Source organism: Bradyrhizobium sp. USDA 4461 (genome assembly GCF_054055655.1).
Genome location: NZ_JBSRXM010000001.1, coordinates 5466432 through 5686932, shown reverse-complemented (window position 1 = coordinate 5686932; position 220501 = coordinate 5466432). Strand labels below are relative to the sequence as shown.

The following is a 220501-nucleotide window of genomic DNA, read 5'->3' as shown; positions in this document are numbered from 1 at the left end:
AGGCCGATGCCGACGCCGCCGCCGACAGCATCGCCGCGCTGGTCGAAAGCCACGAGAACGATTTCGACGGCCCGATCCATACGCCCGACGAGGGCGTGCGGCTGGCGATGAAGCTAGCGGCATCGGCGTCGAAGCCGATCGTGATCGCCGATACCCAGGACAATCCCGGCGCCGGCGGCAATTCCGACACCACGGGCATGCTGCGTGCGCTGGTGCGCAACGGAGCAAGTGCCGCCACCGGCGTGATCTGCGACCCGCAATCGGCGCGCGCGGCGCACGCGGCCGGCGTCGGTGCGACGGTCACGCTCGATCTCGGCGGCAAGTCCGGTATTCCGGGCGATGCGCCTTACCGCGAGACCTTCCTCGTCGAGAAGCTTTCCGACGGCCGGTTCGTCGCGCCGGGGCCATTCTACGGCGGCCGCGACATGGATATGGGACCTTCGGCCTGCCTGCGGATCGGCGACGTGCGCGTGGTGGTCGGCTCCTACAAGGCGCAGCTTGCGGACCAGGCGATGTACCGCTATGTCGGCATCGAGCCGACCACGCAGAAGATCCTGGTCAACAAGAGCTCGGTGCATTTCCGCGCCGATTTCGAGCCGATCGCCGAAAAGCTGCTGATCTGCGCCGCGCCCGGGCCGATGCCCGCCGATCCCGCCACGCTGCCGTGGAAACATTTGCGGCCGGGCATTCGTATCAAGCCTAACGGCCCGACTTTCACACCCGCCTCCCCATCACGCACAAACGGATAGAGACCATGCCGACCATTGAGCGCATCGACAGTTTTGCCGACGAACTCACCGCCATCAGACGGGATCTGCATGCGCATCCCGAGATCGGCTTCGAGGAGGTGCGGACGTCGGGCATCGTCGCCGAGAAGCTGACGAGCTGGGGCATCGAAGTGCATCGCGGCCTCGGCGGGACCGGCGTGGTCGGCGTGCTCAAGGGCAAGGGCAACAGCACCAAGAAGATCGGCCTGCGCGCCGACATGGACGCGCTGCCGATGGAAGAGAACACCAACCTGAAGTGGCGCTCGACCATTCCCGGCCGCTTCCATGGCTGCGGCCATGACGGCCACACCACGATGCTGCTCGGCTCGGCGCGTTATCTCGCCGAGACCCGCAATTTCGACGGCACCGTGCACTTCATCTTCCAGCCGGCCGAGGAAGGCCTCGGCGGCGCGCGCGCCATGATCAAGGACGGCCTGTTCAAGCAGTTCCCCTGCGACGAGGTCTACGGCCTGCACAACGCGCCCGACCTCAACCATGGCGAGATCGCGATCCTGCCGGGCCCGGCGATGGCCGCAGCCGACTTCTTCGACATTAGGATCCAGGGCTATGGCGCCCATGGCGCGATGCCGGAGCGCTCCAAGGACGCGGTGGTGATCGCCATGACGCTCGGACAGGCGTTGCAGTCGATCGTCAGCCGCAACGTCGATCCGCTGCAGGCTGCGGTGCTGTCGATCACCCAGATCCATTCCGGTTCGGCCTACAACGTCATTCCCGGCGACGCCTGGATGTGCGGCACGGTGCGCTGCTTCTCCGAGGAGATCCGCGCGCTGATCCGCAAGCGCATGCGCGAGATCGCTGCCGGCTTTGCCGCCGCGTATGGCGCCGAGATCTCGGTCGAGATCCGCGACGGCTTCAGCGTGCTGGTCAATCAGGAAGAGCAGTCCCGCGTGGTCGAGGACGTCGCGCGAACTGTGGTTGATCCGGCCAAGGTGATCACCCGCTCGACGCCCAAGATGGGCAGCGAGGATTTCGCAGACATGATGCAGGCTGTTCCCGGTGCGTATTTCTGGGTCGGCCACGATGGTTCAGTGCCCGTGCACAATCCCGGTTACGTTCTCGACGACAAGATCCTGCCGATCGGCGCCAGCATGTTCGCGCGCATCATCGAGAAACGCATGCCGGTAGGTGCGCATGCATAAGCCGAAAGCGGACGCCATCACATCGCTGCACGATCTCTCCGCCGTCGACCTGCTCGCCGGCTATCGTGCCAAGCAGTTCTCGCCCTCCGAGGTGCTGGAGGAAATCATCTCCCAGGTCGCGACCTGGGAGCCGCACATCAAGGCGCTCTACCTGTACGACCCGGATGGAGCGCGCAAAGTCGCCAAGGCGTCGACCGAGCGCTGGCAGCAGGCCGAGCCGGCCGGCACGCTCGACGGCGTGCCCGTCACCATCAAGGACAACGTCGCGACCAAGGGCCAGCCGGTGCCGCTGGGTGCTGCGAGCGTCAAGCTCACGCCTGCGGAAAAGGATGCGCCACCCGCCGCGCGGTTGCGCGAAGCCGGCTGCGTGATCTTCTCCAAGACCACGATGCCAGATTACGGCATGCTGTCGTCCGGGCTGTCGTCGTTCCATCCCCTGACCCGCAATCCCTGGGATGTCAGCAAGAACCCCGGCGGTTCGAGCGCCGGCGCTGGCGCGGCCGGCGCCGCCGGCTACGGGCCGCTGCATCTCGGCACCGACATCGGCGGCTCGGTGCGGCTGCCGGCCTCCTGGTGCGGCCTCGTCGCGCTGAAGCCGAGCCTCGGCCGCGTGCCGATCGACCCGCCCTATGTCGGCCGCGTCGCCGGGCCGATGACCCGCACCGTCGACGACGCCGCGCTGATGATGAGCGTGCTGTCGCGCCCCGACCGCCGCGACGGCATGAGCCTGCCGGCGCTGGAAGTGAACTGGAAGGCGCTGGAGAAGTCGCCGCGCAAGCTGCGTATCGGGCTGATGCTCGATGCCGGATCCGGCCAGAAGGTCGAGAAGGAAGTCCGCGAGGTCGTGGTCAAGGCGGCCAAGGCGTTCGAGTCCGCCGGCGCCGTGATCACTGAGATCGACGGCATCCTGACGCCCGAGATGCTCGAAGGCCTCGATAATTTCTGGCGGGCGCGGACCTGGGACGAGCTGTCGAAATTGTCCGAGGCCGAGCGCGGCAAGACCCTGCCCTACATCCTCAACTGGGCCGAGGCCGGCGCCAAACTCTCCGGCGTCGATGTGGTGCGCGGCTTCAACCAGACGATGGCGATCCGCGCGGCCGCCGCAAAACTGTTCTGTGAGGTCGACTATGTGATCTCGCCGGTGTCGCCGGTGGTGAACTTCCCGGCGGAGTTTGCAGCACCACTCAACGACCCCGCGAAGCCGTTCGAGCACATCTGCTTTACCGTGCCGTGGAATATGTCGGAAAATCCGGCGCTGTCGATCAACGCCGGCTACGACAAGAAGGGCTTTCCGATCGGCGTCCAGATCATCGGCCGCCGGTTCGACGACATCGGCGTGCTCGGCATGGGCAAGGCATTCGAAGGCCTGCGCGGCCCGCAGAAGCCGTGGCCCGCGCCACCGAAGAAGTAGCGCCTCAACGCAAGTGCGGATGCGCGGAGCCAACCTCGCGCATCCGACTTCTTCACAAGGGATGATTGCCGGGTTAACTGAATGGAGACGCGCGCCAGCGCCGTTCATTCAAGAAAACCGAGAGGAAATCATCCCCATGGCGTATGAGACGATCAAGTACGAGGTCGCCGAGCAGATCCTGACCATCACGCTGAACCGGCCCGACAAGCTCAACGCCTTCAACGCCACGATGCAGCAGGAGCTGATCGACGCGTTCGACAAGGCCGACAAGGACGACGACGTCAGGGCGATCATCGTGACCGGCGAAGGCCGCGGCTTCTGCGCCGGCGCCGATCTCTCCTCCGGCGCCAATACGTTCGACCGCGACGCGCGGCGCGGCCCGGTCAAGCGCAACGCCGACGGCAGCGTCGACTACAGCGATCCGCAGGTCCGCGACGGCGGCGGCCAGGTGACGCTGCGGATATTCAAGTGCCTGAAGCCCGTGATCGCCGCGGTGAACGGCCCGGCGGTCGGCATCGGCGTCACCATGCAGCTCGCGATGGATATCCGCATTGCCTCCGAAGCCGCGCGCTTCGGCTTCGTGTTCTCCCAGCGCGGCATCGTGCCGGAGGCCGCTTCGAGCTGGTTCCTGCCGCGCATCGTCGGCATCTCGCAGGCGCTGGAGTGGTGCTACTCGGGCCGCGTGTTCCCGGCGCAGGAAGCGCTCGCCGGCCGGCTGGTCAGCAAGGTGGTGCCGCCGGACGAGCTGCTGCCGACCGCGCGCGCGCTCGCCAAGGAGTTCGCGGCCAAGACCGCGCCGGTTTCGGTGGCGCTGATCCGCCAGATGATGTGGCGCATGATGGGCGCCGACGATCCGATGGAAGCGCACAAGGTCGACAGCCGCGGCATCTATGCCCGCGGCCGCTCCGAGGACGTCAAGGAAGGCGTGGTGTCGTTCCTGGAAAAGCGCCCGGCGCAGTTCAAGAACAAGGTCTCGTCCGACATGCCGGACTATTTCCCATGGTGGCAGGAGCGCGACTATAAGTGAGCGAACGGCGTCACGCGGCGTCACCATCTGACGGCGTCGTCCTGCTGCACGGCATCAGCAGGACGGCGCGTTCGTTTCGCAGGATGGAGCTGGCACTCAACGACGCCGGCTTCGCCACCCTCAATCTCGACTATGACAGCCGGCGCAAGCCGCTCGATGCGCTGGCCGAGGACATCCACCCGCCGCTCGATCGCTTCGCGCGGAACCTCGATGGCGCCGTGCATGTCGTCTGCCATTCGATGGGTGGCCTTCTGGCCCGCGTCTATCTGGCACGGCATCGCCCCACGCGGCTCGGCCGCGTCGTGATGCTGGGCACACCGAACGGCGGCAGCGAGATCGCAGACCGCCTGAAGAACCTCGCCCCCTATCGCGCCTTCTTCGGCCCGGCCGGCCAGCAGCTCGTCACCCGCCGCGATGCCGCGACCAGCGCACTGCTGCCGCCGATCGATTATGAGGCCGGCATCATCGCCGGCAACCGCTCGGTCTATCCGATCACGTCGATCGGCCTGCCGCGGCCGCATGACGGAAGGGTGTCGGTCGCCAACACCAGGCTCGACGGCATGGCCGATCACATCGTGATCCGCACCTCGCACCCCTGGCTGGTGCGCAACCACGAGGCGATCGCGCAGACGATTGCCTTCTTGCGAGACGGGACGTTCGCAAGGATGCGCTGATCAGGCGGCCCTGATGCTGCCGATGAAGCTCTCGACGTGGCCCCGCATCCGCGCCGACTGGCGCGACAGGTCCTGGGAAGCCTCAAGCACCTGGCCCGCAGCCGCTCCCGATTCTTCCGCCGCGCCTGTGACTGCGCCGATATTGGCCGAGATGTCGCCGGTGCCCTTGGCCGCATGCTGAACATTGCGCGCGATCTCCTGGGTCGCCGCGCCCTGCTCTTCAACCGCGCTTGCGATCGATGAGGCGATCTCGTTGATCTCGTCGATCGTGACCGTCATGCTCCGGATCGCGGTCACGACGTCGCCTGACGTCGCCTGGATCGCGCCGATCTGCGCCCGGATATCGTCGGTCGCTTTCGCGGTCTGTTCTGCTAGCGTCTTGACCTCGGCGGCGACAACGGCAAAGCCGCGGCCGGCGTCACCGGCGCGGGCCGCCTCGATGGTGGCGTTGAGCGCCAGCAGATTGGTCTGGCTCGCGATCTCGCTGATCAGCTTGACGACGTCGCCGATTTTCTCCGCCGCGGCGGACAGCCCCTGCACCGTCTCATTGGTGCGCCGCCCGTCGGCTGCGGCACGCTGCGCGATCTGCGCCGACTGCGTCACCTGCCGCCCGATCTCGCCGACCGAGCCCGACAACTGCTCGGTTGCAGCAGCGACCGTCTGCATGTTGCTGGACGCTGCCTGCGTCGCGCCGGCAACATTGGCGGCCTGCTCGCTGGTCTCGCCGGCGCTGCGGCTCATCAGCGCAGCCGTCGCCTCGAGCTGGGCCGACGCCGATATCACCGCGTCGATGACCGTACCGATGTCATCGTGGAACCGGTTGGTGAGGTCGTCGACGCGCGCAACGCGGGCCGCGCGCTGGTTGGCGGCCTCACTATCCTTCGCGGCGAGCTCGGCGGAGCGGATCATGCTTTCCTTGAAGAACCGCACCGCGCGCGCCATCACGCCGATCTCGTCGCCGCGATCGGTGGCGTCGACCTCGAGATCGAGATGTCCTTCCGCCAGCCCGGTCATGTTGCCGGCCAGCGTGTTGATCGGCACAGTGATGCTGCGTGCCATCGCCAGCACGGCGAGCGATCCCGCAAGCAGCGCCAGCAGCATCATTCCGGCGACAACGCCGAGGCTCATGGTCGCCTCTGTCTTCTTGTCGGCCATCAGGCGCGACAATTCGACGGCAAGGCCGTCCTCGACCGTCTTGAGCATATCGATCCGGACGGTGGCGGCGTCGAACCAGGATTTGCTGTCGAGCGACTTTAAGTCGCCCGCGAGCCCGCCCTGCTCCACCGTCTTGCGCATGGCATTGAATGTATCGATGGCGCCGCCCGACAGCGTTCGGGTGAACAGCTCTCGCGCCTCCCGCGACGCGACGGCGCGGAACGCACTGAAGAAACTCTCCTGGGCCGCCGCAAGTCCAACCGCGCGGACGTAGAGCTGCGGCTCGAAGTGGCCCGCAGCGATGCCGCCGGCGACGGCAGCACGCTCCTGCCCGGCGCGCTCCTTGCCTTCGATCAGATTGGCATAGGCGGCGATAGATTTCGAAATCTCGTCGTCGCCGCTGAGCTTCGCAATGCCGGTGATCACCGTGATCAGTCGGCCGATCGTATCGGTCAAGTAACCGACCGCCGCCGGTGGCGTGATCGCGAGCCCATCGATGTCGGTGCGGCGTTGGCCGAGCTGACCGATGGCATCTTGCGCCGCCTGCGCGGCCGCGGCCAGATCCCCGGTTCCCGACTGTTTGAGATCCACGAGCGCTGACTCGGCGGTCGTCCGCTCCGCATCGGTGCGCTTGCGCTGCTCACCAAGCTCGCCGCGCATCTGCGCGCCTTTGCTGCCGAGATAGGCCGACGACAGGCCGCGCTCGCGCTGCAGCTCGTGCACCAACCGGCTGAGCCTGCCGACGCCCTCGGCGACCGGCTGCATCCGGGCGATGTCTGAACGAACCGACCATTTCGCCGAGATGTCGTAGATTGCCAGCGCCGCAAACGCGATCAGCGGCAGCAAGGCGGAGAACGCAATGCGATAGAGTATCCTGGTGTTCTTCAACATGATTCAACCCCCGGTTGGATCATGCCTACATCCGATTGGTAAAAAAGCCCTGCGGCGGCGCCGCCGAAGTTTTTGGCAGGCGCTGCGCAGAACGCGTGCAAAGGACGTAGTTCTACCGAGTGATTAGCGCCACCCGCCCGATCGCCTTGCGTTCAATCAACAGCCGCATCGCTTTCGCGTAGTCCTCCAGCGGCAGCCGGTGTGAGATATTTGGCCGCACCCGGCCGGCCTCGGCCCATTCGCTCAGCGCCTTGAACCTGACCTCGCCGAGCGCCGGATCCTTGCGCACCGCCTCGCCGGCGCGAACGCCGAGCACGCTCGCGCTCTTGATCATCAACAGATTGGTGCGGGCGAGACCGATGCCGCCGGTGAAGCCGACGACGAGAATCCGCGCGCCCCAGTTGATGCAGCGCATCGAGTTCTCGAACACCTCGCCGCCGACCGGATCGAACACGACATCGGCGCCGCGGCCGTCGGTGAGGCGCTTGACCGCATCACGGAACGGCTCGCGCGCATAGAGCACGAGATGATCCGCGCCACGTTGTTTCGCGATCGCAAGCTTCTCCTCGCTGGAGGCCGCCGCGATCACGGTGGCGCCGAGCAGCTTGCCGATCTCGACCGCGGCAAGTCCGACGCCGCCGCCGGCGCCATGCACCAGCAGCACCTCGCCCGGCTTGATCTGCCCGCGGTCGATCAGCGCATGATATGCGGTGCCGTGCGCGGCAAGAAAGGTCGCGCCTTCCGCATAGTCGAAGGTCGACGGCACCGGCACGAGTTGCGACGGCACCGCGACAGTCTCGTCGCAATAGGCGCCGAACCGCATCTTGACGATCACCCTGTCGCCGACGGAGACACCGGATGCCCCATTGACCTCGACGACATCGCCGGCGGCTTCCGAGCCCGGCGTGAAGGGCAGCGGCGGCTTGAGCTGGTACTCGCCGGCGGCCATCAGGATGTCGGGGAAATTGATCCCCGCGGCGCGGATCGCAACGCGCACCTGCCCCGGCTGCAACGGCACCGAGGCGAAGGTCTCCAGTTGAAGGCGCTCGGGCGGCCCGAGCTCGCGGCAAACGACGGCTTTCGGCATCAGGCGGCTCGCGCCTTGAGGCGGGCCAGCGCCTCGCGGATCAGCGGCAGGCGGTCGTTGCCGAAATACATGTCGGTCTTGTCGAGATAGATCGTGGGCGAGCCGAAACCGCCGCGCGCCATCACCTCCTCGGTGTTGGCCTTGAGCTGATCCTTGATCGCCTGGTCGCCGATGCCGGCGAAGAACTGCGCCGGGTCGATCCCGAGCCTGGTGCAGATCTCGCTCAGCACCGCATCCTGCGAGATGTCCTTGTCATCGCCCCAATAGGCCTCGAACACCGCGCGCGCGAACGGCACCATTTTCTCGTTGCCGAGAAGGATGCAGCCGCGCATGGCCTTGACGCTGTTCACCGGAAACACCGTCGGCGGCATCTTGATCGCAAGCCCCGCCGAGCGCGCCCAGTCGGCGAGATCCTTCTTCATGTAGCGCGCCTTCAGCGGCACCGGCTTCTCACGCTGGGCGTAGACCGACGGATTGACGGTGTTGAAGATGCCGCCGACCAGGATCGGTCGCCAGGCGATATCAACGTCGAACTCCTTCGCGAGCGGCTGGATGTTGTGCCAGGCGAGGTAAGTCCACGGGCTGGAACAGTCGAAGAAGAATTCGATCATGGCGTTTCCTTGTGTTGTGGTCTCAGTTTCGTCATTCCGGGGCGCGCCGCTCGGCGCGAGCCCGGAATCCATACTCACGATGGTGGTTATGGATTCCGGGCTCGTCGCTCCGCGCCGCCCCGGAATGACAGCGAATCATTTCTTCTCGACAAGCTCCTTCGCGCGCTGGCCGAACATGTTCTTGCGGGATTCCTCGTCGAACGGCTCCTTGACGAATTTTCCGATCGCAAGCCCTGCCTGCACCTGTGGCCGCGCCCGCACGGTCGCGTACCACCGCTTGATGTTCGGGTAATCGTCGAGGGTGAGACCCTGCGCCTTGTGGGTCATGGTCCAGGGGAAGCAGGCGATATCGGCGATCGAATAATCGGGGCCTGCGATATAGGCGCCGGTCTTGCCGAGCTGACGGTCGAGCACGCCATAGAGCCGCGCAGTCTCGTCGCGGTAGCGCTCGATCGCATAGGGAATCTTCTCGGCGGCATAGAGTGCGAAATGGCCGTGCTGGCCGAGCATCGGCCCGAGGCCGCCCATCTGCCACATCACCCATTGGATGACGTTCGACCGCGCACGCAGCTCCCTGGACAGGAAGCGGCCGGTCTTGTCGGCGAGATAGATCAGGATCGCGCCGGTCTCGAACACCGAGAACGGCCCGCCGCCGTCGGCCGGCTGATGGTCGACGATCGCGGGGATGCGGTTGTTCGGACTGATCGCCAGGAATTCGGGCCGAAACTGCTCCCCGGCGCGGATGTTCACCGGGATCACCTGATAGGGCAGCCCCAGTTCCTCCAGCATGATCGAGATCTTCCAGCCATTCGGCGTCGGCGCGTAGTGCAGGTCGATCATCGGCGTCCCTATTCCCATCACAAAGACTTTTGTTGTTCTGTACCTCCACTCTAGGACATGGCACACAGGCGCTCAATCAGAACCCGTCGGGAGGCACCCATGCTGTTTCCAACCACGATCGCAGGCTCGCTGCCGAAGCCGGAATGGCTCGCCGAGCCGAACATGCTGTGGGCACCGTGGAAGTCGGAGGGCGCCGAGCTCGCCCGCGCCAAGCGCGACGCCACGGTGCTTGCGGTCAAGCTGCAGGAGGATGCCGGCGTCGACATCGTCACCGAGGGCGAGCAGGCGCGCCAGCACTTCGTGCACGGCTTTCTAGAGCGGATCGAGGGTATCGATTTTGCCCACAAGGTCGAGATGGGCATCCGCAAGGACCGCTATAAGGCAATGGTCCCGCAGGTGGTCGCGCCGTTGCAGCTCAAGGGCCGCGTCCATGAGGGCGAGGCGCGTGCCGCGCGCGCCCATACCAGGAATCGGCTGAAGTTCACCCTGCCAGGTCCCATGACAATCATCGATACCATCGCCGACCAATATTACGGCGACCGCGTCAAGATGGCGTTCGCCTTTGCCGAGTTGTTGAATCAAGAGGCAAAAGCGTTGGAGGCCGACGGCGTCGACATGATCCAGTTCGACGAGCCTGCGTTCAACGTCTACATGGACGAGGTGCGCGACTGGGGCATCAAGGCGCTGGAGCGCGCCGCCGAGGGGCTCACTTGCGCGACCGCCGTGCACATCTGCTACGGCTACGGCATCAAGGCCAACACCGACTGGAAGCAGACGCTCGGCGGCGAGTGGCGGCAGTACGAGGAGACCTTTCCGGTCATCGACAAGAGCACGATCCAGCAGGTCGCGATCGAATGCCGCAATTCGAAGGTGCCGATCGAGCTGCTCGCCGCCCTCCCCGGCAAGATCGTGCAGGCCGGCGTGATCGACGTCGCCAGCGACGAAATCGAGACCGCGGAAGATGTCGTCAAGGTGATCGAGGCGGTCGCCAAGCACGTGCCGAAGGCCAACATCATCGCGACCACCAATTGCGGCATGGCGCCGATGCGGCGGGATATTGCCGAAGCCAAGCTGATCGCGCTCGGTGCGGGCGCGAAGCTGGCGCGGCAGCGGCTGGCGTAAGCACAGCGACGGCGGCTCAGCCAAGCGCAGCCGCCGCGCTCGGATGCAGCACCGGCCGATAGCCGGACTGAAATGCACGGACGGTCGACGGCGGCGTCAGCAGCATCGCGGCCTCCGCTACGTCGGCCCGGCTGTAACCGGCAAAGGACCAGCGCAACGTGGTGCCGGCCGTAACGAGAAAGCTCTCGCCGTTCGCCAGCACCATCGTGCCATCGGGAAGTTCGGCGAGCGGCAACGGCAACGGATGCAGCCGCTTCCTGCCGCGGTCGAGCCGCTCGGCGTGCAGCACCGCATCCATCGCCTTGGCGCTGAGATCGCTCGTGGAGTTGCCTTGCTCCCATGCGGCGCGAAACCGGTTGGCGTCGTCGCGGCGGCAGTAGAAGCAGGGCCGGTGTCCGGCCGCGAACGCGGTCGCTTCATCGAGAAAGAACAGCTCGGTCCAGCTCTGCCGGCGCATCACCTCACGCCGCCGTCCCCTGAACTCGCAGACGCAAGTGAGCCACGCCGGCGACGACCAGCGCTTGTTCAACAGCGTCCGTGTCGCGGGATCGTGGATGATGCCGCGGTTGCCGGTGAAGGTGCCGCGATGGTGTGTGGCGACGATGTCGCCTGACGGAGCGACGCGGTTCTGCAGGGGCATGGCGCGAGTCCGATGTCCATCACGTCATTCCGGGATGGTCCGAAGGGCCAGACCCGGACTCTCGAGATTCCGGGTTCGCGTCTTCGCGCCCCGGAATGACGGCAAGCTCACGCCGCCCCATCCCTGATCGGCGGCTGGAACGACAGCGCGGTATCCCAGGGGAAGAAGATCCAGGTGTCCTGCGACACCTCGGTGATGTAGGTGTCGACCAGCGGCCGGCCCTTGGGCTTGGCGTAGACGGTTGCGAAATGGGCGTCGGGCAGCATCTCGCGCACCAGCTTGCCGGTCTTGCCGGTATCGACGAGGTCATCGACGATCAACAGCCCCTTGCCGGTGCCGCCGCCGAGCTTGGCGGTCTGCTCCGAAATGCCCTTGAGCACTTTCAGGTCGCCCTGCTTGTCATGATCGTAGCTGGCAACGCAGACCGTATCGATCACCCGCAAGCCGAGCTCGCGCGCCACGATCGCTGCCGGCACCAGCCCGCCGCGGGTGATCGCGACCACCGCATGGAACGGGCCCACTTCATTCAGCCGCCAGGTCAGCGCCCGGCAGTCCCGATGGAATTGATCCCACGAGACCGGGAACGGCCTGCCGGCCCGTTCCTGCGCACTCGGTTCAGAATTTCGCTCGACCATATCGCTTCAACCCGCCGGCTTCTTCTGCGCGGCTTGCACCTGCTTCAGCATCTCCTTCACCGCGGCCATCGCCGCGGCAAGCTTCTCCGGATCGCGCGAGCGGACCACCAGATTGGTGTTCGGCTTCTGATTCTCGTCCTGGAACGGATAGCTGCCGATGATGGTGTCGGGATTCGCCTCCGCGATCGCCCGCAGCGGGCCGCCGATATCGCCCTCGCGCGCGTCGGCGCGGACCGAGTCCGACAGCATCCGCACCCCGGATTTCAGGGTCGGCGCCACGATGTCCATCATCGCCTGCATGATGGTCGGGATGCCGGCCATCACGATGACATTACCGAGCTTGAAGCCCGGCGCCAGGATGGTCGCGCTCTGGATCAGCTCGGCACCGTCGGGCACCCGGGCCATCCGCAGCCGCGCCTCGTTGAGGTCCTGCTCGCTCCAGCGCTCCCTGAACCGCGCCACCACCTCGGGGTGATGGTGGATATCGACGCCGAACGCCTTCGCCACGCTGTCGGCGGTGATGTCGTCATGGGTCGGCCCGATGCCGCCCGTCGTGAATACGTAGGTGTACCTATGCCGCAGCGCGTCAAGGGCGGCGACGATGTCGGCCTCCTCGTCGGCGACGACGCGGACCTCCTTGAGGTCGATGCCGATATTGGTCAGGTATTCGGCGATGAAGCCGATATTCTTGTCCTTGGTCCGGCCGGACAGGATCTCGTCTCCGATCACCAATATCCCCGCCGTGACGATCTCGCTCATGGTCTCATTCCCTAACTTGATCCCCTGACATTGCCGATCCAATGCCTTGATGTCACGGGGTTTTGCCGCCGAATTAAGCAGACCTCAGCCGGTTTTTCGGGCAGGCCTTCCGCCTCACCCTTAGCAAATGCCACAGGCCAATGCATATCGCGCTGGCCCGCCCCTTGCTACCATCCCATCAAGTCATGCACTGTGTCACATGGCTTGGGAGGGCAGTCGGGATATATGGCAGTCGCGTTCGATGAGATGAACGGCCTCGGCGAGGACCTTCGCCCGGCCTACCAGGAGCTCTCCCGCTGGCTCAAAGAGACGCCGCCGGATGCGCTCGAATATCGACGCCAGGAAGCGGAGCTGTTGTTCCGCCGGATCGGCATCACCTTCGCGGTCTATGGCGATTCCGAAGCCCAGGAGCGGCTGATCCCGTTCGACGTCATTCCGCGCATCATGTCCGCAACCGAGTGGACGTTGCTGGAAAAGGGCCTGAAGCAGCGCGTGCTCGCGCTCAACATGTTCCTCAAGGACGTCTATCACGGCCGCGACATCCTGCGCGCCAACGTCATCCCCGAAGACCTGATCTTCCAGAATCCGGTATTCCGTCCGGAGATGAACGGCCAGGACGTGCCGCACGACATCTATGTCCACATCGCCGGCATCGACATCATCCGCACCGATCCGGACAATTTCATCGTGCTGGAGGACAATGCGCGGACGCCGTCCGGCGTGTCCTACATGCTGGAAAACCGCGAGATCATGATGCGGCTGTTTCCCGACCTGTTCGCGCGGCACCGCGTGGCACCGGTCGAGCGCTATCCGGACGAGTTGCTGTCGGCGCTGCGGTCGGTGGCGCCGCACAGCGCCTCCGCCGAACCGACGGTCGCGCTGATGACACCCGGCGTCTACAACTCCGCCTATTACGAGCACTCGTTCCTGGCCGACAAGCTCGGCATCGAGCTGGTCGAAGGGCGCGATCTCATCGTCAAGAACGACGAGGTGTTCATGCGCACCACGGAGGGGCTGAAGCGGGTCGACGTGATCTACCGCCGCGTCGACGACGATTTCCTCGATCCCCTCACCTTCCGTCCGGATTCCGCACTCGGCGTGCCCGGGCTGATGTCGGCCTACGCCGCCGGCAACATCACGCTCGCCAATGCGGTCGGCACCGGCATCGCCGACGACAAGGCGATCTATTCCTACATGCCCGACATCGTGAAGTTCTATCTCAGCGAGGAGCCGATCCTGAAGAACGTGCAGACCTGGCGCTGCCGCGAAGCCCAGGATCTGTCTTACGTGCTCGACAACCTCGCCGACCTCGTGGTCAAGGAGGTGCACGGCTCGGGCGGCTACGGCATGCTGATCGGGCCGGCCGCCACCAAGGCGACCATCGAGGCGTTCCGCGACAAGCTGAAGCGCGAGCCGGAGGGCTTCATCGCCCAGCCGACGCTGGCGCTGTCGACCTGCCCGACCTGCACCGACAAGGGTCTCGCGCCGCGCCATGTCGACCTCCGTCCGTTCGTGCTGACCGGCTCCAGCCACACCACCATCGTGCCCGGCGGGTTGACGCGGGTGGCGCTGAAGGAAGGCTCGCTGGTGGTCAATTCGAGCCAGGGCGGCGGCACCAAGGACACCTGGATACTGAGTGAGTAGTTGAAAGCATGCTGTCGCGCACCGCTGAAAACCTGTTCTGGCTGGCCCGTTACGTCGAACGCGCCGAATATCTCGCGCGCACGATCGACGCCACGCTGCGCGTCACCGCGCTGCCGGCGGCCTATGTCGGCAAAACCAATGAGTGGGATTCCGCGCTGCTCACCGCCGGAGTCGGCGCAGCGTTCTACGATCACTACCAGGAAGCCAACCAGCAGAACGTCGTCGAATATCTCTCCTTCTCCTCGGAGAACCCCTCCTCGATCAAGAACTGCATCGAGGCGGCACGGCTCAACTCGCGCTCGGTCCGCACAGCGCTGACGTCGGAGATGTGGGACACCATCAACTCGGCGTGGATCGAGTTGCAGGCCGTCTGGAGCAAGGGCGGCACCGGCAGCCGCGAGGAGCTGGCGAAATTCTTGCGCTTCGTGCAGGAGACCTCGCTGCGCTTCGACGGCTCGGCCTATCGCACCATGCTGCGCAACGACGCCTACTGGTTCTCGCGGCTCGGCGTGCATCTCGAGCGCGCCGACAACACTGCCCGCATTCTCGACGTGAAGTATCATGTGCTGTTGCCGGAGGAGGAGCATGTCGGTGGCCCGCTGGATTACTACCAGTGGACCTCGATCCTGCGCTCGGTGTCGGCCACCACGGCCTATCACTGGGTCTACCGGGAAACCCTGAAACCCTGGTTGATCGCCGACCTGTTGATCCTCAACGACACGCTGCCGCGCTCGCTTGCGAGCTGCTACAGCAACCTGGTGCGCAATCTGGACCAGATCGGCGTCGCCTATGGCCGCCAGGGCGCTTCCCAGCGTCACGCCCGCGGCATCAGGAACCGGCTCGAGCACAGCCACATGGACGACATCTTCCAGCACGGCGTGCACGAGTTCATCCAGGAATTCATCGCGGATAACTCCAGGCTGGGTGAGATCATCACCAAGCAGTATCTGATCTAGAGTAAAAGTCGTGAAATCGGCACCGTCCGCGGGCACTGTCTTCACCTCTCCCGAAGGGCGAGGTCGGATCGCGTTTTGCGATCCGGGTGAGGGAGTTCGGTCTATCGAGGGAGCTTAGCCCCTCACCCGAATTGCTTCGCAATTCGACCTCTCCCGATGGGAGAGGTAAAATACCGTTGCTGCCAGCTCCGATCTGACCTACTGGAAACGCGACATGCGCCTGCGGATTGCCCATACCACCACCTATCGCTACGAGCCGGCGGCCTCGGGCGTGATCCAGATTCTGCGGATGACGCCGGGTAGCCATGACGGCCAGTATGTCGCCGACTGGCAGATCGACGTCTCGACCGATTCCCGGCTCGACACCCATGAGGACGCCTTCGGCAACGTCACCCATGTGCTGACGCACGGTTCGATCACCGACCTCACGATCCATTGCGAAGGCCTGGTCGAGACCCAAGACACCGGCGGCGTGCTGAAGGGTAGCGACGAGCGGTTTCCGCCGAGCCTGTTCCTGCGCCCCACGCCGCTGACCGACCTCAACCCGGCGATGACGGCGTTCGTGCGCGAGCTGCGCACGGAGGCCGACAGCGACGTGCTCGGCTTCCTGCATGCGTTGATGGTGCAGATCTACGAGCATATGACCTTCGACGAGGACCCGACCAACAGCGCCACCTCGGCCTCCGAGGCGTTCGCGCTGAAGCGCGGTGTCTGCCAGGACTACGCCCACATCCTGATCGCCTGCGCGCGTGCCGGCGGCGTTCCGGCGCGCTTCGTCTCCGGTCACTTCCTGCGCTCCGACGGCATGGTGAACCAGCAGGCCGGTCACGCCTGGGCGGAGGCCTTCGTGCCAGACTTGGGCTGGGTCGGCTTCGATGCCGCCAACGGCATCTGCACCACGGACGCCCATGCCCGCGTCGCGATCGGCCTCGACTATCTCGGCGCCGCCCCTGTCCGCGGCACCCGCTATGGCGGCGGCAACGAGACGCTGACGGTCGCGGTCAAGGTCGACCAGGCCGGACGTCCCGGACAGTGGCAGAGCCAATCGCAATCCTAAGTTGCCCGGCGACCATCCCTCGGTTAAAGACAGAGGTGGATTTCCTGGAAAGCCGACGCCAATTCGATCGTCGGCACAAGGAGACGTGGCATGTTGCGAGACGCCAACTTCTCACACATGGTCGGCACCGGACATCGCGTCTTCCTGATCATGCCGTTTGCCCTCACGCCGACCTACAAGATTCTGGCGGACACCATTGGTGACGTTCTCGATCGCTATGGCATCGCAACGGTCCGCGCCGACGATCGACAGAGCGCGGCGACCCTGTGGGAAAGCCTGCAGAAAGACATGGATTCCTGTTCCCACGCCATCGCGATTGTCGATGACCGGACCAAGTCCGGCATCAACAAGAATGTGCTCATCGAGACAGGTTACATGCTCGCACGCAAGGCCGGTGTCCTGCTGCTGAAAGATCGCACTCTTGCAAGCCTGCCTACCGATCTGCTTGGCCACCTGTATCGAACGTTCGATCCGAAGAACGTAAAGAAGACCACCACAAAGGCCGTTGTCGAATGGCTGCGCGACCAGGGGCTCGCGAAACGCCCTTCCGAGAAGCTCGTTGTCTTCGTCAGCCACGGCGGCACGTGCCGGTGCGCCATGAGCAAGGCCATCCTGCTCAACGCCTTCAAGGGGCGTACGCTGCCGTTCGACCTCAGCGTCATGTCCCTGGCCGCGATCTTTGGCGAAAGACAAGGCGCATCAAAGAGTGCGCGTTCGATCGTAAGCAAGGCGTTCGGGGAAGACATTCTCGAGAACCATCGCGTGAGAAAACGCTACCCCGCCCTGGCGGACGAAGCCGATCTCATCCTGTGCGCCAGCGCAGACTACAAACAGTATTTTCCAGAATCCAAGACGCACACGATCGGAGAGTATTTCGGCAAGCCCGGAAACATCCAGAATCCATGGCCAGACCAGGACGATGAAATCTCGTCACGTAAATACAAGGACTGCTTCGAGCAGCTTAGGGCGCTCATAGAGCCAAACAGCGAACGAATCTTGCGCGACCTGCAAGGGATGGCGCTCTCCAGCCATGTGCCGCTGAAGCGAGCCAAGAAGCGCGCGCTCGCGTGATCCCTCCTTGTTCCGCCTGCACCTTGCAATCGCGGGCTGGCCCTGCGGTGCACCCGATATGACCATGATGCGAGCATGCTATGATCGCGGCTCCGCACCCGACCAGCGAGATAAGCGATGGCAACCGTGAAACTCCTTTCAGACAATGAACTCTCGGCGGACGCCCGCGCCGTGTTTGACGACATCCGCACGACGCGGAAGTCGGACTTCATCAACAATTTCTGGCGTGCGCTCGCGCATGACCCGAAGACCTTGCGGCGGACCTGGGAGAGCATCAAACAAGTCATGGCACCGGGCGCGCTCGATCCGAAGGTCAAGGAGATGCTCTATGTCGCCGTCTCGATCGCCCATGGCTGCAGCTACTGCATTCACTCGCACACCGCGGCCGCCCGCGCCAAAGGCATGACCGAGGCCGAGTATCACGAAATGCTCGCGATCGTCGGCATGGCTGCCGAGACCAACCGGCTGGTCACCGGGCTCGGCGTCCCAGTGGACGAGGCGTTCCTGGTCGATGCACGGGGACCAACGCTGGACTCCTGACCGCCTTGCTCCGGAACGCGCAGCGTTCCCGGGGAATTGGGGTTGGATGCATCCGCGAAATTGGCTACACGTTTCCCCGCCGAGACATGCGGATCGTTGGGGACCGGAAATGACCTATTGCTGCGGAATTCTGGTGCGCGACGGCCTCGTCATGATCGCCGATACCCGCACCAATGCCGGCCTCGACAACGTCTCGACTTTCCGCAAGCTGCACATCTTCGAAAAGCCCGGCGAGCGCATCATGGCGATCGCCAGCGCCGGCAATCTCGCGATCAGCCAGTCTGTCCTGTCGACCCTGACCGAGGGCATGGAAAATCCGGACACCGGCGAGCTCGAGACGCTGATGAATGCGCCGACCATGTTCCAGGCGGCGCAGCGGATCGGCCGCGCGATCCGCTCGGTGCATGCCACCGAGGGCGACGCGCTGCGCTCCGAGGACATCTCCTTCGACGTCTCGTTCCTGTTCGGCGGCCAGATCCAGGGCTCGCGGATGCGCCTGTTCATGGTCTACACCGCCGGCAACTTCATCGAATGCACCACCGACACGCCCTACTTGCAGATCGGCGAGCACAAATACGGCAAGCCGGTGCTCGACCGCGCCATGCATTACGACGTCGAACTCTACGAGGCGCTCAAGACCGGACTGATCTCGATGGATTCGACGATGCGATCCAATCTCGGCGTCGGCCTGCCGATCGACGTGCTGGTGGTGCGCGCCGACGCCTGCGTGGCCGATCTCAACCACCGCATCGAGGCCGGCGAGCCCTATTTCCACGATCTGCGCTCGCGCTGGTCGGCGGCGCTGCGCGCCGCGCACCAGAACATTCCACGCCCGCCCTACAAGAACGAAACCGAAGCAAAAACCAAGTAAGAGGAAACTCGGAGATGACTGAGGCAACCAGCAAGATCGCACTCGTGACCGGTGCCGGCACCGGCGTTGGACGCGCCGCGTCGCTCGCTCTGATGGACAAGGGCTACACCGTGGTGCTGGTCGGGCGCCGCCTGGAGATGCTGGAGGAGACCGCCAAGCTCGGCCCCGCCGGCAAGAGCCTGTGCGTCACCGCCGACATGGCCGACCCGGCCGCGATCGCCGCCCTGTTCGACAAGGTGAAGGCGACCTACGGCCGGCTCGACGTGCTGTTCAACAATGCCGGCATGGGCGCGCCGCCGGTGCATTTCGAGGACCTGCCGCTCGAGCAGTGGCAGGCCGTGGTCAACACCAACCTCACCGCGCCGTTCCTGTGCACCCAGCACGCCTTCCGCATCATGAAGGACCAGACCCCGCGCGGCGGCCGCATCATCAACAACGGCTCGATCTCGGCGCATGCACCGCGGCCGTTCTCGGCGGCCTACACCTCGACCAAGCACGCCATCACCGGCCTGACCAAGGCCTCAAACCTCGACGGCCGGATGTATGACATCGCGGTCGGCCAAGTCGATATCGGCAACGCCGCGACCCCGATGACCGACCGCATGGTCAACGGCCCCGGCGTGCTGCAGCCGGACGGCACCACCAAGCACGAGCCGCGCATGGACGCCAAGGCGGTCGGCGACGCCGTCGCGTACATGGCCGGCCTGCCGCTCGACGCCAACGTGCTGTTCATGACCGTCATGGCCACCAAGATGCCGTTCGTCGGCCGGGGCTGATCTTCCCCTGCTCCCCGCTTGCGCCAGGGCTACGCGACGGCATGGCTGGGCTCGTCCCGGCGATGCCGTCGCAGGGGCGCGGCCAAAACATGGAAAACAACCCCATGCAAAGGAGCCGGCGGCTGCCAGCGCCCGATAGGGCACCTTGACACGTCGGGCAACTCAGCTGTATTTTCCATTATTCCGAAATTTTGTGCGCGCCGGGGGAAGGTCGGCGAGGGCAAGTCTCCATGAGGACGGTGAGAGACGAACTCGCGGAGGGTCCCCTCACCCGCCGCTTCGCGTCGACCTCTCCCCGCAAGCGGGGCGAGGTGCAATCCAGAACTCTAGCCACAATCACCGTCATTGCGAGCGAAGCGAAGCAATCCATGCATCCCCGCGGGGAAAAATGGATTGCTTCGTCGCTTCGCTCCTCGCAATGACGGGTGGCAAGAGCGGCGCCCCTACTCCAGCTTCTCGACATGCCGCAGCGTCGGGAACAGCTTCATCCAGAGCAGCGCGACCGCGACCGTGGCGACGCCGCCGAGTACGGCTGACGGCACGGCGCCGAGCAACGCCGCGGTGACGCCGCTCTCGAACTGGCCGAGCTGGTTCGAGGCATTGATGAACAGGAAATTGACCGCGCCGACACGGCCGCGCATCTCGTCGGGCGTGGCGAGCTGCACCAGCGAGAAGCGGATCACGACGCTGATCGTGTCGGCGGCACCGAGCACCGCGAGCGCCAGTGCCGACAGCCACATCCAGTGCGACAGCGCGAACACCACGGTGGCGACGCCGAACACGATCACCGCCTGGAACATGCGCAATCCCACGCGGCTGTTGATGGTGTGCCGCGCCAACACCATCGTCATGAGCAGTGCGCCGACCGCGGGCGCGGCGCGCAGGATGCCGAGGCCGAGCGGGCCGGTCTGCAGGATGTCGCGCGCATAGATCGGCAGCAGCGCGGTGACGCCGCCGAACAGCACCGCGAACAGATCGAGCGAGATGGTACCGAGGATCGCGGGATTGCGGCGCACGAAGGTGACGCCGGCAAACAGATCGTCCGACGAGCCGCCGTTCTTCACCGGCGCCTGCTGCAAGCGGCCGATGCCGCCGGTGAGCAGCGCGCCGAACAGCCAGAACACCATCATGATCCCGTAAGGCGCGCTCGGCATCAGCGCATAGGCAAAGCCGCCGAGCGCGGGACCGGTGATGGTCGCGACCTGGGCCGCGCCGCTCGAGATCGCGGTCGCCCGCTGCAACGATCCCTGCGGCGCGATCAACGGCAGCAGCGCGGCGGTCGCCGGGCTCTCGAACGCGCCGGCGATGCCGAGCACGAAGGTCGCGACGAAGATCTGGATCTCGGAGATGGTGCCGGCAAACGTGCTTCCGGCGAGAAACAATGCGGTCAGCGCTTCCGCGACCTGGCAGGCCTGCACCACGCGCTTGCGCTCGAAGCGATCGGCGGCGTGACCGGCGACGAACACCAGCAGCGCGGTCGGCAGGAACTGCACCAGGCCGACCATGCCGAGGTCGAACGCGCTGCCGGTCAGATCATAGATCTGCCAGCCGATCGCCACCGCGCCGATCTGGCTGGAGAAGCGCGACAGGCTGCGCGACGACAGGAAGAACAGGAAGGGTCTGTGGCCGAGCAGATCGCGGGCGCGGGCCGGCGTGGCGGAGGACATGGATGATGGCGTGGCCGAGCGCCTGCAACTTGTCAATGGTGGGACGGAGAACGCGCAACAGCATTGCGCTGCGCGAAGCCCCTGCCCATAATTGCGCGCGGGTTCTTGGGGGCGTGATGCTGCAGTTGCAATCGGCGTTCGGCGTGGTGGCGTTGCTCGTGATCGCCTGGGCGCTGAGCGAGAATCGGAGCCTCGTATCGCTGCGGCAGGCGGCGATCGGCCTCGTCGTCACCATCGTCACCGCACTGGTGCTGATCAAGGTGCCGCTGGTGACGCAGGCGTTCGGCGCGATCAACGATGCGGTCGGGACCATTGCCGCCGCGACGCGCGCCGGCACGGCCTTCGTGTTCGGCTATGTCGGCGGCGGCCCGGCGCCGTTCGATCCCAAGGCACCGGGATCGGACTTCATCCTCGCCTTCCAGGCGTTGCCGATCGTGCTGGTCATGAGCGTGCTGACGACGCTGCTGTTCTATTGGCGGGTGCTGCCGCCTGTGGTGCGCGGCATGGCCTGGATCCTGGAGCGCACGCTCGGCGTCGGCGGCGCGGTCGGGCTCTCGACCGCGGCCAACATCTTCCTCGGCATGGTGGAAGCCCCGCTGTTCATCCGGCCCTATCTGGCGCAGCTCACCCGCAGCGAATTGTTTCTGGTGATGACCGGCGGCATGGCCGGGATCGCCGGCACCGTGCTGGTGCTCTACGCGACGCTGCTGGCGCCGCTGATCCCCGATGCCGCCGCGCATTTCGTCATCGCCTCGGTGCTGGGCGCGCCGGCCGCGATTTTAGTGAGCCTGATCATGGTGCCGGAGACGACGGACAAGCGCACCGGCGGATCGCTCGACAATCCCGATATCCAGGTGTCGTCGACGATGGACGCCATCGTGAAGGGCACGGCCGCCGGGCTAGAGCTCCTGATGAACATCATCGCGATGCTGCTGGTGCTGGTCGCGCTGGTCTATCTCGCCAACAAGATCATCGGCCTGCTGCCGGAGATCGGCGGCGCGAAAATCTCGCTGCAACGGCTGCTCGGCTACGTGATGGCGCCGGTGTGCTGGCTGATGGGCCTGCCGTGGCCGCAGGCGATCACCGCGGGAAGCCTGATGGGCACCAAGACCGTGTTGAACGAGCTGATCGCCTATGTCGATCTGTCGAAGCTCGGTCCCGACGCGCTCGATCCGCGCTCGCGGCTGATCATGCTCTATGCGATGTGCGGCTTCGCCAACTTCGCGAGCCTCGGCATCATGATCGGCGGCCTCGGCATCATGGCGCCCGGGCGGCGCGACGAGATCAATGCGCTCGGGCTGAAGTCGATCGTGTCGGGCACGCTGACGACCTGCCTGATGGGCGCGATCGTGGGGGCGATGACGTCACCGACTTAGCGGCTGGCGTGATCCGCCCCACCCGCCTCCTTGATGAAGGCGAGCAGCAGTGCGCCGAGCCGATCCGGCTGCTCCTGCTGGATCCAGTGACCGGCGCCGTCGATCAGTTCGATGTCACGCATCCGCGTCGTCGCCTTCGTCCTCATCAGATCGAGCGTGCCCGGCGCCGCGTAGGTGCCCCAATCGCTCGTCCCGCCGATGAACAGCGACGGGACATCGATCGTCCTGCCCGAGAACAGGCGCAACTCAGCGTTCAGGTCAGGATCGGAGAAGACACGATAAGCCATGAGGGCACCTTGAAACCCGGTGCGGCCATACTCCTCGGTGTAGACGCCAAGCTCCGGCTCGGTGAGCCATTTGCAGGCCGAGGCTTCGGCGGCAGAAGGCTGGAATGGAGCGACGGTCTGGGACATCGTCTTGCCGAGATCCATCACGTAATAGGTCGGCATCTGTGCAAGTTCAGGGGCGGTTGGCGCCTGCAACGGATGCGGCTTGTTTCCGGGCCAGTCAGCGCTCTTGACGTGGAAGAATGCGCGAAGAAACGCGTGTAGACCTTGAGGGGGATGCCACAGGTCATCGTTCGCCGCCCGTGAGCTCAGGTATTGCTGATAATGCTGTCTCGGCGGATCGAGCGCCGCCAGCGCGTCCGCGAGCTTTTGATTTTCAGTGTTCGGCTGAGCCGGCGATGGCGCGCTGTCCGCAATGTTGAACGGAAACGAAGGCGGTCCGGGGAACGGGGCGCTCATCAGCACCACCGAGGGAAAGACGTCAGGTCGGGCGAGCGCGCAATAGGCAGCCACGGGCGAGCCGAAGTCGTGTCCGACCAGCATTGCCGTGCGCCGATACCCCAGCGCCGAAACCAAGCCGAGGGCGTCGCGCGTCATGTTCAAGAGGCTGAACGGCTGCAGCGGGGCGTCATAGTCGTTCACCCAACCGGTGGTACGGCCAAAACCGCGCTGATCGGGCGCCACGACATGGTAGCCGGCGTCAGCCAGGATTGGGATCAGGTGCCGCCAGCCGAAAGCCAAGTCCGGAAAGCCGTGCAGCAGCAGAGCCAGCGGCCGGCCGGGGCTTTCGCAACCGGCTTCGAGAAGATGGACATCGAGGCCGTTGACCCCGTGGATCATGCGCGAGCGGACACCCTTGGGAAGCGTTCCCTCGCCGTAGGTTGGTTGGGTCAAGTCAGCTCCTCCTGTGGGGTTTGCGCGGGCCGCTCGAAGCGAGGCCGCGACCAGGCCGGCCGCCCCCATCGCCAGGACGGCTCGTCGGGACGCTCTCTGGCTTCGGATTCGGTCGAGGGGCATCACTGGACCTCTTCTATGGTGATCGCCATAGTATGGCGATCACCATAGCGACGTCAAGCGAAACGGTTTATCTTGACGGCATGCCACGTAAGACTGACGCCCGCGCGCGCGCGATTGCCACGGCCGAACGGCTGTTTCGCATCCAGGGCTACACCGCGACTGGATTGACCCAGATCATTGCAGAGAGCGGTGCGCCCAAGGGATCGTTCTACTTTCACTTTCCGCGCGGCAAGGCGCAGCTCGCGGAAGAAGCGATCGATCATTACGTCGCAAGCAGAATGGCTGTGTTGCGGGACATCTCGGCGAACACGGCGGGCGATGCCCTGAAGTTTGTTCTTGAGATTTTCCGCACATTCGCCGCCGAAATGGTCGCCTCTGATTTCCAGTATGGATGTCTGATGCAAAATCTGGCGAATGAGCTGCCCGCGCTCGATGCCGAGCTGACAAAACGGGTGGCGCGCGGATTTGTCGATTCGACCGAGATCATCGCGGAGCATTTCAGGGGGTGCGGTTTCACTCCCGCGCGCGCATCCTCAACCGCAGCCGCCTTGGTCGCCGCCCTCGAAGGCGCGCGAACCATCGCGCGCCTGGAACGCACGCCGGCGATCTTCGAGGCGCTGGCGGAGGTGAGCGTCCAGAGGCTGTGAGTTCCCCGTCATTCCCCGGTGCGCAATTGCGCACCTGAGGGCTCGCGAAGCGAGAACCCGGAATCCATCGGGCCGCAAACCAAGTGGAAGAATGGATTCTGGGCTCGCGCTGCGCGCGCCCTCAGGTGCGCAATTGCGCACCGGGGAATGACGATCAGGCCTTCAACTCCACCGTCTTGAACTCGGCCGGCAGGATCACCTCCAGCAGTTCGACGTCATCGGAATAATCCAGGATCATGTGCTTGATACGCGGCGGCTGGGTCCAGGCGCTGCCTTCTTTCATCAGCGTCTCGCCCTCGCCGTCCATGTAGGTCTTCACCCAGCCCTTGAGCACATAGACCATCTGGAAGTCGACATCGTGGAAGTGCAGCTTCGACACTTCATCCGGATTGCACGGTCCCTGCAACCGGATCACATGCGCCTGCGCGAGGCCATGCGAGGCTGCCGATATGCCGAGGTCGCGATACTTGGCGTAGGCGCGCAGTCCGTCGGCCTTGAAATCCTCTTCGCGGTGATGGCTGATCGAGACGCGCTGCTTCGGCCGCGCCTTGCTCGGTGATTTCGGCGCGCTCTTCTTCGCCGCCGAGACGCGGCCCTTGGACTTGATGGTCTTGCGCGCGGATGATTTTTTGGCGCCGGCGCCGAGCCCGGTCCATTTCTTCTTCACCGCGGTCTTGGCTGCGGATCTCGATGCCGTCTTCTTGGCCATTGTTCGCCTCCCGTCGTGCTTGATGGCAGGAAGCTAACACAAGTCTCGCAACGTAGGGCGGGCAAAGGCGCGTGAACGCCGTGCCCGCCATTCCAGGCGTGCTCGCGATGGTGGGCACGCTGTCGCTTTCCCCACCCTAATCCTCAGCTACTGATCTTCAATGCAGCCGAAAGACGCCGTCGACTGCGCGCAGCTCGGCCGGCTTGACCAGCTTGGAATGCGCCACCGTCACCGAGAACAGCGGGCCCTCGAGCTTCTGCTGCCAGAAGGCGAGGAAATCCTGCAGCGCCGGAAATTTCGGAAACAGGTCGTAGTTCTGCCAGACATAGGTCTGCAGCAATGAGGGGTGATCCGGCATCCGATAGAGGATTTGCGCCGTCGTCAGCCCGTACCCCAGCAACTGCTTCCGGAAATCGTCGGAAACACCCCCACCAACTCGCGAGACCATGCCAACCTCCTGTGACGGAGCGCATTCACATGGTGGCCGACCTCCCCGCCGGACCACCGGCCATGGATGCGCTCACATGAGAGAAATGTGACGCACGCGACTAACTCATCTCAAGCCCAAATGTTTAATAGGTTGTTGAAATTTCGTGCGTTGGCAGCAGCTTACCGCATCTGCTAATAGCCCCGCCGGTCTCTCGGCGCGGCATTAAGCATGCCGAAATGATCTCGGCATCCTGCTGGCAGCCGACACTTACGAGTGCCAATTTTTCTGCTAGAGGCTCTTGCCCGCCGTCAAGGCTTGGCCTATGTCCTGCGCAGCCAGTCTGGCACTCGCTGGGCTGGACTGCTAACACTCCAAAAATCTACAGCATCTGCAAATGTTTAGGAGGACTGCATGAAATTCCGTCCGCTTCACGACCGCGTCGTGGTCAAGCGTATCGACGCCGAAGAGAAGACCGCTGGCGGCATCATCATTCCGGACAGTGCCAAGGAAAAGCCCTCGCAGGGCGAAGTCGTCGCAGTTGGCCCCGGCGGCCGCGATGAGACTGGCAAGCTGACCCCCATCGACGTCAAGGTCGGCGATCGCGTCCTGTTCGGCAAGTGGTCGGGCACCGAGGTCAAGATCGACGGCGAAGACCTGCTGATCATGAAGGAAAGCGACATCATGGGCGTGCTCGACGTCCCCGCTTCCAAGAAGAAGGCGGCCTAAGCGCCCCCTCCCTCCCAGGTTAAATCTCGCAAGGAAAAACTCAGATGGCAGCTAAAGAAGTCAAATTCTCCGTCGAGGCGCGCGACAAGATGCTGCGCGGCGTCGACGTTCTCGCCAACGCGGTGAAGGTCACGCTCGGTCCGAAGGGCCGCAACGTGGTGCTCGAGAAGTCGTTCGGCGCTCCCCGCATCACCAAGGACGGCGTCACCGTCGCCAAGGAGATCGAGCTCGAGGACAAGTTCGAGAACATGGGCGCCCAGATGGTGCGCGAAGTCGCCTCCAAGTCCGCTGACGCGGCCGGCGACGGCACCACCACAGCGACCGTGCTCGCCCAGGCGATCGTTAAGGAAGGCGCCAAGTCGGTCGCCGCCGGCATGAACCCGATGGATCTGAAGCGCGGTATCGACCTCGCGGTCGAGGCCGTCGTGGCCGACCTCCAGAAGAACTCGAAGAAGGTCACCTCGAACGAGGAGATCGCCCAGGTCGGCACCATTTCGGCCAACGGCGATGCCGAGATCGGCAAGTTCCTCGCCGACGCCATGAAGAAGGTCGGCAACGAGGGCGTGATCACGGTCGAGGAAGCCAAGTCGCTCGAGACCGAGCTCGACGTCGTCGAGGGCATGCAGTTCGACCGCGGCTACATCTCGCCCTACTTCGTCACCAACGCCGACAAGATGCGCGTCGAGATGGACGACGCCTACATCCTCATCAACGAGAAGAAGCTCTCCTCACTGAACGAGCTGCTGCCGCTGCTCGAGGCCGTGGTGCAGACCGGCAAGCCGCTGGTCATCGTCGCTGAAGACGTCGAAGGCGAAGCCCTCGCCACCCTCGTCGTCAACCGCCTGCGTGGCGGCCTGAAGGTCGCGGCCGTCAAGGCTCCGGGCTTCGGCGATCGCCGCAAGGCCATGCTGCAGGACATCGCGATCCTGACCGGCGGCCAGGCCATCTCGGAAGACCTCGGCATCAAGCTCGAGAACGTCACGCTGCAGATGCTCGGCCGCGCCAAGAAAGTGATGATCGACAAGGAAAACACCACGATCGTCAACGGCGCCGGCAAGAAGGCCGACATCGACGCCCGCGTTGCCCAGATCAAGGCGCAGATCGAGGAGACCACCTCGGACTACGACCGCGAGAAGCTGCAGGAGCGTCTCGCCAAGCTCGCAGGCGGCGTCGCGGTGATCCGCGTCGGCGGCGCGACCGAAGTCGAGGTGAAGGAGCGCAAGGATCGCGTTGATGACGCGATGCATGCGACCCGTGCGGCTGTCGAGGAAGGCATCGTCCCGGGCGGCGGCGTCGCCCTGCTCCGTGCCTCCGAGCAGCTCAAGGGCCTGCGCACCAAGAACGACGACCAGAAGACCGGCGTCGAGATCGTGCGCAAGGCGCTGTCGGCTCCGGCTCGCCAGATCGCGATCAACGCCGGTGAGGACGGCTCCGTCATCGTCGGCAAGATCCTGGAGAACAAGACCTACAATCACGGCTTCGACTCCCAGACCGGCGACTACGCCGACCTGGTCAAGAAGGGCATCATCGACCCGACCAAGGTCGTCCGTACCGCGATCCAGAACGCGGCCTCGGTTGCTGCGCTCCTGATCACCACGGAAGCCATGGTTGCCGAGCTGCCGAAGAAGAACGCCGGCGGCCCCGCGATGCCTCCGGGCGGCGGCATGGGCGGCATGGACTTCTAAGGTCCGGCCACTCAAGGCAATCCACGAAATGCAAAACCCCGGCAGCGATGCCGGGGTTTTTGTTTTTGAGGGGAGTAACAGTCCCTGTTGCCTTACCCCCGGAGCCGGGCAAAACTCCCTCGTCATTCCAGGGCGGCGCGCAGCGCCGAGCCCGGAATCCATTCCCCCGCTTGCTCATGGCCTATTACGTCTATCTCCTCGCTAGCGATAAATACGGTACGCTCTATCTCGGCGTGACGAACGACGTCGTTCGTCGCATCCATGAGCATAAGAGCAAGGCAGTTGCCGGCTTCACGAAACGATACGCCGTCGACAAGCTCGTCTGGTTCGAGGTCTACGATGATGCACTGACGGCGATCGCGCGTGAAAAGGAATTGAAGAAGTGGCGACGAGATTGGAAGATCAGATTGATTGAAGAAAAAAATCCCCAGTGGATCGATTTGTACCCCGAAATCGCCGCCGGACACATTGGATGAATGGATTCCGGGCTCGCGACTTCGTCGCGCCCCGGAATGACGAAATCGAAGGGCCGCCCGTGGGCGGCCCCTTCTTGTTACGCGCTCTCGGGCGCCTTGAGGCGGACCAGCTTGGTCAGCAGCGCATCGAGGCCCTGGCCGTCGCCGGCATGCAGGTCGATGCGGCCGACCTTCTCGACCAGACGCTCGAGCGACTCCAGCTCCTTGAGCCGCAGCAGCAGAGGGTTCTCCTCCATCAGCTTGGCAGTGTTCAGGAGCGAACGCGTCGCCGCGGTCTCCTCCTGCCGGCGGATCAGGTTGGCCTTCGCGACCCGCTCCGCTTCCACCACCTTGTTGACCAGCTCGCGGATCTCGCCGGGCAGGATCACGTCCTTGACGCCGAGCTCGGTGACCTCGACGCCGGACTCCGCGACACGCCCGCGGACGTAGTCCCGAAGCTCCTCGTCGAGCGCGGTTTTCGCAGACAGCACCTCGTCGAGCGTACGGCCGGCCACCGCCTCGCGGATCGCGAACTGCACCAAACGATACAGCCACGCATCCACGTCGGGCACCGTTGCCACGACCCGCTCGGGATCGACGATCCGGCGGAACGCGGTCAGCGTCACGCGCAGCGCGATGCGATCCTTGGTCAGCATCTCCTGCGCCGTGATCTCGATCGCCTGGGGACGCAGGTCGAGGCGCTTGACCTCGATCTTGCGGCCCGCGATCCAGAACGCGTGCCGGCCGGGCGCGAGCCGCTCGACGAGCTTGCCCTCGACGGTAAGCAGACCGGCCTCGTGGTTCTCGACCAGCGCCTCGGTGATGACGCCGGCCCGGTTGGGCTGGATCATCGCAAGATGGCGCGCCGTGACCCTGATGTCATCCGTCACGTCGATGCGCTCGACCTCGACCGACGTCGCGACCTTCCAGTACACGCGCGTCTGCCAGGGCGTCATCAGCTGAACGGGTCGGCCGTCGAGGCTGACGATCGCGATCTCGTTCGCGCGGGTCTCGATCGCCTCGAACAGCTCGTCGGCCAGATCGGGCCGCGCGGCCTTGATCACCGCATAGCGATCCTCAGGGAATTCGCTCCGCACGACGCCGAACAGCTCGGCCTTGAGCCCATGCAAGGGATCGAACAGGCGGTGACGTCCGGGACCGAGCACCTGCGTCAGCCGGCCGTCACGCGTCAGCAACGCGCGCTCGCCATCCTTCACCGTCAACTTGGTCGTCAAGATATGCCAAGTCATTGGCACGCCTCCAGTGTTGCGCTCAGGCCCATGGGCCGGAGAGCGGGTTTCGGTTTTGCAAAGGACGTGAGGACGCGAACGCGGCTTCCTGTCAGCCAAGCGGGCCGTGGCTTGAGCTTGCGCAATGACGGGCGCACGCGCGCGTTCGCGCGACAAAGGTCGCGCGGCCGAGCGGAGCCACCCGGCATCGGCGCAAGCGGTATCCACCGCGGCGCAAAGCCGGTCTCACAGTGTCGATGTTCGGACGAAGAGCCTTGCGGCAAGACGGCCGGACTGCGACTGAAGCGCGCGTCCGGTCCCCTTCAGAGGTATCAGCTTTTCAGGCTGAACGGAGCGCTTGGAGCGGGAATTGAACCCGCGACATGATGATTCGTAGTCACCTGCTCTACCTAACTGAGCTATCCTTTGAGAGAAGATCGGATTCGAACCGGTACCTTCGGGGTTTCAGCCCCGACGCTCGCCTATGAGCTTCATTCTCGTGATCTTCATTTCGGCGGAACACGACACCGCAGAGCGGCACGCGCCAGTCGGGATCTCAGCGAGCCCGAACCCATGGCCGAAGCGAAGGAGCGGGCTAATAAACGAAGCACGTCCGGGTTGCAAGAGGGCCGCGTGTGATTTTTTCGTGGCGTTGTGCGAAGTGGCGCCCCCTGTGACCTCGTCATTCCGGGGCTCGCGAAGCGAGAGCCCGGAATCCATCAGGCCGCATCGCTTGCGGAGAAATGGATTCCGGGCTCGCGCTTCGCGCGCCCCGGAATGACGGGTGGAGAGACTGCCGCCACCTCACCCGCTGCGCGCGACGTCCTGGAAGCAACCGCGTAGCCAGTCGATGGTGACGCGGGTCGCCGCGTCGCGCTTGAGATGGTTTTGCACCAGCAGCCAGACGTCGCGCCGCTTCGGGAGCAGCGTCGCGCGCAGCCGGCGGTCGGTCAGCAGGTCGACACAACTATGCTCCGGCAGCACGCCGACCGCGTGATGCGACTGGATCAGTTTGTGGATGATGCGGACATTGTCGGTGACGCAGCGCGCCCGCAGCCGCTTGGCGCGCAGGAACTGCATCTCCGGTATAGCGCCGAGCTCGTCCGGATAGGCGCATGTCACCGCCTCGCCCGCCGGCGCCGCGACCGGCTGGAAGAAATACAGCCTGACCTCCGCAAGCTTCGAGATCGCAAAGTCGCCCTTGTCGGGCTTGCGCAGGCGGATCGCGAGATCGGCTTCCCAGCGCGAGAATTTGACATTGTCGCTCGAGGTCAGGAATTGCAGCGTGAGGCCGGGATTGGCGCGCAACAACGCGCTCGCGCGCGGCGCCAGCACCTCCTCCGCGATCGCGTTGGTAGAGGCGATGCGCAGGCGGCCGACCGGACCCGGCAGGCTTTCGCCGATCCGGCCGATCTCCTCGGCATGCGCGGCCATCGCTTGGATATGCGCGAGCACGACGTCGCATTGCCGGGTCGGCCTGCGGACGCCGTCGGCCGCCTCGAACAGCCGCAGCCCGAGCGCGCGTTCGATCCGCGCCAGCCGGCGGCCGACCGTGGTTTCGTCGATCCGCAGCCGCGCGCTGGCGCCGGCATAGGTACCCTCGTCCCTGACGGCCGCGATGATGCGAAGGTCGTCCCAGTTCATGGCGGCAGGCTACATCGCACCGGGCGTGCCTGCAATAACGCAGCCACCGGCTGCAATATCCCTGCATAACGGCAGGCGGGTCTACGCTATATTTTCGCAACACACATCCGCCGGAGATATCAGGACCATGACCGCCGCCAAAACGCTGATGCAGCTTGCCGGTATCGACCTCACCCCGCCCCGCCTCGGCGACAGCTGCCTGGTGCTCATCGACATCCAGAACGAATATCTCGCCGGTCCCCTGGCCTTGCCGGACGCCAATCCGGCGATCGCGCGCGCCGCCGCGTTGCTCAACCGCGCGCGGGAAAGCGGCGCCAAGATCATCCACATCGCCCACAAGGGAGCGCCGGGAGGCCTGTTCGACCGCAGCGCGGAGCGTGGCGCGATCGTCGCACCATTGGCGCCGCGGCCGGGCGAGATCGTGATCGAGAAGCAATTGCCGAACGCATTCGCCGGCACCGACCTCAACGCGCAGCTTGTTGCGACCGGCCGCAAGGAGCTCGTGCTCACCGGCTTCATGACCCATATGTGCGTCAGCTCGACCGCCCGCGCCGCGCTCGATCTCGGCTTCCGCACCACCATCGACGCCGACAGCTGCGCCACCCGCGACCTGCCCGACGGCAAAGGCGGCACGATCGCCGCAAAACTCGTCCACGACGTCGCGCTGGCCGAGCTGTCCGACCGCTTCGCGATCATCGCCCGCGGCAACGCCCTCGGCTGAGAGACATCGCCATGCTCGAGCTCTATTTCTCGCCGATGGCCTGCTCGCTGGCCAGCCGGATCGCGCTGATGGAAGCCGGAATCGAGGCGCGCTACCACATGGTCCAGCTCTGGACCAAAAAGGTGCTGGAGGACGACTGCGACTTCCGCGTGGTCGCACCGAAGGGCGCAGTCCCGGTGCTAGTGCTCGAGAACGGCGAACGCCTGACCGAGAGCGCGGCTGTCCTGCAATACATCGCGGACCTGAAGCCCGAACGCGGCCTGGCACCGCAACCGGGCGATCCGGATCGCTATCGGTTGCAGGAATGGCTGAGCTTCATCGGCACCGAGATCCACAAAGGCTTTCTGTTTCCGACCTTCTGGTACAAGGACGACGCATCGCTTGCCAAACCGCGCGCCAGGATCGGCCAGACCCTATCGGTACCGTCGGAGCATCTCGCCCACCGCGAATTTCTGGTCGGTGACCGCTTCACGGTCGCGGACGCGCACCTCGCCTGGGCCCTGCTGCTGCTCCGCGCCGCCGGTGTCGACGTCGCGCAATGGCCGTCACTGGCTGCCTATCTCTCGCGCATCCAGGCGCGGCCGCAGGTCAAGGCCGCGGTCGGCATCGAGACACAATTGTGGAAGAGCGTTGCGGCGTGACGCCGCGCGTCCGCGCTTTAGCTTATGTTTGAGCATGATCTTATCGGAAAACCGCTTCGCACTTTTCCGGATCATGCTCTACTGAAACGCAACCTCGGCGAAGCTGCGCAGCTTGCGCGAATGCAGCCGTTCGGACTCCTGCTGCTTGAGCCGCTCCAGCGCCTTCAGCCCGATCTGGAGATGCTGGCCGACGCGCTGGCGATAGAATTCGCTCGCCATCCCCGCCAGCTTGATCTCGCCGTGCAGCGGCTTGTCGGAGACACAGAGCAGCGTGCCGTAGGGCACGCGGAAGCGATAGCCATTGGCGGCGATCGTCGCCGATTCCATGTCGAGCGCGATCGAGCGCGACTGCGACATCCGCCGGATCACCTGCGGCCCGCTGATCTCCCAGTTGCGGTTGTCGACGCTGGCGACCGTGCCGGTGCGCATCAGCCGCTTGAGCTCGAAGCCGGTGAGCCCGGTCACCTCGCCGACCGCCTCCTCAAGCGCGACCTGCATCTCCGCGAGCGCGGGGATCGGCACCCACAGCGGCAGCTCGTGATCGAGCACGTGATCCTCGCGGACATAGCCGTGGGCCAGCACGTAGTCGCCGAGCCGCTGCGTGTTGCGTAAGCCCGCACAATGCCCGATCATCAGCCAGGCATGCGGCCGCAGCACCGCGACATGATCGGTGATGTTGCGCGCATTGGACGGACCGATCCCGATATTGATCAGGGTGATGCCGCGATAGCCGGGCTCGACGAGATGAAACGCCGGCATCTGCGGGACGCGCTCGGATGCCATCCCTGTCGTGCCGCCGCCGAGCCGCGCGCTGCGCGTGATCACATTACCCGGCGCGACGAACGCCTCGATGTCCTGCTCACCCAAGGCGAGACGTTGCAGGCTCGATTGCGCGAAGGCATCGACATAGAACTGGTAGTTGGTGAAGATCACGAAATTCTGGAAATGCTCGGGATCGGTGCCGGTGTAGTGATAGAGCCGGCGCAAGGAGTAATCGACCCGCGCCGCACGGAACAAGGCAAGCGGCTCCGGTGTTCCGGGCGTCAGCTCGAACGTCCCGTCGGCGATCGCATCATCCATCGCGGCGAGATCCGGCGTATCGAAGATGTCGCGCAGCGACCGGGTGAACGCTGAGCTGTCGGCGATGGTCAGCGCCGCCTCGATATTGATGTCGCGCCGGTAAGCAAAGTGGATCGGTATCGGCTCGCCGGACTCGCCGATCTCGACCGCCACGCCATGGTTCTTGATCAGCAGTCCGATCTGCTCGGTGAGGTAGGTCCGGAAAATATCCGGCCGGGTGATGCTGGTCTCATGGATGCCGGGCCCTGCGACGAAGCCGTAGGCAAGCCGGGAATCAAGCCGTGCATGCGACGAGGTTGTGATGCGGACGAACGGATAATGCGCGCGCACCCGTGTCGTGATCACGGCGCCATTGACATAGGCCTCGAAGCGGCTGCGCAGGAAACCGGTGTTGCGCTCGTAGATCTCTTCGAGACGGGCAACGGCGGCCGCAGCATCGGTGAACGCTTCGGTCGTGATCGACGGTGGAGTTTCGATGGCGGACGTCGGAGACATGTTCGCTTTGCACCAGATCCGTTGTCGAGTCGGGACTCCCCTGGATCAGTGCAGTATAGCGACAACGGCCTCCAGTTCCAGATCGGCGCCGGCCGCGGCGGCGTGAGGCCCGCGCATCGGCCGCCCTGCCTTACTGAATCCGCGCCAGCACCGCGAGACGGCGGATGCCCTTGTTACGATAGGCGTCGAGGAATGCGTAGTAATCCTTGAACGAGACGCAACCGTTGGAGTCGCCGTTCGGGCCGAGCATGAAGGTGTGCGCGAGCAGGCCGACACGGTTGAAGATCTTGCCCTCGCCGCCGATCGGATTGAGGCGCAGCGCCGGCACGCCGTGGAACAGCGCCTCGCGCGGCTTCAGCTCGTAAATGTGCGGCGGCGTCACGCCAACCATCTTCAGGTGCGAGGACCTGGGATCGTCGAGCCGGGCGCCGAGACCCGAATGCGCCTCGAGCCGCGTGCCGTCGGGCAGATACACGGTCCGGGCAGAGATGTCGTAAACCGCGGTCTGGCGGTCGTAAGGCGGCGAGCCGCCGAGCATCGGGTTCTGGTCCAGCGTCGAGGGGATGCTGCCGGTGACATTGGCATCGGCGGACGCGAAGGAGAGCAGTCCGCCGCTCGACTCGCGCTTGCCCCACAGCTTCTCGACCATGGTCTGCCGCTCGCTCGAGGCGATCGACATCACCGCGGCCTTGGCGCGCGCCGCCATGTCGCGAACGCCGCCGGATTTCGCGGCCTGCTTGGCCTCGGCCGGCTTCGCATCAGCGCTCTTTTCGGCCCCCTTGGGCTGAACGTTGGCGGTGGGATCGTTGAGTGCCACCTGCAAATTGGCGGCGGCTTGCTTCTTGGCGGACTCGACCGACTTCGGCGCCGGCAGCGGCTTCGATGTCTCGGCGAGTTCTGCCGTGGCCACCGCCCTCGCCGCTGCAACGACCTTGGGCGCGGCGGCCTGCTTGATCGGGTCGATCTGCGGTGCGGCATCGGCCACGACGCTGGACGCGACGCCCTCGGGCGAGGCGGCTGCAAACCGATCGTTAAACATAAGCGAAGGTGCCGCGGCGTCCGACGTCGCAACCTCCGTCCTTGCCGGAGCCGCCGGTGCCGGCGTCACCGACGCGAACACCTCGTTGAAGGCAGGTGCCGGGCGGGTTGCGACCGCGACGGGCCGCTTCACCACCGGCGCATCGAACGACGCATTGCCGACCGACGGATAGACGCTCGCCGCGAAGATGTTGGCGTAGACGGTCCAGGCGCAGCCAAGCACCAGCGCCGCGACGGCCGCGCTGCCAAAGAAGTGCTGCGGGAGGATTTTTCGGGAGGATTTCTTGCGGCTCGGCGCCCCAAGAACATACGCACTCGCACTCGCACTCGCACTCGTACCCATACGCCCGGCGCTCAAAACAGGTCCACCTTTGTCCCCACACTGGATCTGCCGAACGACGTTTCGGCACACCGTCGCGCAGGGGGCACAGACGGCCATTAAGGCGACTTTTAGTTAAATGCGACTTAACCGGATGCGATCCCCTGCAACGCGGGAAGTGCCTGTGGCGTAGGGCTTTTTTAAGATGACATTGGACCGCCAAAACGGCTTTTTTGTCCCACGATGGGACATTCCGGCACGCCGCTCCGCCGTCGCATGCCGAGATAAATCCGAGGGAGAATTTCCTTGCCGATCGCCCCGTAATCGCGCGGGGGTTTTGCAAGAAACGCCTCCTGATTGTCGCCACTCGAACGCTTCGATGCGCAACGCGCTGCGCGCGACTACTGCAGTTCCGGCGGCGGCGAACGGTCAAACACCTCGCCCTTGGCACCTTCAAGCAGATCAAGCACGTAGGTCTCGACAACCAACGGCCCGCGCATCCGCTTGGCCTCGCCCACCGTCGCGAAATGGGCGAAATTGTCGCGCACCGAGGCCGGCATCGCCTGATCGACCTCATGCACATACAATAGCTTGCCCGACAGCTGCGCCGGGCTCGGCTCCGGCATGTTGACCCAGCGAATGCGCTGACCCTGCTGGGCGACGCAGCTGCCCTTGGGGAGATAGAACGCCAGCCAGCCGGTGGTGCCGTAGTCCGGCGCCAGCACGCACGTGGCGCCGGTCCGTACGCGCGCCGCCTCGATCTCGCTCGCGAGTTGTTGCCAGCCGACACCGACGCTGCGCACGGTGGCATCGCGGCGGTAACCCGAGAGCAAACCGGTGTTGGCCTGCACGATCAGCAGCGCGAATAGCACGACGCCCGTCGGCGCGGCCCAGCGCCGGCAGAAATCGATCGTGCGTTGCTCGCGGGGCGCCCATTGCACCTGGATCGCGGCGACCGCGGCCGCCAACGCAAAGGCTGGATAGACCGGCGCAAACCAATTCGCCTCGACCCGCGCATGCAGGGCATGCCAGGTGAAGTAGACCACGATGGTCCAGAACATCGTGTTGACCAGCACGCGCGCAGGCATCGCGCCGGCGCGGCGCCGTGAGAGCGCATAAAGCCCCATCACGCCGAGGATGAAGACCAAAGGCGTCGCGAACGCAAACTGCGTCGGGATCAGCTCGGCGATGTAGGTCGGCCGGAAATCCTCGATCCGGGCGCGGCCCATCTGCTTGATGAACGACACCCACTGATGATCGGCATTCCAGAGGATGACCGGCGCGAACAGGCCGGCCGCGACCAGGCCGCCGAGATAGAGCCATGGCGAGAGAAACCAGCGCCGCAGCTTCGGCACCATGGCAAGCCAGATCAGGATCGCCGGGCCGAAGAACAATGCGGTGTATTTCGACAGCAGCGCCGCGCCGGCGCTGGCGCCGACCGCAAGCCACCAGGCGCCACGGCCGCTCTCCAGCACCCTGGCGAGCGCATACAGCAGGAAGCTCGCCGCAACCAGCAGCGGCGCATCCGGCGTCACGATCAGCGTGCCGACCGCGGCCATCAGCGTGGCATTGAGCAGGATCGTCGCACTCGCGGCGACGCGCTGGCCGCCGAACAGAAGCTCGGCAGCCCGGTAGATCGCCCAGCTCATCGGCAGCGCGAGCAGGATCGACACCAGCCTGACGCCGAACGGCGTGTCGCCCGCGATCATGGTGCCAAGCCGGATCACCACCGCGACCATCGGCGGATGGTCGTAATAGCCGCCGGCCAGCGACTTCGACCACATCCAGTAATAGGCTTCGTCGAAGGTCAGCGGCGTCCATGCGGCGGCGGCCAGCCGCAACACGACCAGCGCACACACCGCAAGCGCGGTGTTCCCCGCCAGCCGCGCCTCGCTCGCGTTCATGCCACCGTCATCGCTTGCGCCAGACGAACAGCCCGGACATCGCGTAGTTCCAGACCACGCCCATCAGCGCGCCGGCTGCGCCCGCAAGCCACCAGATCGGCTCTTGGTCGTAGACCGAGAACGCGACGCCGACATTGGCAAGCAGGCCGACGCTGCACACCAGATAGAACAGCAAGAGGCCGCGCAGGATGCCGAAACCCTTCAGCCGCTGGTCGCGGTAGGTCAGGAAATTGTTGAGGATGAAGTTGCTGGTCATCGCGACGATCGCGCCGGCGGCCTGGGCCTCCGGGAACGGCGCCTTGAACAATTCCAGCGCGATGAACAGCACCGTCAGATGCACCAGCAGGCCGAGCCCGCCGACTGCCGCGAACAGGATGAAGCGCAGCGAGATCAGGTCGTTGGTCAGCTTGGCCAGCACCAGGCCGAGGAAGTCGAGCGCGACCATCGAGTCGAGCTTGCTCTCGCCATGCTGGCGGGCGCCAAACGTGTAGGGAATTTCGACCGCGCGCAGCTTGCCCTGCGCGGTCGCCACCAGGTCGAGCAGGATCTTGAAGCCCTGGGTCGAGAGCTGCGGCGCGAGCTGCTCGAAGCGGTCGCGGCGGATCATGAAGAAGCCGCTCATCGGATCGGCGATCTCGACCTGCAGCGCGCGGCGCGCGATCTCGGTCGCGAACGCGCTGGCGCCGGCGCGCTGCTTGTTGAAGCCGTCGGCCTTGTAGCCCTCGATGTAGCGGCTGCCGACCACGAGCTCGGCCTCGCCGCGCTGCAGCAACGCCACCATCTTCGGCAGCTGGGTCTCGTCGTGTTGCAGGTCGGCATCCATGACCGCCGCATAGGGCGCGCTCGAGGCCAGGATGCCCTCGATGCAGGCGCCGGACAGGCCACGCCGGCCGACCCGGCGGATGCAGCGGACGCGGGAATCCTTGCGCGCCAGCGCCCGCACCACGTCCCAGGTTCCGTCTGGCGAATTGTCGTCGACGAAGATGACCTCCCAAGGCACGTCCTTCAGGATCGCGTCAAGCCGGCGGTACAGCACCGTGACATTGTCGCGTTCGTTGAAGGTCGGGACGACCACCGAAAGCTGCGGCAGACTTGCTGCCTGCGCGGAGGTTTCAGGGCCCGGCTTGATGGCTTGATTCATGAGCGCCAGCGTATAGCCGCAGCCTCTCCCGCTGCCAAGGCAGAGCGGCCCAAACGCGGTCCTGGAAGGCGGGAAAACGGGGCAAATACCCCCGAAAATGCCAACGACCACGAACAAGGGGCGCGCGTACATCCGGCGCAGCCGACATTGTCGTGGTCGTCCCAGCGCCGGAGCCCTCAAAGCTGCAACGTCGCCGTTATGAGCCAGATAGGAAGCCCCCATGCGGTTTGCAAGGGGGCGGGTGGCGTTAGTTGTTCGGGACTTCCCGGATCACCGGGCCGCGTGGCGCCGGGGCCGCCGGCGCGGCCTCGGCGGCGGGAGCCACCTGCGGCTGCGCCGCGGCGGGTGGGGTCGGGTTGCGGAGCTGGCTCGGCGACGGCCCATAGATGAACGCCGCCGCCAGCGCGATCGCCGCGACCACTGCACCCAGGAAGCCTGCCGTCGATTGTGAGCGCATGCCGATCATCCCCTCGCCTGCGCGGATTGATATCAAAAATCGGCCGGCCGCAACAGGATTCGGGAACCTATTTCGCCGCGGCCTTGCGCCGGGTGAAGGCGGTGACGATGTCCTTCTGCGCCAGCTCGATCGCGCGGTTGGCGGTGGTCAGGTTGGCGTCGGCATCCTGTTTCGGAAATTGCAGCGACAGGAAGTCGATCAGCGACACCCGAAAATTCTGCCGCTCCGAGGGACAGACATTGGCGATCAGCGAAGTGAACTCCTGATCGGACATCGCCTTGTTGCTGTCGCGGGGATATTCGCGCGCGAGGCAATTCCAGTAGGCGTCGCGGCCGGTGATCGCGAGCTTGTGCGCGTCGTCGACCTCATCGGCCATTGCAGCCGACAATATGGCAGCCGAGCACGTCATCAAGAGGGCGGCCGCAACCAGCATGCGCATTGTTGTTCTCCCGTTTTTCGGCATCCTAGCCAACACCGGCGATCACGATAAGCACCGCCGCGCACATCTGGCAAACTGGCCAATCACGATTATTTTGACTACTCTCTGTCTCTCCCCCCTCACGATGAGTGCAGTCGTGGCCAAAGCTCCCACCAATTCGACCAAGACAGACGCCAAGACTACAGAAACCAAGACTACAGACACCAAGACGACCAAGACGGATGCAGGCAACATCTATATCGGCATCGGCGGCTGGACCTTCGAGCCGTGGCGCGGGGTGTTCTATCCGGAGAAGCTCGCGCAGGCGAAAGAGCTGTCCTACGCCGCGTCGAAGCTGACCTCGATCGAGATCAACGGCACCTATTACGGCTCGCAGAAGCCGGAGAGCTTTCGCAAATGGGCCAGCGAAGTGCCCGACGGCTTCATCTTCTCGCTGAAGGGGCCACGCTTCGCCACCAACCGCCGCGTGCTCGCCGAGGCCGGCGATTCGGTGAAGCGGTTCTATGACTCGGGCGTGCTGGAATTGAGGGACCGGCTCGGCCCGGTGCTCTGGCAGTTCGCGCCGACCAAGAAGTTCGATGGCGCCGATTTCGGCAAGTTCCTCGAGCTCTTGCCGCGCAAGCTCGACGGCCGCGCGCTGCGCCATGTGGTCGAGGTGCGCCACGACAGCTTCAAGGTGCCCGAATTCATCGCCCTCATTCGCGAGCACGAGGTGCCGGTGGTGTTTGCCGAGCACGGCAAATATCCGGCGATTGCTGACGTCGCGAGTGACTTTGTTTATGCCCGGCTACAGAAGGGCAACGACGAATTGAAGACCTGCTATCCGCCGAAGCAGCTCGACGCCTGGGCCAAGCGGTTCCAGGACTGGGCCGGCGGCGGCGAGCCGGTCGATTTGCCGAAGGTCGACAAATCGACGCCGAAAAAGACGCCGCGCGACGTGTTCGCCTACGTGATCCACGAGGGTAAGGTGCGCGCGCCCGCCGGCGCGATGGAACTGATCGAACGGGTGAAGTGAAGGCTTGGCGATGGCGAAGGCGAAGAAGCTGTTCACCATCGGCTACGAGCAGACGCCGTCCAAGGCGGTGCTCGACGAACTCCAGCAGGCCGGCGTCAAGCTCTTGGTCGACGTACGCGCCGTCGCCTCCTCGCGCCGTCCAGGCTTCTCCAAGACCCAGCTCGCCGCAGGCCTCGACGAGCGCGGCATCGGCTACGTCCATCTGCGCGGCCTCGGCACGCCGAAGAGCGGCCGAGAGGCGGCGCGCAGCGGACACTATGCGCTGCTCCATAAGATCTATTCGGCGCACCTCAAGACAGTGCAGGCCAAGGAAGAGCTCGACGAGCTGTCGGCGCTGGTGAAGAAATCCGGCCCGGTCTGCATCCTCTGCTACGAGCGCGACCACGAACACTGCCACCGCCGCTGGATCGCCGAGATCATCGAGGAGCGCGACGGCGTCAAGATCGAGAATTTGGCTGCGCCGCAGATGGTCTAGCCTCTCTCGCCCGCGACGTTTATCGTCCCCTCCATCATCTTCACGCAGCCGCCGCCGACATGCACCGAGGCGATCGCGCCGCCTTGCTTCTGCACCCGCGTCAGCAGAAGGCTGGGCCGGCCCATGTCGACGCCCTGCCCGATCCGCAGCCGCAACTCGCCGTCGCGCGCGGAATCGATGTCGGCGAGCAGCGCCGCGCAAGCCGCGGTCGCGCTGCCGGTGGCGGGATCTTCGGATAGGCCGCTGGCGCCCGGATGGAACATGCGTGCCTGCAAGTCGAGCGGCTGCTCACTCGCCGGAATGTCACGGGTGTAGAAATAGACGACGTCGCGGCCGATCTCGGCCAGCACCCTGGCGAACGCCGCGGCATCGGGCCGCGCGCGCTTGACCGCCTCGCGCGAGGCGATCTCCACCACCAGGAACGGCAGGCCGACCGAGACCACCTGCGGCACATGCCGATCGGTTGTCACGTCATCCGCCGACAGCGACAGGCACGCGGCGGCTGCGGCGGCGCTCACTTCGGTGGTTCGCTGCAGCGGCTGCGGCGCCGTCAACTCGGCACCGACAACCCTGCCGCCATCCGACAGGATTTTGACCGGCACAAGGCCCGCCTTCTCCTCGAACCTCAGCTGCGCCGGCAGCTTCGCCGCCTGGCTCGCCAGCACGAAGGCGGTGCCGACGTTGGGATGGCCGGCAAACGGAATTTCCGAGCGTACCGTGAAGATGCGCACCTGAGCGTCGTTGGCCTGGTCCTGCGGCGGCAGCACGAAGGTCGTCTCGGAATAGTTGAATTCGGTCGCGATCGCCTGCATCTGCGCGGTCGAGAGGCCTTCGGCGTCGAGCACCACGGCGAGCGGATTGCCGCCGAAGGCGCGGTCGGTGAAAACGTCGACAGTGATATAGCGCCGCTGCATCTTGCGTGTCCTTGTGCTCCGGTCATCTGCGACCGATGGCGTCATCGTAGCACGGCTGCAACGACGCCCATCAGAGCACTCGGTACAATCGCTCGCGAGCTAGAAGCGAAACAGTGCCCGCGGCGACGCAAGCACGCCGGCGCGCTCATCCGCATCGGTGACGAGTTCGTCGAGGAATTTGCGGTTCTTCGCGTAGCTCTGCGTCGTCTCGAATTGGGTGTGCGGCCAATCGCTGCCCCACAATAGCCGATCGACACCATAGGCTTTGCGCAGCAGCGGATAGGCCTGCTTCGCGAACGCCTCGCCGGCCGCGCCGTTGCGGTACGGCGCCGAGATCTTGACCCAGATATTGCGCGTCGCGCCAAGCTTGAGCACCGACTGGAATCCGGGATCGTCGATGCCGAGCTTCGGATCGGGCAAGCCGAAGTGATCGAACACGACCTTGACACCCTGATCGAGCAGCTTTGGTGCAAGCGCCGCTAGATCGCTGGCGTTGCGCTGGATCTCGACCTGCCAGTCGAGCGTCCTGATCTCGCCCAGCAGCGCCGTCCATTCCGGCGATGTCAGATCGGGCAGCGTCTGGCCGACCAGATTGAGACGGATGCCGGCGACGCCGGCACGGTCGAGCTCACGAAGCTCTTCCGCCGGAACCGTAGGATCGACCACGGCAATGCCGCGCAGCCGGCCACTGGTCGCCTTGAGGCACTCGACCAGATAGGAATTGTCGGTGCCGAGAAAGCTCGGCTGCACCAGCACGCCATTGGTGATGCCGTTCCGGTCGAGCTGCTGCAGATAGAGCGCGAGCGGCGCGTCGTAGTCGGGCGCATAGCGGCGGCCCGGCGCGAGCTTCAGCCCGCGATGGAAAACGTGGGCGTGGGTATCGATCGCCAATTTCGGCATCTCAGCCTTCACCCTGCTCGCCAATCCGCCCGCCGACAGCGCGGCAACCACTCCCGCGGCAAACCGGCGCCGCGTCAACCCGTGTTGGTCCGATGTCATGATCATTCCTCATCATCACGCGCGTGTGGCAGCGGCCTGCTCGAAGACCTTGCCGCGGGTTTCCGGCAGCATCAGCACGGCGATCAGCACCAGCGAATAGGCGAACGCCGCGTCGATGCCGATCGCGGCACCAAGACCGATATGGTCGCTGAGATAGCCGACCAGGAAGGGAAACGCCGCGGAGACGATGCGGCCGAAATTGTAGCAGAAGCCGACACCGGTGCCGCGGACGCCGGCGGGATAGAGCTGGCTGAACAGCGCCGCCATGCTGGCGGGAATGCCGGCCGAGAAGAACCCGAGCGGGAAGCCGAGCACCAGCATCTGCGAGTTGGAGAGCGGCGCGAAGATGTAGACCAGCACCGTCACGACGCAGGCGGCTGCGAACAGCGTCACATTGGCGCGCCGTCCGATCCGGTCGCTGATGATCCCCGAGACCACGCAGCCGCAGAAGAACGCGACGATGATGACGGCAAGATAGGCGCTGGAGCCGAGCACCGAGAGATGCCGCACCTCGCGCAAATACGTCGGCAGGAATGTCGTCAGCGCCGCATAGCCGCCATGGGCGCCGATGCCGAACAGGCCGCCGATCAGCGTCGAGCGCAGCACGTCGCGGTGAAAGATTCCGGCGAGCGTCGCGAAGAATGGCGGCTCGGCCTCGCGCGGCACGGTGCGCGGCGGCTCCTTCAATCCGCGACGGATGTAGAGAATCAGCAGCGCCGGGATCAGGCCGACCGCGAACAGGACGCGCCAGGCGATATCGGCCGGCGCAGTGGTGAAGACCAGGGCCGAGAGCAGCACCGCCGCGCCCCAGCCGACCGCCCAGGCGCTCTGCACGGCGCCAAGCGCCTTGCCGCGATGCTCGGCGCGAATGATCTCCGCCATCAGCACCGCGCCGCAGGCCCATTCGGCGCCGAAGCCGACGCCTTGAATGGCCTTCAGCACCACGAGCTGGATGTAGTTCATCGCGAAGGCGGAGGCGAAGGTCGCGAGCGCGAAGGTCGCGACCGTGATCTGCAGCGCCTTCACCCGCCCGAAGCGATCACCGAGCGCGCCGCCGAGCCAGCCGCCGAACGCGCCGAAGAACAGCGTGACCGAGCCGAGCAGACCGGCGTCGGCCTTGCTGATGGCGAATGCGGTGATCAGCGCTGGAATCGCGAGGCTGAACATCTGGACGTCGAGCGCGTCGAGGCCCCAGCCGCCAAAGCTTGCCCAGAAGGTGCGCCGCTCGAGCGGCGAGCATTCGCTGTACCAGTTTGCCATCATTCCTCCCTGAAATGTCTTGTGTTGTTTTAATTGATCGCCGCCGTCATCTGATCTCGGCGTGGTAGCGGAAGCGATTCGCCGGCCCGCGTGAGCGGCGCCATTCGATCGGCCGCCGCTCCAGGTCGAACGCAAGACGCTCGATCACGATCAGCGGCGCATTGGCCTCGAGCCGCAGCAGGCGCGATTGCATCTCCGTCGCGATCTCGACCGTGAGGATTTCATCGGCCGAGACCACGACCTGGCCGCAGCGATCCTCGTAGAGCGGATAGAGCAAGTCGCCGAACTCGGCGGTCGCGAGCGCCAGGATCGCCTCGAAGCGCGATCGTTGCAGCCAGATTTCTTCCGCGAGCAGCGGCACGTCGTCGATCAGCCGCAGGCGCGACAGGCTGATGACGGGTTCGCCGACGGCAATGCGCAGCGCCGATGCGACAGCCGAGGTCGCCGGCACCGCCTTGCGGCGCAGGATGCGGCTCTGCGGCACGCGGCGCTCGCCGCTCTCGGACTGGAAGCGGAAGAAGCGGAACAGCGAGGAGTTGAAGCGCGCACGGCGCACGAAGGTGCCGCGGCCCTGTTGGCGCTCCAGCACACCGTCGCTGACGAGCTGATCGATCGCCTTGCGCACGGTGCCGATGGCGACGCCGTAATGCGCGCCGAGCTCGGCTTCGGAGGGGATCAGGTCTCCGGGCCGCCATTCATTGCGATTGATGCGTGCCGCGAGATCGTCGCGAAGACGCTGGTAGCGCGGCAGGCGGTCGTCGAGGGCTGAATTCATCTAGTCATCTATATGACTCTATGATGCCCCGTCAATCGCTACTTTATTACCTCAAGTGAAAGGACGTTTTACCCCAATTGCCAGACCGGCACCGGGTGCTCGTAACCCCGCACCGGGATCTCGCCGCGCGAGACGGCGTCGGTGCAGTCGTCGCCGAGTGCCTCGCGCACCGCGGACGAGATCAGGAATTGCGAGCCGAGCTCCTTGTTGAGCGCCTCGAGCCGCGCGGCGAAGTTCACGGTGTCGCCGATCACGGTGTATTCCTTGCGCCGCGGCGAGCCGATATTGCCGGCGACGACCTCGCCGATATGGATGCCGATGCCGATGCGCAGCGGCCAGCTCGACGCCGCGTTGGTGCGCTCATTGGCGGCCAGCATCTCGCGCGCGGCGGCGACCGCCTGATGCGCGGCGTCGCCGGTCTCGAACGGAGCGCCGAACAACGCGAGAAAGCCATCGCCGAGAAACTTGTTCACGATGCCGCCATGGCGATCGAGGATATCGACCAGCACGGCAAAGGCACCGTCGAGCCGATCCACCACCTCCTGCGGCGAGCGGGTGCGCGCGCCCGCGGTGAAGCTGCGGAAATCGACGAACATCACGGCAACGCGGCGGATGTCGCTCGCGGTCGAAGCGCCCTCCGTCATCAGCCGCTCGACCACCTGCGGCGAGACGTGCTGACCGAACAGGTTGGTGATGCGGTCGCGCGCCGTGCCGGCGGCAATACTGGCCTCGAACTGGCGGCGCAGCTGCATGCCGACCGCGCCGGCGAGGAGACCGCAGATCAGGATGATCGTGCTGCGCGCGGCGTGATAGTAGATGCTGGTTTCGGCCTCGCCGCCGCCGGCCGTGTGGAAGAACACCGCCATGTAGAACAGCTCGGTCGCCGCGACGAAGCCGGTGAAGGTCGAGAGCCAGAAGTCGAGCCGCAGCGTCGACAGGATGATGAAGACGAAATAGACCAGCGGCGCCACGAAGCCGAGCGCCTCCTGCGGGCCCATGCTGTTCATGTGCAGAGCCAGCACGACGGTCGGCAGCGACGTCTCCACCAGCACACCGATGTAGCGCCGGATCACCGGCAGATCGCGTCCCTTGCGCATATGCCATCGGATCGCGCCATGCACCCAGAGCTCGAATACAATCAGCGGCACGATGACGTAGAAGACGTAGACCGGGCTGAGGTTGCCGTGCCAGACGCGGCTGACCGCCTCGGGCGCGAAGAAATACACCAGCAGACTGATCGCCCCGAGCGCGGCAGCGGTGCCGATCAGCACCTTGATGCGGAGCAGCTCGGTGGTCATCACCTCGCGCATCAGGGCATGACGGAAATCGGCGGATACGGTCGTGTCGACCGCTGCGCTTTCTTTGTCTGGAAATTCCTTCAATATCCAACCCCTGTCATTCCGGGGCGATGCGAAGCATCGAACCCGGAATCTCGAGATTCCGGGTTCGCCTCTTCGAGGCGCCCCGGAATGACGATGAACAAACAGCAGCCATCATAGCCTCAATCGAGCGTGCGGCGGAAGCGCGTCACGGCAATCGTCATGGCGAACAACATCAGCGCGACCAGCGCGATGCTGTCGTATTGCAGGTTTTGCATCGCCGCGCCCTTCAGCATGATGGCGCGGACGATGCGCACGAAATGGGTCAGCGGCAGCCCCTCGCCGATATATTGCGCCCAGACCGGCATGCCGGCGAACGGAAACATGAATCCGGACAACAGGATGCTCGGCAGGAAGAACATCATCGAGAGCTGCATCGCCTGCAGCTGGTTCTGCACGATGGTCGAGAAGGTGTAGCCGATCGACAGATTGGTGGTGATGAACAGCGTGGTCAGCAGCGCCAGCAGCGTGAGGCTGCCGAGCACCGGCACGCCGAACAGCAGGATTCCGATCGCGATGATCAGCGTGGCCTGGATGAAGCCGACCAGCACATAGGGGATGATCTTGCCGAACATCACCTCGACCGGCTTGATCGGCATCGACAGCAGGCTCTCCATGGTGCCGCGCTCGATCTCGCGCGTCACCGACAGCGCGGTGAAGATCAGCATGGTCATGGTCAGGATGGTCCCGACCAGGCCGGGCACGATGTTGAGGCGCGAATCCGCCGCCGGGTTGTAACGGGCATGGGCACGGATCTCGAACGGCATGTCGGGGGGATCGCCGATGTGAAGGTCATGCGCCAGCGCGGTCTGCACCAGCGGCCCGAGCGTGCCGAGCGCCGTGCCCGACGCCACCGGATCGGTCGCATCGGCCGCGACCAGCAGCGCGGGCCGGTCGCCGCGCCGCACCGCGCGCTCGAAGCCGCGCGGGATCTCGACGCCGAACAGAACCTTGCCGGATTGCAGGAGCTCGTCGAACGCCTCGACGGTGTGGACCTCGCGGACGAAATGGAAATAGGCGGTATTCTCCATCGCCTTCAGGATCGAACGCCCGAGATCGGTGTCCTCCTGGGTCAGCACCGCGGTCGGCAGATTGCGCGGCGTGGTGTTGATGGCGTAACCGAACAGCGTGAGCTGCATCACCGGCAGCATGATGATCATGGCGAAAGAGACGCGGTCGCGGCGGAGCTGAATAAACTCCTTGACCAGCATCGCATAGCTGCGCCGCCAGAAGCCGAATGCCGGCTCCCTTTCCTCGCCATTGTGGATCGTGTCCGTTGTGCTCATCGGAAACTATCCCTGAAAGTTATCTTTGGAGCGCCCCATCAAGTCGATGAAGACATCTTCGAGCGACGGTTCGCTCGGCTGCCAGTGCCATTTCGAATTATCGCGATACGGCGCGATCGCAGCCTCCAGCGCCGCTCTGTCGCGCCCGGACACGTGCAGGCTGGTGCCGAACGGCGCCACCATGTCGACGCCGGGCTTGCCGGTAAGCTCGGCCATCAGGCCGTTGAAATCCTCGCCCGTCACCGTCCAGGTCGACAGCGCGGAGGCTGCGATCACCTCGTCCACCGTACCGTGGGCCAGCAGATGGCCATAGGCGATATAGGCGATCTCGTGACAGCGCTCGGCCTCGTCCATGTAATGGGTCGAGACCAGCACGGTGAGGCCTTCGGCGGCGAGCGCGTGGATCTCGTTCCAGAAGTCGCGCCGCGCCTTGGGATCGACGCCGGCGGTCGGCTCGTCCAGCAGCAGCAGTTGCGGATTGGGCAGCGTGCAGGCGCCGAGCGCGAGCCGCTGCTTCCAGCCGCCGGAGAGATTGGCGGCGAGTTGCTCCTCGCGGCCCTTCAGCCCGATCCGCGCGATCATGTCGGCCGCCGCGCCGCGCGCATCCGGCATGCCGTAGAGCCGCGCGACGAACTCCAGATTCTCGCGCACCGAGAGATCCTGGTAGAGGCTGAAGCGCTGCGTCATGTAGCCGACCTTGCGCTTGATCTTGTCGGCATCGCGCCGGATATCATAGCCGAGGCAGGTGCCCTCGCCGCTGTCCGGCGTCAGCAGTCCGCACAGGATGCGGATGGTCGTGGTCTTGCCGCTGCCGTTGGGGCCGAGGAAGCCATAGATCGAGCCGCGTTTGACCTGCATCGACAGGTCGTGAACCACCTCGCGTCCGCCGAACGATTTGGTCAGGCCCTTCACATCGATCGCGATGGACGGTGCATCGGGCTGCGTGCTGGTGGGGCCGCCGTTCATCTGCGCTCCGCCACCGGCGTCTTGGGATTGAGGTAGATGCTGATCGGCTGGCCGACCCGCAAGACATCGGGACGGCTCGGCCGCGCCTGGATCAGGTAGACCAGCTTGTTGCGCTCATCGAGACTGTAGATGACCGGCGGCGTGTACTCCGCGGTGGTGGCGATGAAATAGATCTTGGCGGTGAGATCGGCAGCGCAATTGTCGCAGGTCACCCGCACCTCATCGCCGAGCGCAAGCTTCGGCAGCTCGGCCTCCGGCACGAAGAAACGCAGCTTCATGTTGCCGGGCGGCATGATCGACAGCACCGGGCGCTGTGCCTGCACCAACTCACCCTCGCGGAAATAGATCTGCTGGATCGAGCCTGCGATCGGCGCAAAGCCCTTGCGGCGGTCGAGCCGCGTCTGCGAGGTGACGACGCGCGCCTCCGCGACGCGCAGCGCCGAGATCGCGGAATCGAGATTGGCCTGGGTGCCGGCACCGGTGCCGCGCAGCGAGGCCGCACGGTCGTAGCTCTGCTGGGCGTTGGCCAAGGTCGCGTTGTTCTGGTTGAGATCGGCGCGCTGCAGATCGTCATCGACCGAATAGAGCAGATCGCCGGGCTTGACCTCGTCGCCCTCGCGCACGTTGAGCTTGGTGACGCGGCCGGATTCGTCCGGGCTGACGAAGATCATGTCGGCCTCGACCCAACCCTGGAAGCCGGGATCGCGCTTCTCCTTGCAGCCGGCGAGCGCCGTCGCCAGCGCGACGACGGCCACGAGCTTCATCATGCGCGACGCGGTCATGTCTTCCTCCGTTCGCCGAAGATCAGATCGAGATGCACCTTGAACATCGCGAGTCCGTCGAGCGGCGCGTGCCGGGCAAACAGGCTCTGCCAGATCACCGCGACGATCGCGGGCGCGACGACCAGCTGCGGGAAATCGCCGAGCTCGCGGTGCTTGATCTCGCCGCGCGTGATCGCGAGCTGGACCAGCGCCTTCATGCCGGCCAGGCCTTTCGACACCACCTCGCGGAAATAGAAATCGGCGATCGCCGGAAAGCGCGGCCCTTCCGAGACGATGAGACGAATGATGTCGCCGCGCCGGGTCGCCACCACCTCGCGCATAAAGGTCTCGGCAAAGCCCTCGACCGCGTCGCGCACCGGACCGGTGATGGTCGGCGGCGCCGTCATGCGGCTGATCAGCGGCACCAGTGCGGTGCGGATCAGCTCCTCGAACATCGACTCCTTGTCCTTGAAATAGAGGTAGAGCGTGCCCTTCGCGACGCCGGCCCGCTTGGCGACGTCGTCGAGCCGGGTCGCGGCAAAGCCGCGCGCGATGAACTCATCCATCGCCGCCTCGATGATCGCAGCGCGCCGCTCCGCCGATTTCCCGGCGCGGTTCGCCGGCGGCTTCGGCTCGGCCAGCTCTGCCGAGGTCACCTTCGGAATCCTCGCCGCGGCGGCGCGGATCGTGGTCCGGCGCTTGGCGGGCTGGGTGCGGGTCGTTCTTGTACTGTGCTTTGTCATGGTCACAATATGACTGACTGGTCAGTCATTGTCAACTCAATGAAGGGAAACGCGTGGTGCCTGCGGACGTTCCTGTTGTGGGGGCGGTTCCGGGATGCGGGCATGCGACCGCGCTTTCGCAAGCTAAAGGCCAGGGTTTGCTGGTTATTTGGCCCGTCTGTCGGTCAGAGGGCGCAAAAGCCAGGCTGATCGCACCCTGGGTTCGACGGCCCCTCTTCGTCATTCCGGGGCGCGCGTAGCGCGAGCCCGGAATCCATCGCGCCGCATAATTCCTGGATCAATGGATTCGGGGCTCTCGCTTCGCGAGCCCCGGAATGACGGCGGGGAGAGTTGGCCCGCTACGTATGAAACTTCAGCCCATCGAGCACCTTGTCGACCACCTTGCGCTCGGCGCGAAAGGCGAGGCCGACCAGATTGAGCTCGGCGCGCGCAACCGCCCTCACCGCCTCGCGATTTGCGGCGTCGTGCGTGGTCTTGAACATGTCCTCGGTGTACAGCGCAGGCTTCACCTCACGCGCCAGCGCTCGCTCCAGTGCCCGCGACAGCTGCGCACGGTCAGCGCCGTAGATCAGGATCGGCTGGCCGATCAGGGAGAGATATCTCGTCCCCGAGCCGTCCTGGTAATTCTCGCCGATACATTCGGGAAAGGACGCCGCGATGCCACCGGCCAGAAACGACGCCACGTTGAGCTTCTGCCAGACTTCCAGGTCGGTGCGGATCACGACCGCGATCTTGGTGTCGAACTGCATGCGATAAATCTATTCGCAGGGTGGCGACACACCACCTCTGACGGTGCATCCCTCATCTGCCTGCAAGGCGCCGACGTTAGTTTCCTGCAGCCACCGAAAGCGATGGTCAGTTCCCGCATCGCGTAGTAGGCTACGGGCTTTCGATTATCACAGCATATTTGAGGCATTGCATCATGATCAGCAAAGCCGATGTTGTTGTTATTGGTTCGGGCGGATTGGGCGCGGCCACAGCCTATTACTTGAGCAAGCGTGGAGGTCTCGGCGTCGCCCTTGTCGACAAGCATGAGATCGGATCGCAGACCTCGCCCCGCGCCGCAGGCATGGTGAGCTGCGCGCGCAAGAGCGACCTGATGATTGGTCTCATCAAGGACGCTTGCCGCAAGATCGAAGCGTTCACGGAGGAGACCGGCCAGCCGCTCGACTGGGTGCATTCGGGCAGCCTGAAGATTGCCCGGCGGCCGCAGGACGCCGAAATAATCAAGGACGACTTCGAGCGCGGCCGTCGGGCGGGCCTCGATGTCGAGCTGATCTCTCCGGAGCAGGCGAACCGTCTCAATCCATTTTTGCAGCCGACCGGCGTCGTCGCGGCGATGCGGATCGGTGACGACCGGTATTTCGACCCGGCCCAGGTTGCGATCGGTTTCGCCAGGGCCGCGGCGATCCACGGTGCAACCTTGCTGCCGAACACCGACGTACGGGCCGTCAACATCGTCGGCGGCAACGCGATCGGCGTGACCACGGCGAACGGCGTCATTGAAAGCCCGATCGTTGTCGATGCGGCCGGTGCGTGGACGCGGCAGGTCGCGGAAGCAAGCGGAATTCGCGTGCCGCTGGTGCCGACCCGGCAGCAATTGATCGTGACCGAACCTCTCGATGGCGCGCGCGCCGACTTGCCGATGGTCCGCATCATGGATGCCGCAGTGTATGCGCGCCCGTGTCAGGGCGGCTTCCTTTGGGGAGTCTATGAGGAAACACCGCGCTTCTTCGATATGGAGAAGCTTGGGACCGGCTTCGATGTCAAGGACATGCCGCTCGACATCGGCGTGCTTCATGCGGCCGCCGACGATGTGAAGGATCAGTTGCCGTTCCTGCAAACTGCCAAGGTGCGGGAATTTCGCGGCGGCATTCCGACGATGACCGCCGACGGCCATCATATTCTTGGCCCAGCCGCCGGCGTGAAGGGCTTCTATTTTGCAAGCGGGTGCAACGTCGCCGGTCTGTCGATCTCGCCGGCCGTCGGTGAGGCGCTTGCGGCCTGGATCGTGGACGGCAAGCCGCCTGTCGATCTATCACCGATGTCGGTCACTCGGTTCAAAGACCAATCGTGGTCCGAAGACCAATTGCAGCGCGACGCCGCGTGGCAATATCGACACTTCTACGGTGCGGTCTGAGGGCGGCTCGGGGTCGTCCCGCTACCCCTTCGCGTCGCAGGCCCAGGCGCGGATCACGCATTCCTTGCCGCCATAGTCGTAGCACTTCTTGGTCGCGGCATTGAGCGAGCTCGAGATCCGTGGCGCCACCGCATAGCCATGGGCACCGCAGGGATTTTTCATGTCGATCGCGAGCGCGGCACAGGCGCGCTTCATGGTGACGGCGGTGCAATCGCCCTTGCACTGCTTCAGCGCAGCGGCACGCGCCGCGCCCTCGGCCTGATAATCATAGGCCTGGCCATAGGCCCCGCATTTGCCGACTGCGAACGCGCCGGCCGCGTGTGCCTTGGGGACGAAGGTTTCCACGGAGAAACGCGTGGCGCCGAGCAGCAACGTCAGAACAAGAATCGTCAGCGCGCGGCGCTGCGCGGCGGCGGTCGAAATGATCACTGGAAATCCCCCAAGTCCGCCGCGGACTGTACGCAGGGGTCGTTTCCAGATGGTGAATGACGGGTTGACGGCGGATAGAGCTACCCCCGCCGCGCGGCTTCCAGCGCCTGCGGCGTATCGATGTCGAGGAAGGCGCTGTCGCCTTCGACCGGGACCTCGGCGACCACCTCGGCATGCTTGGCGATCAGATGGCGGGCGCCGATGTCGCCGTCGAGCGTCATCAGCTCCTTGAAGAAGCGCCGCGACCACAGCACCGGATTGCCGCGGCGGCCCTCGCTGACCGGCACCGCGATCAGGTGGCCGCGGTCGGGCGCAAAGGTCTCGATCATGCGATCGATCAGCTTGGCATCGATCAGCGGCATGTCGCCGAGGCAGACGATCGCGCCGTCGGCGCTGTCGGAGACCGCCGCGATGCCAGCTTTCACCGAGCTGGCAATGCCGCCGGCGAAATCGGGATTGCGGACGAATTTAACCTTGAGGCCATCAAGCGCCTGCTCGACCAGATCGGCCTGATGCCCGGTGACGACGATCACCTCGGAGGCCTTCGAGGCCAGCGCCTGCTCGGCGACGACGCGCGCGAGCTTCTTGCCGTCGAGCTCGGCGAGCAGTTTGTTCGGACCGCCCATCCGGGTCGAGCGGCCGGCGGCGAGCACGATCGCGGCGACGTTGCGGTTGCCTTCGGTGTCCGGCACGGTGCGCGGCTGCGGCCGCGTCACGATTTCCATCAACAGGCCGCCGACGCCCATGGCGGTGAGATCCGACCGCGTCACCTTGATGCCGGCGAGCAGCCGCATCAGCACCCAGTCAAAGCCGTTCTCGACCGGCGAACGCGCGCAGCCCGGCGCGCCCAACACCGGCACGCCGCCGGCGCTGCCGATCAACAGCAGATTGCCGGGATCGACCGGCATGCCGAAATGCTCGACGGCGCCGCCGATCTCGGCGATCGCGGCGGGGATCACATCGCGGCGGTCGGCGATCGCAGATGCGCCGAACACGATGACGAGCTCGGCGCCGAGGCCGAGCAATTCCTTGATCGCGCCGGCCAGCACCGTTTCGTCATGCGGCACGCGGCGTTCGGCGATGATGGTGGCACCGGCCGGCGCCAGACGCTCGGCGGTGACGCGCAGCGTCTTGTCGATCACCTTGGGCGCAAGGCCCGGCAGCAAGGTCGAGACCACGCCGACCTTCTTGATCACATAAGGCGCGATCCGCAGCGCGTCCTTGCCCGCAACCGCGACGGCGGCGTCGCGCAACCGCCCCTCGACGCCGAACGGAATCAGCTTGACGGTCGCGATCATCTCGCCTTCGACCACCGGCTTGTAGGCCGCGAGGGTGGCGAAGGTGATGGCCTCGTCGACGCCGTTGATGCGATCGACCGCGGCGCGGTCGACCACCAGCACGCCGGGGCGTGCCGCGAACAGATTGGCGCGGCCGGTAAAGGCGCGCTCGACATTGACGCCCTCGCCCGCCACCGCCTGCGCGATGCTGGCGGCGGCTTCGTCCTCGGAGACGTCACCCTCCTCCAGGCGCACCACGACGACGTCCTTGACGCCGGCCCTGGTCAGCGCCTCGACTTCCTCAGGGCCGATCGTGGTGCCTTTCTTGAGCACCAGCGCGCCCTGGCGGAGCGTATGCACGGTGACGCCGCCAATCGCGTCGGCCGGACTGGCGGGACCGAACTTCATGCCGCTTCCTCTTTTTCTTTGGGAGGCAGACGCAGCTGTGCGGTGATCTCGGCCATGATCGCGACCGCGATCTCCGACGGCGACACCGCGCCGATGTCGAGCCCGATCGGCGCGTGGATGCGCGCGATGTCGCTGTCCTTGGCGCCCTGCGCACGCAGCCGCTCGGCGCGCTTGGCATGGGTCTTCCGCGATCCCAGCGCGCCGATATAGAAGCAGTCGCGGTCGAAGGCGTGCAGCAGCGCCGGATCGTCGATCTTGGGATCGTGCGTCACCGCGACGAAGGCGGTGTAGTGATCGACATTGAGCGGCGGCAGCGCGACGTCGGGCCATTCGGCGACCAGCGGCACGTCGGGGAAACGCTCGGGGCTCGCGAACGCCGTGCGCGGATCGACCACCGTGACGTCATAGTCGAGCGCACGCGCCAGCGGCGCCAGCGCCTGGCTGATATGGACCGCGCCGATGATCACGAGCTTTGCGGTCGGTGCGTAGACGTTGAGGAACAGCTTCTTGCCCGCAACCTCGACATTGCCGCTCTTGCCCATCCGAAGCTGCTTCGCAAGTTCAGCGCGCAGCGGATCGGCGGCGATGTCGGCGGCCTTGACCAGTCGCTGATCGCCATTGGCGGTGTCGGTGACGATGATGACCGGACGGCGCGCGGCGCGCTCGGCGTTCAGCTCTTTGAGGATCTCGAGTTTCACGGCTAGCCGACCTTCTCGACGAAGACGCGGATGGTGCCGCCGCAGGACAGGCCGACATTCCAGGCCGTCTCGTCGGCAACGCCGAATTCGAGCATCTTGGGCTGGCCGCTCGCGATCACGTCGAGTGCTTCGGTCACGACCGCGCCCTCGACGCAGCCGCCGGAGACCGAGCCCAGAAACGTGCCGTCGTCATTGATGACGAGGCTCGATCCGGCTGGGCGCGGCGCCGAGCCCCAGGTCTCGACCACGGTGGCGAGCGCCACGCCATGGCCCTGTTTCTGCCAGGTCTCGGCGGCCTGCAGGATGTCTTCGTCGCGGTTCAGCATGGAAACCTCCCTCAGGCCACGGATCGGATCAGGCTGCGGTGGTGCGCCGGCGGCGGGGATGACAGCGCGCCGATCAAGCCCTTGATGGACGTCAAGTTATGCACCGGGCGAAATTCGTCAACGTGGGGCAGCATCATTTTGATGCCCTGCGCCTTGGCCTCGAAGCCGGAGTAGCGCAGCAGCGGGTTAAGCCAGATCAGGCGGCGGCAGGAGCGGTGCAAACGGTCCATCTCGAAGGCCAGTTTGGCATCCGCCTCCCGTTCTAGTCCATCGGATATAAGGAGGACGATGGCGCCCTGCCCGAGCACCCGGCGGGCCCAGAGCTGGTTGAAGCTGTGCAGCGAGGTGGCGATCCGGGTACCGCCGGCCCAGTCCTCCACCGAGGACGAGCAGCTCGCCAGCGCCTCGTCCGGGTCACGCGCACGTAACGCCCGCGTCACATTGGTCAGGCGGGTGCCGAACAGGAACACCGAGACCCGCTTGCGGTAGTCGGTGATGGCATGCAGGAAGTGCAGGAACAGGCGGGTGTATTCGCTCATCGAGCCGGAGATATCGAGCAGCGCCACGATCGGCGCCGGCTTCTCGATCCGGCCGAGCTTCCTGATATCGATGATCTCGCCGCCGGTGCGCAGCGAGTTGCGCACGGTGCGGCGCATGTCGAGCCGCAGACCGCGCGCGTCCGGCTGATAGCGGCGGGTGACGAGCTCGGCCTGCGGCAGCCGCATCTGCGCGATCTCGCGCGTCACCTCGGCGATCTCCGCCGCGGTCATCTGCGCAAAATCCTTCTTCTGCAGGATCTCCTTGTCGGAGACCGAGAGCTTCAGCTCCTGCTCCTGGGCCTGCGGCCGCTCCTCGGTCTTGGCCGGCTGCGCCATCGCCTCCTGGACCCGGCGCGAGGCCGGCGGCGGCTTCTTCCTGGCGTGGTCAGGCAGCGGCACCGAATCCAGCATGCTCTTCCACTCCTCGGCGGCGCGGAAGAACAGCATGAAGGCCTGGCGGAAGATCAGCGCATGCTCGTGGCGCTTGACGAAGATCGCCTCCAGCGTGGCGTAGAAATCGGAGCGGTTGCCGACCTCGATCAGCTGCAGCGCGTCGAGCGCATCGATCACCGAGCCCGGCCCCACCGGCAGCCCGGCCGCCCGCAGCGCGCGGGCAAAGCCGATTACGTTATCGGCCATGTGGCCGGTCGGAGGCGCGAGGTGGTTGATCGCCATCGAACTATCCACTCCCGTCATTCCGGGACGCGCGCAGCGCGGGCCCGGAATCCATTCTTCTACGTCAACGCGGCCCGATGGATTCCGGGCTCGCGCCAAGTGGCGCGCCCCGGAATGACGAGCCTTTTTTCCGGCGCGATTTACGTCTCGCTCGTCGCGTCCTTCAATGTCTTCTGCAACGCATCGCCCTGCATGCGCGCGATGTCGTCCTGATATTTGAGCAGCGCACCCAGCGTGTCGCCGACCACCTGCGGCGTCAGCGAGCGGGCGTCGAGCTCGGACAGCGCCGTGGCCCAGTCGATGGTCTCGGCGACGCCAGGCGACTTGTAGAAATCCTGGTTGCGCAGCGCCTGCACGAAGCGGACCACCTGCTGCGACAGCTTTGCGGAAATGTTCGGCACCCGCGACTTGACGATCGCAAGCTCGCGCTCGGCCGAGGGATAGTCGACCCAATGATAGAGGCAGCGCCGCTTCAGCGCGTCGTGGATCTCGCGGGTGCGGTTCGAGGTGATGATCACGATCGGCGGCGCCGGCGCCTTCACCGTGCCGAGCTCGGGGATCGTGACCTGGAAGTCGCTGAGGATTTCCAACAGATACGCCTCGAACGCCTCGTCGGCGCGGTCGAGCTCGTCGATCAAAAGCACCGGCGGCCCCGCGACATCGGGCTCCAGCGCCTGCAGCAGCGGCCGCTTGATCAGGAAGCGCTCGGCAAAGATGTCGCTGGCGAGCTGGTCGCGATCGGTATCGCCGGAGGCTTCCGCCAGACGGATCGCGATCATCTGCGCCGCGCTGCTCCACTCATAGACCGCGGAGGCGACGTCGAGGCCTTCATAGCATTGCAGGCGGATCAGCTTGCGCCCGAGTGCGGCGGACAGCACCTTCGCGATCTCGGTCTTGCCGACGCCGGCCTCGCCTTCGAGGAACAGCGGCCGGCCCATCCGCAGCGCGAGATAGGTCACGGTCGCGAGCGACCGTTCGGCAAGGTAGCCGCGCGACGTCAACAGGCCCTCGAGCGCATCGACGGAAGTGGGTAACGCCGATGCACTCATGGAACAGCCAGTCTTCGAACAGGGGTTAGCAACATCGCGCCTTGGGCTAGGTCTTGGATCTAGTCCTAGAGGTCCAGATCGTATCTAGTCCCTTGGATCTAGTCGTTCGATTTAGTCCTTGGCGTTGGCGGCTTCCACCGCCCTGCGCGTCAAAACGCCGATCAGATGCGCGCGGTATTCCGCACTGCCGTGCAGGTCACTGTTCAGCCCTTCGGGGCCAACCGCGATGCCGTCGAGCACCTTGTGGGAGAAGCGCTTCTTCAAGGCCTCCTCGAACGCGGTGGCGCGGAACACGCCGTCGGAGCCCGCACCAGTGACCGCCACGCGGACATCGGACGGACGCCGGGCCACGAACACACCGACCAACGCGTAACGCGAGGCCTGGTTGCGGAACTTGACATAGGCCGCCTTCTTCGGCAGCGGGAACATCACCTTGGTGATGATCTCGTCGGCCTCCAGCGCGGTCGAGAACAGGCCCTGGAAAAACTCCTCAGCCTTGAGGCGGCGCTTGTTGGTGACGATGGTCGCGCCCAGCGCCAGCACCGCGGCCGGATAGTCGGCGGTCGGATCGTTGTTGGCGAGCGAGCCGCCGATGGTGCCGCGATGGCGCACGGCGGGATCGCCGATCAGGCCCGCGAGCTCGGCCAGCGCCGGGATCGCCTCGCCAACAACAGCGGAGTTCGCGACCTCGGCGTGCTTGGCGGTGGCGCCGATCACCAGCGAGCGGCCCTTCATCTCGATCGTATCGAGACCTTCGATGTGGGAGAGGTCGACCAGATGCGGCGGGCTCGCGAGCCGCTGCTTCATCACCGGCACCAGCGTGTGACCGCCGGCAATCAGCTTGGCGTCCTCGTTCTTCACCAGCAGATTGGCGGCCTGCCGCACGGTGCCGGGACGATGATATTTGAATTCGTACATTGGAATGTCCTGATCGCTTGCCGCGACGAATTGCTGATTAGGCGAGATCCGATTTCGCCATCGCCTTGGCGCCGGCGGCGATCGAAGCGACGATGTTCTGGTAGCCGGTGCAGCGGCACAGATTGCCTTCCAGCTCCTCGCGGATCACCTCGTCGGAGAGATCGTGGCCCTTGCGATGCACCAGGTCGACGGCGGTCATGATCATGCCCGGCGTGCAGAAGCCGCATTGCAGGCCATGATGCTCGCGGAAGGCCTCCTGCATCGGATGCAGCGGCGCGCCGTCCGCCGCCAGCCCCTCGATGGTCTTGACCTCATGACCGTCGGCCATCACTGCAAGCGTCGTGCAGGACTTCACCGCCTTGCCGTCCAGATGCACGACGCAGGCGCCGCACTGCGAGGTGTCGCAGCCGACATGGGTACCGGTCAGGCGCAGGTTTTCGCGCAGAAACTGGACCAGAAGGGTACGGGGGTCGACATTGGCGTTAACGGGATTGCCGTTCACGATCATTGAAATCTTGGCCATCAGCACTCTCTTATCTGCCCCACCGCATATCGGCGAAGCAGGCGGTTTAAAATCATTCCAGACGGCATAATATGGGCGCGCCCCACGATGGGCAACCTTTCGAGCCACCCATCCAGGACATAGCGGGAAGACTTGGCGCCGAAAGACTCGGCCAGACCTCGATCATCCAGCCTGAAGACAAGACTAACCCTGCACCGCCTTGGCGAAATTTGCAAAAAATTCGTCGGCCAGCTTCTTGGCGGCGCCATTGATCAGGCGCTGGCCGAGTTGCGCGAGCTTGCCGCCGATCTGCGCCTCCACGTTGTAGCTCAAAAGCGTGCCGCCATCCTTGTCGGCGAGGCCCACGGTGGCGCCGCCCTTGGCGAAGCCGGCGACCCCGCCCTCGCCTTCGCCCGAGATCTTGTAGCCGTTGGGCGGATCGAGATCGCTCAATGTGACCTTGCCCTTGAAGCGAGCGGAGACCGGCCCGACCTTCATCTTGGCGGTGGCACGGAAGCCGCCCTCGTCGGTCTTCTCCAGCTCTTCGCAGCCGGGAATGCAGGCCTTCAACACGTCGGGATCGTTGAGCTTGTCCCACACAGCCTGGCGCGGCGCTGCAAGCTGGACTTCGCCGGTCATTGTCATGGCCATGGGGGGACCTCCTCGATCGCTAGAACCTTTTCCCCAAGTAAAGCAGCCGGGCCGCAAAGGAAAGGGCACCTTCGGAGGATGAGCGATGCATATTCGCAACCGCAGCAAGCCAATCCCGCCGTTCACGAATTCGCGCGATCCGCGCTGTCGAAAATGCAGGCAGCGACGGGCATTGGCAGCGGCGCCCGGGAGTGGTTAGGTCGCGCGCCATGAGTACAGCCCTTTCTCCCCTGCTTGCGCCGATGCTGTCGAGCGCCGCGATGCGCGCGGTGTGCGACGATTTAGCCACCCTGCAGAACATGCTGGATTTCGAGGCCGCGCTGGCCCGCGCTGAGGCGGCCTGCGGCGTGATTCCCGCGGCCAGCGCGGGACCGATCGCCGCGGCCTGCAAGGCCGAATCATTCGACCTCGCCGCGCTGGCTGATGCCGCGACGCGATCCGGCAATCTGGCGATCCCGCTGGTGAAGGCGCTGACCGCCGATGTCGCCAGGGCGGATGCCGAGGCCGCGCGTTACGTGCATTGGGGTGCGACCAGCCAGGACGTCATTGATACCGCGACCATGCTGTCGCTGCGCGCCGGCATCGATGCGCTGCTCGCCGACCTTGACCGCGCCATTGCGGGTTTTGCCGACCTTGCCCGCGCCCATCGCAACACCGCGATGGTGGCGCGGACCTGGTTGCAGCATGCGCTGCCGATGCCGTTGGGGCTGAAGCTCGCCGAATATGCCGCAGCTTTGGACCGCTCCCGCAAGCGCTTGCTGCGCCTGCGCCGCGAGACGCTGGCCCTGCAATTCGGCGGCGCCGCCGGCACGCTCGCCGCGCTGGGCGACAAGGGTCTCGCGGTTGCGGCAGCATTGGCGAAAGAGCTCGACTTGCCCCTGCCCGACGCGCCCTGGCACACCCACCGCGACCGCATCGCCGAGGCCGCCTCCGTGTTCGCGATCCTCGTCGGCAGCTGCGGCAAGATCGCGCGCGACGTCTCGCTGCTGATGCAGACCGATGTCGGCGAGGCCTTCGAGCCGGCGGGCGCCGGCCGCGGCGGCTCCTCCACCATGCCGCACAAGCGCAACCCGGTCGCCGCCGCGAGCGCGCTGGGCGCTGCGACCATGGCGCCGAACCTCGCCGCGACGATCTTCGCCGCGCAGGTGCAGGACCATGAGCGCAGCGCCGGACCGTGGCACGCGGAATGGCCGACCTTGCCGGGCTTGATGCTGGTGACCTCCGGCGCGCTTGCCGCGATCGTCGACCTCGCCGAAGGGCTCGAGGTCGACGCGGCGCGAATGCGAGTCAATCTCGATGCGACCCATGGGCTGATCATGGCGGAAGCCGTCACCTTTGCGCTCGCCGACAAGATCGGCAAGAGCGACGCTCACCATCTGGTCGAGGCCGCGAGCAAGAAAGCGGTGGCCGACAAGAAGCATTTGCGCGAGGTGCTGGCTGCGGATGCGAAGGTCACCGCGCATCTCGACGCCAAGCGAATAGCGGAAGTGTTCGAACCGATGGCCTATCAGGGTGCCTCGCAGGCGCTGATCGATCGCCTGCTGGCTTCACTTGACGATAAATAGCGACGATGTCGCTGCCGGAGTTGCCCCGGCACGCGCATGACGAGAGGGACAACGCAATGCCGATGATCAACGCCGACGGATGCCTGCTCAACGTCCAGGTGGACGGCCGCGACGGCGGACCGACCTTGATGCTGTCGAACTCGCTCGGCTGCACCTTGCAGATGTGGGAGCCGCAGATGCCGGCGCTGACGCAGATGTTCCGCGTCATCCGCTACGATCGCCGCGGTCACGGGAAGTCCGGCGTGCCGGCCGGGCCCTACTCCATGGAGCGGTTCGGCCGCGACGTGCTCGCGATCCTCGACGACCTCAACATCGGGAAAGTGCATTGGTGCGGCCTGTCGATGGGCGGCATGGTCGGGCAATGGTTAGGGGCCAACGCGCCCGAACGATTTGGCAAGATCATCCTTTCCAACACCGCCTGCTATTACCCCGATCCGACCAACTGGCTGAACCGCATCAAGGCGGTGAAGCAAGGCGGCATCGCCGCGGTCGCCGACACCGTGATCGCGGGCTGGCTGACCGCCGACTTCCGCGAGCGCGAGCCCGAGACTACGGCCCGCATGAAGGCGATGCTGATCGCCTCCCCCGTCGAGGGCTATCTCGCCTGCTGCGAGGCGCTGTCGACGCTCGACCAGCGCGCGCTGCTGCCCAGGATCAAGAGCCCGACGCTGGTGATCGCAGGCAAGCAGGACATGGCAACCCCGGTGTCGGCGGGTGAAATGATCCGCAGCGGCATTCCCGGCGCCAGCATGACGCTGCTCGATGCGGCGCATATTTCCAATATCGAGCAGTCGCACGCCTTCACCGAAGCCGTGGTCGGCTTCCTGACGCAACGCTAATGGCAACACCTGCGTAGCCCGGATGCAGCGAAGCGAAATCCGGGACAGATCGTTTCCGGCGAACGCTGAAACCCCGGATTGCGCCGCTCCATCCGGGCTACGGTTTCGAGAGGAGACATCCATGGACGACAATCAGCGCCGCGACGACGGCATGGCACAGCGCCGCAAGGTGCTGGGCAATGAATGGGTCGACAAGTCAATCACAAACCGCAACGCGTTCAATACCGACTTCCAGGACCTGATCACCCGCTATGCGTGGGGCGACATCTGGACCCGGCCGCATTTCGATCACCGCACCCGCCGCGTGCTTGTGATCGGCACCATGGTCGCGCTCGGCCAGTGGGACGAGTTCCGCCTGCATGTGCGCGCCGCCCTCAGCGAAGGCGACTTCACGCCCGACGACATCAAGGAGATCCTGCTGCAGCAGGCGATCTATTGCGGCGTGCCCGCCGCCAATCACGCCGTCAAGGAAGCCGGCGCGATCATTGCCGAACTAGGGCTGCTGAAGGGATAACTCGCCTGCCGGCGCGATTGCCTCGGCGGCAGGAGCTTCCGCCGCGCGCTTCGGCGAGGTCTCGAACAGCATCACGATCGCGGTGCCGAGCAGCATCAAAAGCTCTGACGCATGCATGCGCATCGCTTCGACCTCGCCGACCTTGGAGGCCATCATCATGCTGGCGAAGCTCAGCACGCTGCCGAGGCAGAGCGCGACCGCAAGCGCCTCGTCGCTACCGCTGCTCTTCTGGCGCAGCGGCGAGAACGCCGCCATCGCGAGGAAAACCGCGAAGAACGCCACCACCGTGATCCGCGCCAGCGCCAACAGCCATGCGAGCCGCACCGTCGCCATCTTGCCGAGGTGCAGATAGTCGCTGGCATAGAGCGCGATCGACACGCTCGGCCGCTCATAGAGGCCGTGGATCGGCGACACCATGATGCTGAAGGCGATGATGGTCCAGACCGGAATGAAATAGGCCGCGAGCAGCGCGCCGTTGAAGGAGCTGATCCGCCAAGTGTTCGACATTGCCGCTTCCCGTTTCTCTCCGGCGCCTTTCAGGTCGGCGACGGTTCAGCCTGCGAGGTAACGCCGATCAATTGCCGGCGGCAATTTAAACCCTTTGTTTACCTTAATCGGCTGGGGATTGTCCGCGGATGGCCGGCGCCGTGCCAAAACCGCGCAAAAAGAAAGGTCCCGCCTTCCGGCGAGACCCTTCTGGAACTGCTCATGCTAACATTTCCCTTGCTAGCGTCTCTTGCTCGACGTCTCCGGGTTAGCGCTCCCGATCGGGGGTCTGGCCCTGCCGGCCCGGATCCTGCTGCTGCTGGCCGGGCTTCTGCCCGCCACCCTGCTGCTGCTGGCCTGGCTTCTGACCAGGCTGCTGGCCTTGCTGGCCCGGCTTCTGGTTCTGATTGCTCATGCGAATACTCCTTCGCTTTCATCAGGCTGGGGACAACACACCCTCCGGAGCGCGGTTGCTCGGGGAACACCGGTTCCGGCGTGATCATTGCAGGGCAACGCCGTGTCGGCCCTGTGACATCGGAACCGCACCCGCCAAACTAGTTATGTACAAGCCGTTTCTGCTGCTGCCACGCTGTTGCCGCCGCCGGGGTTCCGCTGTTAGAAAATGACACGACGCGACGGATCAGGCTGCCGGGGGCCCTCGCCGCGTCACTCGGACGTCGCGTTTTCGAGCGAAGTGGGGACTAACGGCAGCGCATGGATTATTTCGCCCAGCAACTGATCAACGGCCTCGTGCTCGGCTCGATCTATGGCCTGATCGCCATCGGCTACACAATGGTCTACGGCATCGTCGGCATGATCAATTTCGCCCATGGCGACATCTTCATGATCGGCGGCTTCATCGCGCTGATCTCGTTCCTGGTGCTGGTGTCGCTCGGCCTCACCGCGATCCCCGTGATCCTCTTGATCGTGCTGCTGGTCTCGATGGCGATCACGGCGCTCTATGGCTGGACCATCGAGCGCATCGCCTACCGGCCGTTTGCGCCATTCGTTCCGCCTGGCGCCGATGCTGTCGGCGATCGGCATGTCGTTCGTGCTCACCAACTTCTCGCAGGTGTCGCAGGGCGCGCGGGTCAAGCCGGTGCCGCCGATCATCACCGGCGGCTACACGCTGCATGAAGGCTCGCAAGGCTTTGCCGTGCAGCTCTCCAACATCCAGATCATGGTCGTGCTCGCCACCATCGTGGTGCTGGCGCTGTTCACCTGGCTGGTCTCGCGCACAAGGCTCGGCCGCGACATGCGCGCCTGCGAGCAGGATCAGACCATGGCGGCGCTGCTCGGGGTGGACGTCGACCGCACCATCTCGATGACCTTCGTGATCGGTGCCGCGCTCGCCGCCGTCGCCGGCATGATGTACCTGCTATATTACGGCCTGGTCGATTTCTTCATGGGCTTCGTCGCCGGCATCAAGGCGTTCACGGCCGCGGTGCTCGGCGGCATCGGCTCGCTGCCGGGCGCCATGCTCGGCGGGCTCGCGATCGGCCTGATCGAGACGTTCTGGTCGGCCTATTTCTCGGTCGAGTACAAGGACGTCGCCGCGTTCTCGATCCTGATCGTGGTGCTGATCTTCATGCCGACCGGCCTGCTTGGCCGTCCCGAAGTCGAAAAAGTCTGACAGGCACTTCGTGAGCGCGACCTCAGCCCGCCCCTCGCACGCCGCGCAGCCCTCGGGCAGCGCCTTCATTCTCAAGAAAGCCCTGATCAGCGCTCTCGTCGCGCTGGTGCTGTTCTCGCTGATGATCGGCATCCGGACCGAGGCCGGACCGCAAGGCGGCCTGATCTACTGGACCCGGTTCGGCGATCTCGCCGCCCTCGTCGGCACCGTGTTCGGCGGCAGCATCATCGTCGAGCTGCTGCGGCAGTGGTGGGGGCCGGTCGACAAGGACAGCATCGTGCCCAAGCCGGTGCAATCGGCGATGGCGTTCGCCGGTCGCTGGCTGGCGCCGGCGCTCCTGGTGTTCACCTTCCTCGTGCCGGTCATCTTCTACAACCAGCGCTACATTCTCGATTTGTCGATCCTGGTCCTGACCTATGTGATGCTGGGCTGGGGGTTGAACGTCGTGGTCGGCCTCGCCGGCCTGCTCGACCTCGGCTATGTCGCGTTCTACGCGGTCGGCGCCTATTCCTACGCGCTGCTGGCGACCAATTTCGGATTGTCGTTCTGGGTCTGCCTGCCGCTGGCCGGCATCCTGGCGGCGTTCTGGGGCGTGCTGCTCGGCTTCCCGGTGCTGCGGCTGCGCGGCGATTATCTGGCGATCGTGACGCTCGCCTTCGGCGAGATCATCCGCCTGGTCATCATCAACTGGCAGAGCCTGACCGGCGGCCCCAACGGCGTCTCGGGGATTCCGCGTCCAACCCTGTTCGGCATTCCCCTGACGCCGGGCGATGACGGGCTCGCCGCCCGGCTCGGCATCGAATTCTCACCGACCCATCGCCTGGTGTTCCTGTTCTATCTGATCCTGGCCATGGCGCTGCTCACCAACTGGGTGACGATCCGGCTGCGGCGGCTGCCGATCGGCCGCGCCTGGGAGGCCCTGCGCGAGGACGAGGTCGCCTGCCGCGCGCTCGGCATCAACACCACGACCACCAAGCTGACGGCGTTCGCGACCGGTGCGATGTTCGGCGGCTTCGCCGGCGCCTTCTTCGCCACACGGCAGGGCTTCATCAGCCCGGAATCCTTCACCTTCCAGGAATCGGCGCTGGTGCTCGCGATCGTCGTGCTCGGCGGCATGGGCTCGCAACTCGGCGTCGCGCTGGCCGCACTGACCATGATCGGCGGCTTCGAGCTGTTCCGCGGCCTCGATCAGTACCGCATGCTGGTGTTCGGCATCGCCATGGTGCTGCTGATGATCTGGCGGCCGCGCGGGCTGATCGGCCATCGCGCGCCCACCGTGTATCTGGAACGCAACCAGGCGATCTCGTCCGACCTCGTCAAGGAGGGCCATGGATGAGCGGCGACCCCATCCTCAGCGTCGACCGCCTGATGATGCGCTTCGGCGGCATCGTCGCGGTCAACGAGCTCTCCTTCACCGCCGAGCGGCGCAAGATCACCGCGCTGATCGGGCCGAACGGCGCCGGCAAGACCACCGTCTTCAACTGCATCACCGGCTTCTACCGGCCGAGCGGCGGCGCGATCCGCCTGGCCCACGATGACGGCCGCAGCATCCAGCTCGAGCGGCTGAACGATTTCCGCATCTCCAAGCAGGCCAAGGTGGCGCGCACCTTCCAGAACATCCGGCTGTTTCCCGGCATGACCGCGCTGGAGAACCTCATGGTCGCCCAGCACAACGCGCTGTTGCGCGCCTCGGGGCTCACCGTGCTGGGGCTGCTCGGCCTGCCGTCGTGGCGCGAGGCCGAAAGGCGCGCGATCGATCTGGCGCGGTCCTGGCTCGACCGCGTCGGCCTGCTCGACCGCGCCGACGATGCCGCGGGCAATCTGCCCTATGGCGACCAGCGCAGGCTCGAGATCGCACGCGCGATGTGCACCGAGCCCGCCCTGCTCTGTCTCGACGAGCCGGCGGCTGGGCTGAACGCGCGCGAGAGCGGCGGGCTCAACGAGCTCCTGCTGTCGATCCGCAACGAACAGGGCACCTCGATCCTCCTGATCGAGCACGACATGTCGGTCGTGATGGAAATCTCCGATCACGTCGTGGTCATGGACTACGGCGTCAAGATCGCCGAAGGCACGCCGCAGACGGTGCGCGACGATCCCAAGGTGATCGCCGCCTATCTCGGCGCCGACGAGGAAGAGGCCATCGCCGTGATGGAGAGCGGCACGTGAGCGCGGCACAGGCAACCACTCCCCTGCTCGCGGTGCGCGGCGTGCGTGCGGCGTATGGCAAGATCGAGGCACTGAAGGGCGTCGATATCGAGATCAATCGAGGGGAGATTGTCGCCCTGATCGGCGCCAACGGCGCCGGCAAGTCGACGCTGATGATGACGATCTTCGGCCGGCCGCGCGCCCGCGCCGGCAGCATCGAATATGATGGCCACGACATCACCGGCGTGCCGACCCACGAGATCGCGCGGCTGCGCATCGCGCAATCGCCCGAGGGAAGGCGGATCTTTCCGCGCATGAGCGTCGCGGAGAACCTGCAGATGGGCGCCGATGCGACCGAATGCACGGAAGGCGAGCGCGGAGCCGGGCTGGAGCGGGTGTTCGCGCTGTTTCCGCGGCTGAAGGAACGCATCGCGCAGCGCGGCGGTACGCTGTCCGGCGGCGAGCAGCAGATGCTCGCGATCGGCCGCGCGCTGATGAGCCGGCCGCGCCTCTTGATGCTGGACGAACCGTCGCTCGGCCTGGCGCCGCTGATCGCGCGGCAGATCTTCGACGCCATCCGCACGTTGAACCGGCAGGACGGCCTCACCGTCCTGATCGTCGAGCAGAACGCCAACCACGCGCTGAAGCTCGCGCACCGCGGCTATGTCATGGTCAACGGCCTGATCACGCTAACCGGAACCGGCAACGAATTGCTGCAGCGCCCGGAAATCCGCGCCGCCTATCTGGAAGGCGGCCGCCATGGGTAGCCGTCACGGCTGGCTGCACGTTCCGTGCCGCTGCCGTTAGCAGGATGTCGCGTCGATTTGCCTGAAAATTGCCGGTGACTTCGCTGCGAAATCAGCCGAGAATGCCGACGGTTTTGGAGCCCGGCGTGCCGGGTCCTTCCGCAAGAGGCAACGACCACGAGGGACGTCTCATGAAATCACTGAAGCTGATCGGCCTGGCATTGGGCGCTTCGTTCGCATTGTCGGCGAGCGCGTTCGCGCAAGATATCACAATCGCAGTCGCGGGTCCGATGACGGGCTCCGAATCCGCTTTTGGCCGGCAGATGAAGAACGGCGCCGAGCAGGCCGTCGCCGACATCAACGCCGCCGGCGGCGTGCTCGGCAAGAAGCTCGCGCTGGAAGCCGATGACGACGCCTGCGATCCGAAGCAGGCGCGCTCGATCGCGGAAAAAATCGGCTCGTCGAAGATCCCGTTCGTCGCCGGCCATTTCTGCTCGTCGTCGTCGATCCCCGCCTCCGAGGCCTATGCCGACGCCAACGTGCTGCAGATCACCCCGGCCTCGACCAACCCGCTGTTCACCGAGCGCAAGCTCTGGAACGTGGCGCGCGTCTGCGGCCGTGACGACCAGCAGGGCCTGGTCGCCGCCGACTACATCATGAAGAACTACAAGGGCAAGAACGTCGCGATCCTGAACGACAAGACCACCTACGGCAAAGGCCTCGCCGACGAGACCAAGAAGGCACTGAACAAGGCCGGCTTCCAGGAGAAGATGTTCGAGTCCTACAATAAGGGCGACAAGGACTTCAATTCGATCGTCTCGCGCCTGAAGCGCGACAACATCGATCTGGTCTATGTCGGCGGCTACCATCAGGAAGCCGGCCTGATCCTGCGTCAGATGCGCGACCAGGGCCTGCAGACCGTGCTGATGGCGGGCGACGCCATGAACGACAAGGAGTTCGCTTCGATCACCGGCCCGGCCGCCGAAGGCACGCTGTTCACCTTCGGCCCCGATCCGCGCAACAAGCCGACCGCGAAGGCGATCGTCGAGAAGTTCAAGAGCAAGAACATCGACCCCGAAGGCTACACGCTCTACACCTACGCTGCGATGCAGGTGTGGACCCAGGCCGTCGCCAAGGCCGGCACCACCGACGCCAAGAAGGTGATGGACACCATCAAGGCCGGCGAGTGGGACACCGTGCTCGGCAAGATGGCCTTCGACGCCAAGGGCGACATCAAGGCGATCGACTATGTCGTCTACAAGTGGGACGCCAAGGGCAACTACACCGAGATCAACCCGAAGGGCTCCTAATAAGCCCTCCCGTCATTGCGAGGAGCGACAGCGACGAAGCAATCCATCTTTCCGCACGGCCACTGTGGATTGCTTCGCGGAGCCTGTCATCCGGCGGCGCTTCGCGCCGACCGGGTGGCTCGCAATGACGCTACAGGATAAGGCGCCCCGGTCCGCCGGGGCGTTTTGCTCTGGTACCGCGGCTGCTATACCGGATCGGTCGGACAGCAGGCGCATGGACGGAATCGTGAAAGACCTTCTCACCGATATTGCCGGCGTCAGCGTCGGCCACGCCGACGACGCGGTGATCGCCTCCGGCGTCACCGCCATCCTGTTCGAGCGGCCGGCGGTGGCCTCGATCGATGTCCGCGGCGGAGGGCCTGGCACCCGCGAGGACGCGCTGCTGTCGCCGCACAATGTCGTCGAGGCGATCGACGCCATCACGCTGTCCGGCGGCTCCGCGCTCGGGCTCGACGCTGCCGGCGGCGTGCAGGCATGGCTCGCCGAGCGCGGCCGCGGCTTTCGCATTCGCGATGCGGTGATCCCGATCGTGCCCGGCGCGATCTGCTTCGACCTGCTCAACGGCGGCAACAAGGCGTGGGGCCGCTTCCCGCCCTATCGCGACCTCGGCTACGCGGCGGCAAATGCGGCGGCCAATGACTTCGCGCTCGGCAGCGTCGGCGCCGGCATGGGCGCCACCACGGCCAATCTGAAGGGCGGCCTCGGCTCGGCGTCTGATGTGACCGACGACGGCATCAAGGTCGCGGCGCTCGCGGTGGTCAACGCGGTCGGCAGCGTCACGGTCGGCGGCGGTCCGTGGTTCTGGGCCGCACCGTTCGAGGTCGGTAGCGAGTTCGGCGGGCGCGGCCTGCCGCCGGCGTTCACGCCGGACATGCTGAAGCCGCGGCTGAAAGGCGGCGCGGATGCCAGCGCTGCCGAGAACACCACGCTGGTCGTGGTCGTGACCGACGCGCAACTGACAAAGCCGCAGGCGCGGCGGCTTGCGATGATCGCGCAGACCGGCATGGCGCGCGCGATCTATCCGGTGCACGCCCCGCTCGATGGCGATGTGGTGTTTGCCGCCGCGACCGGCGTCAGGCCGATCGATCCGCTGTTCGGGCTCACCAAGCTCGGGGCGATCGCGGCCAACACGGTGGCGCGCGCGATCGCCCGCGGCGTCCATTCAGCCACCGCGCTGCCCTTCCCCGACGCGCTGCCGAGCTGGCGGGATCGGTTCGGTTAGGCGAAGAGCTTGTACGATCGTCATTGCGGGCGAAGCGAAGCAATCCATCGCGCCGCTTGCCGAGACATGGATTGCTTCGTCGCTACGCTCCTCGCAATGACGAGTAGTAGCCGATACGTCCTAAGCGCTTACGGAAACCGACGACGAAGCCTGCGCGGAGATCGCCTGCGCTTGGCGCTGGATCAACTGCTCGATGAAATTATAGGACGATGTCGCGTTGCTGCCGGCCGAGGACGAAGACGAAGACGTGCCACTGGTGCTGGACGCCGAGGCCGGCGTCGTCATCGACACCTTGGAGCCGTCGGCATAGGTCGTGGTGGTGGTGGTCGAACCGTCGCTGTTGGTCACCGAGGTCGAGGTGGCGCCGTCCAGCGCCTGCATCAGGGGATCGGAGCCCGATCCGCCCGCACCGCTGCTGGAGCCGGATCCGTCGGTCGAGCCGCTCGCCATGTGATGATGATGGCCGCCGCCGTGGCCTTTCAACGCCTGCGACATCTCGTCGAGGCTGACGGTGCCGTCGCCATTGGTATCGAGCTTGGCGAACACGTCGTCGGCCTGCGCGGTGTTGGTGCCGCCGGCGCCGAGCGCGTTCTCGAATTCGGTCTTGGTGATCTGGCCGTTGCCGTCGGCGTCGATCTGCGAGAACAGGTCCTGCAGCGCGGCCGACCGGCTGGTCGGAGCGGTGCTGGTTGAAGCCGTGCCGGTCGAAGCCGACTGGCTCTGCGCATCGAGCAGCGCGCTCATCGTCAGCGGCGAAATCTGCGGTGTGCTCGAGCTCGATCCGGCGCTGCTGCTGCCGGTCGAGGTCGATGTCGTGGTCGAAAGATCGAACAGGCCGCTCGACTGGCTAGTCTGGCTGGAGCTGCCGGTCTGGGCCGTCGACTTCGACGACATCAGCGAGCTCAGCAGATCAATGGCCGACGACGCAGCGCCAATTGCAAATAACATGGCAATACTCCAACAGGGCCGCGCCTGGCGGCTCAAACGCTTGTCGGTGGCGCAGCAAGCCGCGTGCCATGGCAAAAACCCAATAAAACCAGGGATTGGCGCATCGGGAGCGGTTCCGCGTACCCGGCAAGAGCTGCCGCCGGCGGCAGAATTTTCCGGCCCCGCCGTCCGATCCGCTCGCATTGCCCGCCACGGCGGCGCATGTTAGGCGGGATCACCCGTCGCCCCCTGCTCGTCTTCCGGAACTGCTGACATGACTCAGTCATTCACCCCGCGTCCCCTCGTTATCGCTCCGTCGATCCTGGCGTCGGATTTCTCAAAGCTCGGCGAGGAGGTCCGCGCCGTCGACCAGGCCGGCGCCGACTGGATCCATCTCGACGTGATGGACGGACATTTTGTCCCCAACATCTCTTATGGCCCCGACGTCATCAAGGCGATGCGGCCGCACACCAAGAAGATCTTCGATGCCCATCTGATGATCTCGCCCTGCGATCCCTATCTGGAGGCGTTCGCCAAGGCGGGCTGCGACCACATCACCGTGCATGCCGAAGCCGGCCCGCATTTGCATCGCTCGCTGCAGGCGATCCGCGCGCTCGGCAAGAAGGCCGGCGTCTCGCTCAATCCGGCAACGCCGGCGAGCGCGATCGAATATGTGCTCGACCTGATCGACCTCGTGCTGGTCATGTCGGTCAATCCCGGCTTCGGCGGCCAGGCCTTCATCCGCTCGGCGATCGGCAAGGTCTCCGACGTCAGGGCGATGGTCGCGGGCCGTCCGATCGATATCGAGGTCGATGGCGGAGTTGCGCCCGACGTTGCCGGCCAGCTCGCCGCCGCCGGCGCCAATGCCTTTGTCGCCGGATCTGCCGTGTTCAAGGGCGGCACGGTCGAGGCCTACAAGACCAACATCGCGGCGATCCGCCATGCCGCGGCCGAGGCACGCGGCGAAGCGATCTAATGATCCGGCGCAGCTAAAAAACTGCGGGCGGCGTGGCCGCGGCATTCGCTGCCGGGTCCGCCGCCTCATCACCTGCATCCGTCGCCGGCGTCAGCCGCGACGGCCGCACCACGGTCACCGTGCACGGCGCTTCGGCGGCGACCTTGGCGGACACGCTGCCGAGCAGCGCGCGCCGCAGCGAATCCTGCCGCGCGCCGATGATGATGTGATCGACCAGGTTGACCGCGGCGAATTCCAGGATGGCGGCCGCGGGATCGATCGCCTCCAGCACATGCACGGTCAACCGGCCCTCCTCGAGCCTGAACGGCCGCGCCCAGTGCTGGAGCGCCACCAGGCGGTCGACATGCTTGTTCTGGCCCTGCTCGTCATGGCTGCGGTCGATCGCCAGCCGATTGAGCTTCAGCACGTTGATGCAGGCGAGCCGCGCCGACGGCGAGGTCGACAGCACCTGCTCGGCGGTGGTGCGGATGGTCTCGTTCAGCGCCTCGGCGTCATCGCCGATATCCAGCGCGACCGCGACGATCGGGCTCGAGGCGAGCTGCACCGCGACGTTGGACTTCGGCTGCGGCGGCGCCGCGCCGAGATTGAAGCGGCGGCGCCAAACGGTCATGAGCGGATCGCGCTTGATCCGCTGCGCCCGCGCCGTCAGCTTGACCTGCTCGGGATGGCCGAGATCGAAGGCGAGCTGCGCCGCGGTCGGATAGCGCGCGGCCGGATCGATTTCGAGACACCGCAGCACGATCTCCTGCAGCCACGGCGGATAGTCCGGCCTGAGCCCGCGCGGCGGAGTGGGATCGCGCCACAGCCGCCGGCGCATGCCGCGCAGGGTCTCGCTCTCGCCGAACGGGCGGACGCCGGTGGTGAAGAAATACAGCAGCACGCCGAGCGAAAACAGATCGCTGCGGGGATCGTCGCGCACGCCGAGCAGACGTTCCGGCGCCATGTAGGGCGCGGTGCCGTAAGGCAGGCGAAACTCCTCCTGCAACAAATCGGGCAGATGCTGGTGGTGCGACAGACCGTAATCGATCAGCACCGCCTCGCCGCGCTCGCGGAACATGACGCTGCTCGGCTTGATGTCGTGATGGATAACGTTCTGCCGGTGCAGGCTGGCGAGCGCGGTCGCCACCTTGCCGCCGATCGCCCTGACCTCCTCATGCGGCAGCGGCAGGTCGTCGAGCCGCTTGTAGAGCGTTTGTCCGCGGATGCGCTCCATCACCACATAGGCCTGGCGCTCGAAGTCGCCGGTGCCGAAACAGGCCGGCACGTGCGGACCCGACAGCCGCGGCAGGATCATCTGCTCCATCTCGAAGCTGACGATGGCGGCCGGGTCCTCGCCCTCCGAGGTCAGCGGCACCTTCATCAAAAGCGGCACATTGATGCCGGGATGTGTGACGGTCCACAAAGTCGCCATGCCGCCGCGGTGCACGCGCTCGCCGATGGTGAAGCCATCGAGCACGGCGCCCGGTTGCATCGTCAGCGCCACCACCGGCGTCACCTGCCGAGCGGCAGGCGGTCGGCCAGCCAGGGCGGCAGGCCGCCGGCCTTGATCCGCGCCGCGGCGGTCGCGACGTCGTAGGGCACCCGATGATAGGTGATCTCGCGGTTCGCGGTGTCGAACATCGCAAACGACGCCGCCGGATCGCCGTCGCGCGGCTGGCCGACCGAGCCGAGCACCGCAAGCCAGCGCCGCCCCGGCAGCAATTGCACCGCTATGCCCGAGGTCGGAACGAAGCTCGTCATCTTCGCGGTCGAGGACATCGAATAGAGGCCGGGGCGATGGATGTGGCCGCAGAAGGTGATCTGCTGCTCGGTCGCCATCATGCTGCGCGCGGCGTCCGCAGTGTCGCGGACATAGCGCCATTTGGTCGGATCGGAGGCCTCCGAATGCACGTAGAGCCGGTTGTCCTCCTGCCGCGATATCGGAAGCTCGGCCAGGAACTGCTTCTGCTCGCCGCTGAGCCGGCCGCGGGTCCAGTCGATGGCGGCCTGGGCATCGGCGTTCATGCCGTCGCTGGGAACGCCGATCGCATTGTCATGATTGCCGCGCACCGCGATCGCGCCGTTGGCGACCAGGTCCATCACGGTTTCGACGGCCCATTCGGGATCGGCGCCGTAGCCGACGATGTCTCCGAGGCAGATCAGCCGCTCGGCGCCGCGCGCCCGCGCAGCGTCGAGGCAGGCCGCAAAGGCCTGCCGGTTGGCATGAATATCGGCGAAGAGTGCAAGCCGCATCGTGGTCCGCGTGACTGATCCCTGCCGATATCAAGCACACGCCGCCCCCGGCTCGCAATCGGGCCGAAGGCATCGGCGAAAAGCCAGTCGGCGCGAGCGCGCGGAATCTTTCCGTCGCGACTCGGGGCTCACCCGTCTCCCCAACCCTCCCTCGCAAGGGGGCCGCAAGGGAGAGGGGTGCCGTTTGCTCTGCTGTGAGAGAATGCTAGTGCTTGCACACCTGCACGCCCCGCAGCAGCAGGGCGATCAAGGCGTCGATCCGCGACGGGCATTCCGGCTTGGCCCATTCCTCGGCATGTGCCGGATGATGATAGCGAACGGTGGCGTCGAACACGGCGCGCGCCGTCGCCTTGACGTTGTCGATCTCGAACACGCCCTGCGCGACGCCGTCGGACAGGATTTTCGCGATCAGATCGACCTGCTTGTCCTTGTAGGCTTCCACCACTTCGCGCGCACCCTGTGCCAGCGCCAGGTAGGTCGCGAACATCTCGGGATCGTCGCAGACCTTCTTCTGCTTGATGGTGAAGGCGGTGCGCAGCCATTGCTCCAGCCGCTCCGGCGCCGGGCCGTCGCCGGCCGCGATCTTGCACAGCGGCTCATTGGCACGGTCGAGCCAGCGTTTGGCGACTGCGTCGCGCAGCGAGGCCTTGCTGGGGAAATGGCGGTAGACGCTGCCGTGGCTGACATCCAGCGCACGGGCCACGTCGACAACGGTGGCCTTGGTCAACCCGTAGCGTCTCAAGACATCCTCAGTTGCCTCGAGGATCCGCTCGGGTGTCAAAACCACCGCCTCGTTCATGCGCTTACCGTCTGGTTATCGCTGTCCTGCCCGCGGGTGAACTTGGCAGCCTGGGCAGCCAAATGGCGGGCGACGCGAAGGTTGAGCCACTGTTGAATCTGGGCGGTCAATTGAAAGATTTCTATCGTCATGGAGGTAGTCCTTCGAGGTAATCAAATTGAAGTCCGGTTGTCCCGGCCAAAACGCCGGAAACAGCCGCTGGGCGCCCTCCTCCCTTTGGGCTGGAGATTATATACACCATCTCGCTGACAGATTTCAATATCTGTCAGACAAACTTTGCGAGATGACAGCTATGCGGCCCGGCCCACCGGGCCCTACGGCCGCCCGGCCTATGGCGCGCTACACCGTTCTCTGAGCAGCCGGGCGATCCGCCGGACCGTGCCTATGTCTCCTTCGGCCACCCGGGAGAGGCGTGCATGGATCGGCCAGAGACCTTCAAGGAAATCGCCAAGATCACCGCCGGCGCGGTGCTGTCGCTGGTCATTGTCGGCTGGCTGATGGTCCTCGCGATCGCCTTCATGACGGTGCTCTGAGGCCGCGTGACGGTCCCGGAACAGGGCCGCCGGAATCGAAAGGGGCCGCCTCACGCAGCGGCCCCTTTGCCGGGAAAAATGGCTTCGGGATAAAATCTAGCCCCGGTTAGCCCCAAGATACACCGTTCAGGCGATTGAGGAATTCCGGGTGACTACTGTCCATCCCGCTGACTGATTATTGGCGATCCCTATTTTTGTGCCATCCTGCCAGCGGTGCGGCTCCTACCGCTGCTCGTCCTTGGGCGGCATCCGGGGCGGCGGCAGCGGCGTGAAGACCGATCCCTGTGCACCGGCCGGCGGGGCGACGAACGTCCCCGTGGTGGAATCGCCGCCGGTGGTCTCCACGATCGTCTTCGGGGTGATGTACTCCCGGACGAAGTCCGTGAGGGTCCCGTCGCCGCCGCCGAAATCCGCCGCCCGCCCGCCCTGCGGATGGCCGGCCTTGATCTCGTTGTCGGCGGTGTGGGTCTGCTCCGCCAGCGCGTCGCTGTAGGGAATGCGGAAGGCGCGCGGGACGGCGCTCGGCCGGTTGTCTTCGTCGAGCTCCTCAACCCAGAGATAGATCGAGCCCGGATCTCCCTCCAGCGTGTGCGGCTCCACGATCCGCGTCGACAGCAGCTTGAAGTTGGCCGGCAGCTTTTCCGCGGAGGCCCAGCCGAGCAGGCCGCGCATCCCGCCGAAGCTGACGAAATAGAACGCGCTGGTCACGACGATCACGACGGCCTTCAGCGACCAGTGCAGCCGCGCATAGACCAGCACGATCAGGAGCAACGCACCGATCACCGCGTAAGCCACCGCGATGGTGAGGATCACTGACTGCAAGCTAATCATTGCGGAGCACCCTGACGCCGGATTTCGGAACGCCGGTGTTCGGATCGAGGTCGGCGCCGTTGCGCCAGCTGCTGCGGAAGGTCTCGAGCAGCGATTTCGGCCTCCGGTCGACGTTGATCACCTTGCCCTCGGCGTCGAGACGAAACCTGACCGCAGTCTTCTCGTCGCCGGTGTGATCGACCGTCAGCTTGTCGTCGAAGATCACCTGCGCGGTCGGATTGAGCTTCTGCACCTTGATGTTGGCCTGCACCGGCTCGCCGGTGGTGGCCTGGAAATGCGAGACGTTGACGGTGTATTCGCCGGCGACGATGCCGCGCAAGGTGACGATCTCCTCGCGGATCGGGGAAGCGATCTTCTTGCCGTTGACCACGATGAAGTCGTTGGCGCCGCCGCGATCGTCGCGGTCGAGCGTCAGAAAGCCGGCTTCGCGATGCCGGTACCAGGCGATGTTGCCGGCCGGATCCTGCACGAACAGGTCGAGATCGTCGGGATGGTTGTCGGGCCAGTCCATCGTGATGATGAACTCCGCCTTGGATTCGATCTTGCCCTCCTTGGAGTCCGGCGACACCGCAAGCAGCGCCAGGAAGAACAGGAAGGCGATCACCTGCAGCGCCTTGAACAGCATGACACCAAGGGGGTCGAAAGATTCCTCACGCGGATAGAGCCCGAACTCGTCCATCATGGCGTGGTACCAAGGCGGCGTTCGAGAGCCGGCGTGACATGCGTCTCGGTCAGCACGACGGCATCGGAAAACACCCGCTGGGTCGCGGAATCCAGCATGTAGTACTGGATCCGGACCAGGATCGATCCGATCAGCCCGGCCAGCGTGGTGTACATCGCGACCGCCATGCCGTCGCTCATCAGGCCCATCGACGATTTCATCGCGACCTTGTCGGCGGCATCGAGCGAAGCGATCGGCGCCAGCATGATGATGAAGCCGATGATGGTGCCGAGCAGGCCGAGCTTCATCAGCGTGTCGGAGACGAAGGCGCCAAAACCGTTGGAGCCGCGCAGGCGGTCGGCCAGCGTGCGCAGCAGCAGGGTCTGGTCGATCCGGCCTTTGGCCTGCGCATCGGCCTTCTGCACCAGGCTCTTGATGTGATCGGTGACGAGCCCGCGCGGCAGGCCGCGCGCATCCGATGCCAACGCCTTGGCGCCGTCAGGCGCAGCGAGGATCGCGCGGCAGGACCGCGCCACCTCACCTTCCCGCGCGATCGCCCGCGTCCGCCAGAAGCAATGGATGCAGGTGACGATGTAGAGCACCGCGATGACGCTGGAAATGTAGGTGCGGTCGGAACTGACCATGAGACGGATCAGCCCGTAGCGCCATAGCAGGAAGGCGGCGAAGATCGAGAGACCGGTGAAGATCATCCAGAGCAGCAGGACGCTGCGCTCCGCCGTATCCGTGCCGGCCGATGCGGCCGCAGCTTCGACCTTGGCGTCCATGCTGCGTGAGCTCCCTGTGCCGACTGTTCCATGAGGCTCCGCGCGGGCCTCATCCGCCGTTAGAGCAGAGCCGGCCGGCGCCGTCCAAAGACATCTGCCCAGATTTGGTCGGGCAAATTTCCCGACCTGCATAGCTTGGCATGCTTGCGATTGGCGGGGAATACCGCTGCTGCTAGCATCTCGCTCTCGTTTGCTGGCCGTGGAGTGATCGCATGCGCCTCGTGCTTGAACTGGTCGCCCGCCTGCTCGTCATCGTCGCACTGTGCCTTGGCGCAGCGACCGTCTGGGCCACGATCGACGCCTATCGCAGCGTCGATCGCGCCACCGAGGCGTCCGCCGAGCGGGTCTCACAATCGCTCGAGGCGCTGTACTGGCGCGAATTGCTGCTGCGCAGCAACCGGATGCGCGAGCAATTGCTGCCGGCGCCGGACTGGCGCACCATCGAAACCATGGGCCTGATCGCGCCCGGGATCTGCGTGCAGTTCGAACCGGCCGGTGCATTCGAGAAGCCGCTGTGCGGCCAGAGCAAGGGGATCGGCAAGGCGCCGCCGCGCTGGTTCGCCGATCTTGTCCAGATGGTGCTCGGCGATCACGCCACCGTCGAGCGACCGATCAGCGCCCGCGCCGCGACCGCAGGAACCGTCCGCGCCATCGCCGATCCGGCCGCTGCGATCGCGCTCGCCTGGCAGCACATCCTGGACAACATCCATGTCGCGCTGCTGATGGCGCTCGCCATCGCGCTGCTCGCCTCGCTGGCGATCGCGCACACGCTGGCGCCTGCCCGCTCGATCGTGTCCGCGCTGCGGCGCATGGCCGACGGCGAGTACCGGACCCCGCTGCCGCGCGTCCGCTCGATGGAGCTCGCGATGATCGGACGCGCCGTCGGCGATCTCGGCGACCGCCTCGCGCAGGCCGAGAAGGAGCGCACGGTGCTGACCCGGCGGTTGCTCGAAATTCGCAGCGACGAACGCCGCACGCTGGCGCGCGAGCTGCACGACGAGTTCGGTCAGAACCTCACTGCGATCCTCGCCTTCGCCAACACGATCGAGGCGAGCTCCGGCGACAAATACGCCGCCGGCACCGAGATTGCGCAGGACGCGCGGATGATCTCGCAGGCAACGCGCCGCATCATGGCCTGCCTGCGCGACACGCTGGACCGCTTGCGTCACCCGCCGGCCGAGGAGCTCGGGCTGGAGGCCAGCCTGGTCGATCTGGTCGACAGCTGGCGGTCGCGCACGGCGCAGCCGATGATCCAGCTCGATCTGCAAGGCGATCTTGCCGACATCAGCGGCACGGTCGCCGCCACAGCCTATCGCGTCGCGCAGGAGTGCCTGACCAACGCGCTGCGCCACAGCTCAGCGCGCGAGATCGTGCTGCGGATCGAGCGGCGGACCGGAACCGAGAATGCACTGCTGGTGCGGGTCGAGGACGACGGCGGCGGCGATGCCGCCAAGGTGGCGCAATCGGCGGGCTTCGGCCTCACCGGCGTCAGCGAGCGCGTCGCCGCGCTCGGCGGCTCATTGTCGATCGCGCGCGCCAGCCGCGGCGTCAGCGTCGCCGCCACGATCCCGCTCGCGGCCTGAGACGACGACCGTGACGGCTCGAAGCATCTCGATCCTGCTGGTGGACGATCATCCCGTCGTCCGCCAGGGCTATCGCCGCGTGCTCGAACATCAGGACGATTTCCGCGTCGTCGCCGAGGCCGACAACGCCGCCAATGCCTATCGCGCCTTCAAATCGCACCAGCCTGACGTGGTCGTGATGGACATCTCGATGCCGGGCGCGAGCGGGCTGGAGGCGATCCGCAACATCCGCGCGCGCGACGCCGATGCCCGCATCCTCGTCTTCAGCATGCACAGCGAGGCGGCCCAGGTGAAGGCGGCGTTCGGCGCCGGAGCCAGCGGCTTCGTCACCAAGGGCAGCGAGCCGGCCGAATTGATCGCAGCGATCCGCTCGGTGGCGCGCGGCGAGCACGCGATGAGCGACGACGTCGCGCGGGTGCTCGCGCTCGAGAGCCTGGTGCCGACCGAATCGGCGCTCGACCAGCTCGGCGAGCGCGAGATCGAGATCCTCCGGCAGTTCGCGGCAGGCCACACCAAGGAGCAGATCGCCGCCAATCTCAACCTCAGCACCAAGACCGTGCAGAACTACCATTATCTGATCAAGGCCAAGACCGGCCTACGGACCGACGCCCAACTGGTCCGCCTCGCGGTCGAATGCGGGCTGGCGAATTTGTAGGCCGGTCCTGTAGCCCGGATGAAGCGCAGTGCAATCCGGGGACCGCGCATGAGGAACGATCCCGGATTGCGCTGCGCTCCATCCGGGCTACGGACCTCCGATAGCGACCCCGCCATTGCCCCGCGACAAGTTCGCGGGTTACGCTACGCTGACCCGCCCTGCGCAATCACAAGAAACGGACGCTCCCCATGCCCATCGTCAATCGCGTTGCCGCTCTCTCGGATGAAATGGCCGCCTGGCGCCATGACTTCCACGAGAATCCCGAACTGCTCTATGAGGTGCACCGCACCGCCGGCATCGTCGCCGACAGGCTGCGCGAGTTCGGCTGCGACGAGGTGGTGACCGGAATTGGGCGCACCGGCGTGGTCGGCGTGATCCGGGGGCGCAAGTCGACGTCAGGCAAGACCATCGGGCTGCGCGCCGACATGGACGCGCTGCCGATCGTGGAAGCCTCGGGTGTCGCCTACGCCTCGAAGGTCCCCGGCAAGATGCACGCCTGCGGCCATGATGGCCACACCGCGATGCTGCTGGGCGCTGCGAAATATCTCACCGAGACGCGCAATTTCGACGGCACCGCGGTCGTGATCTTCCAGCCCGCCGAGGAAGGCGGCGCCGGCGGCAAGGCGATGGTCGACGACGGGCTGATGACGCGCTGGGGCATCCAGGAGGTGTACGGCCTGCACAACATGCCCGGCCTGCCCGAGGGCTATTTCGCGACCACGCCGGGCCCGATGCTGGCCTCATCGGACACGCTGAAGATCACCGTGCACGGCAAGGGCGGCCACGCCGGCGCTGCGCCGCACGAGGCGATCGACAGCGTGCTGATCGGCGCCCAGATCATCAATGCGCTGCAATCGATCGTGTCGCGCAATCTCGATCCGCTGAAATCGGCGGTGATCTCGATCACCATGTTCGAGGCCGGCAGCGCGTTCAACGTGATCCCGGAGACCGTGACGCTGGGCGGCACCGTGCGCACGCTGGATCCCGGTGTGCGCGATATGGTCGAGCGCCGGATCGGCGAGGTCGCCTCCAGCATCGCCAAGGCCTATGGCGGATCGGCCGAGACAGACTACGGGCGGATGTATCCGGTGACGCTGAACCATGCCCGCGAGGCCGGCATCGCAGCCGAGATCGCCCGCGATGTGGTCGGCGCCGACCGCGTCAACGACAATCTGGTGCCTGTCATGGGTGCCGAGGATTTTGCGTTCATGCTGGAGGCGCGCCCCGGCGCGTTCGTGTTCCTCGGCATGGGCGACGGCCCGATGTGCCACCACCCCGCCTACAAGTTCAACGACAACATCCTCGGCCATGGCGCGTCCTACTGGGTGCGGCTGGTCGAGAAGCAGATGCCGGCGGGCTAAGCCGCGCGGTCGGCGGGGTTCGCCCCCACCATCCGCCCCGCGACGCGGTCGCGCCTCACGAAGTGATGGTAGGCGACCGCGGCGAGGTGCAGCACGATCAGCGCCAGCAAGACATAGGCGAAGAAGATGTGACGCCCCTCATAGGCATCCGCCGCCGCCTTGTCGGGCGAGGTGATCTGGGGCACGTGGAACAGGCCGAAGAAGCTCGAATAGTCCTGGGCGCGGGAGCCGGAATGGGCCCAGCCCAGCATCGCTACCAGGATGGTGACGGCATAAAGCGCGCCGTGGCTGACGCGGGCGGCGATCCGCTGCCAGGAGGGCATCTCGGCCGGCAGCGCCGGCGTCGGATTGACGCCGCGCCAGATGAGCCGCAGCACCGTCAGCAGCAGCACCAGATAGCCGATATCGGCGTGGATCGACCGGTAGAAGAACTTGTCCGCCCGCGCCGGGATGTGGTTCATCCACCAGCCATAGCCCAGCATGCCGATGATGGTGATGCCCAGCACCCAGTGGAAGGCGCGGGCGAGCGAGCCCCAACTCGCGGCGGTATTGCGGATCATGGTGGATTTGGCCCTGTTTGGATTTCGCATGTCGCAGCAATAGTTTGCCGTGATACTTGCAGGTATTGGCCAAGGCCATATGAAATTCCCGGCCTCACCGCCTTTTGTCGGCCGCAAAGCCCGGGCAGGCAAAAACAACTGAATGGTAACCCTGCTTCGGATAGACTTTCCGCGTGTCCACTCCCCCGACCATCCTCGTGTTCGATTCCGGCCTCGGCGGCCTCACCGTGCTGCGCGAGGTTGTCCGCGCCCGGCCTGACGCGCATTATGTCTATGTCGCCGACGATGCCTTCTTCCCCTATGGCCACCACGGCGAGGACGAGATCATCGCCCGCGTGGTGCCGCTGGTCGGCGAGCTGATCGCAGCCCACGCGCCCGACCTCGTCGTGATCGCCTGCAACACGGCATCCACCCTGGTGATGTCGCATTTGCGCGACGCTTACCGCCTGCCCTTCGTCGGCACCGTGCCGGCGATCAAGCCGGCCTGCGCCTCCTCGAAGACACGGCGCGTCTCGGTGCTCGGCACCAGGGGCACCGTGAAGCGGGAATATACCCGCAAGCTGATCTCGGATTTCGCTCAGGGCTGCGAGGTGACGCTGGTCGGCTCCGGCGAGCTCGCCTCGCTGGCGGAAGCAGCCCTCAGCGGCACGAGCGTGCGCGACGAGGATATCGCGGCCGAGCTCGCACCCTGCTTCGTCGGCGACGGCCCGAATGATCCCGCGCGCACCGACACCGTCGTGCTGGCCTGCACGCATTATCCGCTGCTGCTGGAACGGCTGTCGCGGCTCGCGCCGTGGCCGGTCGACTGGATCGATCCGGCGCCGGCGATCGCCCGTCGCGTCGCCGATCTGCTCGGGCCGGCCGGCACGGAGAGCGATGAAGCCGGCGCCGAGATGATCTTCACCTCGAAACGTCCGCACGCGCTGACTGCGGCGCTGACGCCGTTCTTCGGGGGCCGCGTCCCAGCCTGATGCTTTTCGCGGTCACAACGCGCTGCTAGCCTCTGCTCTCCTTCGAAGGAGACCGCACGTGACCACAGCCCCGCTGACGCCGCTCAATCGATTGCGAAAACAGTGGCGCGACAAGCGCCCGACCTTCGGCGCGATCGCGACCATTCCGAGCATCCAGACCGTGCAGATCATGGCGCAGTCGCTGGACTGGATTATCGTCGATCTCGAGCACGGCCCGATCGACCTCGGCACCGCGCATGCGATGATCGTCGCCACGTCGGGCACGCCCTGCGTGCCGATGGCGCGGATATCAGCCAATGAGCCGCACCTCGCGAAGGCGCCGATGGATCTCGGCGCGCTCGGCATCAACTTCCCGATGATCCTCGACCGCGGTGATGCCGAGAAGGCCGTGCGCAGCGTGCGCTACCCGCCGAACGGCGACCGGCTCTGGGGCCCGTTTCATGCGCCGTTCCGCTGGGGTGTCTCGATGAACGACTATATGGCGACCGCCGACGACGACATGATCTGCATGATCACGATCGAGCATGTCGATGCCGTGAACCGCATCGACGAGATCATGGCAACGCCCGGCATCGACCTCGCGGTGATCGGTCCCGGCGATCTCGCCACTTCGATCAACAAGCGCGGCCTGCCCGACGATCCCGAGGTGGTCGCCTTGATGCAGCGCGCCGAGCAAGGCATCATGAAGAGCGGCGTGCCGATCGGCGGCGTCGCGCGCACCGCAGACCAGGCCAATGCGATGATCGACCGCGGCTACCTCGCGCTTGCGCTCGGCTTCGACTGGTCGCTGTTCCAGCGCGGCATCACAGCCGCCTTCGCGGGGATCAGGCGGTAGGCGCCGATCGTCGCCGGCGCGCTCCGCCGTTCAATTGCGAACAGGTTCCGGTCAGGTTCGTGAACGTTCGGCATCGCGCCCGCGACAGACCAAACGGCCCGCGCTGCAATTGCCTAAACAGCTTGTAAGCTCCGTGTAAGCGCTGCCGCGCATAATTCCACAATGCCTGCGCGATTTGATGAACGGACTAATCCCAATGTCGGAAGCCCACATCACACATCATGTGCTTTTCGCCGCGATTCCGCGCTGCTAGACTTCCGCCGGTTGGGGAGGAAATGCATGTTCAGGAAATTGCTGCTTGGTCTCACCGTGATTGCCTTTGCCGGTGCCGGCGCTGCTGTGGCGCAACAAAGCGGCATCAAGCGAACCCCGCTGCAGAAGGTCGATTTTCCGGCGGGCTACAACACGGTCACGGCGATTGCCGAGGTTCCGACCGGGGGTGCGTCGGGGCGCCACAGCCATCCCGGCGTCGAAACCGGCTATGTGCTCGAAGGCGAGCTCGAGCTTCTGATCGACGGCAAGCCGCCTTTGAAGCTAAAGGCTGGCGATTCCTACCAAATCCCGGAAGGTGCGGTGCACGACGCCAAGACGTCCGGCGACAAGTCGCTCAAGGTGCTTGGGGTCTACGTGGTCAAGGCCGGAGAGCCCCTGGCAAAACCAGCGCCTTGAGCCGAACCAAATGGACCTCCGATCAGTTTGGTTCATGTTAGTTTCAGGTGCGGCGAGCAACAATTTCAGTTCGCCGGGCCTTTGATTTTCTGCCTGTTTGCAGGGATATGAACCGAACGGATGCGCGGTAAATTTCGTCAGATCTCATTGCCGCGCCGCCTCGTCGCCGACCTCATGCACGCGTCGGCCGGCGTGCCGTTCGTCTCCCTCACCCGCACACTGAACGTCCGTGCCGTCGTCGAGGCGCGCGCACGCATGGCGCAGGCACCCGGCTGGGCCGCCATCTTCGTCAAGGCCTTCGCGCTGGTTGCCAAGACCGAGCCGATGCTCCGCACGCTGCATGTCAAATGGCCGTGGCCTTGCCTGTACGAGCTGCCGTGCAGCGTCGGCATGGTGGCGATTGCGCGGGTTGAGAAGGGTGAGGAATGCGTGCTGTTCGAGCGCGTGCGCGGCGCCGACGCGATGGCGCTCACCGATGTCGACGCGCTGATCCGGCGCGCCAAGACCGCACCGCTGCACGAAATCCCCTCGTTCCGCAAGACGCTCTGTGTGACGCGCCTGCCGCTTCCGCTGCGCCGCCTGGCCTGGGCGATCGGAATGAATTTCGGCCGGCAGCGCGCCAATTTCTGCGGCAGCTTTGGCGTGACCTCGGTCGCAGCCTATGGTCCCGGCGAACTGCACGCGCTGAGCCCGGGCCCCTTCCTGCTGAGCTATGGCGTGATCAAGCCGGATCACACGGTCGACGTGGTGCTGCGCTGGGACCATCTGGTCTGTGATGCCGCCCTGATCGCCCAGACCATGACCCGGCTCGAGCAGGTGCTGGGCGGCGAAATCGCCGCGGAATTGGCCGCGATCGGGCCGCAGGCCGATGCCAGGCCGGTCCGGACGGCCGGAAACCGCCTGTAAGGCGGCAAAACAGGCCGATTTTGGCGCCGATTCGACCCGAAATGCCCCGCGTTTTGTTTGACAGGACCGGACTTTCTCCTTAAGACCACCCTTGCTCGCGGGCCGGTTTCGGCCCGCGAAGCGTTTCGCGACCCGTGGTTCTCCCCGAGCTTTCGAGGCGGACCTGTCGGTACGGGCCTTTGGGCCGGTACACAGGAGGGCGCGTCTCCTCAAACCCTGGACTGACAAAACGCCGGGCGCTGGATGGCGACGGCTATACCAAGAGGACGCGATGACAAAGCGCAGTGAGGCGAAGTACAAGATCGATCGCCGCATGGGCCAGAATATCTGGGGCCGCCCGAAGAGCCCCGTGAACCGCCGCGAATACGGCCCCGGCCAGCACGGCCAGCGCCGCAAGGGCAAGCTCTCCGACTTCGGCGTGCAGCTCCGCGCCAAGCAGAAGCTCAAGGGCTACTACGCCAACATTTCCGAGCGCCAGTTCCACGGCATCTATGTCGAGGCGAGCCGCCTGAAGGGCGACACCGGCGAAAATCTGATCGGCCTGTTGGAGCGTCGTCTCGACACCGTGGTCTATCGCGCCAAGTTCGTCTCCACGATGTTCGCCGCGCGCCAGTTCATCAACCACGGCCACATCAAGGTGAACGGCCGCAAGGTCAACATCGGCAGCTACAAGCTGAAGATCGGCGACACCATCGAGGTCAAGGAATCCTCCAAGCAGCTCACCCCGGTGCTGGAAGCCAGCCAGCTGCCCGAGCGTGACGTGCCCGACTTCATCGAGGTCGATCACTCCAAGATGACCGCGAAGTTCACGCGCACCCCCGGCCTCTCGGACGTGCCGTTCCCGGTGCAGATGGAGCCGCATCTGATCGTCGAATTCTATTCGCGCTGATCACATCACGCATGCGAGTTCAGAAAGGCCCCGGTTTTGCCGGGGCCTTTTTGTTTGGCTAAGGGATGATGATATACTCGGTGGGCGGCGCAGTGCCCGCCACGAGGGAATCCTGTCGATGACCCGGTTGCTCGAACAAGCCTTTGATACCGTTTCAAGCCTGCCGGATACGGAGCAGGACGACCTTGCGCAAATCATGCTGCAACTCGCCGGCGTCGACCAGCCGCCGCTCCAGCTGACGGCTGAAGAAGAGACCGATCTGGCCGAGGCCGATGCCGAAATTGCCCGGGGCGAACTGGCGACGGCCGAGGAAGTCCGTGCCATGTGGACCAAGCACGGGCTGTGAACGTTCGCTATACGAGACGCGCGCTGGCGCAGATCGACCGCGCTCTTTCATACGTTGGGGAACAATCGCCTCAGGGCGAAGTGAACGTCCGCGATCGCGTCCTCGCTCTCGTCGGCCTGCTGCAGGAGCGGCCTTATGCGGGACGCGCGACAAGTCGCTCCGGCGTCCGTCGACTTGCAGCGACACCGTACCCTTACCTATCGATTACCGCGTGACGCCAAACGAAATTATCATTTTGCGGTTTCGCCACGCCGCCCGAAAACCTATAGCCTAGCGTGAACCGCGCCGCACCCGCAGCGGCGGCGTCGCGGTGCGATGAGGTAAGCCATGCACTACACCCCCGCCCGGCCCGATCCGAAAGCGGCCACCGTCCGCATCAACCTGCTGTCGGACACCCAGACCAAACCGACGCCGGCAATGCGCGAGGCGATGGCCAAAGCGGAGGTCGGCGACGAGCAGGTCGGCGACGATCCGACCACCAACGAGCTCTGCGCCCGCGTCGCCGATCTGCTCGGCAAGGAAGCCGCCGTCTTCATGCCGTCGGGCACGATGTGCAACGTCGCCGCGACGCTGGCCACTTGCCGCCCCGGCGACGAGATCCTGGCGCACGCGACTGCGCATATCATCGCGCGCGAGGGCGGCGCGCATGCCGCGCTCGGCGGCTTCCAGATCACGCAGCTACACGGCGATGACGGCCAGTTCACGCCGGAGACGTTCCGCGCCGCGCTGCATCCGCGCACCCGCTATCAGCCGCCGCAGGTGCTCGTCAGCGTCGAGCAGACCGCCAATATCGGCGGCGGCACGATCTGGAAGAAGGCTGCGCTCGACGAGATCGCGGGCATCGCCAAGGCCCATGGGCTGGTGACCCACATGGACGGCGCGCGGCTGCTCAACGCCACGGTTGCCTCCGGCATCTCGCCGCGCGACATGACGGCGGGCTGGGATTCGGCCTGGATCGATTTCTCCAAGGGCCTCGGCGCGCCGATCGGCGGCGTCATCGCCGGCACCAAAGCGTTCATCGACGACGTCTGGCGCTGGAAACAGCGGCTCGGCGGCTCGATGCGGCAGTCCGGCGTCTGCGCCGCTGCCTGCATCTACGCGCTCGATCATCATGTCGAGCGCCTCGCCGACGATCACGCCAATGCCCGGGCGCTGGCCCGCGGACTGTCGCAGATCAACGGCATCGCGGTGCAGGCACCGGAGACCAACCTCGTGTTCTTCAAGCCGGACGGCGCCGGCGTGTCGGGCGACAAGATGGTCGCCGAGCTGCGCAAGCGCGGCGTGACGCTGGCGATGATGGACGGCCGGATCAGGGCCTGCACGCATCTCGACGTCACCGCGGCGATGATCGAGGAAGCGATCGGTCACGTCAGGGATATCGTGCGCGCGGCGTAGTATCAGCTCGTCATTGCGAGCGAAGCGAAGCAATCCACCTGTCCGTGCACGCGGAGCGATGGATTGCTTCGTCGCTATCGCTCCTCGCAATGACGAGAGGATGGTCCTATCCGAATTACCGCCCCATCGCCTGGTAGATCAGCGTCTTCAGCTCCTGCTGGATCCGGCCGCGCTGTGATGGCGTCTGCACCATGAAGATGCCGAACAGATCGTCGGCGGGGTCGATGAAGAAGAAGGTGCCGCCGACACCGTCCCAGCGGTACTCGCCCAAAGGCCAGTCCGTATTCGCCGGCACCGAGGTGCGGACCGCGAAGCCGAGGCCGAACCCGGAGTTCGGACCGGGATAGTAGTTCTTGTCGCGCACGATGCCGGTTTCCGGGCCGATATGGTCCCGCGCCATCAGCGCGATGGTCTCCGGCTTCAGGTAGCGCCGCCCGTCATAGAGGCCGCCGCTCAACAGCATCTGCGAGAAGCGCGCGTAGTCTCCGATGGTGCCGACCATGCCGCCGCCGCCGGATTCCCGCCGCAGCGGCCGGCGCGGGTCGCTGACGTCAGCGACCGGACTGATGATGCGATCCGCCGGCATCGGCTCGGCGATCAGCGGCCATTTCGTGGGGTCGGCGACATAGAACGCGGTCTCGGTCATGCCGAGCGGGCCGAGCAGCCGCTCCTTCTCGACCTGAAACAGGGACTTTCCCGTTATCACCTCGATGATGCGGCCGAGCACATCGGTGGAATGGCCGTAGTCCCATTGCGTGCCGGGTTGCTCGGCAAGCGGCAGCGCGGTGAGCCGCGCCACGAACTCGGCGTTGTCGGGATTGCTATTGAACAGGCCGGCATCGGCGTAGGTCTTGTTCACGACGCCGCCGCCATAATAGCCGTAGGGCAGGCCCGCGGTGTGACGCATCAGATCCTCGATGGTGACGGGCCGCTTGAGCGGCTCCAGCGCCATCATCGGCTTGCCCTCGTCGCCGCGCTTCTCCACGCCGACCTTCATGTCGGCGAAGGCCGGGATGTATTTCGACACGGGATCGCTGAGGGCGAGCTTGCCTTCCTCCACCAGCATCATCGCGATCACAGTCGTGATCGGCTTCGACATCGAGTAGAGGCGGAAGATGGTGTCCGCGCTCATCGACAATTCCGTTGCGACGTCGCGAACCCCGAAATTCTGGTAGTAGACCGGCTTGCCGTGCTGCTGCAGCAGCAGGATCGCGCCGGGAATCTTTCCGGTCGCGATCTCGTTCCTGACATAGTCGGAGACCTTGGCGAGGCCTTCCGCCGAGAAGCTGTGCGCGGCCGGACCCGCGGAGCCGGCCTCCGCAACCGTTGCGCACGCGAGCACGAGCGCCGCGACGATCGCGCAGCACCCGCGCATATCAGTTCTCCATGGCTTCATAAACGAGCTGCTTCAACGTTCGCTGGATGCGCTGGCGCTCGCTCGGCGTCTGCTCCAAGAGGACGAAGAAGAAGTCCTGCTTGCGGTCGATGACATAGTAGCAGCCGCTGGCGCCGTCCCATTTCAGCTCGCCGAGGTCGCCGGGCGGCGGCGGCTTCGCATTGCCCGGATCGGTGCGCACCGCAATCCCGAGCCCGAAGCCGAAGCCGTCGCCGGGGAAGTAGAAATAGTCGCGCTCGACGCCGGAGCCCGGGCCGACACGGTCGGTGGTCAGCTCCTTGAACGTCTCGGGCTTCATGATGGTCTTGCCGTCGAGCGTGCCGCCGTTGAGCAGCATCTGGGCGAAGCGCGAATAGTCCGCCATGGTCGAGACCATGCCGCCGCTGGCGGACTCCCATTTCTTGACCTTGGTCGGATCGTTGACCCGGCCGACCCGGAAATCGCTGTCGTTCGGCATCGGCTCGGCCATCAGCTTCTGCTTCTCGGGATCGGTGACGAAGAAGCCGGTGTCCTTCATGCCGAGCGGGCCGAGCAGCCTTTCCTGCTCGATCGTCGAGAGCTTCTCGCCGGTGGTAATCTCCATCACGCGCGCCAGGATGTCGGTGGAATGGCCGTATTGCCAGAGCGCACCGGGCTGGTTGTGCAGAGGCAGCTTGGCGATCCGCTCGGCGAATTCAGCGAGATCGAAATCGCCGCCATAGATATCGGCTGCCTTGTAGGCCTTGCGGACCAGGCTGTCGCCATAGAAGCCGTAGGTGATGCCGGACGTATGCGTCATCAGATCGAGGATCGTGATCGGCCGCTTCAACGGCACCAGCTCGAGCGTCTTGGTGCCGTCCTCGGCCTTCTTCTCGACCCCGACCTTCATGTCGGCAAAGGAGGGAATGTATTTCGAGACGGGATCGTCGAGCTTGTATTTGCCCTCCTCCAGCAGCTGCATCGAGGCCACGGCGGTGATCGACTTGGACATCGAAGCCAGGCGGAAGATGGTCTTGTCCGTGATCGGCACCTTGCTGACCACATCCTGCACGCCGAAGGCCTCGTGATAGACCGGCTTGCCGTGCTGCTGGATCAGGACGATGGCGCCGGGAATCTTTCCGGTCGCGACCTCGTTCTTGAAGAACTCGCTGATCTTGGCGAGCTTGTCGGGGTTGAAATGCGCGCCCGCCGGGATCTCATAGCTGCCTTCGGCGCGCGCCACCGGCGCCGCGAGCGCCGCCGCGGCGACGGCGGCCGCGCACATCAAACGAAATGAATGCATTCGAACTATCCCTCTCCGGAAATCACGGAGAAGTGTAGCGGCGGTATCATCAGGCACAAGGGCTGCCAAAGCCGTCCAGGACCTCCTGATGGAGCTCGCCGCTCGGGGCCGAGAAGCAGCAGAAGATCACCTGCGTAACGCCGGGTGCGGCCGCCAGGGCATCGACCACTGACTTGACCGCAATGCCGGCGGCGCGGTCCGGCGGGAAGTGATAGACGCCGGTCGAGATGGCGGGAAATGCAATGGAAGCGAGCTGGTTGGCGTGGCACAGCTCGATGCCGCGGCGATAGCACGATGCGAGCAGCGCATCCTCGTTCTGGGTGCCGCCGTGCCAGATGGGGCCGACCGCATGGATCACATGTCCGGCCGGGAGCCGGTAACCCCTGGTGATTTTGGCATCACCCGTCTTGCAGCCGTGCAGCGTGCGGCACTCGGCGAGCAACTCGGGGCCCGCGGCACGATGGATCGCGCCGTCGACGCCGCCGCCGCCGAGCAGCGATGAATTGGCCGCGTTGACGATGGCCTCAACGCGGAGCGTCGTGATGTCGGTAACGATGACGTCGAGCCGCGCCTTGCCGATCCGGCGCGCGGTCAAGGTCAGGCAGCTACGTCGACCGGGATGCCCTTGTCGGCAAACAGCTGCTGCAATTCACCGGCCTGGAACATCTCGCGGATGATATCGCAACCGCCGACGAACTCGCCCTTCACATAGAGCTGCGGAATCGTCGGCCAGTTCGAATAGACCTTGATGCCGTTGCGCAGCTCGGTGGATTCGAGAACGTTGAGGCCTTTGTAGCCGACACCGATGTGGTCGAGGATCTGCACGACCTGACCGGAAAACCCGCACTGCGGGAATTGCGGCGTGCCCTTCATGAACAGCACGACGTCGTTCGACTTCACTTCGTTGTCGATGAATTGCTCGATGCTCATTTTCGCTTCCTTGCGTGGGCGGCGCTCTCAGGCCTTGACGGGCCGGCCCGCCCTTCTAACCCGTGACTGGCTATATATGTAGCTCAAACCATTGTGCATCCAAAGCAAAATGGCGGAAATCTGGCATTCGGCGGGGGCTGGACGGGGCCCCAAAAGGCGCCGGGATTATCTGACGGGCCCAATATCATGACGGGGGAGGCTTTTTTCCCGTAACGGAGCCCCTATCTAGGACGAACTGTCCGCCAGGAACCAGATTGCCGAAGCAACGTTCTCCCCTCGAATCGGAGACCCTCGTGACGAAACCAGCCTCTGCCGCGACCGCCCTTTCTGCGGCCTCCCCGTCACTTTCCTCCGAATCCGGGCCGCTCGCGGAGCGGCTGGTCGACGCCTACCGCGCGGTCCGCGATGAGACCGAGCGCCGCGTCGCGCCGCTGTCCCCCGAAGACCAGCTGATCCAGTCGATGCCGGATGCGAGCCCCGCCAAGTGGCACCGCGCCCATACGACCTGGTTCTTCGAGCAGTTTCTGCTCGGCGAGCACGTCAAAGGCTACACGCCATTCCACCCGGACTACGCCTATCTGTTCAATTCCTATTACGTCAGCGCCGGCCCCCGACATGCCCGCCACCAGCGCGGCCATCTGACGCGCCCGACATCAGACGAAGTCACCGCCTACCGCCGCCATGTCGACGCGGAGGTGGTGAAATTCTTCCAGACCGCTACGTTGGAAAAGCTCGAAGCGCTGGTGCCGCTGGTCGAGGTCGGCCTCAATCACGAGCAGCAGCATCAGGAGTTGATCTACACCGACATCCTGCACGCGTTCGCGCAGAACCCGATCCCGCCGGCCTACGATCCGGCCTGGCGCTTCCCGGCGTCGCACCGCGGCACGGACGAATGGGTGACGCTCAATGAAGGCATCCACACCGTCGGCCATGCCGACGACAGCTTCCATTTCGACAATGAGAAGCCCGCGCATCGCGCGCTGGTCGGCCCGGTCAAGCTTGCGAAAAACCTCGTCAGCAATGCCGACTGGCTCGCCTTCATGAAGGACGGCGGCTACTCCACCGCCACGCTGTGGCTGATGGATGGCTTCGCTACCGTCAGCAACGAGGGCTGGCAGGCGCCCGGCCATTGGCGCGAGATCGACGGCGAATGGAAGATCATGACGCTGGGCGGCCTGCAAGCAATCGATCCGCAGGCCCCGGTCTGCCACGTCAGCTACTACGAGGCCGACGCCTTCGCCCGCTGGGCCGGCAAGCATCTGCCGACCGAGATGGAATGGGAGGTCGCAGCGCGCGCCGGACTGCTCAACGATGCCTACGGCATCGTCTGGCAGTGGACCCGCAGCTCTTACTCGCCCTACCCGGGCTACCGCGCGATCGAAGGCGCGCTCGGTGAATACAACGGCAAGTTCATGGTCAACCAGCTGGTGCTGCGCGGCTCGTCGCTGGCAACGCCGGCAGGTCACAGCCGCGTCACCTATCGCAACTTCTTCTACCCGCACCATCGCTGGCAATTCACGGGGTTACGCCTCGCCGACTACGCCTGATCTAGTCCTGTCGACATCAAGTGCGCGCCGGTCAGCGCGTTCAGGAGAGTATCATGAATGTGCATGCCGCCGCTTCGGCCAAAGCGTATCCGTTCGACGAAGCGACCTCGGCGTTTGCCGACGATGTGATCGGCGACCTCGCCCGTCACCCGAAACGGCTGTCGCCGAAATATTTCTATGACGCCACCGGCTCGGAGCTGTTCGAGCAGATCACCGTGCTGCCGGAATACTACCCGACCCGCACCGAGCTCGGCATCCTGCGCGACCGCGGCGACGAGATCGCCGCGATCATCCCGGACGGCGCGGCACTGGTCGAGTTCGGCGCCGGCGCCACCACCAAGGTGCGCCTGCTGCTCGAGCATTGCGAATTCGCAGCCTATGTGCCGGTCGACATATCCGGAGATTTCCTGAAGGCCCAGGCCGACGGCCTGCGCAGGGATTTCCCCGGTCTCGGCATCTATCCGGTCGCGGCCGATTTCACCGCGCCGTTCGCGCTGCCAGATGCCGTCGCCGCGATGCCGAAGGTCGGCTTCTTCCCAGGCTCGACACTCGGCAATTTCGAGCCGAGCGAGGCCCTGGCCTTCCTGCGCAGCGCGCGCCAGATCCTCGGCCACGGCGCGCAGATGATCATCGGCGTCGACCTCGAGAAGGACGAGCGCGTGCTGTACGACGCCTATAACGACGCGGCCGGCGTCACCGCGCGCTTCAATCTCAATGTGCTGGTGCGGATCAACCGCGAGCTCGGCGGCAATTTCGACCTCTCGGGCTTCACCCATCGTTCGATCTACAACCGCGACCGCCACCGCATCGAGATGCATTTGATCAGCCGCAAGGCACAGACCGTGCGGATCCTCGGCAACACCTTCGCGTTCCGTCCAGGCGAGAGCATCCACACCGAGAACAGCTACAAATATTCGCTCGAGCGCTTCACCGCGCTGGCCCGCAGCGCGGGCTGGACGGTGCGCAACAGCTGGACCGACGCCGACACGATGTTCTCGGTGCACGCGCTGGTCGCGGACTGACGCCTAACCCGGACGGGACACAATCATGGGCCGGCGCGCGCTGCAGATTGCGACGGCGGCGCTCGCCCTCGTCCCGATCCTGACCGGCATCATCACCATGCTCGGCGTCAGCGATCCGCTCTATGCCTCCTCGGGCGTGCCGGCGCTGCCGGTGCTCGACAGCAATCTGCGCTTCTTCGGCGGGGTCTGGCTCGGTCTCGGCCTCGCTTTGCTCTGGCTGGTGCCGCGCATCGAAAGCGAGAGCGTGCTGTTCCGCATGGTGTGGGGCGGCATCTTCCTCGGCGGCATCGGCCGGCTGCTGTCGATAGCGATGGTCGGCATCCCGCCGCTGCCATTCGTGGGCTTCACCGTGCTCGAAGTGATCGGGGCGCCGCTGTTTGTCTATTGGCAGCACCGCGTGGCCACGGCCGGACACGGGTAGCGGCCACCGCTATTCCTCTCCCCCGGTCGACCGCAGCGAGATCGATTCCCATGCCGCGACCACGATCATGATCGCGGTGGTGACGATCGAGAGCGTCAACGGCGACAGGTCATGCGCAAAGTAGGCTGTTATCGCCAGCGCGACGATGCCGACGCCATGCGAGAGCTGCAGGAAATTGCGGATGACATATTTGAACAGGATGGTCCCGACCAGGAACAGCGCGGGGCCGCCAACCGAGCTCACGATCGTCTTGAGGTCGGTATGGCCGCCAGGGTGCTTCAGCACCAGCTCGTCGGCGACCGCGGTCAGGATGATGCCGCCGACGATCGGCATGTGCAGATAGGTGTAGGCGATCCGCGCCACACGGCCGGATTCCTCGGACTTGGAGATCATCTCCGAGCCGGCCTCGGCACCCTTGTGGAAATAGATCCACCACATCGCGATACTGCCGACCAGCGCCGAGAGGAAGGCTGCGACATTCTCCGGCGTCCAGGTCAGCTCGGCGAAGGTCGCGCCGTCGACCACGATCGCCTCGCCGAGCGCGATGATGATGAAGCCGGCGCAGCGCTCGGCCATATGGCCGCCCTCGACCGACCACGCCTCCATCGAGGAGAAGCCGAGCCTGGGAGTCCAGAACCGCAGCGCGGGCGCGACATATTCGATGGCCAGCGCCGCGATCCACAGCCACATCCGCGTCTCGTGCTCGGCGAAGCCGCCGAGAACCCACAGCACCGCCGAGCCGGACAGCCAGGTCAGGATGCGGATCGCATTGTGGCGCACCGCCGTGCGGCGCCGCGGCGTCGCCAGCAGCCAGAACGCGGTGCGGCCGACCTGCATCGCGGCATAGGTCCCGGCAAACCACAGCCCGCGCCCCTCGAAGGCAGTCGGGATCGAGGTCGACAGCAATAGCCCGCCCAGCATCAGCACGAACAGCAGCAAGCGGACCGGCGTCAGCTCGGGATCGAGCCAGTTGGTGACCCAGGTGGTGTAAACCCACACCCACCACACCGCGAGGAACAGCAGCGTGACCTGCACCGCGCCCAGCGCGGTGAAGTGATGCAGCAGCGTGTGCGACAGCTGCGTGACGGCAAAGACGAAGACGAGGTCGAAGAACAGCTCGGCATTGGTGACGCGGCTGTGCTGGTTCGGCACGATGACGCGAAACATCGCGCCACGCGGATTGTCTGCCATCGCTCGAGGCCCCCGCCCGCCGGCCTTGAGGGCCTAGCCGCCCGGCACCCCGGTCTGCAGCGCCAGCGCATGCAGCACGCCGCCCATCTGGCCCTTCAGCGACTGGTAGACGATCTGATGCTGCTGGACGCGGGACTTGCCGCGGAATGACTCGGATATGACAGTGGCCGCGTAGTGGTCGCCGTCGCCGGCCAGATCACGGATCGTCACCTCGGCATCGGGAATCGCTGCCTTGATCATCGATTCGATATCACGGGCGTCCATCGGCATCCCAGTCCACCTCCATCAGGGTCGTTCGAATCATCGCTGGCCCGGCAGCCATGCAGGTAAAAACCTAGCGCCTGAGGTCTTCTAGGTCATCCTGTCGCACACTATATCCCCATTCCCAGCGATTTAAACCTGCATCAATCGGTCACAAGCCATCACGCCGAAATGACCAGAAGAGGCGCAGAATCATGAAGCTCCCCGGCCCCGACCATCCGATCACGATCACACCCAATGCCAGGCGCGTCCGCGTCACCGCCGACGGCGTCGTGATCGCCGAGACCAGCCATGCGCTGACCCTGAAGGAAGCGAGCTATCCGGCCGTGCAATATATCCCCCGGCAGGACGCCAATATGGCGCTTTTGACCCGCACCGAGCGGACCACGCATTGCCCCTACAAGGGGGATGCGAACTATTTCAGCATCAAGGCCAACGGCAAGACGCTGGACAATGCGATCTGGACCTATGAGGAGCCCTTTCCGGCGATGACCGAGATCGCCGGCCACCTCGCCTTCTATCCGGACAAGGTGAAGATCGAGGAAGTGGCGTAAATCAACATCGTCATTCCGGGACGATGCGCAAGCATCGGACCCGGAATCTCGAGATTCCACAATGCGCAATCGCGCATTGGGTTTCGCTTCGCGCCCCGGAATGACAGCACTCGTTGCAGCAGCATCGCCGCTACGCCCTGAAGATCGTGAGCCCGAGGATCAGCAGCACCAGGAAGATCACGACGAACACGTAGAACAGGAAGCGCGCGATGTCGGCTGAGGCGGCTGAGATGCCGGTGAAGCCGAGCAAGCCCGCGATGATCGAGACGACCAGGAAGATCAACGCCCATTTCAGCAGTGTCATTGCTTGCTCCAACAACCGCGCGCGCGGTTTGCGCGTCCGCCCGATAACGCCGGCTTGCGAGCCCGGTTCCAAAACGAAACAAACGCATTGAGATGACCGACCTCGACACCACGGAAACGGGCCGATTGGGCCTTGCTGAATCGAGTTCCCGATTGCAACATCAGGCTGCAGACCCGGCTGGGGGCACCATGAAATCGATTGCTCACGCGGCTCCGGCCGTCGACGTCCAGGCAGCACCGAAGCTCCACAAGCGCAATGTCGCCCTCGACCGTGCACGCACCTTCCTGACGCTGGTCGTGCTGCTGCACCACGCCGTGATTCCCTACACCTATTTCGGGCACACCGACCCGACGTCGTGGATCGGCTTCGACTGCGTGGTGCTCGCCACCGACAGCTTCTTCATGGCGATGTTCTTCTTCCTGTCGGGGCTGTTCGTCTGGCCCGGGCTCGGCCACAAGCCGTGGCTGATCTTCCTGCGCGACCGCCTGCTGCGGCTCGGCCTGCCCTTCGTGGTCTGCGCGGTCACCGTGATTCCGATCGCCTATTACGCGATCGCGCTGCGCGCGACACCGGATCTGACCTTCTCCGAGTTCTGGTGGAAGACCGTAACCGCCGGGCCCTGGCCGAGCGGCCCGATCTGGTTCGTCTATGTCCTGATGACCTTCGACCTGACCGCGAGCCTGCTGTACCGGGTGTCGTCGCGTCTGCTCGATCCGATCAACCGTCTGTCGATCAAGGGATTTGAACGTCCCTCGAAGTTCTGGCTGTTCCTGGTCGTGGTCAGCGCCGCCGCCTACCTGCCGATGCTGGTCAGCTATGGCCAGAACTACTGGTTCGAGTTCGGACCGTTTTCGGTGCAGGCGAGCCGCGTGCTGCTGTATGCCTGCTATTTCTTCGTCGGCGCGGGCGTCGGGGCGGCGAACTTCGAGAGCGGCGTGCTCAGCGCGCACGGACGGCTGACCGAGCGGCGCTGGTTCTGGACCGGCGTCACGCTGATCCCCTACGCGATGATGTGGGTGATGATCTACATCAAGCGGGGGATCATCGGTAATCCCGATCCGCTGCCCGCCTGGTATCTCGCGATCTACGGCAGCTTCTACGTGCTGTTCAGCGCCTCGATCCTGTTCGCGATCCTGGCCTACTTCTTGCAATCGAAAGCGCCGGGGCCGACGCTGCTCGACCGCATGCAGGGCGACGCCTACGGCATGTTCCTGGTGCACTATCCGATCGTGCTGTGGCTGCAATACTGGCTGTTCGACATGGAGCTGCCGGCGATCGCAAAGGCCGCGATCGCGTTCTTCGCCACCGTGGCCCTGAGCTGGGCCCTCACCACCGTGCTGCGCAAGCTGCCGGGCGCCAAATACGTGCTGTAGTTTCCCTTCGCGGCGACGCTCTCACGTGCTGCCGCGCCGGGCTGATCAACGACAGGCCCCAAGCGGCGAGACTGACGGCAGGATCGCGGCCGACAAGTTGCGCACAACCTGCCATTGGTCACATGCCGCCGGGTGATTCTCGGGTATGCTGGGCGGACTGCATGACCTCAAGGAGCGTCCTCAGATGAACGACCCTCAAGTTGGATGGATCGCCGCCATCATCGTCGGCGGCTTGGCCGGCTGGCTCGCCGAGATGTTCATGAAGTCCGGAACCGGCATCTTCATGAACATCATCCTCGGCATCGTCGGCGCGGCGCTGGCGAACTGGCTGTTGGGTCTGCTCGGCGTGTCGCTCGGCGGCGGCTGGCTCAGCTATCTCATCGCCGGCTTCATCGGCGCCTGCATCATCATCTTTGCCTGGCGCGCGGTTCGCAGCGCGACCTGACGCGATCCGCAGGCATCGCGGTTGAACAAAAGATAATAGCGCGATGATGGAATCATCGCGCTATTGAGGTCGTTGCGTTGTGACGCTGATCCTGCCGGATCAGGCAGCGGTGCCGCTCATGTAGTTCGGCAGCCAATGCTCGAAGGCGCGCGACAGGCTTTCGACCGCAACCGGCGCCTCGCCCGCGACCGCAATCGCATCGCCGCCGGTGGTGCCGATCCGCGCGCAGGGCACGCCGGCGCCCTTCATCTTCGCCAGCACGAGGCCTGCGTCGGCAGCCGGCACGGTGACGATGTAGCGCGCCTGATCCTCGCCATACCAATAGGCATGCGGCACGATCGAGGACGGCGCCGCCAGGAGCTGCGCGCCGATACCGCTTGCGATCGCCATCTCGGCCAGCGCGATCAGGAGCCCGCCGTCGGACACGTCATGCACCGCAGTCGCGGTGCCGGCGCGGATCATGCCGCGCACCACGTCGCCATTGCGCTTCTCGGTGGCGAGATCGACCGGCGGCGGAGAGCCCTCCTCGCGGCCGCAGACATCGCGCAGGTAAACCGACTGGCCGAGCCAGCCCTGGGTGTCTCCGACCAGGAGAATCGCCTCGCCCGCCGCCTTGAATGCCAGTGTCGCCGACTTGGTGAAGTCGTCGAGCACGCCGACGCCGCCGATCGAGGGTGTCGGCAGGATGCCACGGCCGTTGGTCTCGTTGTAGAGCGAGACGTTGCCGGATACGACCGGGAAGTCCAGCGCGATACAGGCTTCCGCAATTCCTTTCAGGCAGCCGACGAACTGGCCCATGATCTCGGGCCGCTCCGGATTGCCGAAATTGAGATTGTCGGTGATCGCGAGTGGCCGGCCGCCGACCGCGGTGATGTTGCGCCAGGCTTCGGCCACTGCCTGCTTGCCGCCCTCGAACGGATCGGCCTCGCAATAGCGCGGCGTGACGTCGACGGTGAGCGCAAGCCCCTTCGGCCCGTCCTCGACGCGCACCACCGCGGCATCGCCGCCGGGGCGCTGCATGGTGTTGCCGAGGATGACGTGGTCGTACTGCTCCCAGACCCAGCGCTTCGAGCACAGTTCGGGCGTGCCGATCAGCTTGGTCAACGCGTCGGCGATGCCGAGCGGCGGCTTGACGTCCTGGCCACGGATCACCGGCAGCGCGCCCGATGCGACATGCGGACGGTCATAGACCGGCGCCTCGTCCCCGAGCTCCTTGATCGGCAGATCGGCCATCACGTCGCCGCCATGCTTGACGACGAAGCGTTTGGTCGGCGTGGTGTAGCCGACGATCGCGAAATCGAGCCCCCATTTGCGGAAGATCGCCTCGGCCTCCTGCTCCTTTTCGGGCTTGAGCACCATGAGCATGCGCTCCTGGCTCTCTGAGAGCATCATCTCGTAGGCGCTCATGCCGGTCTCGCGGGTCGGCACCGCGTCGAGATGGAGGTCGACGCCGAGATCGCCCTTGGCGCCCATCTCGACCGCCGAGCAGGTCAGGCCGGCTGCGCCCATGTCCTGGATCGCGACGACGCAATCGGCTGCCATGATCTCGAGGCAGGCTTCGAGCAGCAGCTTCTCGGCGAAGGGGTCGCCGACCTGCACGGTCGGCCGCTTCTCCTCGGAGGCATCGTCGAACTCGGCCGAGGCCATCGAGGCGCCATGGATGCCGTCGCGGCCGGTCTTGGAGCCGAGATAGACGATCGGCATGTTCACGCCGGAGGCCGCCGCGTAGAAGATCTTGTCAGCTCTGGCGAGGCCCACCGCCATCGCGTTGACCAGGATGTTGCCGTCATAGCGGGTGTGGAAGCGGACCTGGCCGCCGACCGTCGGCACCCCGAACGAATTGCCGTAGCCGCCGACGCCGGCGACCACGCCGGACACCAGATGCCGGGTCTTCGGGTGCTCGGGCGCCCCGAAGCTCAGCGCGTTCAGGCAGGCGATCGGGCGCGCGCCCATGGTGAAGACGTCGCGCAGGATGCCGCCGACGCCGGTGGTCGCCCCCTGATAGGGCTCGATATAGCTCGGATGGTTGTGGCTCTCCATCTTGAAGACCACCGCCTGGCCGTCGCCGATATCGATCACGCCGGCATTCTCGCCGGGGCCCTGGATCACCCAGGGGGCCTTGGTCGGCAGGCCGCGCAGATGGATCCGGGACGACTTGTACGAGCAATGCTCGTTCCACATCGCCGAGAAGATGCCGAGCTCGGTGAAGGTCGGAACTCGCCCGATCAGCTTCAGGATGCGCTCGTACTCGTCCGGCTTCAGCCCGTGGGCGGCGACGAGTTCGGGGGTGATCTTCGGTTCGTTCTTAGGCTCGTTCTTGGGCGCGGTCATGGGACCCTTAATAGGTAGATCGAACGGGGGCGAAAAGGCCTTTTACGGGGCATTTCCGGGCTGTCCAGAGCTTTGCGGCGGCTGGACGCGGCCCGGAATTTGCTACCCGGATTTGCACAATGGGGATGGATCGGATTTAAGGACCCGAACCCGCTAATTGAAGGCCAGATTTCGTGAACGAGCTCGTCAAGACCGCGCCAGAGACCGCATTCAATCGCCGCCCCGACCTGCACGTCGAAACCGAGGGCGAATTCGCCGGCTGGCGAACCTGGACGAGGGACAATTTCGAGACCCATACTGGCCCGTTTTACCACCGCATGGACGAGGACGGCCGCATCAGGTGCGCCTTTCGGGTCGCCCGGAAGCACCTCAACGGCGCCGGCAATGTCCACGGCGGCTGCTTCATGACCTTCGCCGACTACTGCCTGTTCGCGCTTGCAGCCTCCGAGTTGCAGGGGCAAGGCGTCACGGTCGGTTTCTCATGCGAGTTCCTCGACGCAGCACGCGAGGGCGAGCTGATCGAATGCGACGGCGAGATCACGCGCGCGGGCGGATCGCTCATTTTCCTGCGCGGCACACTGCGCGCGGGTACGCGCGCAGTGTTCACCTTCTCCGGCACCATCAAGCGGGTGAAGCATAAAACGACGGCGCAGCCGAGCGCGTGACGCCGCATTACGTCGACGGCGAGGTGCTGAGCGAGTGCTGCGCCGGCGAAGTCCCGCGCAGGCAGCGCGCGCAAATTCCGCGTGATGGGCGCCGGGCCGGCATCCATCACGTTTTCCGTCTGAACCGCCCCTAGCCGTTGGCCCCACGGCCAAGCTACATTCGCTCCATCGCGCGCCGATGCGCGGAGGGAGCCAATCAAGGTGCCGCAGAGCACAATCAGAGCAAGATCCGGAAAAGTGCGAGGCGGTTTTCGCTCGCGACAGACGCGGAACGCGTTTGCGCGGAGATCATGCTGAACCGGACGGGCAAGACAGCCGGCGTGACGGCTCCCGCGATCACGCCTCCTCCGTCCACCTTAGCGCCGGGCGCGCGCGGCTGGCGCGACTATGCGCTGCTGCTGGCGCTGGCCTGCTGCTGGAGCTCGACTTATCCGCTGACCAAGATCGGGCTCGGCTCGATCCCGCCGGTCACCTTCATCTCGGCGCGTTCGCTGGTCGCGGCCGCCTTCCTGCTCATCGTGCTGCGGCTGCGCGGCATCCGCATCCCGACCGACATCAAGGCCTGGAAGCTGTTCGCCTTCCAACAGACCATCAACTCCACGATCCCGTTTCTGGTGATCACCTGGGCGCAGCTTTACGTACCGGCGTCCAACACCGTGGTGCTGGCCTCGACCACGCCGATCTTCGCCTTCCTCATCACCTGGACAATCACGCGGCACGAGCCGGCCTCGCTACTCAAGCTGGTCGGCGCGATCCTCGGCCTCGCCGGCACGGTCGCGATCATCGGCCTCGACGCGCTCTCGGGCTTCGGCAGGGAAATTGTCGCCGAGATCGCGATCCTGCTCGCCACCGTCTCGTTCGCCTGCGCCACGATCTTCGGGCTCCGGCTGTCGGACTACGACCCGATGGTGGTCGCAGCCGGTTCGCTGCTTTTCGGCGGCACCGTGCTGCTGCCGGTCGCGCTGATCGTCGACCATCCCTGGACGCTGCACCCGACCACCCAGGCGCTGGTCGCCACCGTCGTAATGGGCATCTTCTCCAGCGCATTCGGCCTGATGCTGTTCTACATGTGCCTGACGCGGCTCGGCACGCTCACGACCAATGCGCAGGGTTACTTGCGGATTCCGATCGGCGTCGCGCTGTCGGTGATCCTGCTCGGCGAATCCGTGCCGTCGAACCTGGTGCTCGGCCTCGTGCTGGTCATGGCCGGCGTCGCCGCGATGACGGTGCCAGGCGAAGTGGTGAAGCGGTGGTTGAGACGATTGCGCGGCCGTTGAAGCTGAATTCGCGCAGACTTGGAATTGCCGGGACGCAGTCATCGCCCGATTGACACAGATTGCGCGAATGTGAGGTAGTTGACCGCAAGTCTGTCGGGGCGCGTCCCGTTAGAGGTCGAACATGGAAAATCGTTCGCCGGACACCTTTGGCGACTCGAAGGCTGATCGCGCGTCCGATCTCTGGTGGTTTGCACTCGCGTTGATCCCGCTCTTTGCATCCCAACTCATGCGGCTGCATCAACACCATGCAGCGAGCTGGCTGGGTTGGGACTATGTCGGCCGGATAGCCGCTTTGGCCATCCTCGCGATGATTCCCGCGGCACGAAGTGTTGCCTTTGGGCGGCAGCAAAATCGAATCGCCCTCCTTGAACTCGGGCTCTGGATCGCGGGACTTTCGCTGCTGGAGCGTCTGGGTCAGTGGCCGCGGCGCCTGATCGATACAGAGTTTCCGGCGACTGTCGTCGGCGTGTATCCGCACCCGACCGGCTGGCTTTACGGTTTCGACCTTGTGTTCGGCCTCGCGTTGGTAGCGGCCAGCGAAGAGATCATTTTCAGGCGATGCCTTCGGAGCGTCGCGCAGCCCTATCTGGGCGACCGGACGCTTGCCGTCCTGGTCACATCGCTCATGTTCGGTGCCTATCACTGGTGGGCCGGGATCGGAAACGTCCTGCTCGCCGCGACAATCGGCATTCTTCTGATGGTGATGTATCGGCGGTCAGGTGCGATTTGGCCGGTCGTGCTGGCGCACTACCTCGTTGACCTGATCGCCTTTGCTTGAGTCTAACGCGGGTTTGGAGCACGGAAGTGACAAGCTAGGTCGACAATTGCTTCTCGGCGATCGAGAGCCACTCGGCCTGCGCGTCGCGCAGATATTTCGGCGCACGCCGCATCTGGATCAGCAGCTCGTTGAACACCATGCGCGCCTCGGCGGTGCGGCCGACCAGCTGTAGCAGAAGGCCGTAGCGGACCCGCGCCTCGGCGCCGGGGAAATACTGCGACACCGCCTGGTATTCCTCCAGCGCCTCGTCGAGCCGGCCGATCTCGGCGAGCGCACGGGCGTAGAGCAGATGCCCCTCGGCGGATTCGAAATCGGGCCAGCGCTCGCGCAAGGCATCGAGTGTCGCCAGCGCCTCGGCGGGCTGCTTGCGGGCGAACTGGGCCTGCGCCTTGGCCAGCGCGTAAGCCGGATCGTCGCCTTGCGGCAGCCCCAGCACGTGGTCGTAATGGCCCTCGGCCTCCTCGAAGCGCCCGATGGAGTGGCATTCGGCGGCGAGCGCCGCGCGGTTGGCGATCGTATCCGACGTCGCGAGCCGGTCGGACAATTCGCGATAGCGCTTCTCCGGATCGAGCCGGTTGGCGACGCGCTTGCGTGCCTGCGCGGCACCCGGCCCGCCCCACCATTCCGGAACGAGCTCGACGACGATGTAGGCGAGTGCGCCGATCAGCGGCACCATCAGGATGATGAAGGCCCAGGGCTGCAAGCGCCCGGTGCGCGAGGCGTGATAGATCAGCGAGATGTCGAGCAGCAATATGACCAATGCAACAGGCATCAAGGATCCCAGCGAGCCGGACAGACCATCCAAAGTCGCCACCGTCATAACGCGCCCGGCACGTCGCGACAATCCCCGGTTGTTACCCCGGCGGCGCTAGCGTGAAGAGATCGTGAAGCGGCAGCGACTACCCTGCATTGGTCGCGGACGAAACGGATCGGGTTCATGCTCCTTGCGCCATGGCGCGAGCATGCGGGCGACGATACCGGATTCCGGCTTATTGCATGCTGACCAGCGTGAGGTCGACGAACCACGACTGGGGCGACACAAAACCCTTCACCTTCGGACTCATCGCGCGAGGGTTCAGATCGTGGACAATATAGAGCCAGGGCGGGTCGTCGACGAGGCGCTCATGCGCCTTGCGATAGGCCGCCGAGATCACTTTCGGATCGGTCGCTTCCGAAATCGTCCTGAGTGCGGCTTCGAACTCGTCGTCCTTCCATTGCTCGAAATTGAATCCGTTCGGAGAAAAATTGGCAGCCAGGAAATAGCGCGCCATCACGCCGGCGTCCGACGAAGGCGAGCTGATATTGAGCGCCATCGCGCCCCGCAAATTTGGGCTGTCGGGCGTGGCCCGGGCCGCGGTCAAGAGCACCTGCCATTCGATCACGTCGAATTCCACATTGACCCCGCAGGCTTCCTTCAGGTTCTGCTGGAGGAATTCGTTCATCGGCAGCGGCAGCATCTGCCCCGAGCCTGAGTTCGAGATCAGCACCTTGAACCCCAAGGGCTTTGCCGGCGTGTAACCGGCCTCGGCAAGCAGCGCCTTGCCTTTGGTCGGATCGAATTTGTAGCGGTTGGCCGGCGCGCCGAAATCGGGATCGCTGACCTTGAGCCAGCCGACCGACGGCTCTGCGGTCCCGTTGAGCAGGGACACCAGCCCGTCCCGATCGATGCAGTAGTTCAGGGCTTGGCGAACCCTGACATCCTTGAACGGGCTGTTGGCGGCGCCGATGTTGTAGAACCACGGCCAGACATGCGGATAGGAACCGGTGGTAATAGTGAAGCCGGCGGATTTCAGCGAGTCGATGCCATCGGCCGGCGGCACTTCGATCCAGTCGACCTGGCCGGCGCGCAAGGCGGCCAACCGCGAATTGGCCTCGGGGATCGGCAGCAACACGACGTTGTCGACCTTCGCGATCTTGCTCGTGTCCCAATATTTGTCCCAGCGCGCCAGGTCTGCCTCTTGCCGCGGCACAATCCTGGTGATGCGGAACGGCCCGGTGCCGGCAGCCGGCAACGTCGCGACCTTGGCCCAGTCGCGGCCGGCCTTTTCGAATGACGCGGGCGAGGTGAACAGAAGATAGACCGCCATATAGGGAAAATAGGATGCCGGCTTCGTCGTCGTGATCGCCACCGTTGCGTCGTCGATCTTCCGGTAACTGCCCATCACCGGGACCCGCGCCCGCGACATCGCCGAGCTCGGCGGTTCAAATTGCGGGCTCTCGCTGTTGAAGTAGCGATCGAGATTCCAGATCACGGCATCGGCATTGAAGTCGGTACCATCGTGGAATTTGACGCCCTGGCGCAGATGGAAAATCCAGGTCTTGCTGTCGGCGGGGTCCTGTTCCCATTTCTCCGCGAGTCCGGGACGCAAAGTGGCCAAGCGGTCGGTCCCGGTCAGATTCCACAGCACCAGACCCTCAAAGATCGGATAGCCGAGAAAGCGCATGCCTTCGAAGCCGTTATTCGGCAGCCCGGTTGCCGTCGGGATATCGGACGCCGTCATGGCGATGCGCAGCGTGGTCTCGGCCGCAGCTGAACGCCACGTCAGCAGCGCGCACAGGAGCGCTATCGTGCAGTAAGCCTTGCGAATGAGCATGATGCAGCTCCCGTCCGACGATCAGGAGACCACCAGCAAGTTTCAGGCCAACCTGGCGACGCAAGCCTGCCGCCTCGGCGACCGCCTCGAGGCAGAGCCAACGCAGCGAGGACGACTTGCTACTTCTTGTCGTCTGCCAGCAGCGCGCGGTATTTCGCGACGTCGCGGGTCACCAGTTGCTGCAGCACCTCGGGTGCAAGCTCATCGGCATCGGGCGCAACCGTCGACAGGTCGACGAAGCGTTTCTTCACCGCTTCGCTCGCGACTGCGCTGCGCGCGGCAGCATTCAACTTGGCGATAATTTCCGGAGGCGTGCCCTTCGGTGCGAACAGGCCGTTCCAGCCCTGCGCCTCGAACTCCGGCAATCCGGCTTCGGCCGAGGTCGGCAGTTCCGGCAGCGAGGCGAGCCGCACGGTCGAGCCGACCACCACCGCCTTCACGAGCTTGTCGTCGATCGCCTGCGACACCGAGGCCGCGGCATCGCAGACGCCGTCGATCTGGCTGCCGATCGCATCCGTCAGCGCGAGCGCCGCGCCGCGATAGCCGATCAATTGCACGTCGATCCCGGCGGCATGCACGAAGCTCTTGCAGATCAGGTAGTTCGAGGAGCCGACGCCGGCATGGCCGAGATTGACCTTGCCCGGATTCTTCCTGGCGTAGTCGATGAAGTCCTTGAGGTCCTTGGCCGGGAAATCCTTGCGCAGCGCGACGATGCCGAAGGTTTTCGCCACCACGGCGATCGGCGCAAAGGAGTCAGGCGTGAACGACAGTTTCGGATAGATCGTGTAGGTCGCGGCGTTGGTGCCGGCATTGCCGATCGCAATCGTGTAACCGTCCGGCTCGGCGCGGGCCGCGCGGGTCAGCGCCGTCGAGCCGCCGGCGCCGCCGACATTCTCGATGATGATGGTCTGGCCGAGCGCAGCGCTCATCTGGTCGGCGACCGCGCGGGCGATCACGTCGGAGGTGCCGCCGGCCGTGAACGGCACGATCATCGTGATCGGGCGTTTCGGGAAGTCCGGCTTCGAGGAATCTTGAGCGTGAACTGCCGTCGCGAAAACGAGTACCGCGGCCGCGGCAAGGCACCACCGCCCCAGCATTTCCGTTACGCCGCCTTTTCGAACTGCTGGACCAGGCCTGCGAACAGGCCGCGGCCGTCGGTGCAGCCCATGATCTCTTCGACGTGGTTTTCCGGATGCGGCATCATGCCGAGCACATTGCCGCGCTCGTTGACGATCCCGGCGATCGAATGCGCGGCGCCGTTGAAGTTCGAGGCCTCGTCGACCACGCCGTCGGCAGAGCAGTAGCGGTACAGCACCCGGCCGTCGCCTTCGAGCCGCTTCAGCGTCTCCTCGTCGGCTTCGTAGTTGCCCTCGCCATGCGCCACCGGCACGCGGATCACCTGGCCCGCATTGTAGCCGCGGGTGAACGGCGTGTCGGAGCGCTCGACCTTCATATGCACGTCGCGGCAGACGAATTTCAGCCCGGCGTTGCGCATCAGCACGCCCGGCAGCAGGCCGGATTCGCAGAGGATCTGGAAGCCATTGCAGACGCCGAGCACGAGGCCACCCTTGGCTGCGAAGTCGCGCACCGCGTCCATCACGGGCGCGCGCGCCGCGATCGCGCCGCAGCGCAGGTAGTCGCCATAGGAGAAGCCGCCGGGCACCACCACGAGGTCGGTGCCTTTCGGCAGCGCGGTCTCGGCGTGCCAGACCATCGCAGTCTCGTTGCCGGATGCGAGTTTCAGCGCGCGCGCCATGTCGCGCTCGCGGTTGATGCCGGGAAAGACGAGGACGGCTGATTTCATTTCGTCACCTGGTTTTGGGTGCCAGCGCGAGCTTAACTGCGGCGGCAAATCTTGCGTAATTGTCGTTGCTGGCCTTCTCGTCGTGCGCCGAACTGATCAGGCTGGCGGAGCCCTGGCCGCCAAACAGCAGGCCGTTGACCTGATACTCGCTTGCGCCGCTGGGCGTCACGGTGAGGCGCCGTGCCTTGTACATGCGCGGCACCGCGGAGCCCTTGTCGCCGTCAACACCGAGCAGCGTGATCCGCTGTCCGGGCGTCCGCTGTTCCAGCGCCTTGATGATCTGGTTCTGCCCGTCACGGAATTGATCGAGCGTCATCTGATTTCCGCCGGTGTACACCCGGTAGCTGACCTTGGAACCCGCTCCGCATTGCGCTTGCTCGCAGCGGAACAGATGCGTGTCGGCGCGACGCTCGTAACGCCAGCCGCTGACTGCAAACGGCGGCCGCTGCGTGGTCGCCGACGGCGCCGGCGCCTGAGCCGAAGCACCGGCGATCCCGGCAGCCGTCAGCAAACCGCCCAACAACAATCGGGCTATCGTCCGGTCACTGCCAAGAGAGCTGCCAAGAGAGACGGGAGCGGCTGACATCATCTGGCTCGCCCCGTTAGCTCAGGACCTCGACCCGGTAATTCTCGATCACGGTATTCGCCAACAGCTTGTCGGCGGCGGCTTTCAGCGCTGCCTCCGCCTTGGCCTTGTCGGTCGCGGCGAGCTCGATGTCGAACACCTTGCCCTGGCGAACGCTGGCGACGCCGTCGACGCCGAGCGATTTCAGCGCGCCCTCGATCGCCTTGCCCTGCGGATCGAGGATGCCCGACTTCAATGTCACAGTCACACGTGCCTTCACGATTGCCTCTTAACTCTTCACCAGCACGGGACCGCTGCCGGCCGGCCGTTCATTTTCGATCAGGATGCCGAGCCGCTTGGCCACTTCGGTATAGGCCTCGAGCAGGCCGCCGAGATCCCGGCGGAAGCGGTCCTTGTCGAGCTTCTCGTTCGACTTGATGTCCCACAGCCGGCAGGAGTCCGGCGAGATCTCGTCGGCGACGATGATCCGCATCATCTCGTTCTCGAACAGCCGGCCGCACTCCATCTTGAAGTCGACGAGGCGGATGCCGATGCCGAGGAAGAGGCCGGTGAGGAAGTCGTTGACGCGGATGGCGAGCGCCATGATGTCGTCGATCTCCTGCGGCGTCGCCCAGCCGAAGGCGGTGATGTGCTCTTCCGACACCATGGGGTCGTTGAGCTGGTCGTTCTTGTAATAGAACTCGATGATCGAGCGCGGCAGCTGGGTGCCCTCCTCGATCCCGAGCCGCTGCGACAGCGAGCCGGCGGCGACGTTCCGCACCACCACCTCGAGCGGCACGATCTCGACCTCGCGAATCAGCTGCTCGCGCATGTTGAGACGGCGGATGAAGTGGGTCGGCACCCCGATGTCGTTGAGGTGCTGAAACAGGTACTCCGAAATCCGGTTGTTGAGGACGCCCTTGCCCTCGATCACCTGGTGTTTCTTGGCATTGAACGCGGTCGCGTCGTCCTTGAAGTGCTGGATCAGGGTTCCCGGCTCGGGGCCTTCGTAAAGCACCTTGGCCTTGCCTTCATAAATACGGCGTCGACGGCTCATTGGGATGTACCGTGTTTTGTTGAAATCCATGGATTTGGGTGCTCCGGATGACTTGGGTTACGACCCACGACGGAGCTGCCGCGGAGGCCTGGAACCCGAACAATCCACTGGAAACAGAACAAGAACCATGCCTGCGGGCAACCTATCCGATTGGGCCATCCAGCACAATCGATTGTGCCCGCCTCGGGGCACTTATACCGCCCTATCAAAAAGGGCCGATTCCGCCTGTTCTGCCTGCGGCTTAACGGCTCGTTGTCTTGCCGATTCGTCCCCCCTATCTAGGCAGGCATCGGGGCTGCCGCAACGCGCGGATCACCCGCCATTCAGCAGGGGATTGGAACTTCGGCCATGAACGAATTCAACAAGCGCGAGGAAGGTTTCGAGAAGAAGTTCGCCCTCGACGAGGAGCTGAAGTTCAAGGCTGAGGCGCGCCGGAACAAGCTGCTTGGCCTGTGGGCCGCCGAAAAGCTCGGAATCGCAGGCGATGCCGCCAACGCCTATGCCAAGGAGGTGGTCGCCGCCGACTTCGAGGAAGCCGGCGACAACGACGTGCTGCACAAGGTGCTGAAGGACCTCGCCGCCAAGGGCCAGGCCGCGACCGAGCGCGACATCCGCGCCAAGATGGACGAGCTGCTGGCCGTGGCGGTGGCCCAGGTCAAGGCGGGAAGCTGAACCCGGCGAATGGGGTGTGGCGAATGGCGAATTGGGCATCCGTTCGCTATTCGCGATTGGCCATTCGCCTTCTTGAAAACTCCTTACGAATGATGTCGAGCAGACGGCGTGACGCGGCGCTGAGGAAGCCGCCATGCCGCGTCACCGCGACCACCTCGTGACTGGCGGTGAGATTGCCGACGCGGATCGTCGCCAGCGTCGCCGCGCGCAATTCCTCCGCTGCATTGCTCTGCGACAATAGCGCGATCCCGAGCCCGGCCTCCACCAGCCGCTTCTGCGCCGTCAGGCTGTCGACCGGCGTCCAGGCGATCTCGCCGAGCCCGTGCGTCAGGAACAACGCGAACACGTGCGAGGCGGTGATCTCGCGGCGTCCCGGCACTTCGGGAAAAGCGATCCAGCGCTCATCCCTGAGATCGGCGAGCTTGCCGACCTTGCGTCCGGCCAGCGGATGGTCCGGCGCGCAGACCACGCCGAGCGGCTCGGCAAGCAGCGCCTCGCAATCGAGCTCGCCTGAACGGTCGCGGTCGTAGCGCAGCCCGATCGTGGCCTCGCCGCGCCGGATCAAATCGCTGACCTCGGCGCTGGTCGCGGTACGCAAGGTCAGCGCGACGTCCGGATGCTGGCGGGCAAAGCGCTTCAGCACCTTCGACAGCCGCCCGCCGGCGAGCGTACCGGTCACCGCCAGCGCCACCGGGCCGGAATTGTCGCGCAGGAGCGCCCGCACCGCATTCTCGGCGTCCTGCGCTGCCGCCACCGCGCGTTCGGCATAGGGCACCATCACCCGACCGGCATCGCTCAGCCGCGTCTTGCCCGCGATCCGCTCGAACAACGGCACGCCGAGCTCCTGCTCGAGCAGCGCGATGCGCCGGGAAATCGCCGGCTGCGAGCGATGCAGCGCTTTCGCGGCATTGGAGATCCCGCCGCGCCGGTGCACCACCAGGAACGTGTTGAGCGCGTCGCTGTCCATCTCCGGCCTCATGCAAAAAGCTGATGACAGTGAGAGAAATAACAAATTTGTCTGATGGCCGAAACCGCCCTATCGCTAGGTCTCAGTCGCTTTTTCAACCATCAGGAGTTCACATGCGCACCCAGGCAGACAAGGCAGCACGGTTTCGCGAGTTGCATCAGCGGCCCGGCGCCTTCATCATTCCGAATCCGTGGGATGCCGGAACGGCGAAGCTGCTGGCGGCGATGGGGTTCGAGGCGCTCGCGACCACCAGCCTCGGGCTCGCCAACACGCTCGGGCAATCCGGCGTCAGCCTCGATGCCATCATCGACAATTGCCGGGTGATCGCAGAGGCCACCGACCTGCCGGTCAACGCCGATCTGGAGAATTGCGGCGCCGACGATCCCAAGACCGCGGCAAAGGCGATCGCGCGCGCGGCCGAAGCCGGCGTGGTCGGCGGCTCGATCGAGGACTCGACCGGCAACCGCGAGCATCCGATTTACGAGTTCTCGCTCGCGGTCGAGCGGGTGCAGGCCGCCGTCGAGGCGGCGCGGGCCCTGCCCTTCCCGTTCACGCTGACGGCGCGGGCGGAGAACTTCCTCTGGGGACGCAAGGACCTTGACGACACTATCAAGCGGCTGCAGGCGTTCGAGGCGGCCGGCGCCGATGTGCTGTATTCGCCGGGCCTCTACGACCTCGGCACCATCAAGACCGTGGTGTCGTCGGTCAAGAAGCCGTTCAACCTCGTGATGGGCTTTGCCGATCCGACCTTGACGCTCGAGCAACTATCCGCCGCCGGCGTCAAGCGCGTCAGCGTCGGCGGCGCGATGGAGCGCCACGCGCTCGCCGCCTTCCTGCGCTGCGCCCGCGAGATGAAGGATCAGGGCGCGTTCAGCTTCGTCCGCGACATGGCGCCGGTGAAGGAGATGAGGGATATGTTTGCGGCCGGTCAGGCATGACCTGACCGCCACGACGGGGAGCGCCGACGACAAGCCCTGAGCATGCGGGCACCGCCTGGGATCGCCAGAGGCGGCGCTTTCGAGAATCTGGTATGGTGGGGCCAGCACCGCAAGTCCGGCCAAGGCGCTATCAGACCTGACGATTCATGACAGCTTGCGGCTTGCGGCCAGCCTCCGGCAATGCCAAGAGAGCGGGATCATGTCCCAAGATCACATTTCCAACGTCCTCGCCGAACGTTACGCCTCACCCGCCATGCGCGCCATCTGGAGTGGCGAAGGCAAGGTCCGGCTCGAACGCGACTACTGGATCGCCGTGCTGAAGGGCCAGCGCGATCTCGGCATTCCGGTTCCGGATGGCGTGATCGAAAGCTACGAGCGGGTGAAGGACCAGATCAACCTCAAGTCCATCATGCAGCGCGAGCGGATCACCCGCCACGACGTCAAGGCGCGCATCGAGGAGTTCTGCGATCTGGCCGGTCACGAGCACCTGCACAAGGGCATGACCAGCCGCGACCTCACCGAGAACGTCGAGCAGCTCCAGGTCTACCGCGCCCTGCAGCTGGTCGAGACCAAGAGCATTGCCGCGCTCATTCGCTTTGCCAGGCGTGCGAAGCAACTGCGCGACATTCCGTTCACCGCGCGCACCCACAACGTGGCCGCACAGGTCACAACGCTCGGCAAGCGCATCGCCATGTCCGGCGAGGAGATGCTGCTGGCGCATCAGAGCCTGGTCAACGTGCTGCAGACCTATCCGGCGCGCGGCCTGAAGGGCGCGGTCGGCACCCGTCTCGACCAGATCACCTTGTTCAATGGCGACGCCGGCAAGGCGCGGGCGCTGGAACAGCGCATCCTCGTTCACCTCGGTCTGCCCAAAGCGCTCGATGCCGTCGGCCAGGTCTATCCGCGCAGCCTCGATTTCCGCGCGGTCAGCGTGCTCACCGAGCTCGCCAGCGGCCCCGGCAACTTCGCCAAGACCATCCGCCTGATGGCCGGCCACGAACTTGCCAGCGAAGGCTTTGCCAAGGGCCAGGTCGGCTCCTCGGCCATGCCGCACAAGATGAACAGCCGCTCCTGCGAGCGCATTAACGGCCTGCATGTGATCCTGAAGGGCTATCTCGCGATGGCCGCAGGCCTCGCCGGCGATCAGTGGAACGAAGGCGACGTCTCCTGCTCGGTGGTCCGCCGCGTCATGCTGCCCGATGCCTTCCTTGCCATGGACGGGCTGCTCGAGACGTTGCTGACCGTGCTCGACCAGATGGAGGTATTCGAGGCTGTCGTCGAAACCGAGCTGAAGCGCTATCTGCCGTTCCTGCTGACCACCACTGTGATGATGGAAGCGGTGAAGAAGGGCGCCGGCCGCGAGGGTGCCCACGAGGCGATCAAGGAACATGCCGTCGCGGCCATCGGCGACCTGCGCACCGGTAAGATCGTGCAGAACGATCTGCTGCAGCGCCTCGCCGCCGATCCGCGTCTCGGCTTGAGCGAAGCCGAGCTCAAGGCCGTGCTCGACCAGGGCCGCGCCAACTCCGGCGACGCCGCCGCCCAGGTCGATCACTTCGCCGAGCAGGTCGAGGCGCTGGCCAAGGCCAAGCCGGACGCCGCGCGCTACACGCCGGGCACAATTTTGTAGAAGGACGAATAGTGGGTAGCGAATAGCGAGTGGAAGAAATTCCATTCGCTATTGGCTATTCGCCATTCGCCCGCTTACTCTTCCTTGAAGCCGTATTCCGGCACATTGCCGCTGGCGCCGTAATATTTGTACGGCAGGAACTTGCCGCTCATGGTGATCTTGACGCGGTCGCCCTTGGGGTTGGCGACGCGTTCCATCGCCATGTCGAAGTCGATCGCCGACATGATGCCGTCGCCGAACTCCTCCTCGATCAGCGCCTTCCAGGCCGGGCCGTTGACCATCACCATCTCGTAGAAGCGGTAGATCAGGGGATCGGTCGGCGGCATCGGCGTGCCGGTGCCGCGCATCGGCACCTCGTTGAGCATCGCGATCTCGGCCTTCGACAGCCCGAACAGCTCGCCGGCATTGGCCGCCTGCGGTTTTGTCAGCTTCATCTGGCCGAGGATCGCGCCGACGATCAGGACTTCGGAATAGCCGCCGATCTTTTCGCAGATGTGCTTCCAGCTCCAGCCCTTCTCGCGCTTGATGTCGAGCAGCTTCTCGGTGAGGTCTTCGCGTTTCATGGGGTTTCCTCCTTTGGGCTTCAGCGCGCAGCGCTCTGCGCGGGATTGGGTTCGACGACGCGCGGCGGCGAGACGATCACCGGCTCGCCGACGCCGGGCCGCACCACAGGCACGTGGCGCGGATCGTGTCCGGTCGCCTCGGTCGCAAAGCTCTTGCTGCGGCTGACCAGGAAATCGACGATATGGTTGCGCAGCGCATAATAGTAGGGATGGCGGTGCAGATCGATGCGGCCGCGATCCTTCGGCAGCGGATTCTCGACGATCTCGGCCAGCACGGCGCCGGGGCCGTTGGTCATCAGGAAGATCTTGTCGGCGAGGAAGATCGCCTCGTCGACGTCATGGGTGATCATGAACGTGGTCTGTCCGGTCTCGAGACAGATGCGCCGTACCTCGTCCTGGAGCGTGCCGCGGGTCAGCGCGTCGAGCGCCGAAAACGGCTCGTCCATCAGCATGATCTTCGGCGTGATCGACAGCGCCCGCGCGATGCCGACGCGCTGCTTCATGCCGCCAGACAATTCCGACGGATGCTTGTGCTCGGAGCCGGTCAGCCCGACCAGATCGATGAACCTCTCGGCGTGAGCCTTCACGCGTGCGCGGTCCCATTTGCGCCATTTCGAGCTGACGGCGTAGGCGACGTTGCCGAGCACGGTGCGCCACGGCAGCAGCGCGTGGCTCTGGAAGATCACGGCGCGGTCGAGGCTGGTGCCCTCGATGCCCTGCCCGTCGACGATCACGGTGCCCTCGCTCGGCTTGTCGAGGCCGGCGAGGATGTTCAGCACGGTGGTCTTGCCGCAGCCGGAATGGCCGATCACGCAGCCGAACTCGCCGCGCGCCATCGACAGCCAGAAATTCTCGAACACGGTGGTGATGCCGCCGCCGGCGCCGGGATAGCGCCGCGCAATGCCCTCGATGGAGATGAACTTGTCGGTCATCGCTACTCCGGAAACGTCACCATGCGCGTGAAGCGCGCCAGCACCTGGTCGAGCAGCATGCCGACAAGGCCGATCAGGAGGATCGCGATGATCACATTGGTGATCGACAGATTGTTCCACTCGTTCCAGACGAAATAGCCGATGCCGGTGCCGCCGACGAGCATCTCGGCGGCCACGATCACGAGCCAGGCGATCCCGATCGAGATCCGCATGCCGGTCAGGATCGTCGGCGCCGCCGCCGGCAGGATCACGGTAAAGGCGCGCCTGACGGTGCCGACCTCGAGCGTGCGCGCGACGTTGATCCATTCCTTGCGGACGCTTGCGACCCCGAACGCGGTGTTGAGCAGCATCGGCCACACCGAGCAGATGAAGATGACGAAGATCGCCGAGATCGAGGAATCCTTGATGGTGTAGAGCGCCAGCGGCATCCAGGCCAGTGGCGAGATCGGCTTCAGCACCTGGATGAAGGGATCGAGCGCCTTGCTGATCAAAGGCGACATCCCGATCGTGAAGCCGAGCGGGATCGCAACGATGACCGCGATCAGATAGCCGAGCCCGACCCGGCCGATCGAATAGGCGAGCTGGATGCCGAGCCCCTTGTCGTTTGGCCCGTTATCGTAGAACGGCCGCTTCAGGTGCTCCCACAGTTTCGCGCCGACATCTAATGGTCCCGGCATCGCCGACTTGCCCTGGGTCGCCGTCAGCCCCATCAGCTTGGCGTATTCAGGGCTCATGTTCGCAGCCGCACCCGTGCTGCGGGTCGCGAGGTGCCAGGCACCGAGGAAGGCGGCGAGCAGTGCAAGCGAGACGATGGCGGCGCGGAGACGGAGGGAAAGCGTCATTGCGCGAACTCCCTCCGCCCGTCGTCCCTGCGAAAGCAGGGACCCATACGCCGCGGCCCTTCGATGGAGCACGTCGGGAGACACCGTGCACAATTGCTAGCGGTCGTGGTTATGGGTCCCTGCTTTCGCAGGGTCGACGCTGTGGATAGACTTGCTCTCCTCACGACGACTTCCTGATCTTGAAGCTCGCCAGATAATCGTCGGGCTTGGCCGGATCGAAACTCTTGCCCATCACCGAGAACGATTTGTAGGCGGTCGGCGGCGGCGAAAGGCCCATCTCGGCCATCACCTTCTTGGTGTCGGTGGCGAGATACACCTGCTCGGCAACCGCTTTGTAGTCGACGTCGCCCTTGATCTGGCCCCAGCGCTTCATCTGGGTCAGCATCCACACCGCAAAGGATTGCCAGGGGAACGGATCGAAATCGACGCGCTTCGGATCGGTCTTCACGCCGCCGAGCCCGTCGGCATAGGTGCCGGTCAACACCTGCTCCAGCACCGTCACCGGCGCGTTGATATAGTTGGCCGGCGCGATCGCTTCCGCGATCTGCTTGCGATTCTCGGCCTTCGCCGCATAACCGGTGGCATCGACGATCGCGCGGGTCAGCGCGGCGAAGGAATTCGGCGCCGTGGTGATGAACTCGCGGCTCGCCGCAAAGCTGCAGCAGGGATGACCGTCCCAGATCTCCTTGGAGAGGATGTGCAGGAAGCCGACACCGTCATAGATCGCGCGCTGGCAGATATTGTCGGGCGCGAGGAAGCCGTCGATGTTGTCGGCGCGCAGATTGGCGACCATTTCCGGCGGCGGCACCGAGCGGAGCTGCACGTCGGTATCCGGATCGAGCCCGTGCTCGGCGAGATAATAGCGCAGCAAATAATTGTGCATGGAATAGTCGAACGGAATGGCGAACTTCATGCCCTTCCAGTCCTTCGGATCGCGCCGATCCCTGTGCTTCATCGCTAGCGTGATGCCCTGCCCGTTGATGTTCTCGATCGCGGGCACCGTGAACGGGATCGCATTGGCGCCGAGCCCCAGCGAGATCGCGATCGGCATCGGCGCCAGCATATGGGCGGCGTCGTATTCCTTGTTGATGGTCTTGTCGCGAATGACAGCCCAGCCGGCGGTCTTTACCACCTCAACGTTGAGGCCCTGCTTGGCATAGAAGCCGAGCGGCGCCGCCATGATGATCGGAGTCGCGCAGGTGATCGGGATGAAGCCGATCTTGAGGTCCTTTTTCTCCGGCGGACCGGCATCGGCGAACGCCTCCGTCGCGGTCTTGATCGGAAAGACCTGCGACAGCGCGGCGAGCGCGGTCGCCGCCCCGACCGATTTCAGGAACGCGCGGCGCGCGATGTCTTGCGGAAACACCGCCCGCATCACTGCCGAGGCGACGATGCCCTCGTAACGCTGCTGTTCGCTCAGAACAGGCTCGCAGCGCAGCGTGCCCGCGGCATGCTCGTGCTCGGCCGCCGAGCGGTGCCGGCCGCAGGCGCAGCCGGATCGTGAAAGATCACGATCGGCGTCGAAGGGATCGTCTGACGTGGACATGCTGCGCCCCATTGTCGCACCGAAACGCGGAGAGCTCCGCGATCCGGTTCATCGATCGGCGTCCGGTTGCGTTTTGCGCCGCCGGACGCCGCCAAACATGCAGGTTCTATGCCGCCTTGCCGGTCACGACGGCAGATGTCGGCAGGCCTTCATCGATCGGCAGCGACGGGTCGCGCGACCACTCGTTCCAGGAGCCGAAATACATCCGCACGTCCTTCACGCCGGCGTTCTTCAGCGCCAGGAAAGTGTTCGAGGCGCGCGCCCCCTTGAAGCAATAGAGATAGACCGGCGTGGTCTGCGAGATGCCGACGGTGGCGCATTCGGCAAGGATCTCGTCCTTCGACTTGAAGCGCGGGCCTTCGCCGGTCGGCTTCATCATGCGGTACCATTCGAGCCACACCGCGCCGGGAATGCGGCCCTTGCGCGGGCAGAAATCCTTGCCGTAGGGGGAGGAGCTTTCGCCGATCCACTCGTCGACGTCGCGCACGTCGAGGATCGCAACGCCGGGCTTGCCGACCGCGGCCAGCATCGTTTTGGCGTCGATCATGATCTCGCCGGCCTCCGGCACGATCGCAAAGCCGGCCTTCACCGGCACGGCAACGTCGGTGGTGACCGGCAGGTCCGCCGCCTTCCAGGCATCGAAGCCGCCATGCAGCACCTTGACCTTGGGATAGCCGAGCATGGTCAGCAGATAATAGCCGCGGCAGGACTGGCCGAAGCCGGAATTCATCGACTGCTCGTAGATCACGGCGGTCTCCTTGCCGGAGAGACCGGCCGCACCGAAGGCGTCGGCGAACTTGGTCTTCAACTCGTGGATGCCCTCCGGGGTCGAGGTCGCAAGGAACGTGAAGATATCGTGCACATTGACGGCGCCGGGCAGATGGCCCGCAGCATAGGCATCCGGATTCCGCGTGTCGATGATGACACACGGTTCTTTCTTGACGAGCTCGGCAAGTTCGCCGGCGGTGATCAGAACGTCCGTCATGGCTCTCTCCTGTTGCGTGGTTGCTAGTCTTGGTGGTCCCGAACTTGTTTGGGCATGATCTCCGCGCAAACGCGTTCCGCGTTTGTCGCGAGGGAAAACCGGTCTCCACTTTTCCGGATCATGCTTCACCCATCCGCGAGCATCTTGCGCAGCTGCTTGGTGGCGGGCGTGACGATGGCGACGAAATAGGCCTCGCGCAGCCGGCGCTGGGCGCGGTGGCTCATCAGATAGCCGCGCGCGCCGCAATGGAGCATCGCGGCATGCGCGACCGCGACGCTGGCGTCGCCAATGCGCAGCCGCAGCGCGACGACGCGGCGCCAGTAGCTGTCATCGGCATTGTAGGGATCGCGCGCCAGCGTCATCGCCTCCTTCTCGAACTCGGCATAGAGCTCGCGGAATTGCAGCGGCTGCTGCGGCAGATAGCGGTTGACGTGACCCAGCGGCGCGTGGACCTCGTCCATGATGTTGATGCAATCCTTCATCAGGCCGAGGCCCATGCCGACCTGCAGCAGGATGAAGCCGGCGCGGATCTTCCTGACGAACGGTGCGGCCGGCTCGGCCAGGATCAATTCGTCCGGCACGAAGGCATCGCGGAACTGGACGCTGTAGGTGCCGGTGCCGTCCATCGCCAGGAACGGCTTGCACGGCGTCAGCGTGATCGCGGGATCGGCGCAGTCGGCGAGGAACATGACCGTCCGCCCCTGCTCGCTCGTGCCGTCGTCATCCTCGCGCTCGAAGATCGTGCCGAAGTAATGGTCTGGCCCGAGATTCGACACCCAGGGCAACGCGCCGCGCACGATGTAGCCGCCGTCGACCTTGCGGCCTTTCAGCTTCAGCCGCTCGATGCCGAAGAAGCTCTTCATCGGGTTGGACAGCCCCGTGCCGCCGAGCCGGCGCCCGCTGGAAAAGCAATCGCCGAACCGGGCGGCGAGCTTCATGTTGGTGGAGTTCGCCGCGTACCAGACCAGCGTATTCTGGCACCACGCCATGAAGGCGGTGGCGCCGCAGACCTCGCCGATCGCGGCCATCGACTGGATGGCGCAGCGCAAATCGGCGGGGCCCTCCTGCGGCACGTGGCTGTTCCACGCGCCGACCTCGCCGAGCCGGCGCAGGAATTCGGCCGGATAGACCGTGCCGGCGTCGATCGCCGATGCGAGCGGCGCCAGCTCCTGGCGGGCGAGGCGCGCGACCTCGTCCGCTATCGTCGGTGCGGGATCTTGAGCTGCGACCCGCGATAAAGCCAGTGAACCCATGGATAGTCTCCGCACCTTGAATTGCCGGTCCGAGCTTTACGCGCTGACCTCGAGATTGACGGGGCGGGTGAAGGTGTTGGCGACCGGCGACCACTTCTTCACATGCGCCACCAGCGCATCGATCTCGCTCCTCGGGACGCCCTCGCATTCCATATCGACCTTGACGCGCACATCGGTGAAGCCGACCGGCTTCTCGCTGACGTCGCCGGTGCCCCACACCGCGGTGATGTTGAGGTCGCCCTCGAGCTCGAGCTCGAGCTTGTTGACGATCCAGCCGCGATGCACGGCGTTGGCGTGCAGGCCGACCGCAAGGCAGGAGCCGAGCGCCGCGAGCGAGGCTTCGGAGGGATTGGGCGCGGTGTCGTCGCCGAGCAGGCCCGGCGGCTCGTCGACGATGTAGGGCGCAAGGTTGCGGATGTAGTTGGCGTGACGGAACTTGCCCTCGGCCACCGTCTTGCACTTCAAGGTCTTGATCACCTTCGGATTGGCCTTGCCGTTGGCAATGAGCTGCTCGAGCCCGCCTTTGTCGATCGGCGCGAGGCAGCCGGTCAGAGCGGTTTTTTGAGCGACAGCGGTCATCAGTTTTCTCCCTGGGAGCGATGGAAATGGTCAGGATACCGAACGGTCTGTTTCCTGCATAAGCCGTGCCAGTCCCGCGCCAAATCAAAAGGTGAAATCGCAGAGGCGCTTAAGCGGGCCTGCCTGCGGATTGACCAGCGCCGCCCTGCTCAATCGCCAAGCAAATGCTGCGTGGGCTGCGATTACTTTGAGCGCAAGGCAGCGCACATGACCGCCCCGTGAAGATGCGGCTTGATGATTTAGCCGCGCTCCGATTTACTGCCGCGCATGGTCAAATCGCTCACCAAGAAAAAAACCGCAGCGTTCGCCGCCGGCGACGATGAATCCGCACGCGGGCGCCTGCTCAGTGCGGCGACGCATTTGTTCTGCAAGAACGGCATCAACGCCACGGGCATCGATGCGATCATCGATGAGGCTGGAACCGCGAAGACCACGCTCTACAAATTGTTCGGCTCGAAGACCAATCTGGTGCACGCCGTGCTGGAGAGCGAAGGCCGCCAGTGGCGCGAATGGTTCATCGGCGCGATCGAGGCCGGCGGCGGCGATCCGCAGACCAAGCTGGCGCGGATCTTCCCTGCCCTGAAGACATGGTTCGCCGAGGAACGTTTCTACGGCTGTCCCTTCATCAATGCGGTCGCCGAGCACGACAAAGACGCCAAGCAGTTCCGCAACATCGCGCTGAAGCACAAGAAGGTGGTGCTGGCGCATATCGAGAAGCTGGCCGGCGAGATGGGCGCGGCGGAGCCCGCCGTGCTGGCGCATCAACTCGCGCTTCTGATCGACGGCGCCATCGTCGCCGCCATGGTGTCGTGTGACCCCACCGTCGCCGACACCGCCGGCCTTGCCGCCGGCAATCTGTTCGCGCCGGCCAAGGTGAAGAAGGCCAAGCGCGCGACCGAGCTCGAGGCGGTCTAGTCCGACTTGCCGACGATTTGTCACATCATTGCGAGCGCAGCGAAGCAATGACGGCAGAAACGCCGCTCTACAGATCGAAATTCGTCGGCAGCATCACGACGTCACGGATGGTCATGCCGCGCGGCCGGGTCAGCATGAACATCACAACCTCGGCGACGTCGCTCGCCCCGAGCAAGCTGCCCGCCGCCTTGGCCTCCGCGAGCTTCTCCGCCGGCCAGTCGGCGAGCAGCGCGCTGATCACGGGCCCCGGCGAGATCGAGCCGACGCGGATGCCGTGCTTGAACACCTGGCGCCGCACCGTCTGGACGAAGCAGTTGATCGCCCATTTCGACGACGCATAGACCGGCTCCCACGGCGTCGGGAAATGCGCGGCGAGCGAGCTCGTCACGATGATGTCGCCCGTACCGCGTGCGATCATGTGCGGCAGCACGTCGTGCACGTTCTTCATCACGACATTGACGTTGAGGTTCAGCATCCGGTCGATCGCATTGGTATCGGCATCGACGAGGTCGCCGCCGACATAGATGCCGGCATTGGCGTGCAGGATGTCGAGCTGGCCGGCCTTTTCGAGCACCTGCGGCAGCAGGCTCGCGCAGGCCTTTGGATCCAGCAGGTCGAGCACCAGCGGGACCACCGCGTCGCCATGCTTGCCGGCGAGGGCTTGCAGCGCGGCCGCGTCGCGGTCGACCATCACCACGCGAGCGCCGGCCGCCAGCATCGCCTCGCTGCTCGCAAGTCCAATACCCGATGCCGCGCCGGTCACGGCCGCGACCTTGCCTTCCAATTGCTTCGCCATCGTCTCCACCCTGTCGGTTCGTGTGGCGCGTATGGCAACACATCACGGCCGCGATGTCAGCTCACCAAGCGCTGGAGCCTGTCATCGGGCGTGCCGAAGGCGAGACCCGTGGCGAATGATGACACCGAACAAGACGCTTCACCGCCCCTGCCGCAGCGCCGCCTCCAGCCGCGCCAGCTCGGCGTCGAGGTCGCGCTCGATGTCGGCCACCTGCATATCGACCACCCGGTAGTCGCGCGCCTCGAGCCAGGCTCTGCGCTTGGCGCGATCGGTGCCGATGGCCTCGCTTTCGTTCGGATTGACCAGTTCGATCGCGGTCCGGTGCACGAAGGAGACGAAGTCGGGGATGTGGCGGCCAACCGGGGTCTGGCGCTTGAACTGGCCGGCGAAGCGGCGGTCGCGGGTCAGCGCCTGCCACAGGATCCGCTCGGCATCGGTCGGGTTGCGGCGGAGCAGCCGGGCGAGGCCGCGCACCGTGCTGGAATTGTCGGCGGTCGCGCCGCCGCCGCCCTGTTCGGCGAGCAGCGCGCGGAGCCGTGTCGCCTGGGCGCCGTCGAGCACGCCGCCCTTGGCGGGGCCCTTGCGGCCCTCGGCGATCGCCATCACCACGCCGTGCAGCGTGTGCATGTCCTGCTTGGTCGGATCCATCCGGGTGAAGATGTTGCGCAAGTTGACCAGCATGGTGTCGCGCTTCTCGGCCGGACGCAGGAACTCGACCTTGTCGAGCTCGGCGACAAGGTTGTCGAAGAACGCCTGCATCTGGTGCTGGGAAGCCGGCTCAGACCGCTCCGGCATCGCAAACGGCAGCGCCCCGGCGGTCGAGAGCTTGAACCATTCATAGCCCATCAACAGCACCGCCTGCGCCAGGTTGAGCGAGGCGAAGCCCGGATTGACCGGATAGGTGATGATGCGGTTGGCGAGCGCGACCTCCTCATTGGTCAGGCCGGAGCGCTCCCGCCCGAACAGGATGCCGGCGCCGCCACCGGATGCGACATGGCGGGCGATCTCGGTCGCCGCGCTTTCCGGCCCGACCACGGGCTTGGCTTGGTCGTGGGCGCGCGCGGTGGTGGCGAACACCAGCGTGAGGTCGGCGATCGCCTGCTCGACGGTGTCGAACAATTCGACGGAGCCGATGATGTGGTCGGCACCGGCGGCCGCGCGCTGTGCGGCGATGTTCGGCCAGCCGTCGCGCGGGTTGACGATGCGCATCCGGCTCAGCGCGAAGTTGCCCATCGCGCGCGCGGCCATGCCGATGTTCTCGCCAAGCTGCGGCTCGACCAGGATGACGACGGGACCGGCAAGGTCGTGCCCTGCCTTGGTCTTGTCGGTGCCGGACATCTCACTTCACTTTCTGATTCAAGATCTGAAGATTTTGAATCAGCTTCCGAGGCGGCTGATTCAAAACCTTATCCAGGGGCCCGCAACCAGCTTTGCACCGGTTTTGCGCGGAACCAATTTCTCCAAGCAGATAACAGGGTTAGCGGCGATTGCGAATCCTCAATCGGAATCCCGATCGCAGAACATGAGGGCCGCGGCTTGCGCGCGCTTCGCCTTCGGATAGGCTATCAACCACAACCAAAGCGAAGCTGTAAAGGCACGCTTGAGACGCCGGTTGAACGGCGAGGCAGTTGGATTGAAGCACTTTGGGGGGACGACGATGCGGGGCAGATGGACGCTGGCGATTGTGGGCCTGATCTTGATCGTGGCGGGGGGCCTGCTCGCGCACTTTACTCAGACGGCAGGCGGCATCCGGATCGAGGATGTCAGGTTCAAGGGCGCCAAGGGCAACACCATGAGCGCCCTGCTCTACGTCCCGGCCAATGCGACGGCGCAGATCCCGGCGCCCGGCGTCCTCGCCGTCCACGGCTACATCAATTCGCGCGAGACCCAGGACGGCTTCGCCATCGAGTTCGCCCGCCGCGGCTACGTCGTGCTGGCGCTCGACCAGACCGGCCATGGCTACAGCGACCCGCCCTCCTTCGCCAACGGCTTTGGCGGACCTGACGGCCTCGCCTATCTCCGCAGCCTTCCATTCGTCGACAAGGAGAACATCGGTCTCGAAGGCCATTCGATGGGCGGCTGGACCGTGCTCGCCGCCGCCGCAGCGATGCCCAATGACTACAAGTCGATGGTGCTGGAAGGCTCCTCCACCGGCAAGCCGTTCGCCGCCGAGGGCACGACGTCGTGGCCGCGCAACACCGCACTGGTGTTCGCGCAGTATGAGGAATTCTCCACCCTGATGTGGGGCGTCGACCTCGCCCGCGACGTCACCACCAGCCCGAAGCTCTGGGCGCTGTTCGGCACCCAGGGCGCGGTCGAGCCGGGCAAGGTCTATGGCGATCCGGCCAATGGCACCGCACGGGCGCTGTACACGCCGGCGATGACCCATCCGGCCGAGCACATCTCGCATGAGGCGATCGGCTACAGCCTCGACTGGTTCGCCAAGACCCTGAAGGGCGGCACACCGCGTCCGGTCGACGACCAGATCTGGTTCCGCAAGGAGATCGGCACGCTGATCGCCCTTATCGGTTTCATCGCGCTCGTGATCGGAACGTTCGACGGGCTGCTTGAAGCACTGGCGTTCTCCCGCCTGCGTCTGCCCGCGGTCGCCGACGGCACCATGCCGCCGCATCAGGCGGCGAGCGGCCGGCGCTGGACCGCGGCGTTCATCCTGTCGGCCTTCATCCCGGCGCTGACCTACTACCCGGCCTTTGCACTGGGCGGCACCTTCGTCACCCCGAGCGCATTCCTGCCGCAGGGCATCACCAACCAGATCCTGGTCTGGGCTATTATCAACCTCCTGATCACACTGGCCCTGATGCGGTTCGCGCCGAAGCGCGCCAGCCGGGCGGGCCTCGTCGGTCAATCCATCGTGATCGCGCTGGCGTCGGTTGCGGTGGGTTACGCCGCGCTCTGGCTCGCCGACCTCGCCTTCAAGATCGACTTCCGGTTCTGGATCGTCGCACTCAAGTTGATGAGCGCGAAGCAATTCCTCATCTTCCTGATCTATCTGATTCCGTTCACGGCGTTTTTCGTCGTGGCGCTGCACGTGCTGCACCGGAATTTCTCGACCATGGATACGCCGCGCGGCGCGCTGTACCTGACCAACATCCTGGCCCTGACGCTCGGTTTCATCGTGTTGCTGGCGCTGCAATACGGCACGCTGTGGCTGAGCGGAAAGCTGTTCAACCCGATCCCGGACCCCGGTTTCGTGCCGCTCTCGACCATCGTCGCGATCCAGTTCGTGCCGCTGCTCGCGATCGTCGCCGTGATCGCGACCTTCACCTGGCGGCGGACCGGATCGAGCCTGCCGGGGGCCCTGATCGCGGGCCTGTTCGTGACCTGGTACATCGTCGCAGGGACGGCCACGCAGGCGGCATTTTAGGCTAAAAGATGGGCTTAAAGTGCATAACCGGTCCGCTTCCGCCCGCCCCCGGGCGGTGCTATAGCGCAGGCGTATTCCACCATCCCGCCGTCAAAAGCGCGCTGTTCCCAAGAGGGCCTCTCCGTCATGGCAAAAATCAAGGTATCCAATCCCGTCGTCGAGCTCGATGGCGACGAGATGACCCGGATCATCTGGCAGTACATCAAGGACAAGCTGATCAACCCGTTCCTGGATGTCGAACTGCTGTATTTCGATCTGGGCATGGAATACCGCGATGAGACCAACGACCAGGTGACCATCGACGCGGCGGAGGCCATCAAGAAGGTCGGCGTCGGCGTCAAATGCGCCACCATCACCCCCGACGAGGCCCGGGTGAAGGAGTTCGGCCTGAAGCAGATGTGGAAGTCGCCGAACGGCACCATCCGCAACATCCTCGGCGGCGTGATCTTCCGCGAGCCGATCATCTGCAAGAACGTGCCGCGCCTGGTGCCCGGCTGGACCAAGCCGATCATCATCGGCCGCCACGCCTATGGCGACCAGTACCGCGCCACCGACATCAAATTCCCGGGCAAGGGCACGCTGTCGCTGAAATTCGTCGGCGAGGACGGCACCGTGATCGAGCGCGAAGTGTTCAAGGCGCCCGGCGCCGGCGTCGCGATGGAGATGTACAATCTCGACGACTCGATCATCGATTTCGCCCGCGCCTCGCTGAACTACGGCCTGCTGCGCAACTACCCGGTCTACCTCTCGACCAAGAACACGATTCTGAAGGTCTATGACGGCCGCTTCAAGGACATCTTCCAGGACATCTACGACCGCGAGTTCAAGAAGGAATTCGAGGCCAAGGGCCTGACTTACGAGCACCGCCTGATCGACGACATGGTGGCCTCGGCGCTGAAATGGTCCGGCGGCTATGTCTGGGCCTGTAAGAACTATGACGGCGACGTGCAGTCCGACACCGTGGCCCAGGGCTACGGCTCGCTCGGCCTGATGACCTCGGTGCTGCTCACCCCGGACGGCAAGACGGTGGAAGCCGAAGCCGCCCACGGCACCGTGACCCGCCACTACCGCGAGCACCAGAAGGGCAAGGAGACCTCGACCAACTCGATCGCGTCGATCTTCGCCTGGACCCGTGGCCTTGCCCATCGCGCCAAGCTCGACAACAATCCGGAACTGGCGAAGTTCGCCACCACCCTGGAGAAGGTCTGCGTCGCGACCGTCGAGGAGGGCTACATGACCAAGGACCTCGCGCTCCTGGTCGGCGCCGATCAGCGCTGGCTCTCGACCACTGGATTCCTCGACAAGGTGTCCGACAACCTCGTGAAGGCCATGGCGGGCTAAGCCCGCCGTCCCCGGACGACAGCAGCGAGCGCAGATCATGGCCCTTGTCAGAGCCGCGGCGCTCGCATCTATCCTGCTATCAGGATCGGCGGCCCTCGCCGCCGATCCGCTGCCCGACGCCGTCGCGGCGCCCGGCGAATCTCCGGTCCTCACCGTCCATGCCGAGGGCGCGCAGCTCTATGAGTGCAAGCCGGTCACCGGCGGCAAGCTCGCCTGGTCGTTCCGCGAGCCGGTCGCGACCCTGATCGCCGATGGCCGCACGGTCGGCCGGCACTATGCGGGCCCGAATTGGGAGCATGTCGACGGCAGCGCAGTGACCGCCCGCACCGCCGGCAGCGCACCTGGCGCAACGGCTGCGGATATCCCCTGGCTGAAGCTCGAGGTGATCGCCCACCGCGGCAATGGCCTGTTCTCCAGCGTCGCCACCGTGCAGCGGATCAACACCTCGGGCGGCGAACTCAGCGGCGCCTGCGACAAGGCCGGCGCGCTGAAGAGCGCGGCGTATTCTGCCGACTACGTGTTCCTGCGCCGCGACTAATCCCGGATCCCGCCGTCGGTCTCGCGCGGCGCTTGCGCGATCTCCGCGGCCGCCAAGTCGCCACCAGCCGCGAGCGGATCGGCAAGCCGCGCTTCCGCGGTCTCGCGGACATGGGCGGAGAGTGCCGGCATGCGCTCGATCAGGGCGTGGAAGTCCTGCGCATCGAGCAACAGGAGCTTGGTCTTGCGCGTCGCCGTCACCGTGCCGGAGCGATTGGTCCTGCGCAGCAGCGCGATCTCGCCGAAGAACGTGCCGTCGGCAAGGCGCACCCGCTGACTCGGCAGGTCGATCTCGACCTCGCCCGCGGTGATGAAATACATCGATGAGGCTGCATCGCCGCGCCGCACCAGCACCTCTCCGGCCTCGATGGTCTGCGACCGCAACAGCCGCATGATGTCGGCGATATCGGCGGCATTGAGATGCGAGAACAGCGGCACCCGCGCCAGCATGCCCCAGGTCACGACGAAGTCGCGGCGCCGGACCTCGTCGGCGAACGCGGTCGAGATGATCGCGACCGGCAGCGCGATCATCGCAAAGCCGACCACGATCGCAACCACGGTGACGATCCGCCCGAGCGGCGTCACCGGAACGACGTCGCCATACCCGACGGTGCCGAGCGTCACGATTGCCCACCACATCGCCTGCGGCATGGTGCCGAACTTGTCCGGCTGCACCTTGTGCTCGATGGCATAGAGCAGCGAGGCGAACAGCAGCACCGCCCCGGTCAGGATCACGACGCAGCCGAACAGCGTGCGCCGCTCCGCATGCAGCGCCGCCAGCAGCGAGCGCATCGCGGTCGAATAGCGCACCAGCTTGAGAAACGGCAGCATGCCGAACAGCACCAGCGCGGTCCTGTCGCCGATCGCGAGCGCAATGGCCGACGGCAGGAAGGCGAGCAGGTCGATCATGCCGAGCGCCGAGAAGGCGTATTCGCGCCGTGCCTGCAACGCCGTCATGTCGCGCAGGGAGTGGCCGACCACGCTCCAGAGCCGGGCGGCATATTCCAGCGCGAAGGCCGCCACCGCCGCGATCTCGATCGAGGCGAGCGCCCAGCCGAACTGCGCGTCGATCTCGGGCACCGAGACCAGGATCGCCGCCAGCACGTCGACCGCGATGATGGCGACGATGATCCCGGCAAACCGCGAACCGCCGGAATGCGGCAGGTCATCGCGTTCAAGCAACTCGTAAAGACGGTCGCGCAGCCGGGGATCGCTGATCGTAGGCTTGAGCGGAGCCGTCGCCACGATCAGCCTCTCCGTCAGGCGCCGGCCGATGCCTGTTGAGTCATGGCCTGTTCGATCGCCGACAGCGCGGCATCGGCCTTGGCGCCGTCGGGACCGCCGGCCTGCGCCATGTCGGGCCGGCCGCCGCCGCCCTTGCCGCCGAGCACCTCGGAGCCCTTGCGGACCAGCTCGACCGCGTTGAAGCGCGAGGTCAAGTCGGCGGTGACGCCGACCACGATGCCGGCCTTGCCGTCCTCGGTGACGCCGACGATCGCGACGACGCCCGAGCCGATTTGCTTTTTGCCGTCGTCGACCAGGCTCTTCAGATCCTTGGTCTCGACGCCCTCGACCGCACGCGCCAGCAGCTTGACGTTGCCGACCTCGCGGACACCGGACGCCGCGCCGTTCGACGCACCGCTACCGCCGCCCATCGCGAGCTTCTTCCTGGCATCCGACAGGTCGCGCTCGAGCTTCTTGCGCTCTTCCATCAGGGCCGTGATGCGCGCCGGGACGTCCTCGATCGAGGTGCGCAGCTCGGCCGCCGCGCTCTTCGCCAGCGCCATGGTGTCGTTGGCGTGCTTGCGCGCGTGACGTCCGGTCAGCGCCTCGATGCGGCGCACGCCGGAGGCGACCGCGCTCTCGCTGGTCACCGAGATCAGGCCGATGTCGCCGGTGCGGCGGACATGGGTGCCGCCGCAGAGCTCGACCGACCAGCCGAGCGCGTTCTGACCGTGCTCGCGGGCGCTCTTGCCCATCGAGACGACGCGGACTTCATCGCCGTATTTCTCGCCAAACAGCGCGCGCGCACCGGCCTCGCGGGCGTCGTCGACGGCCATCACGCGGGTCGTCACCTCGTCATTCTCGAGCACGACCTCGTTGGCGATGTCCTCGACGCAGGCGAGCTCTTCCGGCGTGATCGGCTTCGGATGCACGAAATCGAAGCGCAGGCGATCGGGCGCGACCAGCGAGCCGCGCTGGGCGATGTGATCGCCGAGCACCTGGCGCAGCGCCTCATGCAACAGATGGGTCGCCGAATGGTTGGCGCGGATCGCCGAGCGGCGCGCGTGGTCGACCTCGAGCTGCAGCGCGGTGCCGGCCTTCAGCGTGCCCTGCTCCACCGTGCCGACATGCACGAACAGATCGCCGGCCTTCTTCTGCATGTCGGTGACGCGGAACTTGACGCCCTCGCCGGTGAGCACGCCGATGTCGCCGACCTGACCGCCGGACTCCGCATAGAACGGGGTCTGGTTCAGCACGATCGCGCCGCTCTCGCCGGCCTTGAGGCCATCGACCTCGGCACCGTCCTTGACCAGCGCCGTCACCACGCCTTCCGCGCTCTCGGTCTCATAGCCGAGGAATTCGGTAGCGCCGAGCTTCTCGCGCAGCGGGAACCAGATGGTCTCGGTCGCCGCCTCGCCGGAGCCGGCCCAGGAGGCGCGCGCCTTCTCGCGCTGGCGCTCCATCGCGTCGGTGAACGCCGCCTGGTCGACGCTGATGCCGCGCGACTTCAGCGCGTCCTGCGTCAGGTCGAGCGGGAAACCATAGGTATCGTACAGCGTGAACGCGGTGTCGCCGTCGAACATGTCGCCCTTCTTCAGGCCGGCGCTCTTCTCGTCGAGGATCGACAGTCCGCGCACCAGCGTCTTGCGAAATCGGGTCTCTTCGAGCTGCAGCGTCTCCTCGATCAGCTTTTCCGCGCGCACCAGGTCCGGATAGGCCTGGCCCATCTCGCGGACCAGCGCCCAGACCAGGCGATGCATCAGCGGCTCGCTCGCGCCCAGGAGCTGCGCGTGGCGCATCGCACGGCGCATGATCCGGCGCAGCACGTAGCCGCGGCCCTCATTCGACGGCAGCACGCCGTCGGCGATCAGGAACGCCGACGAGCGCAGATGGTCGGCGATGACGCGATACGACGCGACGTTCTGCGCGTTCGGCTCATGGCCGAGCGCCGACGAGGCTGCGTCGATCAGATGGCGGAACAGATCGGTCTCGAACACGCTCTCGACGCCCTGCAGGATGCAGGCCATGCGCTCGAGGCCCATGCCGGTGTCGATCGAGGGGCGCGGCAGCGCCACGCGCTCCTCCTTCGTCACCTGCTCGTATTGCATGAACACCAGATTCCAGAACTCGAGGAAGCGATCGCCGTCCTCCTCGGGGCTACCCGGAGGTCCGCCCCAGATGTGCTCGCCGCGATCGATGAAGATCTCGGAGCACGGACCGCAGGGACCGGTATCGCCCATCGCCCAGAAATTGTCCGAGGTCGGGATGCGGATGATGCGGTCGTCCGAGAAGCCCGCGATCTTCTTCCAGTAGCCGGCCGCCTCGTCGTCGGTGTGGTAGACCGTGACCAGCAGCTTGTCCTTCTTCAGCCCGAAATCCCTGGTGATCAGATTCCAGGCGAGCTCGATCGCGCGCTCCTTGAAGTAGTCGCCGAACGAGAAGTTGCCGAGCATCTCGAAGAAGGTGAGATGGCGCGCGGTGTAGCCGACATTGTCGAGGTCGTTATGCTTGCCGCCGGCGCGCACGCATTTCTGCGACGTCGTGGCGCGCTGATAGCCGCGCTTCTCGACGCCGGTGAAGACGTTCTTGAACTGCACCATGCCGGCATTGGTGAACATCAGGGTCGGGTCGTTGCGCGGCACCAGCGGCGACGAGGCCACGATCTCGTGGCCGTTCGCCTTGAAGAAGTTCAGAAATGTCGACCTGATGTCGTTGACGCTGCTCATGTTCATCCAATCGGAAAAAGGGGCCGGCCAGCCGCAAAAAGGCGTCATTTTCCGGCCGAACGCTTTTAGACATTGCCAGCTGCGGTGTCCAGAAACTGTGCAGCCGGATCATGGGCTTGCCGCAACAGCACAAAGCCCGTTGATAGTCGTCCGGGTGCGTTGACAGCCTTGGCGGGGCCGTGTTTTGGTCCTACCTGTAAGTAGTCACGTCGGGAGAGACTGGCCCTGTCCTGGGCCGGCGCCGAAGGAGCAACCGCCCCGGAAACTCTCAGGCAAAAGGACCGCGTGACGTCTGACATCTGGAAAGAGGCGCTGGGGTTCTCCCCGATTGCGTCCGCCGACGGGATAATACTCTCAGGCACAGCGACAGATGGGGCTTTCTGCAGGTTTCTCAAGGGGAAATAGGTCCCCGGCGGGAACCGCGAGGGCCCTGTGATGCTTGTGCGCGAAACTTCCCCGCTGAAACAGACCCCGCTGCACGCGCTGCATCTGGCGCGCGGCGCCAAGATGGTGCCGTTCGCCGGCTATGACATGCCGGTGCAATACACGGCCGGCGTGCTGAGGGAGCATTTGCACACCCGCAAGGACGCCGGTCTGTTCGACGTGTCCCACATGGGACAGCTCGTGCTGAAGGCCAAATCCGGCAAGATCGCAGACGCGGCGCTCGCGCTGGAAAAACTGGTGCCGCAGGACATCGTCGGCATCGCGCCGGGACGGCAGCGCTACGCGCAATTCACCAACAAGGACGGCGGCCTGCTCGACGATTTGATGGTGGCGAATTTCGGCGATCATCTATTCCTGGTGGTCAACGCCGCCTGCAAGGACGCGGACGAGGCGCATCTGCGAGCGAATCTTTCCGACAGCTGCGAGATCGTGTCGCTGGCCGACCGCGCGCTGATCGCGCTGCAGGGGCCGAAAGCGGAAGCGGCACTGGCAAAGCTTTGTCTAGATGTCAGTTCGATGAAATTCATGGACGCCGGCCCGCGCCGCGTCGCCGAGATCGACTGCTTCGTCTCGCGCTCCGGTTACACCGGCGAGGACGGCTTTGAGATTTCAGTACCCGCGGACAAGGCGGAAGCCCTGGTCACCGCGCTGCTCGACAATCCCGACGTGCTGCCGATCGGGCTCGGCGCGCGCGACAGCCTGCGGCTCGAAGCCGGGCTCTGCCTCTACGGTCACGATATCGACACCACCACCACGCCGGTCGAAGGCGCGCTGGAATGGTCGGTGCAGAAGGTCCGCCGCAGCGGCGGCGCCCGCGCCGGCGGCTTTCCCGGCGCCGACAAGATCCTCGCGCAATTCGCTGATGGCGCCACCCGCCGCCGCGTCGGCTTAAGGCCCGATGGCCGTGCGCCGGTGCGCGAAGGCGCCGCGCTGTTTGCCGACGCCAGCTCGACCGAGCAGATCGGCAAGGTGACCTCGGGCGGCTTCGGCCCGAGCCTCAATGCGCCGGTTGCGATGGGCTATCTGCCGACCGCCCTCTCCGCGCTCGGCACCACCGTTTTCGCCGAAGTGCGCGGCCAGCGGCTGCCGCTGAAAGTCGCCGCAACGCCCTTCATCCCCAATACCTACAAACGCTGAAGGATCGATCCCCATGACGACGCTGTACACGTCCGACCACGAATGGCTCCGCATCGAGGGCGATGTCGCCACGATCGGGATTACCGATTATGCGCAATCGCAGCTCGGCGACGTGGTGTTCGTCGAACTGCCCAAGATCGGCCGCAGCCTGAAAAAGGCCGAGGCCGCCGCCGTCGTCGAATCCGTCAAGGCCGCCTCCGACGTCTATGCGCCGATCACCGGCGAAGTGGTCGAGGTCAACGAGGCGCTCACGGCCGATCCCGCGCTGGTCAATTCGGATGCCGGCGGCAAGGCCTGGTTCTTCAAGCTGAAGATATCAGACAAGGGCGAGCTCGGCGGCCTGATGGATGAAGCCGCCTACGCCGCGCACACCGCCTGAGAGAATGAAGCAGATTGCGACCACACACTCCCTGTCATCGCCCGACTTGATCGGGCGACCCAGTACGCCGCGGCCCTTCAGCTTAACCACTGCTGTCCCGGCGTACTGGATACCCCGCTTTTGCGGGGTATGACGGCTGACAACGAGGACCCCGTCATGAACGCGCCCTTCAAGCCGATCAACGAAGCCGTCACCGATTTCGTCCGCCGCCACATCGGACCGTCACCGCGCGACGTCAACGCAATGCTGGAGACGGTGGGCGCCGCGAGCCTGCAAGCGCTGATGAACGAGACGCTGCCGGCGTCGATCCGCCAGAAGGCGCCGCTCGATCTCGGCCGCGCGCTGAGCGAGACCGAGGCGCTCGCGCATATGAGCGAGCTCGCCGCGCAGAACCAGGTGTTCACGTCGCTGATCGGCCAGGGCTATTCCGGCACCATCCTGCCGGCGGTGATCCAGCGCAACATCCTGGAGAACCCGGCCTGGTACACCGCCTATACGCCGTATCAGCCGGAGATCAGCCAGGGCCGGCTGGAAGCGCTGTTCAACTACCAGACCATGATCTGCGACCTCACCGGGCTCGACGTCGCCAACGCCTCGCTGCTCGACGAGGCGACCGCCGCCGCTGAAGCGATGGCGCTCGCCGAGCGCCATTCGCAGGTGAAAGCAAAGGTGTTCTTCGTCGACAAGGAGGTGCATCCGCAGACGCTCGCGGTGATGCGCACGCGCGCGGCCCCCTTGGGCTGGGCGCTGGTCGTCGGCGATCCCCTCACCGAGCTCGACAAGGCCGACGTGCTCGGCGCGCTGTTGCAATATCCGGGAACGTCGGGCGCGGTACGCGACCTCCGGCCTGCGATCGCATCGCTGCGCGCCAAGGGCGCGCTGGCGATCGTCGCCGCCGACCTGCTGTCGCTGACGCTGCTGACCTCGCCCGGCGAGCTCGGCGCCGACATCGCGATCGGCTCGGCGCAGCGGTTCGGCGTGCCGATGGGCTATGGCGGACCGCACGCCGCCTACATGGCGGTGCGCGACACGCTGAAGCGCTCGCTGCCCGGCCGCATCGTCGGGCTGTCAGTGGATTCGCGCGGGCTACCCGCCTATCGCCTGGCGCTGCAAACCCGCGAGCAGCATATCCGCCGCGAGAAGGCGACCTCCAACATCTGCACGGCGCAGGTGCTGCTCGCCGTGATCGCCTCGATGTATGCGGTCTATCACGGCCCCGAGGGCCTGACCCATATCGCTCGCGGCGTGCATCGGCGCGCCACCGTGCTGGCCGCAGGCCTGCGCAAGCTCGGCTTTACGCCGACCAGCGAGGCGTTCTTCGACACCGTAACGATCGAGGCCGGTGCCAGGCAGATCGAGATCGTCGCCCGCGCGCAGGCGGAGCGGATCAATCTGCGCATCGGTACGACCACGCTCGGCATCGCGCTCGACGAGACCACGACGCCGGAGACCGTCGAGGCGGTGTGGCGCGTGTTCGGCGGCAAGCTCAGCTTTGCCGAAATCGAAGCGGCGGCGCACGAGGCGCTGCCGAAGGAGCTGCGGCGCACCAGCGCCTTCCTCACCCACCCGGTGTTCAACACGCATCGCTCGGAGACCGAACTGCTGCGCTACATGCGCAAGCTCAGCGATCGCGACCTCGCGCTCGACCGCGCGATGATCCCGCTTGGCTCGTGCACGATGAAGCTCAACGCCACCACCGAGATGATCCCGCTGACCTGGCCGGCGTTCGGCAATCTGCATCCGTTCGCGCCCGCGGATCAGGCCAAGGGCTATCACGCGCTGTTCAAGCGGCTGGAGCAGTGGCTGTGCGACATCACCGGCTATGACGCGGTGTCGTTGCAGCCGAACTCCGGGGCGCAGGGCGAATATGCCGGGTTGCTGGCGATCCGGGGCTATCACCTCGCGCGCGGCGAGCCGCACCGCAAGGTGTGCTTGATCCCCTCCTCCGCGCACGGCACCAATCCGGCCTCGGCCGCGATGGTCGGCATGGATGTCGTGGTGGTGGCGTGCGACGCGCGCGGCGACGTCGACGTCAATGACCTCCGCGCCAAGGCGGAGAAGCATTCGGCCAATCTCGCCGCCGTGATGATCACCTATCCGTCGACCCACGGCGTGTTCGAGGAGCATATCCGCGAGATCTGCGACATCGTGCATGCGCATGGCGGTCAGGTTTATCTCGACGGCGCCAACATGAATGCGCAGGTCGGGCTGTCGCGGCCCGGCGATTACGGCGCCGATGTCAGTCATCTCAACCTGCACAAGACCTTCTGCATCCCGCATGGCGGCGGCGGCCCCGGCATGGGCCCGATCGGCGTCAAGGCGCATCTCGCGCCCTATCTACCGGGTCATCCCGCAACCGACGGCGCAAATGCGCACGCCATCGGCCCGGTGTCAGCCGCGCCGTTCGGCTCGGCGTCGATCCTGACCATCTCCTACATCTACATCCTGATGATGGGCGGCGAAGGTCTCACCCGCGCCACCGAGGTCGCGATCCTCAACGCCAATTACATCGCCGCACGGCTGCAGCCGCACTTTCCGGTGCTGTATCGCAACGAGCGCGGCCGTGTCGCCCATGAGTGCATCGTCGACCCGCGCGGGCTGAAGACGAGCAGCGGCGTCACGGTGGACGACATCGCCAAGCGGCTGATCGACTACGGCTTCCACGCGCCGACCATGAGCTTCCCGGTGGCGGGCACGCTGATGATCGAACCGACCGAATCGGAATCCAAGTTCGAGATCGACCGCTTCTGCGATGCCATGATCGCGATCCGCAACGAAATCGCGGAGGTCGAGAAGGGCCGCTGGACCATCGACGCCTCGCCGCTGCGCCACGCCCCGCACACCGTGCACGACATCGCCGACGATGTGTGGGAGCGGGCCTACACCCGCGCCGAGGGCTGCTTCCCCGCGGGCGTGTCGCGGTCCGACAAATACTGGAGCCCGGTCGGGCGCGTCGACAATGTCTACGGCGATCGCAACCTGGTGTGCTCGTGCCCGCCGGTCGAGGATTACGCGCAGGCGGCGGAGTAAGCGCGGGCAACGATCAAGGATGGGCAGAGCCAACGGGCGCGGCTCCGTTGGCTCTGCCCATCCTGCAGCCCGGTTTTCATAAGGCGCGCTTGTCCGTGGGCGAACGACGGCGAGCAACGCCGCGGCAGGAGGAAGCATGCGCGAGGACTTCTGGTTTCATTTCCCGTTTCGCGTCCGCTATTCCGAGGTCGACGCGCAGGCCGTGGTGTTCAACGCCCATTACCTCACCTATTTCGACACCGCGATCACCGAGTATTTCCGCGCGCTCGGCTACGACTATCTCGGCGAGGTGGCGCGGACCGGCGTCGACTTCCACACCGTGAAATCGGTGGTCGAGTACAAGGCCCCGATCCGCTTCGACGAGGACATCGAGGTCTGCGTCCGCGTCGCCAGGATCGGCCGCTCCTCGATCAACCTTGCGCTCGCGATCTTCGCCAAGGGCTCCGATGATTTGCGCGCCACCGGCGAGATCATCTGGGTCGCCACCGACCAGAAGACCCATCAGTCGGTCGCGGTGACGGAGGATTTGCGGGCGCTGATCGGCAGCCGGGAAAAGGCGCTGGCGTAGGGACGAGTGACGCCTGCCGGCGCCGCGCGGATCAAGCCTACGGCGTGACCAAGGCGCGGCTCTTCGCGTCCCAGCGCCACAGCCGGTCGTTGGTCAACTCCGTGCCACCCCACCAGCGATGGATCGAGTTGTACTGGCTGAAGTCCAGCTCGCCATCCAGCACTTCCTGGCCGAAATCGGTCACCGACAGCCGGCTGTGCAGCGATCTTTCTCGGTGGGCCTTCCAATCATCCGCTCCTTGGATCTCTGCCGGAATCCAGCGAGGACCGGCGATCGACAATAGGCGAGTCCATCCAGCATCAGGTCTGCTTCTTGAAAATCGAACACGCCGCGTTCCCTGTACAGCTCACTCGAAAGCACACCCGGCTTGGTCTCGCCGAGACCTGCGCGGTTCAGATCGAGCCCGGATGGAAGATCAGACGCTTCATCGATCCAACTCACTGAACACTGGCACCAAAACCAAACAGGCGCCGAAGACGTCGGCAACTCAACGTCCTCAGCGCCCGCTTGCAGCGAAATCTTGGAGCTTTAAAGCTTACTCCTCCGTCGGCTCCTCGCCGTCGGCGTCGCGCTCCGGTGTGCCGGCGAGGATCTGCTCGGAGATCAGGCCGGAATTCTGCCGGATCGCGGCTTCGATCTTGGTGGTGATATCGGGGTTGGCGCGCAGGAACGCCTTCGAATTCTCGCGTCCCTGGCCGAGCCGCTGGCTGTCATAGGAGAACCAGGCACCCGATTTCTCGACGAGGCCGGCCTTGACGCCGAGGTCGAGGATCTCGCCCATCTTGGAGACGCCCTCGCCGTACATGATGTCGAACTCGACCTGCTTGAAGGGCGGCGCCAGCTTGTTCTTCACCACCTTGACGCGGGTGGTGTTGCCGACCACCTCGTCACGCTCCTTGATCGCGCCGATGCGGCGGATGTCGAGGCGGACCGAGGCATAGAACTTCAGCGCGTTGCCGCCGGTGGTGGTTTCGGGCGAACCGTACATCACGCCGATCTTCATGCGGATCTGGTTGATGAAGATCACCATCGTGTTCGACTTGTTGATCGAGGCGGTGAGCTTGCGCAGCGCCTGGCTCATCAGGCGGGCCTGCAGGCCGGGCAGCGCGTCGCCCATCTCACCCTCGAGCTCGGCCTTCGGCACCAGCGCCGCGACTGAATCGACCACCAGCACGTCGACCGCACCGGAGCGCACCAGCGTGTCGCAGATTTCCAGCGCCTGCTCGCCGGTGTCCGGCTGCGAGATCAGGAGCTCGTCGATGTTGACGCCGAGCTTGCGCGCATAGACCGGATCGAGCGCATGTTCGGCGTCAATGAAGGCGCAGATGCCGCCCTTCTTCTGGCCTTCCGCCACCGTGTGCAGCGCCAGCGTGGTTTTCCCTGAGGATTCCGGCCCGTAGATCTCGACGATGCGCCCCTTCGGCAGGCCGCCGACGCCAAGCGCGATATCGAGCCCGAGCGACCCCGAGGACACCGTCTCGACATCCATCGAGCGGTCGTTCTTGCCGAGCTTCATCACCGAGCCCTTGCCGAACTGACGCTCGATCTGGGAGAGCGCGGCTGAGAGGGCCTTGGACTTGTCCATGGAGGATCCTTCGACGATACGCAGTGCGGTGGCGGACATTTGGGATGTGCTCCTTATGGCGGGGATTCGCTAGCGGGACAAACGGGCGATGAGGTCGAATGGAATGCGTTGTTGATAGGAAACCTCGTACCACGTTTGTTCTATGTTCGCAATATGTTCTTTCGGACGCGTAAACGCCGGATGCCGTCAAGGCACTGTCTCCGGGGTTGATTTCCGAAGTGTCCTGGCGCGGATTAAGCGAACGGAAACCGAGGCTTGGTTGATGTTCTCGGTAGGACTACTGAGGCGATAGAGTAAATGTTCTGGCCCCATCATTTTCCATGGGACGCCATCTGTTCTGGCCGTGAAAGCGATCGCGAGATCGCGCCTCCGCACGCGGCGGCTCCCTCTGACAGACATTGTCCGGCCTCTTTCGGCCCAGCGCCTTTCGTGGCCATCGCCCCCGTGTCACAACCTGCGCACCGGCCGTAGCTAGTCGTCGGACTCCTGCCCCGCCGCGATCCGTAGTTCTCCGGGCAAGAACAAAGTTCCGGATGGCATGCCACCCAAGCACGTCCGAAAAATAGTTGCACCATCAAGATGTTATACACGCGCCGACCATGGTCTGGCACAATCTGCATACTACCTTGGTACCCCTCCTGACGCCCAAAAAAACTACGTAGCCTTCGCGGAAGACTCAGCTTGCGCCAGTGTTCGTAACGTTGGCCTGCCCGGCAATGCAGCCGGGGCGCTGCGCAGCGGCGACACCGTCCAGCCGACGGATCGGTCCGCCCGCAGGGTCTGCGACGCCGCCCGGACGGGCATTTTATCTCATATTAACGTTTGACGATTGTTAGAGATTAATACAACCTATGGTTTTAAGTATCGATGATTGCCTTTGATTCGCGGGATTGTTCCAGATGATCCACAGGGGCATCGAATTCACCATCACCCAGCTGATAGCCGGGGTCTGGACATGGCGCTTCCAGATCGGGGACCGGGTCTTCACAGGCAAGACCGAGGCGAAACTCGACTTGCTGGCGGTCCGCCGCGTGCAGCTGCGGATCGATCGCGAGCTGAACAACCTCGGGCGCGAACAGACCCGCGGCCGCAGCGACGGGGAGTGAGGCGCAATCTGCCGGGCGAGCTGACGCCGTGCCGGTCCGCTCCGCCCAGGCACTGTCAGTCCGCGCTGGCCAGCCGCCGCATCGTGAACTCGATGTCGCCGCCGGGCAGCTCGCGCCAGCTCTCGACGGCGCTCATATAGGCCGCCTTCGGATAGCGCTTGAGGAAGGCACGCGCCCGCAGGCGGGCCTGATCGCGTGGCAGGCTGAAGGTCTCGCGCAGGAAGCCGTCATCCGGCTTGCGCCGGGCGGCCATCCGGCTGGCGAGATCGCGCGGACGAAACACCATTGCCGCAACTCCGGACCAACTGACGACGCTCCCAATATAGGCGCGGTGCCGGGAGAATCCGAGTCCGTGCCAGACCGTCGAGGCCGGCCCGAACGGCGCTTACTGGCTGCGCTGCGTGGTCGGGCCTGGCTGCGCCGAGCTTCCGGTCTTGGTCTTCGGCTTGGCGGGAGGATGGGCCGCCGCCTTCGGCGCGTCGCTGCGCACCACGCCCCACGGATCGGACGATCCCTTGGCGTCGGGAATCTTGCTGAGCGAGTCCTTGTAGGCCCTCTGATTGACCGCGTCCTGGTCCTTCTCTTCCTGGGTCTTGGTCTTGACCTCAGGCATCAGATTGATGTTCGGCATCTGCGCATAGGCCGGCGCCGACAGCAGCACCGCAACCGCGACTGCGCACAAAACTCTCATGAGAACGCTCCTTGCATTTTCGTCCGCGGTATATCACCGCCGGAAAGCCGTCGCCAAGCACATGTCTGGCCAAGCATGTCCGGCCAAGCTGGCTGTCGCTGCCCTAGAGGTTGTCCGACTTGCAGGATTTCGGCGACTGCATCCAGTCGTCCCAGACCGGACCGCAGCGCGTGCAGCCACTGAGCGCCAATCCGATCGCAATCACGCCGCCGAGCAACACCAACCTGCGGACCATGTACGCCCCCACACCACTGACGAAGGGCGATTGGGCGCCCAAACTGGGGCATTTTCATGCCGGGCACGGCGTTTGCAAGGCAGCGCACGCACGTCGGGACGCAGCGCAAGCCGCTTCGGAACGCAGCGCAAGCGCGTCGGAAGGCAGCGCGAGCGTGCCGGAGCGCCGCCGCCGCGCAACGGTTTGACCGGGCGGCCGCGCAAATTACACTCCGCAACAAAGCAGAAAAGGAATCGACGACATGACTTTGGCGATGAGCTGGGACGAATGGACGCGGCATGACGGAACGGCGCTCGCCGAGCGCGTCCGGCGTGGCGAGCTGACGCCGCGGGAGCTGGCGTCGCAAGCCGCCGCCGCGGTCGCCAAGGTCGATCCCGCGCTCTCCGGCGTGGTCGAGCTGTTCGACGACGTGATCGCCGATCCCGCGCGCGACGGCGCCGATCTCAACGGGCCGTTCGCCGGCCTGCCCTTCCTGATGAAGGATCTCGGCCCGACCATGCAGGGACGGCTGCAGGAGATGGGCTCGCTGATGATGCGCGGCAACCGCGCCGCGGCCGACACCTTCCTGACCACGAAGCTGCGCAAGGCCGGCCTCAATCTGATCGGGCGGACCACGACGCCGGAGTTCGGGGTTTGCAGCTCGGCCGAGAACCCCGCGATCTATGTCACGCGCAATCCCTGGAACACCGACTACACCACCTGCGGCTCGTCGGCCGGCAGCGCGGCGATGGTCGCCGCCGGCGCGCGGTCCCGATCGCACATGCGACCGACGGCGGCGGCTCGATCCGGATTCCGGCCGGCGTCAACGGCAATATCGGACTGAAAGTGTCGCGCGGCGTGTTCTCGCTCGCGCCGCATCTGTCCGATCTCACTGGCCTCGTCTCGATCCAGGGCTGCCAGTCGCGCTCGGTGCGCGACACCGCGGCCTTCGTCGACGCCTGCCGCGGCCCCGCGCCCGGCGAGTTCATGCCGTTCTGGGCACCGCCTGAGCCATATGCCGCGATGATCAAGCGCGACCCCGGCCGGCTCAGGATCGCGCTGTCGCACACATGGGGCGACTATCGCGCGACGCCGCATATCGCAGCCGAGCTCGCGCGGGTCGGACGCTTCCTCGAAGGCCTCGGCCACCAGGTCGATTACGCGCTGCCGGCGATCGACTACACGCAAGCCTTCGCGGCGCAGACCAGCTGCTACATCAGCAATTTCGCCGTCGTGATCGGCAACATGCTTGCCGCGCGCGGACTGGAGCGGCCGCCGGCGGAGCTGATCGAGCCGATCAACATCCGCATTTGGGAGCACGGCCGCGACTTCAGCTTCGCCGACCGCGCCCGCATGCAGGCGGTGTTCAACACCACCGCGCGCGGCTTCGGCGCCTTCTTCGAGGATTGGGACATCATCCTGACGCCGATCACGGCGCTGCCGACGCCGAAGGTCGGCACCACGGAATATCTCACCATCAGCGACAACCCGTCGGTGCTGGACTGGTTCGGCAATCTCTGGCGCAATTTCGCCTTCACGCCGCTGGCCAATCTCTGCGGCATCCCCGCGATCTCGCTGCCGCTCGCGACCAACGAGCACGGCCTGCCGCTCGGCATCCAGGCGATCGGCAAGCAGGCCGATGACGGGCTATTGTTGCAGCTCGCCGCCCAGATCGAACGCGCGATCGACGGCAAATGGAATGACGGCAAGCGGCCGGGCGTGCATGTCACGGCCAACTAGGTCACGGTATCTACCATCGTCATTGCGAGCGAAGCGAAGCAATCCATCTGCCCGCACATGCGTAGGCATGGATTGCTTCGTCGCTGTCGCTCCTCGCAATGACAACCGAGTGCGATTCACATCACAGCGATACTGAGTGCTGGAAAAAGACGAGCAACAAGAGAGGAAACGGGACATCATGCAGCAGGCCAATGAATTCGGGATCGACGACGCGAAGCGCGTGCTCGGCGACGTCTTTGCGCCATGGGTGCAGGACCTCAATCTGTCGGTCGAGCAATTCGACATCGCAGCCCCCGCCGGCGGCGATCCCGACTGGCAGCCCGGCGCCATCCTGCGCATGCCGTTTTCCGAGCGGCTGTGCCGCAATGGCGGCATCGTCTGCGGCCAGGCGCTGATGGCGTTCGCCGACACCGCGATGGTGCTGGCCAATCTCGCCGCCAACAAGGGCTATCGCCCGATGACGACGGTCGACCAGACCACGCATTTCATGCGCGCAGTGACCGCCTCCGACGTGCTGGCCGACGCCCGCGTGGTCCGGCTCGGCCGCACCATGAGCTTCGGCCGCGTCACGCTCTCCTCCGGCACCGACAACAAGCCGGTGGCGATGGTGTCGAGCGCGTTCGCGATGCTGCCGGGATAAGACGCCGAGGCGACGCCTTGGCGGAGACGAGACCGGGCGCCCCAGTACGCCGCGGCCTGTCGGCTCAAGCACGACAGTCTCTGGAATACTGGATCACCCGCATGCGCGGTTGATGACACCGAGCAAGCTGTTTGACAGTTGAAATCAGACAACCGCAACACCCATCACCGTCATCCTGAGGAGCCGTGCATAGTACGGCGTCTCGAAGGATGAATCGGCCCGGCTGGTGGCCGCCGATCCCAGCGCTTCCGCTTGCGAGCGTATGTGCCGGGTGTCCGCATGCCTCTCGGAAGCGACATCCCGGATTTGGAGTCCACACGGCGTTGTCGAGATCAATCGGAAACCTGCAATTCCGAGCCGTCCAGCGGCGTGCGGCCGCCGTCAGCGCGCCGAGCGGCCCGGTAACGGCCCGGCGACTCTCCATGATGCCGCTGAAACAGCTTCGAGAATGCCGCCGCGGTCTCGTAGCCGACCCGGCTCGCAATCCGCGCGATGGACTCATCGCTGGTTTCGAGCAGGAAGGCGGCTTCTGCCATCCGGCGTTCGATTACATAACGCTGCATGGATTGACCGACGAGCTTGCTAAAGCGCGCCGAAAACGCCGAGCGGCCGAGCCCGACGCGACGGCCAAGATCACTCAAGGTCCAGGGCCGCTCCGGGCTTTCGTGAATCAGCTTGAGCGCCGGTCCGATATGGGGGTCGGAAATGGCCCCGAGCCAGCCGCCTTGTCCGGGGCTGAGAGACGAGATCCAGCTTCGGAGTACCTCGACAAACAGCACTTCCGTCAGTCGTGAAAGCGCGACCCGCTGGCCGGGACGCTCAAGCGCAGACTCGCTGACCATGCGGCGCAGGATCGCTTCGCGCCAACCACCGTCCGTCGTCGGCTTCAGCAGCAGTACTGGCGGCAGCAGCTCCAGCACGCTGCCAAATAGTGGCCGCGACACCGTGAAATTGCCGCAGATCATGGTCGCGTGCGGCTTGACACGACCGCCGTGACGAATGACGCCAAATCGCGACGACGCCCGATCGATATCGATGATGCGCAAAGGCTTCGCCTTGCGGTCCGAATAAAACACATGGGGCGCGCCGCGTGTAATCACGACAAGATCGCCCTCGGTCATCTGGATTTCTTGACGCTGCTCGACCGCGAGGGTCGCCGATCCACGGCTGACATAGTGAAACAGCGCGTAGGGGCGCGCCGGCAGCTCAAGATGCCAGGGATGGCCGAGCTCGAAGTGAAACAGCAGCGTCCCTCCGAGACGAACGCGATCGAGCACTTGAGCGAGGATATCCATTCTGTCGAGATTAACGGGGTGGACGATCCGACACAACACTCGGACGATTGATCCCTATCGTCCGGAATGACTGCGGATTAGGTCATGTCGTGGCGGGCCGACGTCACGTGCGGCAACCATTTCGCCGACGGCAGATGGAAGAACCGCGACCTCAGTGGAAACGCCTGTTCATTCCTCCGGACTCTGTTGGTCCGACACGCCTACAGGAACAATCGATGCGAAATATCCTTCTTTCAGCCGCCACTGTGCTTCTGGCCGGATCGACATTGGTCGGCTCCGCCAATTCGGCCGAACTGCCGAGGGGAGCAGCCCACAACATCGTGCTGGTACACGGAGCTTTCGTGGACCAGACGAGCTGGCAGCCCGTCGCCGATATCCTCACCAAAAAGGGCTATCACGTCACGCTCGTGGAAAATCCGCTCACTTCGCTCGCGGCCGACGTCGATGTCACCAAACAGGCGCTCGCGAAGCAGGACGGCAGAACCGTGCTGGTCGGTCACTCCTGGGGCGGCGTGGTGATCACGCAAGCGGGCAACGATCCCAAGGTTTCGGCGCTGGTGTATGTGTCCGCCTTCGCGCCTGACGTGGGTGAATCCCTTGCGTCGCTCGCAAAGGCAGGGCCGCCGACCGAAGGCGGCAATGCGATCCATCCTGACGCGAAGGGCGATCTCTACATCGACCCCAAAGTGTTTCCATCGGCCGTCGCGGCGGACCTTCCTCCGGAAATCGCCGCGCACCTCGCCAACTCGCAGCTCCCGTTGAACCACGTTGCGTTTGAAGCCCCGGTCACCATTGCGGCCTGGCACGACAAGCCGACCTTCTATGTCATCAGCACGAAGGACAAAGTCCTCGCGCCCGAGGCCCAGAAGTCGTTCGCAGCCCGGATCAAGGCTCAGACGACGGAAGTCGCCGGCAGCCACGCCTCGCTCGTCGTCCATGCCAAGCAAGTCGCCGAGGCCATCGAAAAGGCCGCGCTCGCGAAGTGACGGCGCCGCTCCCGGCGCTTCCGCGTCGGGAGCGCACGCGCTCACTCGGGGGAAAGCTCAGACCGCCAGGTCTTGGCGCCATACCGACCTCATTCGATTCTCAATATCCAGAGGATGACATGACTCAACCTGGAATCGCGAACCAGGACGCCGCCACGCTCGAAACGGCGCCGACTCTTTACATCGAAGGCAACGGAATCCGCTTTGCGTATCGCCGTCTCGGCCCCGCGACCGGAACGCCGCTGGTTCTTCTGCAGCACTTCTCCGGCAACATCGATGCCTGGGATCCCGCCATCGTCAACGCTCTGGCCGCCGCGCGGCCCGTGATCGCCTTCGACAATGCCGGGGTCGGCCGCTCGACCGGCCAAACGCCCGACAATGTCGAGGCGATGGCACGGGACGCGGTCGATTTCATCAACTCGCTCGGCCTTGTCGAGGTGGATCTGCTGGGCTTTTCCCTCGGCGGGTGCGTCGCTCAGCAGATCGCCGCCGAGCACGGACAGCTTGTCCGCAAGCTCATACTCGTCGGTACTGCGCCGAAAGGCGGAGAGGAACATTTGTTGGCGGTTCTGCAGGAAGCGTTTTCCCAGACTGATGCGCCGGACCCCCGCCTGCCGCTGTTCTTCACGAATTCGTCCGCCAGCCGATCCTTCGGCTTGGCCTTCCTGCAAAGGACGAAAGTGCGCAAGGACGATCGGGACACCGACAACGGCCGCGCGGTCACCGATCCGCAGGCCAAGGCGTTGATTACCTGGTGTGCCACACCTGATCCCGGACACGCCATCCTGCGCGCCATCAGTCAGCCGGTTCTCGTGGTCAGCGGCAGCCACGACACCATGCTGCCCGCGAACAATGCCTACGCGATGTTCAAGGAGCTCAGCAACGCGCAGTTGATCCTTTATCCCGATTCAGGTCACGGCGCGCTGTTTCAGCACCACGAGCTGTTCGTCAGCCACGTCAGGACCTTTTTGGACGCGCAGCCCGCCACGGCATGATCCCGGCGCGTTACGACGCCGCCGAATGCACTTGCAACAGAGGACAAAATGACAATCGCCAAAATCGAGATCGAACGATTCAGCCTCACGAGCTCGAAACCATTCGACGCTGTCGTGGCCGCCTTCAAGTCCGCAGTCGGGCAGCCGGACATTGTCGAATTTTTCGAGGAGACGAGGGCGACAACGTCCTTCCAGGATTTGGAGCGCGTTGTGCGACGTGGCCTCGGCCGGACGGAGCTGATGCTATTCGCACAATTCGACCTTGGCGACATTCTACGCCGCGAATCCGGATCCAAGACAGCCAGGATCATGCGATTTGTGGTCGGCAATCCACTCATCATGAAAGAGATGGTCAAACACGTCCCCGATGCCGGATCCTACGCTCCAGTCACAGTGCTCGTTGATGAGCGTGCCGACGGCGTGCACGTCTCTTATGACAAGATGGAGAGCTATTTGGCGGGTTGCGGCAGTTCGGAAGCCCTTGCTGTCGCCCGGGCCCTCGACACGAAAATCACGGACTTGCTGCGCGAGTGCGCAAGCTGAACGTCCTGCTGACGGCTCCGGTCGATCGAAATGAACAACTCACATCAACCGCGGCGCGCGAAGTGCGTCAGCATGATGCGATACAGACATCCAAAACGGCATTCCTTCATGTACAAGACACTTGCCTCCACCCTCATTGCCTTCGCTCTTTCCATGGGAGCTGCTGCATCCGCTCCCGCCGCCAGGAACGATCCGCTGGATGCTGCAACCATCGATGCGATCAGGTCAAAGTTCGGCAAGTTGATGGAGCTGGCCAACAATCACGATTTCAAGGCTCTGCACGGGATGTTCTGGCAATCGCCCTCGGCCCTGTTGGTGGCCAAGAGTGCGATTCAATCCGAGGGAAACTGGGCCGGCTTTTGGGGCAACGAGGCGATTGATCAGAAGCTGCATGACATCGGCACCTCGGGTCCGGTGGTGCTGGAGCCGGATTATTCGAGGTTCCGGGTCGTCGGCCTGACGCGCGACGTTGCCGAGTCGTATGTGCCAATGAACATCACGGTCTCCTATGCGGGACAGGATGGAACAGCCAGGCCATTTCTCATGATCATCAATTGGCTTCGCATCGGGAAGGACTGGAAGATCGCTTCCGAAATCATTCTGCCCGTGCCGCCCGCACCCGCTGCGAAAGGCTAAGGGCGAAACTTCCGCTCTTCGGCACCGATCGAGGCGATGGCTGCATCATTTCGGAATATTAGAAAACTATCCTGAGTTGCCCGACGTGTCAAGTTGCTTTTCGGACGCCGGCAGCCGCCGGCTCCTTTGCATGGGGTTGTTTTCGCTGTTTTGGCGGCGCGCCCATCCAGCAGGGAGCACCTAGGCGGATCGCGAGCGGCGGCTCCGCCAGCGCCACAGCAACGCTACGAGGGCGACGAGTACGAGACCGGCGGCCACAGCCTTGGCAGCAAACCGCCCGCCGGGGCGATCGATCAGGCGCGTCCACAGCGAGGCGCCCTCGCCCGGCCGCGGCAGGCGAAACGCCACCACGCTGTCCCCGATCGACGTGCCGGCCTCGGAATGGCCGCCGGCGCCGATCACGACATACTGCTCGCCCTTCCAGAGATAGGTCATCGGATTGGCGACGCCCGGCACCGGAAGCCGGCCGAGCCACAATTGCCGGCCCGACTTGACATCGAACGCGCGCAGATAAGCGTCCATCGCGCCGGTGAACAGCACGCCGCCGGCAGTGATCGCGACGCCATTGACCAGCGGCGTGCCGGTATTGAGCGCGATGCCGAGCGGCGCGACATCCTCGCTGGTGCCGACCGAGGAATGCCAGAGGATCTTGCCGACCTTCAGATCGACCGCCACGGTCTCGCCCCATGGCGGCTTGTTGCAGGGCGTCCCGACCGGCGTCATCGCCAGCGCCCGCGACATCGCGAACGGCGCGCCCTCCTGCTGGCCGAATTCATGGCCGGGCGGCGGATTGAAGCCCTTGGCCTGGTCGCGCGGAATCAGCGTGACGACATGCGCGGCATGGCTGACATTGGCGAACAGGATCTGGTTGACCGGATCGAACGCCGCGCTGCCCCAGTTCACGCCGCCACCGGTCATCGGATAGACGATCGTGCCTTGCGTCGACGGCGGCGTGTAAAGTCCTTCGTTGCGGGATTGCGCGAGCAGCTTGTCGCACGCCGGGTTGCCGACGCCCGGCAGCAGGCCTGCGACGTCGTCGGCCGTCATCCGCTGCGTCAGCAACGGCGGCACATGGGTCGGGAACGGCTGCGTCGGCGACAGTTGCTCGCCCTCGGCACCGTTCTGCGGCACCGGGCGCTCCTCGACCGGCCACACCGGCTTGCCGCTGTCGCGGTCGAGCACGAACACAAAGCCCTGCTTGGTCGGCTGGATCACGACGTCGCGCGGGCCGTTGCCGGTGTCGATCCGCGCCAGCGTCGGCTGCGCCGGCAGGTCGTAATCCCAGACGTCATGATGCACGGTCTGGAATGCCCAGACCAGCTCACCGGTCTCGATCCGCAGCGCGACGACGGAATTGGCGTGCTCGTCATTGCCGGGACGCTTGCCGCCCCAGAAGTCCGGACTGGGCGATGTCGTCGGCAGGAACACCAGGCCGCGCTCCTCGTCCACCGACATCGGCGCCCAGACATTGCTGTGACCGGCCTCGATCCCGTTATGCACCAGTGGATCGAAGGTCCAGCGCGGCTGACCGGTCCGCGCATCGAACGCGCGCACCGCGCCGAGCGGCGCATCGACCCGCCGGTTGTCGCCGATCGCCGATCCGACCACGACCACCCCGTGCCCGGTCACCGGCGCCGAGGTGATCTGAAATTCGCCCGGCCATTCCAGCTTCATCCCGGCGTCGATCTTGATCTCGCCGCCATTGCCGAAATCGGCGCAAGGCTTGCCGGTTTTGGCATCGAGCGCGATCAGGCGCGTGTCATTGGTGCCGGTGAAGATGCGCGACTTGCAGGCCGCGCCTTCAGCCGCACGATCGTCGGTCCAGTGCGCGACGCCGCGGCAGACGAAGCGGTTGGCCGGTCGCTGACCCATGCTGATCTTCGGATCGAACCGCCATTTTGGCGCGCCGGTGCCGGGATCGAGCGCGATCACCTCGTTGAACGGCGTGCAGAAGATCAGGCTGTCCTCGACGAACAGCGGCGTCGCCTCGAACTTGGTGCGCTTCATCACCGCGGGCGGGCGCGCGTCGAGATCGCCGGTGCGGAAGTCCCAGCCGCGCACCAGCGTGCCGACATTGTCTGTCGTGATCTGCGTCAGCGGCGAGAAGCGCGTGCCGCCGCGATCGCCGCCCCAATACTCCCAGGCGAGCGCCGGCTGCATGCACAGCAGCGCGGCGAGCAGGCCAAACAGGGATCGCATTGCGTCCTCCCGCGAGATGCGAACGGCGCATCTCATGCGGGGAAAGCGTTTACGCGATCGGCGCGTCAGTATCCACCCCTGCGATAGCCGCCGCCATAATTGCCGCGATAGCCACCGCCGCCGATGCCGATCCCGATTCCGCTCGGCGGTCCGACGGGTTCATAGACCACCGCCGGCGGCGGACGGCGTACCACCACGACGTCGTCCTCGACCACGACGCGCGGCGGCCGCTTGCCGGCGCGCCGCGGCGGATCGGGCTCGGCACGCTTCTCGACACGCTGCTCGACACGATTCTTGGCCGGCGCGACGGCGGCCTTCTGCTGCGGCGGCGGCGCGGCATTGCAGGGACAGGTCGGCGCCGCCAGCGCGACATTGGTCGCGGGCACGCTGATCGCCGCAGCCGGCGTCAGGTCGGGACGGTAGCGCAGCCGCTCGATCATCTTGCGCGCGGTCGCCGTCAGGTCGCTGTCAGGATACTGCACGAGGAAGCTGCGATAGGCTGCCGCCGTATTGGCGATGATGGCGTTGTTCCACGCCACCATGCGGCGATGCCGGTCGAGCCAGTCGCGCGCCTGCAGGCCGCGCGGCGTGCCGGCGAAGATCGCGGCGAAGGCCTCATAGGATTCGTCGGTGCCGTCGATCACCATCAATTCGTTCGCAGTCTCGATCGGCTTGCCCTGCAACTCGCGCTTCCATTCGTCGACGGTGCGGTTGGCCACCGCCGGCGTCGGCGTCGGAGTGGCCGCGGGCGCTGGCGCATCCGCCGTCGCCGCGATGAAGCGGAAGTCGTCGGTGAGCGACGAGGAGTCCCACGGCGTCTGGCGGCCGTCGGTCGCCTTGTTCACCGCGAGCCGAACCCGCTTGAAGATGTCCTCGATCGCAATCCCCGGCTGCTTCGCGGTCGCCAGCAACGCGGTCGTATACGGACTGTTGGCGCCGCTGCCGTCCTCGGCTTCCGCCCCCGGCGAGGTCGAGAACGACACGAAGGTGCCGGGCGCGCCGATCCTGGCATCGACGATGGCAAGGCCATGCCCCGCGGTCTTGCTGAGCTCCGGGAACGGATTGTTGCGGCAGGCATCGAGCAGCACGATGCGCATCCGGCTCGGCACCGAGGTCAGCGTGTTGAGGATGTCGTTGAGGCGAACCGCCTGGATCGGGATGTCGGCCTCGCGCTTCGGATCGACGTCGACCGGCACCAGATAGTTCTCGCCATCGATTTGCAGGCCGTGCCCGGCGTAGAACACCAGCGCCACGGTATCGGCGCCCTTCGCCGCCACCTCGCCGGCAAAGTCGCTGATCCGGGTGCGCATCTCGTCCTGCGACAGATCCGATGCCGTCGTCACCGCAAACCCGGCATCGGTGAGCATCTGCGACATGGCCTTGGCGTCGTTGGCCGGATTGGGCAGCGCGGGCACCGACTTGTAGGCCGACTGCCCGATCACCAGCGCCAGCCGGCTTTCCGCCGATGCCGGCGCCGCGCTGAACAGGATCGCGGCGGGAACGAGCAGGCTGAGGAGCGAACGGCGCAACATGGCGGCCTCCGACATGACATCGGAGATGGGTCTGACGCCATCAGGTGAAGGTTCATGCCGCGCGGCAATCTGCGGCTACGGATGATGGACCTGTAAGAAACTGCGGCGTCCGGCTCTATTTCGGCTTCTTGGCCGGGTCGGTGGCCGGTTTGGTGACGCCCCAGGGATCGTATTTCTCCTTGGGTTCGGGGATACGATCGAGCGCGGCCTTGTAGGCCTTCTCGTCGACCTTGGGCTTCTGCTCCGTCTTCGCATCGCCCCCGCCGCCGCCTCGCCGGCCCTGGGCCAGGGTAGGCGTCGCGATCAGCGCCAGGATGACGGCAGCAACCGTGAAGCTTTTCATGTCCATCTCTCTCCCCCGCAGCCGCGGAAACATCCGGCAATACCTCTACCCCGACGATAACGTGTCGCTCGACATTTGTTGATCGACAAAGCGTCGCGTAACGCGAATACAGCGCCACCAGGGGGGCGCAATCTTGGCAGCGGTACATTAAATTCGCGGGATGGGACAGGGACCAGTAAAACTGGCGGCGCTGCTGGCCGGCGCCGCCATCATATTGAGCGGCTGCGGGCTGGCGGACAGCCACGCGGTGTGGCCGGAGGCGTTGCGGGTCAAGGCCACCGAACCGGCGCCGCTCGAGACGCCTCCGGATGTCAAACGGCTGGTTGCCGGCAAACTGGACTCGGTGTTCACCGCCGGCTCGCAGCCGACCCATGTGCGCGTCTCCACGCCGCTGCACGATCCGCGCGGCACCGGCTGGACCGCCTGCGTGCGTGCCGAGCTGACGTCGGTCATCGGCAAGCCGCTCGGGACGCAAACCTATCGCGTCTTCATCAATGAAGGCGCGATCTTCGATCGCCGCCAGGTCGAGGCCGACGACAATTGCGTGACCGAGACTTACGAGCCGGTCGAGAGCACCGTCGCGGCGGACACGCCACGCAGCACCAAGCCTTAGCCCGAGATGTCGGCATGCGCCGGCCAAGCCTGATGGCGCATGTCATGCAGGCCCGTCCGATCGTTGCGGGAAACCCGTTCAGACGTTGCTGACGCCGCCGTCGACGACCATGTCGGAGCCCGTCATGAACGAGCTTTCGTCCGACGCGAGGAAGACGGCCGCCGCCGCCAATTCCTCGGGACGCCCGATCCGCAGCATCGGCGTGTAGTTGGCGTACATCTTGCGGATCGCGGCGGCTTGCTCGGGCGTCGACGCCTGGGAATCCATGATCGGCGTGTCGACGGGCCCCGGGCTGAGCAGGTTGGCGCGGATGCCGCTGTCCTTGAACTCGGCCGCCCAGGTCCGGACATACGAACGCACCGCCGCCTTGGTGGCGGCATAGGTCGAGTGGTTCGCGAGGCCCATATAGTGCATGGCCGAGGACACCAGGATGATCGATCCGCCGCCAGCCATCATCGGCAGCATCTTCTGCACCAGGAACAGCGGCCCCTTGGCCATCAGGTTGAACGTGCGGTCGTAGTGCTCCTCCGTGATCTCACGCAGCGGCACCTGTTCGGTGAAGCCGGCGTTGGACACGACCACGTCGACCCTGCCCTTCGCCTGGCGAACCGTCCCGGCGACACGGTCGAGATCGTCGAGCCTGGACGCATCCGCCTGGATCGCGGTGACACCGCCGCCGATCAGCTTTGCCGCCTTGTCGAGTTCGTCCTTGCGCCTGCCGAAGACGAATATATCCGCGCCTTCCTTTGCGAAGCGCTGTGCGATGGCGAGCCCGATGCCGCTGTTGCCGCCGCTGATCACCGCGACCTTGCCGTCCAATCTCGACATGTCAGTTTCCTTTGCTTTGCGCACCCGGATCGTCCGGAGACCTTGCAGCTAGGCGCGCCCGCATCGGCCGCTCAGTGCGCATGTGCGCACACCGGTGGTGCAAGAATGATCCGGACGACAGGCGTTCCGGGCGGTGCGCTGTTCGTGCAGCCGATGGCTGGTCGGTCACCGCCAAAGCGCGGGCGTGCCGTCCGCCATATGCTGAACGCTGCGTTAACGTGACCGCTCAAATTGCCCGGTGACCTCAACGGCATTTTCCATCTCTTTGCCCTAGCGTTGCCCCCTGACGAACGCAGGCTGAGCTGCCGTGCGGACGCGCCGGGGAAACAGGGACGTGGCCGATATAGCTGACCGGGCAATGATCCGCCGTGCATCGCGCAAGGATGCCACGGGCGACCGCGCGTTGCCGCCGCTGTCAGGCGCGCCGGTCGGCGCATGGCGTGCGCTTGCCGAGCGCGCGATCGAGCCCAATGGCTATTACCAGGCGGATTGGGAATTGGCGGTCGATGCCTCGGCGCGCGGCCGCACCGGCGCATCGCTGCTCAGCGCCACCGGCGATGCCGGACAGTTGATCGGGCTGTTGCCGGTGATCCCGATGCGGCGGATCTACCACCTTCCGCTGCCCGCGGTGGTCGGCGCCGAACCCTACGGCACGCTGTGCACGCCGCTGCTCGACCGCGACGCCGCCGAGCAGGCGGCCGGCAAGATGTTGCAGCAGGCCCGCGATGCGGGCGCGCACGCGCTGATCCTGCGCACCATGTCGCTCGAAGGCCCGGCGATGGCGGCGATCCGCACGGTGCTCGCACAAGACGGGTTGGAGCCGCGCCTGCTGAGCGCCTGGCAGCGCGCACAGCTCGATGCGACGCGTGACGCCGACGAATTGCTGCGCGACGCGCTCGGGCCCAAGAAGCTGAAGGAGCTGCGCCGCCAGCGCCATCGCCTGGGCGACCACGGCGCGGTGCGCTTCGATGTCGCCCGCACGCCGCGGGCAATCGCCGCGGCGCTCGAGATCTTCCTTGCCCTCGAAGCCGGCGGCTGGAAGGGCCAGCGCGGCACGGCGCTCAGCCAGCATGCCGGCGATGCGACCTTCATCCGCCGCGCGACATTGGCGATGGCCGAGTGCGGACGCTGCGAGATCGTCACACTGCATGCCGGCGGCACGGCGGTCGCAGCCGGCATCGTGGTCCGCCACCAGGATCGCGCCTTCTTCTTCAAGATCGGCATCGACGAGCGCTTCGCGAAGCATTCGCCTGGCACGCAATTGACGTTGGAGCTCACGCGGCACCTTTGCGCCGACCCCACGATCAACTCAGCCGATTCCACCGCGGCGCCCGGCCACCCCATGATCGACCCGCTCTGGCGCGGCCGGTTTGCGATCGGCGACGTGCTGCTGCCGCTGCGGCGCCGCGATCCGCTGGTCACCGCCATCCATGCCGCGCTGGCCCTGAACAGGTTCGGCTATGAAGCCGCGCGCAGCGCCGTCCGCTTGATCCGCCGCCGGCGCGCTGCCTGATCAGCGCGGCCAGCGATTTACCTTTTCGTAGCCATACAGCTACATCAAAAAGCAACTGGATGTCGCCGTCAGGTTGGTGTCAGCCGGCCTCACTAGCGTTGCGGTGCGCTGTTTCTCAGGCAGTGCATGCCCTTGCCTGGAAAGCCTCATCCGATGGAAACATCGGGTGAGGCTTTCTGCCGGGGGTCTCGACGTCGCCGCAGCCTGCAACAGCGCGACCGTCGTCGCCTTACTGCAATGGCGAGTGCGGCGCCGGCAGCATGATGGTCGAGTGCATCTCTTCCAGCAGCTGCGTACCCTTGCTCAGGAATTCCAGCCAGGCCGGATCCTTCATCGCTCCACCGCGCGCCGCGGCGCGGGCGTTGAGATCGGGATAGGCCCAGATGTGACAGACCTCGTTGGGCTGTCCGGCATCGGTTTGCCAGAGGCCCACGATCTTGGAGTATTTCTCGCGCTCCGGCATCACGCCGGTGAACAGGTCGAGCCATTGCTTGACGCCGCCGAGCGGCTTGGCGCGATAGTTGCGGAATTCGTAGATGTTGCCCTTGGTGGCCGGCGCCACCGGCGGAATGATCGCATTCAGCAGCCGGACTTCCTGGCGCACCAGGAGCGGACGGATCGCCGGAATGTACTCGCCGGTCCAGCGCGGATTTTTGGAAAGCTCTGCGCGCAACCGGGACCGCTCGTTGAGGTCGGCGTAGCTCCACATGTGCATGACCTGATTGAGCGGCCCGATCTCGGTGATCCAGTAGCCTTCCAGCTTGCCGAAATTGTCGCCGCGGATATCGCGCGAGATCGTGCTCGCGGCCTTCACCATCTCGCCGACGGTGCCCGGACGTACCGTGTAGGTGCGCAGCTCATAGATCATGGTGGTCTTTCCTGATTTGTTTCCGATGGGTGAGAGGGCAAACGAAAAAGCCCGGCGCGAGCCGGGCTTTGAAAATGATCGCGGACTACTCCGCCGCCTGTGCGTTGATCTCGGCCGAGACCTGGCGGATGGCGCGGGCGAGCTGCTCGGCCGGCTGGGCGCCGGACACCGCGTATTTCTGCGCGAACACGAAGGTCGGCACGCCGGAGATGCCCTTCTCGGCGGCCTCCTGGGCCTGCGCCGAGACCAGGGCGACATCCTCGTCGGTGGCCAGGCGCTTGCGCACGCCGTCGGCGTCGAGCCCGACATCGGCGGCTGCCTGCACCAGCACATCGGTGTCGGTGAGATCGCCGCCGTCGCGGAAGTACAGCTCCATCAGCCGTTGCTTCATCTCGGCCGCCTTGCCCTTGGCCTCGGCCCAGTGGATCAGGCGATGGCAGTCGATCGTGTTGGGCTGGCGCTTGACGAGTTCGGGATGGTAGGTCAGCCCCTCCTCGCTGGCGGCGGCGACCACGCGGCCGGCGATGCCCTTATAGGCCTCGACCGAGCCGAATTTCGCGGTGAGGTATTCGTCGCGGCTGATGCCCTCGCGCGGCACCCAATTGTTGAGGAAGAACGGCCGCCAGTGCACCTCGACCGGCACATCGGGCACCAGCTTCAGCGCGTCCTCGATGCGGTGCTTGCCGATGTAGCACCAGGGGCAGACGACGTCGGAGACGATGTCGAGGCGAAGCGGCTTCAGATCGCTCATGGCAGGGTTCCCGGCAAAATTGGAACCCCAAAGGTAGGCCGAAAGCGCCCCGAGACAAGCCGCTATTTCATACTGGCTGCCATCTGCCGCATCCGCTCGGCGGTCGGCTCATCGGCCGGAAAGAAGGTCTCCAGTGCCAGTTCCTGCAGCGTGATGTCGACCGGCGTGCCGAACACCATGGTGGTCGAAATGAAGCTGAGGATCTCGCCATTGAGGCGGAGCTTGAACGGAAGCGCGACGTTGTTGTCGGTCGTGATCGGGGCCGAGCGCGCCGGGATCGGATAGGACTTCAGGTCCTGATAGAGCTTCAGCAGCTCCGGATCGGCGGTGGCCTCGCATTGCCGATGCAGCCGCTCCAGAAGGTGCGCGGCCCATTCCGCGAGATTCACGGTGCGCGGTGCGAGGCCCTCCGGGTGAAAGGCAAGCCTGAGGATATTGAAGGGCTGGCCGAGCAGCCGCTGCGGGACGCCCTCCAGCAATGGCGCCACCATGCGGTTGGCGGAGACCAGATTCCAGTGCCGGTCATAGGCCAGCGCCGGATTCGGCTCGTGCGCCTTCAGCACCAGGTTGATCGCCTCGCGCGCCGATTTCAGCGCGGGATCCTCCAGCGAGCGTTGCGGAAATGCGGGCGCGAAACCCGCGGCCACCAGCAGCACGTTGCGTTCGCGTAGGGGCACGTCGAGGCGCTCCGCCAGTTTGAGGACCATGTCGCGCGACGGCGCCGAGCGGCCGGTCTCGACGAAGCTCAAATGTCGCGCCGAGATCTCGGCATCGACGGCGAGGTCGAGCTGGCTGAGATGGCGGCGCTGCCGCCATTCGCGCAGGTGCTCGCCGATCAGGACGGGTTTTGCGGGCTCGGCCCGCGCCATGGATGCATGTGCGTTCATGGTGCAAAACCTACCATGCGGAATTCGCCCGTTCCATTACGCCTGAGGTAATCGAATTGGCGCGCAGGCCGGCTCATCTTCCACGGCACAGGAGATGACCATGCTGATGCTGTCCCTTATCCGCGCCTTCGCCGTCCTGATCCCGTGGCTGGTCCATTTGGCCACATGGCTCCTCGCGCGCTCGCTCAACATGCCCCAGCCGCTCGTGCACGCGACCGGCGTGTTCGTGTTCGCGCAGGTCTATGCGGCCGAGATGAGGGTCGGCAAGGCACTGTGCCCGCTCCGCCTGTGGCGTCAGCTGCAGGCCCTGTTCCGCTGACCAATCCATCCAACCCAAGGAGACCACTGCCATGATCCATTCGTCCCAGCTGCTGCGCCGCGCCTTGCTCGCCGATGCCGTGTTCAGCGGCGTGTCCGCCATCGCGATGCTGCTCGATGCCGGCGCGCTGGCCTCGCTGCTCGGCCTGCCTGAGGCGCTGCTGCGCGAGACCGGGCTGTTCCTGATCGCCTACACCGCGCTGGTCGGCTGGCTCGGATCGCGAACCGCGCTGCCGAAAGGACCCGTGATCCTCGTGGTCGCCGGCAACGCGGCCTGGACGCTGGCCAGCATCGCGCTGCTGCTGTCGGGCGCGGTGTCGCCGAATTTGCTCGGCACCATCGTGATCCTCGCCCAGGCGATCGCCACCGGCGTGTTCGCCGAACTGCAATATGTCGGGTTGCGGAGGAGCGAAGGCGTGCTGACGGCGTAACCGCAACGTCTTTGCGAGCGAAGCGAAGCAATCCATCGAGCCGCATGTGCGGAAGGATGGATTGCTTCGTCGCTTCGCGCCTCGCAATGACGGGTCGGAGTTCGACCTTACTGCACAGCTCCCGCTTCGCTTCGCCTGTAACGCTCCCCCCACCCCCAGCATCACGCCCTGTCCGCTGGCAACGCCCATCTCCAGGCTCGAGGCAATGCGCCGCGCGCGATCGATGAAATGAACCGCCGCGACCGGCGGGCACAGCTCATGCGCGGCCGCCTCGAACAGTTCCAGCCAGCGGTCGAAATGCGCGGCATCGATCGGCAGCGGCATGTGCTTGACCATCGGCGTACCGTGATAGCGCCCGGTCATCAGCGCGACCGAGGACCAGAACGCGCACATCTGGGCCAGATGCGGCTCCCAATCTGAGATCCTGGCCTCGAACACCGGCCCGATCATCGGGTCCTGGCGGACCTTGGCGTAGAAGCCGTGCACCAGTTGCTCGATCATGGCCTCGGTGATCCCGGTCCGCGCGACAATCTCGGCGGTGATCTGCTCGCGGCGCTCTGCTCCTGTCATCGCTCACATCCTAAATAGGTATTTCAAATGCCTATTTAGACTGCTATAGCTGATCCGCCAAGTGCTGATTGCGAAGGGCTTCCATGCGCCTGACTTCGTTCACGGATTTTGCGCTCCGCGCCCTGATGCGGCTGGCCGGCGAGCCGGATCGCTCATTTGCCACCAGCGAGATCGCGGCCGAGTTCGGCATTTCCCGCAATCACCTCGCCAAGGTGGTGCGCGACCTCGCCGACGGCGGTTTCATCGCGACCCAGCGCGGCGCCGGCGGCGGATTTTCGCTGGCACGGCCGGCGGAGACCATCACCCTCGGGCAAGTGGTGCGCGCGCTGGAAGGCGGCAGCCCGCTGGTCGAATGTTTCAGGGATGATGGCGGCGATTGCCTGCTGCTGCCGCGCTGCCGGCTGAAGGCGAGGCTCGCGGCCGCCCGTGAGGCCTTCATGCGCGAGTTGGATGGGACTACGCTCGCCGAGTGCGCCTATCTGCCACGTCCCACGCGCCATCCAGCGCGCGCATCATGACCGTCGTCGACCGGATCGGTCGTAACTCAGGCCTGCAGCACGCGCGCGGTAGCGCGCTTTGACGGCGCCACCCGCTTGCCGGCCGCGGCCGTCAGGCTGTGGCCGTTGAGGTGCTTGTCGTTCAACGCCTTGCCGTTCAGGGTCTTGCCGTTGCCGCCCCTGCCGTTGGCTTTCGCAGTCTTCGTCGCCTTGGCCTTCCGCTGCTTGGCGCGCTTCTCTGCGAGCTTCTCGGCCTCGCGCCTGGCTTTCCGTTCGGCCTTTTCCTTCAGCCGCGCGCGCTCCGCCCTCGCCTCGGCGCGCTGCTTCTTGCGCTTCTTCTCGCAGGAATCGCACTTGCAGCCGATCGGCTTCAGATAGGCTTTGAAATAGTCGGTTCCGTAATCGTAGTTGATCTCGTCGCCCGGCTCGATGTCCTTGATGGCGCGGATGAACACCTTGCGCTTTCGGGGTTTGACGTCGGATTCCGCGTTCGGCCGGCAGGCATGATTGATGTAGCGGGCGATGTTCTCGCGGATCGAGCCGTCGATGGTCCAGCGGTTGGTGAGCTCGAACAGATATTTGTTCTCGATCGCGTCCTCATCCTTCTTCTTCGAGTCGAGCAACGGCCCGAAATAGCGGATGATCTTGGTGCCTTTCTTGATCGGCTTGGTGGCGAAAAGGCCGAGGCCGGTACGGGAGCGGCCGACGCGATAGGGCTTGTGCGATAATGATGCGGGCATGACGATCGAGGCTACGGCACGCTAGAGTGCACGCGACAGAAGTTGCGAAGCCGCCCTTCTAGGACGATTCCGCGCGCCTGTCAGGTGTTTCCCGCGTGTCTGTTGAACCTTCCCCAGATTGCATATGTCAGACACAAAGTAACGCCCGGATCGCAGGTTTCCCCCGATGAAATACCTTGCTTTTGCAACAGTCGCGATGGCGCTTGCCGGTGCAAATCCTGGCCAGGCCGGCGCCGAGACGATCAGCAGCAGCTACACCTCTACCGCGCCGAAAGCCTGCCGCGTGATCGGCAGGCCCAATCAAGAGGACGGCGGCACCACGCGGATTTGCCCGGGAAAATCCGGCCTTGTGGTGCTGATCAGCGAGGGTGACCTGCGCGAAGTGGTCTCGGTCGGCCGAAATCGGGCGGCCGCGGCCAGGGAACCGGCGGCGCAGGCGTGGTTCGGCCCGTTCAGTTCGACCGGCGATACCGTCGAATGGCGTGCCGCCGACCGCAAGCCGTTTGCGATCATCCAGCGCTGGCAGATCGCCGACAACAGCGAGCAGGACAAGCGCGGCGGCCCGGTGCCGCGCGCGATGCTCGCGGTGACGCGGCTGCCGCCGGGCGAGGTCTGCCATGTCGCCTATGTCGATGTCGCTGCCAATTCCAACGCCAACGCGCTGGCGCGTCAGGCCGCCGACGATTTCGCCCGCGATTTCAAATGCGGTGCGGATCAGGTCAAGACGGTCGGCCAGAGCGGGCGCACCACGTCGCTGACGAAACGCTAAAGCGCGACGAGATTACGCTGAATCGTCATCGCGCCTTGGCTCTTTGTTTGAGCATGATCTTTTCGGAAAACCGCTTCGCACTTTTCCGGATCATGCTAGGGCCGCGCCGAGCGGCCCGCGGACAATCGCAGCATCGCGGTCAAGAGCGCTTCCACGGATGTGCCCTCGGGCGCCCGGTCCAGAATGGTCTTGAGGCGCCCATCGAGCAGCAGCATGGTGAAGCCATGCACCAGCGACCAGGCCGATGCGATCGCGGCCGCCTGATCCAGCGTAAGCTGCTCCTTGGAGATCTGCTCATGCCGGCTGGCGCCGACGCCGCGGGTCAGCCCTGCGAATGAGGCCTCCGACGCCTCGTGCAGCGATGGCCGCGAATGATCGAGCCGCTCGCTGCGGAACATCAGCCCATACATGCCGGGATGCGCCTGCGCATAGGCGACGTACGCCTTGGCGCTCGCCACGCCCTTTTCGGGCGGTGTCGCCGCCGAAGCGTCAGCCGCCGCCATCGCCTGGCCGAATTGCCGGAAACCGATCGCTGCGAGTTCGCTGAGCAAACCGGTGAGATCGCCGAAATGATGCGTGGGCGCGGCGTGCGACACGCCGGCTTCGCGTGCCACCGCACGCAGGGTCAGCCCCGCCAGTCCGTCACGCTCGAGCACGCGCTCGGCGGCTCTCAATAGCGCCTCGTGCAGGTCGCCATGATGATACGGCGCGTCGGTGGCCCCGCGCCGCGGCGCCGGACGATCGGAGGCTCCACGCGCAACCCGGCGGGCCGGAGCCCGCGCCGGCCGTGTCGCCTTGTTTTCCTTGGATAATCTTGCCATGCGGCCGTTATAGGTCGCAATTTTTACACTGTAAAGATTTTGCTTGACGACCGACGGTGCCGTCCCTACTGGTATCTTTACGATGTAAAGATCATAATGCAGGGAGATCGGAATGCTCGACCAGGTCACATCCACCGCGGCGCGGACCAATCTGGCGCCGATCCCGTTCGAAGCCGATGCGCCATTCCCAAAGATCTCGGGCGAATTGCCGCGCGAGCTGAACGGCACGCTCTATCGCAACGGCCCCAATCCGCAATTCGATGTGCCGGGCGCGCACTGGTTCGTCGGCGACGGCATGCTGCACGCCTTCCATCTCGAGAACGGCCGCGCCAGCTACCGCAACCGCTGGGTCCGCACCGCGAAATGGCAGGCCGAGCACGACGCCGGCCGCGCGCTGTTTGGCGGCTTCGGCCGCAAGCTGCCGGACGCTCCCGCCGACATCACGACCGATGGCTGCGTCGCCAACACCAACATCATCTACCACGGCGGCAAGCTGCTCGCGCTGGTCGAGAGCCATTTGCCGACCGAGATCGACCCCGGCACGCTCACTCGCCTCGGTTATTGCGACTACCAGGGCGCGATCTCCGGCCCCTTCACCGCGCATCCCAAGATCGACCCGGTCACCGGCGAGATGGTGTTCTTCGGCTACAACGCTGCGGGTCCGCTGACCCCGGCGCTGTCATTCGGTGCGGTGAACTCGTCCGGCGTGGTGAGCCGGTTCGAGCGCTTCGAGGCGCCCTATGCCAGCATGGTGCACGACTTCATCGTCACCGAGAACCACGTGCTGTTTCCGATCCTGCCGATATCAGGCAGCATGCAGCGCGCGATGAAGGGACAGGCGCCCTACGCCTGGGAGCCGGACAAAGGCGCCTATGTCGGCGTGATGAAGCGGAGCGGTTCGTCAAAGGACATCGTCTGGTTCCGCGCCGAGACCTGCTACGTCTTCCACGTCATGAACGCGTGGGACGACGGCAACCGCATCATCGCCGACGTGATGCAGTTCGAGGAAGCGCCGCTGTTCAACCATCCCGACGGCTCGCCAACCGACCCGAAGAATAACCGCGCGCGCTATTGCCGCTGGACTTTCGACCTCTCAGGGAATACCGACCGCTTCACGCAAACCTATCTCGACGACCTCACCGGCGAATTCCCCCGCATCGACGATCGTCGCGCCGGATTTGCCAGCCATCACGGCTGGTACGCCTGCGCCAACCCTGACCTACCGATGTTCGGTGCGCTGTCCGGCATCGTGCATGTCGACGGCCGTGGCAAGCGGGTCGGCCATTATCTCCTGCCCGCCGGCGATACCATCTCCGAGCCGGTGTTCGTCGAACGCAGCGCGGACGCGGCTGAAGGCGACGGCTGGCTGCTCGCGGTGGTCTGGCGCGCCCGCGAGAACCGCAGCGACCTCGCCGTGTTCAACGCGCAGGATGTCGAGGCAGGCCCGGCCGCTCTGGTCCATCTCGGCCACCGGGTGCCGGATGGATTCCACGGCAATTGGGTCGGAGCGCGGTAGCTGCCGATCGTCTCAGACGTAAGAGCATCAGTCTCTCCAATCTTCATGCCCGGCCCCGTGCCGGGCATCCACGTCTTTCTCGCCGCTTGCAGCAAGGCGTGGATGGCCGGGACAAGCCCGGCCATGACGACGCGGAGAAATCGATAGCCACTCATCGCACCCGCAGAGCATTGACGTTTCATGATTTTTGCAGACCGCATCACGATTTTGACACTGTAAAGATTTCGCTTGACGCTCCCGTTGCCCACCTCTAGGGTATCTTTACGATGTAAAGATCAGCCTTCGAGGCTCACCATGACGATCTTCCTGATCCTCGCTCCCTACGGCGCCTTTGCCACGCTGATGCTGGTGACCTCGGCCGTGGCGAGCCTGCTCTGCGCCGCCCTGATCTGCCTTGCCGTCATCGCGTTCGATATCGCGCGCGGCCGCAGCATCAAGATCCTCGGTGTCGGCTCGGTCATCGTGTTCACCGCAGTCGGCTGCTACCTCACCTTCGTCGACGCGACGCCGAGCAGCATCGCGGTGAAGATCGCGGTCGATGTCGGCATGCTCGTGGTGTCGCTCGGCTCGATCCTGATCGGCCATCCCTTCACGCGGCAATATGCGCTCGAGCAGGTCGATGCCGAGATCGCGAAGCAGCCTGGCTTCCTCAATGCCAATTATCTGATCACCGGCGCCTGGGCCGCCGCGACGCTGTTGATGTTGATCGGCAACATCGCGGTGCTCTACGTACCCGCCCTGCCGCTGTGGACCGGCCTGCTGATCGCCTTTGCGGCGCGCAACGCCGCGGTCGGCTTCACCCGCTGGTATCCGCAATATCGCATGGCCAAGGACGGCGCGCCGCCGGCCGGCGCGTTGCCGTCGCACTGACCGCTAAGGTCACAACACCAAAGCAATCACCGCCCCGAGGAAACGGAAACCACCACGATGAAGAGCGTATTTGCCAGGCTCGCGAGCGACTTCCTCTCCACCATCGTCTTCCTGGTGGTCTATCTCGCCACCGACAATGTGCTGATCGCCACCGGCGTTGCGATCGCGGGTGCAATCGCGCAAGTGCTGTATGCACGCGTCAGGGGACAGGCGCTCGGCTACATGACCTGGGCAAGCCTTGGCCTGGTGATCGTGCTGGGCGGCGCGACGCTCGTCACCAACGATCCGCGCTTCGTGCTGGCCAAGCCCGCGATCGGCCACATCGCGATCGGCGCGATCATGCTGAAGCGCGGCTGGATGCTGCGCTATCTGCCGCCGATCGTGACCGAGACCATTCCGGAATACGCCACCCTCGCCGGCTATGCCTGGGCCGGGTTGATGTTCATCCTCGCCGCCGGCACCATCGCGACCGCGGCGACCGGCGACATGAAGCTGTGGGCGTTCTACGTGTCGGTGGTGCTACTTGGTGCGAAGATCGCGGCCTTCGCGATCCAGTACGTCGCGTTCCGCGTCCTGGTCGGCAGCCGGCTGCGCGCCACCGCCCGCGCCTGATCGTCGCTAGCCGCGAACTAGGCGCGCGCGGCAAGATGGGCTATACCGCCGCGCACGCTTTTCACCTCGAGGGGAGACATCGATGGCGGTGGACGGAAACTGGAATCTGACGATGACGACGCCGATGGGCGAGCGCAAGGCGACGCTGTCGCTGGCAAGCTCCGGCGGCACGCTCACCGGCACGCAGGGCGCCGAGGGCAACTCCACCGAAATCTTCGACGGCACCGTGAACGGCGACGACGTCTCCTGGAAGGTCTCCATCACCAACCCGATGCCGCTGACGCTCGAATTCACCGGCAAGGTCGCCGGCGACGGCATCTCCGGCGAGATGGGCATCGGCCCGATGGGCAGCTTCCCCTTCACCGGCACGCGGGCGTAAGCAAACCGGTCTAGAACCAGATCTGCATCGGCAGATCATGCGCATCCAGCGGCTGCTGTCCCTCGGGAACGCAGCCGTTCGGTTGATGGGCCGCGAGCGCCACCGCGCAGGCATCCAGCACATCGTCGCGCTTCGCACCGCTGCCGATCCGCGCGACGGTGAGCCAGCGATCGATCTCGCGAAGGCCCGCTCGCTTCAGCAGCCTGCAACGCAGCGCATCGCCCTCCTCCGACTTCTTGCGCGGCAGCGGCACCCCCGCGTTCAGCAGCAGGAACACCAGCTCGGGATGCACCTCGCGGATGTCGCGCGAGGGGTCCGCGCGGACGAACCTATCGACCTCCATGATCTTCTTGCCGAGGTGCCAGAGCTGGCGCGAGACGCAGGTCTGGCCGCGGCGTTGCGCTTCACGATTCGCTGCGTCGGGATCGTCGAACTCCTGCCACAGCCAGCGCCGCGCACCGGTGAAGACGCGCGAGGTGTGCGGCCGCAGGCGCTCGCGCGCGAGACGGTCGCAGCCGCGTTCGCCGTCGTCGGTCATGCCGATCGGGATATCGATCCCGGCACGGTCGAACGGACGCGACAACGCGTCCGCAATGTCGCCATGAAAGGAAATCGTACGCTGGTCGCCGTCGATGCTGACGGCGACCCAGCCTCTGGAGAATCCGTCGAGGCCTAACACCCTCAACCCAGGTTCAATTCCTTGAAGAAGTCGTTGCCCTTGTCATCGATGATGATGAAGGCCGGGAAATCGACCACTTCGATGCGCCAGATCGCTTCCATACCGAGCTCCGGATACTCGACCACCTCGACCTTCTTGATGCAGTGCTCGGCGAGGTTCGCCGCCGCGCCGCCGATCGAGCCGAGATAGAAGCCGCCGTGGTTCTTGCAGGCCTCGCGCACCGCGACCGCGCGGTTGCCCTTGGCGACCATCACCATCGAGCCGCCGGCGGCCTGGAACTGGTCGACAAAGGAATCCATGCGGCCCGCGGTGGTCGGGCCGAACGCGCCGGAGGCATAGCCCTCGGGCGTCTTGGCGGGGCCGGCGTAGTAGACCGGATGGTTCTTGAAATAATCCGGCAGCGGCTCGCCCTTCTCCAGCCGCTCGCGCAGCTTGGCGTGGGCGGAGTCGCGCGCGACGATCATGGTGCCGGTCATCGAGACGCGGGTCTTGATCGGATATTGCGACAACGTCGCCAAGATCTCCTTCATCGGCTTGTTGAGGTCGATCTTGACCACCTCGCCGCCGAGCGACTGTTCGACCGCGGGCAGATACTGCGCCGGGTTGTGCTCGAGCTCCTCGAGATAGACACCGTCCTTGGTGATCTTGCCGAGCACCTGGCGGTCCGCCGAACAGGACACGCCGAGCCCGATCGGCAGCGAGGCGCCGTGGCGCGGCATCCGGATCACGCGCACGTCGTGGCAGAAATACTTGCCGCCGAACTGCGCGCCCACCCCCAGGCTTTGCGTCATCTTGAGGATTTCCTGCTCCATCTCGAGATCGCGGAACGCATTGCCGTCGGGCGAGCCGTGGGTCGGCAACGCATCGAGATAGCGCGCCGAGGCGAGCTTCACGGTCTTCATGCAGAGCTCGGCCGAGGTGCCGCCGATCACGATCGCAAGGTGATACGGCGGGCACGCCGCGGTGCCGAGCGTCAGCACCTTCTCCTTTAGGAACGCCAGCAGCCGGTCCTTGGTCAAGACCGAGGGCGTCGCCTGGAACAGGAAGCTCTTGTTGGCGCTGCCGCCGCCCTTGGCCATGAACATGAACTTGTAGGCGTCGTCACCCTCGGCGTAGATCTCGCACTGCGCCGGCATGTTGTTGGCGGTGTTCTTCTCCTCATACATCGACAAGGGAGCCACCTGCGAGTAGCGCAGATTGCGGCGCAGATAGGCGTCGCGTGCGCCTTCGGACAACGCGGCCTCGTCCTCGCCGTCGGTGATGACGTTGCAGCCCTTCTTGCCCATGATGATCGCGGTGCCGGTGTCCTGGCACATCGGCAGCACGCCGCCGGCCGCGATGTTGGCGTTCTTGAGGAAATCGAAGGCGACGAACTTGTCGTTGTCGCTGGCTTCCTTGTCCTCGAGGATCGAGCGCAGCTGCTTCAGGTGGCCCGGCCGCAGATAGTGGTTGATGTCGCCGAACGCCGCCTCGGAGAGCGCCCGCAGCGCCTCGCGCGACACCACCAGCATGTCCTTGCCCAAGACCTTCTCGACCCGGACGCCCTCGCTCGTCACCTTCTTGTAGGGCGTGGTGTCGGCACCCAGCGGGAACAAGGGCGTGTGCTTGTAGGGCGGAACGGGCTTCTGCTGGTCGGGGAAGGCGGAGGGGGCGTTCATGAGCTGCTCTTTGGGCTTGCAGGCCGGGTTCGAAAGGCCGGTCCGGCCGCGGGGCCGCCGGCAATGTAGAGCCGTTCTAAGCCTTTTTCGGGCAAAGGAAAGGGAAGCCGGCTGCCTTCCAGCCATGCGCGGGACCGGCAATCCATATGCTAGGTTTCATGCCACCGTGATCTCGGATTGCCACAACGCGCAGCACACCGCCAATCGGCCGGGGAAGCCACCAGGAGACCTTCATGAAGACAGCGCTTGTGATCCGGTTTGCGGCGCTGGCCCTGCTGGTCGCGCTCCCGGGCGGCGCCGATGCCGCGCGCCTCGGCAGGTCCTGCGGCGGCCTTGCCGGCCTGCAATGCAGCAGTCGCGGCCAGTTCTGCCAGTTCAAGCCGGGGCAATGCGGCCGTGCCGACCAGTCCGGCAGCTGCGCGTTCCGGCCGACGATCTGCAACAAGATCTTCAAGCCGGTGTGCGGCTGCGACGGCAAGAGCTATGGCAATGATTGCGAGCGCCGCGCCGCCGGCGCCTCCAAGGCGCAGGACGGCAAGTGCCCGTCCTGACTGGCGATGTTGACGCGCCGCGCGGGAGCCTGCATGTAGCTTCGCGTATATTCATACCGCGGGGGTATTTCGTGACAGCACCGTTGCGCCGACGCGCTTTCAGCATCCGCTCCACCCTGCCGGCCGCGCTGATCGCGCTAGCCACGGCTCTTGTCGCCGCGCCCGCGCATGCCGACCCCTGCGTGGATATCGCCAAGCAACTCGCCGGCCAGATCGACGGCCTGAAGGTCAATTTCAGCGCCGCCAACATCACCTACCTCACACACCCGGCGGCGAAGGAATTGTCGCTCGGCTGCCGTGGCAAGGACTATGCGATCGAGCTCTATGCCAAGACCGATCGCAAGATGAAGCCGGAGTTCTTCAATCTGGTCGGCTCGGCCACCGCACTGATCTTCACCGTGCCGAAGGACGACGCCACCACCGGCACCTCGCGCTGCCTGAAGCGGATGGGCATTCTGCGCGGCAACACCATCACCATGCGCTATCGCCGCCTCAATCTCGAATGCACGCGCAACAGGACCGATGCCTCGATCACGGTCCGTCGCGGCAACAACGAGTGATCAGCCCTCGCCGGTGACCCGGCCGATCGCGTCGACGATCTTGCCCCAGCCCGGGCTCATCATGTCGAAGGCGAAGCGGTTGCCGGGGAAGACGAAGCCGTCATGCACCATGCGGACCTGCGTGCCGCCGTCGACCGGCGTCAGCGTCCAGGTGACCACCGAGTCGAGCTTCGAGCCGTATTGCGGATTGGTATCGGCGCCGCCCTTCCAGGAATAGCGCAGCAGGCGCGGCGGATCGCAATCCAGCACCTCGCAATGCACGACGCCGTCCCAGTCGCCGATCGGCTTGGTGCGGAAGTTGAAGCGGTGTCCGACGCGCGGCTGAAAATCGTTCGGCATCAGCCATTTCATCAGCAGTTCGCTCGTGGTCAGCGTCCGCCAGATTCTGTCGGCGGCATAGGGCAGCACCTTCTCGACCGTGATCGCGTGCGTCTCGCTCATCACTCACTCTCCTTCAACAATTTCTCCAGATTGGCGAAGCGCTCGGCCCAGAACGTCTCGTAGTGGGCGAGCCAGTCGATCAGCGGACTGAGCCCCTTCGGCGCGACGCGGTAGTGGATGTGCCGGCCCTCGCGCCGCTCGGCGACCAGCCCGGCGTCACGCAACGCGCGCAGATGTTGCGACACCGCCGGCTGCGACACCTTGGAGCCCTGCACCAGCCCGGTCGCGGCGATCTCGCCTTCGCGGATGATCCGCTCGAACACCGCGCGCCGCGTCGGGTCCGCGAGGGTTTTGAGCACATTGGTCAGCTGCATGGCTGCGGTCATGCAGATATATAAGCAATTACTTATACGATTGTCAATTGAGGTGCGATGCGACCGCGCCCCAGGAACACCTCACCGGCTCCGAAAGTTGATGATCGGGGCCGCATGCCTGCCGGGAAAAGGGTGCGATAATCGCGGCCGGACTCACGGAGCCGCCCATGATCGCAAAGCTCCTCGTGCAAAACACCTTCTTCGTCATCGCCATGGCCGCGCTGCTGTTTGCCTCCGCCGGCACGCTGCACTGGCCCGGCGCGTGGGCCTATCTGATCGCCTCGGCGCTGATCGGCCCGGCCTGCGGGCTGTGGCTCGCCAAGGTCGATCCCGGCCTCCTGGCCGAGCGCATGCGGCTCACCGCACGTGAGGGCCAGCCGACCGAAGACAAGCGCTTCATGCTGGCCTTCCTGGTCATTGCGGTGCTGTGGTTCATCGCGATGGGGCTCGACCGCCGTTTTGGCGGCGCCAATGCCGGCGTGGCGCTGATCGTGCTTGGCCTCGCGCTGTACCTGCTCTCGACCGGGCTGATCCTGTGGGTGTTCCGCACCAACTCGTTCGCGGCACCGGTCGTGAAGGTGCAGAGCGAGCGCGACCATCACGTGATCTCGACCGGGCCCTACGCGCTGGTCCGCCACCCCATGTATACGAGCGTGATGCTGTTCTTCATCGGCGTGCCGCTGACGCTCGGCTCCTGGTGGGGTCTGGCCTTCGTGCCGGTGTTCTTCGCGATGTTCGCGTTCCGCACCCGGATCGAGGAGCGCACGCTGGTGGCGGGATTGTCAGGCTATGCCGATTATACGGCACGGGTGCGCTACCGCCTCGTGCCCGGGCTGTGGTGAGGAGCGATCATGGCAGAGAGCAAGATCTACACCGGCGGCTGCCATTGCGGCCAGGTCCGCTTCGAATGCACCACCGACATGGCCATGGTCACCGCCTGCAACTGCTCGATCTGCACCAAGAAGGGCCTGCATTTCGTATTCATGCCGCCAACGAGCTTCCAGCTCCGCGCCGGCGCCGAGAACCTGAAGGAATATCTCTTCAACCGCCACGCCATCCGCCACCAGCTCTGCGTCGATTGCGGCGTCGACGTGTTCGCGCGCGGCAACAAGCCCGACGGCAGCGACATCGTGGCGCTGAATGTCAGCTGCATCGACGGCATCGATCTGTCGAAGATCAAGATGACGCCGGTGGACGGCAAGAGCCGGTGACTGCGAAGCAGTCATTCCGGGGCACGCGGAGCGTGAACCCGCAATCCAGAGATTGTGGCGCGAGATTCCGGGTTCGCTTCGCGCCCCGGAATGACGGCGATCACAAATCCAGCGCCTTGTAGCGCCGGAAAATCCCCTCCTCGTTGAACGGGATCCGCCGCGCGCTCGCCAGATAGGCCTTGATGTTCGGCCGCTCGGCGACGCGATCGCGGAGCGCGATCAGGCGCGGAACCTTCTTCTCATATGCCGCCATGCGCTTTGGAAACGCGTAGCGCAGTCCTTCCACGATCTGGAACAGCGACAGGTCGACATAGGTCAGCCTGCGGCCGGTGACGAACGCGCCGCCATTCGCCGCGACCAGATCCTCGAAATAGCCGAGATATTTCGGCACCCGCGATTTCCAGAACTCTTCCGTGCGCTTCTTCGCCGGCGCCTTCTGGTCTTCATAATACAGCGACGGGCCGAGCGGATGATGGGTGTCGTGGATCTCCAGCACGAAATCCGCGATCGTCAGCTGCAGCTGATGCACCCAGAGCTTTCCGCCTTCAGCTTTCGGCGCCAGGCCATGGCGCACGCCGAGATAGAGCAGGATGTTGGCGGTTTGCCCGATCACGAGCTGGCCTGCCTTGAGGAACGGCGGCGCGAACGGCGGCGTGCCCTTGTGCGCGTCCATCATCTTCATCATGGCGCCGGTGCCGCCCTTGGCCCGCGCGACATCGGTATAATCCGCGCCCGCATCCTCGAGCGCGAGACGGACATATTCGCCGCGCCCCTGGATCATCGGCCAGTAGTAAAGCTGATAGTGCATGGACTTATCTCCAAAAACTTCACCGCATCGGTTCGCGCAAGGTCGATCGTAGCCGCGCCGTCGTCAGATCGTCCACCTCGCGCAGTCCGCCTGTGCGAACCGCGCGGCGACTGCTAAGGTTCCAACGTGGAATCTTCGACGAAGGATCATCTGATGGCGGACAACAAGAAGAAGCGGGGCGCACGCGATCGCGCTCTGATCGCGTTGAGCGAGTCCTACGAAGTTGCGTACTGGTCCAAGAAGTTCAAGGTCACGCCGGCCAAGCTCAAGGCCGCGGTCAAGAAGGTCGGCCATTCAGCCAGGAAGGTGGAAGCCCATTTCAGGGAGCAGCGCCACAAGGCCGCCGACCGCGCGCTGATCGCGCTCAGCCAGCCCTACGAGGTCCGCTACTGGTCGAAGAAGTTCAAGGTAACCCCTGCCCGGCTGAAGGCGGCGGTCGACGAGGTCGGACATTCCTCGAAGAAGGTCGGGGCCTACTTCGCGGCGAAGAAAGCAGCGAAGAAAAAGAAGGCGGCCAAGAAGGCCGTCAAGAAGACGACCAAGCGCAAGAAGGCCTGAGCGCCTTCCGTCATTGCGAGCCAACGGGCCGCGCGAACCCGCGCCCGATGACAGGCTCCGCGAAGCAATCCATCGTGCGGCATATGTGGACAGATGGATTGCTTCGTCGCTATCGCTCCTCGCAATGACGGGCATACACGCGCAGACGTTCTGACTGCCCCCGTACTGCCGCCTCAATTCGCCGCGAAGTCGGCCGGCAGGCCATCGCCGCCAGTGCCGCGACACGCGAATGAAGCGCGCAAAACAAAAGCGCCGCGGACCAAGCCGCGGCGCCTTGTCCGTCATCTCGGACCAGCGATCAGTTGGTCTGCTGGATCGCCGAGAGCTCCCAATTGCCGCCGCGCTGGCGCACGAAGGTCCAGACCTCGGTGACCTCCTCCGGCTGCCCGCCGCTGAGCTGGCGGCCGGTGCCGCGCTCGAGCATGGTGTCGACCAGCGAATAGCGCATCGCGACCGTCGCATATTCGCTGTCGCCTTCGCGCCAGGCTTCCGCCAGATCGCCCTGCAGGAGCTTCACGTTGGACGTCTTGTTGGTGACGTTGCGCGCCTTGTTGTCCTCGAGATCCCTGGAGAAGTACGACACCATCTCCGGCGTCGCGAGCGTGTGCAGCTTCGCAATGTCCTCGTTCGACCACGCAGCCTGGATCTCGCCGAGCAGCCGCTCGAAGGTCTCGTAGTCGGCGGGCGCGATCTCGACCGGCGCGTTCGATCCGCCGCCGAGGCCAAAGCCGAAGCCCGAGCGGGCGTTGGCCTGCGGGCCCGGGCCGACATCGGGTCCGCCCGCGTAAGCAGCGGCCGGCTGATTGCGGCGCTGCCACCACGACATCGCGAGCCGGACCACGAGCACGATCAGGCCGATCTGCAGCAACAGGCCGAGCATCGACGACAGGCCGCCGAGGCCCGAGAACAGGCCGCCGCCGAACAGCATGCCGAACAGGCCGGCGCCAAGGAAACCCGCGGCCAGGCCGCCGAGCAGACCACGGCCCATTCCGCCGCGGCCGAACAGGCCGCCGGAATTCGCCGCCGCCGGCGAGCTCATGCCCGGGCTACCGGGCTGGCTGAAGGTCCGGTTCAGCGGCGCAACCGAGCCCGGTGCGGTGTTGGTCGAGGGCGGCGCGGAGAACGTCCGCGAGCCGCGCGAGCCGCCACCGCCAACGCGGGCGTCGGCCGCCGAAACGGTCATCATCACGGGCAGCGCCAGCGCCATCGCGACGGCGATCGCCCGAACAATTCCACGCGTGCGTTGCGAGAAATTCATGTTGGTTTCCTCAAAGGATTCCCCGGCATGGGGAAACGCCCCTAAGATGGGCAGGGCCTGATAAAAGTGAAGCGGGAAACGGGAACTGCGGCTGCGGCCCTCGGTCGCGGCGATGTGACACTATGGTCCTTGTGGATGCGACGGCGCGTCCTAGCGCGGGACGAGGTTTCGGTTCAACCGTAGCCGCGCCGGAATTTCGCCTCGCACCTGCGAGAAGCCAAAGCGCATGCGCCTCGACGTATAGCTAGGGCGCGTCCTCATAAATTGGCCATGGCGGATTTACCTCGAAAACCTGACATCGCCGCATGACGATGGCTTGTCGGTTTTGGGCCAACTGCGGACAATGTTGCCAACCAAGCGCGTCTAAGTCGCTGTGGTTACTTTCCGACGCAGTCAAGAACCAAAAACACGGGAAGCTGAGAAGCCGCTGCTCCCATGAGGCACATCCGAATTAGAATGTACTCAACGGGTACCAAGGCTAGTTGGTCCTTTTCAGCCGCTCTGCGCAAGCACCAATCCCATCGAACCACAATGAAACAGTGGAACGCTAATATTGGAGCTGTCCACACCGCCAGCGCCTCCCATAAGGAGGTTGAAGAATGGCGCAAGTGCCAGCCGGGGCATGCCTTTGGAGGATTAATCAGCAGCAGTGCCGCGGCCGTCATAGCGGAGAGCAGCAGGGCGATCAAAGTGGAAGTGCGAGCTGTTTTCATCCTGACTAATGATAGGTTGCGCAGCATCGGTCGATCAACCGAAAAGATCGGCGTACCAAACGATGAATAAAGCGGTTGCGACTTCCGCAAAGGGTCAAAAGCCGCCGATCACGACCGAGCTGGGCAACTTCCGCTCTACGACTGGAAGCCGACGTTTATGAGCACACGCCCTAGTTCGCGGTCATGGTTTCCTTCACCGCGGCGACCAGCTGCGTCAGCGTGAACGGTTTCGGCAGGAACGCAAATTGCTGGTTTTCCGGCAGGCTCTTCTCGAAGGCGTCCTCGGCGTAGCCGGAGACGAAGATGATCTTCAGCTCCGGATTGCGACCGCGCATTTCCTTGAGCAGCGTCGGGCCGTCCATCTCCGGCATCACGACGTCGGAGACGACGAGATCGACCGCGCCGTTCTTCTCCTCGAACGCTTCCAGCGCCTCGACGCCGTTGGCCGCCTCGATCACGCTGTAGCCGCGCGAGCGCAGGCCGCGCGCATTGAGCGAGCGCAGGCCGTCCTCGTCCTCGACCAGCAGGATGGTGCCCTGCCCGGTGAGATCGGGCTTCGGCTTGGCCGCCTCGGCAGCGGAGACTTCCTTCGACGCACCGTTGCCGGCCTGCACCCCGGATGCGACCTCCTGCGCGATCTCCTGTTCCTGGCGATGCCGCGGCAGGTAGATGCGGAACGTGGTGCCGCCACCCGGCACGGAATCGACATAGACGAAACCGCCGGTCTGCTTGACGATGCCGTACACGGTGGACAGGCCGAGGCCTGTGCCCTTGCCGACCTCCTTGGTCGAGAAGAACGGCTCGAAGATCTTGTCGATGATCTCGTGCGGAATGCCGGTGCCGGTGTCAGCAATCTCGATCTTCACATAATCCGCGGCCGGCATGCCCTTGTTGGCAAGCTGAGCGGCTTCCTCGGTCGGCACGTTGGCGGTGCGGATGGTGAGCTTGCCGCCGTCGGGCATCGCGTCGCGCGCGTTGACCGCGAGATTGACCACGACCTGCTCGAACTGCGAGACGTCGACCTTCACCGGCCACAGGTCGCGGCCATGCACCAAGTCGAGCTTGACCTTCTCGCCGATCAGCCGGCGCAGCAGCATGGTGAGGTCGCTCAAGGCGTCGCCGAGATCCAGCACCTGCGGCCGCAGCGTCTGGCGGCGCGAGAACGCCAGCAGCTGCCGCACCAGCGTCGCGGCGCGGGTGGCGTTCTGCTTGATCTGCATGATGTCCTGGAACGACGGGTCGGTCGGCTTGTGCGCGTTCAGCAGGAAGTCGTTGGCCATCATGATGGCGGAGAGCACGTTGTTGAAGTCGTGCGCGATGCCGCCGGCGAGCTGGCCGACCATCTCCATCTTCTGCGACTGGTTGATCTGGTTTTCCAGCGCGCGCCGCTCGGTGATCTCGAGCATGTAGACGATCGCGGTCTCGGCGTCGCGCTCGTCCTTCTCGATGGTCGTGACGAAGAACTGGGCGAAGCGCTCCTTGGGGCCGTCGAGCATCACCTCGACCGGCGCGATATCGCCCTGCCCCTCGGCGGCCTGGTTGATGGCGGCGATCAGGAGGCCGCGGTCGCGCGGATTGACCGCGCGGAAGATCGACCTGGCGGCGCCGCCGTCGCCGTTCAGGCTCTGCGCCAGCTTGGCGTAGCGCGCATTGGCGCCGACCACGTTGCCGCCGCGATCGACGGTCGCGATCGCCATCGGCGTATGGTCGAAGAAGCGCATGAAGCGCACCTCGGCGGCGCGCTCCGGATCGGAACGCTCGTCGCGGGCGCGGCTGATCACCAGCGTGCGCGAGGCGCCCGCCGCGCCGTCGGCGCCGAAGGCGAGCTTGTGATAGAGCCGGACCGGCACGGTCTTGCCGCCGCGCATCCGCAGGTCGATGTCGAACACCTCGGTCTTGACCTCGCCCGGCACCGCCGCGATTGAGGTCAGCAAGGCCGCGCCATCGCCCGAGACGATGTCGGTCAGTTTCAGGCCGCCCGAACCGATTTCGGCCAGATCGTAATCCAGCCAGTTGGCGAGCGTGGCGTTGACATAGGCGATCTCGCCGGCCGGATTGACCGAGAAGAAGCCGCACGGCGCGTGGTCGAGATATTCGATCGCGTGCCGCAGCTCCTGGAACACGTCTTCCTGGCGCTCGCGGTCGCGCGTGATGTCGGCGATCGACCACACCGCGTATTTCGCGTCGCGCTTGCCCTCGCCGAGCGGCCGGACGCGCAACCGCAGCCAGCGGCCCTGTGCACCACCTTGCCCGGCCTCATGGCCGGCGATGCGGACCTCCTCCTGCTGCCGCTTGCCCTCGCGTGCGGCCTTCAGGAGGCGGAACACCGCCTCGGAGACGTCGGGGTTGCCGATGAAGACGCGCTCGACCGGACGGACGTCCTGCGGCCCGGCCGCACCGGTCAGCGTCAAATAGGCGGCGTTGGAATAGACCACGTGGCCGCGGGAGTCGGTGACGACGAGGCCTTCCTGGGCCTGGTCGGCGATCCGCGCCATCACCGGGTCGTCGGTCGCGCGGTCGGAGAAGCGGATGATGCCGGCGGCAAGGGCGAATAGGTTGAAAACCCCGACGGTGGCGAGCAGCGCCAGCACACCGAGGATGTAGGGTTGCGCCTGGCTGCGGCCGATGATCACGAGCCAGACCGCCACCGCGACGATGCCGGCCGCGACCAGCAGCACCAGCAGGATGCTGCCGCTGCGCCGCGCCGGCCCGTGGGCCACGAACGGCTCGGCCGCAGGAGGATCGTTGCTATCGGCGGTCATCTGGAGAGACATGGCTCGTCTGCATCACGAAGGCGACCGGCCGGCCACCTCGCACCTGAGTGCCTGAATCGGACCCGAAAACGCAAGTCCATCAGGCGGCAATTTCGCAAGTTACGCGCATTTCAAGCGGTTTTCCGCCCTTTTACTTACGCTGGCCGGACAGGCCGCGCCTCAGCCGCATCACGTAGCCGATGATTTCGGCAACCGCATGATAGTGCTCGACCGGGATTTCCTTGTCGATGTCGACGGTCGCATAGAGCGCCCGGGCCAGCGGCACGTTCTCCACGATCGGAATGTCGTGCGCCTTGGCGATCTCCCTGATCTTGAACGCGAGGACGTCGACGCCCTTGGCGACGCAGATCGGCGCCGACATGCTGCGGTCATAGGCCAGCGCCACCGAATAGTGGGTCGGGTTGGTGATGATCACCGAGGCCTTCGGAACCTGGGCCATCATGCGCTTCCTGGCGCGCTGGACCCGCAACTGCTTGATCCTGCCCTTGACGTGCGGGTCGCCTTCCGACTGCTTGAACTCCTCCTTCATCTCCTGCAGCGACATCTTGTGACGCTCGTACCAGGTCCGGTACTGGAAGAAGTAGTCGGCGATCGCAACCGCGGCGAGGATCGCGACCACCGCCGCCATCAGGTGCACGGTCATGCCGGTGATGGCGGGCAGCAGCTCGGCCGGGTCGACCCGCAGGAACGATTCCATCCGCATCCGATCGGGCCACAGCACCATGACCATCACGGCGCCGAGCGCGATCAGCTTGAACAGGCCCTTCAGGAAGTTCGCCACGGCCTGCTTGCCGAACAGCCGCTTGAAGCCGGCGGCCGGCGAGATCTTGGAGAATTTCGGCTTCAGTTGCTCGCCCGACCACACCAGCTGATGCTGGATCATGTTGCCGGCGACCGCGGCCAGCGCCAGCATCAGGAACGGCACGCCGATCGCAGCGACCACGGCGTAGCCAAGCGTCTGGGTCAGCTGCAGCAGGCCGGCACCGTCGGTGCGGATCATCCATGAATTGGCGATCAGGTTGCGCAGCGGCATCAAGATGCCGCCCCCGATCGAGCCAGCGAAGGTCGACAGCACCAGCGTGGCGCCGGCGATCATGAACCAGGTGTTGACCTCCTGGCTCTTGACGACGTCGCCTTTCTCGAGGGCTTCGTCGAGGCGTTTTTGCGTAGGGTCTTCTGTTTTGTCTTCGGTATCGTCGGCCATTTCTGCTCCTGATTAGTTCATCGGAGCGAGCTGGCGCATGACGCCGTTGAAGTAGTCGAAATAGGTGCTCATCATCGCCGCGAGCACGGCGGCGAAGATCAGGAAGCCGACCATGATCGAGAGCGGCACGCCGACGAAATAGACCTGCATCTGCGGCATCAGCCGCGCCAACACGCCGAGCCCGATGTTGAAGACGAGGCCGAACACCAGGAACGGCGCCGACAGCTGCAGGCCGATCTTGAAGGCGGCGGAGAAGGCCGAGGTCGCGAGCGCGGCGACGTCGCCGGTCGGCATGATCTCGCCGGGCGAGAAGATCCGGTAGCTCTCGCTCAGCGCCGCGATCACGAGATAGTGGCTGTCGGTGGCGAACAGCAGCGTCAGGCCGAGGATGGTGAGAAAGTTGCCGACGATCTGGCCCTGCTGGCCCTGGGTCGGATCGACGGCGGTGACGAAGCCGAGGCCGAGCTGCTGGGCGATCACCGAGCCCGCGACGTTGAGCGCCGACAGCGTCACCCGCGCGGTGGCGCCGAGCACGATGCCGATGATGAGCTCATGCACCATCAGGACGCCGAGCGCGGAGATCGACGTCAGGTCGACATGGTAGGCGTTGCGATGCAGCGGCAGGATGATCAGCGTCAGCAGCAGCGCGATCGACAGCTTGACCCGCGCCGGGATGTTGCTCTCGCCGAAACCGGGCAGCAGCATCACCATCGCGCCCACGCGCGCGAAGACCAGCACGAAGATTGCGGCCAGCGCCGGCAGCAGGGAGACATCGATGCGCATGACCGCGGCATTAGTGCATCAACCGCCGATGATTCGCGATGAAATCCGCATCATGTGGCTACTAAGCGAGTCCGCCATGAACGGCAGCGCCAGCAGCAATGTGACGAAGATCGCGAGGATCTTCGGCACGAAGACCAGCGTCTGCTCCTGGATCTGGGTCAGCGCCTGGAACAGCGACACCACGACGCCGACCACCAGGCCGACCACCATCAGGGGCGACGACACCACCACGATGGTCCAGATCGCATCGCGCGCCACGTCGAGAGTTTCAGGGCCGGTCATTTTGGATTCTCGCTTGCTGGTTGTTCAGTCATTCCGGGGCGCGAAGCGAACCCGGAATCTCGAGATTCCGGGTTCTGGTCCTTCGGACCATCCCGGAATGACACCGTCGTCAAATCGGCATCTTCATGATGTCTTCGTAAGCCTGGATTACGCGATCGCGGACCGAGACCAGCGTCGACACCGCAACGTCGGTGTCGGCGACCGCGGTCACCACGTCCATCACATTGGCCTTGCCCGAGGCCATCGCCATGGTCTGCGCGTCGGATTTCTTGCCCGCTTCCAGCACGCTGCCGACCGAGTCCTTCAGCAGCGCGCTGAACGACGGGCCGGCGACGGCCTGCCCGCCCAGCCCGGCCTTCTCGGCGCCGCCGCGCTCCATCATCCTGGCGAGGCTGGCATAGGCATTGGCGGCGACTGTCGGTGTAGCCATGAGTTACGTTCCCTGTTCTTGTTGCGTCAGGACTTGAGGATGTCGAGCGTGCGCTGGATCATCCGCCGCGTCGCGCTGATGATGTTGAGGTTCGCCTCGTAGGAGCGCTGGGCGTCGCGCATGTCGGTCATTTCGACCATCGCATTGACGTTCGGATATTTGACGTTGCCGGAGGCGTCCGCTGCCGGATTGCCCGGCTCGTGCTTGACGCGGAATGACGACTGGTCGGGGCGAATCCGGCCGAGCGTCACGACCTGGGCGTCGAGCGTGCGATCGAGCGCCGAGGAGAAGGTCGGCACCTTGCGGCGATAGGGATCGCCGCCCGCGGTCTGCGCGGTCGAATCGGCGTTGGCGATATTTTCCGAGATCACCCGCATCCGCCCCGCCTGCGCCCGCAGGCCAGAGGTCGCGATGCTCATCGAGCGGGCGAAATCGCTTGTTCCGTCTGCCATGGGATCCTCCCGCCGCCGTTAAATGGCCTAGCCCTTGCCGATCGCGGTCTTCAGCAGATGCAGGCTCTTGCTGTAGAGCGAGGTGGCGGCGGCGAAGTCCATCTGGTTGGCCGACACTTTCAGCATCTGCTCCTCGAGATTGACCGCGTTGCCGGCCGGGCGGGTCTGGAACCCGCTCCTGCCGCGATCATTGTCGAAAGTGTCCGGCGCGCCGGACGCCGCCATATGGGTGGCGCTGGTCTGCATCATCGGCAGCGTCCCCATGCCGGCGCCGACGGTTGCGCCGCCCTTGTCGAACGTCGGCTCGACCAGGTCGCGCGGCCGGAAGTTCGGCGTGTCGGAATTGGAAATGTTCTCGGCGAGCACCCGCTGGCGCTCCTGATGCCACTGCATCTTGGTGCGCAACGCCGACAGGATCGGGAGATCGTTCATGGCCATCGCGGCGGCTCCGTTAACCTCTTGGACGCCCATGGGCCTTCCGAGGTAGGCAGAATTTGCCCGGTGTATGGTTAACGGGTGGTTAAAATATCCGATGGAGCCGTGGAGAACGCCGCAACGGCGGCCGGCGAGCGCATTTTCGCCACGAATGCTGCGTTAACCAGCACAAACCAAGACAGCGTGGGGCGCTGAGAAGTCGTTTTGGGACAAGCGATTCTTGGTTTATTAATAGAACAATGGGCTGCAAGCCGCTGGGAATTAAGAAATAAGGCGAATCTCGGGCGCGATTCGCTGGCGCAAACCACATCTATCAATCCGCGCTCGTTGATGGCGGAAGCTGAGGAAGGCCACGATGGCCGGGGACTCCAATATGCAGGTCATTACATTCGTCTTGGCATTCGTTGTCGTGCTGGCGCTGATCGGCGTCACCGCATGGCTCGTTCGCCGCTTCGCCGGAAACCGCCTCGGCGCCAATGCCAACCGTGGCCGCATGCCGCGCCTGGCGGTGATCGACGCCGCCGCCGTCGACGGCCGCCGCCGCCTGGTGCTGGTCCGCCGCGACAATATCGAGCATCTGCTGATGATCGGCGGCCCGACCGACATCGTCGTCGAGCCGAACATTGTGCGGGCCATGCCCGGCCGCGATCAGATGTCGAGCCGCCCCGCAGTTGCGCCCGAGGCTGCGCTGCCGCGCGCAGCACCGCTGCCGGATGCGGCCTGGAACGAGAGCGAAGCCGCCCGCTCCGACGCGTTCGAGCTTCCCGAGCCTGAGCCGGCGCCGCGTCCGGCGCGCCCCTCCTTTGCCGACGAACTGCGCCGGCCCCCGCCGCCGCTGGCCGAGCGTCGCAGCGATCCGCTTGCCGGCTTCACGCCCGAGCGCGGCGAGCCGCGGCCCGATCCGATGCCGCCGCGCCTGCCGCCGCGCTCCGAGCCTGCCATCCCGCGCCCGCCGCGCGCGGCCGAGCCGCCGAAGGCACCGCCGCCGCTGCGCGCGCCCGAGCGCGCCGTGACGCCGCCGCCTCCCCCGGCTGCGCCGCCGGTTGCAACCCAGTCACCTCCGCCTCCGCCGCCGGCATCGAATGCCGATGCCAATCTCGCCGAGATGGCGCAGCGACTCGAGGCGGCGCTGCGCCGCCCGACCGGCGCCGGCGAAACCGTCGCGCCGCCGGTTGCGCCCGAGGCGCCGCCGGTGCGTGCCCCGCGCAGCGAGCCGCCCGCCCCGCCCGCAGGCGGACCGAAGAGCGGCTTCGAGAATCTCGAGGACGAGATGGCCTCGCTGCTCGGCCGACCGAAGAATCCTTCGTGAGATCGGGGACAGTCCCGCGTAGAGTTTTTTTCATCGCTGTCCTGATCGCCGCCGGATCCTTCGCTGGTCCGGCGATGGCGCAGGACATCAGCATCAACCTCGGCGGCGGCAATGGCGGCGTGACCGAGCGCGCGATCCAGCTGATCGCGCTGCTCACGGTGCTGTCGATCGCGCCGTCGATCCTGGTCATGATGACGTCGTTCACGCGCATCGTGGTGGTGCTGTCGCTGCTGCGCACCGCGCTCGGCACCGCCACCGCGCCGCCGAACTCGGTGATGATCGCGCTGGCGATGTTCCTCACCGCCTTCGTGATGGAGCCGGTGCTGCAGAAATCCTATGACGACGGCATCAAGCCGCTGGTCGCCAACCAGATCGGCGTCGAGGAGGCCTTGCAGCGCGCTTCGGTGCCGCTGCGCGGCTTCATGCAGAAGAACGTGCGCGAGAAGGACCTGAAGCTGTTCATGGATCTCTCCGGCGAGCCGCCGCCGGCGACGCCCGAGGAGATGTCGCTGCGCATCCTGGTGCCGGCCTTCATGATCTCCGAGCTGAAGCGCGCCTTCGAGATCGGCTTCCTGTTGTTCCTGCCGTTCCTGATCATCGACCTCGTGGTCGCCTCGGTCCTGATGTCGATGGGCATGATGATGCTGCCGCCGGTGGTGGTCTCGCTGCCGTTCAAGCTGATCTTCTTCGTGCTGGTCGACGGCTGGGCCTTGGTCGCCGGCAGCCTGGTGCAGAGTTACGGGGGGTAGCGCCCTGCGAAACATTCATGGCCCGTCGGCTGGATCGGCCGTGCCGTTGCACTATCATGCGCGGCATCGCATCCAGGGAGCCGTGCCGTGCAGCAGCCATTCGACCGCGCCGCAGAAGATCTCGGCAACGCCATCCATCTCGAGCATGTCAACGTGCAGGTGCCCGACCAGCGCCTCGCCACGCTGTTCTATGTGGCCGGCATCGGGCTGACCCGCGATCCCTATCTGATGGTCTCCGACAGCAACATGTGGGTGAATGCCGGCCGCAGCCAGTTTCATCTGCCGAGCGGCAAGCCGCAGGTGCTGCGCGGTCACACCGGCATCGTGATCGCCGGACGGCAGGCCTTGCTCCAGCGGCTTGCCGCAGTCGCGCCCAAGCTCGAAGGCACCGCGTTCAGTTATCGCGAGCACAACGATCACGTCGAGGCCATTTGCCCCTGGGGCAACCGCCTGCGCTGCTACGAACCCGACGCGAAGCGGTTCGGCCGCATCGCGCTCGGCATGCCCTATGTCGAATTCGCCGTGCCGCGCGGCACCGCCGAGGCGATCAGCCGGTTCTATCCGGAGATCATGGGCATCCCGGCCCGCGTTGTGAACGGCGACGGGGTCGTCGCGCGGGCAAAAGTCGGCAAGGACCAGTATCTGCAATTCCGCGAGAGCGACGAAGCGCAGGGCGAGTTCGACGGCCATCACGTCCAGATCTACATCGCGGATTTCTCGGGCCCCTACAAGCGGCTGCGCGAGCGCAATCTGGTCTCGCGCGAGGACAACCAGTATCAGTATCGCTTCTGCGACATCGTCGATCCCGCCAATGGCCGGCATCTGTTCACGATCGAGCACGAGGTGCGCAGCGCGACGCATCCGATGTATCTGCGGCCGCTGGTCAACCGCAATCCGGCGCAGACCAACCGCACCTTCGCCAACGGCTACGACCAGGCGCCATGGGCGATGGGGCCTGACCAGTATGATGGGTGAGCCGAGCGCTCCCCACCGCGACATCATCAGCAATCCCAGCCACGAGACCACATGCTTCCCTCCCAGCGCCATCTGTTCGAGATTCCTCGCGAGGTCTGCTACCTGAACTCGGCATCCTACAGCCCGCTGCCGCTGAAGACGCTCGACGCCGGCCGCGCCGCGGTCGGACGCAAGGGCCAGCCCTGGACGATCGATGCCGGCTTCGCCGGCCGCCAGCATGAACGCGCCCGCGCCGCGGCGGCACGCCTGATCAACGCCGATGCGAACGACATCGCACTGATCCCGGCGATCAGCTACGGCATAGCGACCGTGGCGAAAGCGCTGACGATTCCGCGCGGCACCCGCGTCGTGGTGCTGGAGAACGATCACTCCTCGCCGGTGCTGGAATGGCACGTCCGCGCCGAGGCGCAGGGTTTTGTCGTCGACACCGTGCGGCAGCCCGCCGACGGCGACTGGACGTCGGCGGTGCTGGCAACGATCGAGCGACCAGGCGCCCCGCCGGTCGGCCTTGCCTCGATCTCGTCGGTGCACTGGTCGGACGGCGGCTTGATCGACGTCGACAGGATCCAGGCGGCGCTGCAGCGGCACGGCGCAATGTTCGTCATCGATGCGACTCAGAGCGTCGGCGTCGTGGCGATGGATGTGAGACGACTTGATCCGGATGCGGTGATCTTCCCGACCTACAAATGGCTGATCGGCCCCTACGGCCGCGCCTTTCTCTATGTTGCCAAACGTCATCAGAACGGTGTGCCGCTGGAGCAGACCTCCGCCGGCCGCCGTGACGTCAATTCCGAGAACCCGGTCTATTTCGGCGATCTCGGCTATGTCGACAACGCCCGCCGCTACGACATGGGCGAGCGCGATCATTTCATCACCCTCGAAATGGCCTCGATCGGCATGGAGATGATGGCGGAATGGGGTGCCGCGGCCGTCAGCGCGCGGCTCGCGATGCTGAACCAGCGGATCGCCGATGGCGTCCGTGATCTCAACCTCAACATGCTGGCGCCGAGCCTGCGCGCGCCGCATATCCTGAGCCTCGGCATGGCCGGCGGCATTCCGAAGGAGTTGATCGCGCGGCTCGCCGCCGAGAACATCCACGTCGCGCTGCGGCTGGGGCGGATGCGGATCTCGCCGCACGTCTTCAACGACGAGGCCGATGTCGACCGCCTCGTCGCTGTGTTGACGAATTCGCTGCGCGGTTAGCGCGACTTACGGCCCAGGGCGACGGCGCTGACCAGTTCGAGCGCCAGTGCCGTGGCCACGCCCGCCGCGCCGATCACGAACAGCAGCGCGTAGTCGCCGCCGCTGCGCGCGAACAGCCAGGACAGGCCATAGGCGCCAGCCGCCTGGAACAGCGCGAAGGTGGTGGTGGCCTGCGCCCAGGCGGAGCGCTGGCTCACGGCCGAATGCGGGATCAGTTCGTGGATGCGGCCGATCACCAGCGGCACGATGCCGGGTGTGAAACCGCCGACGATCAGGCTCGACGCGATCAGCGCGGCAGGCGACGTGGTCACAGCAGGGATCGCGACCGCGACGGCCTCGATCAGGAACGCCACGCGCAACGCCGCAGCGAAGCCGGCGCGATCGGCGAGATGTCCGGTCAAGAGCGGCCCGACCACGGCGCCGATGCCGTACAGCACCCAGTAATACGATCCCGCAGGAATCCCCTGCCCGAGACCGCGGGCGACGAAATCGACCAGGAACACCATGTGCGGCACCAGCGCCAGCGCGTTGAGGCCGTACTCCACGCACAACGCGATCACCAGCGGCGAGCGCGTGCCATGCGACACCACGTGCGGCTCGGCTGCACCATGCGCGGCAGGCACGTCCGTCGGCCACGCCTTCCAGCTGATCGCGGTCAGCAGCGCCGACAATACGCCAAGACCATACCAGGCTTGCTTGACGCCCTGCTGCAGCAACAGCGGCACCAACGTGCCGGACGCCGCGACGCCGAGGCCGACGCCGGCGAAGATCACGCCGCCGATCAGGCCACGCTTGCTGGGGGCGGTATGCGGCAGGATCGCGGTCGCCGCCAGCACCATGATCACGCCGCCGCTGATGCCGGCGAGGAAACGGAGGCCGAAGAACCAGATGAAGGAGATCGGTACCGCGCAGGCGAAGCAGGTGATCGCGGCGAGCCCCATCATGCCGCGCAGCGCCCATACCGAGCCGATCCGCGCGCCGAGGTCGCGGGCGATCAGCGCACCGGCGAGATAGCCGGCCAGGTTGGCGGCGCCGAGATAGACCGCTTCCGCCGGCGTGAACCACTTTGCAGCGATCAGTGCCGGGATCAGCGGCGTATAGGCAAAACGCGCGAGCCCAAGCCCGACCAGTGAGGCGCACAGCCCCGCGACGGCGAACAGCCACAGCGGCCCGCCTGTATCGCGCTGCGGCCCGGCGTGATGGCGCCTGTCACGATCGACATTGGTTGACATGGACATCGCAGTAGGCCCTCCGGCCATTCGTGAAAAATGATTAGTTGCGATCGCAGCAATCGGTTGCAGCGATCACCGCATCTCTCCCGATCGGGGAGAGATGCTCGTTTCGCTTGGGCCAAGGCCATCGCGCTCGTCAGTGACCGGCGCTCTGGCCGCCGTCGACATGCAGGATTTCGCCGGTGACGAAGCCTGCGGCTTCCAGAAACAGCACCGCGTCGACGACGTCCTTCATCTCGCCCATGCGGCCGACCGGATGCAGCTTGGCCAGGAAATCGTGAGTCTCCGATGCGTGCATCGGCGTCTTGATCACGCCGGGCGCCACCGCATTCACGCGGATGCCCCTGGCGGCATATTCGATCGCGAGCGACTTTGTCGCGGCATTCAGGCCGCCCTTGGTCAGCGAGGCCAGCACCGAGGGAACATTGCTGTTGGCATGATCGACCAGGCTGGTCGTGATCTGCACGATGTGCCCGGAGCCCTGCTTCACCATCTCCTTCGCGACGCGGCGGGTGATGTAGAAGAAACCGTTAAGATTGGTGGCCAGGATCGAGGCGTAATCCTGATCGGCATAGTCGGTGAACGGCTTGGCGATAAAGATGCCGGCATTGTTGACCAGCGTGTCGATGCGGCCGAAGCGCCCAAGCGCCTGCTTGACGATACGGTCGGCCACTTCGGGATCGCCGATGTCGCCGGCGACGGCTAGCACGTCATTGTCAGTCGACGGCTTGATGCTGCGGGAGTTGGCGACGACGCGATAGTTGCGGTCGCGATAGCCCTTGACGATCGCCTCCCCGAGGCCCTGCGACGCCCCGGTGACGATTGCGACCTTTTGCTCTGCACCCATGGTCTCTCTCCATCTGCTGCTGAAGCGACCCAGCGCCGCCTCGATGGAGAGCAAACTAGATAGAACCGATTTTCGTGCGAATGCACGCTATTCGGCAGACACTCTTCCGCGGCGCGAACGACTGGCCCGGCTGGCCTCGCGGGACAGCCGCTCGAAATAGCGCTTCAGCCGCGGCGTTGCGAAATCGACAAAGGCGCGCACCTTCGGCACGTCGAAGCGACCCTGCGGCGCCAAGAGATGCACCGGCAGCGGCGGAGGCTCGTCGCCAGCAAGCAGGATCTGCAGCCGCCCGTCACGGATTTCCTCGGCGAGGTGGTACGAGAACAGCCGCGTGATGCCATGCCCTTCGCTGGCCGAAGCGACCGCGGCCCGCACCGTGTTGACAACTAGCCGCGGCGCGAACTGCACCGCGCGCGCGACCTTCGACTTCGCGGCCGGAGGAAAGCTCCAGGATTCGAGCCCGAAATGCGTCATCGCGATGATCTGGTGTTTCGCGAGATCACCAGGCTCGCCGATCACCGGGTGCTGCGCGAGATAGCCGGGCGAGGCCGCGACCACGCGGCGAACCTCCCCAACCTTGATCGCGATGAAACTGGAATCGGCGAGATGGGCGATGCGCAGCGCAACGTCGATGCCCTCGTCGATCAGGTTGACGGTGCGATCGAGCATCACAAGCCGCACCGCCACGGCGGGATAGTCCGTCATGAACGCATCGAGCACCGGCCGTAGCACGTCCTCGCCGACGACGACCGGCGCCGTGATGGTCAGCGTGCCGCGCGGCGCAGCCCGCTCGCCGCCGGCCGAGATGTCGGCCTCCTCGAGCTCGCTGAGAATACGGCGGCACGCCACGGCATAGCGCTGTCCGGCATCGCTCAGCTTCAGCGACCGCGTGGTGCGATGGAGCAGCTCGGCGCCGACATGATGCTCGAGGAAGGCGATCGCCCGGCTGACCGCCGCCGGCGAGCGCCGCAGCTTCCGTCCCGCACCGGCAAGGCTGCCCTCGTCGACCGCCGCGACGAAGACCCTCATGGCGTCGATGCGGTCCATCGCCCCTCCCCTGCTTCGCGGCAGCCGCTAACCTTTCACGTCATACTGCTTGCTGAGGTGGTCGCCGATCTGCACCAGCATCGCCACGCATTCGGGATAGCCGGGCCTTGCCACCGTGGCCTCGCTGGCGCTGGCGCGGAATTCCCAGCTGTCGCCGTCGCGCAGCACGGAGATGTCGATGCCATCGGGACAATCGGCGTGGACCTTCAGCTCATCCCGCGCCATCGCGATCAGTTCGGCTTCGGTCTTGATCGGCTTGCTCATGTGACGACGTCCTCCCGGCTGGCGACATCAGCCATGGTTGCCGATTTGGCGGCGGAATGTCGAGAGGACGAGCGCGATCACGGCCTCTTGCAATTGACAAATCGCACCGCTCCGGCGAACATTCCACCGGGTCGATACTACCCGCCGCTTGCACCCCGCCCGGGAACGGTGAATGTATCAAGCCAGTTTCAGGCTTCCTTTGCCCGCACGAACGGGTCAGCAACGCAAGCCCCTGACGCTTTTCCGTTCGTCGATGCAAAGGTTGACCCCATGCGCGACTTCCGTGATGCCAAGGCCATGGCGCAGACGCTGCGCGAAGCGCTGGCCGCCAAATCGATCCCCCTCACCCACAGTGACAGCCTGGAGCTGATCGCCAGATTGTTCGGTCAACGCGACTGGAACACGCTGGCAGCGCGGATCCAGGCCGCCGGGCCGCCAAGCATGTCGGCCCAGGCTGCAGACCCCGCTGGAGAATCGCCTCCGATCGCGGCCAGACAGGAGATCGCCGTCGATCCAGCAACATTCGACAGCTATTCCGGATTCTACCAGCTCAACGACCGCGCCGTATTCACGGTGACGCCCGATGGACATCATCTGGTGATGCAACTCACCGGACAGCGCTCGGTGCGGTTCTTTGCGGCGAGCGCAACCGAATTCTTCGCCAAGATTGTCGATGCGCAGGTCAGCTTCGTTGTCGGACCGGACGGACGCGCCAGTTCGCTGGTTCTGCATCAGAACGGCAACGACATTGCCATGGCGCGTATCGACGCCGCGACGGCAACGAAGATCGCCGATCAGACGGCGGAGCGCGTCAAGAACCAGTCGGCTAGTCCGGGAACCGAGGCTGCGCTTCATCGCCTGATCGATGGAATCGCATCGGGGAATCCCGATTACACCGAGATGAGCCCGGCGCTGGCGGCGGCCACCCGCAAGCAGATGCAGTGGCTTCAGCCCCTCGCGGACCTCGGCAATATCCGGTCGATCCGCTTTCTCGGTGTCGGCGAGCAAGGCGAAGATGTCTACAGCGTGAAGCACGCCAACGGCGCCGCACACTGGCGTATCGCGCTCGACGCGAAGGGGATCATCTCAACCGCGTGGGTGACGCCCGGACCGTAAGCTGCCACGCCGTCACTGCGCCGCGCTGGCGCGGCGCTCGCTTTTGATCGCCGGCCGCGCGCTCACCGGCGCGGCCTGCGGCTTGTCGGGCACCGATCCGGTCGTGACCGGATCGGGCAGCGGCGCGCGGGCGGTGGCGTCGGGGAAGCGGGTCTTCATCTCGCGGATGAAGCCGTCGAGCGTGTCGACGCTGGCGGCCATCCGCGCGATCTGGGCGAATTCGGCGCTCGAGGTCGCGACCGGCTTGCTGGCCGCATCGAACGCCAGCCTGTCGGCATCGCCGGACATCAGCGGCGCGTATTTCTCGCGGAACCGGGACAGCCCGATGGCATCCTCGGCGAGCGCGTAGCCCACCACGGCGCGGATGACGTCGGCCTTCTCGCTCGCATTGAGCGGGGTGAAGTCGCGCCAGCGGTCGCCGTAATAGAGCTCGATCTGCTCGGAGGCCTCGCGCCAATGCCGCGACGCCCAGTAGATGTCCGACCGCAGCCGGATCGCCTCGCGGCCGGTGATGTTGGAGATGATGTCGAGCGCGAGGTCATGGCGGCCGACGTCGCTCTGCGCGCGCGCCTCGAGCAGCAGCCGCTGCTGGCGCAACTCGCCGGAGAGGTCCGCGATCCGGGTCGATCGCAGCGCGCCGATGGCGCGGTCGGGCTTGCGGTTCATCAGATAGACCATCGCAAGCCGCGCGGCGACCTGGGCGCGCGCCGCACCTTCGAGCCGCTTGTCGACCTGGTATTGCAGCAGGTCGGCGGCCTGGTCGAGCAGATCGACGCCGACGAGACGGTCGGCGAGCCGGCGGATCATCTCGTCGCCGCGGCGGCCGATCGGCGTCAGCTCGCGATATTCGTAGAAGGTGCCGAGCGCATCGATCGGCGCCATCTCGTCGCCCTTCGGACCGAGATAGAGCTGCACGAACAGCGCCGAGGCGGCATCCTGCGCCTGGCGCGATTCCGGCGCGTTCGGTTGCAGCCGGGTCGCCGCACGCGTCACCGCGAAGGCGTCGGCATAGCGCGCGCTCTCCACATAGATCTTCGACAGCTCATAGAGCGTCTTCAGCTCGATATTGTCGCCGCGCCACATCATCGACAGCAGCTCGAGCTCTTTCAGCACATCGTCGCGGCCGATCTCGCCGCGCTTCTGCTTGAGCAGCGTCTCGAGCAGCTTGCCCTCGGCGGCGGCCTGGCGGTCGGCCGAATTGGCGGCGAAGCGGTAGGCGTCGAGCGCATCTTTCTCCTGGCCGAGCGCCTCGGCGAGCCGGCCGCGCAGCACGGCCGCCGCAGGCTTGAGCGCATCGGGGACGCCGACCACATCGAGATCGCTCTTGCGACGCGCGGCGCCGGCATAGTCCTTGACCTCGAGCGAGGCCTTCATCGAGTCCATGGTGACGATGCGCTGCAGGTCCGGCGGCAACGTCGCGACCGCGAATTCGGCATTCTTGAATTTCTCGCGCGCCTCGGGCCATTTGCCCTCGCGGGCGAAGGCGAGCCCTTTCCACAATTGGGAATCATAACCGTTGCCGATCACGGGATTGGCGAGATCCTTGATCCCGCGCTCCGGGTGCCCGATCAGGATGCTGGCGACCGCGTGCACCATCACCACGGACGCCGTCTCGCTGCCGCGCTTGCTCTCGGACAGGATCAGATTGGCGACGCCGTGGGCTTCCTGGTACATGCCCCGCGCCATGTAGAATTCGGCAAGATCGAGCCGCGCCTGCGGCAGCTGCTCGGCATTGGCGGTCGACATCGCGCCGATCAGGCCGTCGAGCTGCTTGAGGAAATTCTCCGACTGGTTCCTGCGCCACTCGTCCGGATCGAACAGCGGCTTCACCGCCGCGGTGGCGCGCTCGGCGGCGACGTCGGCCGACGACAGCGTCAGGCCGCCGGGCCGGCCCAGCATCACCTTGTCGGCGCCGACCTCGGCCTTGACGTCATCCGCATTCGGATGAACCACGACGCCGTGGATCGATTCCAAGAGCGACAGCTCGACGAAGTCCTGCCGCTTGATGATGCCGCGGGTCGGCGGCGGCGCGGTCACGACCCAGAGCGTATCGCCGGCATCGGGATCGACCAGTTTGTGCAGCAGGCCGGGATTGGCGAGCGGCACGCTGACATTGGCGAGCGAGGGCTCCGAGATGTTGCGCATCACCGTGAGCGGCAGCGGCGGCTTCTGCACCCGGTCGGCAAAGGTCAGCGTCCAGCTCACACCGCGCGAGCGGTCGTCGCTTTCCAGCGACGGCATCTGCGGCCGGTTGAGGCGGAAGCGCACCGCCTGCCCCTTGTCCAGCGCAATCCGGCTGACATCGGAGATCAGCGCGCCGCCCTTGGCGCGGATCGGATCGACATCGATCGCATCAGCCGTGTCGAACACCATCCACACCGTGTCGGCGCGGCGGAACAACGCCGCCGGCGTTGCACCCGGGAATGAGAAGGTCACCCGCAGCCCGTCGCTGTCGCGCTGGGCGTCGACCGCAGGAGCGGCGCTGGCGCGAGCTGCGGCAGGCGACGGCACAGCATCAGGCTTCGGCGCGTCCATCACCGGCGCGGCTGCGACAGTGGGCGCCGGCTTCGGCGCTTCGCTCGCGGTCGGCTTGGTCTGCTGCTCCGCAGCGCCGGCGCTGCCCTCGCGCGATGCGGCCGGCGCGGCCGCAGTCTCGACGTCGGCCGCCGGGGCCGCTGCGATCTTCGGCAGCTCGGCATTGGGCAGCTCGGATCGCGGCGCGTCGGTTTTGGCAGGCGCCGCGACGGGTTGCTCGGGTGTGGCCTGCTCTGATTTGACCGGCTCGGATTGCGCCGGCTCGGATTTCACCGGCTCCGCTTTGGCTTGCTCGGGCTTGATCTCGATCCTGGCTTGCTGCGCAATGCTTTCCGATGTGACCGGCGCGATCGCAGCAGTGCCCTTCTTGCCGCGCGGCGTGGGCAGCAGCGAGCTCAGCGGAGGCTTGGCCGCCTGCTGTTGCTCGTTCTGCTGGAAGGCGACATCGACGATGTAGTTCTTCTCGTCGCGGAACGAATGCACGTCGACATCGCCGATCAGCGTGACATCGACCGCCGAGGTGTCGGTATCGGCGCGCGCGCTGATCGAAGCGACGTTCGGCGGCGCGGCGACCTTGGCGTCGGCAAGATCGAAGGTCAGGACGGAGTTGAAGGACAGCGTCAGCTTCTGCTCGTTCAGCACCGAGGAGACGCTGACCCCGTCGGGAACCTCGAACACGAAACGCACGAAGGTCGGCTGCACCAGCGCGCGGACCCGGATCGGGGGTTTCTTCTTGGCGGCGTCGGCCGCGCGCTGGATGCGCAGCAACCGCTCCGCAGCACGGGCGCGCTCCGCAAGTTCCCGGATCACCTCCTGCGGCAGCGACGGCGGCGGGCCGGTCCAGCTGTCGGGCAGGAAGTCGACGAAGATGCGTTCGCCGGCGGTCATGGTGTTGACGGTGACGCGGCGCGCCAGCGACAGACGGATCGCCGAACCATCCGGATCGCGGCGGGCAGCGCCGACGTAATCGGGCACCGCATCGGACACTTGCTCGACGGGGATATCGACCGGCCGCTTGAAGCGGATCACGATGATCGAGCCGGCGGTCGTGACCTCCGATTCGACATCCTCCTTCAGCTTCAGCACCAGCCTTGCATAGCCGTTCGCGGCAGAGAATGTCGCCTCACCCGGCACCGGGTCTTCGGCCCGCGCCGCGGTCGAATATGTCAGGGTGGTGAGAGCAAGGCCGGTGGCGAGCAGGCATAGCCGTGCGGTCCGCGCCCAGGCGCGGCCTAGCGACCATGTTCCAGCGGCAGCCGTTCGCGCCATCTCGAAACGTCTTCTCGGACTCAAGCCATATCAGCGCAAAGCGCCCTCGCCCACGCGTCCCGATCTTGGATCGGGCGGCGTTAAGGAGCTGTTAACGACAACGGATTGCGAATACGGAGGGTACGTAATGTTTTGCAGGTCCGTCATTCCGGCGCGCGCCCCTTGGTGCGAGCTCGGAATCCATTGGCCCGCAGGCTTTCTGGATGAATGGATTCCGGGTTCTCGCTCTGCGAGCCCCGGAATGACGATCGTGAAGGGCCAACGCCCCCTCAATTGGTCTTCGGCGCGAGCATCTTGCCTTCGATCTTGGGGAGATCGTCTGTCGAGGCCGACTTGTCGCCGCCGGCGCGGCGGGCGAGTTCGACGGTGAGGCGTTCGGCCGCCTCGGGCTGCATCAGGCCGAGGATGTCGGACATCTTGCGCGGCTGGATCTGCGAGGCGATCTGGTAGAGCACGCCCATCTCGAGCCGGTCGAACACCTTGGCGGCGTCCTTCGGCTTCATGTTCTCGTACATGGTGACGATGCCCTTGAAGCGCGCCGCCTCGGCTTCCGCCTTGGCCGCCGCATCGGCATTGGCCTTGGCATCGTTGGCCTTGGCTTCCTCGACCTTGGCCTCGATGCGCTTCTCGGCCGTCTTCAACAGGCCTTCGCGGATATCGACCTCGCGCGCGCGCTGCTCGAGCTCCTGACGGCGCGCCTGCAGCCGTTCCAGGATCGCGCGCTCGGACGCCGAGACCTGCGGCGGCGCGTCCAGATTGACCGGCACACCGTCGGGCTTGGCCAGCTCCGCCGCCGGGGCGACGGGCTTCGGTGCCTCGTCCTTCTTGGCATCCTTGTGCTCGACCGATCCCGTGATGTCGCCAGGATCGGCCTTCGACCTGCTGTCAACCACCGCCTTGCTGGCGCCGGGGAAGTTGAAGTTCTGCTGCGCCCAGGAGGGGCCGGCTGGCGCGTCCTCGGCAAAGACGTAACCGCCATCGAGCACGAGGCCCGCAACCTTCAGCACCATCAGGCCGAAGATCGCCACCAGCACCACGGGCATCACTCTGATGTCACGAAGCAACTTCATGCAGCGAGGCCGCCGGCCCTCCTGCGCTCGGTGAAGGCTTCAGCCGCCGCGGCCACTGCGCGCGCGGCCGAAACCCTGGGCGCCGGCGCGGCCGGTGCAGCGGCGGCCGCTGCCGGCGCGCGCGCGGCGGGCTCGGCCGGCCGCGCGGCGAGCGCGATCTTGGAGAGCCGGCGCACCACGCCATCGCCTTCCGCGAGTTGGTTCTTCAGCTGCGCCGACATCTGCGTCGCTGCGTCGAGCTGGTTGCCGAGGTTCTCGTTGACGTCGCGCACCGCGTGCTTCAGGCCGCCGATCGCCCGCTCGGCGATCTCGGTCGCGGTGATCAGTTCGGCGATCGTCGCCTTCAGCGAATGCTCGTCCGCCTTCAGCCGCTGCAGCCGCTTGTTGAGCAGCCAGCAATAGCCGATGGTGAGCATCAGCAGCACGGCTACCAGACTCTCGATTGCCAGTCCAAGCACATGACTCATGGTGCCTCCATCATCTTGGTCCGCTCGTCCGCCTTCTCGAACATCGCGAAGGTGGTTTGGGGTTTACGCAAATTCTTGGTGACGCGGATCGCGACCCGGTCGCCGACGCGGCCCATGCGGCCTTCCGTTAGCGTGACGTTGCCGCAACGGACCGAGACCAGCGCGTCGGAGCGGATGTCCAGCGGCAGCGTATCGCCGACCTTGAGCTTCATCAGTTCCTTCAGCGGGATGTCGGCCTCGTACAGCACCGCGTCGACCGAAATCTCGGCCTGCGCCACCTCGGTGGCGAAATGGCCTTCCCAGATCGGATCGCGGCCGAATTTTTCACCCATGAACATCTGCAACAGCACGTTGCGGATCGGTTCGATGGTGGCGTAGGGCAGCAGCAATTCGACGTTGCCGCCGCGGTCTTCCATGTCAATGCGCAGCCGCACCAGGATCGCGGCATTGGCCGGGCGAGAGATCGCGGCAAACCGCGGATTGGTCTCGAGCCGGTCGATGGTGAAGGTCACCGGCGACAGCGGCCGGAACGCCTGCTCGGCATCCGACAGCACCACCTCGACCAGCCGCTTCACCAGATTGGTCTCGATCGTGGTGTAGGGCCGGCCCTCGATCTTGAGCTGGGTCTGGCCGCGGCGGCCACCGAGCAGCACGTCGATCATCGAATAGATCAGGTTGGAATCGACCATGGCGAGGCCGAAATTCTCCCACTCCTCCGCCTTGAACACGGAAAGCACCGCCGGCAGCGGGATCGAGTTCATGTAGTCGCCGAACCGCACCGAGGTGATGCGATCGAGCGAGACCTCGACGTTGTCGGAGGTGAAGTTGCGCAACGACGTCGTCATCAACCGCACCAGGCGGTCGAACACGATCTCGAGCATCGGCAGACGCTCGTAGGACACCATCGCGGAATCGATGATGGCGCGGATGCCGGAATGATCGTCGAGGCTGACATCGCCGACCGTGAAGCCGAGGAGATTGTCGATCTCCTCCTGCGACAGCACCCGCTCGCCATTGGTATTCTTGCCGCCGAAATCGCGGCTGCCGTCCTCGACCATGGCGGCCCATTGCAGCGCCATGTTCTCGGTGAGCTCGTTCTTGGCGGCCTCCGCCGCGGCCGCCGCGGGATCCTCGGAATCGAGCGAGGCTTCCCATTGGGCCGCAATGGCGTCCTGGTCCATCTGGTCGTTGCCGGCCATGGCTTTACATCCACCCCGTCACTGGATCACGACTTCCTTGAACAGCACCGCGTTGACCTGGTTGGGCGCCAGCGCGAGGTTGACGCGCTTGGTCAGCTCCTCCTTGAGGCGGAACAAGCCGGCCGAGCCGTTGAGATCGCTCGGGCGCAGCTCGCGCATATAGGTCTGGAACAGGTCGGTGACGCGCGGCAGCGCCGGCTTGATCGCCTCGACCTGCTTCTCTTCCTTGATCTCGAGCACCAGCTTCAGCTTGAGATATTGCACGCGCTCGCCGGGCGCGCCGACCAGATTGACCAGCATGTCGGGCACGTCGACGAAGCTTGGCGGCTTCGGCGGCGGCGCTTCGGCGTGCTGCTCCTCGCCGTGGCCGCGCATGAAGAAGAACCAGCCGCCGGCGCCCGCGCCGAGCACGAGGAGGCCTGCGACGGCAATGATCAGCTTGAGCTTGCCCTTCTTCGGAGCGGCCGCGCCCTCGCCGCTGTCCGTCTTTTCCTCGTCCGCCATCGTCCGCCCGCTTCATCCCAGAGGATGCGAACGCGATTTGCCCCAGCTTTGGCTTGAAGACGCGATACAAAGGCCGCCGGCGCGCACGCGCCCCACTGCCGGCAACGCTACGGTAATAATGGTTAACGGAAGCTTAGGATTTACCATCCACTAGGAAAAAACTGCCGGGCAAACATGGTCAACAAGACCTTTCTGCCGCCCTGCGCCGGCTCCGGACAAACACCTAAGCCATTCAAACATCTGACTATTCCAAGTTGGCACGGCTTTCGCTGAGAGGCTGGCGTGGCCCGAGGGTTTGGGAGAACCCAATGGTTACCGACGGTCCGGCGTGAAGGTTTGGGAGAACCTGCATCCGGATCACCTCACAGGGGAGAACCACCGATGCAGAATACGCTTCTGGTCGGACTATCGAAGCAGATGGTGCTGGAACGGCAGATGGATGTCGTGTCCAACAACATCGCGAACATGAACACCAACGGCTACAAGGCCGATCAGTCGCTGTTTGCGGAATACCTGTCCTCGAACGCGCATGAGGACAATTTCGCGGGCACCGACCGCCGCGTCTCCTTCGTGCAGGACCGCGCCACCTTCCACGACTTCTCGCAGGGCCCGACCGAAGAGACCAAGAACCCGCTCGACGTCGCGATCGACGGCAACGCCTTCCTGGTGGTGCAGACGCCGGGCGGTGAGCGCTACACCCGCGAAGGCAATCTGCAGATCAACAATCGCGGCCAGCTGGTCACCGCGTCCGGCTATCAGGTGCTCGGCACCTCCGGCCCGATCACCTTCCAGCAGACCGATCACGACGTCAACATCGCCCCCGACGGCAACATCAGCGTGCTCGAGGGCACGTCCCGCCTCGATTCGATCCGCGGCAAGCTGCGCCTGGTCTCGTTCGCGCAGGCCCAGCGCCTGCTCAAGGAAGGCTCCAATCTCTACGCGCCGGGCGAAGGCGCGCAGCCGCAGCCGGACACCAAGTCCCAGATCCGCCAGGGCTTCATCGAGAAGTCGAACGTCAATTCCGTCGTCGAGATGAGCCGCATGATCGAGATCACGCGGACCTACACCCAAATCGCCTCGCTGTTGCAGCAGCAGAGCGACCTGCACAAATCGGCGATCGAGAAGCTCGCCGACGTGCCGAACTGATCCGGGGGACTGACCGATGCGCGCACTTTATACGGCTGCGACCGGAATGGCGGCACAGGAACTCTCGGTTCAGGTGATCTCCAACAACATCGCGAACCTGCGCACCACCGGCTACAAGAAGCAGCGCGCCGCGTTCCAGGACCTGATCTACGATCACGTGCGCCGGGTCGGCGCGCAGGCCTCCGACCAGAACACCATCATGCCGATGGGCATCGACCTCGGCGGCGGCGTCAAGACCGTCGGCACGCCACGCATGATGACCCAGGGCACGCTGTCGCCGACCGGCAACGATCTCGACATCGCGATCCGCGGCGAAGGCTTCTTCAAGATCCTGATGCCGGACGGCACCTTCACCTACACCCGCGACGGCTCGTTCCAGATGGACAACCAGGGCCGCATCGTCAACGCGCAGGGCAATCTGCTGCAGCCGACGATCACGATCCCGCAGAACGCCTCCGGCCTCACCATCAATGCGCAGGGCCAGGTTTCGGTGACGCTGCCGGGCCAGACCGCATCGACCACGATCGGCACGATCGGCCTGACCCGCTTCATCAACAAGGCCGGGCTGATGCCGATCGGCGACAATTTGTTCCAGGAAACGCCGGCCTCCGGCCAGCCGCAGGACGGCACCGCCAACACCGACGGCTATGGCGACCTGCAGCAGAGCAACCTCGAACAGGCCAATGTCGAGGTGGTTTCGGAAATCTCCGACCTGATCGCAGCGCAGCGCGCCTACGAGATGAACTCGAAGGTGGTCTCGGCCGCCGACCAGATGATGCAGTCGACCTCCAACCTGTTCCGCTGAGGATGATCGCGATGATCGCCCGCTCCCTCCTGATCGCAGCCGCGCTCCTCGCGGTCACCGTGGCACCATCAGCCGCGCAAAGCCGCAGCGAGACCATCGCGGTGCCGACGCTGCGCGCCAGCATCACGGTCGCGGACGACATCGTGCGGGTCGGCGACCTCATCGACAATGCCGGCAGCGCCGGCAGCATCGCGGTCTACCGCGCGCCCGACCTCGGCACCACGGGCACGCTGCCGGTCGCGCAGGTGCTCAACGTGCTGCGCACCCACCAGGTGATCGGCGTCGACACCCGCGAGCTGAAGGAGATCACCGTCACGCGGCTCGCGCGCACCATCGACAACAAGGAGATCGAGCAGCAGGTGTCGCGCGCGCTGGAGGGCCGCCACGGCCTCGGCAGGGCCGGCGACATCGCGTTGACCTTCGATCGCGACCCCGGCGACCTCAGGCTCGAGGCCACCAATACCGGCACCATGCAGCCGGTTGCCGTGCGCTACGACGCGCGCTCGACGCGCTTCGACGTGACCTTCGAGATCGGCAACGACGCCGGCACGGCGCCCTACAAGATGCGCCTTACCGGCACCGCGATCGAGACCATCGAGGCCGCCGTGCTGACCCGCAATGTCGAGCGCGGCGACGTGCTGAAGGCCTCCGACGTGATGGTCGAGCGCCGTCCGAAGGCCGACATCGGCAACGACGCGGCGGCGCGTGACGGCACCATCGGCATGCAGATGCGCCGCCAGCTCCGCGCCGGCCAGGCGTTGCGCACAGCCGACATGGCGAAACCCGATCTCGTCACCCGCGACCAGAACGTCACGCTGATCTATCGCGCCGCCGGCATCTATCTCACGATCCGCGGCAAGGCGATGGATGGCGGCGCCGAGGGCGACGTCGTCAGCGTGATGAATTTGCAGTCCAAGCGTGCCGTCTCCGGCGTCGTCACCGGCCGCGGCGAGGTCTCGATCTCGGTCGCGACCCCGCGCGCCGCGCCTGACGCCGACGCCACCTCGTCCACTTCCGCTCCCGTCAAGCTGAGTTCAGTCGCACCAAACGCCGAGTAAAGTTCATGTCCCAGTACCGTATCAACCGCCTCGTCCTGACCGGTGCGCTCTTCGCACTCGGAACGATCGCCAGCGGTTGCTCGTCGATCGACCGCCTGTCCCAGATCGGTGAAAAGCCGAAGCTGACGGAAATCGAGAACCCGACCACGCAGCCCGGCTACAAGCCGGTGCAGATGCCGATGCCGAAGCCCGAGGTCGCCTCCTACAGCCCGAACTCGCTGTGGCGCAGCGGCTCGCGCGCCTTCTTCAAGGACCAGCGCGCCGCGCGCGTCGGCGACATCCTGACCATCACGGTGAACATCACCGACAAGGCCGCGATCGCCAACGAAACCCAGCGCAGCCGCACCAACACGGAAGACTCCGGGGTCACCAATTTCCTGGGCTCGCAGACCATCACGCAGGCGAACAAGATCCTGCCGGGCCGCATCCTGACCGCCGACTCGACCGCCTCCAGCGACGGCAAGGGCTCGGTGAACCGCCAGGAAGCGTTGCAGACCAACGTCGCCGCCGTCGTCACCCAGTTGCTGCCGAACGGCAATCTGGTGGTCGAGGGCAAGCAGGAGATTCGCGTCAACTATGAAATCCGCGAGCTGATCGTGGCCGGCATCGTGCGTCCGGAGGACATCCAGAGCGACAACACCATCGACTCCTCGAAGATCGCCCAGGCCCGCATCGCCTATGGCGGCCGCGGCCAGATCACCGACGTCCAGCAGCCGCGCTACGGTCAACAGGTCCTCGACGTGCTGCTGCCGTTCTAATGGCATGATCTCGACCCGAAGGGCCGCGTTAGCGCAAAGTGGAAACCGGTTTTCGGAAGCGGATCATGCCTAGTTAAGACTTTCCGAGCTCCCACATCTCGTCGCGAACCTAGGCGCGGCGCGGTGTACCGACACGGCCCTCGTCAGCTCCCCTGGCGGGGGCCGTGGCTTGTTGTGACCGGTGCCGTGCACGCGAACGATCGCCACTCACCAGTCCGATACCTCTGCGCGCAAGTCGCGCGATCGCCTTCTCGGTTCGTTAACCCTTGCAACAACCCGCAGTAGAAGTCTCATCGCTTGCAACGTAGCTAGGGGACAACGCAGGGTTTTCTATTTGTATGACAGTCATGCAAAGAGACGGACAATATGCGGCGTGGTTCCGGACGCCGAACGGCGAAGGCACCGGAATAGTCCGGCTGGCGAACGGCAAGATCAGCGGCGGCGACGCCATGTTCACCTATGGCGGCAGCTATCAGCTCGATGAGGACCGCTTCACGGCGGTGCTGACGACGCACCGATATGCCGACGGCCCGTTCACCACCGTGTTCGGATGCGATGAGGTCGAGGCGCGGCTGACCGGCATCTTCAACGGCAACCGGGCGGTGTGCTCCGGCACGGCCAAAGAGGCCCCCGGCGTGCTGTTCGAAGCCACCTTGTTTCTGCAACAGCACGAGCCGGAGCCCGCTCCCGGGCCGAGGACCACGACGACGCGCGCGGATGTGGCGCGGTTGCCCAAGCTCACCGACCGCCGCACGCCGATCGTGACCCGGCGTTTCGGCTGATGTAGCCGCAATCCCGATGGCATCTCCGTCCGGTCGGGCGTACGATCCGCGCTAGAGCATGATCCGGAAAAGTGGAAACCGGTTTTCCCTCGCGACAAACGCCAACGGCGTTTGCGCGGAGATCATGCTCAAACAAAGAGATGAGATCATGATGCGATTCCGTGGAAACGCATCATGATCCAGCGCGAAGCGCAGCACGATCGATGCAGCCGGAAGGAGGAACGCATGTATGCCGCCATCCGTCACGCCAAGGCGAAGACCGGGAGCGCCGAAGAACTCGCGCGCCGGATCAAGGAAGGCGCAATTCCGATCATCAGCGACGTCGAAGGCTTCATGGCCTATTACGTCGTCTATGCCGGCGACGATACCGTCACCGCGATCAGCGTCTTCAACAACCATGCCGGCGCCGAGGAAGCCAACCGCCGCGCACTGGCCTGGATCGACGACAATCTCGGCCCGTTGCTGGTCGGGCAAGCCACCGCGGTTGCGGGTCCGGTGATTGTGCATACCAAGGCATGATAGGCCTACGTGCATGCGATGACCTTATAGCCGCGATGACCTCGTAGCCCGCATGAGCGAAGCGACATGCGGGAACTGACGCATACCGGCGCGGCTCACGCTTTTTTCTTGGCGGCCGCACGGATTCCGGCGGCCGGCTTCTTCGCCGATGTCTTCGCCGGCTTCTTCGCAGATTTGCTGGACTTGGCCTGGTTGAGCGCGATCGCGGCGCGAATGAGCGCTTTCAGCGCGGGGGCGTTGATTGTGTCGCCCTCGAACAGATCGATCGCGCGCCGCACATTGCCCTCGAAGCCGGCGTTGAACAGCTTGTCCGGATCCGGTAGTTGCGCGCCATACATGAAGGTCAGCTTCACCTTGCCCTTGTGGGCGTTGCCGACCGCGATGATGCCGTCGCGCGACCACACCGGGCTGCCCATCCACTTCCATTCTTCGATGATTTCAGGATCGGCGGCGAGGATGCTCTTGCGCAGGCCGGCGAGCGTCTTGCCGCGCCAGTCGGTGAGATCCTCGATCATCCGGTCGATCCGTTCCGATGCCGTCATGTCTGCCTCGCGTCCCCCGCCTGCCCTATGCAATCATATTTGGGATGCCGGGACATCACGCTTGTGAGCCCGAGGTCGATCCCCGCCGCGGTGCCAGATAGGGCAACGCGAACAGATACAGGCCGCTGAGCAGCATAGGGATCAGCGGGAACAGGGCCAGCAGGCCGATCCAGGTCGCCTGCTGCTGCAGCACCATGGCGACGATGTTGATGATCACGGCAACCGTGAAGGCGATCGAGAGCCAGCGGTGAAATTGCCTGATCCAGTTGTTCCAGTTCATGGGGTCTCCTGTGGTGGGTTTTGAGTAAAGCGTCATTGCGAGGAGCGAAGCGACGACTTGTCCGCCGAAGCCTTGGCGAAGGCGGAAGCAATCCATCTATCCGCATATGCGGCACGATGGATTGCTTCGCGGAGCCTGTCATCGGGCGGCGCTGCGCGCCGACCCGTTGGCTCGCAATGACGAGAGAGAGCGCGGGTGTCAGCCCTCGCGCGTCATCAGCTGATCGAGCTTCTCGAGGAACTGCTTCCAACCGGCATGGGCGCCGCCATAGGCCTGCTTCTGATGCGGCTGGAAGCCGGACTGCTCGACGCGCAGATGGGTGCCCTTCGCCGTCGGCGTCAGCGTGAACACCACCACGCTCTCGAGATTGTAGGCGGCATCCTCGTGCGCGAAATTCCAGGTGTAGGACAGCGTCCGGTGCGGCTCGACCGCGAGCACCTTGCAGTCCAGCACCCCGCCCCACTCGCCGCGCAGATTGAAGCTGTGCCCGACCTCAGGCTTGAAGTCGTTCTTCATCAGCCACTCCTCCATCAGATGCGGTTGCGTCAGCGCGCGCCAGAGCTTTTCCGGCGGATGGGGAAATTCGCGCTCGACGACTGCGGCGCGCGTCTCACGGCTGGTGTTGGTCATTGGTCCATCCTTTTGAGGAGATCTTCGAGGTGGTCGAACCGGTTCTGCCAGAAGCCCGCCATCTGGCTGGTCCAGTCGATCAGCGGCGCCAGCGCGCCGAGTTGCGCGCTGTAGTGCGTCTGCCGCCCTTCATGGCGGTCGCGCACCAGCCCCGCCTGCTTCAGCACGCCGAGATGTTTCGACACCGCCGGCTGCGAGATCCTGGCCCGCGCCGTCAGCGCGCCGACGGTCTGCTCGCCCTCGCGGCACAGGCGCTCGAAGATCGCCCGGCGGGTCGGGTCGGCGAGCGTTCGAAACAGCACGTCATGAGCATCCGGCATTGATCAATAACCCATCGGTTATGGATCTACGTATAACCAGCTGGCTATGAATGAGTCAATGGAGAACTTTCACGACCGCACCACTTTGGTCAAAGATCGGCCAATTCTGCGGCCCCAGTCCTGGAACATGACGGCCACGACATTCCATAACCCACAGGTTATTCACCGCGACCATTTTGCCCGACGGGCAACTCAGCAAAATCTGTCAATCCGTTCGCACAAAAATATTTCGCTTTATCCGAAGCACAACTCGGTGTATGAATTCCCCGTCTCACCCGATCGAGGGGCGCTTCGCGGTCGTCACGAACGCGGGTCGAGATGCGGTGGACGCCGAATGCGCAGTTGACGAACGCGCATGAGGCGGACGGCGAAATCGTGCAGGCCTGACGCCCTAGCGGTAGGTGTCTCTTCCGATTGCGCAAATGCGCGTTGCGAAGACGGTGACAACAAAGCCAAGTCTCGCCGGGGAGAGCACGTATAAGCCGTAACCCATCGCGCAGGGAAAGCCGGATTGCTCCGGTTACACCTGTGGTCCTACCCCCCGTGCTTTCTACCTATTGCACGGGGCCCATGGGTGCGATCGGCACCCGGCTTTCCCTGCGCCCTCACCAACGGAGAGGGCGAAACGACAAGCAAAGCTCGGACAATTCATGTCGCGAGAATGCGAAACTGTATCCTCATCTACAACTGTCATCGCCCGGCTCGCCGCCTCCGCTGAAGCTTCGGCGAGCCCAAGACCGCAAGCCCCGTCGAAGCCTTGGCGAAGACGGGACCGGGCGATCCAGTACGCCGCGGCTTCTCGGCTCAAGCACAGTCGCCTCTGGAATACTGGATCACCCGCTTTCGCGGGTGATGACGCCGCGTTGTTGGGCATCTTGAAGCGAGAAACACCCTCACCGTCGTCCTGGCGAAGGCCAGGACCCATTACCCCAATTCTCAATCGTTGCGCGACGCCGGGGCCACCAGGACGACGATGGTGTGTGTGCGGCGGGTCGTTGCGGCGGCGCCGCCCATGACCTACACATATTGCGCGGATGCGGTCCTTGTTCACGGAGAACCTTGATGTGCCAGCTCTGCGACGTCATTCCTCCCAGCCAGACCTCGCGGCGGCGCTTCCTCGCCGCGGCGGCCTGCACCGCGGCCAGTCTTGCCTTTGCGCCGCCTGCGACAGCCAAGGAGACAACGCCGCCGCCGAAGCCGCAGAACGTGGTGTCGCCCGATGCGGCGCTCGACCGGCTGCTGAAGGGCAATCTGCGCTACGTCGAAGGCGTGTCGCGGCGGCATGATTTCAAGCACGAGCGCGAAGCGCTCGCCGGCGGACAGAATCCATTCGCGGGCATCCTGAGTTGCGCGGACTCCCGCATCGCACCGGAATATGCCTTCGACACCGGGCGCGGCGACCTGTTCGTCTGCCGCGTCGCCGGCAATTTCGCCAGCAACGAGACGATCGCGAGCCTGGAATATGCGCAGTCCGTGCTCGGCGTGCCGCTGTTCATGGTGCTCGGCCATGACAACTGCGGCGCGGTCGACGCCGCGATCAAGTCGCTGAAGGACAACATCACCCTGCCCGGACATCTGCCCTCGCTGGTCACCGCGATCGCGCCGGCTGTGAAGGCGACCGAGGGCGGCCCGGGCGACCGGCTCACCAACGCCATCCGGCAGAACGTGATCGACAATGTCGCGAAGCTCAGATCGGCGACGCCGATCCTCAGCGCCGCGGTCGACCAGGGCAAGCTCAGGATCGTCGGCGCGGTCTACCGGCTGGTCGACGGCAAGGTCGAACTCGTCTCGGACGCCAAGCGGCCGGCGATTTGAACCTCGGCGCAGCCCGCGGCCACTGAAGCCAGGAACGACATCGCGTGAGCGACATGGAGAAGCGGATGTGGCGCCGGTGCGCCGGGATCGCGGGAGTGCTGCTGCTGGCGGCGTCATTGACGGCGCATGCCGACGCCGAGCCGTGCAACACCGCGACGAAGCGGATCGAGATGAGGGCGTCGCTGCGCCGCGCCGCGGAGGACCGGCCGGTCAACATCACCTTCGCGACCAGGGCGCGCGGCGTGAAACTGCCCGCCGCCGTGGTCGAGAGATACCCCGAGGAGATCACCATCATCCTGCAGCACGAGTTCGATCGCCTCGTGGTGACCGAGGACGGCTTCGAGGTCGGCGTCTGGTTCAAGCGCAAATATGCCAGGGTGACCGTGCCGTTCGACGCGGTGAGCGCGTTGTGGGACGGCACGGTTCGGATGTGCGCGGACAGTGAGCCGGGAGACCAGTGACCATCGCGAAGGACATGAACAGTCACGTAAACGTCGCTTCCACCTTGCCGAGGCTGTCGAGCTCCATCACGACCGCATCGCCCGCCTTCAGCCAGATCGTTTTGACCAGGCTGCCGGTCATCACGATCTGGCCGGCATGCAGGCCGCGGCCCTCGGTGGCGAGATGATTGGCGAGCCAGGCGAGCGCGTTGTGGGGATGGCCGAGCACGTCGGCGCCGGTGCCGCGCCCTTCCTCGTTGCCGTTGACCATCGCGCGCCCGCTGACCGCGCGCAGATCGGGCACGGTGATGCGCGGCACGGCTTCGCCGAGCACGCAGCCGGCAGCGAAGAAGTCGTCGGCGATCAATGTCGGCGCGCCCAGCGTCTCCCATTTGACGTAGCGGTCGTCGACGATCTCGATCGCGGGATGATAGGCCTCGATCGCCTCCGCCACCCATTCGGCGGTGAACGGCGCTTCGCTCGGCGCCAGGTTGCGCGCCAGCCGCACCGCGATCTCGCACTCGACGCCGACATGGACGAAGTCGGCCGCCGGCAGCCGCACGCCGCTGTCATGCACCACTTTCTCGAATATGCCGCCGCCGCAGGGATGCGGAATGTTGATGTACTCCTGCATCACCGCGCTGGTGCAGCCGATCTTGTAGCCGACAAGGCTGCCGACCTGCGGCTGCAACAGATCGTGCAGCGCGTACTGCACCTGATAGCCTTCGGCCTCGTCGAGCGGCACGACGTCTTTCGGAAGCGCCTTGAGCGGCGTACGGTTGCGGCGCGCGTTGGCGATCGCCTTTGCGGCCGCGAGGACCCGATCCATCTGCGCAGCCTCCCTGATGTTCTCGGCGGCGCGTTGGCGCCAGCGTCTGCTCACGGCAATTCAGCACTCGCCGACGCGTCTGGCAAGCACGCTGGGCGGGAGCCGCCGTCAGGCCTTGACCAGACCCAGCCTGATCAGGCTCTCGGCGGTGGCGACCAGCATCTCCTCATTGCCGCGCGGCCGCCAGCCGAGCAGACTTTGCGCCTTGGCGCTGGTCGAGCGGCGCACCTTGCCGAGCAATGGCAGCGCCGCGCGGGCCAACGGATTGCGCCGCGCGGCCAGCCGCATCATCCAGTCCGGCGCCTGGAACCGCGGCACCCGCCGCGCCTTGCTGCCGAGCTTTCTGCGCAGCAGCCGGGCGACCTGCAACACCGACATGGTCTCGCCGGCGACCGCGAGGAACCGTTCGCCCTTGGCCTTGGGCGATGTCATGGCGCGCAGATGCAGGTCGGCGACATCGCGCACGTCGACCAGGCCGAAATGGATCCGTGGCACCGCCGGCATCGCGCCGTCGAGCAGCGCCTTGATGATGCCGATCGACTCCGAGAAATCGGCACCAAGCGCCGGGCCGAACACCGCGGTCGGATTGACCACCGCAAGCTCGAGGCCACCTCCTTCGCGGGCGATGAAATCCCAGGCGGCGCGCTCGGCCAGCGTCTTGGATTTCGGATAGGCCTGCACGTCGGGGCCATCCAGATTGGACCACACGGTCTCATCGAACGGCTTGGCTTGCGGCGGGTGGCCATAGCCGATCGCTGCGAACGACGATGTGACGACGACGCGTTTGACGCCGGCATCGCGCGCCGCGCGCAGCACCCGCAGCGTGCCTTCCCGTGCCGGCACGATCAGCTCGTTCTCGTCCTCCGGCAGGTGAGCGCCAAGCGGCGATGCGACATGCAGCACGTAATCGCACCTTGCGGCCGCCTCGCGCCAGCCGTCATCGCGCAGCAGGTCGGCGGTGACGAAGCCGACCCGGTCGGCCGTCAGCGCGCCGCCTTCGCGCAGCATCGCGATCACGTCGTTGCTGCGATCCGGATTGCGCACCGTGGTTCGCACCGCATGCCCGTCGGCGAGCAGTTGCAGGATGGTATGCACGCCGATGAAACCCGAACCGCCTGTGACCAAAACCGTGCTCATGTCCTCGCCCTCCTGATGGTTCGGCGGGACCGGACATTGCGCCGCCCACCCTGCACAGCCCGCATCTGGTCACTATCTGACGTTGGACAAGTAGAATGAAATTCGAGACCGGTATGGAAAACAATACCAGCGAACTGTGTGACGGCAGTGAATGCGAGAGCTGCCCGACCGACCCGAGCCTTTTGATCGAGTTCAAGCACGCGATCCGCTCGCTCGGGGGCAAATGGAAGCTCGAGATCCTGTTCACGCTGATGCATGGTGGCGTGCGGTTCGGCGCGCTGCGCCGCGCGCTGGTGCCGATCACCCAGCACATGCTGACCGCGCAGCTGCGCGAGCTCGAGCGCGACGGCCTGGTGGCGCGCAAGGTGCTCGCCGAGAAGCCGCTGCAGGTCGCATACGAGCTGACGGATTCGGCCTGGAGCCTGACGCCGGCGTTCCGCGAATTGCTGGTGTGGTCGAAGACCTACGGCCCGCGCCGTCAGACGGAGGCGAGCGAGACGGCACTCGAGGCCGGATTGGCCTGAATGTCGTCTCGCCTTCGGAACGGTACGCGGTCAACCCATGTCGAGCGCCTGACGGATCGCGATCTCGACCGGCGAGTAGGCACCATCGTCACGCGTGAGCCGATACGGCTCACCGGGGCTGAGCGCGGGCTGTGCCATGAAGCGCGGCCGCTTGCCCCGATGGATTTGCGCGGCGTGCACCAGGAACGGATGGCACAAATAGACGGTGCCGGCCTCCCCCGTCGCCAGTGCGAGCTCGCAATCGGCGCCCATCTGCGCGAGGTCCATGCGCGCGCGTCCCGCCTCGCCCGCCGGTGCGAGGTAGCGCGCCATCGGACCATGCGAGCCGACCCTGATCCGGGTCGGCGCATCGTCCTCGCCGACATCGGAGAACAGGAACAGCATCAACAGCGCGCGGCCGCGCGAGTTGACGTTGACCCGCCAAGCGGAGAAATCGCTCCGCTCGTCCGGATCGCAATCGTCGCCGGGGAAGCTGACGTCGACATGCCAGCCGGCATCGCCCGGATCATCCGGATGCGGGAAACGCACCGGGAAGGTCCCGATGTCGTGCCGCGGAGACCAGCGGCCGGGACCGACGATCTGGTCGAAGGCGCGATACAGCACCGGCGTGTTGATCGCCTCGCGGAACGGCGTGCCGCCATATCCCGGCAAGCGGATCACCGGCTGGGTCCAGCTCGAAGCATCGTACTCGCTGCACGGCAGGTCGCGCCACATGATGGCGCGGCCGGCATCGGCGAGTTCGCGGGGAAAGGCGTTGTCGATCCTGACAAAGCCCTGTTCGATGAATTGCTCGATTTGCGCGCCGCTCAGCGCGCGCGCGTCGTCTCGATCGGTCATGATTGTCTCTCAAACTGTCGCCAGCCATCGATGGTCCGCGCTGCGCGGAACCTGGCCGGTTCATTCGGTTCACTGGAATCCCGCGAGCCCAAGCTCAGGGGGACGATCAGCGCTTCGCCGTGGAAGCGTGTTTCCTTGCGGAAACCAGATCAGCCCAGGAAGAACACCGAGGCGATGTCGAGAATGCGTGTCATCATGGCGGCGCGAACCTACAACCGGTGCGCGCCGGGATCAATCGGTGGTGGTCACCCGCCACTATTCGTCGCGATAGACCTTCTCGCGCTTCTCGTGGCGTTCCTGCGCCTCGACCGACAGCGTCGCGATCGGGCGAGCTTCGAGCCGCTTCAGCGAGATCGGGTCACCAGTCTCTTCGCAATAGCCGTAGGTGTTGTCTTCGATGCGCTGGAGCGCCGCGTCGATCTTGGAGATCAGCTTGCGCTGACGATCGCGGGCACGGAGTTCGATCGCGCGGTCGGTTTCCGAGGAAGCTCGGTCCGCGAGGTCGGGGTGGTTGACGTTCTCTTCCTGCAACGTCTGCAGCGTGATCTTCGATTCGCGGAGGATCTCGTCCTTCCAGGCCAGCAGCTTGGCGCGGAAATATTCGCGCTGCCGCTCATTCATGAAAGGCTCTTTTTCAGTCGGCCGGTAGTTCTTCAGCTTTTCCAAAGGCAGCCATGTCCCTGTCTGGCGGAGGGAACAAAACCCCTCTGCGCGGCGCCTTATATAGCCACGCCATGTGACAGACAATATCTGCCACCGCGAAAGCCGGGGTGCCCCCAAGGCCTTGCACAGGCAAACTTATCCGCCCTGCCTGGGGGCCGCCCCTCCCCCTTAATAGCCGACCGTAAAGCGCTGCCGGATATGGGCCGGGCGCTCGATTTCGTCGGCGAGTGCGACTGCGAAATCCTCGAACGAGATCGAGCTTTTCCCGTCGGCCGCGGTCAGGAGCCGGTCGGTGCCGAGGCGGAACTTGCCGGTCCGCTCGCCCGGCACGAACAGCGCCGAGGGCGACAAAAAGGTCCAGTTCAAGTCCTTTTCCTGGCGCAGCAGGTCGAGGAATTCGGCCCCTTTGGTCGCTTCGGCCTTGTACTGGGCCGGGAAGTTCGGGGTGGTCACCAGGCGGACGCCGGGCGCCACCTCGAGGCTGCCGGCGCCGCCGACCACGAGATAGCGGCCGACCCCGGACGCCTTGGCTGCCCCGATCAGCTTGACCGGATCGCTGACGGTGAAATGGACGGAACTGATCGCGGCATCATGGCCGGCCCACAGCGCCGCCAATCCGGCCTGGTCGTTCACGTCGCCCTTCTTGGCCGTGACGTTCGGCAGCACCGCGATCTTCTCCGGGTTGCGGGCGATGGCGGTGACGGCATGGCCGCGGCGGGCGAGTTCCGCGGTGAGGCGCGAGCCGGCCTGGCCGGACGCACCGGCGATGGCGATCTTCATTCTAGTCTCCGATTGATAGTTTCCAATGGTGACTAGATAGCGAAATGGATGTAGGTGTGAAGAAGGCACTCTTGTCTCACCTGATTACGCCGGAGTAACCCGATGAAAGCCGCCAGCCTGAAGCCGGACGCCTATGCCGCCAATTGCCCGACGCGCCAGATCCTCGACCGGGTCGGCGACAAATGGGCGGTGCTGATCCTGCTGCTGCTGCGCAGCGAGCCGATGCGCTTCAACCAGCTGCGCCGCGCCATCGAGGGCATCTCGCAGAAGATGCTGTCGCAGGTGTTGAAGAGCCTCGAGCGCGACGGGCTGCTGCGCCGCCGCGCGATCGCAACCGTTCCGGTCACTGTGGAGTATTCGATCACGCCGCTCGGGCTGACGCTCGCCGAAGCAGTCGATCCGCTGCGCGACTGGGCCGAGCAGAATCTGAAGGAGGTGCTGGCCGCGCAGCGCCGCTACGACACGCAGCGCAAGGCACTGGCGGCCTGAGGCGCTGGCGGCCCGAGGCGCTAAGGGCTCGAGAGAAGTTGGCTGATCGAAAGGAGCCTAGTATTGCCCGGCCTTGGCGAGTTCGACTTCGACGCGCAATTCGATCTCGCTCAGCACGGCATCGAGGCCGGGATCGCCGGAGGATTCCTTCAGGCTCGCGGCGGCGTCGCGCAGCCGGTTCACGGTGGAGGAATCGAAATTGCCGGACAGCAATCCGAGCTTGAGCGCGTCGAGCACGTCGAGCGCGCCCTTGCCGCGGGCGACCGAGCGCTTGCGGCGTTCGGTCGGATCTTCGACGCCCTGCAGCGCGAGCAGCGCGTCGAGGCTGGCCGCGGCCTTCGGCGCAGTGGTGGAACGGACCTCTTCCTGCGCGGTGGTCGCATCCGGCAGCGCGAAGCCGCTTCCCGAGGTGCGCCGCGTCGAGCTGGTCGACGTGCCAAGCGTGGTGCCATTCGGTCCGTAGATGCGCATCTGGATGATCCCGCAGGCCTGAATGGGCCGAGCATCGCCGTTTTATGGTTAACGACACGTAAACGACCCGGCAATTTCTGCAGCCCACACGGCAGTTTCGCGCTGCCTGGCCAACCCGAGCCAAATGGCGACCCGACAATTTCGATAAATATATCAATTCATTGCCCCGTCGAAACGACGTGGCACGCAGCTCGCATGGTTAATGGCGGATCGCCGTCATGGGAGTGTCGCGCGATCCGCGCGTTGAAGTTCGAGGGGAGCATCGGGATGCCCGGCATCCGCATCGCAAATCTGGTCGGAGTGGCCTGCGCCGCGTTGCTGGCGCTGGCGGCTTCCGTCATGCCGGCGGCCGCGACGTCGCGGATCAAGGATCTCGCCAATATCGAGGGCGTGCGTCAGAACCAGTTGATCGGCTACGGCCTCGTGGTCGGCCTCAACGGCACCGGCGATACGCTCAACAACATCCCCTTCACCAAGCAATCGCTGCAGGCGATGCTCGAGCGCATGGGCGTCAACATCCGCGGCGCCACCATCCGCACCGGCAACGTCGCCGCCGTGATGGTCACCGGCAACCTGCCGGCGTTCGGAACCCAGGGCACGCGGATGGACGTCACCGTCTCCGCGCTCGGCGACGCCAAGAACCTGCAGGGCGGCACCCTGCTCGTCACCCCCCTGCTCGGCGCCGACGGCAATGTCTACGCAGTGGCACAGGGATCGGTCGCGGTCGCAGGCTTCGCAGCCGAAGGCGCCGCCGCCAGCGTGGTCCGCGGCGTACCGACGGTCGGCCGGATCGCCAACGGCGCCATCATCGAGCGCGAGATCGAATTCGCGCTCAATCGCCTGCCGAATGTGCGGCTCGCGCTGCGCAACGCAGACTTCACCACCGCGAAGCGGATTGCGGCCGCGGTCAACGACTATCTCGGGGTCAAGACCGCCGAGCCGATCGATCCTTCCACCGTCCAGCTTTCGATCCCACCGGAGTTCAAGGGCAACGTCGTTGCCTTCCTGACCGAGATCGAGCAGTTGCAGGTCGACCCCGATCTCGTCGCGAAGATCGTGATCGACGAGCGCTCCGGCATCATCGTGATGGGCCGCGACGTGCGCGTCGCGACGGTCGCGGTGGCCCAGGGCAACCTCACCGTCACGATCTCGGAAGCCCCGCAGGTCAGCCAGCCCAATCCGCTGTCGCGCGGCCGAACGGTCGTGACACCGCGCACCAGCGTCGGCGTCAGCGAGGACGGCAAGAAATTTGCGCTCGTCAGAAACGGCGTCTCGCTGCAGCAGCTCGTCGACGGCCTCAACGGCCTCGGCATCGGACCGCGCGACCTGATCAGCATCCTGCAAGCGATCAAGGCCGCCGGCGCCATCGAAGCCGACATCGAGGTGATGTGATGGCGAGCCTGATCAACAGCACCACCGGCAGCATGCCGAACAAGGCCTTGATGCCGATGTTCAACGGCCGCCCCGATCCCGTGCTGCAGGACGCGATCAAAAAGGTGACGCCGCAGCAGCTCGCCAAGGCGAAAGCGACCGCGACCGACTTCGAATCGATGTTCCTGAACTCGATGTTCTCGCAGATGACCACCGGCCTGAAGGGCGAAGGCCCCTACGGCGACACGGTCGGCACCGGCCCGTGGCGCTCGATGCTGACCGACGAATATTCGAAGAACTTCGCCAAGGCCGGCGGCGTCGGCATTTCCAACGAAGTGTTCCGCTCGCTGATCCTGCAGCAGGCGGGCAAGAGCTAATTCGGTTTCAAGGAGCAGCGCGATGAACCAGCGTCCACAGCACCGGCCAGCATCCACCCCCGCCGCGCGGGGCGCGACGTCGACGCCGCCCGACGTCGCCCGGCTCGCCAATGAGCTGACCGACGTGATGAGCGGGCTGCTTGCCGTCGTCGAGCAGGAAACCGAATTCGTCCGCGCCGGCAAGATCCGCGAGGGCATGCGGCTCGAGGCGCAGAAGTCGGAACTGTCGCGGCGCTACATGCTGGCGGTCGAGCACCTGAAATCGATGCAGAAGATGCTGGCGCAGAGCGATCCCGAATTGCTGGCGACGCTGCGGCGGCATCACGAGACGTTCCGCGCCATGCTGCAGGTCAATCTGACCGTGCTTGCGACCGCGCATGCGGTCTCCGAAGGCATCGTGCGCGGCGTCAATGCCGAGGTGCAGCGGCGCAACATCCCGAACACCTACACCGCGAACGGCCAGCGCGCAGCGCCGGGCCCGCGCAACATGACGCCGATCGCGGTCAGCCGCACGCTCTGACGCGCATACGCCGACAATTTAGCTCAATTCGGCGCGGCGGCGGCAGCGCGCCGTTCAGCGTGTTTTCTAACACCCTATTGAGAGGTTCCCCGTAGAGTTGCGGATCGTGAGGGGTTGGGATTTGACTCAAGCAAACGAGTGCCTGTGCACTACGAGGCTGCCATGAGTACAGATTTCAACATCAAGCCGGTGGGGGCACCGGTCGCAGCGCCGATGATCACTCCCGTGAGCGATACGGCGCAGAAGGCGGTGAAGACCGAATTGCCCGCGAGCCAGAGCGTCACCGCTCCGGAGCCGAGCGTGCGCGTCACGATCGACCCCAATGCCGCCAATGCGTCGCTTTCGAACCAGGCTCCATCTGTCACCGACCAGGTCATCATCGACCGCGACGCGCGCGCCGTGGTCTATCAGGTGGTCGACAATCGTACCAACCTGGTGGTGAGGCAGTTTCCGGAAGAAGCCGTCTTGCGCCGCCGCGCCTATTTCCACACGCTCGATCTCAGCAAGGACGCGCCGACGCGCGCCAACGCGACCGACCGCCGCGCTTAGAACGCGAGCGAACCAACGTAACCTCAGGTCTTCTGCGTGGCGTAGGCCTTGTCGAGATAGGTCGATCCGGTGGCCGGATCGGTGACGACATTGGCGATCAGCGCCGTCCCCTGCTGCACCAGCGAGAACTTGGTATCGCCGATCCGGAACGCGCCGTCCTTGATCAGCACGTCCTGATACTTGCTGGTGCCGTCGCTCTGGTAGTGCACCTTGGCGCGGAAGCCATCGACGTTCGACACCGAGATGCTGAACGACTTGTTGTTGGCGTACTTGCCGCTCCAGCTGCCCTCATAGAGTTTCGGATCGACGGCCACATAGGGCGTCTTTGACGGAACCGTCAGGCCGGCAGCTTTGTAGTTGGCCGACAGGATGCTCAATACGTCGGCCATGTCGAGGCCTCCCGCGCGAACCGGTCGATCAGGCGCGGCCGGAGAGGCCGGCGGCGAGATTGCAGTTGATGTCGATCAGCGACTTCAGCTTCGCCGGGTCCGGATTCATCTGGATGTCGACGGTCTGCTTCATCACGAACACGCCGATGTTGGCGATGTTCTGCCGCACCTCGAGTGGCTGCGGATTGTCGTCGCCCTGCGCCGCGCTGAGGAAGATCGACCACAGCCGGCGGTTGAACAGCAATGCATGATCGAGCGCCTTGTCGGCACCGTTCCAATTGGTCTGGACTTCCTGCAACTGACGGGCCGCCTTCAGGAGCGCCTGCGCTTCGATTTCACGTGGGGACGCCGTCGTCGTGGACGTACGGGCGTAGGCCTGGGCTGCATTCGACATTAATGACCTCGGTGGGATGCGGATTTCTCGAGCCGCGGAGACGCAATTCTAGCGCCCGATATTTATGCATCCGCCGCCTTTAAATATGGTTAGCAGCCGTTACGAAATGCGTCATTCTGACGATGCGGAAAGATACCGTAATATCCCGGAGACAAACAAAAACGGCGGGGTTTCCCCCGCCGTTCCTGAAGAGCTTGTCGTTGCGCTTAGCGGAGCAGCTGCAGCACGCTCTGCTGGCTCTGGTTGGCGAGCGCGAGCGCGGAGACCGCGATCGACTGGCGGGTCGACAGCGCCTGGCTGTTGGCCGCTTCCTCGTTGGTGTCGGCCAGCGTCAGATTCGACGAACCGGTCTGCAGCACGTTGATCAGGTTCTTGGAGAAATCCTGACGGATCTGCACGATCGAGAGGTTCGAACCCAGCGTCGAGGCTTCGCTGCGCAACGCCGAGCTCGCCGAACTCAGCGACGCGATCACGCTGTTCGCCGAGTTGTTGTCGAGGAAGTCGGTGCCGGCGGTCAGCGACTTCAGACCGAGGCCGGAAGCGCTGAAGGTCACGCCGGTGATGCTCAGCGTGGACTTGCCGGTCTCGTTGAAGGTCAGCTTCAGGCTGTCGCCGTTCAGCAGGTTGATGCCGTTGAACGACGCATCCTGCGCCGTGGTCGTGATCTGCGAGATGGTGTTGTTGTACTGCTGCACCAGCGCCGCGCGCGCCGACTGCGAGGCGGAGTCGGCAACCGGAGCGGTGCCGGCTGCGCTGAACGTTGCGGTGCCGCCGCCGGTGTTGGTGAAGGTCGTCGCACCGATCGTCGAGGACGCCGCGTCATTGGTCGTGGTGATGACGAGCTTGTTGGAGCTGTCAAGGCTCGCCGTCAGGTTGCTGGCCGACAGCGCCGTGTTCAGCTGCGCCAGCGAGCTGCTCGCACCGAAGGTGAAGCTGAAGGCGGGCTGACCGGCCGAAGCCGCGATCGCCAGCACGTCGCCGCTCTTGATCGTGGTGCCGTCGACCAGGTTGGCCGCCGTGCCGCCGAGCGCCGCGGTCGAGGTGACCTGCGACCTGGTGGTGTAGCCCGTCGGGCTCTGCAGCACCTGGTTGGCAATCGATTTCGCGGAATCGACCAGCTTCTGCAGCGAGGTGATGCCGGTGTTGGCAGCCTGCAGCACCTGCACGCCGTTGCCGATGCCGTCGAGCAGGTTGTTGATGTCGCTGGCGCGGTTGTCGAGCGACTGTGCGGTGAAGAAGTTGGTCGGGTTGTCGAGCGCCGTGTTGACCTTCTTGCCGGTGGCAAGGCGGTTCTGCGTGGTGGAGAGCAGATCGGCGGTGGACTGGAGGGAGAGGAGGTTCTGGCGAACGGAGGACGAGAGAATGATATCGGACATTTTCATACCTTTCTGGTGTGAAACTGAGGAAAATGCCGCGCCGATCCTTTCTGATCGGGCGGATGGCCGATCCTGCGTTCAAGCCCGCGAAGGAAACAGAAATCTTCGGAACCGCATTTGAGACAAATGCAGAAGAATAAAATTGTCGCCATCAGGCGAGATTCGCCGCGAAAACGACTGAGAGAACTACCGATTCCGGCCGCACGCCGATCCCTGCGCCCGCCCCATGTTCACCAAGCATTAACCATCATGGGAAAGGATCGCTGTCGCATCGGCCCCGGGGCCGCGACGGCGGCTGCTAAGCAGCGCCGAACATGTTCCGCTAGCTGCGACATCGCGCGACTGCCGGCAAAGGAGAACGGTCATGGCCCTGAAGGTCGAACTCAAACCGAACGAGCGCATCATCGTCGGCAATTGCGTGATCACCAACACCGATCAGCGCGCCCGCCTGCTGATCGACGGCGACCGCATCCCGATCCTGCGCGAGAAGGATATCCTGACGCCGGAGACCGCAGACACCCCGGCGAAGCTGATCTATCTCGCGGTGCAGCTGATGTATCTGTCGCCGGACCCGATGGCGCACCACCCGACCTATTTCAGCCTGGTGCGCGACATCATCACCGCGATGCCGAGCGCCTGGCCGTTCATCGAGAGCGTCAACAACTTCATCCTCAACGGCGACCTCTATCACGCGCTGAAGGAATCCAAGAAGCTGATCGCGCATGAGGAGAAGCTGCTGGAAAGCGCGCGCGCCACTCAGGATGAGACCCGCAAGAGCGCGTAGCGCATCCGCTCGTCGCATCGAAAAAGGCCTCCGCGAGGAGGCCTTTTTGCTGGCTGGAGATGGGCGGTGCGCGATCAGCTGATCGGCAGATATTTCAGCAGCGTGGTCTGATACAGCATCGACGTCGTCTGGTACGACGCCTGCAGGCTGGTCTGCAGCGCCAGGATCTTGGTCGCGACCTCGTCCTGATTGACGCCTTCGACCGAGTCCAGCATCGTCTCCGCCATGCCCTTGAGCTGGGTCTGGCGATCGGTGGCGGCCTTGGTCGCGGTCTGCGCGCCGGCGAACTCGGCCTGCACATCCTGGATCTGCTGCTGGCCGTTCTGCGGGGCAAGATTCCCGCTGACGCGCTGCGCCAGCGCCGTCACCTGCGCGCTCGCATTCGGGTTGCTGGCATTGGTGGTGACCGCGGCATACACCGCGACGTTCTGCAGCAGATAGCGGAACGCCTGCTCGTTGGCGCGGGCGCCATATTGCACGGTGATCGATTGATCGACCTGCGCGACCGCGGTGCCGCGCGCCGATCCCGCGCCGTTCTCGCCGGTGTACCAGTAGACGGTGTTGTCGGGCGTGCCCGCGACCAGGCTGGTGGCGGTGTCGAACGGCGGTCCGCCGACCCTGAGCGGCGCCGGGGCCGCGGTGGTGTTGTTGGCGATGCCGAGCGCGCCGAGCGCAGCGGTATTCGAGCTCGAGATCGAGAGGCTCTCGCCGTCGGCGCCGTGCAAGGTGATCACGCCATTGCTGATGGTCGACGGGTTCTTGGTGCCGCTGATCTGGTCGATCTTCGCCATCAGCGTCTGCACGCTGTCGGTGATGTTGACCTGGTTGCCGGTGGCGCCCGAAGCCACGAAGGTGATCGGGGTGCCGTTCACCGTGATGGTGTCACCGGCCGCGAAGCCCGTCGACAGCGAGTCGGTGCCTGCCGCGCCCGAAAGCGCCGTGGCGCCTGAGATCGGCGCCGGCGGCGTGTTGTGGTTGTTGACGGCGGCGCCTGAGACGGTCGCGACCGGATTGAAGAAGTTGTTGGACGCTGCCACCGCGGAGGCTGCGACCAGCGAGGTGTCGCTCAACGTCTTGATCGAGGAGGTCAGCGTCGACTGCAAGTTGGCCGTCGTCGCCGTGGTGTCGGCGCCGATCAGGAACGAGCCGGTCGGCGGCGGGTTCGTCGTCGTCGCCGTCAGCTCAATCGCATCGGTGGTACCGTCGGGCAGCGTGAAATTGAACGTGATCTTGTCGCCATCCTTCGGATTGACGGCGCCGAGATCGACCGAGGCGGATTTCGGCGCGCCGGTCGGCTGCGTCACGGTAGCACCGGTCAATGACGATTGCACCGACAGCAGCTTCAGCCCGAACGGCGAGCCGTCCTCGGCGACGCTGGTCACCGTCGTGGTCGCCGGCGGCGACGAGACGCTCAGGCGCCCCATCAAATTGGCGCCCTGATCGGCCTGCTTGCGCTCATTGATGAGTTGGGTGAGACCGGCCTGGGTTGCCGTGCCCTTCAACATCGTGTCGGCGGAGACCGTGGCTGGCGTATCCATCGCGCGGCCGGAGAACAAATAGCGGTCGCCGGACTGGCTGTTCAGCATCGCGACTGCGTTGGCAAAGGCGGCCTGCGCCGTGATCTGGCCCGAGGTCTGGCCATTGTTGTTAAGCGTCAGCGTCGCCGTGGTCGCCGCGTTCTTCACCTGGGTGCCGACATCGGACAACCCCTGCAAGGTGAGGTTGGCGACATTCAGACGCGTGTTGAGATTGGTGGCAGTGTCGGAGAACGCGTTGATGCTGCTGATCTGGGCGCGCAGGCTGAGCGCGAAGCCGCGATCAAGCCCCTGCCCCGCATAGGTCGTCGAGACCTTGCCGGTCGCGAGTTGCGTCGTCAGGTCGTTGAGCTGACTGCGCAGGTTGAGGATCGTGGTGCCGATATAGGATGTTCTGCCGCTTACGCCGTCGATCGACATGTTACCCTCACGTGAGCTGCAGCAGCGCGTCGTACATCTGCTTGATCGACGACATCACGCGCGCATTGGCCGAATAGGCGTTCTGCAGCGAGAGCAGATGCGCCATCTCCTCGTCCATGTTGACGCCGGAGGTCGAGTCCATCTTGGTTTGCAGCGTATTCAGCACGACGTCCTGACCGTCGGCCAGTTGCTTGGCGGCGGTCGCCGATTCGCCCTGCTGGCTGATGAACTGCTTGGCAAAGTTCAGCAGCGTGCCGGTGAACGGCGCGCCCGACGTGCCGAGGCCGGTCTGCGGCGAATAGCTGTACGATGCGTTCGACAGCTGGTTCAGGATGAGGTTGGCCCGCGTGGTGTCGCCGGCCGGGGTCTGCGGATTGGTCGAGTACACGACCATGCGCGAGGGATCGCCGACCAGTGCGGTGTTGACGCTGATCCGTGCGGCAAGGCCGGTCGACTGGGTGCCGTTCGCGGTGATCGCACCGGTGTAGAGCCCGCCATTGTCGGTGAACAACGGCAGCTGCGGATCGCCCGACGTCAGCGACGAGACCGTCGAGGTGACCGAGGCTGCGGTCACGTCGGCCTTGTTGGCGGCGCCGTCGTCGAGCACGCGCAGGGTCGATCCCGAGGGATTGGAGAATTGCAGGCCGGTTCCGCCGAGCGCACCGTTGAGCTGTGCCAGCACCGAGCTCATGCCGCCGGAGAAATCCACGCCCAGCACCTCGTCGTTCGGATCGACTGTCGCGGTATTGCTCAGCGGCAGCACGCTCGGATCGTCGACGCGGATGATCGACAGATTGTGCGTCAGCCCGGTGGTGTTGTCCTTGTAGGAGACGTGGATGGTGTTGCCGTTCTGCAGCCCCGAAAGATCGAGGTCGAAGCCGGACTGCGCCCCCGCCGTGGCCGCCGTCCCCGCGGTGGTCTTATCCGACAGCGCGCTCGACATCGCGGCGGCGAACTGGTCGATCTGGGTCTGGGCCTGCGCCAGCGTGTTGTCGCGCAGCTCGAGATAGGCCGCGATCTTGCCGGAGCGGATCGAGTTGGTCGACACCATGTCGTAGGTGCCGCCATGCGGGAACGTGATGGTGATGGTGCCGACGGTGCTCTTGGTCGGGTCGGTGTTGTACAGCGTGTTGGGCGTCATCGTGCCCTGGGCATTGAAGCTGAGCGTCGCCGCCTCGGTGCCGACCAGCTGCACGCCGGAATTGGTGAACACTGACACCTGGTTCTGGCCGTTGGTGACGGTGCGGATGTCCATCAGCTGCGAAAGCTGCGTGACGTAGCGATCGCGCTGATCGAGCAACGCCGCAGTCGACGCATCGGTCGCGCCGCTATTGGCCGCCAGCTGCACATTGAGGCGCGCGATCTGCTGCATCGCATTGTTTGCGGTATTGATGGAGTCGCTGATGCCGGCTTCGGCATTGGCGCGCAACGTCTGGATGCCCTGCGAGGTCGCATTGAGCTGCTGCGCCATCGATTGCGCGGCGTTGACGACACCGATGCGCGCCGACTGCGAGTCCGGGCTGGTCGACAGCCCCTGCAGCGCGGTCAGGAATTTGTTGTAGGCATCCTCGATGGTACCGGTGGTGTCGGGATTGCCGTACACGCCCTGCAGATTGGCCAGGAATTGCGAGCGGACGTCGGCATAGGCGGCACCCGACGTCTCGGTGCGAAGCTGGGTCTGCAGGAATTCGTCGAGCTGGCGGTTGACGCCGGTGATCAGGACGCTCGAGCCGAACTGGCCGGTGGTGCCGGCGGTCTGGTTCAGCGTCTTCCTGACGTAGCCGGGCGTCTCCGCGTTGGCGACGTTCGAGGAGACGAGCGAGAGCGAGGCCTGCGTCGCGCGCAGGCCCGACATCGCGGTGGAAAGGGCTTGGCTCAAACCCATGCTGTGTACTCGCCTTTACTGCTTCACGCGTGCGTCAATGATGCGCTCAGCGCACCACGTTCAGGAGATCCTGCACCATCGAATTGGTCGTCGTGATCACCTTGGTGTTGGCCGAATAGGCCTGCTGAGTCACGATCAGCTTGGTGAACTCGTCCGCAATGTCGGT

233 protein-coding genes, 1 tRNA gene, 3 pseudogenes and 1 riboswitch (2 of these 238 only partly in view) are annotated in these 220501 nt (G+C 65.2%); of the genes and pseudogenes, 106 read left to right on the top strand and 131 right to left on the bottom strand.

Annotation, left to right across the window (positions count from 1 at the left end):
* The 5 genes from ACVINW_RS26445 to ACVINW_RS26425 form a co-directional block, all read left to right on the top strand.
* On the top strand, positions 1-749 hold the 3' portion of the coding sequence (locus tag ACVINW_RS26445) for a M81 family metallopeptidase (protein WP_456754014.1). 772 nt of this gene lie to the left of the window's left edge; 749 of the gene's 1521 nt are visible here — the last part of the coding sequence; its start codon lies beyond the left edge, outside the window; its stop codon occupies positions 747-749.
* Positions 750-754: 5 nt separating this feature from the next.
* Positions 755-1927 carry a M20 aminoacylase family protein gene (locus ACVINW_RS26440; RefSeq protein ID WP_456754013.1) on the top strand — a complete coding sequence of 391 codons (1173 nt, stop codon included), beginning with the start codon at positions 755-757 and terminating at the stop codon, positions 1925-1927.
* On the top strand, positions 1920-3338 hold the full coding sequence (locus ACVINW_RS26435) for an amidase (protein ID WP_456754012.1): 1419 nt from the start codon (positions 1920-1922) through the stop codon (positions 3336-3338). The genes ACVINW_RS26440 and ACVINW_RS26435 overlap by 8 nt, the downstream gene beginning before the upstream one ends.
* A 136-nt stretch (positions 3339-3474) precedes the next feature.
* Entirely contained in the window at positions 3475-4365 is an 891-nt protein-coding gene (locus ACVINW_RS26430) for a crotonase/enoyl-CoA hydratase family protein (RefSeq protein ID WP_076858572.1), read from the top strand.
* The gene (locus tag ACVINW_RS26425; RefSeq protein WP_456754011.1) at positions 4362-5039 is read left to right on the top strand and encodes an esterase/lipase family protein; all 678 of its coding nucleotides are present in this window, start codon (positions 4362-4364) and stop codon (positions 5037-5039) included. The genes ACVINW_RS26430 and ACVINW_RS26425 overlap by 4 nt, the downstream gene beginning before the upstream one ends.
* On the opposite strand, the gene ACVINW_RS26420 is transcribed toward ACVINW_RS26425, so the two are convergent.
* The 4 genes from ACVINW_RS26420 to ACVINW_RS26405 form a co-directional block, all read right to left on the bottom strand.
* Positions 5040-7085 (bottom strand): methyl-accepting chemotaxis protein, encoded by a 2046-nt coding sequence (locus ACVINW_RS26420; protein WP_456754010.1) that lies wholly within the window; start codon positions 7083-7085, stop codon positions 5040-5042.
* A gap of 112 nt (positions 7086-7197) precedes the next feature.
* The gene (locus tag ACVINW_RS26415; protein WP_456754009.1) at positions 7198-8172 is read right to left on the bottom strand and encodes an NADPH:quinone oxidoreductase family protein; all 975 of its coding nucleotides are present in this window, start codon (positions 8170-8172) and stop codon (positions 7198-7200) included.
* Positions 8172-8783: a DsbA family protein gene (locus tag ACVINW_RS26410; protein ID WP_456754008.1), complete on the bottom strand. Its 612-nt coding sequence runs from the start codon at positions 8781-8783 to the stop codon at positions 8172-8174. Before ACVINW_RS26410 ends, ACVINW_RS26415 begins: the two co-directional genes overlap by 1 nt.
* 135 nt (positions 8784-8918) lie before the next feature.
* Complete coding sequence (locus ACVINW_RS26405) at positions 8919-9623, bottom strand: glutathione binding-like protein (protein WP_456754007.1); 705 nt, start codon at positions 9621-9623, stop codon at positions 8919-8921.
* Between the two features lie 99 nt (positions 9624-9722).
* Here ACVINW_RS26405 and ACVINW_RS26400 point away from each other — a divergent pair, with 99 nt between their 5' ends.
* Positions 9723-10745 (top strand): methionine synthase, encoded by a 1023-nt coding sequence (locus ACVINW_RS26400; RefSeq protein ID WP_456754006.1) that lies wholly within the window; start codon positions 9723-9725, stop codon positions 10743-10745.
* A 16-nt stretch (positions 10746-10761) separates the two neighbouring features.
* On the opposite strand, the gene ACVINW_RS26395 is transcribed toward ACVINW_RS26400, so the two are convergent.
* The 3 genes from ACVINW_RS26395 to ACVINW_RS26385 all read right to left on the bottom strand — a co-directional run bounded on the left by ACVINW_RS26395 (position 10762) and on the right by ACVINW_RS26385 (position 12779).
* Entirely contained in the window at positions 10762-11385 is a 624-nt protein-coding gene (locus tag ACVINW_RS26395) for a hypothetical protein (protein ID WP_456754005.1), read from the bottom strand.
* 107 nt (positions 11386-11492) lie between these two features.
* The gene (gene gpt, locus ACVINW_RS26390; protein ID WP_212015266.1) at positions 11493-12020 is read right to left on the bottom strand and encodes a xanthine phosphoribosyltransferase; all 528 of its coding nucleotides are present in this window, start codon (positions 12018-12020) and stop codon (positions 11493-11495) included.
* Positions 12021-12026: 6 nt separating this feature from the next.
* Positions 12027-12779: a competence/damage-inducible protein A gene (locus ACVINW_RS26385; protein WP_456754004.1), complete on the bottom strand. Its 753-nt coding sequence runs from the start codon at positions 12777-12779 to the stop codon at positions 12027-12029.
* A gap of 225 nt (positions 12780-13004) precedes the next feature.
* On the opposite strand from ACVINW_RS26385, the gene ACVINW_RS26380 reads away from it, so the two are divergent.
* The 7 genes from ACVINW_RS26380 (at position 13005) to ACVINW_RS26350 (ending at position 19694) form a co-directional block, all read left to right on the top strand.
* Entirely contained in the window at positions 13005-14423 is a 1419-nt protein-coding gene (locus tag ACVINW_RS26380; protein WP_456754003.1) for a circularly permuted type 2 ATP-grasp protein, read from the top strand.
* An 8-nt stretch (positions 14424-14431) separates the two neighbouring features.
* Positions 14432-15379, top strand: a complete 948-nt coding sequence (locus ACVINW_RS26375) for an alpha-E domain-containing protein (protein ID WP_456754002.1) — start codon at positions 14432-14434, stop codon at positions 15377-15379.
* Positions 15380-15593: 214 nt separating this feature from the next.
* The gene (locus tag ACVINW_RS26370; RefSeq protein WP_456754001.1) at positions 15594-16436 is read left to right on the top strand and encodes a transglutaminase family protein; all 843 of its coding nucleotides are present in this window, start codon (positions 15594-15596) and stop codon (positions 16434-16436) included.
* Positions 16437-16526: 90 nt separating this feature from the next.
* A complete protein-coding gene (locus ACVINW_RS26365) occupies positions 16527-17507 on the top strand; it encodes a TIR domain-containing protein (RefSeq protein ID WP_456754000.1) in 981 nt (326 codons plus the stop codon).
* A 117-nt stretch (positions 17508-17624) separates the two neighbouring features.
* A complete protein-coding gene (locus tag ACVINW_RS26360) occupies positions 17625-18047 on the top strand; it encodes a carboxymuconolactone decarboxylase family protein (RefSeq protein WP_456753999.1) in 423 nt (140 codons plus the stop codon).
* 109 nt (positions 18048-18156) lie between these two features.
* Complete coding sequence (locus ACVINW_RS26355; RefSeq protein WP_456753998.1) at positions 18157-18918, top strand: peptidase; 762 nt, start codon at positions 18157-18159, stop codon at positions 18916-18918.
* Between the two features lie 14 nt (positions 18919-18932).
* A complete protein-coding gene (locus tag ACVINW_RS26350) occupies positions 18933-19694 on the top strand; it encodes an SDR family oxidoreductase (RefSeq protein ID WP_456753997.1) in 762 nt (253 codons plus the stop codon).
* A 443-nt stretch (positions 19695-20137) separates the two neighbouring features.
* Here the strand turns inward: ACVINW_RS26350 and ACVINW_RS26345 are convergent, their stop codons facing one another.
* Entirely contained in the window at positions 20138-21361 is a 1224-nt protein-coding gene (locus ACVINW_RS26345; protein WP_456753996.1) for an MFS transporter, read from the bottom strand.
* 116 nt (positions 21362-21477) lie between these two features.
* Between ACVINW_RS26345 and ACVINW_RS26340 the strand changes: the two genes are divergently transcribed.
* Complete coding sequence (locus tag ACVINW_RS26340) at positions 21478-22737, top strand: NupC/NupG family nucleoside CNT transporter (RefSeq protein ID WP_456753995.1); 1260 nt, start codon at positions 21478-21480, stop codon at positions 22735-22737.
* Here ACVINW_RS26340 and ACVINW_RS26335 read toward each other — a convergent pair.
* Entirely contained in the window at positions 22734-23918 is a 1185-nt protein-coding gene (locus ACVINW_RS26335) for an alpha/beta fold hydrolase (RefSeq protein ID WP_456753994.1), read from the bottom strand. The genes ACVINW_RS26340 and ACVINW_RS26335 overlap by 4 nt on opposite strands.
* Positions 23919-24121: 203 nt before the next feature.
* Here ACVINW_RS26335 and ACVINW_RS26330 point away from each other — a divergent pair, with 203 nt between their 5' ends.
* A complete protein-coding gene (locus ACVINW_RS26330) occupies positions 24122-24688 on the top strand; it encodes a TetR/AcrR family transcriptional regulator (RefSeq protein WP_456756505.1) in 567 nt (188 codons plus the stop codon).
* A 154-nt stretch (positions 24689-24842) separates the two neighbouring features.
* Here the strand turns inward: ACVINW_RS26330 and ACVINW_RS26325 are convergent, their stop codons facing one another.
* Together ACVINW_RS26325 and ACVINW_RS26320 are read right to left on the bottom strand one after the other, a co-directional pair.
* Positions 24843-25397 (bottom strand): cupin domain-containing protein, encoded by a 555-nt coding sequence (locus tag ACVINW_RS26325; RefSeq protein ID WP_456753993.1) that lies wholly within the window; start codon positions 25395-25397, stop codon positions 24843-24845.
* Between the two features lie 157 nt (positions 25398-25554).
* Positions 25555-25845 (bottom strand): usg protein, encoded by a 291-nt coding sequence (locus tag ACVINW_RS26320; protein WP_456753992.1) that lies wholly within the window; start codon positions 25843-25845, stop codon positions 25555-25557.
* 393 nt (positions 25846-26238) lie between these two features.
* On the opposite strand from ACVINW_RS26320, the gene groES reads away from it, so the two are divergent.
* The 3 genes from groES (at position 26239) to ACVINW_RS26305 (ending at position 28714) form a co-directional block, all read left to right on the top strand.
* On the top strand, positions 26239-26553 hold the full coding sequence (gene groES / locus ACVINW_RS26315) for a co-chaperone GroES (protein ID WP_050422292.1): 315 nt from the start codon (positions 26239-26241) through the stop codon (positions 26551-26553).
* A gap of 44 nt (positions 26554-26597) precedes the next feature.
* On the top strand, positions 26598-28238 hold the full coding sequence (groL, locus tag ACVINW_RS26310) for a chaperonin GroEL (protein WP_353701484.1): 1641 nt from the start codon (positions 26598-26600) through the stop codon (positions 28236-28238).
* Positions 28239-28414: 176 nt separating this feature from the next.
* The gene (locus ACVINW_RS26305) at positions 28415-28714 is read left to right on the top strand and encodes a GIY-YIG nuclease family protein (protein ID WP_456753991.1); all 300 of its coding nucleotides are present in this window, start codon (positions 28415-28417) and stop codon (positions 28712-28714) included.
* A 77-nt stretch (positions 28715-28791) separates the two neighbouring features.
* Here the strand turns inward: ACVINW_RS26305 and ACVINW_RS26300 are convergent, their stop codons facing one another.
* The 3 genes from ACVINW_RS26300 to ACVINW_RS26290 all read right to left on the bottom strand — a co-directional run bounded on the left by ACVINW_RS26300 (position 28792) and on the right by ACVINW_RS26290 (position 31566).
* Positions 28792-29943, bottom strand: coding sequence for an SPFH domain-containing protein (locus ACVINW_RS26300; RefSeq protein WP_456753990.1), 1152 nt, complete (start codon positions 29941-29943; stop codon positions 28792-28794).
* Between the two features lie 337 nt (positions 29944-30280).
* Positions 30281-30347, bottom strand: a tRNA-Arg gene (locus tag ACVINW_RS26295).
* 379 nt (positions 30348-30726) lie between these two features.
* Complete coding sequence (locus ACVINW_RS26290) at positions 30727-31566, bottom strand: LysR family transcriptional regulator (RefSeq protein WP_456753989.1); 840 nt, start codon at positions 31564-31566, stop codon at positions 30727-30729.
* Between the two features lie 127 nt (positions 31567-31693).
* Between ACVINW_RS26290 and ACVINW_RS26285 the strand changes: the two genes are divergently transcribed.
* Both ACVINW_RS26285 and ACVINW_RS26280 read left to right on the top strand, forming a co-directional pair.
* Positions 31694-32287, top strand: coding sequence for a cysteine hydrolase family protein (locus ACVINW_RS26285; protein ID WP_456753988.1), 594 nt, complete (start codon positions 31694-31696; stop codon positions 32285-32287).
* A gap of 11 nt (positions 32288-32298) precedes the next feature.
* Entirely contained in the window at positions 32299-32928 is a 630-nt protein-coding gene (locus ACVINW_RS26280) for a glutathione binding-like protein (RefSeq protein ID WP_456753987.1), read from the top strand.
* 78 nt (positions 32929-33006) lie between these two features.
* Here ACVINW_RS26280 and ACVINW_RS26275 read toward each other — a convergent pair whose 3' ends face one another.
* The 6 genes from ACVINW_RS26275 to ACVINW_RS26250 all read right to left on the bottom strand — a co-directional run bounded on the left by ACVINW_RS26275 (position 33007) and on the right by ACVINW_RS26250 (position 39801).
* Positions 33007-34503: an AMP nucleosidase gene (locus tag ACVINW_RS26275; protein WP_456753986.1), complete on the bottom strand. Its 1497-nt coding sequence runs from the start codon at positions 34501-34503 to the stop codon at positions 33007-33009.
* A 130-nt stretch (positions 34504-34633) separates the two neighbouring features.
* Complete coding sequence (locus ACVINW_RS26270) at positions 34634-35884, bottom strand: tlde1 domain-containing protein (RefSeq protein WP_456753985.1); 1251 nt, start codon at positions 35882-35884, stop codon at positions 34634-34636.
* Positions 35885-36261: 377 nt separating this feature from the next.
* Positions 36262-37764 carry a glycosyltransferase family 39 protein gene (locus tag ACVINW_RS26265; protein ID WP_456753984.1) on the bottom strand — a complete coding sequence of 501 codons (1503 nt, stop codon included), beginning with the start codon at positions 37762-37764 and terminating at the stop codon, positions 36262-36264.
* A 7-nt stretch (positions 37765-37771) separates the two neighbouring features.
* Positions 37772-38905, bottom strand: a complete 1134-nt coding sequence (locus tag ACVINW_RS26260; RefSeq protein ID WP_456753983.1) for a glycosyltransferase — start codon at positions 38903-38905, stop codon at positions 37772-37774.
* Positions 38906-39152: 247 nt separating this feature from the next.
* Positions 39153-39362, bottom strand: coding sequence for a hypothetical protein (locus tag ACVINW_RS26255; RefSeq protein ID WP_456753982.1), 210 nt, complete (start codon positions 39360-39362; stop codon positions 39153-39155).
* A 67-nt stretch (positions 39363-39429) separates the two neighbouring features.
* Positions 39430-39801 carry a hypothetical protein gene (locus tag ACVINW_RS26250; RefSeq protein ID WP_456753981.1) on the bottom strand — a complete coding sequence of 124 codons (372 nt, stop codon included), beginning with the start codon at positions 39799-39801 and terminating at the stop codon, positions 39430-39432.
* A 124-nt stretch (positions 39802-39925) separates the two neighbouring features.
* Here ACVINW_RS26250 and ACVINW_RS26245 point away from each other — a divergent pair, with 124 nt between their 5' ends.
* Positions 39926-40816 (top strand): DUF72 domain-containing protein, encoded by an 891-nt coding sequence (locus ACVINW_RS26245; protein WP_456753980.1) that lies wholly within the window; start codon positions 39926-39928, stop codon positions 40814-40816.
* A gap of 10 nt (positions 40817-40826) precedes the next feature.
* Complete coding sequence (locus ACVINW_RS26240) at positions 40827-41291, top strand: DUF488 domain-containing protein (protein ID WP_456753979.1); 465 nt, start codon at positions 40827-40829, stop codon at positions 41289-41291.
* On the opposite strand, the gene ACVINW_RS26235 is transcribed toward ACVINW_RS26240, so the two are convergent.
* The 10 genes from ACVINW_RS26235 to ACVINW_RS26190 form a co-directional block, all read right to left on the bottom strand.
* On the bottom strand, positions 41288-42205 hold the full coding sequence (locus ACVINW_RS26235) for a PhzF family phenazine biosynthesis protein (RefSeq protein WP_456753978.1): 918 nt from the start codon (positions 42203-42205) through the stop codon (positions 41288-41290). The genes ACVINW_RS26240 and ACVINW_RS26235 overlap by 4 nt on opposite strands.
* Before the next feature lie 99 nt (positions 42206-42304).
* Positions 42305-43204 (bottom strand): amidohydrolase family protein, encoded by a 900-nt coding sequence (locus ACVINW_RS26230; RefSeq protein ID WP_456753977.1) that lies wholly within the window; start codon positions 43202-43204, stop codon positions 42305-42307.
* Positions 43205-43219: 15 nt separating this feature from the next.
* On the bottom strand, positions 43220-44464 hold the full coding sequence (locus ACVINW_RS26225; RefSeq protein WP_456753976.1) for an MFS transporter: 1245 nt from the start codon (positions 44462-44464) through the stop codon (positions 43220-43222).
* Positions 44465-44510: 46 nt separating this feature from the next.
* Positions 44511-45239 carry a GntR family transcriptional regulator gene (locus ACVINW_RS26220; RefSeq protein WP_456753975.1) on the bottom strand — a complete coding sequence of 243 codons (729 nt, stop codon included), beginning with the start codon at positions 45237-45239 and terminating at the stop codon, positions 44511-44513.
* Between the two features lie 68 nt (positions 45240-45307).
* On the bottom strand, positions 45308-46549 hold the full coding sequence (locus ACVINW_RS26215; RefSeq protein ID WP_456756504.1) for an adenylate/guanylate cyclase domain-containing protein: 1242 nt from the start codon (positions 46547-46549) through the stop codon (positions 45308-45310).
* A gap of 191 nt (positions 46550-46740) precedes the next feature.
* On the bottom strand, positions 46741-47904 hold the full coding sequence (locus tag ACVINW_RS26210) for an ABC transporter permease (protein ID WP_456753974.1): 1164 nt from the start codon (positions 47902-47904) through the stop codon (positions 46741-46743).
* 6 nt (positions 47905-47910) lie between these two features.
* Positions 47911-48870, bottom strand: a complete 960-nt coding sequence (locus ACVINW_RS26205) for an ABC transporter ATP-binding protein (RefSeq protein ID WP_456753973.1) — start codon at positions 48868-48870, stop codon at positions 47911-47913.
* On the bottom strand, positions 48867-49652 hold the full coding sequence (locus tag ACVINW_RS26200; protein ID WP_456753972.1) for an HlyD family secretion protein: 786 nt from the start codon (positions 49650-49652) through the stop codon (positions 48867-48869). Before ACVINW_RS26200 ends, ACVINW_RS26205 begins: the two co-directional genes overlap by 4 nt.
* Positions 49649-50374 carry a TetR/AcrR family transcriptional regulator gene (locus ACVINW_RS26195; protein WP_456753971.1) on the bottom strand — a complete coding sequence of 242 codons (726 nt, stop codon included), beginning with the start codon at positions 50372-50374 and terminating at the stop codon, positions 49649-49651. The genes ACVINW_RS26200 and ACVINW_RS26195 overlap by 4 nt, the downstream gene beginning before the upstream one ends.
* Before the next feature lie 338 nt (positions 50375-50712).
* Positions 50713-51123 (bottom strand): DUF2000 family protein, encoded by a 411-nt coding sequence (locus ACVINW_RS26190; protein ID WP_456753970.1) that lies wholly within the window; start codon positions 51121-51123, stop codon positions 50713-50715.
* A 173-nt stretch (positions 51124-51296) separates the two neighbouring features.
* On the opposite strand from ACVINW_RS26190, the gene ACVINW_RS26185 reads away from it, so the two are divergent.
* The gene (locus tag ACVINW_RS26185; protein ID WP_456753969.1) at positions 51297-52514 is read left to right on the top strand and encodes an NAD(P)/FAD-dependent oxidoreductase; all 1218 of its coding nucleotides are present in this window, start codon (positions 51297-51299) and stop codon (positions 52512-52514) included.
* A 21-nt stretch (positions 52515-52535) separates the two neighbouring features.
* Here the strand turns inward: ACVINW_RS26185 and ACVINW_RS26180 are convergent, their stop codons facing one another.
* From ACVINW_RS26180 to ACVINW_RS26140, 9 genes are all read right to left on the bottom strand, one after another.
* A complete protein-coding gene (locus tag ACVINW_RS26180; RefSeq protein WP_456756503.1) occupies positions 52536-52886 on the bottom strand; it encodes a DUF4189 domain-containing protein in 351 nt (116 codons plus the stop codon).
* A 137-nt stretch (positions 52887-53023) separates the two neighbouring features.
* Entirely contained in the window at positions 53024-54628 is a 1605-nt protein-coding gene (locus ACVINW_RS26175) for an NTP transferase domain-containing protein (RefSeq protein ID WP_456753968.1), read from the bottom strand.
* Positions 54625-55326, bottom strand: a complete 702-nt coding sequence (locus tag ACVINW_RS26170) for an XdhC family protein (protein ID WP_456753967.1) — start codon at positions 55324-55326, stop codon at positions 54625-54627. The genes ACVINW_RS26175 and ACVINW_RS26170 overlap by 4 nt, the downstream gene beginning before the upstream one ends.
* A 2-nt stretch (positions 55327-55328) precedes the next feature.
* Positions 55329-55652 (bottom strand): XdhC family protein, encoded by a 324-nt coding sequence (locus ACVINW_RS26165; RefSeq protein ID WP_021077800.1) that lies wholly within the window; start codon positions 55650-55652, stop codon positions 55329-55331.
* A gap of 11 nt (positions 55653-55663) precedes the next feature.
* Positions 55664-56866 carry a vWA domain-containing protein gene (locus tag ACVINW_RS26160; RefSeq protein ID WP_456753966.1) on the bottom strand — a complete coding sequence of 401 codons (1203 nt, stop codon included), beginning with the start codon at positions 56864-56866 and terminating at the stop codon, positions 55664-55666.
* Positions 56867-57006: 140 nt separating this feature from the next.
* On the bottom strand, positions 57007-57915 hold the full coding sequence (locus ACVINW_RS26155) for an AAA family ATPase (protein WP_456753965.1): 909 nt from the start codon (positions 57913-57915) through the stop codon (positions 57007-57009).
* 111 nt (positions 57916-58026) lie between these two features.
* Positions 58027-58833, bottom strand: a complete 807-nt coding sequence (locus ACVINW_RS26150) for an FAD binding domain-containing protein (RefSeq protein WP_456753964.1) — start codon at positions 58831-58833, stop codon at positions 58027-58029.
* Between the two features lie 37 nt (positions 58834-58870).
* Complete coding sequence (locus ACVINW_RS26145) at positions 58871-59356, bottom strand: (2Fe-2S)-binding protein (protein WP_021077804.1); 486 nt, start codon at positions 59354-59356, stop codon at positions 58871-58873.
* Positions 59357-59539: 183 nt separating this feature from the next.
* The gene (locus tag ACVINW_RS26140; protein ID WP_106327163.1) at positions 59540-59986 is read right to left on the bottom strand and encodes an SRPBCC family protein; all 447 of its coding nucleotides are present in this window, start codon (positions 59984-59986) and stop codon (positions 59540-59542) included.
* Between the two features lie 209 nt (positions 59987-60195).
* Between ACVINW_RS26140 and ACVINW_RS26135 the strand changes: the two genes are divergently transcribed.
* From ACVINW_RS26135 to ACVINW_RS26125, 3 genes are all read left to right on the top strand, one after another.
* Positions 60196-61551: a 3-carboxy-cis,cis-muconate cycloisomerase gene (locus tag ACVINW_RS26135; protein ID WP_456753963.1), complete on the top strand. Its 1356-nt coding sequence runs from the start codon at positions 60196-60198 to the stop codon at positions 61549-61551.
* A gap of 56 nt (positions 61552-61607) precedes the next feature.
* On the top strand, positions 61608-62390 hold the full coding sequence (pcaD, locus tag ACVINW_RS26130) for a 3-oxoadipate enol-lactonase (protein WP_456753962.1): 783 nt from the start codon (positions 61608-61610) through the stop codon (positions 62388-62390).
* Positions 62391-62511: 121 nt separating this feature from the next.
* Positions 62512-62904 carry a carboxymuconolactone decarboxylase family protein gene (locus ACVINW_RS26125; protein WP_456753961.1) on the top strand — a complete coding sequence of 131 codons (393 nt, stop codon included), beginning with the start codon at positions 62512-62514 and terminating at the stop codon, positions 62902-62904.
* On the opposite strand, the gene ACVINW_RS26120 is transcribed toward ACVINW_RS26125, so the two are convergent.
* A complete protein-coding gene (locus tag ACVINW_RS26120) occupies positions 62884-63411 on the bottom strand; it encodes a hypothetical protein (RefSeq protein ID WP_456753960.1) in 528 nt (175 codons plus the stop codon). The two genes, ACVINW_RS26125 and ACVINW_RS26120, sit on opposite strands and share 21 nt — an antisense overlap.
* Before the next feature lie 247 nt (positions 63412-63658).
* Positions 63659-63805, bottom strand: a complete 147-nt coding sequence (locus tag ACVINW_RS26115) for a hypothetical protein (RefSeq protein ID WP_456753959.1) — start codon at positions 63803-63805, stop codon at positions 63659-63661.
* A gap of 299 nt (positions 63806-64104) precedes the next feature.
* Here ACVINW_RS26115 and ACVINW_RS26110 point away from each other — a divergent pair.
* The 6 genes and pseudogenes from ACVINW_RS26110 to ACVINW_RS26085 all read left to right on the top strand — a co-directional run bounded on the left by ACVINW_RS26110 (position 64105) and on the right by ACVINW_RS26085 (position 70446).
* Positions 64105-65023 (top strand): annotated as a pseudogene (locus ACVINW_RS26110) (ABC transporter permease subunit).
* Between the two features lie 10 nt (positions 65024-65033).
* The gene (livM, locus tag ACVINW_RS26105; RefSeq protein WP_456753958.1) at positions 65034-66359 is read left to right on the top strand and encodes a high-affinity branched-chain amino acid ABC transporter permease LivM; all 1326 of its coding nucleotides are present in this window, start codon (positions 65034-65036) and stop codon (positions 66357-66359) included.
* Complete coding sequence (locus ACVINW_RS26100; protein ID WP_456753957.1) at positions 66356-67189, top strand: ABC transporter ATP-binding protein; 834 nt, start codon at positions 66356-66358, stop codon at positions 67187-67189. The genes livM and ACVINW_RS26100 overlap by 4 nt, the downstream gene beginning before the upstream one ends.
* The gene (locus ACVINW_RS26095) at positions 67186-67935 is read left to right on the top strand and encodes an ABC transporter ATP-binding protein (protein ID WP_456753956.1); all 750 of its coding nucleotides are present in this window, start codon (positions 67186-67188) and stop codon (positions 67933-67935) included. The genes ACVINW_RS26100 and ACVINW_RS26095 overlap by 4 nt, the downstream gene beginning before the upstream one ends.
* 170 nt (positions 67936-68105) lie before the next feature.
* On the top strand, positions 68106-69224 hold the full coding sequence (locus tag ACVINW_RS26090; protein ID WP_163163300.1) for a branched-chain amino acid ABC transporter substrate-binding protein: 1119 nt from the start codon (positions 68106-68108) through the stop codon (positions 69222-69224).
* A gap of 226 nt (positions 69225-69450) precedes the next feature.
* Positions 69451-70446 carry a P1 family peptidase gene (locus ACVINW_RS26085; protein ID WP_456753955.1) on the top strand — a complete coding sequence of 332 codons (996 nt, stop codon included), beginning with the start codon at positions 69451-69453 and terminating at the stop codon, positions 70444-70446.
* A gap of 120 nt (positions 70447-70566) precedes the next feature.
* On the opposite strand, the gene ACVINW_RS26080 is transcribed toward ACVINW_RS26085, so the two are convergent.
* Entirely contained in the window at positions 70567-71394 is an 828-nt protein-coding gene (locus ACVINW_RS26080) for an EF-hand domain-containing protein (protein ID WP_456753954.1), read from the bottom strand.
* A gap of 253 nt (positions 71395-71647) precedes the next feature.
* Between ACVINW_RS26080 and rpe the strand changes: the two genes are divergently transcribed.
* Positions 71648-72349, top strand: coding sequence for a ribulose-phosphate 3-epimerase (gene rpe, locus ACVINW_RS26075; RefSeq protein WP_456753953.1), 702 nt, complete (start codon positions 71648-71650; stop codon positions 72347-72349).
* Positions 72350-72362: 13 nt separating this feature from the next.
* Here rpe and ACVINW_RS26070 read toward each other — a convergent pair whose 3' ends face one another.
* The 7 genes from ACVINW_RS26070 to ACVINW_RS26040 form a co-directional block, all read right to left on the bottom strand.
* Positions 72363-73820, bottom strand: a complete 1458-nt coding sequence (locus ACVINW_RS26070) for a serine/threonine protein kinase (RefSeq protein ID WP_456756502.1) — start codon at positions 73818-73820, stop codon at positions 72363-72365.
* 20 nt (positions 73821-73840) lie between these two features.
* Positions 73841-74581 carry a metallophosphoesterase family protein gene (locus tag ACVINW_RS26065; RefSeq protein WP_456753952.1) on the bottom strand — a complete coding sequence of 247 codons (741 nt, stop codon included), beginning with the start codon at positions 74579-74581 and terminating at the stop codon, positions 73841-73843.
* Between the two features lie 205 nt (positions 74582-74786).
* A complete protein-coding gene (locus ACVINW_RS26060) occupies positions 74787-75380 on the bottom strand; it encodes a TetR family transcriptional regulator (protein ID WP_456753951.1) in 594 nt (197 codons plus the stop codon).
* On the bottom strand, positions 75377-75511 hold the full coding sequence (locus ACVINW_RS26055) for a hypothetical protein (RefSeq protein WP_456753950.1): 135 nt from the start codon (positions 75509-75511) through the stop codon (positions 75377-75379). Before ACVINW_RS26055 ends, ACVINW_RS26060 begins: the two co-directional genes overlap by 4 nt.
* A 624-nt stretch (positions 75512-76135) precedes the next feature.
* Positions 76136-76744, bottom strand: a complete 609-nt coding sequence (locus tag ACVINW_RS26050) for a hypothetical protein (RefSeq protein ID WP_456753949.1) — start codon at positions 76742-76744, stop codon at positions 76136-76138.
* Positions 76737-77426 carry a hypothetical protein gene (locus ACVINW_RS26045; RefSeq protein ID WP_456753948.1) on the bottom strand — a complete coding sequence of 230 codons (690 nt, stop codon included), beginning with the start codon at positions 77424-77426 and terminating at the stop codon, positions 76737-76739. The genes ACVINW_RS26050 and ACVINW_RS26045 overlap by 8 nt, the downstream gene beginning before the upstream one ends.
* Entirely contained in the window at positions 77423-78190 is a 768-nt protein-coding gene (locus ACVINW_RS26040) for a MotA/TolQ/ExbB proton channel family protein (RefSeq protein ID WP_456753947.1), read from the bottom strand. The genes ACVINW_RS26045 and ACVINW_RS26040 overlap by 4 nt, the downstream gene beginning before the upstream one ends.
* Positions 78191-78402: 212 nt before the next feature.
* Here ACVINW_RS26040 and ACVINW_RS26035 point away from each other — a divergent pair, with 212 nt between their 5' ends.
* The 3 genes from ACVINW_RS26035 to ACVINW_RS26025 all read left to right on the top strand — a co-directional run bounded on the left by ACVINW_RS26035 (position 78403) and on the right by ACVINW_RS26025 (position 81789).
* Positions 78403-79773, top strand: a complete 1371-nt coding sequence (locus ACVINW_RS26035) for a histidine kinase (RefSeq protein ID WP_456753946.1) — start codon at positions 78403-78405, stop codon at positions 79771-79773.
* Positions 79774-79783: 10 nt separating this feature from the next.
* Complete coding sequence (locus tag ACVINW_RS26030) at positions 79784-80428, top strand: response regulator (protein ID WP_456753945.1); 645 nt, start codon at positions 79784-79786, stop codon at positions 80426-80428.
* Positions 80429-80616: 188 nt separating this feature from the next.
* The gene (locus tag ACVINW_RS26025; protein WP_456753944.1) at positions 80617-81789 is read left to right on the top strand and encodes a M20 aminoacylase family protein; all 1173 of its coding nucleotides are present in this window, start codon (positions 80617-80619) and stop codon (positions 81787-81789) included.
* Here ACVINW_RS26025 and ACVINW_RS26020 read toward each other — a convergent pair.
* A complete protein-coding gene (locus ACVINW_RS26020) occupies positions 81786-82349 on the bottom strand; it encodes a cytochrome b (RefSeq protein WP_456753943.1) in 564 nt (187 codons plus the stop codon). The two genes, ACVINW_RS26025 and ACVINW_RS26020, sit on opposite strands and share 4 nt — an antisense overlap.
* A gap of 173 nt (positions 82350-82522) precedes the next feature.
* Between ACVINW_RS26020 and murI the strand changes: the two genes are divergently transcribed.
* The 7 genes from murI to ACVINW_RS25985 all read left to right on the top strand — a co-directional run bounded on the left by murI (position 82523) and on the right by ACVINW_RS25985 (position 88360).
* Entirely contained in the window at positions 82523-83320 is a 798-nt protein-coding gene (gene murI / locus ACVINW_RS26015) for a glutamate racemase (RefSeq protein ID WP_456753942.1), read from the top strand.
* 58 nt (positions 83321-83378) lie between these two features.
* Entirely contained in the window at positions 83379-84155 is a 777-nt protein-coding gene (locus tag ACVINW_RS26010) for an HpcH/HpaI aldolase family protein (protein WP_456753941.1), read from the top strand.
* A 279-nt stretch (positions 84156-84434) separates the two neighbouring features.
* A complete protein-coding gene (locus ACVINW_RS26005; protein ID WP_456753940.1) occupies positions 84435-84824 on the top strand; it encodes a cupin domain-containing protein in 390 nt (129 codons plus the stop codon).
* 120 nt (positions 84825-84944) lie between these two features.
* On the top strand, positions 84945-85730 hold the full coding sequence (locus ACVINW_RS26000; RefSeq protein WP_456753939.1) for an acyltransferase: 786 nt from the start codon (positions 84945-84947) through the stop codon (positions 85728-85730).
* Positions 85731-86001: 271 nt separating this feature from the next.
* On the top strand, positions 86002-86619 hold the full coding sequence (rpsD, locus tag ACVINW_RS25995; RefSeq protein ID WP_456753938.1) for a 30S ribosomal protein S4: 618 nt from the start codon (positions 86002-86004) through the stop codon (positions 86617-86619).
* Between the two features lie 118 nt (positions 86620-86737).
* Positions 86738-86965: a hypothetical protein gene (locus ACVINW_RS25990; protein WP_456753937.1), complete on the top strand. Its 228-nt coding sequence runs from the start codon at positions 86738-86740 to the stop codon at positions 86963-86965.
* 327 nt (positions 86966-87292) lie between these two features.
* Positions 87293-88360 (top strand): threonine aldolase family protein, encoded by a 1068-nt coding sequence (locus tag ACVINW_RS25985; protein WP_456753936.1) that lies wholly within the window; start codon positions 87293-87295, stop codon positions 88358-88360.
* A 115-nt stretch (positions 88361-88475) separates the two neighbouring features.
* Here the strand turns inward: ACVINW_RS25985 and ACVINW_RS25980 are convergent, their stop codons facing one another.
* The 4 genes from ACVINW_RS25980 to grxD are packed head-to-tail and all read right to left on the bottom strand — an operon-like array spanning position 88476 to position 91947.
* Positions 88476-89735 carry a serine hydrolase domain-containing protein gene (locus ACVINW_RS25980; RefSeq protein WP_456753935.1) on the bottom strand — a complete coding sequence of 420 codons (1260 nt, stop codon included), beginning with the start codon at positions 89733-89735 and terminating at the stop codon, positions 88476-88478.
* 1 nt (position 89736) lies between these two features.
* On the bottom strand, positions 89737-91017 hold the full coding sequence (locus ACVINW_RS25975) for a serine hydrolase domain-containing protein (RefSeq protein WP_456753934.1): 1281 nt from the start codon (positions 91015-91017) through the stop codon (positions 89737-89739).
* A gap of 49 nt (positions 91018-91066) precedes the next feature.
* Positions 91067-91618 carry an O-acetyl-ADP-ribose deacetylase gene (locus ACVINW_RS25970; RefSeq protein ID WP_456756501.1) on the bottom strand — a complete coding sequence of 184 codons (552 nt, stop codon included), beginning with the start codon at positions 91616-91618 and terminating at the stop codon, positions 91067-91069.
* A complete protein-coding gene (gene grxD, locus ACVINW_RS25965; RefSeq protein WP_456753933.1) occupies positions 91615-91947 on the bottom strand; it encodes a Grx4 family monothiol glutaredoxin in 333 nt (110 codons plus the stop codon). Before grxD ends, ACVINW_RS25970 begins: the two co-directional genes overlap by 4 nt.
* A 293-nt stretch (positions 91948-92240) precedes the next feature.
* Here grxD and egtB point away from each other — a divergent pair, with 293 nt between their 5' ends.
* From egtB to ACVINW_RS25950, 3 genes are read left to right on the top strand one after another with little or no spacing between them, the layout of a single operon-like run.
* On the top strand, positions 92241-93494 hold the full coding sequence (gene egtB, locus ACVINW_RS25960) for an ergothioneine biosynthesis protein EgtB (RefSeq protein ID WP_456753932.1): 1254 nt from the start codon (positions 92241-92243) through the stop codon (positions 93492-93494).
* A gap of 53 nt (positions 93495-93547) precedes the next feature.
* Positions 93548-94516, top strand: a complete 969-nt coding sequence (egtD, locus tag ACVINW_RS25955) for an L-histidine N(alpha)-methyltransferase (RefSeq protein ID WP_456753931.1) — start codon at positions 93548-93550, stop codon at positions 94514-94516.
* Between the two features lie 25 nt (positions 94517-94541).
* On the top strand, positions 94542-94937 hold the full coding sequence (locus ACVINW_RS25950) for a DUF4345 domain-containing protein (RefSeq protein WP_456753930.1): 396 nt from the start codon (positions 94542-94544) through the stop codon (positions 94935-94937).
* A gap of 9 nt (positions 94938-94946) precedes the next feature.
* On the opposite strand, the gene ACVINW_RS25945 is transcribed toward ACVINW_RS25950, so the two are convergent.
* Together ACVINW_RS25945 and ACVINW_RS25940 are read right to left on the bottom strand one after the other, a co-directional pair.
* Complete coding sequence (locus ACVINW_RS25945; protein WP_456753929.1) at positions 94947-96128, bottom strand: low temperature requirement protein A; 1182 nt, start codon at positions 96126-96128, stop codon at positions 94947-94949.
* A 33-nt stretch (positions 96129-96161) separates the two neighbouring features.
* Entirely contained in the window at positions 96162-96398 is a 237-nt protein-coding gene (locus tag ACVINW_RS25940; protein ID WP_212015434.1) for a BolA family protein, read from the bottom strand.
* A 185-nt stretch (positions 96399-96583) separates the two neighbouring features.
* Between ACVINW_RS25940 and ACVINW_RS25935 the strand changes: the two genes are divergently transcribed.
* On the top strand, positions 96584-96943 hold the full coding sequence (locus tag ACVINW_RS25935; RefSeq protein ID WP_456753928.1) for a DUF427 domain-containing protein: 360 nt from the start codon (positions 96584-96586) through the stop codon (positions 96941-96943).
* Positions 96944-97073: 130 nt separating this feature from the next.
* Here ACVINW_RS25935 and ACVINW_RS25930 read toward each other — a convergent pair whose 3' ends face one another.
* Positions 97074-97247, bottom strand: coding sequence for a DUF1328 domain-containing protein (locus ACVINW_RS25930; RefSeq protein WP_029083837.1), 174 nt, complete (start codon positions 97245-97247; stop codon positions 97074-97076).
* A gap of 188 nt (positions 97248-97435) precedes the next feature.
* On the opposite strand from ACVINW_RS25930, the gene ACVINW_RS25925 reads away from it, so the two are divergent.
* A complete protein-coding gene (locus ACVINW_RS25925) occupies positions 97436-98620 on the top strand; it encodes an acyltransferase family protein (RefSeq protein ID WP_456753927.1) in 1185 nt (394 codons plus the stop codon).
* A 184-nt stretch (positions 98621-98804) separates the two neighbouring features.
* A complete protein-coding gene (locus ACVINW_RS25920; RefSeq protein ID WP_456753926.1) occupies positions 98805-99065 on the top strand; it encodes a GlsB/YeaQ/YmgE family stress response membrane protein in 261 nt (86 codons plus the stop codon).
* 99 nt (positions 99066-99164) lie between these two features.
* Here ACVINW_RS25920 and purL read toward each other — a convergent pair whose 3' ends face one another.
* The gene (purL, locus tag ACVINW_RS25915; RefSeq protein WP_456753925.1) at positions 99165-101396 is read right to left on the bottom strand and encodes a phosphoribosylformylglycinamidine synthase subunit PurL; all 2232 of its coding nucleotides are present in this window, start codon (positions 101394-101396) and stop codon (positions 99165-99167) included.
* Positions 101397-101569: 173 nt separating this feature from the next.
* Between purL and ACVINW_RS25910 the strand changes: the two genes are divergently transcribed.
* The 3 genes from ACVINW_RS25910 (at position 101570) to ACVINW_RS25900 (ending at position 104116) form a co-directional block, all read left to right on the top strand.
* The gene (locus ACVINW_RS25910) at positions 101570-102061 is read left to right on the top strand and encodes a PaaI family thioesterase (protein ID WP_456753924.1); all 492 of its coding nucleotides are present in this window, start codon (positions 101570-101572) and stop codon (positions 102059-102061) included.
* A 290-nt stretch (positions 102062-102351) separates the two neighbouring features.
* Entirely contained in the window at positions 102352-103338 is a 987-nt protein-coding gene (locus ACVINW_RS25905) for a DMT family transporter (protein WP_456753923.1), read from the top strand.
* Positions 103339-103459: 121 nt separating this feature from the next.
* Entirely contained in the window at positions 103460-104116 is a 657-nt protein-coding gene (locus ACVINW_RS25900) for a CPBP family intramembrane glutamic endopeptidase (RefSeq protein ID WP_456753922.1), read from the top strand.
* A gap of 34 nt (positions 104117-104150) precedes the next feature.
* Here ACVINW_RS25900 and ACVINW_RS25895 read toward each other — a convergent pair whose 3' ends face one another.
* The 7 genes from ACVINW_RS25895 to purC all read right to left on the bottom strand — a co-directional run bounded on the left by ACVINW_RS25895 (position 104151) and on the right by purC (position 110136).
* Positions 104151-104888: a tetratricopeptide repeat protein gene (locus ACVINW_RS25895; protein WP_456753921.1), complete on the bottom strand. Its 738-nt coding sequence runs from the start codon at positions 104886-104888 to the stop codon at positions 104151-104153.
* A gap of 217 nt (positions 104889-105105) precedes the next feature.
* Positions 105106-106710, bottom strand: coding sequence for an ABC transporter substrate-binding protein (locus ACVINW_RS25890; RefSeq protein ID WP_456753920.1), 1605 nt, complete (start codon positions 106708-106710; stop codon positions 105106-105108).
* 119 nt (positions 106711-106829) lie between these two features.
* Positions 106830-107807 carry a tripartite tricarboxylate transporter substrate-binding protein gene (locus ACVINW_RS25885; protein WP_456753919.1) on the bottom strand — a complete coding sequence of 326 codons (978 nt, stop codon included), beginning with the start codon at positions 107805-107807 and terminating at the stop codon, positions 106830-106832.
* A 5-nt stretch (positions 107808-107812) separates the two neighbouring features.
* Positions 107813-108514 carry a phosphoribosylformylglycinamidine synthase subunit PurQ gene (gene purQ / locus ACVINW_RS25880; RefSeq protein ID WP_166206990.1) on the bottom strand — a complete coding sequence of 234 codons (702 nt, stop codon included), beginning with the start codon at positions 108512-108514 and terminating at the stop codon, positions 107813-107815.
* Between the two features lie 4 nt (positions 108515-108518).
* On the bottom strand, positions 108519-109103 hold the full coding sequence (locus tag ACVINW_RS25875; protein WP_456753918.1) for a hypothetical protein: 585 nt from the start codon (positions 109101-109103) through the stop codon (positions 108519-108521).
* A gap of 13 nt (positions 109104-109116) precedes the next feature.
* Positions 109117-109359: a phosphoribosylformylglycinamidine synthase subunit PurS gene (gene purS / locus ACVINW_RS25870; RefSeq protein ID WP_029083848.1), complete on the bottom strand. Its 243-nt coding sequence runs from the start codon at positions 109357-109359 to the stop codon at positions 109117-109119.
* Between the two features lie 9 nt (positions 109360-109368).
* Positions 109369-110136 (bottom strand): phosphoribosylaminoimidazolesuccinocarboxamide synthase, encoded by a 768-nt coding sequence (gene purC, locus ACVINW_RS25865; RefSeq protein WP_016843454.1) that lies wholly within the window; start codon positions 110134-110136, stop codon positions 109369-109371.
* A 348-nt stretch (positions 110137-110484) separates the two neighbouring features.
* Here purC and ACVINW_RS25860 point away from each other — a divergent pair, with 348 nt between their 5' ends.
* Entirely contained in the window at positions 110485-110808 is a 324-nt protein-coding gene (locus ACVINW_RS25860; protein WP_456753917.1) for a DUF1476 domain-containing protein, read from the top strand.
* A gap of 46 nt (positions 110809-110854) precedes the next feature.
* On the opposite strand, the gene ACVINW_RS25855 is transcribed toward ACVINW_RS25860, so the two are convergent.
* The gene (locus tag ACVINW_RS25855) at positions 110855-111775 is read right to left on the bottom strand and encodes a LysR family transcriptional regulator (RefSeq protein WP_456753916.1); all 921 of its coding nucleotides are present in this window, start codon (positions 111773-111775) and stop codon (positions 110855-110857) included.
* 113 nt (positions 111776-111888) lie between these two features.
* On the opposite strand from ACVINW_RS25855, the gene ACVINW_RS25850 reads away from it, so the two are divergent.
* Positions 111889-112713, top strand: a complete 825-nt coding sequence (locus tag ACVINW_RS25850) for an isocitrate lyase/PEP mutase family protein (RefSeq protein ID WP_456753915.1) — start codon at positions 111889-111891, stop codon at positions 112711-112713.
* Positions 112714-112912: 199 nt separating this feature from the next.
* Positions 112913-114343: an adenylosuccinate lyase gene (gene purB, locus ACVINW_RS25845; RefSeq protein ID WP_456753914.1), complete on the top strand. Its 1431-nt coding sequence runs from the start codon at positions 112913-112915 to the stop codon at positions 114341-114343.
* A gap of 74 nt (positions 114344-114417) precedes the next feature.
* Here purB and cynS read toward each other — a convergent pair whose 3' ends face one another.
* From cynS to ACVINW_RS25810, 7 genes are all read right to left on the bottom strand, one after another.
* The gene (cynS, locus tag ACVINW_RS25840; protein WP_163160216.1) at positions 114418-114906 is read right to left on the bottom strand and encodes a cyanase; all 489 of its coding nucleotides are present in this window, start codon (positions 114904-114906) and stop codon (positions 114418-114420) included.
* 20 nt (positions 114907-114926) lie between these two features.
* A complete protein-coding gene (locus ACVINW_RS25835) occupies positions 114927-115838 on the bottom strand; it encodes an ABC transporter ATP-binding protein (protein WP_456753913.1) in 912 nt (303 codons plus the stop codon).
* 2 nt (positions 115839-115840) lie between these two features.
* The gene (gene ntrB / locus ACVINW_RS25830) at positions 115841-116680 is read right to left on the bottom strand and encodes a nitrate ABC transporter permease (protein WP_456753912.1); all 840 of its coding nucleotides are present in this window, start codon (positions 116678-116680) and stop codon (positions 115841-115843) included.
* A gap of 160 nt (positions 116681-116840) precedes the next feature.
* Positions 116841-118226: a CmpA/NrtA family ABC transporter substrate-binding protein gene (locus ACVINW_RS25825; protein ID WP_456753911.1), complete on the bottom strand. Its 1386-nt coding sequence runs from the start codon at positions 118224-118226 to the stop codon at positions 116841-116843.
* A gap of 106 nt (positions 118227-118332) precedes the next feature.
* Entirely contained in the window at positions 118333-119211 is an 879-nt protein-coding gene (locus ACVINW_RS25820) for a sulfurtransferase (protein WP_456753910.1), read from the bottom strand.
* Positions 119212-119336: 125 nt separating this feature from the next.
* Positions 119337-120464 (bottom strand): acyl-CoA dehydrogenase family protein, encoded by a 1128-nt coding sequence (locus tag ACVINW_RS25815; RefSeq protein WP_456753909.1) that lies wholly within the window; start codon positions 120462-120464, stop codon positions 119337-119339.
* 36 nt (positions 120465-120500) lie between these two features.
* Complete coding sequence (locus tag ACVINW_RS25810) at positions 120501-121043, bottom strand: OsmC family protein (protein ID WP_456753908.1); 543 nt, start codon at positions 121041-121043, stop codon at positions 120501-120503.
* 267 nt (positions 121044-121310) lie between these two features.
* On the opposite strand from ACVINW_RS25810, the gene ACVINW_RS25805 reads away from it, so the two are divergent.
* Entirely contained in the window at positions 121311-121958 is a 648-nt protein-coding gene (locus ACVINW_RS25805; protein WP_456753907.1) for a TetR/AcrR family transcriptional regulator, read from the top strand.
* Positions 121959-122025: 67 nt separating this feature from the next.
* On the opposite strand, the gene ACVINW_RS25800 is transcribed toward ACVINW_RS25805, so the two are convergent.
* Complete coding sequence (locus ACVINW_RS25800; RefSeq protein ID WP_456753906.1) at positions 122026-122754, bottom strand: SDR family oxidoreductase; 729 nt, start codon at positions 122752-122754, stop codon at positions 122026-122028.
* Positions 122755-122892: 138 nt separating this feature from the next.
* On the bottom strand, positions 122893-124092 hold the full coding sequence (locus ACVINW_RS25795) for a TrmJ/YjtD family RNA methyltransferase (RefSeq protein ID WP_456753905.1): 1200 nt from the start codon (positions 124090-124092) through the stop codon (positions 122893-122895).
* Between the two features lie 319 nt (positions 124093-124411).
* On the opposite strand from ACVINW_RS25795, the gene ACVINW_RS25790 reads away from it, so the two are divergent.
* From ACVINW_RS25790 to ACVINW_RS25780, 3 genes are all read left to right on the top strand, one after another.
* Positions 124412-126139 carry an alpha/beta hydrolase family protein gene (locus tag ACVINW_RS25790; protein WP_456753904.1) on the top strand — a complete coding sequence of 576 codons (1728 nt, stop codon included), beginning with the start codon at positions 124412-124414 and terminating at the stop codon, positions 126137-126139.
* 126 nt (positions 126140-126265) lie between these two features.
* Positions 126266-127480, top strand: coding sequence for an NADP-dependent isocitrate dehydrogenase (locus tag ACVINW_RS25785; protein ID WP_456753903.1), 1215 nt, complete (start codon positions 126266-126268; stop codon positions 127478-127480).
* A 37-nt stretch (positions 127481-127517) separates the two neighbouring features.
* Entirely contained in the window at positions 127518-128018 is a 501-nt protein-coding gene (locus ACVINW_RS25780) for a DUF3455 domain-containing protein (protein WP_456753902.1), read from the top strand.
* On the opposite strand, the gene ACVINW_RS25775 is transcribed toward ACVINW_RS25780, so the two are convergent.
* Both ACVINW_RS25775 and alaS read right to left on the bottom strand, forming a co-directional pair.
* Complete coding sequence (locus ACVINW_RS25775; protein WP_456756500.1) at positions 128015-129265, bottom strand: cyclic nucleotide-gated ion channel; 1251 nt, start codon at positions 129263-129265, stop codon at positions 128015-128017. The genes ACVINW_RS25780 and ACVINW_RS25775 overlap by 4 nt on opposite strands.
* An 11-nt stretch (positions 129266-129276) precedes the next feature.
* Positions 129277-131967, bottom strand: a complete 2691-nt coding sequence (gene alaS, locus ACVINW_RS25770; RefSeq protein WP_456753901.1) for an alanine--tRNA ligase — start codon at positions 131965-131967, stop codon at positions 129277-129279.
* A 200-nt stretch (positions 131968-132167) separates the two neighbouring features.
* Positions 132168-132260, top strand: a riboswitch (glycine riboswitch).
* A gap of 142 nt (positions 132261-132402) precedes the next feature.
* On the opposite strand from alaS, the gene gcvT reads away from it, so the two are divergent.
* The 4 genes from gcvT (at position 132403) to ACVINW_RS25750 (ending at position 137525) form a co-directional block, all read left to right on the top strand.
* A complete protein-coding gene (gene gcvT, locus ACVINW_RS25765) occupies positions 132403-133548 on the top strand; it encodes a glycine cleavage system aminomethyltransferase GcvT (RefSeq protein WP_456753900.1) in 1146 nt (381 codons plus the stop codon).
* 13 nt (positions 133549-133561) lie between these two features.
* Positions 133562-133927 (top strand): glycine cleavage system protein GcvH, encoded by a 366-nt coding sequence (gene gcvH, locus ACVINW_RS25760; RefSeq protein ID WP_456753899.1) that lies wholly within the window; start codon positions 133562-133564, stop codon positions 133925-133927.
* Positions 133928-134083: 156 nt separating this feature from the next.
* Positions 134084-136957, top strand: coding sequence for an aminomethyl-transferring glycine dehydrogenase (gene gcvP / locus ACVINW_RS25755; RefSeq protein WP_456753898.1), 2874 nt, complete (start codon positions 134084-134086; stop codon positions 136955-136957).
* 136 nt (positions 136958-137093) lie between these two features.
* Positions 137094-137525, top strand: coding sequence for an acyl-CoA thioesterase (locus ACVINW_RS25750; RefSeq protein WP_456753897.1), 432 nt, complete (start codon positions 137094-137096; stop codon positions 137523-137525).
* Positions 137526-137562: 37 nt separating this feature from the next.
* Here ACVINW_RS25750 and ACVINW_RS25745 read toward each other — a convergent pair whose 3' ends face one another.
* Together ACVINW_RS25745 and recA are read right to left on the bottom strand one after the other, a co-directional pair.
* Positions 137563-137805 (bottom strand): hypothetical protein, encoded by a 243-nt coding sequence (locus tag ACVINW_RS25745; RefSeq protein ID WP_456753896.1) that lies wholly within the window; start codon positions 137803-137805, stop codon positions 137563-137565.
* Positions 137806-138060: 255 nt separating this feature from the next.
* Positions 138061-139149 (bottom strand): recombinase RecA, encoded by a 1089-nt coding sequence (gene recA / locus ACVINW_RS25740; protein ID WP_050629140.1) that lies wholly within the window; start codon positions 139147-139149, stop codon positions 138061-138063.
* An 860-nt stretch (positions 139150-140009) separates the two neighbouring features.
* On the opposite strand from recA, the gene ACVINW_RS25735 reads away from it, so the two are divergent.
* Positions 140010-140216, top strand: a complete 207-nt coding sequence (locus ACVINW_RS25735; protein ID WP_456756499.1) for a hypothetical protein — start codon at positions 140010-140012, stop codon at positions 140214-140216.
* A 55-nt stretch (positions 140217-140271) separates the two neighbouring features.
* Here the strand turns inward: ACVINW_RS25735 and ACVINW_RS25730 are convergent, their stop codons facing one another.
* The 3 genes from ACVINW_RS25730 to ACVINW_RS25720 form a co-directional block, all read right to left on the bottom strand.
* Positions 140272-140502, bottom strand: coding sequence for a hypothetical protein (locus ACVINW_RS25730; RefSeq protein ID WP_456753895.1), 231 nt, complete (start codon positions 140500-140502; stop codon positions 140272-140274).
* A 99-nt stretch (positions 140503-140601) separates the two neighbouring features.
* Complete coding sequence (locus ACVINW_RS25725) at positions 140602-140907, bottom strand: hypothetical protein (protein ID WP_456753894.1); 306 nt, start codon at positions 140905-140907, stop codon at positions 140602-140604.
* A 103-nt stretch (positions 140908-141010) separates the two neighbouring features.
* Positions 141011-141142 carry a peptidylprolyl isomerase gene (locus ACVINW_RS25720; protein WP_456753893.1) on the bottom strand — a complete coding sequence of 44 codons (132 nt, stop codon included), beginning with the start codon at positions 141140-141142 and terminating at the stop codon, positions 141011-141013.
* Positions 141143-141383: 241 nt separating this feature from the next.
* Between ACVINW_RS25720 and ACVINW_RS25715 the strand changes: the two are divergent.
* A pseudogene (locus ACVINW_RS25715) lies at positions 141384-142861 on the top strand (amidase).
* A gap of 178 nt (positions 142862-143039) precedes the next feature.
* Complete coding sequence (locus tag ACVINW_RS25710; protein WP_456753892.1) at positions 143040-143501, top strand: PaaI family thioesterase; 462 nt, start codon at positions 143040-143042, stop codon at positions 143499-143501.
* Between the two features lie 332 nt (positions 143502-143833).
* On the opposite strand, the gene ACVINW_RS25705 is transcribed toward ACVINW_RS25710, so the two are convergent.
* Complete coding sequence (locus ACVINW_RS25705; protein WP_456753891.1) at positions 143834-144796, bottom strand: cupin domain-containing protein; 963 nt, start codon at positions 144794-144796, stop codon at positions 143834-143836.
* A gap of 215 nt (positions 144797-145011) precedes the next feature.
* Here ACVINW_RS25705 and ACVINW_RS25700 point away from each other — a divergent pair, with 215 nt between their 5' ends.
* The 4 genes from ACVINW_RS25700 to ACVINW_RS25685 all read left to right on the top strand — a co-directional run bounded on the left by ACVINW_RS25700 (position 145012) and on the right by ACVINW_RS25685 (position 147956).
* Entirely contained in the window at positions 145012-145782 is a 771-nt protein-coding gene (locus ACVINW_RS25700; protein WP_456756498.1) for an alpha/beta fold hydrolase, read from the top strand.
* A 119-nt stretch (positions 145783-145901) separates the two neighbouring features.
* Entirely contained in the window at positions 145902-146777 is an 876-nt protein-coding gene (locus tag ACVINW_RS25695) for an alpha/beta fold hydrolase (protein ID WP_456753890.1), read from the top strand.
* A gap of 48 nt (positions 146778-146825) precedes the next feature.
* Positions 146826-147320: a DUF302 domain-containing protein gene (locus ACVINW_RS25690; RefSeq protein WP_456753889.1), complete on the top strand. Its 495-nt coding sequence runs from the start codon at positions 146826-146828 to the stop codon at positions 147318-147320.
* A 108-nt stretch (positions 147321-147428) separates the two neighbouring features.
* On the top strand, positions 147429-147956 hold the full coding sequence (locus tag ACVINW_RS25685; protein WP_456753888.1) for a hypothetical protein: 528 nt from the start codon (positions 147429-147431) through the stop codon (positions 147954-147956).
* Between the two features lie 180 nt (positions 147957-148136).
* Here ACVINW_RS25685 and ACVINW_RS25680 read toward each other — a convergent pair whose 3' ends face one another.
* The 3 genes from ACVINW_RS25680 to ACVINW_RS25670 form a co-directional block, all read right to left on the bottom strand.
* Positions 148137-150155, bottom strand: a complete 2019-nt coding sequence (locus tag ACVINW_RS25680; RefSeq protein ID WP_456753887.1) for a pyrroloquinoline quinone-dependent dehydrogenase — start codon at positions 150153-150155, stop codon at positions 148137-148139.
* Between the two features lie 65 nt (positions 150156-150220).
* A complete protein-coding gene (locus ACVINW_RS25675) occupies positions 150221-151687 on the bottom strand; it encodes a caspase family protein (protein ID WP_456753886.1) in 1467 nt (488 codons plus the stop codon).
* A gap of 115 nt (positions 151688-151802) precedes the next feature.
* Positions 151803-152030, bottom strand: coding sequence for a hypothetical protein (locus ACVINW_RS25670; protein WP_456753885.1), 228 nt, complete (start codon positions 152028-152030; stop codon positions 151803-151805).
* Between the two features lie 160 nt (positions 152031-152190).
* Between ACVINW_RS25670 and ACVINW_RS25665 the strand changes: the two genes are divergently transcribed.
* The gene (locus tag ACVINW_RS25665) at positions 152191-152643 is read left to right on the top strand and encodes a hypothetical protein (RefSeq protein ID WP_456753884.1); all 453 of its coding nucleotides are present in this window, start codon (positions 152191-152193) and stop codon (positions 152641-152643) included.
* Between the two features lie 78 nt (positions 152644-152721).
* On the opposite strand, the gene ACVINW_RS25660 is transcribed toward ACVINW_RS25665, so the two are convergent.
* Positions 152722-153471 (bottom strand): SDR family NAD(P)-dependent oxidoreductase, encoded by a 750-nt coding sequence (locus ACVINW_RS25660; protein WP_456753883.1) that lies wholly within the window; start codon positions 153469-153471, stop codon positions 152722-152724.
* 334 nt (positions 153472-153805) lie between these two features.
* Here ACVINW_RS25660 and ACVINW_RS25655 point away from each other — a divergent pair, with 334 nt between their 5' ends.
* A complete protein-coding gene (locus tag ACVINW_RS25655; RefSeq protein WP_456753882.1) occupies positions 153806-154984 on the top strand; it encodes a GNAT family N-acetyltransferase in 1179 nt (392 codons plus the stop codon).
* A 229-nt stretch (positions 154985-155213) separates the two neighbouring features.
* Here the strand turns inward: ACVINW_RS25655 and ACVINW_RS25650 are convergent, their stop codons facing one another.
* The 3 genes from ACVINW_RS25650 to ACVINW_RS25640 all read right to left on the bottom strand — a co-directional run bounded on the left by ACVINW_RS25650 (position 155214) and on the right by ACVINW_RS25640 (position 157490).
* Positions 155214-155852: an NIPSNAP family protein gene (locus ACVINW_RS25650; RefSeq protein WP_456753881.1), complete on the bottom strand. Its 639-nt coding sequence runs from the start codon at positions 155850-155852 to the stop codon at positions 155214-155216.
* A gap of 85 nt (positions 155853-155937) precedes the next feature.
* Positions 155938-156603: a DsbA family oxidoreductase gene (locus tag ACVINW_RS25645; RefSeq protein ID WP_456753880.1), complete on the bottom strand. Its 666-nt coding sequence runs from the start codon at positions 156601-156603 to the stop codon at positions 155938-155940.
* A gap of 62 nt (positions 156604-156665) precedes the next feature.
* Entirely contained in the window at positions 156666-157490 is an 825-nt protein-coding gene (locus ACVINW_RS25640; RefSeq protein WP_456753879.1) for a helix-turn-helix domain-containing protein, read from the bottom strand.
* Between the two features lie 94 nt (positions 157491-157584).
* On the opposite strand from ACVINW_RS25640, the gene ACVINW_RS25635 reads away from it, so the two are divergent.
* A complete protein-coding gene (locus tag ACVINW_RS25635) occupies positions 157585-157809 on the top strand; it encodes a hypothetical protein (protein ID WP_456753878.1) in 225 nt (74 codons plus the stop codon).
* Between the two features lie 31 nt (positions 157810-157840).
* Positions 157841-158239, top strand: coding sequence for a hypothetical protein (locus ACVINW_RS25630; protein ID WP_456753877.1), 399 nt, complete (start codon positions 157841-157843; stop codon positions 158237-158239).
* Between the two features lie 315 nt (positions 158240-158554).
* Here the strand turns inward: ACVINW_RS25630 and ACVINW_RS25625 are convergent.
* Positions 158555-158689: pseudogene (locus tag ACVINW_RS25625) on the bottom strand (group III truncated hemoglobin); the annotation flags it as partial.
* Positions 158690-158892: 203 nt separating this feature from the next.
* On the opposite strand from ACVINW_RS25625, the gene ACVINW_RS25620 reads away from it, so the two are divergent.
* Entirely contained in the window at positions 158893-159327 is a 435-nt protein-coding gene (locus ACVINW_RS25620; protein ID WP_456753876.1) for an RrF2 family transcriptional regulator, read from the top strand.
* 26 nt (positions 159328-159353) lie between these two features.
* Here ACVINW_RS25620 and ACVINW_RS25615 read toward each other — a convergent pair whose 3' ends face one another.
* The gene (locus ACVINW_RS25615; RefSeq protein ID WP_456753875.1) at positions 159354-160046 is read right to left on the bottom strand and encodes an SET domain-containing protein; all 693 of its coding nucleotides are present in this window, start codon (positions 160044-160046) and stop codon (positions 159354-159356) included.
* Positions 160047-160212: 166 nt separating this feature from the next.
* On the opposite strand from ACVINW_RS25615, the gene ACVINW_RS25610 reads away from it, so the two are divergent.
* Positions 160213-160815 carry a hypothetical protein gene (locus tag ACVINW_RS25610; protein ID WP_456753874.1) on the top strand — a complete coding sequence of 201 codons (603 nt, stop codon included), beginning with the start codon at positions 160213-160215 and terminating at the stop codon, positions 160813-160815.
* Between the two features lie 95 nt (positions 160816-160910).
* On the opposite strand, the gene ACVINW_RS25605 is transcribed toward ACVINW_RS25610, so the two are convergent.
* Complete coding sequence (locus ACVINW_RS25605; protein WP_456753873.1) at positions 160911-161636, bottom strand: TetR/AcrR family transcriptional regulator; 726 nt, start codon at positions 161634-161636, stop codon at positions 160911-160913.
* 112 nt (positions 161637-161748) lie between these two features.
* Between ACVINW_RS25605 and ACVINW_RS25600 the strand changes: the two genes are divergently transcribed.
* From ACVINW_RS25600 to ACVINW_RS25585, 4 genes are all read left to right on the top strand, one after another.
* A complete protein-coding gene (locus ACVINW_RS25600; RefSeq protein ID WP_456753872.1) occupies positions 161749-163152 on the top strand; it encodes a carotenoid oxygenase family protein in 1404 nt (467 codons plus the stop codon).
* A 294-nt stretch (positions 163153-163446) separates the two neighbouring features.
* Positions 163447-164022 (top strand): hypothetical protein, encoded by a 576-nt coding sequence (locus ACVINW_RS25595; RefSeq protein WP_456753871.1) that lies wholly within the window; start codon positions 163447-163449, stop codon positions 164020-164022.
* Between the two features lie 57 nt (positions 164023-164079).
* The gene (locus ACVINW_RS25590; RefSeq protein ID WP_456753870.1) at positions 164080-164634 is read left to right on the top strand and encodes an inner membrane-spanning protein YciB; all 555 of its coding nucleotides are present in this window, start codon (positions 164080-164082) and stop codon (positions 164632-164634) included.
* A gap of 82 nt (positions 164635-164716) precedes the next feature.
* A complete protein-coding gene (locus tag ACVINW_RS25585) occupies positions 164717-165013 on the top strand; it encodes a hypothetical protein (protein ID WP_456753869.1) in 297 nt (98 codons plus the stop codon).
* Between the two features lie 10 nt (positions 165014-165023).
* Here ACVINW_RS25585 and ACVINW_RS25580 read toward each other — a convergent pair whose 3' ends face one another.
* Together ACVINW_RS25580 and ACVINW_RS25575 are read right to left on the bottom strand one after the other, a co-directional pair.
* Positions 165024-165692, bottom strand: a complete 669-nt coding sequence (locus ACVINW_RS25580) for a DUF429 domain-containing protein (RefSeq protein WP_456756497.1) — start codon at positions 165690-165692, stop codon at positions 165024-165026.
* Between the two features lie 2 nt (positions 165693-165694).
* Positions 165695-167350, bottom strand: coding sequence for a fumarate hydratase (locus ACVINW_RS25575; protein WP_456753868.1), 1656 nt, complete (start codon positions 167348-167350; stop codon positions 165695-165697).
* 233 nt (positions 167351-167583) lie between these two features.
* On the opposite strand from ACVINW_RS25575, the gene ACVINW_RS25570 reads away from it, so the two are divergent.
* A complete protein-coding gene (locus ACVINW_RS25570) occupies positions 167584-167901 on the top strand; it encodes a hypothetical protein (protein ID WP_456753867.1) in 318 nt (105 codons plus the stop codon).
* A 104-nt stretch (positions 167902-168005) separates the two neighbouring features.
* On the top strand, positions 168006-168461 hold the full coding sequence (locus tag ACVINW_RS25565; RefSeq protein ID WP_456756496.1) for a hypothetical protein: 456 nt from the start codon (positions 168006-168008) through the stop codon (positions 168459-168461).
* Here ACVINW_RS25565 and ACVINW_RS25560 read toward each other — a convergent pair whose 3' ends face one another.
* Together ACVINW_RS25560 and ACVINW_RS25555 are read right to left on the bottom strand one after the other, a co-directional pair.
* Positions 168462-168902: an SRPBCC family protein gene (locus tag ACVINW_RS25560; protein ID WP_456753866.1), complete on the bottom strand. Its 441-nt coding sequence runs from the start codon at positions 168900-168902 to the stop codon at positions 168462-168464.
* On the bottom strand, positions 168902-169228 hold the full coding sequence (locus ACVINW_RS25555) for an ArsR/SmtB family transcription factor (RefSeq protein WP_456753865.1): 327 nt from the start codon (positions 169226-169228) through the stop codon (positions 168902-168904). The genes ACVINW_RS25560 and ACVINW_RS25555 overlap by 1 nt, the downstream gene beginning before the upstream one ends.
* A 155-nt stretch (positions 169229-169383) precedes the next feature.
* On the opposite strand from ACVINW_RS25555, the gene ACVINW_RS25550 reads away from it, so the two are divergent.
* Positions 169384-170058, top strand: coding sequence for a methyltransferase family protein (locus tag ACVINW_RS25550; RefSeq protein WP_456753864.1), 675 nt, complete (start codon positions 169384-169386; stop codon positions 170056-170058).
* A gap of 9 nt (positions 170059-170067) precedes the next feature.
* The gene (locus ACVINW_RS25545) at positions 170068-170427 is read left to right on the top strand and encodes a GFA family protein (RefSeq protein ID WP_456753863.1); all 360 of its coding nucleotides are present in this window, start codon (positions 170068-170070) and stop codon (positions 170425-170427) included.
* A 100-nt stretch (positions 170428-170527) separates the two neighbouring features.
* On the opposite strand, the gene ACVINW_RS25540 is transcribed toward ACVINW_RS25545, so the two are convergent.
* Positions 170528-171235 (bottom strand): glutathione S-transferase, encoded by a 708-nt coding sequence (locus ACVINW_RS25540; RefSeq protein ID WP_456753862.1) that lies wholly within the window; start codon positions 171233-171235, stop codon positions 170528-170530.
* Positions 171236-171388: 153 nt separating this feature from the next.
* On the opposite strand from ACVINW_RS25540, the gene ACVINW_RS25535 reads away from it, so the two are divergent.
* On the top strand, positions 171389-171793 hold the full coding sequence (locus ACVINW_RS25535; RefSeq protein WP_456753861.1) for a DUF3606 domain-containing protein: 405 nt from the start codon (positions 171389-171391) through the stop codon (positions 171791-171793).
* Between the two features lie 298 nt (positions 171794-172091).
* On the opposite strand, the gene ACVINW_RS25530 is transcribed toward ACVINW_RS25535, so the two are convergent.
* Positions 172092-173051 carry a Tim44 domain-containing protein gene (locus ACVINW_RS25530; RefSeq protein WP_456753860.1) on the bottom strand — a complete coding sequence of 320 codons (960 nt, stop codon included), beginning with the start codon at positions 173049-173051 and terminating at the stop codon, positions 172092-172094.
* Positions 173052-173582: 531 nt separating this feature from the next.
* Here ACVINW_RS25530 and ACVINW_RS25525 point away from each other — a divergent pair.
* Positions 173583-173834, top strand: coding sequence for a hypothetical protein (locus ACVINW_RS25525; protein WP_456753859.1), 252 nt, complete (start codon positions 173583-173585; stop codon positions 173832-173834).
* Positions 173835-173934: 100 nt separating this feature from the next.
* Here the strand turns inward: ACVINW_RS25525 and cckA are convergent, their stop codons facing one another.
* From cckA to flgB, 7 genes are all read right to left on the bottom strand, one after another.
* Positions 173935-176526: a cell cycle histidine kinase CckA gene (cckA, locus tag ACVINW_RS25520; RefSeq protein ID WP_456756495.1), complete on the bottom strand. Its 2592-nt coding sequence runs from the start codon at positions 176524-176526 to the stop codon at positions 173935-173937.
* 142 nt (positions 176527-176668) lie between these two features.
* Positions 176669-177742, bottom strand: a complete 1074-nt coding sequence (flhB, locus tag ACVINW_RS25515) for a flagellar biosynthesis protein FlhB (RefSeq protein ID WP_456753858.1) — start codon at positions 177740-177742, stop codon at positions 176669-176671.
* Between the two features lie 12 nt (positions 177743-177754).
* The gene (gene fliR, locus ACVINW_RS25510) at positions 177755-178525 is read right to left on the bottom strand and encodes a flagellar biosynthetic protein FliR (protein ID WP_456753857.1); all 771 of its coding nucleotides are present in this window, start codon (positions 178523-178525) and stop codon (positions 177755-177757) included.
* Between the two features lie 18 nt (positions 178526-178543).
* Positions 178544-178807 (bottom strand): flagellar biosynthesis protein FliQ, encoded by a 264-nt coding sequence (gene fliQ / locus ACVINW_RS25505; RefSeq protein ID WP_456753856.1) that lies wholly within the window; start codon positions 178805-178807, stop codon positions 178544-178546.
* 109 nt (positions 178808-178916) lie between these two features.
* A complete protein-coding gene (gene fliE / locus ACVINW_RS25500) occupies positions 178917-179237 on the bottom strand; it encodes a flagellar hook-basal body complex protein FliE (protein ID WP_050631837.1) in 321 nt (106 codons plus the stop codon).
* A 26-nt stretch (positions 179238-179263) separates the two neighbouring features.
* Positions 179264-179689, bottom strand: coding sequence for a flagellar basal body rod protein FlgC (flgC, locus tag ACVINW_RS25495; protein WP_456753855.1), 426 nt, complete (start codon positions 179687-179689; stop codon positions 179264-179266).
* A gap of 27 nt (positions 179690-179716) precedes the next feature.
* Positions 179717-180127, bottom strand: a complete 411-nt coding sequence (gene flgB, locus ACVINW_RS25490) for a flagellar basal body rod protein FlgB (RefSeq protein ID WP_456753854.1) — start codon at positions 180125-180127, stop codon at positions 179717-179719.
* A 370-nt stretch (positions 180128-180497) separates the two neighbouring features.
* Here flgB and ACVINW_RS25485 point away from each other — a divergent pair, with 370 nt between their 5' ends.
* The 4 genes from ACVINW_RS25485 to ACVINW_RS25470 all read left to right on the top strand — a co-directional run bounded on the left by ACVINW_RS25485 (position 180498) and on the right by ACVINW_RS25470 (position 184360).
* Positions 180498-181433, top strand: coding sequence for a flagellar biosynthetic protein FliO (locus tag ACVINW_RS25485; RefSeq protein ID WP_456753853.1), 936 nt, complete (start codon positions 180498-180500; stop codon positions 181431-181433).
* Complete coding sequence (fliP, locus tag ACVINW_RS25480) at positions 181430-182182, top strand: flagellar type III secretion system pore protein FliP (RefSeq protein ID WP_456753852.1); 753 nt, start codon at positions 181430-181432, stop codon at positions 182180-182182. The genes ACVINW_RS25485 and fliP overlap by 4 nt, the downstream gene beginning before the upstream one ends.
* A gap of 87 nt (positions 182183-182269) precedes the next feature.
* Positions 182270-183157 carry a hypothetical protein gene (locus tag ACVINW_RS25475; protein WP_456753851.1) on the top strand — a complete coding sequence of 296 codons (888 nt, stop codon included), beginning with the start codon at positions 182270-182272 and terminating at the stop codon, positions 183155-183157.
* Positions 183158-183208: 51 nt separating this feature from the next.
* Entirely contained in the window at positions 183209-184360 is a 1152-nt protein-coding gene (locus tag ACVINW_RS25470) for an aminotransferase class V-fold PLP-dependent enzyme (RefSeq protein ID WP_456753850.1), read from the top strand.
* Here ACVINW_RS25470 and ACVINW_RS25465 read toward each other — a convergent pair.
* From ACVINW_RS25465 to ACVINW_RS25450, 4 genes are all read right to left on the bottom strand, one after another.
* On the bottom strand, positions 184357-185598 hold the full coding sequence (locus ACVINW_RS25465; protein WP_456753849.1) for a YbfB/YjiJ family MFS transporter: 1242 nt from the start codon (positions 185596-185598) through the stop codon (positions 184357-184359). The two genes, ACVINW_RS25470 and ACVINW_RS25465, sit on opposite strands and share 4 nt — an antisense overlap.
* 130 nt (positions 185599-185728) lie before the next feature.
* Positions 185729-186439 carry an SDR family NAD(P)-dependent oxidoreductase gene (locus tag ACVINW_RS25460; RefSeq protein WP_456753848.1) on the bottom strand — a complete coding sequence of 237 codons (711 nt, stop codon included), beginning with the start codon at positions 186437-186439 and terminating at the stop codon, positions 185729-185731.
* Between the two features lie 87 nt (positions 186440-186526).
* A complete protein-coding gene (locus ACVINW_RS25455) occupies positions 186527-187486 on the bottom strand; it encodes a LysR family transcriptional regulator (protein WP_456753847.1) in 960 nt (319 codons plus the stop codon).
* A 27-nt stretch (positions 187487-187513) separates the two neighbouring features.
* Complete coding sequence (locus ACVINW_RS25450; RefSeq protein WP_456753846.1) at positions 187514-187750, bottom strand: hypothetical protein; 237 nt, start codon at positions 187748-187750, stop codon at positions 187514-187516.
* A gap of 33 nt (positions 187751-187783) precedes the next feature.
* On the opposite strand from ACVINW_RS25450, the gene ACVINW_RS25445 reads away from it, so the two are divergent.
* The gene (locus ACVINW_RS25445) at positions 187784-188866 is read left to right on the top strand and encodes a glyoxalase superfamily protein (protein ID WP_456753845.1); all 1083 of its coding nucleotides are present in this window, start codon (positions 187784-187786) and stop codon (positions 188864-188866) included.
* Positions 188867-188878: 12 nt separating this feature from the next.
* Here the strand turns inward: ACVINW_RS25445 and ACVINW_RS25440 are convergent, their stop codons facing one another.
* The 5 genes from ACVINW_RS25440 to fliL form a co-directional block, all read right to left on the bottom strand.
* The gene (locus ACVINW_RS25440) at positions 188879-192670 is read right to left on the bottom strand and encodes a tetratricopeptide repeat protein (protein WP_456753844.1); all 3792 of its coding nucleotides are present in this window, start codon (positions 192668-192670) and stop codon (positions 188879-188881) included.
* A 269-nt stretch (positions 192671-192939) separates the two neighbouring features.
* On the bottom strand, positions 192940-193740 hold the full coding sequence (locus ACVINW_RS25435; protein ID WP_456753843.1) for a MotE family protein: 801 nt from the start codon (positions 193738-193740) through the stop codon (positions 192940-192942).
* Positions 193737-194207, bottom strand: coding sequence for a DUF6468 domain-containing protein (locus tag ACVINW_RS25430; protein WP_456753842.1), 471 nt, complete (start codon positions 194205-194207; stop codon positions 193737-193739). The genes ACVINW_RS25435 and ACVINW_RS25430 overlap by 4 nt, the downstream gene beginning before the upstream one ends.
* The gene (gene fliM, locus ACVINW_RS25425; RefSeq protein ID WP_456753841.1) at positions 194204-195406 is read right to left on the bottom strand and encodes a flagellar motor switch protein FliM; all 1203 of its coding nucleotides are present in this window, start codon (positions 195404-195406) and stop codon (positions 194204-194206) included. The genes ACVINW_RS25430 and fliM overlap by 4 nt, the downstream gene beginning before the upstream one ends.
* Before the next feature lie 18 nt (positions 195407-195424).
* On the bottom strand, positions 195425-195910 hold the full coding sequence (gene fliL / locus ACVINW_RS25420) for a flagellar basal body-associated protein FliL (RefSeq protein WP_456753840.1): 486 nt from the start codon (positions 195908-195910) through the stop codon (positions 195425-195427).
* Positions 195911-196291: 381 nt separating this feature from the next.
* Between fliL and flgF the strand changes: the two genes are divergently transcribed.
* From flgF to ACVINW_RS25390, 6 genes are all read left to right on the top strand, one after another.
* Positions 196292-197056 carry a flagellar basal-body rod protein FlgF gene (flgF, locus tag ACVINW_RS25415; protein WP_456753839.1) on the top strand — a complete coding sequence of 255 codons (765 nt, stop codon included), beginning with the start codon at positions 196292-196294 and terminating at the stop codon, positions 197054-197056.
* A 16-nt stretch (positions 197057-197072) separates the two neighbouring features.
* A complete protein-coding gene (flgG, locus tag ACVINW_RS25410) occupies positions 197073-197861 on the top strand; it encodes a flagellar basal-body rod protein FlgG (protein ID WP_456753838.1) in 789 nt (262 codons plus the stop codon).
* Between the two features lie 2 nt (positions 197862-197863).
* Complete coding sequence (gene flgA / locus ACVINW_RS25405) at positions 197864-198919, top strand: flagellar basal body P-ring formation chaperone FlgA (RefSeq protein ID WP_456753837.1); 1056 nt, start codon at positions 197864-197866, stop codon at positions 198917-198919.
* A gap of 5 nt (positions 198920-198924) precedes the next feature.
* Positions 198925-199677 (top strand): flagellar basal body L-ring protein FlgH, encoded by a 753-nt coding sequence (flgH, locus tag ACVINW_RS25400; RefSeq protein WP_456753836.1) that lies wholly within the window; start codon positions 198925-198927, stop codon positions 199675-199677.
* A gap of 347 nt (positions 199678-200024) precedes the next feature.
* Positions 200025-200459 carry a hypothetical protein gene (locus ACVINW_RS25395; RefSeq protein WP_456753835.1) on the top strand — a complete coding sequence of 145 codons (435 nt, stop codon included), beginning with the start codon at positions 200025-200027 and terminating at the stop codon, positions 200457-200459.
* A 225-nt stretch (positions 200460-200684) separates the two neighbouring features.
* Complete coding sequence (locus tag ACVINW_RS25390) at positions 200685-200978, top strand: hypothetical protein (RefSeq protein WP_028337177.1); 294 nt, start codon at positions 200685-200687, stop codon at positions 200976-200978.
* Positions 200979-201073: 95 nt separating this feature from the next.
* On the opposite strand, the gene ACVINW_RS25385 is transcribed toward ACVINW_RS25390, so the two are convergent.
* From ACVINW_RS25385 to ACVINW_RS25370, 4 genes are all read right to left on the bottom strand, one after another.
* Positions 201074-201520, bottom strand: a complete 447-nt coding sequence (locus ACVINW_RS25385; protein WP_456753834.1) for a DUF1801 domain-containing protein — start codon at positions 201518-201520, stop codon at positions 201074-201076.
* Positions 201521-201575: 55 nt separating this feature from the next.
* Positions 201576-201800: a hypothetical protein gene (locus tag ACVINW_RS25380; RefSeq protein ID WP_456753833.1), complete on the bottom strand. Its 225-nt coding sequence runs from the start codon at positions 201798-201800 to the stop codon at positions 201576-201578.
* 198 nt (positions 201801-201998) lie between these two features.
* A complete protein-coding gene (locus ACVINW_RS25375; RefSeq protein WP_456753832.1) occupies positions 201999-202430 on the bottom strand; it encodes an SRPBCC family protein in 432 nt (143 codons plus the stop codon).
* Complete coding sequence (locus ACVINW_RS25370) at positions 202427-202750, bottom strand: ArsR/SmtB family transcription factor (protein WP_163154645.1); 324 nt, start codon at positions 202748-202750, stop codon at positions 202427-202429. Before ACVINW_RS25370 ends, ACVINW_RS25375 begins: the two co-directional genes overlap by 4 nt.
* A 1062-nt stretch (positions 202751-203812) precedes the next feature.
* Here ACVINW_RS25370 and ACVINW_RS25365 point away from each other — a divergent pair.
* Complete coding sequence (locus tag ACVINW_RS25365) at positions 203813-204565, top strand: carbonic anhydrase (RefSeq protein ID WP_456753831.1); 753 nt, start codon at positions 203813-203815, stop codon at positions 204563-204565.
* 53 nt (positions 204566-204618) lie between these two features.
* Positions 204619-205026 carry a ClpXP protease specificity-enhancing factor SspB gene (locus ACVINW_RS25360; protein ID WP_456756494.1) on the top strand — a complete coding sequence of 136 codons (408 nt, stop codon included), beginning with the start codon at positions 204619-204621 and terminating at the stop codon, positions 205024-205026.
* A gap of 22 nt (positions 205027-205048) precedes the next feature.
* Here ACVINW_RS25360 and ACVINW_RS25355 read toward each other — a convergent pair whose 3' ends face one another.
* Both ACVINW_RS25355 and ACVINW_RS25350 read right to left on the bottom strand, forming a co-directional pair.
* Positions 205049-205834: a 2-keto-4-pentenoate hydratase gene (locus ACVINW_RS25355; RefSeq protein ID WP_456753830.1), complete on the bottom strand. Its 786-nt coding sequence runs from the start codon at positions 205832-205834 to the stop codon at positions 205049-205051.
* 108 nt (positions 205835-205942) lie between these two features.
* Positions 205943-206971: an SDR family oxidoreductase gene (locus ACVINW_RS25350; protein WP_456753829.1), complete on the bottom strand. Its 1029-nt coding sequence runs from the start codon at positions 206969-206971 to the stop codon at positions 205943-205945.
* Between the two features lie 95 nt (positions 206972-207066).
* On the opposite strand from ACVINW_RS25350, the gene ACVINW_RS25345 reads away from it, so the two are divergent.
* Positions 207067-207495 carry a winged helix-turn-helix transcriptional regulator gene (locus ACVINW_RS25345; protein ID WP_456753828.1) on the top strand — a complete coding sequence of 143 codons (429 nt, stop codon included), beginning with the start codon at positions 207067-207069 and terminating at the stop codon, positions 207493-207495.
* Between the two features lie 30 nt (positions 207496-207525).
* Here ACVINW_RS25345 and ACVINW_RS25340 read toward each other — a convergent pair whose 3' ends face one another.
* From ACVINW_RS25340 to ACVINW_RS25330, 3 genes are all read right to left on the bottom strand, one after another.
* Positions 207526-208332: a phytanoyl-CoA dioxygenase gene (locus ACVINW_RS25340; protein WP_456753827.1), complete on the bottom strand. Its 807-nt coding sequence runs from the start codon at positions 208330-208332 to the stop codon at positions 207526-207528.
* Between the two features lie 255 nt (positions 208333-208587).
* Positions 208588-208953 carry an RNA polymerase-binding protein DksA gene (dksA, locus tag ACVINW_RS25335; RefSeq protein WP_456753826.1) on the bottom strand — a complete coding sequence of 122 codons (366 nt, stop codon included), beginning with the start codon at positions 208951-208953 and terminating at the stop codon, positions 208588-208590.
* Positions 208954-209163: 210 nt separating this feature from the next.
* Positions 209164-209775, bottom strand: a complete 612-nt coding sequence (locus ACVINW_RS25330; protein ID WP_456753825.1) for an NAD(P)-dependent oxidoreductase — start codon at positions 209773-209775, stop codon at positions 209164-209166.
* Positions 209776-209877: 102 nt separating this feature from the next.
* Between ACVINW_RS25330 and ACVINW_RS25325 the strand changes: the two genes are divergently transcribed.
* On the top strand, positions 209878-210264 hold the full coding sequence (locus ACVINW_RS25325) for a winged helix-turn-helix transcriptional regulator (RefSeq protein ID WP_456753824.1): 387 nt from the start codon (positions 209878-209880) through the stop codon (positions 210262-210264).
* Positions 210265-210321: 57 nt separating this feature from the next.
* On the opposite strand, the gene ACVINW_RS25320 is transcribed toward ACVINW_RS25325, so the two are convergent.
* Positions 210322-210735, bottom strand: coding sequence for a flagellar assembly protein FliX (locus ACVINW_RS25320; RefSeq protein WP_456753823.1), 414 nt, complete (start codon positions 210733-210735; stop codon positions 210322-210324).
* 267 nt (positions 210736-211002) lie between these two features.
* Here ACVINW_RS25320 and ACVINW_RS25315 point away from each other — a divergent pair, with 267 nt between their 5' ends.
* The 4 genes from ACVINW_RS25315 (at position 211003) to ACVINW_RS25300 (ending at position 213552) form a co-directional block, all read left to right on the top strand.
* Positions 211003-212127: a flagellar basal body P-ring protein FlgI gene (locus ACVINW_RS25315; RefSeq protein ID WP_456753822.1), complete on the top strand. Its 1125-nt coding sequence runs from the start codon at positions 211003-211005 to the stop codon at positions 212125-212127.
* On the top strand, positions 212127-212483 hold the full coding sequence (gene flgJ, locus ACVINW_RS25310) for a flagellar assembly peptidoglycan hydrolase FlgJ (RefSeq protein ID WP_456753821.1): 357 nt from the start codon (positions 212127-212129) through the stop codon (positions 212481-212483). Before ACVINW_RS25315 ends, flgJ begins: the two co-directional genes overlap by 1 nt.
* A 22-nt stretch (positions 212484-212505) precedes the next feature.
* Positions 212506-213003: a hypothetical protein gene (locus tag ACVINW_RS25305; RefSeq protein ID WP_456753820.1), complete on the top strand. Its 498-nt coding sequence runs from the start codon at positions 212506-212508 to the stop codon at positions 213001-213003.
* Between the two features lie 162 nt (positions 213004-213165).
* A complete protein-coding gene (locus ACVINW_RS25300) occupies positions 213166-213552 on the top strand; it encodes a hypothetical protein (protein WP_456753819.1) in 387 nt (128 codons plus the stop codon).
* A 23-nt stretch (positions 213553-213575) separates the two neighbouring features.
* Here ACVINW_RS25300 and ACVINW_RS25295 read toward each other — a convergent pair whose 3' ends face one another.
* From ACVINW_RS25295 to ACVINW_RS25285, 3 genes are all read right to left on the bottom strand, one after another.
* Positions 213576-213941, bottom strand: coding sequence for a hypothetical protein (locus tag ACVINW_RS25295; RefSeq protein WP_456753818.1), 366 nt, complete (start codon positions 213939-213941; stop codon positions 213576-213578).
* A 28-nt stretch (positions 213942-213969) separates the two neighbouring features.
* Positions 213970-214335: a flagellar biosynthesis regulator FlaF gene (gene flaF, locus ACVINW_RS25290; RefSeq protein WP_456753817.1), complete on the bottom strand. Its 366-nt coding sequence runs from the start codon at positions 214333-214335 to the stop codon at positions 213970-213972.
* Between the two features lie 206 nt (positions 214336-214541).
* Positions 214542-215711: a flagellin N-terminal helical domain-containing protein gene (locus ACVINW_RS25285; RefSeq protein ID WP_456753816.1), complete on the bottom strand. Its 1170-nt coding sequence runs from the start codon at positions 215709-215711 to the stop codon at positions 214542-214544.
* A gap of 364 nt (positions 215712-216075) precedes the next feature.
* Between ACVINW_RS25285 and flbT the strand changes: the two genes are divergently transcribed.
* The gene (gene flbT, locus ACVINW_RS25280; RefSeq protein WP_456753815.1) at positions 216076-216495 is read left to right on the top strand and encodes a flagellar biosynthesis repressor FlbT; all 420 of its coding nucleotides are present in this window, start codon (positions 216076-216078) and stop codon (positions 216493-216495) included.
* A gap of 74 nt (positions 216496-216569) precedes the next feature.
* Here the strand turns inward: flbT and ACVINW_RS25275 are convergent, their stop codons facing one another.
* The 3 genes in view from ACVINW_RS25275 to ACVINW_RS25265 are tightly spaced (at most 46 nt apart) and all read right to left on the bottom strand, a layout consistent with a single transcriptional unit that may run on beyond the window.
* A complete protein-coding gene (locus ACVINW_RS25275; protein WP_456753814.1) occupies positions 216570-218450 on the bottom strand; it encodes a flagellar protein in 1881 nt (626 codons plus the stop codon).
* Between the two features lie 7 nt (positions 218451-218457).
* Positions 218458-220335: a flagellar hook-associated protein FlgK gene (gene flgK / locus ACVINW_RS25270; RefSeq protein ID WP_456753813.1), complete on the bottom strand. Its 1878-nt coding sequence runs from the start codon at positions 220333-220335 to the stop codon at positions 218458-218460.
* Positions 220336-220381: 46 nt separating this feature from the next.
* Positions 220382-220501, bottom strand: the end of a protein-coding gene (locus tag ACVINW_RS25265) for a flagellar hook-basal body complex protein (RefSeq protein ID WP_456753812.1). It continues 1713 nt past the right edge of the window; only the last 120 of its 1833 coding nucleotides appear in the window; the start codon falls outside the window, past its right edge — the gene reads right to left on this strand; it ends in the stop codon at positions 220382-220384.

Coding starts and splice junctions, on each gene's coding strand:
- ACVINW_RS26440 (WP_456754013.1), top strand. CDS start 755: ATGCCGACCATTGAGCGCATCGACAGTTTTGCCGACGAACTCACCGCC.
- ACVINW_RS26435 (WP_456754012.1), top strand. CDS start 1,920: ATGCATAAGCCGAAAGCGGACGCCATCACATCGCTGCACGATCTCTCC.
- ACVINW_RS26430 (WP_076858572.1), top strand. CDS start 3,475: ATGGCGTATGAGACGATCAAGTACGAGGTCGCCGAGCAGATCCTGACC.
- ACVINW_RS26420 (WP_456754010.1), bottom strand. CDS start 7,085: ATGTTGAAGAACACCAGGATACTCTATCGCATTGCGTTCTCCGCCTTG.
- ACVINW_RS26415 (WP_456754009.1), bottom strand. CDS start 8,172: ATGCCGAAAGCCGTCGTTTGCCGCGAGCTCGGGCCGCCCGAGCGCCTT.
- ACVINW_RS26410 (WP_456754008.1), bottom strand. CDS start 8,783: ATGATCGAATTCTTCTTCGACTGTTCCAGCCCGTGGACTTACCTCGCC.
- ACVINW_RS26405 (WP_456754007.1), bottom strand. CDS start 9,623: ATGATCGACCTGCACTACGCGCCGACGCCGAATGGCTGGAAGATCTCG.
- ACVINW_RS26400 (WP_456754006.1), top strand. CDS start 9,723: ATGCTGTTTCCAACCACGATCGCAGGCTCGCTGCCGAAGCCGGAATGG.
- ACVINW_RS26395 (WP_456754005.1), bottom strand. CDS start 11,385: ATGCCCCTGCAGAACCGCGTCGCTCCGTCAGGCGACATCGTCGCCACA.
- gpt (WP_212015266.1), bottom strand. CDS start 12,020: ATGGTCGAGCGAAATTCTGAACCGAGTGCGCAGGAACGGGCCGGCAGG.
- ACVINW_RS26385 (WP_456754004.1), bottom strand. CDS start 12,779: ATGAGCGAGATCGTCACGGCGGGGATATTGGTGATCGGAGACGAGATC.
- ACVINW_RS26380 (WP_456754003.1), top strand. CDS start 13,005: ATGGCAGTCGCGTTCGATGAGATGAACGGCCTCGGCGAGGACCTTCGC.
- ACVINW_RS26375 (WP_456754002.1), top strand. CDS start 14,432: ATGCTGTCGCGCACCGCTGAAAACCTGTTCTGGCTGGCCCGTTACGTC.
- ACVINW_RS26370 (WP_456754001.1), top strand. CDS start 15,594: ATGCGCCTGCGGATTGCCCATACCACCACCTATCGCTACGAGCCGGCG.
- ACVINW_RS26365 (WP_456754000.1), top strand. CDS start 16,527: ATGTTGCGAGACGCCAACTTCTCACACATGGTCGGCACCGGACATCGC.
- ACVINW_RS26360 (WP_456753999.1), top strand. CDS start 17,625: ATGGCAACCGTGAAACTCCTTTCAGACAATGAACTCTCGGCGGACGCC.
- ACVINW_RS26355 (WP_456753998.1), top strand. CDS start 18,157: ATGACCTATTGCTGCGGAATTCTGGTGCGCGACGGCCTCGTCATGATC.
- ACVINW_RS26350 (WP_456753997.1), top strand. CDS start 18,933: ATGACTGAGGCAACCAGCAAGATCGCACTCGTGACCGGTGCCGGCACC.
- ACVINW_RS26345 (WP_456753996.1), bottom strand. CDS start 21,361: ATGTCCTCCGCCACGCCGGCCCGCGCCCGCGATCTGCTCGGCCACAGA.
- ACVINW_RS26340 (WP_456753995.1), top strand. CDS start 21,478: ATGCTGCAGTTGCAATCGGCGTTCGGCGTGGTGGCGTTGCTCGTGATC.
- ACVINW_RS26330 (WP_456756505.1), top strand. CDS start 24,122: ATGCCACGTAAGACTGACGCCCGCGCGCGCGCGATTGCCACGGCCGAA.
- ACVINW_RS26325 (WP_456753993.1), bottom strand. CDS start 25,397: ATGGCCAAGAAGACGGCATCGAGATCCGCAGCCAAGACCGCGGTGAAG.
- ACVINW_RS26320 (WP_456753992.1), bottom strand. CDS start 25,845: ATGGTCTCGCGAGTTGGTGGGGGTGTTTCCGACGATTTCCGGAAGCAG.
- groES (WP_050422292.1), top strand. CDS start 26,239: ATGAAATTCCGTCCGCTTCACGACCGCGTCGTGGTCAAGCGTATCGAC.
- groL (WP_353701484.1), top strand. CDS start 26,598: ATGGCAGCTAAAGAAGTCAAATTCTCCGTCGAGGCGCGCGACAAGATG.
- ACVINW_RS26305 (WP_456753991.1), top strand. CDS start 28,415: ATGGCCTATTACGTCTATCTCCTCGCTAGCGATAAATACGGTACGCTC.
- ACVINW_RS26300 (WP_456753990.1), bottom strand. CDS start 29,943: ATGACTTGGCATATCTTGACGACCAAGTTGACGGTGAAGGATGGCGAG.
- ACVINW_RS26290 (WP_456753989.1), bottom strand. CDS start 31,566: ATGAACTGGGACGACCTTCGCATCATCGCGGCCGTCAGGGACGAGGGT.
- ACVINW_RS26285 (WP_456753988.1), top strand. CDS start 31,694: ATGACCGCCGCCAAAACGCTGATGCAGCTTGCCGGTATCGACCTCACC.
- ACVINW_RS26280 (WP_456753987.1), top strand. CDS start 32,299: ATGCTCGAGCTCTATTTCTCGCCGATGGCCTGCTCGCTGGCCAGCCGG.
- ACVINW_RS26275 (WP_456753986.1), bottom strand. CDS start 34,503: ATGTCTCCGACGTCCGCCATCGAAACTCCACCGTCGATCACGACCGAA.
- ACVINW_RS26270 (WP_456753985.1), bottom strand. CDS start 35,884: ATGGGTACGAGTGCGAGTGCGAGTGCGAGTGCGTATGTTCTTGGGGCG.
- ACVINW_RS26265 (WP_456753984.1), bottom strand. CDS start 37,764: ATGAACGCGAGCGAGGCGCGGCTGGCGGGGAACACCGCGCTTGCGGTG.
- ACVINW_RS26260 (WP_456753983.1), bottom strand. CDS start 38,905: ATGAATCAAGCCATCAAGCCGGGCCCTGAAACCTCCGCGCAGGCAGCA.
- ACVINW_RS26255 (WP_456753982.1), bottom strand. CDS start 39,362: ATGCGCTCACAATCGACGGCAGGCTTCCTGGGTGCAGTGGTCGCGGCG.
- ACVINW_RS26250 (WP_456753981.1), bottom strand. CDS start 39,801: ATGCGCATGCTGGTTGCGGCCGCCCTCTTGATGACGTGCTCGGCTGCC.
- ACVINW_RS26245 (WP_456753980.1), top strand. CDS start 39,926: ATGAGTGCAGTCGTGGCCAAAGCTCCCACCAATTCGACCAAGACAGAC.
- ACVINW_RS26240 (WP_456753979.1), top strand. CDS start 40,827: ATGGCGAAGGCGAAGAAGCTGTTCACCATCGGCTACGAGCAGACGCCG.
- ACVINW_RS26235 (WP_456753978.1), bottom strand. CDS start 42,205: ATGCAGCGGCGCTATATCACTGTCGACGTTTTCACCGACCGCGCCTTC.
- ACVINW_RS26230 (WP_456753977.1), bottom strand. CDS start 43,204: ATGACATCGGACCAACACGGGTTGACGCGGCGCCGGTTTGCCGCGGGA.
- ACVINW_RS26225 (WP_456753976.1), bottom strand. CDS start 44,464: ATGGCAAACTGGTACAGCGAATGCTCGCCGCTCGAGCGGCGCACCTTC.
- ACVINW_RS26220 (WP_456753975.1), bottom strand. CDS start 45,239: ATGAATTCAGCCCTCGACGACCGCCTGCCGCGCTACCAGCGTCTTCGC.
- ACVINW_RS26215 (WP_456756504.1), bottom strand. CDS start 46,549: ATGCGCGAGGTGATGACCACCGAGCTGCTCCGCATCAAGGTGCTGATC.
- ACVINW_RS26210 (WP_456753974.1), bottom strand. CDS start 47,904: ATGAGCACAACGGACACGATCCACAATGGCGAGGAAAGGGAGCCGGCA.
- ACVINW_RS26205 (WP_456753973.1), bottom strand. CDS start 48,870: ATGAACGGCGGCCCCACCAGCACGCAGCCCGATGCACCGTCCATCGCG.
- ACVINW_RS26200 (WP_456753972.1), bottom strand. CDS start 49,652: ATGACCGCGTCGCGCATGATGAAGCTCGTGGCCGTCGTCGCGCTGGCG.
- ACVINW_RS26195 (WP_456753971.1), bottom strand. CDS start 50,374: ATGACAAAGCACAGTACAAGAACGACCCGCACCCAGCCCGCCAAGCGC.
- ACVINW_RS26190 (WP_456753970.1), bottom strand. CDS start 51,123: ATGCAGTTCGACACCAAGATCGCGGTCGTGATCCGCACCGACCTGGAA.
- ACVINW_RS26185 (WP_456753969.1), top strand. CDS start 51,297: ATGATCAGCAAAGCCGATGTTGTTGTTATTGGTTCGGGCGGATTGGGC.
- ACVINW_RS26175 (WP_456753968.1), bottom strand. CDS start 54,628: ATGAAGTTCGGTCCCGCCAGTCCGGCCGACGCGATTGGCGGCGTCACC.
- ACVINW_RS26165 (WP_021077800.1), bottom strand. CDS start 55,652: ATGCTGAACCGCGACGAAGACATCCTGCAGGCCGCCGAGACCTGGCAG.
- ACVINW_RS26160 (WP_456753966.1), bottom strand. CDS start 56,866: ATGGCGATCAACCACCTCGCGCCTCCGACCGGCCACATGGCCGATAAC.
- ACVINW_RS26155 (WP_456753965.1), bottom strand. CDS start 57,915: ATGAGTGCATCGGCGTTACCCACTTCCGTCGATGCGCTCGAGGGCCTG.
- ACVINW_RS26150 (WP_456753964.1), bottom strand. CDS start 58,833: ATGTACGAATTCAAATATCATCGTCCCGGCACCGTGCGGCAGGCCGCC.
- ACVINW_RS26145 (WP_021077804.1), bottom strand. CDS start 59,356: ATGGCCAAGATTTCAATGATCGTGAACGGCAATCCCGTTAACGCCAAT.
- ACVINW_RS26140 (WP_106327163.1), bottom strand. CDS start 59,986: ATGGCCATGACAATGACCGGCGAAGTCCAGCTTGCAGCGCCGCGCCAG.
- ACVINW_RS26135 (WP_456753963.1), top strand. CDS start 60,196: ATGAGTACAGCCCTTTCTCCCCTGCTTGCGCCGATGCTGTCGAGCGCC.
- pcaD (WP_456753962.1), top strand. CDS start 61,608: ATGCCGATGATCAACGCCGACGGATGCCTGCTCAACGTCCAGGTGGAC.
- ACVINW_RS26125 (WP_456753961.1), top strand. CDS start 62,512: ATGGACGACAATCAGCGCCGCGACGACGGCATGGCACAGCGCCGCAAG.
- ACVINW_RS26120 (WP_456753960.1), bottom strand. CDS start 63,411: ATGTCGAACACTTGGCGGATCAGCTCCTTCAACGGCGCGCTGCTCGCG.
- ACVINW_RS26115 (WP_456753959.1), bottom strand. CDS start 63,805: ATGAGCAATCAGAACCAGAAGCCGGGCCAGCAAGGCCAGCAGCCTGGT.
- ACVINW_RS26100 (WP_456753957.1), top strand. CDS start 66,356: ATGAGCGGCGACCCCATCCTCAGCGTCGACCGCCTGATGATGCGCTTC.
- ACVINW_RS26090 (WP_163163300.1), top strand. CDS start 68,106: ATGAAATCACTGAAGCTGATCGGCCTGGCATTGGGCGCTTCGTTCGCA.
- ACVINW_RS26080 (WP_456753954.1), bottom strand. CDS start 71,394: ATGTTATTTGCAATTGGCGCTGCGTCGTCGGCCATTGATCTGCTGAGC.
- rpe (WP_456753953.1), top strand. CDS start 71,648: ATGACTCAGTCATTCACCCCGCGTCCCCTCGTTATCGCTCCGTCGATC.
- ACVINW_RS26070 (WP_456756502.1), bottom strand. CDS start 73,820: ATGCAACCGGGCGCCGTGCTCGATGGCTTCACCATCGGCGAGCGCGTG.
- ACVINW_RS26065 (WP_456753952.1), bottom strand. CDS start 74,581: ATGCGGCTTGCACTCTTCGCCGATATTCATGCCAACCGGCAGGCCTTT.
- ACVINW_RS26060 (WP_456753951.1), bottom strand. CDS start 75,380: ATGAACGAGGCGGTGGTTTTGACACCCGAGCGGATCCTCGAGGCAACT.
- ACVINW_RS26055 (WP_456753950.1), bottom strand. CDS start 75,511: ATGACGATAGAAATCTTTCAATTGACCGCCCAGATTCAACAGTGGCTC.
- ACVINW_RS26050 (WP_456753949.1), bottom strand. CDS start 76,744: ATGATTAGCTTGCAGTCAGTGATCCTCACCATCGCGGTGGCTTACGCG.
- ACVINW_RS26045 (WP_456753948.1), bottom strand. CDS start 77,426: ATGATGGACGAGTTCGGGCTCTATCCGCGTGAGGAATCTTTCGACCCC.
- ACVINW_RS26040 (WP_456753947.1), bottom strand. CDS start 78,190: ATGGACGCCAAGGTCGAAGCTGCGGCCGCATCGGCCGGCACGGATACG.
- ACVINW_RS26035 (WP_456753946.1), top strand. CDS start 78,403: ATGCGCCTCGTGCTTGAACTGGTCGCCCGCCTGCTCGTCATCGTCGCA.
- ACVINW_RS26025 (WP_456753944.1), top strand. CDS start 80,617: ATGCCCATCGTCAATCGCGTTGCCGCTCTCTCGGATGAAATGGCCGCC.
- ACVINW_RS26020 (WP_456753943.1), bottom strand. CDS start 82,349: ATGATCCGCAATACCGCCGCGAGTTGGGGCTCGCTCGCCCGCGCCTTC.
- ACVINW_RS26005 (WP_456753940.1), top strand. CDS start 84,435: ATGTTCAGGAAATTGCTGCTTGGTCTCACCGTGATTGCCTTTGCCGGT.
- ACVINW_RS26000 (WP_456753939.1), top strand. CDS start 84,945: ATGCGCGGTAAATTTCGTCAGATCTCATTGCCGCGCCGCCTCGTCGCC.
- rpsD (WP_456753938.1), top strand. CDS start 86,002: ATGACAAAGCGCAGTGAGGCGAAGTACAAGATCGATCGCCGCATGGGC.
- ACVINW_RS25990 (WP_456753937.1), top strand. CDS start 86,738: ATGACCCGGTTGCTCGAACAAGCCTTTGATACCGTTTCAAGCCTGCCG.
- ACVINW_RS25985 (WP_456753936.1), top strand. CDS start 87,293: ATGCACTACACCCCCGCCCGGCCCGATCCGAAAGCGGCCACCGTCCGC.
- ACVINW_RS25980 (WP_456753935.1), bottom strand. CDS start 89,735: ATGCGCGGGTGCTGCGCGATCGTCGCGGCGCTCGTGCTCGCGTGCGCA.
- ACVINW_RS25975 (WP_456753934.1), bottom strand. CDS start 91,017: ATGCATTCATTTCGTTTGATGTGCGCGGCCGCCGTCGCCGCGGCGGCG.
- grxD (WP_456753933.1), bottom strand. CDS start 91,947: ATGAGCATCGAGCAATTCATCGACAACGAAGTGAAGTCGAACGACGTC.
- egtD (WP_456753931.1), top strand. CDS start 93,548: ATGAATGTGCATGCCGCCGCTTCGGCCAAAGCGTATCCGTTCGACGAA.
- ACVINW_RS25950 (WP_456753930.1), top strand. CDS start 94,542: ATGGGCCGGCGCGCGCTGCAGATTGCGACGGCGGCGCTCGCCCTCGTC.
- ACVINW_RS25945 (WP_456753929.1), bottom strand. CDS start 96,128: ATGGCAGACAATCCGCGTGGCGCGATGTTTCGCGTCATCGTGCCGAAC.
- ACVINW_RS25940 (WP_212015434.1), bottom strand. CDS start 96,398: ATGCCGATGGACGCCCGTGATATCGAATCGATGATCAAGGCAGCGATT.
- ACVINW_RS25935 (WP_456753928.1), top strand. CDS start 96,584: ATGAAGCTCCCCGGCCCCGACCATCCGATCACGATCACACCCAATGCC.
- ACVINW_RS25930 (WP_029083837.1), bottom strand. CDS start 97,247: ATGACACTGCTGAAATGGGCGTTGATCTTCCTGGTCGTCTCGATCATC.
- ACVINW_RS25925 (WP_456753927.1), top strand. CDS start 97,436: ATGAAATCGATTGCTCACGCGGCTCCGGCCGTCGACGTCCAGGCAGCA.
- ACVINW_RS25920 (WP_456753926.1), top strand. CDS start 98,805: ATGAACGACCCTCAAGTTGGATGGATCGCCGCCATCATCGTCGGCGGC.
- purL (WP_456753925.1), bottom strand. CDS start 101,396: ATGACCGCGCCCAAGAACGAGCCTAAGAACGAACCGAAGATCACCCCC.
- ACVINW_RS25905 (WP_456753923.1), top strand. CDS start 102,352: ATGCTGAACCGGACGGGCAAGACAGCCGGCGTGACGGCTCCCGCGATC.
- ACVINW_RS25900 (WP_456753922.1), top strand. CDS start 103,460: ATGGAAAATCGTTCGCCGGACACCTTTGGCGACTCGAAGGCTGATCGC.
- ACVINW_RS25895 (WP_456753921.1), bottom strand. CDS start 104,888: ATGCCTGTTGCATTGGTCATATTGCTGCTCGACATCTCGCTGATCTAT.
- ACVINW_RS25890 (WP_456753920.1), bottom strand. CDS start 106,710: ATGCTCATTCGCAAGGCTTACTGCACGATAGCGCTCCTGTGCGCGCTG.
- ACVINW_RS25885 (WP_456753919.1), bottom strand. CDS start 107,807: ATGCTGGGGCGGTGGTGCCTTGCCGCGGCCGCGGTACTCGTTTTCGCG.
- purQ (WP_166206990.1), bottom strand. CDS start 108,514: ATGAAATCAGCCGTCCTCGTCTTTCCCGGCATCAACCGCGAGCGCGAC.
- ACVINW_RS25875 (WP_456753918.1), bottom strand. CDS start 109,103: ATGATGTCAGCCGCTCCCGTCTCTCTTGGCAGCTCTCTTGGCAGTGAC.
- purC (WP_016843454.1), bottom strand. CDS start 110,136: ATGAGCCGTCGACGCCGTATTTATGAAGGCAAGGCCAAGGTGCTTTAC.
- ACVINW_RS25860 (WP_456753917.1), top strand. CDS start 110,485: ATGAACGAATTCAACAAGCGCGAGGAAGGTTTCGAGAAGAAGTTCGCC.
- ACVINW_RS25855 (WP_456753916.1), bottom strand. CDS start 111,775: ATGGACAGCGACGCGCTCAACACGTTCCTGGTGGTGCACCGGCGCGGC.
- ACVINW_RS25850 (WP_456753915.1), top strand. CDS start 111,889: ATGCGCACCCAGGCAGACAAGGCAGCACGGTTTCGCGAGTTGCATCAG.
- purB (WP_456753914.1), top strand. CDS start 112,913: ATGTCCCAAGATCACATTTCCAACGTCCTCGCCGAACGTTACGCCTCA.
- cynS (WP_163160216.1), bottom strand. CDS start 114,906: ATGAAACGCGAAGACCTCACCGAGAAGCTGCTCGACATCAAGCGCGAG.
- ACVINW_RS25835 (WP_456753913.1), bottom strand. CDS start 115,838: ATGACCGACAAGTTCATCTCCATCGAGGGCATTGCGCGGCGCTATCCC.
- ntrB (WP_456753912.1), bottom strand. CDS start 116,680: ATGACGCTTTCCCTCCGTCTCCGCGCCGCCATCGTCTCGCTTGCACTG.
- ACVINW_RS25825 (WP_456753911.1), bottom strand. CDS start 118,226: ATGTCCACGTCAGACGATCCCTTCGACGCCGATCGTGATCTTTCACGA.
- ACVINW_RS25820 (WP_456753910.1), bottom strand. CDS start 119,211: ATGACGGACGTTCTGATCACCGCCGGCGAACTTGCCGAGCTCGTCAAG.
- ACVINW_RS25815 (WP_456753909.1), bottom strand. CDS start 120,464: ATGGGTTCACTGGCTTTATCGCGGGTCGCAGCTCAAGATCCCGCACCG.
- ACVINW_RS25810 (WP_456753908.1), bottom strand. CDS start 121,043: ATGACCGCTGTCGCTCAAAAAACCGCTCTGACCGGCTGCCTCGCGCCG.
- ACVINW_RS25805 (WP_456753907.1), top strand. CDS start 121,311: ATGGTCAAATCGCTCACCAAGAAAAAAACCGCAGCGTTCGCCGCCGGC.
- ACVINW_RS25800 (WP_456753906.1), bottom strand. CDS start 122,754: ATGGCGAAGCAATTGGAAGGCAAGGTCGCGGCCGTGACCGGCGCGGCA.
- ACVINW_RS25795 (WP_456753905.1), bottom strand. CDS start 124,092: ATGTCCGGCACCGACAAGACCAAGGCAGGGCACGACCTTGCCGGTCCC.
- ACVINW_RS25790 (WP_456753904.1), top strand. CDS start 124,412: ATGCGGGGCAGATGGACGCTGGCGATTGTGGGCCTGATCTTGATCGTG.
- ACVINW_RS25785 (WP_456753903.1), top strand. CDS start 126,266: ATGGCAAAAATCAAGGTATCCAATCCCGTCGTCGAGCTCGATGGCGAC.
- ACVINW_RS25780 (WP_456753902.1), top strand. CDS start 127,518: ATGGCCCTTGTCAGAGCCGCGGCGCTCGCATCTATCCTGCTATCAGGA.
- alaS (WP_456753901.1), bottom strand. CDS start 131,967: ATGAGCAGCGTCAACGACATCAGGTCGACATTTCTGAACTTCTTCAAG.
- gcvT (WP_456753900.1), top strand. CDS start 132,403: ATGCTTGTGCGCGAAACTTCCCCGCTGAAACAGACCCCGCTGCACGCG.
- gcvH (WP_456753899.1), top strand. CDS start 133,562: ATGACGACGCTGTACACGTCCGACCACGAATGGCTCCGCATCGAGGGC.
- gcvP (WP_456753898.1), top strand. CDS start 134,084: ATGAACGCGCCCTTCAAGCCGATCAACGAAGCCGTCACCGATTTCGTC.
- ACVINW_RS25750 (WP_456753897.1), top strand. CDS start 137,094: ATGCGCGAGGACTTCTGGTTTCATTTCCCGTTTCGCGTCCGCTATTCC.
- recA (WP_050629140.1), bottom strand. CDS start 139,149: ATGTCCGCCACCGCACTGCGTATCGTCGAAGGATCCTCCATGGACAAG.
- ACVINW_RS25735 (WP_456756499.1), top strand. CDS start 140,010: ATGATCCACAGGGGCATCGAATTCACCATCACCCAGCTGATAGCCGGG.
- ACVINW_RS25730 (WP_456753895.1), bottom strand. CDS start 140,502: ATGGTGTTTCGTCCGCGCGATCTCGCCAGCCGGATGGCCGCCCGGCGC.
- ACVINW_RS25725 (WP_456753894.1), bottom strand. CDS start 140,907: ATGAGAGTTTTGTGCGCAGTCGCGGTTGCGGTGCTGCTGTCGGCGCCG.
- ACVINW_RS25720 (WP_456753893.1), bottom strand. CDS start 141,142: ATGGTCCGCAGGTTGGTGTTGCTCGGCGGCGTGATTGCGATCGGATTG.
- ACVINW_RS25710 (WP_456753892.1), top strand. CDS start 143,040: ATGCAGCAGGCCAATGAATTCGGGATCGACGACGCGAAGCGCGTGCTC.
- ACVINW_RS25705 (WP_456753891.1), bottom strand. CDS start 144,796: ATGGATATCCTCGCTCAAGTGCTCGATCGCGTTCGTCTCGGAGGGACG.
- ACVINW_RS25700 (WP_456756498.1), top strand. CDS start 145,012: ATGCGAAATATCCTTCTTTCAGCCGCCACTGTGCTTCTGGCCGGATCG.
- ACVINW_RS25695 (WP_456753890.1), top strand. CDS start 145,902: ATGACTCAACCTGGAATCGCGAACCAGGACGCCGCCACGCTCGAAACG.
- ACVINW_RS25690 (WP_456753889.1), top strand. CDS start 146,826: ATGACAATCGCCAAAATCGAGATCGAACGATTCAGCCTCACGAGCTCG.
- ACVINW_RS25685 (WP_456753888.1), top strand. CDS start 147,429: ATGTACAAGACACTTGCCTCCACCCTCATTGCCTTCGCTCTTTCCATG.
- ACVINW_RS25680 (WP_456753887.1), bottom strand. CDS start 150,155: ATGCGATCCCTGTTTGGCCTGCTCGCCGCGCTGCTGTGCATGCAGCCG.
- ACVINW_RS25675 (WP_456753886.1), bottom strand. CDS start 151,687: ATGTTGCGCCGTTCGCTCCTCAGCCTGCTCGTTCCCGCCGCGATCCTG.
- ACVINW_RS25670 (WP_456753885.1), bottom strand. CDS start 152,030: ATGAAAAGCTTCACGGTTGCTGCCGTCATCCTGGCGCTGATCGCGACG.
- ACVINW_RS25665 (WP_456753884.1), top strand. CDS start 152,191: ATGGGACAGGGACCAGTAAAACTGGCGGCGCTGCTGGCCGGCGCCGCC.
- ACVINW_RS25660 (WP_456753883.1), bottom strand. CDS start 153,471: ATGTCGAGATTGGACGGCAAGGTCGCGGTGATCAGCGGCGGCAACAGC.
- ACVINW_RS25650 (WP_456753881.1), bottom strand. CDS start 155,852: ATGATCTATGAGCTGCGCACCTACACGGTACGTCCGGGCACCGTCGGC.
- ACVINW_RS25645 (WP_456753880.1), bottom strand. CDS start 156,603: ATGAGCGATCTGAAGCCGCTTCGCCTCGACATCGTCTCCGACGTCGTC.
- ACVINW_RS25640 (WP_456753879.1), bottom strand. CDS start 157,490: ATGAACGCACATGCATCCATGGCGCGGGCCGAGCCCGCAAAACCCGTC.
- ACVINW_RS25635 (WP_456753878.1), top strand. CDS start 157,585: ATGACCATGCTGATGCTGTCCCTTATCCGCGCCTTCGCCGTCCTGATC.
- ACVINW_RS25630 (WP_456753877.1), top strand. CDS start 157,841: ATGATCCATTCGTCCCAGCTGCTGCGCCGCGCCTTGCTCGCCGATGCC.
- ACVINW_RS25620 (WP_456753876.1), top strand. CDS start 158,893: ATGCGCCTGACTTCGTTCACGGATTTTGCGCTCCGCGCCCTGATGCGG.
- ACVINW_RS25615 (WP_456753875.1), bottom strand. CDS start 160,046: ATGCCCGCATCATTATCGCACAAGCCCTATCGCGTCGGCCGCTCCCGT.
- ACVINW_RS25610 (WP_456753874.1), top strand. CDS start 160,213: ATGAAATACCTTGCTTTTGCAACAGTCGCGATGGCGCTTGCCGGTGCA.
- ACVINW_RS25605 (WP_456753873.1), bottom strand. CDS start 161,636: ATGGCAAGATTATCCAAGGAAAACAAGGCGACACGGCCGGCGCGGGCT.
- ACVINW_RS25600 (WP_456753872.1), top strand. CDS start 161,749: ATGCTCGACCAGGTCACATCCACCGCGGCGCGGACCAATCTGGCGCCG.
- ACVINW_RS25595 (WP_456753871.1), top strand. CDS start 163,447: ATGACGATCTTCCTGATCCTCGCTCCCTACGGCGCCTTTGCCACGCTG.
- ACVINW_RS25590 (WP_456753870.1), top strand. CDS start 164,080: ATGAAGAGCGTATTTGCCAGGCTCGCGAGCGACTTCCTCTCCACCATC.
- ACVINW_RS25585 (WP_456753869.1), top strand. CDS start 164,717: ATGGCGGTGGACGGAAACTGGAATCTGACGATGACGACGCCGATGGGC.
- ACVINW_RS25575 (WP_456753868.1), bottom strand. CDS start 167,350: ATGAACGCCCCCTCCGCCTTCCCCGACCAGCAGAAGCCCGTTCCGCCC.
- ACVINW_RS25570 (WP_456753867.1), top strand. CDS start 167,584: ATGAAGACAGCGCTTGTGATCCGGTTTGCGGCGCTGGCCCTGCTGGTC.
- ACVINW_RS25560 (WP_456753866.1), bottom strand. CDS start 168,902: ATGAGCGAGACGCACGCGATCACGGTCGAGAAGGTGCTGCCCTATGCC.
- ACVINW_RS25555 (WP_456753865.1), bottom strand. CDS start 169,228: ATGACCGCAGCCATGCAGCTGACCAATGTGCTCAAAACCCTCGCGGAC.
- ACVINW_RS25550 (WP_456753864.1), top strand. CDS start 169,384: ATGATCGCAAAGCTCCTCGTGCAAAACACCTTCTTCGTCATCGCCATG.
- ACVINW_RS25545 (WP_456753863.1), top strand. CDS start 170,068: ATGGCAGAGAGCAAGATCTACACCGGCGGCTGCCATTGCGGCCAGGTC.
- ACVINW_RS25540 (WP_456753862.1), bottom strand. CDS start 171,235: ATGCACTATCAGCTTTACTACTGGCCGATGATCCAGGGGCGCGGCGAA.
- ACVINW_RS25535 (WP_456753861.1), top strand. CDS start 171,389: ATGGCGGACAACAAGAAGAAGCGGGGCGCACGCGATCGCGCTCTGATC.
- ACVINW_RS25530 (WP_456753860.1), bottom strand. CDS start 173,051: ATGAATTTCTCGCAACGCACGCGTGGAATTGTTCGGGCGATCGCCGTC.
- ACVINW_RS25525 (WP_456753859.1), top strand. CDS start 173,583: ATGAAACAGTGGAACGCTAATATTGGAGCTGTCCACACCGCCAGCGCC.
- cckA (WP_456756495.1), bottom strand. CDS start 176,526: ATGACCGCCGATAGCAACGATCCTCCTGCGGCCGAGCCGTTCGTGGCC.
- flhB (WP_456753858.1), bottom strand. CDS start 177,742: ATGGCCGACGATACCGAAGACAAAACAGAAGACCCTACGCAAAAACGC.
- fliR (WP_456753857.1), bottom strand. CDS start 178,525: ATGCGCATCGATGTCTCCCTGCTGCCGGCGCTGGCCGCAATCTTCGTG.
- fliQ (WP_456753856.1), bottom strand. CDS start 178,807: ATGACCGGCCCTGAAACTCTCGACGTGGCGCGCGATGCGATCTGGACC.
- fliE (WP_050631837.1), bottom strand. CDS start 179,237: ATGGCTACACCGACAGTCGCCGCCAATGCCTATGCCAGCCTCGCCAGG.
- flgC (WP_456753855.1), bottom strand. CDS start 179,689: ATGGCAGACGGAACAAGCGATTTCGCCCGCTCGATGAGCATCGCGACC.
- flgB (WP_456753854.1), bottom strand. CDS start 180,127: ATGGCCATGAACGATCTCCCGATCCTGTCGGCGTTGCGCACCAAGATG.
- ACVINW_RS25485 (WP_456753853.1), top strand. CDS start 180,498: ATGCAGGTCATTACATTCGTCTTGGCATTCGTTGTCGTGCTGGCGCTG.
- ACVINW_RS25470 (WP_456753850.1), top strand. CDS start 183,209: ATGCTTCCCTCCCAGCGCCATCTGTTCGAGATTCCTCGCGAGGTCTGC.
- ACVINW_RS25465 (WP_456753849.1), bottom strand. CDS start 185,598: ATGTCCATGTCAACCAATGTCGATCGTGACAGGCGCCATCACGCCGGG.
- ACVINW_RS25460 (WP_456753848.1), bottom strand. CDS start 186,439: ATGGGTGCAGAGCAAAAGGTCGCAATCGTCACCGGGGCGTCGCAGGGC.
- ACVINW_RS25455 (WP_456753847.1), bottom strand. CDS start 187,486: ATGGACCGCATCGACGCCATGAGGGTCTTCGTCGCGGCGGTCGACGAG.
- ACVINW_RS25450 (WP_456753846.1), bottom strand. CDS start 187,750: ATGAGCAAGCCGATCAAGACCGAAGCCGAACTGATCGCGATGGCGCGG.
- ACVINW_RS25445 (WP_456753845.1), top strand. CDS start 187,784: ATGGTTGCCGATTTGGCGGCGGAATGTCGAGAGGACGAGCGCGATCAC.
- ACVINW_RS25440 (WP_456753844.1), bottom strand. CDS start 192,670: ATGGCGCGAACGGCTGCCGCTGGAACATGGTCGCTAGGCCGCGCCTGG.
- ACVINW_RS25435 (WP_456753843.1), bottom strand. CDS start 193,740: ATGAAGTTGCTTCGTGACATCAGAGTGATGCCCGTGGTGCTGGTGGCG.
- ACVINW_RS25430 (WP_456753842.1), bottom strand. CDS start 194,207: ATGAGTCATGTGCTTGGACTGGCAATCGAGAGTCTGGTAGCCGTGCTG.
- fliM (WP_456753841.1), bottom strand. CDS start 195,406: ATGGCCGGCAACGACCAGATGGACCAGGACGCCATTGCGGCCCAATGG.
- fliL (WP_456753840.1), bottom strand. CDS start 195,910: ATGGCGGACGAGGAAAAGACGGACAGCGGCGAGGGCGCGGCCGCTCCG.
- flgF (WP_456753839.1), top strand. CDS start 196,292: ATGCAGAATACGCTTCTGGTCGGACTATCGAAGCAGATGGTGCTGGAA.
- flgG (WP_456753838.1), top strand. CDS start 197,073: ATGCGCGCACTTTATACGGCTGCGACCGGAATGGCGGCACAGGAACTC.
- flgA (WP_456753837.1), top strand. CDS start 197,864: ATGATCGCGATGATCGCCCGCTCCCTCCTGATCGCAGCCGCGCTCCTC.
- flgH (WP_456753836.1), top strand. CDS start 198,925: ATGTCCCAGTACCGTATCAACCGCCTCGTCCTGACCGGTGCGCTCTTC.
- ACVINW_RS25395 (WP_456753835.1), top strand. CDS start 200,025: ATGCAAAGAGACGGACAATATGCGGCGTGGTTCCGGACGCCGAACGGC.
- ACVINW_RS25390 (WP_028337177.1), top strand. CDS start 200,685: ATGTATGCCGCCATCCGTCACGCCAAGGCGAAGACCGGGAGCGCCGAA.
- ACVINW_RS25385 (WP_456753834.1), bottom strand. CDS start 201,520: ATGACGGCATCGGAACGGATCGACCGGATGATCGAGGATCTCACCGAC.
- ACVINW_RS25380 (WP_456753833.1), bottom strand. CDS start 201,800: ATGAACTGGAACAACTGGATCAGGCAATTTCACCGCTGGCTCTCGATC.
- ACVINW_RS25375 (WP_456753832.1), bottom strand. CDS start 202,430: ATGACCAACACCAGCCGTGAGACGCGCGCCGCAGTCGTCGAGCGCGAA.
- ACVINW_RS25370 (WP_163154645.1), bottom strand. CDS start 202,750: ATGCCGGATGCTCATGACGTGCTGTTTCGAACGCTCGCCGACCCGACC.
- ACVINW_RS25365 (WP_456753831.1), top strand. CDS start 203,813: ATGTGCCAGCTCTGCGACGTCATTCCTCCCAGCCAGACCTCGCGGCGG.
- ACVINW_RS25360 (WP_456756494.1), top strand. CDS start 204,619: ATGGAGAAGCGGATGTGGCGCCGGTGCGCCGGGATCGCGGGAGTGCTG.
- ACVINW_RS25355 (WP_456753830.1), bottom strand. CDS start 205,834: ATGGATCGGGTCCTCGCGGCCGCAAAGGCGATCGCCAACGCGCGCCGC.
- ACVINW_RS25350 (WP_456753829.1), bottom strand. CDS start 206,971: ATGAGCACGGTTTTGGTCACAGGCGGTTCGGGTTTCATCGGCGTGCAT.
- ACVINW_RS25345 (WP_456753828.1), top strand. CDS start 207,067: ATGAAATTCGAGACCGGTATGGAAAACAATACCAGCGAACTGTGTGAC.
- ACVINW_RS25340 (WP_456753827.1), bottom strand. CDS start 208,332: ATGACCGATCGAGACGACGCGCGCGCGCTGAGCGGCGCGCAAATCGAG.
- dksA (WP_456753826.1), bottom strand. CDS start 208,953: ATGAATGAGCGGCAGCGCGAATATTTCCGCGCCAAGCTGCTGGCCTGG.
- ACVINW_RS25330 (WP_456753825.1), bottom strand. CDS start 209,775: ATGAAGATCGCCATCGCCGGTGCGTCCGGCCAGGCCGGCTCGCGCCTC.
- ACVINW_RS25325 (WP_456753824.1), top strand. CDS start 209,878: ATGAAAGCCGCCAGCCTGAAGCCGGACGCCTATGCCGCCAATTGCCCG.
- ACVINW_RS25320 (WP_456753823.1), bottom strand. CDS start 210,735: ATGCGCATCTACGGACCGAATGGCACCACGCTTGGCACGTCGACCAGC.
- ACVINW_RS25315 (WP_456753822.1), top strand. CDS start 211,003: ATGCCCGGCATCCGCATCGCAAATCTGGTCGGAGTGGCCTGCGCCGCG.
- flgJ (WP_456753821.1), top strand. CDS start 212,127: ATGGCGAGCCTGATCAACAGCACCACCGGCAGCATGCCGAACAAGGCC.
- ACVINW_RS25305 (WP_456753820.1), top strand. CDS start 212,506: ATGAACCAGCGTCCACAGCACCGGCCAGCATCCACCCCCGCCGCGCGG.
- ACVINW_RS25300 (WP_456753819.1), top strand. CDS start 213,166: ATGAGTACAGATTTCAACATCAAGCCGGTGGGGGCACCGGTCGCAGCG.
- ACVINW_RS25295 (WP_456753818.1), bottom strand. CDS start 213,941: ATGGCCGACGTATTGAGCATCCTGTCGGCCAACTACAAAGCTGCCGGC.
- flaF (WP_456753817.1), bottom strand. CDS start 214,335: ATGTCGAATGCAGCCCAGGCCTACGCCCGTACGTCCACGACGACGGCG.
- ACVINW_RS25285 (WP_456753816.1), bottom strand. CDS start 215,711: ATGTCCGATATCATTCTCTCGTCCTCCGTTCGCCAGAACCTCCTCTCC.
- flbT (WP_456753815.1), top strand. CDS start 216,076: ATGGCCCTGAAGGTCGAACTCAAACCGAACGAGCGCATCATCGTCGGC.
- ACVINW_RS25275 (WP_456753814.1), bottom strand. CDS start 218,450: ATGTCGATCGACGGCGTAAGCGGCAGAACATCCTATATCGGCACCACG.
- flgK (WP_456753813.1), bottom strand. CDS start 220,335: ATGGGTTTGAGCCAAGCCCTTTCCACCGCGATGTCGGGCCTGCGCGCG.